The following is a 181,714-nucleotide window of genomic DNA, read 5'->3' on the forward strand; positions in this document are numbered from 1 at the left end:
CTTCGATTCGAGAAGGCTCTTATGACAAACTTGGAAGAATCACTTTCGAGAGAGTTGTTGCGTACCAACCGCTCAGGTGCCTATTCCTGTTCCACTATTGTTGATTGTAACACCCGCAAGTATCATGGACTGTTTGTCGTTCCTGTTCCGGAACTGGACGACGAGAACTATGTGTTGCTTTCATCAATGGATGTCACGGTGATACAGCACGGTGCGGAATTTAACCTTGGACTACACAAGTACCAAGGGAACAACTACAGTCCTAAGGGCCACAAGTACATTCGTGAGTTTGATTGTGATAAAGTTCCCACAACACTATATCGTGTGGGAGGAGTGTTGCTGAAGAAAGAGGTTGTGTTCCAGCATCATGAGGACCGCCTCCTTATACGCTATACACTTGTCGATGCGCATAGTGCCACGACGGTACGCTTCAAACCTTTCCTCGCTTTCCGCAGCGTTCGGCAGTTTACGCATGAGAACGGTACCGCAAGCCGTGAATACCATTTGGTAGACAATGGCATAAAGACGCGCATGTATGCCGGATATCCCGAACTTTATATGCAGTTCAGCAAGAAGAACGAGTTCGTGTTCAGTCCCGACTGGTATCGTGGCGTTGAGTATCCCAAAGAGCAGGAGCGCGGGTATGCTTCAAACGAGGACCTTTATGTTCCCGGATATTTTGAGATGAACATAAAGAAAGGCGAGAGCATTGTCTTTGCGGCGTCGACATCTGAAATAAAGTCTTCGGGACTGAAGAAACTGTTCGACAAGGAAGTGGACACACGTTCTCCGCGTGACAACTTCTTCCATTGTCTTGTAAATGCCGCTCATCAGTTCCATAACAGCAAGGGGGACGGAGAGGATTATCTGCTTGCCGGATATCCATGGTTCAAGTGCCGTGCCCGCGACACGTTCATCTCATTGCCCGGACTGACTCTGTCCATAGGCGAGCAGGACTACTTTGAAGAGGTGATGAAGACAGCAGAGAAAGGACTTCGCGAGTTTATGGAAGGCAAGCCGTTGTCTGTCAAGATATACGAAATGGAACATCCCGATGTGCCTCTGTGGGCGATATGGGCTGTGCAGCAATATGCAAAGACCGCGGGCGAAGCCGCATGTATGGAGAAATACGGCAGACTTGTTGCCGATATCGTGAATTTTGTCATAGAGGGAGGACATCCCAATATGCGTCTCGATGAAAACGGACTTGTTTATTCGGACGGACGCCACAAGGCTGTTACATGGATGAACTCGTCGGTAAACGGCAATCCCGTCGTTCCACGCACCGGATATATCGTTGAGTTCAATGCTCTTTGGTTCAATGCACTTAAATTTGCAGCAAAACTTGCGGCAATAGCAGGCAACGAAGAGACCGCAACCGCACTGGAGACACGTGCCGAACTGTGCAAGTCTTCGTTTGTGTCAACGTTCCTCAATGATTACGGTTATCTGTTTGACTATGTCGACGGCAATATGATGGATTGGAGTGTTCGCCCCAATATGATATTTGCCGTGGCTCTCGACTACTCGCCCCTGTCGCAGGATCAGAAGAAAGGCGTGCTCGATGTATGTACGCGCGAGCTGCTCACACCCAAGGGCTTGCGCTCGCTTTCTCCTAAGAGCGGAGGCTACAATCCTATGTATGTAGGTTCGCAGATACAGCGCGACTATGCTTATCATCAAGGTACGGCGTGGCCATGGCTGGGCGGTTTCTACATGGAGGCTTGCCTGAAGTTGTATAAGCGTACAAGACTTAGCTTTATAGAGAGACAGATGGTAGGATATGAAGACGAGATGACGCTGAACTGTATCGGTACCATACCGGAACTGTCTGACGGCAATCCGCCGTTCAGGGCACGCGGTGCAATGTCGTTTGCAATGAACGTTGCCGAAATATTGCGAACTCTCGATTTACTTGAAAAATACACATATATTAAATAAAGGAGGAGCGATATGAAAGTATTAATGTTTGGATGGGAGTATCCTCCTCACGTATTCGGTGGACTCGCCACAGCCAATTTTGGTATAACTGAAGGACTGCACGCGCAGGGCGACATGGAGATTACGCTTTGTCTGCCCAAGCCATGGGGAGACGAAGACAGGTCGGCGGCAAACATAATAGCCATGAATGCGGTTCCTGTTGCATGGCGCGATGTAGACTATGAATATGTAAAGAACCGTGTGGGCAATGTTATGGATCCCGAACTTTATTACAAGTTGCGCGACCATATATATGCCGACTTCAACTATATGCACCTTAACGACCTTGGCGGAATAGACTTTGCAGGAGGATATCCTTCCAACCTACATGAGGAGATAAACAACTATTCCATCATTACCGGAGTGGTTGCCCGCCAGCAGGAATTCGACATCATTCATGCACACGACTGGCTTACTTATCCGGCTGGTATACATGCAAAGCGTGTCAGCGGCAAGCCATTGTGCATACATGTGCATGCAACCGACTTCGACCGCAGCCGCGGAAAGGTTAATCCTACCGTTTATTCAATCGAGAAAGACGGTATGGACAATGCCGACTGCATAATGTGTGTGAGCGAACTTACACGCCAGACGGTCATCAACCAGTATCATCAGGATCCGCGCAAGTGTTTTACGGTACATAATGCAGTTTATCCTTTGCGTCAGGAACTTCAGGATATACCGCGTCCCGACCATACGGACAAGGAAAAGGTGGTGACTTTCCTCGGGCGTCTCACCATGCAGAAAGGACCGGAATATTTTGTCGAGGCTGCCAACATGGTGCTTCACCGCACACGTAACGTGCGCTTCTGCATGGCAGGAAGCGGCGACATGATGGATGCCATGATTTATCTTGCTGCTGAGAGAGGTATTGCAGACCGTTTCCATTTCCCCGGATTTATGCGCGGTAAACAGGTTTATGAGTGCCTGAAGGACTCCGATGTGTATGTTATGCCTTCAGTAAGCGAGCCGTTCGGTATATCACCTCTTGAGGCAATGCAGTGCGGTACTCCGACAATCATATCGAAACAGAGCGGATGTGCCGAGATTCTGGACAACTGTATTAAGGTGGACTATTGGGATATACATGCCCTTGCAGATGCCATATATTCCATTTGTCACAACGAAAGTCTGTTCCGTTATTTGCAGGAAGAGGGTAAACGTGAGGTGGATCAGATTACATGGGAGAAGGTAGGACTGTGGATACGCGAACTTTATGAGCGTACACTCGGCATGAGATAAGACGCCAAATAAGATGAGTCTGATAGTCCCATAATTCTAATAAAACAAAAAATAAAACAACAATGAAAACAATATGCTTATACTTTGAGATACACCAGATAATACATCTCAAGAGATACCGTTTCTTCGATATAGGTACGGACCACTATTATTATGACGATTTTGAAAATGAGCGCAGCATAAGCGACATCGCAGAGCGCTCGTATATGCCGGCGCTCAATGCCTTTCAGGAAATGATAAAGGAGCACGGCAAGTATTTCAAGCTTGCGTTCTCGCTCTCGGGTGTGGGAATAGAACAGCTTGAGATGCATGCACCGCAAGTATTGGCAAAGTTGCAGGAACTTAATGAGACAGGTTGTGTGGAGTTTCTTGCAGAGCCTTACTCTCACGGATTATCGGCACTTGCCAATGAAGAGACATTTGCCGCCGATGTAAAGAAGCAGGCAAAGAAGATGAAGGAGTACTTCGGCAAACAGCCCACAGTGCTGCGCAACTCTTCGCTCATATATAGTGACGACATTGGTGCGCAGGCTGCAGCAATGGGCTTCAAGGGAATGCTGACTGAAGGTGCAAAGCATGCTCTTGGTTGGAAGTCGCCGCACTATGTATACAACTGTGCAATGGCTCCGAACCTCAAGCTGTTGTTGCGCGATGTAGACCTCAGTGATGACATAAGCTTGCGCTTTAACAATAGTGATTGGGACGGTTATCCGCTTTTTGCAGATACATATATCAACCGCATTGCGTCGATGCCTGCTGACGAACAGGTAATAAACATCTTCATGGAGCTTTCTGCTCTTGGCATTGCCCAACCGTTGTCGTCCAATATTCTTGAGTTTATCAAGGCTCTTCCTGCATGTGCCAAGGAACGTGGCATGACATTCTCTACTCCTACTGAGATTTGTATGAAGATGAACAGTGTCGGCAGTCTGGATGTTCCCGACACACTGTCGTGGGTCGATGAGGAGCGTGACGTAAGCTGCTGGCTTGGAAACCCGATGCAGCGCGAGGCATTCAATAAGCTGTACAGCGTTGCCGACCGTCTGCGCATTGCCAATGACCCACGCATAAATCAGGACTGGGATTATCTGCAGGCAAGCAACAACTTCCGCTTCATGACGACAAAGCCGTCGAACGTAGGTCTCGATCGTGGCATATATACATCTCCGTTTGATGCTTTCACCAACTATATGAACATCCTCGGCGATTTCATAAACCGTGTGAACAGTCTCTATCCTGAAGAGATTGACAACGAGGAACTCAACTCGTTGCTTACTACAATCAAGAATCAGGGTGATGAAATAGAGATGAAAGACAAGGAGATAGACCGTCTTAAAGCCAAGGTGGCAAAGATGCAGGCTGAAGAGAAGCCTGCGGAAGAGGCTCCAAAGGCAAAGAAGACAACCAGAAAGCCTGCCGCTAAGAAGGCAACGGCAGCAAAGACAAAAAAGAAGACAGAGGCAGAAAAGAAGGATTGATGTCATGTCGATATATAAAAACGGGCGGTTCAAATAATAACGAACCGCCCGTTTTTATGTATATGACTTATATTTAACGTGAGTTTGGAATAAGTAAATCCTAACACGTATGGTGTTAAAATATATTTCGCTTTGTTAATTCTGTCACTGGACTTTGTAAGAGAAAAACCTTGAAATAGAAATATTATTGCACAAAATGTGCTGTTTTGTGCGTTGTTTTTATAGTTCTTGTGCATTGAAACGGGTAAATTTATGCACAAAACAGAGGTTTCTGTGCAACAGATATGTATCAGAACACTGTTTTTAACATTTAGTTTGCCTGTTTCTACCGTTTTTTACACTCCGAAAAGCACGGATGAAGTGGTGAAAATGCGGTAATAGATGCTGTTTTACTTGGTAAAACAGCATTCTTTAGGGTGTAATATACGCTTCGTTATGTCGTAAAACGGCGTGCTTTACCTTGTAATATAGCCCTCTTTACCTTGCAATATAGCCTTCTTTACAAAGTGATGAAGCCTTAATTACAAGGTAAAGAGGGCTATATTACAAGGTAAGGAAAGTCTTATTTGTGAAAATTCGAGCGGTAATCCTTTGATAATCATTGGTTTATAATGAAATAGAGCCGTCTTTAATATCTTTTATGTGAGAGAATGCTGTGATTGAACACATGCTTGCTGAGATTTGATTATACGGGAGAAAGACGTGAGTTGTGCGCGTTGTCGTGTTAAATGAAATACGAGAATTGTTAATTAATGTGTAATAAGTGAGGCAAAATGGGTAGGGAGAAATCTGGTAAAGACATCCGGTTGTTATCCCGAAACTTATATTTATATAAAGCAGTGTTTTAGTAATTAAATATGTTTTCTTTTTCAGAAAGAGATAAAAATATCTCTTAATTATATAATAAGTGCCTTATTCTTAAAAGGTGTCTCTGCTTTATATTAGTATGTTTTTCAGTGTATATTGTTTGAATGTTTCGTGAAACACAATATTTTCCTTTTAAAGTGAAATATGATGCTCCGGAGCTTCATGTTGTTATGTGTAAATAAATATGATCTTAGACAGTTCTGTAATAATAATTTAATGTCAATATGATTGTTTTTATCGGATTAATTATATAAATTTGCAACATAATTATTTCAATTAGTTAATTTAAAACTTTATTATTATGAACAAAATTTTACGCATTTCATTACTTAGTTTATTGATGGTGTTCTGCGGAACGACGTTTGCACAGACAGTTATTGATTTTGATAATAACTATGCTACATTGTTTCCTACACTTAAAGGAACATCTACTAATACAGACAAATCTGGAGATTTCACAGAAGCTACAACTTCAACTCCTGTAAGTGGAATAACAGTTACGGTATCGGCTAAGACAAGCGGAAGCAGTGAGAACCGTATTTGGAGCGGTTCACCCCGTTTGCGTATGTACAGTGGAACTCTGACTGTTAAGGCAGATAAGACAATAAAGGCTATTGAATTTACATGCGCAAGTACTCCGAAATTTAATCTTAGTACTACAACAGGGACTCTTACAGGACTTAAATGGGAAGGAAGTGCTAATGAAATAGTCTTTAATTGTGGTGGCAATACTCAGATAAAGTCGATAACGGTTTTTGTAGAAGGTGAAGAGATACCCGATCTTTCAAACACTCCGGAAACAGCTTATACTGTAGCTAAGGCAAATGAACTTATAGCAGCAGGTGTTGGTTTGGATGCAGAGGTTTATGTAAAGGGTATTATTTCAGAAATAAAGAATGTTGATACAGGGCAATACGGCAATGCAGAATATGCTATTTCTGATGATGGAACAGCAACAGGACAGCTTGTAGTATATCGTGGATATTATCTTAACAAAGAGAAGTTTACTTCTGCAGATCAGATAAAGGTTGGTGATGCAGTTATTGTTTGCGGTAAGCTTGTAAACTTTAATGGAACTTATGAGTTCACTTCTGGAAATTATATCCATTCTTTGAATGGAACAACTGGCATCAACAATCCTACTGTAAATGTTCTTGACAAGAACGCTCCGGTTTACAACCTCGCAGGTCAGCGCGTAAGCATGGACGCTAAGGGTATCCTTATACAGAACGGCAGGAAGTTCATCAACAAGTAAAGAACAGTTTTGACGATATAAATTAAGGAGAATGCTTGACGGCATTCTCCTTTTTATTTAGTACATATATTGTTGTGTCTTGTATATTATGGATTTTATTATTAAATTTGCAAATGACTATAAATCAGATGATATGAACGAATACAACAAATATATACGCTTTGACTGGGCTGCCAAGCGCATGTTGCGCGACAAGGCTAACTTCGGTGTGCTCGAAGGTCTTATAACCGTACTCCTTAACGAAGAGGTGAAGATTGTAGAGATACTTGAGAGTGAGGGCAATCAGGATTATGAGTACGACAAGTTCAACCGTGTAGATATAAAAGCAAAGAACAGCAAGGGAGAGATAATAATAGTGGAGATACAGCTTACGCGTGAGTTGTACTATCTGGAACGTATATTGTACGGTGTGGCAAAGGCTATAACCGAGCATATAAATCTTGGTGATAAATATGACAAGGTAAAGAAGATATACTCCATAAGCATTCTTTACTTTGACCTCGGTCAGGGTTCGGACTTCCTTTATCACGGGCAGGTAGTGTTTACCGGTGTGCATACCAAGGACACACTGCGCATAAGCAGCAAGGACAACGACATAATACAGATGAAAGCTCCCGAGGGTATCTTCCCCGAATATTTCATCATACGCGTAAACGAGTTCAACAAGGTTGCCACCACGCCTTTGGAGGAGTGGGTGGATTACCTAAAATCCGGTAATATAAACGATAACACCAAGGCACCGGGACTTGGAGAAGCCCGTAAAAAACTTCAATATCTTGCGATGAACAAGAGCGAGCGCGTGGCATACGACAAACATATAGATGCCATAATGGTGCAAAATGACGTGTTGGATACTGCTAAAATGGAAGGTCGTGCGGAAGGACGTGCAGAAGGTCGTGCGGAAGGTCGTGCAGAAGGAATAGCCGAGGGTCGCGCCGAAGGGCGTGCCGAAGGTATACTGGAAGAGAAGAAGGCTACAGCTCTTAAGATGAAAGAAATGGGAATTCCTGTCGGAACGATATGCCAGATAACAGGGCTGCCGGAAAATGAGGTTAATAAATTGTGACAATAAACGTCAATGCCTTTGCAGCGTTTCATATTCAATTTAATAAAGGGTGTGTTCAGGTGCATCCTTTATTTTTTGTCATTATGCAAACAGATGAATATTTATATCATATATAAAGGCTGGGCTTATACATGATTTTTTGTTAAAACTAATAGGACAAATAGCCATATATCTGTTATACAGATAGTTTAAAACTATTTTTATGTATTGTAAAATGTAAATGTTTTGTATATTTGCCGATAGTAAAATCAGGTGTGATATATAGCCGGATAATTTAAATTTCTAATAAACATAAATCTTTTATGACAAAACAAACTTTATTAAAAACACTGCTCTTCCTCTTTGCAGGATTAATTCCACTTGGGGGGGCGGCGCAGCAGACAAAACTTGTTGCGTGGGAATTTGATACAAGTAACAATCAAGTTCCGGACAATCAGATTATCAATGCCACTACCGGTAGCGGTACGGTCAGTTTCTTTTCAACAGGAAATTACACTGTTGTTCCTGAAGACCGTGCTTACGGATGTGTAAAGTTCACGGCAGGCTCAAACAGCGGTCTTACCGATGCAGACTGGACAAATCCTGAAAAACATAACAACTATATTCAGGCTGAGTTCTCCACGACAGGCTATCAGAAACCTGTTGTATCGTTTGCCATGGCTGCCGATACAGGAACAAAATGGCGTCTTGTATACTCTGCAAACGGTGGTGAGTCGTGGGTGGATGCCGGTGAGTATGAAACCGATCAGCACTGGGGTACGGCAAAGACGTTTGATAACATCGCAGTGAATGCCACAAACAAAGAAAAAGTAATATTCCGCATCCTTAATGTTACAAACGGCAACCGTGGCTCATATGACAGCCGTTTCAAGTCGTTTGTTGTGATGGCAGAGGAATATAGCCTTCCTTCTTATAATAATGAGCAGGGAACCATAACATGGCCGTTCGACCTCGGTACAGAAGGACAGACCGGAACATATTCGCCTGCAAATATAGCAGATGCTTTCAAGAACAACTTCATAGAACTGGGCGGTAATCTATCATATAGCGGAACCGGAAAACCCAATGACAGTGATATTATCCAGACAAAGATAAAGTCTGCGTCAAAAGAAAGCGGTCCGTCAGATAATAATAAGTTGAATTTCCTTTTCACTACAAAGACTGGCATTAAGTTTACACCTACAAAAGTTTCGTTTACAGGCACGCGCTATGGTACCGGAAGCGGAAACATGGACATAAACTGGCTGAACTCGGATGGGACAACTATCAGCCTTGCCACAGGTCAGAAGCCTGAGCGTAACAATCAGGGTACAGCGAACCATACTGATTACAGCTACAGCATTAGTTCCGCACCGCAGTCTGAGGGTATATGTGGCTTGAATATAAATATTTACAATCTTGATCCAAATAAGGAGCTTGGTTTTGCCAATATCGTAATAGAGGGTATCCTTGACGGTCAGCTTGCAGATGTACGTCAGTGCAAGGTAACAGTTACGGTGTCTCCCGAAGGAGCCGGTACGGCAAAGGTAAGTCCCGTAGGCAACGAATTTGACGAAGGGACAGAGATTACATTGTCGCAGACAAAGAACTTCGGATATAAGTTCAAGAATTGGACCGATGCAACAGGCAAGGAGCTTTCTACAGAAGAAAGTTTCAAATATATACTGAACGATGATGCTGTGATAACGGCAAACTACGAGAAGTTGAACACATACGCCCTTTCTTATAATGTGGCAGGCGGTGCCAACGATTATATGGTGACACTCTCGCCGGAACCAAACGTTATAGACGGAAAGAACATGTATGAGGACGGAACAAAGGTTACACTGACGGCAGCGAGCAATCCTATCCTGACATTCACAAACTGGAGCACGGGAGAGACAAGCTCTGAGATTGCAGTTACGATGACTGAAGATACAGAGGTAACGGCAAACTATGACGCTGTGGACTTCGTTGCCGCATGGGACTTTGAGAAGAGCGGTGGAGACGGTCGTAAAGCCGACTTTTACAGTGCAGACAATGATGTTGCGCAGCTTGTTCTGCGTACAGCCGACGGTGCAACATCTGGCTGGCTCGACAAGAGCAATCAGGCAGCCGGAGGATATGAGGGACGTCCTGGCGCGGTGAACTGGCGCACGACAGGTCTTGGCGAATACTACTGGCAGACACAGCTCAACTGTGCTGCGTTTACCGATATAAATGTAAAGACTGCCATGACATTTAATTATAATGCTTATTCTACATATAATGTTGAGTATTCTCTTGACGGACAAGAGTGGAAACAAGCTGCAGCAATCACTATTCCCGGTGCAAAGACATGGGTGGATGCAGAATTCACTCTGCCGGCAGAGTGCAACAACCAGACAGCTGTATATCTTCGCTGGATAGCAGACAAGACATCCAAGGTGAAGGGAACACAGTCTAATAATGACGGTATCTGTCTTGGAGCAACATGGATATTGGGTAAGGCACAAATTGTTGATGACGGTACGGCACCGAAACTCGTCTCTACTGTTCCTGCCGAGGGTAACACCACTGCATCTGCAAACGGAAAGATCGTACTTACGTTTGATGAGAAGGTGAAGGTGGCAGACGGTGCTGTTGCAACTCTCGGAACACAGACACTTACACCGTCTGTTTCAGGCAAGACTGTTATCTTCGAGTATAAGGGTCTTGACTACTCTACAGCCTATACATTCACATTGCCTGCAAACAAGGTTGCCGACCTTACGGACAACTATCTCGCAGACGAGATTGTGATTAATTTCACAACAAAGACACGTCCTGCCGTAGAAAAGGCGATGTACGACTTTATCGTGCCTGATGACGGAACGTTCAACGAGGCTATAACGGCAGCCAACAGCCGTGCATCGAAAGACAAGCGTTTCTACATTTTCGTGAAAGACGGTAGCTATGAGGCTAAGAACACTAATGGCGGAACTGTTATAGGTTCTGACAATAAGACATATCCTTCTGTTACAACCGACCTGACGGCATCTAATGTCTCTATCATCGGTGAGAGCATGAACGGAACGGTTGTCTTTAACAAACCTACAAATCTAATAGAGGGTCTTGGCAAGGCAACAAACCTCTGCATACAGAACAATGTTGCAAATACCTATATACAGGATCTTACGCTTACGAATACGCTTGGCGACAATGGTCGTGCGGCAGTGCTTCAGGACCGTGGTAACAAGACAATATGCAAGACTGTTAACCTTGACGGTTTCCAAGATACTTATTACAGCAATCAGAACGGTTCACGTTTCTATTTTGAGACATCCACCCTTGGCGGTCGTGTAGATTTCCTCTGTGGTGGCGGTGACGTTGTGTATAATCAGTGTGACCTTGTTATAAAAGGCGACGGTACAAAGATTACCGCAGCCGCAGCTCCTGCAAAGTATGGATATGTGTTCCTCGATTGTACTATAAAGGGTGACAAAAAGTTTGACGGTCAGTTCACGCTCGGTCGTCCATGGAGCTCAGGTGCATGTAAGGTGTATTACGTAAACACAACAATGGAGATTCTTCCGACAGCTGCCGGCTGGGAAGAGATGAACGGAGGATGGCCTGCTGTTTTCAAGGAATATAACAGCCATACAGCAAGCGGAACTCCGGTAAGTCTTGCAAACCGTAAGATAGAGTTTGGAGAAACAAGAGAAGACGGACAGATTGTAACAGAGGCAAAGCCTGTTCCCGGCACGCGCATTCCTCTTACAGAAGAGGAGGTGGCAGAACTTACCATCGCAAATGTAATGGGTGGCGCAGACAACTGGGATCCGACAGCAGCAACAGAGCAGGCTTCAGCTCCTGTTAATGTCAAGATAAAAGGTACGGAGCTTACATGGGACAACAGCAACTATGTTCTCTGCTGGGCTGTATGCAAGGACGGTAAGGTTGTTGCGTTCACAACAGAGCCTGCCTATACGGCAGACGACGCAACGGCAACATGGTCTGTACGTGCGGCAAACGAGATGGGCGGTCTTGGCGAGGCAACAGTGGCAACCGTTGCAACAGGCATCGATGAGATAAACGGTGCGGGCAATGAAAATGTTGCGGGCACGGCATATTACAACCTTCAGGGCATACGCGTAAGCAAGGACTATAAGGGAGTTGTGATAAAGGTCGACACAATGCTCGACGGCAAGCAGGTTTCTACGAAAATCATGAAATAATTTGTAAATATAGATTAGATTAGTAAGAGGGGTTAGCCCGACGTGATGTCGGGCTAACCTTTTTTGTTGGGGCGATAGGGCAAATTGGTCTAATCGCCCTATTAGGCTAATTAGTCTTATTTGTCCTATTAGCCCTATTAGTCTTATTAGCCCAATTAGTTTGATTAACATCTCATCCAGCTCTCAAAAAAGGTTAATTAAAAGCTGTTGGCTGTCAGCCTGTAAGAAAAAAGTAATATCTTTGCCGTTATGGTAAAGGAAAGAGAAATGAGATGGGAGACGCTGGATAGCGAGTATGTCATCAGGCGCCCGTGGCTCACGGCGCGCCGCGATAAGGTGCGGCTGCCAACAGGAGCCGTTAATGATGAATATTATGTGCTTGAATATCCCGACTGGGTAAATGTCATAGCAATAACCGCTGACGGCATGTTTGTTTTCGTGAGACAATATCGTCACGGCATAGCCGAGACTTCTTTTGAGATATGCGCCGGCGTGATGGAAGACGGCGAGCAGCCTGTCGATGCCATAAAGCGTGAACTTGAGGAGGAGACGGGATATGCAGGAGGCAGGTGGACGGAACTGATGACATTGTCGCAGAACTCGAGCACATGCAACAACATTACCCATTGTTTCGTTGCGGAAGGTGTGGAGAAAAAGCACATGCAGCATCTTGACGACACTGAGGACATCGACGTGTTCTTGTTTACGAAGGACGAGGTGCGCGGCATGCTTGAGCGCAATGAAATAAAGCAGGCTCTTATGGCTGCGCCGTTGTGGAGATATATCTGCAACGGTGTGTAGTGAACGTTAATAATATCGATGTATATGAAAGACGAGTTTGTTTCGCTTTTGCGTTCAACCGGACGTACAGGTGTGGATGCAGTGATTGGATATCTTGAAAAGTCGGGCTTCTTTGATGCTCCTGCGTCCGTGCAGAGACATCTCAGCCGCAACGGAGGGCTGCTCGAACATTCGCTCAACGTGTGCCGCGTGGCACTGAAGCTGCGCGAGGCAATGACAGTCCTGAAGCCCGGTGTTGAGGGCAGGCTGCCGGAAGACAGCGTGATAATAGCTTCGCTGTTGCACGATGTATGTAAAAGCAATATATACCACAAGACGACCAAGTATCGTAAGAACGTGCAGGGACGGTGGGAGCCTTATGAAGGCTACGAAGTGGACTACTCCCGTTTTCCCGTAGGGCATGGCGAGAAGTCGGTCATAATGCTTCTTCGTCTCGGACTGGAGCTTACCAATGACGAGATAGTGGCGATACGCTGGCACATGTCTGCGTGGAACCTTGCCTTTCAGAGCTATGAGGATAAGTGCAATATCAGTGCCGCAGCAGAGGGATATCCTCTTCTTGCCCTGATACAGGCTGCCGACGGGCTGGCGGCGAACATGTTGGAAAGCGGAATTAATAATTAATTAAGAATTAAGGATTAAGAATTAAGAATTGGGCGGGTGCAGGGTTAGGCTATTGGGCTAATCTGCCTTATGGGGCTTATTGGTCTTATTAGTCTTATATGTCTTATAGGTCTCATTAGCCTTATAAGTCTTATTTGCCCTATTTGTCCTATTAAACAATAAAGCGATGAACAACAGGATTACACAATTATTCGGAATAAAATATCCCATAATACAGGGCGGCATGGTATGGTGCAGCGGCTGGCGTCTCGCCTCTGCCGTGAGCAATGCCGGAGGGTTGGGGCTGCTTGGTGCAGGCTCCATGCACCCGGAGATGCTGGTTGAGCATATACGTAAGATGAAGGGGGCAACGGACAAGCCGTGGGGTGTCAATGTGCCCCTGATGTATCCGGAGATAGACCGCCTTATGCAGATTATCACCGGTGAGGGCGTAAAGATTGTCTTTACATCCGCGGGTAGTCCCAAGAAATACACACCCGTGCTTCACGATGCCGGCATAAAGGTTGCACATGTTGTGTCGGGCAGCCGCTTTGCCTTGAAATGCCTTGAGGCTGGCGTGGATGCTGTCGTTGCCGAAGGATTTGAGGCGGGCGGGCATAACGGCCGTGAAGAGACCACCACGTTTACGCTCATACCCCAGGTGCGTCGCAGCGTGTCCATACCCCTGATAGCAGCCGGCGGCATAGTGTCGGGCAGTGGCATTCTTGCCGCTGAGGCTCTTGGTGCGGACGGTGTGCAGATAGGCACGTTGTTTGCACTGAGCCGTGAAAGCTCGGCAAGCAGTGAGTTTAAGCAGAGATGTGTGGCAATGGACGAGGGCGGCACAATGCTGTGCCTTAAAAAGCTGTCGCCGACACGTCTTGTCAAAAACAGTCTTTACGAACGTATTGCCGAAGCTGAGGCGCGCGGGGCATCGGCGGATGAGCTGCGTGACATCCTCGGGCGTGCGGCTTCCAAACGCGGTATCTTCGAGGGTGATATTGTCAACGGAGAACTGGAGATAGGGCAGGCGGCATCGTATATAAAAGATGTGCTGCCTGTTAGTGAAATAATGGATACACTTGTTGCCGAGTATGAGGAGTGCAAGGCACGGATTGGTTGAATATCAGGAATTTGACGTTTTATGCAAATCCCTTAACATCGTAGGGACATTTTCTTGTAAATGTCCGTCCGTCTTACAGCCTTGAAATCAGTGGCTGTCCACCGGACATTTACAAGAAAATGTCCCTACAATTATGTTCCTCCGGCTATATATAAATGCCGGTAGGAGATATTTCAATGCTATTATTTGATTACCTTTCTTCCGTTCTGGATAAGGATACCCTTAGCTTCCTTGTTTACACGCTGACCTGCGAGGTTGTAAACGGGAGCGTTCTCGTTTGCTGTGGGAGCCACGTTGATATTGTTGATGCCGTTTGTACCACCTGTTGGAGTGAATGCGATGTCATAGAAGTTGATACCACCGCTTGCGCTTGACAAATAGAGTGTTGTTGCAGGACCTTCATAGCTTACGCTTGTTTTAACCGGAGCACCGGCAGGAGCGATAGATGTGGTGAATACAGCATCAAAAGTACCTGCTGCATAGTTCAAAGTTCTGTCGCTGCTACTGTTTGAAGAACATGCGATGACTGTTATTGTACAATTGCCAGGAACGTCAAAAGACAGTGTGCGTGCATCAGCAGAACCAGTTCCTCCTGTTTTCAATCGCTGTGTGTATTTTACGTCATCAACAGTTTTATTGTTTCCATCAATTACTACACTTGCCTCTGCACTTGCAGATACAGTGAGGCCTTCAATTGTTTCAGTTGCCGTAAATGTTTTTTTTGTTCCCAATTAGAGAAGTTCCATTCTTTTTGCGCGTTAGCACCTGCAACCATCATGGCTGCTGCAATAAGAGTAAAAAATTTTTTCATACTTTTTGATTTTGATTTAATAAATGATTAATAGTCTTTAAATAAATTATCGCAAAGGTAACAAATTATGCAAATTAGGGATATTGCGTGACACATGTAATTAATTGATAATCAAATAAATACCTTTTACGCTCTAAACGGCGGCATTTAATGTTCCAAAAGATGGCATATTGCAGTGTAAAAGACGGTTTATTACATGCTAATAGATCTGTTCTATGCTTCTGACAGGCAAAATTATGTCGAGAGAACTGTATCTGACAGGCTACATGTACAACCTCAAGCTCACATCATTTTTTATCTTTTTATGGTTTATCCGAATTTTGGAGTAATACGCCGTCATTATTGCCTGCGGGCTGAAAGCCCAATGATCGCATAGCCCATGGCAACGCCATGGGAATGGAAGCATAAGTGAAGCTGCGCCCTAAAGGGGCAAAAGCGTTAAAAACAGGCATTGTGTGCTTTGGCTGACAAATACACGGCATGCTATCAAAACTTACAGAAAAGACGCTTTTGCCCCTTCGAGGCGCAACCGTGATATAACAATTGTTCCCGAGGCGTTGCCTCGGGCTATGCGCTCATTGGGATTTCAGCCCGTAAAATAACACGCAAAATACCAATTAGTTTTATATCACTCCGAATTTCGGATAGACCTTTTTTATTTGATAAACACAATATAAATCACAGCATGTAATGATTTGCTGTTGCGCGTAAAATACATGCAGCATTATTCATTACATGTTTTATATTTTTTAACACAGCAAAAATGTAATTAATTTGCATAATTTGTTACCTTTGCGATACTTTATTTAAAGACTATTAATCATTTATTAAATCAAAATCAAAAAGTATGAAAAAATTTTTTACTCTTATTGCAGCAGCCATGATGGTTGCAGGTGCTAACGCGCAAGGGACATACGCAGTCCAAGAAGGAGATTCCATTTCTGCGGGTTTAAAAATTGAGAGTGTGCCAGGTGTGACTATGACATTTAGTGAAACTGGAGGTACTTTTATTGCAGGGAAAAAAGTAGCCAATTGGGTAGATGCTGATTTTGTTGCATATTCAAATGGAAGCGCTAACGGAAAATTTTCAGCAGGAACAGCACCTACTGGATGCTATTATAAGTTTGAAACTTCTAAAGATGGTGTTCTCACCGTTGGTATACAATTATCTCCAAACAAAGGATTCTTTGTTGCTGATAAAGATTTTGCCAGCGTAGAGTTAAGTTCATATAATCTCCCAGATAGTAAAGACGCTACAGAGTCTCAGACCCTTACAACAAACGAAAAAGGAGAACCCATAATTCCTGCAAGTGGCATAAAATCAAATGGTACTGTCACATTTAATGTCGCTGCGAATGGTACATATTATGTTCTTGCAACAGGTACTAAATTAGGATTTTTCGGTTTCAAGTTCACTACTACCAGTACCGGCATCAACGATATCAACGTGGCTCCCGTAGCAAACGAGAACGCTCCTGTTTACAACCTTGCAGGTCAGCGTGTAAGCAAGGAAGCTAAGGGTATCCTTATCCAGAACGGCAAGAAGTTCATCAACAACAACAAGTAATTAAAAAAACTTATAATAACAAAACCGGGGGCGGCAAAACATGCCGTCCCCGGTTTATTTTGTACAGATATATCCCAATGCCGTCTGTTCTGATTTTATTTTTCCAACAACCTCGGTTCGGGTGGATTTGCAATCCGCCCGCATCTATACATCATTAATAACACATAAGAATTGGCTCCATTGCGTGCGCGAGGGTGTTGCAGAACCTGAAGTTGTTCCACTGAAAGGAATAGCTGAATTTTGATACACCTTCACGAAAAATCCGCACGAACGGGGCTGTTTGCGGACAGTATGGCTTCTGAAACCTGCTTAATACATTTTAATTTTCCATATTAAATGTTGCGGCATTATGTTGTTTGCCTGTCAAATACTTATTTTTGCATCGGTCATACATATTTATATACAGATGAGCGAGATATTTATTATTGCAGGACTGATATTGCTGAACGGTGTCTTTGCCATGGCAGAGATAGCACTGATATCAGCGCGCAAGTCCAGTCTTTCGTGTGATGCAAAAAAAGGCAACAGGATGTCGGCACTTGCACTGAAACTTACGAAAGATCCCGACCGCTTTCTTTCCACCATACAGATTGGTATAACACTCATAGGAATACTTACGGGTATTTATTCGGGCAATAAGATTGCCGCCGATTTCTCCGGTTTCCTTGCCGGTGCCGGCTTTCCCGTGCGCTATGCTCCGGTTGTGGCACAGGCGGTGATTGTTGTCATCGTCACTTATCTAACCATTATCTTCGGCGAGCTTCTGCCGAAGCGCATCGGCATGGCAAAGTCAGAACAGGCGGCAAGGGCGCTGTCTCTTCCCATGTATGTGCTCTCGCGTGTGGGTGCGCCTTTCGTGTGGCTGCTGTCAAGGAGCACGTCGCTTGTCTTCGGCCTTCTCGGTCTGCGCGACAGAGGTTCAAAGGTTACGGAAGACGAGATAAAGTCTATTGTTAAAGAAGGTGCCGAGGTGGGGGAGGTGGCTCCCGTGGAGCAGGATATCGTGCAGCGCGTGTTTCAGGTGGGCGACCTCAAGATAGATTCAATAATGACCCACCGCAGTGACATTACGTGGCTTGCAATGACGATGAATGCCGGGGAGGTGCGCAGTGCCGTCAGTCGTGACATGCACTCCGTCTATCCCGTTGCAGGCAGTGATTTGGACGATGTAAAGGGTGTGGTGCTGATGAGCGACCTGTTTGTATCGTTGCACAAGGATGACTTCAAATTGTCTGACATACTGCGCAAGCCGCAGTTCTTTTATGAGAACATGGAGGTGTACGATGTTCTTGAGATAATGAAGAAGGAGCAATGCTGTTACGGTCTTGTGTGCGATGAATTCGGGGCATGCAGGGGCATGGTGACGCTGAAGGACATTCTTGAGTGCCTTGTAGGAAGCATCATAGAGGCTTCGGACGACGAGCCTTCCATTATTCCGCGTGTGGAAGGGAAGGAATGGTTTGTCGACGGGCAGTGCTCCATGTATGATTTTCTCGACTATTTCGGAAAAATGGACTTGTTGGAGAACACCGACTATAACACTGTGGCTGGTCTGTGCTTCCACGTGCTGGAGCATATCCCCGTGTGCGGGGAGAGCTTTACGTGGCAGATGTTCCGCTTCGAGGTTGTCGATATGGACGGTGCACGTATCGACAAGCTGTTTGTTACGAATGTGGAGCAGCCATAATCCTATGCTTTGCGCACTGTAACCCACAGCTTTACGGATCACAACCCATAGGGTTATGTACTGTTGTTGTCATTGTGCCGATATGCTTGTCGCGGTCATGCCTTGCGGTGTGCCATTGCCTTTGCAGCTACATATCCCGTTGTCCATGCAGCCTGCAGGTTAAATCCTCCTGTTATGGCATCGATGTCAAGAGCCTCGCCTGCGAAAAACAGTCCGGGTAAGGTGCGGCTTTCCATTGTCCGTGGGTTTATTTCTCCCAGTGCAACTCCGCCGCATGTTACAAATTCGTCCTTGAAGCGGTTTTTCCCGTCTACCGTGTATGTGTCGTTCGTCAGTGTGTTTGTAAGCCGGTTCAGGGTCTTGCGTCCCATTTCGGTCCATCGCTGTTCTGCATTAATCCCGCTTTTCTCCAGCAGCAGGAGCCACAGGCGGGAGTTGAGGGCATCGGGATAGACGCTTGCCAACTGTTTCTTCGGGTTCTTTATGGCGATGGATGTAAGCATGTCTGTCACTTCCGCCTCGTTCATCCAGCCGAGCCAGTTTATGTGCAGATGCGCCTTGTATCCGTTTTCATGCAGTGTGCGTGCTGCATACGATGACAGTTTGAGTATTGCCGGTCCGCTCATGCCCCAGTGGGTTATGAGCAGTGCCCCTTCTGCCTTGTGTCTTGTGCCTGCTATCCATGCCGTGGCATGCTCGACCACAGTGCCCGTCAGCCCTGTTATTCTGTTCTCGGGTATACATAGGCTGAAGAGGGACGGTACCGGTGATACCGTGTTGCCGGATGTTATCTCATGCAGCATGTTGAAGTCGCTTGCTTTGGCACATCCCCCTGTTGCCACCAGTACGGTGTCTGCATAGAATGGAGCGATGCTGCCGTCTGAGAATGAAATGCGGAACAGGTTCCCTGCACTGTTGTCTTCCGTTTTCTTTATTCCGCTTACTCTGTGCCCGGTCCGTAGCTTTATGCCTGTTTGGCGCATCAGCCGTGTCAGTGTGTTTACAATTTCCATTGCATCCTGTGACGCGGGGAACACGCATTCGTCTTCCTGCGTGACGAGTCTTATGCCCTCTGCCTCAAACCATTTGCAGGCATCTTCGTGGCTGAACTCCCTCAGGAGTCGCTTCATCAGCCGTTCGCCGCGCGGGTATGCCTCGGCGATGCTCTTTATGCCGCGGAAAGAGTTTGTTATGTTGCAGCGTCCTCCTCCGGTTATGGCAACCTTGGCAAGCGGTTTCCTGCCACCCTCGAACACCGTTATGTCGGCATCGGGCGACATGCGCTTTATGTTTATTGCCGCAAAACAACCGGCGGCTCCGGCTCCTATTATGGCAATTTTCATTGTCTTATCTTTATGTTTATGGCATGTTCAGCATTTCTCCTGTTATGTTTCATGACAAGAACGGTGCAAATATACTCAATTATTGTCAATAACGCCATTAAGCATCATCATGAAGTAAAGTCATATTTGTAATATTCATCGAACTTACGCTATTTATATTCCGAAGTGTCATTCTCTTGTGAGGGAGTGCCAAAATTCAACTCTTTCAACCTGTAGGGACTTTTTCTTGTAAATGTCCGTAAAAACAACACATAAAAATTGCTTTAAATAGGATAAAGCACGGACATTTACAAGAAAAAGTCCCTACACACAGGATGACACTTCGGATTGTATTATGTCGAACTAACGTTAAAGCCACTGGTGCGGTAAGCGACATTTCGCTTACCGCACCAGTGGCTTTAATGTTGTATGTTTATTCCGGTTACTGCACCCCGAAGTCCATCTGCTGCTTGTTCACCTCCTCAAGCGTGCGCCTTATCTCCTCGGCTGATGCTGCCGGCTGACTGTTGTCGTGCCGTTGCTGTGCAGCAACATGTGTGTTTGCTGTGGGCTTGTCCGTATAGCATGCCGGCATAGCGGCAGGTATGCTTTCGAACGTTATGGTGTCCGTGGCAGGAGCGTGGACACCTCCGAATGCCGCGCGAGCCGTAACCGTTATCTTGCCCGGCTTGCCGGTCGACTGTATCAGCACAGGTGCGCTTCCCCATTCAACCTGTCGCGGGTTGGCAAAGATTGATGCGTCGCCTATGATGCGTCCTTCTCCCTCTACTGTGAACAGGATGTTTTCCTTTGCAAGACGCTTCACGTTGCCGTTGTCGTCGGTTATCTCGGCTACAACAACTATGAAGTCGCTGCCGTCGGCAACAAGTTCCTTGCCCATTTTGTCGGCATAAAGGCGTATCTTCGTTGAGCGGCGCGACGGCATCTTCTTCTCTGTAACCACCACCTTGCCGTCCTTTATACCCTCGGCAACGAGCGACACGCGCTGCCAGTTGCGCTGCTTGTAGCTGTATTCGCGTGCCTTCCAGAAGTTCCAGAAGTCCTTAAACACAACCGGGGCACATGGTTTGTCGTTATCGTCGTGGACAACGGGCAGGGTAAGCACCTTGTCACCTTCGAACATTGTAAGGCGCACGCTGTCGCAGTTGCTGAACACCGTAACGTCATCGGACGACCACTGTGTCATCTCATTGGCAATGAACACCATCGGCTCTATATCGCGCTGCTGCGAGCGGAACATCTCGAAGGCATACTTCTTTTGGCGGAAGGCATCGTATATGCCGCCCCAGTACGGATCGGGATGATATCCGCGCTGGTGGTCGAACGGGTGCCACTGGCAGCCGCCGATGAACTGGCGCTGTGCATGGTGCATCTCGCCGTAAGTGTCGCAAAGGCTAAGTGCCTGCATGAGCTGCGGGCGCTCGCCCCATGAGCGTGAGGCACGGTTTATGTTGTTGTGCGCATACCAGTCGTCAACCATCTCGCCGAACTCGCGTGTGAATATGCACTTGTCATCTGGCGTCCCCTCCTTGCCTATGTCGTCCACCCAGCCATACAGCACGTCGTAGTTGTCCTTCACACCTTCGGAGTGCATGTCGGCGGCAGCACCCGGGCGACCGGGATAAGGAAACTCTTCGCGTGTAATCTGCAGTGCCTTCAGGGCGAAGTCTTTCGGATAGCGTGTCTCGTTGAGTATCGGTTCCCAAAGGAGCACGCTCGGATGGTTGCGGTCGCGGCGTATAATCTCACGCGTGTTCTTGTGTACAAGCTCTCCGAACTTAGGGTCTTTGTTCCAGTATTGCCACCCCGGAGTGGGCACGATTACAAACAGTCCCAGCTCATCGCAGGCATCCATGAACGACGGGTCCTGCGGATAGTGTGCCGCACGGATTATTATCATGCCGGCATCGCGCAGGCGCTTGGCGTCGCGCCACTGCTGTGAGTTGGGCAGTGCGTTGCCCACGTATGCGAAGTCCTGATGGCGGTTGCCGCCGATGAGCTGGTGGTAGGGTTTGCCGTTAAGCCAGAAGCCGTCCTTGCCGCGGAACTCCGCCTTGCGTATGCCCATGCGCACCATGCCTCCGTCGGTGTTTTTTCCGTTGTTGACAACGCTTATCTCCACATTATACAGATAAGGGCTTTCGGGCGACCACAGGTGCGGACGCTTTATAGTGGTGCCGAGCATTGCCGTGGCGTCTTTCCCGGCAGCTATGCTCAGGCTTTTCTTCATGGTTCCGACTGTTTTTCCGTCTTTGTCCTTTATCGTTGCGATGACGGTGGGACGGGCTGTCTTAGCCGATGTGTTGCCCACTTCGACGTTTACAAACACCTGTGCGCTCTTGTCGGTGATGTTGTCGTAGTGGAGGAATACGCCGCCGCCGGCAACCTTGTTCGCCTCTATGGCGTCGGTTATGGCAACGGGCGACTTGCCTATAAGCCACACATCGCGGTATATTCCGCCGTGATAGCAGAAGTCGAGCGCCGACTGTTTCTTTCCTGGAGGGAACGTCTTGTCATCGCTGTTGTCTGTCTTCACCGCTATGACACACTTGTCGCCGGGCTTTATGCCTTCTTTTGACAGATCGACGGTTATCGGCTGATAGCCGCCGAGATGGCTGCATGCCAATTTGCCGTTGACATATATCTCCTGCTTGCCCATTATCGCCTCGAAATGCAGTGTGATGTTCTTGCCTTTCATGTCTGCCGGCACGGTGAAGTGCTTGCGGTACCATGCGATGCCCTGATAGTTGCGACCTCCGCTTGCTTCTGCCGGCTCAAGCCGCAGTGTGTGCGGAACGGACACTACGTTCCAGTTCTTGTCGTCAAAATCGAGGGTCTCGGCTCCGGTCTTGTCACCGAGCATGAAACGCCAGCCTTGGTTGAAGTTGTAGATAATGCGACCGCTGTTGGCAACAGGATAGAGTCCTGCAACAGAAGTGTCTGCTGCTATGGCAGAGACGGTAGTGAAGAGAAGGGTTATTATTGTTGATAGTATCTTTCTCATTGTTGCTTGGTATTATGGTTTGCTGTAGGTTCTATAGGTACTATAGGCTTTATTGCAACTATAGAATCTATAGAGTCTATAGTTATATTCAAGGCACCAGCTCGACATGCTTTATTCTCTGTCTGCGCCATGTATATATACAATGTATATGCCCGTCGGATGTCTGTATTATAGACGGATATGAATACTGGCTTATCGGACAGTCCTCAAGCGTTATCCAGTGTTTCCAGTTCTTGCCGTCATCCGATTTCATTACCGATACGGGCGTGCGCAGTCCCTTGCCGTTCTTTATTCCTTTCGGTATCGGGCGGTCGTTGCATATAAGCACATGTGTGCCGTCTTTCAGTGTTACGGCATCAAGACCGCTATTGTTGTTGGGCGTGTCTATGAGCTGCAACTTGGACCATGTTTCGCTGTTGTCCGAACTGTATGTTATGCCGATGTGCTCGCTACGTGTGCGTGCCACGGCCGCCAAACGACCGTCCTTAAGTGTCATTATTGCAGGTTGTATGGCAAGCACGCCTTTGTCTGCCTCCACATAATCGGTGCGTTTCCATGTTTTGCCCATATCGTCAGAATATTCAAAGTACAGTCGCCAGCCGCCTTTCTCGATGCTTGTCGGTGCAATGAGGCGTCCGTTGCTCATTATAGGCTTGTTCTTGACCGGTCCGAGATAGTCTTCTTTCAACGGTTCGCGCCTGCTCCACGTTTTTCCGCCGTCCTTTGAACGTATCATCCATCCGGTCCAGTCCGCCACGTTCGAGCCTATCTTGAAGTAAATATGCAGTTCGCCGTCCGGCATCTGATACACTACTGGGTTCCAACATGCCTTGCGCTGATAGCCTGTAGGGTTCTTGCGTATTTTCGGGTCGAGTATCGGACCTTTGTCTGCGGCTGTTGTCGTACTGTCTATTCCGGACAACCCGGCAAGACGTGCCTCTTCGCTGCCCGTTTTGAACACGCCGTCGGCAACCAGTTGCGGTGCGAGCCACTTGTCGCTGCCCTTGGGCTTGCGGCTTATCCATATACACACGTCGGGGTTGCGTTCCTTTGTGCCGCCGAAGTATGTGGCAACGAGGTCGCCTTTTGTCGTCTCGGCTATGGTGGCGGAGTGACATTCGGGGAATGATGTCTTTGTGTAAAGGAACTCATCTGCCACGACAGCCTTGTCCTTTACAGGCATCTTCATGTTGAAATCATATACTCCCGAGCTAATATTCTTGGTCGAGCCGTCGGGCATGTAGAGTGTTGCCGTTGTATTGGCAGGTATTTCCACGTGCCAGTCGAGCATGCCGTTGATCTTTTTCCACTTGCTTACTATCTTTCCGTATAAAGACTTGTATGAGGCATCGATGTCGTCCATTTCGTCTACCGAGAAGTCCGGGCGCATTATGATATGCTTGAAACCGGGCTGTGCCTCATCGCTCTGTATGCCTGCCACGTCTTCGTAAAGCCATGATATTAGGTCACCGAGCAGCATCACGTGATTGCCGCTGTTCATCCATGGATTAGCTTTGTCGCCGTTCCACAGTTCCCATATAGTGGTGGCTCCATTCTCTGCCATGTAGCCCCACGACGGATACGACTTGTTGGTTGCCAGCAGCCATGCCACATCCGTGCGTCCCATGTCGGTGAGTGTGTGCATGAGCCACTGCACGCCGATAACGCCGCACGATATGTGTCCCTTGTAGTCGGTGATGATGTTTTTGATTATGTTCTTCTGCACTTCGCCGCGTACATAGTCGTCGTCTATTATGCCGAAAGCCACGGGCAGCATGTTTGCCGTAATGGCGTTGTTGCCGTAGAAGGTACTGTCGGGATAGAGCATGTGCCCGGGAACGGCACTTGTGTTGCGGTTCACGGTAAGGAACTTCTTGTTGAAAGCGTCTTTTGTGATGCCCGCCTCCTTGCCGAAAGCCTCCGCGTCGTCGTTCTTTGAGAGTATGCGTGCGAAGCCTTCCATAAGTTTGTTTATCTTATAATAGTAGGCTGTTCCCAACAGTGTGCCGTCGGTTACGCGGTTGGGGTCCTTGCTGTGTATGAGCGTAAGTTCCTCGGGAGGCATGCACCAATCGCCGTATTTGTCGCGTGGCATAAGTCCGTCTTTGCCATACTGATATTTCATATGCTCCAGCCACCGCTTCACGTTTGCGTAATACTTGCGTATCGGGGCTGCGTCTCTATACTGCTTGTACATCATTTCCATAAGGAAAGGAAGTGCGGCGGGCCATGTCATGTTGTCCGAATAGTAGTTCCAATATGCCGGAGCCACGTCCGGGATACATCCGTCCTCGCGCTGTGCCTCTGTTATGTCGCGCGCCCATTTGTCGTAGAAGGCGTTGTTGTTGAAGATATACGCCTCGCCGAAGCAGCCGCGGGCGTGGTCGCCGAGCCACGGCTGGCGTTCGTCGCGCTGCGGACAGTCAACAGCCATACCCTTGTAGTTGCTCAATATTCCCCATACGGCATTGCGGTATACCTTGTTCAGTATAGTGTCGGAAGAGGCAAATGTGCCGGTCTCTTCCATTTCGTCGCTTATTACCTCGCCAATGAAATCGTCTTTGAGGGCGTTGTTCATGCCTGTAACCTCTACAAAGCGGAAACCGTGATACACGAATGTCGGCGACCACCAGCGTCCTTGTTCCTTGCCGTTCGTCACATAATAGTCCGTGCAGAGGGCATTGCGCAGGTTTACTGTGTACAGTCCGCCGGCGCTGTCGAGCTTCTCCGCGAACTTAAGGCGTATTGAGTCTCCGGCTTTTGTGCTGTTTATGCGCACCTTAAGCCATCCAGCCATGTTCTGTCCCATGTCAAGTATCATGGAATTGCCGCGCTTTTTCAGACTTACGGGTTTGACGGTTTTCACCACTTTCATGTTGGGGCTCATCGCTCCGCGCAGTGTTCCGTAAGGAATGGCGACGCGTTCGGCGTTCATCCACTGCTTGTCGTCATATCCTGCGGCGCTCCAGCCCGTCAGTTCTTTGCGCGCGTCGTATATCTCTCCGTCATATTCGTTGTTGGAACGAATGGCTCCGTCGGCATTCAGTTTCCATTTTACGTTGGTCGATATGGTCTTCTTCTTGCCGTCCTTGAACTCTATAATAAGATTTGCCCGCAGTTTCGGATAACCGAAGTTGGCTATCTTATACGGCTTTTTCTTTTGCTGCATGGTATAATAACGCCCGTTGCCGACAGCCACGGCAATGGCGTTCTTGCTTTCAAGCATGTTCGTTACGTCGAAGGCATTGTAAAGCACTGTCTTGCGATAGTCCGTCGGTGCAGGTGCCAATACGTCGTCGCCTATTTTCTTTCCGTTGATGAAAGCCTCGTACATCCCGAGTCCGCTGATGTACAATGTCGCGCATTTGACTTCCTTGTCAAGTTCAAATTCCGAGCGCATGTAACGTGCACCAAGCTGACTATGTATTTCTTCTTTTTCCCACGGCATGGCATGGTCCAAACCAATCCACACTCCGCTCCAGTCGGATTCGTTCAGCAGTCCGATGTTCCACATCGCCGTCTCGCTCCAGTCGGATGAGCCTTTTGTGGTGTTTACCCTCACTCTCCAGTAGCATCTTGTATTGCTTCGCAATTCCTTGCCGGCGTATACGATCCACTGTGAACGGTCGGTGTCGACCTGTGTGTCCCACAAGTCGCCCTCCAGATTTTGTGCCTTTTCGGGTGTCGAGGCAACGATGATGTGATATGACGTCTGCATCACATCGTTCTTGTCCGATATTATGCGCCACCCCAAGCGTGGGGTGGGGGTGTCTACACTCATCGGGTTTTCCATGCGCTCCGTGCGTAGGTCTGTTACGGTCACTGCCGCGACATTCTTCTTTGCTGTCTTTTTCTTTGCAGCTCCGGCAGTGGAACTGCAAAGAAAAGCACATATAATCAATAAAATATTTCTTATCATTCTGCTTCAGGAATAACGGTTGCACCTTTTTCTATATAGTTCTTGGCTGCATCTACGGCTATGAGCACGCGGTCGCTGCCTCTAAGATATGCCGCGTCGTATGTGAACTCGGTAACCTTGCTATCGTATTCTCCGAGATAAGTCAGCTTGCCGTCTGTGGGGTTCATCCACCATACGTTCTTTTTCGCACCGCTTATTTTCGCAAGGTCAATCTTCATCGGCTTGCCGCTGTAGTTGTATACCAGCATATAGTCGTTGCCGCGTGTGGCGATTACGCGGTCATAGCGTTCGCCGTTTTGTCCGGCAATGATGCTCTGGTCGCCGATTCTTTCTGTGAACGGGAATGCCAGCATAAGCCATTTCAGGTATTTCATCTGGTTGTATCCCGGGTCGTTCATCGCTTCCCACCATGGTTTCTCCGCACCGAACGATGCTCCTACGCCCGGACGGATGAACTGCATCACGGAGTTGTGACCGTATGTATGTCCGAAAGCTCCGGCAAATACGGCCCAGTAGGCATAGCGGCGCACGTCGTAGTCCATCCAGCGCGGAGCGGAAAAGTCGTGCAGTCCCTGCGGTATGTCCTCGTATGAAGGCTCGCCGTCGATGACCGGACGTAGCGGTTTCTTCTCGAAACTCATGTCCACGTATGTCCAGTTGTCCTCCTCGGTGTTGTCCTTTATGGTGTAGTCGCCGTCTCCGTTGCGTTGTCCGTAGCGGCGGTGTCCGCTTTGGAACATGTTGAAGTCCATCCATTCGCGGTCGTTGTACCACCATGCCGATGTGGTTCTTCCGCGAGGATGAAATGTCATGATGTGATTGTTGTCAACCTTGCGTATGGCGCGTGCCAGTGCGTCCCACACCTCGGGCTTCTTGTCACCCATGATGTCGCCGCCGATCATCCATATTATATTGGGCTTGTCCTTGTAGCGTTCGCCGAGGAACTTGCCGTATGCGGCGGCTTTCTTCACGTCCATGTTGTTTATCTGAGAGCCCCATATACAGTCCATTGCGATATATATGCCGTTGGCGGCAGCCACGTCCACGATGAAGTCGAGGTGCTCCCAGTATCCGTATACACCCGGTTTCGTGAATTTGGAAAAGTCGAAGCTGGCATCGTTTGCCTGATGTCCGTATACGTTGAATGTCGGTATGGCGTTAAGCACCTGTATCTGTTCCACGTTGTATCCGGCAAGTCTTTCCTTGTTCAAGAAGAATCCCGCTTCATCGCGGTTTAGTCTTTCAGGCAGAAGCCATGCAGTGTTGCCGAGCCAGAAAAACGGCTTTCCGTTCTCGTGTACTATATAGCGTTGGTTTTCCGATACTACCAGACGTCCGTTTTCCCACGGCTTGTAGATTTTCTTTGCCGCATTGGCTGTCACTACGGTCAGCAGTGTTACTGCCGCCATTAACAATGTTCTTTTTTTCATATCAGTAGTTTTTTATTTTGCAGTCAGTATGTATGTGCCGCCCTTCTTGGTGTCGATATCATATAGATATGTATGTGTCAGTTCGGGCAGTTTCTCTATGGCGTCCGGATTGTTTATGCGCTGTGCAGGTGCAGGGTCTAGCCTGTAAAGAGGGTTCCTGTTTGTTCCTTTTGCTGTTTTCACGCCTTTTCCTTTCAACGGAACAGCCGAGCGTATGCGGAGGTTGCCGCCGTTCGCAGATTTTATCACAGCCTTAGTAAGACCGTTATCTTTCCATTCCATCGATACCTCGAAGCCACCCCGGGCTTTAAGACCGTTCACCGAACCCTCTTTTACTGCATCGGGCAGGGCAGGGAGCAGATATACAAATCCGTCATGGCTCTGCATCAGCATTTCGGCGATGCCGGCGGCACATCCGAAGTTTCCGTCTATCTGGAATGGCGGATGTGCATCGAACAGGTTGGCATACGTGCCTCCCTTCTTCTTCTCGTTGCGCACAAGTGTCAGCTGGTCGCCGATGAGCTTCCACGCATGGTTGCCGTCGAGCAACCGCGCCCACAGACAAACCTTCCATCCCATGCTCCATCCCGTCGACGGGTCGCCGCGGTGAATGAGCGATTTGCGTCCTGCAGCCATCAGTTCGGGTGTGCGGAACGGTGAAATCTGGTTGCTCGGATACATTGCGTAGAGATGCGACACATGGCGGTGGATGTCTTTCGGATTGTCCCAGTCGTCCATCCACTCCTGCAACTGTCCCCATTTACCTGCCTGCATAGGCGGCAGTCCGGCAATCTTGTCTTTCAGACTGTCTGTCAGTGTGGAATTCTTTTTCAGTATTTCCGTGGCAGATATGAAGTGGCTGAACAGGTCGCGAACCAGTTCGTTGTCCATTGTCACTCCGGCTGCCGTCGTTGATTTGTAAGGATGTTGGTTCTCAGGCGACAGGCTCGGACATATAACCCACCAATTGTTCTTTGGCTCGCGCACCATAATCTGGTTGAGGAAGCGTGCCGCACCTTCCATTATCGGATAAACCTTTCTTAGGAAATCGACATCCCCCGTGTACAGATAATGCTCCCAAAGGTGCTGGCACATCCATGCGCCGCCCGTAGGCCACAGTCCCGACGGCGCCTTGTCTATGGCTCCGGTCACGCGCCAGATGTCGGTGTTGTGGTGCAACACCCAACCGTCGGCGCCGTACATGATGCGTGCCGTCTCCCTTCCCGTCTGACTTACGTCCTCGATGAGGTCGAAGAGAGGGCCGTTCAGCTCCGTCAGGTTTGCCACTTCCGCGGGCCAATAGTTCATCTCAAGGTTTATGTTGCATGTGTATTTGCTGTCCCACGAGGGCTGCATCTTGTCGTTCCATATACCCTGCAGCGTCGGCGGCTGTGTGCCCGGCTGCGACGAGCAAATGAGCAGATAGCGTCCGAACTGGAAGTATGTCTCCACCAGATGCAGGTCATTGGTTTCCTTGAAACGTGCCACGCGTTCGTCCGTAGGCACTTCCGGATAAGCGTCTTTGCCGAAGTCCAGTCTCACGCGGTCGTAATATTTCCTGTAGTTGGCAAGATGCGCGCTCTTTATCTTGCCGAAGTCGCTCTTCAGAGCGTCGTTCAACATCTGTTCCGAGCGCAGCGTGTCGTTGCCGCTTATGTCGTCGTAGTGCTTGAAGTTTGTGGCTATCGTTATGAATATCGTTGCCTCGTCGGCGCCCTTTATCTGCAGTATGCCGTCGCGGCTTGTCATGCTTCCGCCGTTTACCTTGGCAGTGGCACGTCCGGTGAAGGTTATCTTTCCTTTCAGTCCTTCATGCCATCCGCCTATGCCGCTCAGTTTTATCTCGTTGCCTTCCGACTCTATTGTCACGTCCTGCTGCGGCGAACTCATCTGTGCGTTGCATGTTATCATCCCTTTCTTGCTTGCCGTGAGGTGGACCATTATCACGTTGTCGGCGAGCGACGATATGTATTCGCGCTGATAAGTGACGCCGTCCACGGTGTAGCGTGTTATGGCGCGTGCCGAGTCAAGGCTCAGTTCGCGATAATAGTTTGTGTAGTCGCCATGACCGTTGAAGTCTATAGTCAGGTCTCCGAATACCTGGAAAGGCATTCCGCTGTTTGTCTTTGCCATGACATGCGCCGTCGCCATGTCCTGTGCCTCCTTATATCTGCCCTCCCATACAAGCTGTCTTACCTTGGGCAGATATTCCTTTGCCTCGGGGTTGGCGTTGTTGTTGGGACGTCCTGCCCATATCGTCTCCTCGTTCAGCTGCAACCGTTCTGCCGAAGGCTTACCGAAGACCATTGCGCCGAGCCTGCCGTTTCCAATGGGCAGAGCTTCCGTCCACATCGCTGCGGGGCGGTTGTAACGTAGCACGTGATTGTCCGTTGCTTTGTTTCCCGGTGCGGCATGCACCGTTATTGCCGATGCTATGAGTGCCGCGCATATCATAAGTTTCTTCATAGTCCTTTAGGTTTAAATCTAAGGTTGTCTTCCTTTTCTATTGTCACTTTTTCTTCATCCCACTTCGAGCGGTCGAGTCCGAATACGTCAATGAAAAATTCATACACGGCATTGCGCTTGTTCGGACCGAAGTCGTGCCGCTCTTTCGGCAGGTGTATGTTACGCACTTTGTCCTTTGCTCCATACATATTATATATATATTGCAGGTACGGATATTCCGTCTCGGGTGTCGTAGACGTCCAATCTCCGCCGTCACTGACAATCATCATTGGTTTCGGGGCGAACATTGCGGCAAGCTCGGCGTTGCATGTTCCGCCACCGGCCAGCTGTATGGGCAGTCCGCTTTCGCACGGACATCCGCCGTCGAACCACGACGACATGCTCACAACGGGGCATGCTGCGGTGTATCTGTCGTCGAGTACCGACAGCAGCACCGTCTGCGTTCCTCCGCCCGAACCTCCGTTAACGCCCACTTTCGTCTTGTCTACGTCCTTGCGCCGTATCATGAAGTCGAGCACCTTTATGCCGTTAAGCGCCTGCATGACATGAGCCTCTGCCGTGTGGTGTGCCTTTGTACCGACCTCATCCTCCGACTCGCCCCAGCCCCACAGGTCGTAGTCCACGCATATTGCTCCCATGCGTGCCAGTGTCGCCAGCCTTTGCTGTTGCACTTTGCCGTAGCGTCCCTGATAGAAATGTCCGTTGGGACAGATTATCAGCGGATGCATGCCTTTTGACGACGGTGCATATACAGAGCCTTTCACCGTATGACCGTTGACTGTCTTTATGCAGAAGTTCTGCACGGTATATCCGTCGAACTTTCTTTTCTTTGTATACACGGGCGGCTCGTCAGCACATGCCGCCAGCAACGGGTCTATGCCCAGACGTGCGCGCACCTCACGGCTTACGCTGTCCTTGCGCGCTTCCCACTGCGCCTTGTCGGCATACAGAGACGTGAGCCATGCAATCATCTTTTTTCCGTCTTCCGGTGTGCGACGTGCATACTCGTAAGGCTTCACCTTATATAACTTGTCGTTCTGTTTCACCGGTTTGAAGTTGAACGGTGTCAGAATGTTTGTCAGTGTCTCGTCTATCGAGTACGGACGGATGCGGAAGTCGGCGTATGCAAGTTTCAGTCCGGTTGTGTCCACATCATATTTAAGTCTTACGCCAAACCGCCTTGACACGTCGTTAAGGACATCGCCCAGCGGACGGGTAAACTTGTTTTCAAACGTCTGTCCGTATGCCGTTCCGCACAGGGCAACGAATGCAGGTATTATTAATCTTTTCATGTGTATTTTTTAAAAGGTCTTTAAGGTCTTTAGGGTCTTTAAGGACTTTAAAGACCTTAAAGACTTTATTTCCTTAAGGATTTGACTTCCAGTTTTCCGATATCATCCCTTTGTGCAACCTTCTTGCCGTCTACGAGCAGCATCAGTCCCTTACCCTGGTGATAACGCTGACCGTCCTTGTCGTAGATAATGGTGATAACATGCCCGTGATAGTTCACGTTGTCAAGACAGAAGTAGTTCCACTTGTCTTTGGGCACGAGCGGGTTTACCACGATGTTGCCGTCCGCTTGCGGACGCAGACCGGCAATGCCCGTAATCATAAGATCGTTGAAAGTAGAGTGGTTGTAATAGCGGCTGCGCTCGCGGTCGCCCATGAGCCATGCCCCGTTCGTCTCGTCAAGATATTCACCTATGTACGGACGCCCGCGGTGGTGCTGACTCTCGACATACAGTTCCATCTGGCGGAAGAACACGCTGTCGTTGACAACAGGCGCAGGGTAGTTGTTGATGTAGTTCGCCATGGCGGTCAGTGTCTGGCTGGTGGCGAACGGCCATATTGCGCCGTCCCACTCGCATGTACCCACGCCGTGGCTCCGGAACAGTGGGTGCCTTCTCTCTGCCGTTGTCAGTCCGTATGGTGCGGAGAAGCCTTTTTCGTCCGTAACCTGCTTCCATGCTTCGTCGTATTTTCCTGCATCGGGCATGTTGAAGTACCATGGAATGTATCCTATTGCCTCGCGTGCGTTTGCCAATGTGTCGCCTTTCAATGTCTCAAAGAACTTGCGGTCGTTGCTCCACAGTTTTTCCTCTATCAGTTTTTTCAGGCTTTCAGCCTCTTTTTCGTATTCTCCGGCTTTCGTACTGTTGCCGGCAAGACTGTTTATTGCAGCCAGTGCCCGTGCATTGCCCCACATATAGCTGTTTATCGTAGGTCGCGCATATTTCTTTTTGCGTCCTCCGCTCACACTTTCCTCCATGCCGTCGCGTACATCCTCCTGCCAGTAAAGTCCGTTTGGCAGTGAGTGGGTGTCTTTCCAGCGTGCATATTCGTTTTCCAAGTCGGTGCGCAGGTTCAGCAGGAAAGCCTTGTCGCCTATTACCTTATAAGCTTCGAATACCGCAGCTGGGTTCCATGAGCTGAATTTCTCCATCTTCTGCATGGGTTTGCCGTCGTTTCCGCGATACCATGTGTTCAGTATCTGGCTTACGTATGTGGTGTCTCTCAGCCAGCGGCTTTCCATTACGTGGTGCCCTATTGCACACGCAATGAGATTGTATCTGTCGGCGTATGAACGCTGTACGAGAAATTCCGTCATGCCGTAACCTACGGGTGTGCGCTTGATGTGCTTGCGCAGTGTCCACCAGCGGTAGTAGTACATCTCCTCGATGTTTTTCTGAGGACAGTCGAACAGCGGTATGTTGCGGCTCATCCATTCAGATGATGCGCTGTTGGGTATGTCCGTCACGATGTTCTCGTCTTCCATTGTGTTGAAATAGTCCGCATAATGCGCATAGTCGTCATATTTCAGTACGGCTGCCGCAGCGTCGTTATCGGAAGACGATGTCTTCACGTTGGCAATCATGAACGATGCCATCGGGTCCTGCTCATCGGCACGCGGCATGTCCTCTGTCTGGTCTGCCGGAGTCTCGATGTTCGGATAGTCAAACAGGTCACCTGTGCGGAATACTATGCGCGTGATGGCTTCGACGGGAGTGTCGAACATGCGTGACGCCGCCTTTTTCCCATTTACGTAGTATGTTCCGGTGTGTCCCTTTACCGACAGATGAGCCTTTACGTGATATGTCTCGCCCGCCTTGTAGTTCTTCACCATGCCGCCGTAGCGTGCTCCGCCTTTTACTTTCATCATGGCATCCTTGTCCATCACTATGCGTGAGCACACATTGCCCTTGTCGTCGAGGAACTCGATGTTCATCTGTCCGTGGTCGTTTTGTCCAGCCTTTATGTCGAACTCCACGTCCAGCTCTTTTGTTGCCGGTATCAGTTTTTCAACCTTTGCGTAGTCATACGGATCCTTGTCGCTCAGTCTGAGCCACTCGCCGTCAAGCTCTACCGGTGCCCACAGCGGAGAATATATGTTCCAATCGGTCATGTCCGACAGTTTCCTGTACATGCCGAAACCGCCTTGTGCGTGCTCTGTTGCCGCCAGTTGTACGGGTACCGGTATGCGCGACACCCACATGTCCTCCTTGTTGTTGCTGTATGTCACCCACAGGTCGCCGTCGGGAGGCGTGCCGTTGCCTTCGAGTATGCCGCGTGTGTATTGCGGACCGAAGCTCTTGTACAGTCCGTAATGGCGCTCGGGTGTTACCTCACCGTTTACAAGGTTCAGCGTGGTGTATTCCAGTCCGTCGCTGCTGAGCGATATTGCCAGGGGCCAGCGATATTCCGCCGGGTTGTACACCGTGGCGTATGTGCCGTCGCTGAGACGCTGTCCCCATATTTTTGCATTCGAGTTTACAAATCCCGGAGCACGGAATACAGGTGTGCGCCATGTGTTGCCGCCGTCGGCACTGATGCTTGTCAAGGCGTGTTTCCACATGCCCACCTTGCGTCCGTCGGGCAGCGTGTAGCCGCAGAACGCCTTGTAGGGTGTCTTCAGCGGCAGTATCTTGTCGTCGCGGTCTGCCTCTTCTGCCCACTGCATGCGGTACATCGGGTCTGCCAGTATCTCGTCGCATGCCTTTACGAAAGCCTTGTCCTTGGCACGTTTATAGTAAGGATAGTCGGTGTTCTTCTCGTTGAAACCGTGGTTGTAGTATATGAAATATATCGGTCCGAATGTTCCGTCGGCTTTTATCTCGCGTACCACGCGTCCTATACCGTTACCGTCGTTGGGGTCGTCTTTTGCCGTCACGGCAACACCATAGTTGCCCATTGCAATCAGCTTTCCGCTCTTAGACACGTGGAAGCCCACACGCTGGTGCATTATCGCCTTAAGGTTCTTTGCCACCACGCCGGGCCATGCCGGTTTGGTAAAGCCGTCGGGCACGTTGTAGGGAGGGAACAGTTCCACGGGCTTGCTCCATGTATATCCGTCGGCAGATGTCTGCAACATTGTCTTTCCCGGCGGTTCGTGCTCGCTGCGCGGGTCGGTGAGGTAGTGCATCCAGAACTTGCCCTGCCAGTATGCCATCATGGGCTGGTGGTTGTAGAGCCATCCCTGCTCGCCGCGCATAGTCTGTATGCTGTGCACACCCACCACGGGCGACAGTCCGCCGTCGTGGCGTGCCGGTGTGGCGACGGTCTTGCCTGTATAGTGCATGGACTCGCTGTTGTACTTTTTCAGTGCATCGACAAGCTTTTCGTCTGCCATGAACACGGTGCCGTGCTTGTGACCTACGGGGAACTTCACCGCTCCAGTCTGATCCTGGAAGTGTATGAAGTCCTTTGTGCGGTGCGCGCCGTATATCTTGTGGCGGTATGAGTCGTAATAGATATAATACCATCCGTTGACGTATGCCGTGCTGGGTCCCTCGGTGAAGCTCTCGGTGAAAGGCTCCGATGCCTTGCTCCACGGACCGTAGGGTGTCTTGGCGAATGCTACCTTTATGTTGCGCTGCTTGCGGCTGTTGTCTTTAAGCACCATCACATAGTCGTCCTTGCCGCGCTTCACCATTGTGGCATCGATGCAGCTGAAGTCGGGGTCTATGAGCAGCTTTGCCTCGCTGAACTTCTTGAAGTCCTTTGTTGTTACGTAGTACAGGCGGTGGTTGTTGCGGTGATCCTCGATATAGTCGGGGAATTTGCCCGGCACGCACGACGCCCATATTATCATGTACTGCTTCCTGACGTCATCGTAGAAAAGTTCAGGTGCCCATACGTTAACGGTCGAAGTGTCTTTCATCACTTCGATAAAACGTTGCGGCGTCCAGTGGATAAGATCTTTCGACGAAGCATATCCGAAGCCTCTGTCCTTGCGCCAGCTCGATGTCCACACGAGATGGAACGTGCCGTCGGGACCTTTTACTATCGACGGGTCGCGCATGACCTTTTGGTTGCCCACTTCCGGTTTGAGGAATGTGCCCTGAATGCTGTCCCAATGTATTCCGTCATGGCTGTAGATAAAGCGTAGACCCTCATTGGCAGGTTCGTGAAAAGATGTAGAAACGTAGATGTCCTTCGCAGATGAAGTCATCACCGTCATCGCAAAGGTAACGATGAGTGACAAAGCATGTTTTTTCATTATGTATTATAATAATATTTATTAACTGACTACAAAGATAGCGTTTTGTCATCATATTTTATAATTAAAAGCGCATCTATTTTAGTGATTAGACGTTCTTTAGAGGTGAAAGTCAAAAAACAAAGACGATTTTATTTGTCGTATCGTTTTTCGGGAGCAGTGCTTTCGGATGGCAAAAGGTGCCCTTTAGCGTTACGAAAAGCCACCTTTTGCAGTCTGAAAGGGCACCTTTTAGAAGGTAAAAGGTATCATTCTGGTTTTCAATACTTTACAAACGTGGTTTTAAACGGCTGTTTTTAATATACGTTTGTATGACGTATTGTAATGATAAAGGCGTGTTTGATATGTGTAATGGAAGTTGTATTTTGCTTTATTGTGTCGTTATGCTATAATAATTAAGATGTTTCTTGTCAATGTGATAATAAAAGTATACCTTTGCATAAGATAAGTTTCGCCTCAGCAATTCCAAGCAAGCTTGATTGCGTTCGGCTTGTATTATCTTTGCAGAAGAAAATATAAAAGGTATTGGTTCGTTGGTTATTGGCATCGCTTTCATAAGCATGCCGGATCCGATACGGTTTCATTTAGAATATAAAGAATAATAAGGTATGAGTAAACTGATTGTTCCGGAGGATTACGTCTCACTGCTCGGAATGAGACAGACAGAGCAGGGTATAAAGCTGATAAAGGAGTTTTTTCAGCAGAATCTTTCCACTGAGTTGCGCTTGCGGAGAGTAACGGCACCGCTGTTCGTTTTGAAAGGGCTTGGTATAAACGACGATTTGAACGGGGTGGAACGTCCCGTGACATTCCCTATAAAAGACCTTGGTGAGGCAGAGGCTGAAGTGGTGCACTCTCTTGCTAAGTGGAAAAGGCTTACGCTGGCTGAGTATGAGGTAGAGCCGGGGTACGGAATATATACCGACATGAATGCCATACGTGCCGATGAGGAACTTGACAACCTGCACTCGCTTTATGTGGACCAGTGGGACTGGGAGGCGGTGATCACTGCCGAACAGCGCAACATAGACTTTCTTAAGAGTACGGTGCGGCGCATATATGCTGCCATATTGCGCACAGAATTTCTTGTCTGTGAGCGCTATCCGCAGATCAAACCGTTCTTGCCCGAAGACATTCGCTTTATATATAGTGAGGATTTGCTCGCCATGTATCCCGACAAGGATGCAAAAGAACGTGAGAACCTGATATGCAAGAAGTATGGTGCGGTGTTTGTCATAGGCATAGGCGGTTCGATAGGTGGCGGTGAGCCTCATGACGGGCGTGCGCCAGACTACGACGATTGGACAACGGAGAGTACTCCCGGACATCACGGTCTTAACGGCGACATACTTATATGGTATCCCGTTTTGGGCAAGGCGGTGGAGCTTTCTTCCATGGGTATACGTGTGGACGGTGAGGCGTTGATGTGTCAGCTTGAGTTGAAGGGACAGACCGAACGTGCATCTCTTTATTTCCACAAGAAACTTCTTGACGGCGAGCTTCCTTTGAGCATAGGCGGCGGAATAGGGCAGAGCCGTCTTTGCATGGTGCTTCTTCATAAAGCGCACCTTGGAGAGATACAGGCAAGTATATGGCCCGACGAGATGAAAAAGGAATGTGAAGAGGCGGGGATGATGATTATATGAGTTACAAATTACGAATGTGGAGTTAGGATTTACGAATTATTCTCACTGCGTTGCGATGAAGAGTTGTGAATTTACGAATGTGGAGTTATAACAGGTATAACGATGCCCGATATAGGAATAATTCTTAATTTATAATTCCACATCGCAGCGCAGTGAGAATAATTCGTAAATCCTAACTCCACATTCGTAATTTTAAACGATTTCTAACTCCAGTTCCTTCCTCAGCCTTTCGATAGCCTTATTGCCGGCAGACATCTCCTCCAACAACTCGCGCGGAGACAATATCTTCTTTATCTCTTCCGGTTTCGCCTGTCTTATATTAAGGGTTATACCGGTGTTGTGCAGTGCTATGGCAAGCGTGTTGCGTATCCTTCCCTTTATCCTTAATATTTCCTCAAGCAGTATTTTGTTGTCTACCACTATATCGATGTCGGGAAGTGAAGATATTGCCGGTTGTATGTTTTTCATTCTTGCGGCAAGTCCTGCCATTTGCTGGGGCATGCGCTTGCACATGGCATACCATTGCATCTGCAACATGTCGTTGTCAAACTCCTGGCGTTCGCCCGTGTCGGCTATTTCCGTTTCTGTAGTGTCGCTTTGCCTTTCGGGCTTTTTCTTTAAGTTCGAGAATGTCTTTCCTATGCTTCCAAGTTTTATGGCAGGAGCCTTGGGCGAGGAACCGGTGCCTGCGGACGATGTCGCTGCCGTGGTTTCCGCATGGGTGTCATGTCTTTTCGTGCCTGAAGACGCAGATACCGCCTCGGGCTTTTTGGTCGTTGCAGTCTGTTCCGTCGCCGCCACCTGTATAGCTGCTGTCTGACGGGCATCCGCAATGAGTTTTCTGAACAGGGATTTTATTCTTCTCTTGGGGCTGCGCCCCGCACTGTCACCCTCGTCGTCGGGCTGCGTTATCTGTGCCACCTGTATCAGGGTAAGTTCCACTAACAGACGCTTGTTGCTGCTCTGGCGGTAGTTGATGTCACACTCGTTCATCACCTTTAATGCACGATACAAGAACTTTGCCGGACAAGTCGTCGCCTGTTCTTTGTACCTGTCGCGCTGACGGTCGCTCACTTCAAGCAGGTGCAGGGTACTTTCGTCTTTTGCCATGAGCACGTTGCGTAGATGTGCCGCAAGTCCGCTGATGAAGTGTCCCCCGTCGAAGCCCTTTGCTATGACGCTGTTCAGCAAAATCATGACTCCGCTCACGTCGTTTTTAAGACAGAGGTCGGTAACCTTGAAGTAGTTTTCGGCATCGAGCACGTTGAGGTCTTCTATGACCTTGTCGTATGTTATGTTTCCCCGGCAGAAACTTGCCGCCTGGTCGAATATCGAAAGTGCGTCGCGCATGCCTCCGTCTGCCTTTTCGGCAATCACGCCGAGAGCTTCTTCCTCGCAGGATATGCCCTCTTTCTCTGCCACCATTTTAAGGTGCGACACGATGCTTGCCGCTGACATGCGTTCGAAGTCGTATATCTGGCAACGCGATATGATGGTAGGCAGTATCTTGTGTTTTTCCGTTGTGGCGAGTATGAATATCACGTGTGCGGGCGGTTCCTCAAGTGTTTTGAGAAAAGCGTTGAATGCTGCAGTGGACAACATGTGCACCTCGTCGATGATGAACACCTTGTATTTGCCCACCTGCGGCGGTATGCGCGTCTGCTCCATCAGTGCCTTTATGTTCTCTACGGAATTGTTGCTGGCGGCGTCAAGCTCGAATATGTTGTACGAGCGTTGCTCGTTGAATGCCATGCAGCTTTCGCACGTGTTGCATGCCTCGCCTTCGCCGGTGGGAGAAAGGCAGTTTATTGCCTTTGCAAAGATGCGTGCGCATGTAGTCTTTCCCACTCCACGCGGACCGCAGAAGAGATAGGCGTGTGCCAGCTTGCCGCTCTTCACCGCGTTCCTGAGTGTGGTGGTCAGTGCCGCCTGTCCCACAACCGAGTCGAAAGACATAGGGCGGTACTTACGTGCCGATACGATATATTCTTTCATAATAAATTAAAAGTTTTTCGCAAAGATAATACTTTTACCGGAATTTTATTACCTTTGCAATTAAAATACTTGACTTTCTGAAGTTAAGGAGTTAAGGGCGTTTAAGAGGTTTACGAGGTTTGATGCAAGTCTTGAACCGGGTTCGGTGCAGTGTTGCCACGACTTCTAAACAATCGAAAGATCTATGCCTTCTTTCACTCCGTTAACTGCAAGGCAGTCGGACAAATGCGAACTTCTGTAAAATAAAGGCAAATGAGCAACCTGAATCCGATAGGCAGATTTCTTATACACAACCGCTACTGGATAGTGGTGATTGTCGGTGTGCTTATAGTTGGCGTGCTTGACGAGAACAGCTTTATGAAGCGTGTTGAGCTGGAGATGCAGATAAACAGTCTGAATGCACAGATTGATGACTTCAACTCGCAGTATGAATATGCGGAAACGCGACTAAGGCAGTTGCGCATGAACCCCAAGGCTATTACGAAGATTGCGCGTGAGAACTATTTTATGAAAGCCGATGACGAGGACATTTTCGTTCTGAGCGATGATAAAAGACCAATTTCCGGAAATAATGAAAAAACTGAATAAATGGCAGAATGTCCTGTTTGTGATCGGGGCATGCCTTATGGTGGCAGGTGTCGGCATGTATGTGTTCGGTACGTCGGATGCAGCCTGCTGGGTGTTTGCTGCAGGAGTGGCGGCGTTTTGCAGCATGCAGTCGTTGCAGACATACGACGGTGGCAATCTTACGATACGCCGTCTGCGCCGCATAATGCTTGTGGGTGAAGTGTTTTTCGTGCTTTCGGCACTGCTGATTATAGAAAACACCTACCACTGGCTTTATCCATACTTCGTCAGAAACGGCATAGAATGGGCAAATGCCTATATACAATATATATACAACAACTGGGTGGTGACGCTGCTTGTGGCGTCGATAATAGAGCTGTATACCACGCACAGGATATCCCGTGAATTGGGGAAAGTGTAAAAACCAGTTAAAAACCATGCGTTTTATTTTAAATTGAATGAACTTTTTTCGTAGTATCGATAATACATAGTACATTTGTATCGTTATTTTGTACGTTTATATCGATATTACGAAAACAGTTATGATTAAGATAATTTATGCTTTCATTGTGTTGATGTCGTTGACATCGTGCGTCAGTTCTTATGATATAGAGGGAACTTCCAACATAACCATACTCGATGGACGCATGCTGTATCTGAAAGTTTACGACAACAACGAATTGAAGACTCTCGACTCGTGCGATGTGGTTCACGGGCAGTTCAAGTTTACCGGAACGGTAGACTCCGTGAGATATGCCATGCTTTTTATGGATGACGAGGGGCTTATGCCAGTGGTGCTTGAGGATGGAAAGATAAACATAAACATAGACAAGACGCGTCAGAATGTAAGCGGAACACCGCTTAATGACAAACTTACGGGCTTTATGGAGAAGTATGTGCAGCTTACGAACAGGATAAACGAGTTGGGACGTGAGCAGAGCCGTGCCATAATGGACGGTCGCAACATGGACACCGTGAACATGCGTCTGGCAAAAGAAGCGGACAAGATTGCCGAGAAAGAAGACAAGTTGGTGACTTCGTTCATTGTCGAGAATTTTGACAATGTGCTTGGTCCCGGTATATTCTTCATGATGACGGCAGACAACACATATCCTGAACTGTCGCCGTGGGTAGAGGATATAATGAGCAAGGCCACGGACAAGTTCAAGAGCGATCCGTATGTGAAAGATTATTATGAGAAGGCATGTCACAATCAGAATATAATGAACGGTATGTCTTCACCTAATGCCGGTATCACTCAACCGATATCAGGTGCGCCTACGCCTAACGAACTTGCGCGTCCCCGTTGATGAGGCATTGAAGAACAGACCGGAAGAAGAGGGCGATGATAAAGCCGATGCCGCATCTATGGATTGATATATACGTCTAATTTCTTAATATCTGCTTATATATAATATGTTAACACTTATCTCGGGTGCGACGATTGTAAATGAAGACAGAAAACTATGCGGCTCATTGCTTATTGAAGACGACCGCATAGCGGAAATATACGAGGGAGATATGACACCCCGCGGACATTACGACCGTAAGGTTGATGCCGCGGGGTGTTTTGTGCTTCCCGGAGTTATAGACGACCATGTGCATTTCCGTGAGCCGGGACTTACATCAAAGGCGGATATAGAGAGTGAAAGCCGCGCCGCGGCTTTTGGAGGTGTGACGTCATACTTTGACATGCCCAACACGGTGCCGCAGACAACAACGCTTGCGGCTCTCGAAGAGAAGTTCCGTATTGCGGCGTCACATAGTCATGTGAACTATTCATTCTTCTTCGGTGCGACAAACGACAACATGCGCCTTGCAGACAGACTTGACAAAAGCCGCATTCCCGGTATAAAGTTGTTTATGGGTTCGTCTACCGGAAACATGCTTGTAGACAGGGAAGAGGCGCTTGAAGACATATTCCGCCGTGCCGACATGCCCGTAATGGTGCATTGTGAAGATACGGATGTGATAAATGCCAACATGGCTGCAGCCAAGGCAAAATATGGAGATGACCCTGCCGTGTGTCATCATCCGATGATAAGGAGCAGGGAGGCTTGTATCAAGTCCACGTCGCTTGCCGTTCGCCTTGCGAGGAAATACGGGACACGTCTGCACGTGGCACATGTCACCACGACTGAGGAACTGGAACTGTTCGAAGCTGTCGAAGACACTCTTCCGCAGATAACGGCAGAGGCTGTTTTGGCACATCTGCTGTTCTCCGATTGCGACTATGAACGGCTGGGGGCGCTGATAAAGTGTAATCCTGCCGTAAAGTCAACGGCAGACAGGGATGCTTTGAGGGCCGCCATTTCCGACGGACGTATAGCCGTGGTGGGTACAGACCATGCGCCGCACAGGCTTGACGAAAAGCAGGGCGGATGTTGCCGTGCCATGTCGGGCATGCCTATGGTGCAGTTCTCGTTGGTGTCTATGTTGGGACTTGTGGACGAGGGCGTGCTGACGATAGAGAGACTTGTGCGACTTATGTGTCATAACCCTGCATTGTTGTTCGGTGTGCGTGACCGCGGATTTCTCCGTAAGGGATATAAGGCGGATGTCGTGATAGTACGTCCGGATGCTCCGTGGACGGTGACGGCAGACGATATCCGGAGCAAGTGCGGGTGGAGTCCCTTGCTGGGCAATACTTTCAACTGGCGTGTGGAGCATACGTTCTGCAACGGTTCGCATATATTGAATGCCGGAATATTCGACGAAAACAGCCGTGGAGAGGCTATTGAGTTTTTAAGACGGTGAGTACAGTTTTGTTTTGTAATACCGATAAAATAAATAATACCGATATATCTATTGTCTTTCATTCTGCAATAAAATAAATACAGATGATTTCAAGAATATTAATACCCGTACTGCTTCTTATACTGCTGCCCGATTTATATATATACATGCACTATCTGCGTCGCGGTCTTGCACTTTTTCGCCGCGTGCTGTGGTGGGTGCCGTCGGTTGCAATGGTAGTATATACGGTGGCGATGACTCTTCCGGACAGTTTTGCTCCTGCCGATATCTCGGTTCTTAACCGGTATCTTTTCTTTCTTGGCATAATAGTGGTGCCCAAGGCTTTGTTCGCCCTGTTCTCGTGTATAGGGCTTGTCGGCTGTCGCCTATTCCATACGCGTCTTAACTGGGGAAATCTCGCAGGGCTGTTTCTTGCCGCCGCCGCTATCTCTATAACGGTTTACGGCAGTACGATAGGATTCATGAAGCTTGAGGTGCGTAATGTTGAATATCGTTCTAAGGACGTGCCGCCTGCTTTCGACGGTTATCGCATATTGCACTTCAGCGATGCTCATGTCGGCTCGTATACGGGCGAGTATATGAAGATACTTGAGAAGGCGGTGCAGCGTATGAACGGGCTTGACGTCGATGCTATAGTCTTTACGGGCGACTTGCAGAACATGCACCCACGGGAGATATACCCTGTGGCAGAGATACTGGGACGTCTCAAGGCAAAGGACGGTGTTTTCTCCGTGCTTGGCAATCACGACTATGCCGACTATGTAGATTGCAGTGCCGAGGAGAAGCGTGCCAACGAGCATGCCACCATGGCATGTGAGCGGCGGATGGGCTGGCAGTTGCTGATAAACGAGAACCGTGTGATACGCCGTGGCAACGACTCTATTGTCATTGCCGGAATGGAAAACGACGGCAGACCGCCTTTCCCTCAGAGAGGAGATATACGAAAGACGCTTGCCGGTGTGGGCGACAGTGCCTTTGTGGTGATGCTCCAACACGATCCCACGTCATGGCGTCGCACGATACTTCCCAAGTCGGGTGCTCAGCTCACACTCAGCGGGCACACCCATGCCATGCAGTTCTCCGTCTTCGGCTGGTCTCCTGCATCGCTTGTTTATAACGAGTGGGGCGGAATGTACAGCGAAGGAGACCGGGCACTGAACGTATCCGTTGGTCTTGGGGGCTTCATACCTTTCCGCTTCGGGGCAACGGGCGAGGTGGTTGTTGTGACGTTGAAACATGGTAATTGATAATCAACGCTTTCTATGTAAGTAACGGAGATTGTCCGGTGTGACAATCTTTTATTTACGTTTTGTCACTTATATTCTGTTTTACATGGCATTTAGTCATTTCAAAACTGTCGTCCGAAAGTCTTGTTCTACGTGTTAAAAGATGTTAGGAACGGTCGCGGCAGGCGAAAAGATGTGCTTTAGGAATCAAAAGAACGTGCGTTTTGAAATTTTGGATCGATCGAAAAAAATGAAACGCACGTGTCTTGGCATGCTAAAGGGCATCTTTAGCAGGGTAAAAGGGCGTCTTTAGGGGATGTAACGAGGCTCTTTAGCATGATAATAAGGCAACTTTGCATACCAAACGATGCACATTTTCTTGCTTTCAGACGTAACCTGTTGATATAAAGCGTGTTATGTCTGCATGCAAATTTTGGCGTTATTTTACGCCCCATAGCTTCTTTTTTATGAATATCGCAGTATTTCGGGGTTTTGAAAAGTCAAAAAGAAAGGAAAAAGAGGGCTTTTGGTTGACAATTGATAATTGACGATTGATAATGGGGCTGAAAAGAAAGGAAGATAAAAGACGTATGTTTTGTCGCTTCATATGCGACTATCGTCTTTTATCTTCCCCGGCTTTAGCAATGTATATTTATATTGCTTTTTGGGGCGTCAACTTATGACGCGCCCCCGTGATTTAATACTTGAATGTATGCGTTCCGCTGCCGACATCGTGCTTGTCGCCGTTTGGCAGAACCACCGTCGCGTCGCATCCTACCGGGATTTCAACGGTTGTCGCCGTGCGGTTGCAGTCAACGGATATGCGACCGTAGAGCGATGCGGTGCTTGCCTTGACGTATTGCAGGTCGCCGACGAGGGTGGGGGATATGAGCAGGTGGCGCATGCCGTGCGTGCTCGGTTTGTTGTCTATGCCGCCGAGTGTCTTGAACAGCCATTCGTCTATCTGTCCCATCATGAAATGGTTCCACGACGAGCCTTGTCTCGGATCCCATTGCTCCGTCAGTGTCGTTGCGCCGTGTTTCAACTGGAAACCGTATCCCGGTGTTTCATAATGGTTGAGCATGGTGTATAACAGTTCGTTGTATCCGTTCTCCGCAAGTGTACGGAACAGGTATCTGTTGCCCACGTCGCCGGTTGTGAGGCGGTTGCCGTGTGCCTTGATATCTTCGATGAGGCTGTTCAGAACGGTCTTCTTGTTACTACCCGTAAGGTTAAGATACAACGGCAGGGCATTTGATGTCTGGCTTCCTGTGCCGTATTTGCAGGAGTCGGCTTTATAGAAGTGCTTGTTGAACTTTTCTATTACTTCGTCTGTCAAGGCTCCGTATTTCCTTGCGTCGTCGTCTTTGCCTGTCATTCTTGCTGCTTCGGTCAGAAGTTTCAGGTCGAAGATGTAATGGGCGGTAGCAACAAGAGGTATGGGAGTGTTCTTTGAAAATCCTGCGCGCCACGGACCGTAGTCATACCAATCGCCGAGACCGTGGCTCACAATGCCGTCTTCGGCTCTCGATGTGAGATAGTCCACATATCCGCGCATTGCCTGATAGTTTTCTTTTATCAGCGTGTTGTCGCCATACATGTCATAATACATGAACGGCAGGATGACAAGTGTGCTTCCCCATTCGGGCGAGTCGTCGAACAGGTTGCCGAACGATATATATTGCGGAGCTGTCGTCGGCACCATTCCGTCTGCCTTCTGCGTGTCGGTGATGTCTTTTATTATCTTCGGCACGTATGTCGTCATGTCGTAGTTGTAAAGCAGACTGGGACCGCAAAGATGGTCTTGCTCCAGCCAACCCAGCTTCTCGCGGTGCGGACAGTCGGTCAGCACGCTTTGCATGTTGCTTCTTTCAGCCCTTTCTATAAGACGGTGTGTCTGTGTGAACAACGGATTGGAACACTCGAATGATGATACTTCCTCGGCAGAGTTGTATATGAAACAGCTCTTAAGATCTTCTATTACAGGCAGCCCTTCGGGATTTGGCTCGCCTTCGCCTTTAAGAACGGCACCTTCTACCTGTATGTAACGGAAACCGTAATAAGAGAAACGTGGATGCCATGTCTCCGTGCCGTTTCCTTTCAGCGTATATTCATAATAGTGCTGGCGCCCTGTCTGCCGTTGGTCGCATACACCCTGCTTTGTAAGTTTCTCGGCAACGAGGAGTGTCACTTTCTGACCGCGTTTTCCCGTAACCGTTATTTGCGGAAAGCCTGCAAGGTTCTGCCCCATGTCGGCTACGAACACCGACGGGTCGACAGTGCGCTTGGTCTGTTTCGACGCCGCATCGAGCGAGTCTGCGTTTATCTTGTTCCATTCTTTTATGCCGTAATATTCCATAATCTTTACGGGCGGTGCCGTCTGCGGGCATAATGTCCCTTTCGGACCTTCCACCTGTACTGCGCTTTTCCAGTTCCGGTCGTTAAATCCCGGCATGTCGCATCCTGCCTGTTCCAGCGTTGCGTCGTATGACTCGCCCCCGTACATGCTGTTGAATGTTATCGGACTCAGACTGTATTTCCAGTCCGTGTCGCTTGTTATCGTCTGCCTGCTGCCGTCGCTGTAGTTTATTTCCATCTGCATTATCAGCTGCGGCGCACCGAAACTTGTCTGCAACTTACTGTAGCGGTTCATGCGCTGGACATTGAAGAAACCGTTGCCGAGCAGTACGTTTATGGCATTTCCGCCTTTATTCAGATAATCTGTTACGTCGTATACATTATAATATACAGTTTTGTCATATTCGCTCCATAGCGGTGCAAACTCGCTGTCGCCCACCTTCTTGCCATTAATGGTCATTTCGTAGTGTCCCAGTCCGCTTATGTATACAACAGCATCGGCAATGCTTTTCTTTCCTGTCGAGAACTCCTTACGCATTATGATGCTTTTCGTGGACAATGTATCCACGTCCGCCCATTTCTTCTTGAAGTCTTCTTTCTTGAATACTGTGTTTGAATATCTTCCTTCAGGAATATTTGCATCCTTTTTTGTTATGGCTCCAATCCATTTCGCATCAATCTTCTCAGGTACGACACGTATGTATTGCACCGTGCTCCATTCCGATGCTTTCCCGTCAGCATCCCATACACGCACCTGCCACTTGTATCCATGTTTATTATAGTGCAAATCTGGGATATCAACCAGCTGGCTGTTGTCCGACTTTGTCCGTCCGCTGTCAAATACCTTTTTGTTTGTAACATTCTCTTTGACAAGTATCTGATACGCCGTCTGCCGGTCATTGTTCCTGTCCGATGTCATTTGCCAGCCGAGCCTTGCGCCGCCTTTTGTGACAGCCATACCTGCCTGATAGTTGCATGTCAGCTTGGTGACTGTAAGTTTTGCACATATCGGTATTGCAATAAATGATAATGCAGCAATGCACCATGTACGGTGCATGTGCCGGTTCTTGTTAATCTTTTTCATTATGACGAATTATTGTTTTCTCGTTATTTTCCCGTTTTTTATTTCAGCCTCGACGGTTCTTCCTCCCGTTGCATGCAGGCGGAAACTTGCATTCCACTCCTTGGGCCATGCCGGAAAGAGCATTATGTTTCCGTCCTCTGTTTCCTGTAACAGCATTTCCTGCAAGCCTATCATTGACGCACCGCCCTTATTGCAGTCGGGCGCCCAGTCATAGCCCGGATCCCAGAATGCAGGGAAACGGTACGGACCGTCTGCCAACTTCTCTTCGATAAGGTGTTTCGCCTCGTCCGTCAGTCCGAGACATGCCGCCCATATATTATCCTGTTTCCACCCGGTTGCAGAGCGCATCTTTATTACGTGCGGGTCTTTTAAATAAGTGTTCCTTGCTGTTTCCAACCCCGGACGTCCCATTCCATATATGCGCCATGGGAAAACCGGGTACAGCTGCGGTGACTCCACGTTCTGAATTCTTGCCCATACAACGGCAGGAGCAATGCACGTGTCGTTGCCGATTGTTCTCAGGGGAATATCGGGAAGGGAGGTTTTTAATGAAGAATGAAGAATGAAGAATGAAGAATTATGGTTTGCCGATGAAGGATTAGGGGTTGTGGATGAAGTATTTGGTGCAGAAACAGATGACGAGTCAGTGGGGGATACCGTTGCATATTTCTTGCTAAAGTATTCACCTGCCTGACGGTTTACCGTCTGTAAGGCGGCAATAACACTCGAGGGATTATATGCCTGCTTGTATGTCTCGCATCCGGACGACGGGAATAATATCAGTTTTCCGTCTCCGTCCACTTCTTTCACTCCGCGTTTCTTTGCAAGATAACGGTAGTGTTCGTCAAAGAATTTAAGGCATTGTTCTATCAGCGGTTCATATCTGCATATATCCATGCCCGTATAAGAATGTGCCTGTAGTATCATTGAGCAGAATTCCAGTGCCGTATCCCATTGATATTCCAACCATGCGTTGCGCTCCATGCCGTAGTCGTCACCGTCCTTATGCTTTCCGTATTCGGCAGGATTGGGCAGCCCGAAGTTCTCGAGCTGTTCGCAGAATGAAGCACCGTCATGTCCCCAATAGTATTTCGTGCGCTCCACGGCTGTAGGCAGCAGGCGCAGATATGTGTCGAACTGTGCCTTCATCATGTCCGTGTCGCCGCTTTTCAACATGGGCCAGTACACAAGGCGCTGGTTCTGGGCGGTCATCGTGCCGCCTCCCCATTTGCGGTAGTCGGGTGTGAACGGGCATTTGCTGTCAACATATACCGGATCGAAAGTGAAAAGTCCCCCGTTGAATTTGGACGGCCATTCTCCGTATGCATTGCATCCGAGCATGTATCTGAACAGTTCGTAGTTTCTTACGATGTTCTTTGCCTCGCCTTCAGCCTTTATATAACTGCGTTGCCAGTATTCATGCCACCATTTCCCGCTGCGCCGGCGCGACTCCTTTGCCGTGGGTATTTTGTCTTTTCTGTCGATATCGAGGTCTATCGTCACAGTGCTTTTCTTTATTCCCGTTGCCCTGTAGTTCCATGCACGATAGTCTGTCGAGGCATATATGCCGTCGCTGGTATCGGTATATTGAAATCCCGGGGCATACATTATGCCTCCGAATTTCAGTCCTCCTATCGGATTATACAGTCTGTCTTTTATGCTGTCGAGCCTTTCACGGCTTACCGTGAAGTCGAAAACCGTTTCCTCCTTGTTCTTGTGGAAGAATGTCAGCATGTTCTTTTGCGGCTCTATGGTATCCTTGTATGTCTTGCAGTCTTTCGGCAATACCCATTTGTATGAGCATTGCTGGCATTCTGCCTTTGTCACCGGGCGGTCTTTGTATCTCCAGCTTTCATAGCTCAGCGTTGCATCGGTCTTTTGCGAAGAGTTTATTTCCATGAATATCACGGGTGAGAAAACATCCGCCCAAAGCCGTATCTCCGTGTCCGATGATTTTATGTATACAGCCCCGTCGTCAAGCTTCAGTATCTGTCTGAAGTCTTTTCTTCCGTCTGCAAACGGATTTGTTGAAAGATGAAGACGGAACCGTCCTGCTTTTAGCAGTGTGTTGTTTTCATCAAACATGCCACTGCGCGATGTGTAGAACATCACATCTCCGTTTTCCACCCATACGTTCATACCTATGCTGTTGCCGCCGCACGGCATGGACTCCGACGAGTTCTTGCTTGGTGATGTCCATATATAGTCTTCCGTAATATAGTTTCCGGCAAAAGAATATGCCGATATGCACAGTAGGATAAGCAGTATTCTGTTCTTCATGGTTTGTTTTTTATTGTTAGTTTAATAGAGCCTATAGCCTCTATAGTATCTATAGGTTCTATAACCTCTATCGCCCCTATTATTCCTCCCAGTCATCCGAGCGGAATGAACTTACAGGCAGCCCGTCGCAGAACAGGTCTCCGTCAGCCCAGTTCTTGAAAGCATATCTCACGGCTACAGGCTTACTCACCTTTTCACTCTTCAAATATACGCGGTTTCTTTCAGTCCATGCCTTTGCAGGGTGGAACACCTTGTTTTCACCTGCAATCTCAAACAGATTGCTTGTAGTTCCGTTGTTGAAGTAAACCCACTCTTTGCTCTTGTCGAAACTTATCACGGCAGTATCGCCCTTGAATTCAACATCTTTATAGCGTGCAAATTCCGGCAGTCCGGCAATGTTGTAAGTATTCCGCAGTGCAAGCAGTGCAAGACGCTCGCCTGCCTGACGTTTCTTGCGCGGATGTATACCGTATTCCAGTCCGGCATCCATCAGTACCGCCATGCCGGTGTTGGGCACAATTGTCTCCACACGTGCCTGCTGTTCGCGCAACAATGCACTGTTATAGTCCCAATTTATAAGACTGTAGTCGTATGGCGCTATCTGACAGTAGTAGAACGGGAAGTCTCCGATGTTCCATTCTCCGCGCCATCCACGTATCATTGTTGCCAGCATGTCGCCGTATGTTTTGTAGCGGTTTACGTTGTCCTCGCCCTGATACCATATAACACCGCGCATCGCCATACCTACGAGTGGGTGCATCATTCCGTTGTACAATACGGTCGGAGTACGGTTCTTCGATTTGATGTCTTGTGGAGACTTTGGTATCCGGGCATCAGGAAATGCTTTCAGCCAGTCGGCTGTCATCCATGCCTCGCATGCCGAACCACCCCATGCCACTGTTATCAGTCCCACCGGAACGTCAAGCACTTTTCTAAGCATCCGCCCGAAATAATATGCCGTTGCGCTGAACTCGCGTACACTGCCGGTGTTTGCTTCGTACCACTGTCCGCTCACCGTGTCCACCGGTTCAAACTTGCTGTTGCGCTTCACGGTGAACAGTCTCAGTTGAGGGTCACGGCTGTTAAGTCCGTCCGTTATAGCACCTTCAACAGGTTGTGCCTTGAAACCTTTCATCTGCATTTCCATGTTGCTTTGTCCCGAACAAACCCATAGTTCTCCTATCAATATATTGTTCAGCACGGTCTTCTCGCCGTCATTGAATGTGATGGAGTAGGGACCTCCTGCTTCAGGAGTCTCTATCGCAACTTTCCATTTGCCGTTGCTGTCGGCTTTTGCCGTATATGTTTTCTTTGTCCACGACGGCGAAACCTTTACCGTTGCCGACCTCTCGGCGTTGCCCCATACGTTGGCTGTTGTCTCACGTTGCATCACCATTCCGTCCGAAAACATCTTCGGAAGAGTCACTTTTGCATTGACGTTTGCAGCAACAAACAGTGACGCCATAATTAATTTATAATTCATGATAGGTAATTTATAATTCATAATTTATAATTCGTAATCGCAGCAAAGCGAGAATAACTCGTAATTCCAAATTCGTAATTAGTAATTCTCATTCTTCATTCTTTATTCTTCATTCTTCATTATTTTTATCGGACCCAACAGACCAGCCGGCAGCGTTGTCTTTTCAGCCCTGCGGTATTTGCCGTTTGTCCATATTCCTTCGAACGGAGCAGTTCCGTTGTCGTTGCCGAGCAATGCGTTTGCCCATGTATTTACAACTTCTATTCTCAGTGTGTTCTTGCCTTTTTTTACAGCATCCGTTATGTCCACGGTGTAAGGTGCGAGCCATGCCGTACCGCATTTCTTCCCGTTTACATAAACGGTGGCAATGTTTTCCACCTTGCCGAGGTCGAGCATTACCCTTCCTTTATTCTTTCCATTATGTTTAAATGTCGTTTCATACGTGGCGTGACCTGAATAATATTTTATGCTGTTGTCCGTCGAGCTGCTCCAGTCGAACAGTTCTTTCGCTGTCACGTTCTTTCCCGTCTCATCAAAAGTAATCGTCCATTCCTTTGTCTTCAAGGGGATTGTCTGCCGGATATTCACTTTTTCTTCGGCATCCAATGTCATGTTTGTCAAGATGACGAATGCAGATGCCCCCGGATTAAGTGTCATGTTGTCTGTGCCGTTGTATATCTTACCGTCCATCGGGTCGGCTATATATTTGTTCTTTCCTGTCGCACGGAACTTCGGTGCAAATGTCATTTCCTTTTCTGTAGGGTTGCAGATGAAGTAGATGTCTGCATCCTTGCCGTGGCGGTGTGTATATCCTATGCCTTCGGGCACCGTGATGTCCGGTTGTATGTTCAGTGCCGTCAGGTCTTTTTCCGTCCATGGCTTTCTTATTACTGTCAGTCCGAGTGCTTCCAACGAGTCTATGCGTGCATTGCACGTGACAATGTTGTCAGGATTCATCGGTCGTGCCTGTGGCATGACGAGAGCCTTGTATCTCATGCCGTATGCCGTTACCAGCTCACCATTCTCAACCTTTGCGCTGTTCAACACATCCTCGTTGAAAGAATCGTATTGATAACCGTTCAAAGGATTAAGCCATGTGTCGGCTTTTGTCATGTTCAACGTGTGTGTTACGCCTACCGGACTTACCTCCAAAGGCTGTCCCGCGTTTTCCATGCGTGCCTTCTCGCGTTTTACAGCTTCCGTGCCGAACAGTCCCGGAAGAGTGTTTACAAGACGTTCCGGAAGTATAGACCTTCTTGGCACCTCGTTGCCTGTATATACGGCAAGGTCTATGACCGGTTCGCCGTATTGCAGCAGGGACTGACAACGTGCGATGTAGTCGGTGAATGCAGGCATTTCGCGCCACCATGTGTTGTCGCGCTGGAAGAACGTGCCTATACCGTCGAGTGTCATGCCGGGTTTGCGGTCCGTAAACGGATTATGTGTATATACATGGAACACAATGCTGTTAATGCCCATGCAATAGTTACGGTCAAGCAACGGCTTGAGCATTCCGGGATGTTCGTCCCATGTGCCGCGCACTTCGGTAAATCCTTCTGCCTGTATCACCTTTTTATTATATATGTGTGCACCGCTTACAGCGTCGAGCATGTCGTTGGGCTTGTCGTGTGTCGGACTGTTCAGCCAGAACTCTCCCATGGGATAGTCGGCATGGCGGTAGTGCAACAACCCGTCGCTCACCATTGTCGGTGCCACGCATTCTGTTGAAAGTTCGCAGTTGTATTCCCTTGCCAGTCTTTCCACTTCGGTAAAGAAAATCTCGTCTATCATTTCGGCTATTGTGAGGCGTATGTCTCTCAACACCTTATCTGTTTCAGCCGATGTTCCTACCGGAACCCCCGCATATACGGGCAGCCATTCCATGATGTCATATCCGCGGCGTCGCATGAACTCGTCGGCAAAATTGCTGCTCCAGTTCTGGCTTCCGCATTCCCAACTGTCCACATGCAGCCTTGTAAGTACATTTTTCACCTTGTCCTTCGGTGCGTGACGGTATATGTTGGCAAACCAGTTGTCAAACTGTTTGTTTATAGCTGCCTTGGAAAACTTGTCGCATTCCAGTCCGCGTCCGCCTCCTCCTGTGGCATTGGTATGTCCTGTCGAGGTGTGTCCCATGCGCAGTATGTGCCATTTACCTTTCGGCAGGAATGTCTCTATAGTCCCGTCTTTCATCGCTTTGGTGATGTTCAGCACCATTTTGCGGCTCACGCAGTCGTCATCTGCAATGTTGAAAGCCTTTGACACGCGCCACACGGCGCCCGACTTACCCTCATATCCGTCGGTAACGGCTTCAGATCCGAGTATTATATTGCCCACTTTCAGGTTTGGCTTCCATTTTGCTGCGTCCATGTCTTCAGCTCCCGGGTCGCTTCCCTCCGGTGTCCAGTGGAATTTGAAATATCTTGCCGTGGTGGCAGGTATGGCGTATGTGGCGTATGCGTCGGTGTTCTGCCAGCCCTGACGCGCCGGATAAATCTCGCGTACAAAGCGATAGTCCGTGCCGTTGTCCGATGCGTACAGCTTGTATCTGTGTGCCTGATAGTTGTTGCCGCCTGTTATAATCTTCACGTTGCGCAGCGTGTAAGGCTCGTCGTATGACATTATGATGTCGCACGGCGTTGAAGAGCGAAACGGAAACTCTACCGAAGCCTTGGGTGTCCTGTCATCGGCGTTTGTCGCCGGATAGGCAAATACGGCGATATCTTCGTAATACCCGTTGTATGATGACGGCACGGCAAGTCGTGTCTTTACTTTTCCTCCGGACACAATGGTGTCGTTCCATACCACTTTCTGCATCGATTCCTCGGGCTTTATCCACGGTCCGCCACCAAGGGCAAAGCCGTCGGAAAAGTGTATTCCCATCTTTAGGTTCAGGCTGTCCGCCACGTTGAATACCGTATCCAGTCGTTTCCACCACTCCGGCGACAGCTGGCGTGCCGTACCGTTGTATTGTTTTCCGTCGCTGACATCCTTTATCGGCATCAGGTAGAAACCGGCTATGCCCGCATCGTGCATGGCATTGAGGTCAAGGCGTATGCCCTCGTCGCTCACGCATCCGTACATCCAGTACCAGAAAGTCCACGGTTGTGCCGTCTGTGACGGGTTGCAGAAATTTTTATACCAGTCGCCCGTGGCTTTTGCGGCGACCATACACATAAACATTAAAAATGATATACCAATTCTTTTCATGGTTGTTTTTCTTTATTTTACAAAACCTGTTGTCTTCATTCCTTTCTTATGGAAGACGTGTTTTTCCTTTTGTTGTAGATAAAAAATGTGATTTATCTACATTAATATTTGCCAGAGATAATGCAAACCGCGTGCAATGAAACCTGTTTCAAATTGCTGAGGTGCCGCTTATCTTATGCAAAGATAATGCAAACCGCGTGCAATGAAGCTTGTTTCAAATTGCTGAGGTGCAGCTTATCTTATGCAAAGATAATGTTTTATCATTTAAAAGCCAAATAAATAAGGTGTGTTCAAGATAAGAACATCTGAATATATATTCCGCATTGTATGGACAAATATCGAATTTTGACACATCTTCCCGATTTCAATTTGTCGGCGAAACGATGCTTTTATGTAACAAATTGTCAATCGAAAAATGCCACTCTGAAGTATCGTTCTACGTGGATTGAACGGGCGAAAACCACCTTTAAACAGCCCGAATGTTACCTTTTTGTTATGAAAAGGTATGCTTTAAGGTGCAAAACACATACCTTTAGGCTCCATAAATGCCACCTTTAGGCATCAAAAGTGCCACCTTTAGGACCGTAATATGCCTACTTTCGTATATAAATCAGGCAACTTTCTCTTTCCATTCTGTGCACACTTTTGTGCTTTTACGCGTAACGATCTGAAACAAAGCATATTATCTCTGCACGCGAATTTTGGCGATATTCAGCTCCGTCAGTGCTTTTGTTTCAGAAAATCGCCGTATTTCGGGGTTTGAAGAAATCAAATAGTAAGCTGAAATGCTGTTTTGCTTTAAAAGTGTAAGACCTGCTTTGTATGGACAGGGAATTGTCATGGCACGTGATAACAGAGGTAGAGCAGGGGTGATTTGTCTAATTCATCGAACTCATGTTAAATAATTACCCGACGTTCCCGCTTGCGCAGAATTATAAATTATAAATTCTTAATTATAAATTAAAAAAGCCCTGTTGTCTGCGCAGCGCAGAACCAACGGGGCTTTTTTATTATTTACATATCGTTATGTTCCTATTCTTCCTCCTCTTCCCATAAGTCTATTGTCGGGGGTGTGTAAGGCTTTGAAAGAATTTCTTCCTCGTCTATGATGATGTCTTTTTCTTCATCTCCTTTAGGCAGTGAACCTGCAAGTATTTCCCCTTCGGATATTGTTTCGTATACCGTTGTTTCCGGTGTTATATATATGTTCTTTTTCATTGTTTCGGATATAAATATTGTTTAGAAAATTACTTTTTTGCCGTTCACTATGTATATGCCCTTCTGCGGTTTGTCTATGCGCATTCCGTTTAGGTTGTAGTAAACTTTTTTGGCGTTGCCGTTTTCACCGGAGATGTTGGTTATGCCTGTTGTCTCTCCTCCCATGGGGATGAATTCCTTTGCATTGCCTGCCGGTGCCTCTTCCCATACAAGATATGCCTTGCCAGCAGGAATGGTCACATTTTCCGAAACCTTGTAGAAACCTACTCCCAGGGTCTTTACTGCCATTGCGTATATATTGTTCCCGCCTTTTATTGTTCCGTCGGATGCAAGCAGCTTGTTGGATGTAACGTCGTCTGTTGCTTCGTCTATTTCTGTAAGGGTATATGTACCGGCATTCTCGGCGTAAACAATTACCGGAGTGCCTTTAGGTGCATTGTTTATCTGTATTGTCTTAACCTTGTCAGCAGTAACGTCGTTTACAATATATGCCTTGACTTCGCTTCCGAAGTCTACAGCACGTGGAGTAACGTATGTTGTGTATTTCTTGTCAGTTACGGTTACAGTTGGCAACTTTTTATATGTTATTGTGGCGGTCTTTATTCTTGCTGTTGCATTCGCTGTGAATACAACAGAATTTTTGTTGCCTGTCCATAATGTTTTATCGCTAGAGAAATTGCCACCTGTTGTTATTCCTTTATCACTACTACTATATGTAAACTTTATTTGAGTTATGACATAGCTATTTGGCACGGTATATGTTATACTACCACCGCCTTTATATACTCGAAGATCACATTCGCCTTTTGCGTTCCAAATTCGCGTATTTGTACCTCCATTTGTAGAGGACATTGTTACAATATCTTTGCTGATATCTTGGGTAATATCTGTACTTGCACTATTTGCAGGCTTTGTAAGTCCCAAACTTGCAGGGTCTGTATAGTCAAATGTTACTGTTTGATTGTTAGGATCAATAACAGTCAATGTATAGCTTGTTGTTGCTTCTGTCCACGCGTTTGTTTCCTCTGCTGTTGCAGTTATTGTTACAGTTCCGGCACTTTTGATTTCCACTTCCCCTGTTGTTGCGTTTATGTTTGCGATGTTTGTGTCGCTGCTGCTGTATGTTATTGTTCCGTCATAGTCTTTTCCGTTCTTGAGCGCAGCTGTTGCCTTTGGCGAGATGAATGCTTCGCCAAGATTTACATTGTATATGGTCTCTGCACCGAATGAAAGTTCAGTGATGTGTTTCTTTATATTAAGTATGTATGATGCAGTGCTTTCCTGCCAGTTGTCATTACCTGCAAAACTTGCAGTTATTGTTGTCTCACCTGCGGAGAGTATATTTATTTCACCATTGTTGTTTATGGTTGCGACAGCTTCATTATTTGAAGAATAAGTTATGATTTCGTTAAAACCTTCAGCATAGTTGAGTTTGGGGAATGTTTTATTTTCTGTGTCAAAATACGGTTCATAGCTTGACAAACTCCAGTTGAATGTCGGGTCTTTCCTTAAGTCGGGTTTTACAACTGTTATTGCAAATGTTTCTGATTGTTCGGTGAAACTTCCGTCTGCACTTGCTGTTATAGTTATATTAGCTGTACCTTCTCCTATACCGGTGATAATTCCGTTAGCATCTACAGTTGCTATACTTTCACTGTCAGAACTATAAGTAATTGTTCCGTTATATCCTTCTGTCTTTGTTATCTTTGTACTGAGATCGCATGTTTCTCCGGCGTTTATGGTAGCGGATGTTTCGGTGATATTGAAAGCAGATGCTTGCTTTGTATAAGTTATCGTATATTGATCAATGTAAAGAGAATTTATTGTAGCTTTTATCTCAATTACGATGTTTTCATTTTCACCTATTTTATAAGTTTTATAATCATCTAATATATTGACATTTATGTCTTTGTAATTAGTGCTATAGCTTGTATTGTCATACCATTGGTTGAAAGTGGTAGCGTTTGGTATGGATGCAATGGTGTTGGTACCTATCTTAGTTGTAAAAGTTCCTGCGCCGTCACTTTTATTAGATTTCATTGATAGTTTAATGCCTGTAACCGTGCATCCTGTAAAACCGGTTAAAGTTAATGTCGCAGAATTGTTTTTTGTTATTTGACCTTTGGTAGTGTAAGTTTGTTTGAATGTAGCATTGCTATTTTCTGGTGCGTTTCCAGTCGTTGTTACGGATGATGTAGAAGCAACTTTATATATAGCATCTTCAGCACTAACCGTACCACTAACCAACAAAAGAAGAAGTGTACAAATTACCCCCCCCGAAAAACGGGATTTAATTAAATCCCGAAAGTGTAAAAAAAGATTCATAATACTTATGTTTTAGATAATTGTTGTTAAATTATTAGATTGCAAAGGTATATATTATGTAGTTAAAAGAGTTGTTTTTGTAGATAAAACTTAATATTCGGTAAAATGTTTAACGTTTGTTTAACAATGCGCGAAAAGATATAAGACAAATGAACAAGGAAGATTTCCGTGTTCTGTCAGGACAAACATTACAGCTACTGTAAGGATTTCAATACTTCTGCATTTCTTAAATGCTCATGTTTCATTTTTCCGTTATTGCTTATGTACAGCTTTGTCATCGTTATTTCAGGTGGCTTATTGTTACTAATCTAGAGTTTGATATGGCTCTTTTTTGTTGAAAAGAGATGTATAGTTTACTTTTTAATGGCTCATTTTTTTTATCTGGCGGACAGTTGTGATGCCCTATTTAAATGTTCTTTAAGCAATATTTGTTGTAAAGAAACATTCTGTCAATCTTTTTAATTATCTTTGCAGATATGAAATTTATAAAGAATTGAGCAGTTTTAAAGCAAGTGTAACGTAGAAAAGGAGGTGAAACAACAGACATAAGAAAGAAACGCAAAAGGTGTGAGAGCCTATATAACGAGTTTTAATAATATGAAGCAACAGCGTATTGTTGCAGTTTACCAAACCGGAATAAAGCGTTTCCACTCTGATTTGAAATGAACAAATAAAATGATATTGAGCTTTTAAGCTCTTGTTCTCTAACGTCGAATACCGCCAATATTCATTCCCGAGGACAAGCAGTCTGAAAGTTCGCGCTGATAGGGCGTGAACTATTCTGTGCTTGTTGGGAATAAGGTCACTTGGCGGTAACCGGATGTTAGACAAGTCACAAAATGGTTTTCGCCTTTTTTCCTTAATCAAATAATCAATGAAAAAGTTATTATCAATAGCGGCAATGTGCCTGCTTTCTATTGCGTTATATGCGCAAGATGTCACAGTTACAAGATTTCTCGGTATTCCCGTAGACGGGACAAAGGCTGCGATGATAAGTAAGCTGAAAGCCAAAGGGTTTAAAAGTATTGCTTATGATTCGGACATGTTGAAGGGGGAGTTTAATGGAAGAGATGTATATATAAACGTTGTAACAAATAATAATAAAGTCTGGCGTATAATGGTATCTGATGTCAATGAATTAGGCGAGGCTGATATAAAAATAAGATTTAATGATTTGTGTAGTCAGTTTGAACGTAATAGGAAGTATAGGACGTTATCTCCTAATCAATCATTGTCAGACGATGAAGAAATAGGTTATGGAATACGTCTTCATAATAAAAGATATGAAGCTGGCTTTCTACAGAAAGAGAGTGCAGATGCAGAAAGCTCATTGAGTGATTGGAGGCGTTCAGTCTGGTTTATGATTAGTGAAGGACGACAATATGGTAAATTCCAAATTTTGATGTATTACGATAATGAATACAACAAAGCTAACGGTGAAGACCTGTAGTAGAAATTATCAATGAAAAAGATATAGCCTTGTTTCAGACGTCCCGGTCGGCGCACATCATTGCCATGGTTGTTGGCTGTGCGCCGATCCGAGAGATTGTCTTTCGTTGTTTTGTGTGACGGCGTGCTTCCTTCACATTGAGTGTCGAGAAGATATCCGCTTTATATCACACGCCGTTCCCGTTCTTTTATTCTCCGTTTTTTACTTACTTTTTATCACGGCTTTTCGGTGATGTCCTTGCAGAAGAATGTTTCGAGGCGCTTGCCGCGACTTTGCCGTATCGACACGTTCTTGAGCGTGATGTCCTCGCTGTATACCAGCCGTGCGCCCTGTTCCGCCGTGATGCCGACGTTCTCCAGCGTAATGTTCCTTACGGGCATCTCGGGTATTCCGTTGAAGAACAGCGCGCGTTTCGCACCCGTACATGTCGTGTTGCTTATGTGTATGTCCCTGAACGCCGGTGTTGTCTCGTCTACGGGCGCGGGGGCTACGGGTGCCGGCACTGTCTCGCCACGGCTGTTCACCGTTGTGCGCGCCTTGTTGCCGTAGTAAAGGTCGAACACCACGGCGTCTCCTTTTATTCCGGTCATCGCTATGCCGTCTATGAATATCCGTTCCACAGTGCCGCCGCGCCCCCTGGTGCTCTTGAAGCGCAGTCCGGTGTCTGTGCCCATGAACGTGCAGTTTCTTGCAAGTATGTTTCTCACGCCACCGCTCATCTCGCTTCCTATCACAAATCCGCCGTGCCCCTTGAATACGGTGCAGCCTTCGATGACGACGTTCTCGCACGGGCGTCCGCGCCTCCTGCCGTCGGCGTCCTTGCCGCTCTTTATGCAGATGCCGTCGTCGCCCACGTCGAACGTGGAGTTTCTCACCACCGCGTTGCGGCACGACTCAAGGTCAAGCCCGTCGCCGTTCTGCGCATATTCCGGGTTCTGCACCGTGATGTTGTCTATGAGCACGTTCTCGCACATCAGCGGATGGATGTTCCACGACGGCGAGTTGCGGAACGTCACGCCCTGCAGCCATACGTTGCGGCACGACACGAGGCTCACCATCACGGGGCGCATGTGGTGGCGTATGTTCCTCCACTCGTCGTCGGTTGATATGCCGAATGCCTCTTTCAGGCGTGCCGCCTCGTCGGCGTCCGTCACTCCCGCGTCTGGAAACCAGTAGTTGCCGCCGTCGACCGTCACCCCGCTCACCGCCGTCAGTTCCTGCCACTGTCCCGCGGTTGTCTTCATTCGCTTCAGCGGTCGCCAGCGCTGTCCGTTGCCGTCGATTACGCCCTCGCCGGTTATGGCGACGTTCTTAAGGTTCATTCCGGACACGGGCGACTGGCAGCGCCTTGCATTCAGTCCCTCGAACACCGTGCCCACGGGCGGATAGAGACTGATGTCGGGTGAGAAAAGTATTACGGCGCCGCGTTCGAGATGAAGGTCTGTGTTGCTTCTCATCACTATCGGCCCCGTCAGCCATATTCCTCGTGGCACTATGAGGTGCCCGCCGCCCTCTGCGGCAAGCCTTTCCATTGCCCGGGCGAATGCCTGCGTGCATAATGTCGTGCCGTTGCCAACGGCTCCGAAGTCTGTTACCGACACCGACCTTTCGGGGAATGCCGGGGCGCTGATTTCCGGCATGTCGAACGGCATGTTGCCGCTCCCGTTGCCGTCATTATTTCCCTGTGCCTGTGCGCCGGCTGCCGTCAGTGTGAGCAGGAGCGCGATGATACTGATGATTTTTTTCATTTCCATTCGTATTAAATAAGTCCGACAATGCGGTTCCTGTCCGCAGATATGTCGCAATTACGTGCAAATATAGTGATTATTTAGCCGTTGACAGAGGACTATTTATTATTTTATATATGAAATATGTTCAAACGACGCTTGCCCTCTGCGAGGGAAGCTCTTAAAAGGAGATAAGGGGAGATAGGAGGAGATATGTGGCTTATGCCACAGGAGATAAAGGACGATAGCCTAAGAAGTAAAGCGATGATTTGAGGAGATAAAGGAAGATAAGAGACGTATGTTTCGTTGCATGCCACAAGACATTTGTCCTTTATCTCCCGTGGCATAAGCCACATATCTCCTCCTATCTCCCCTTATCTCCTTAGAGTATCTTCCCTTATCTCCTTAGACTATCTTCACATATCTTCGTTTTACACATTGTCCGCTTTCACTCCCAATCGGCGACACTTTGCTTTTTGAAAACATACGGGATTTTTCTTAAACCAGCGTCGTGGTGCAGCCACGGACGTGCCATTTCCTATTTTGGATCGATCCAAAATATAATTTGGACGTTCCAAAATTTCGTGAAGCACGTTCCAAATTTTCGTAAAGTACATTCCAAAATTCAGAAAAGCATGCTTTTACAACCCCGAAAGGCACGTTTTACATCCCGAAAAGCCGTGTTTTGGGGCTGAAAAGCCCATTTTTGCCCCCCCCTCCGCTGCTTTTCGCTGCACAGATATGCGCTGTATGTCGTAACGTACTGTCTTTGTGTGCGTTACGCCTGCACACGTTTCTTTGCGATATTTGCGCCCTCCTTGCTTTTATTTTACAAGGACGGCAAAAATAAAGGGTATGCAAAAAAGCAAAGTGTAAGGTAAAAGATAAAATATGCGACATTGTGATATTATGAAATATGAATAATACGTAGATCCTGAATATTTCGTCACCGGGTTATTGTTTGGAATAATATCTATATGAAGCTGCTTTTTTTTAAAAAGAACATTTTCTCTGCAAAAGCATAATTAAAAAAACATCAAAGTCTTGTATAAAAAATGTAACTTTGCAGAAAACTTTAAAATACAGTGAATACCGCTATGACAGAAGAACAAAAAAGAGTAATCATTGAAAGTGGGAAAAATTATTTTCGTACTTCAATAATCCCCAATCATATAAAAAATCTCCAGAAACTGAGATTGAAAGATTTTGATGTAAATCCCTTCCTTATCAACTATCTTGCAGCTTTCCTTTGCGGTGACACCGCACCGCAATCTATGGCAAAAGCTCTTGTCTATCCACGTATTCTCGGAACAAGCGTAAATACCAGTTTTGGGCAGAACATCCAAATATTCATATCCCAGCTTGCACAGGTTGCAGGATGCGCTTCCGGGATAGATGGGATTGACATAGAATTTATTGATGCACTTGATGGCAGAAAGAAATATTGCCAGTGTAAAGCCGGATCACAGACAATCAACAAAGATGATGTTGATACTATATTAGGACACTTTAAACGCCTTATTGGCAAAGCACGTTTGGATAGAATACCATTGCAAATGGATGATATGATTGTCGGAGTGCTGTATGGCGAGAGAATATCGGCAAATTACAAGACAATAGCAACTACCTATCCTGTTTATTGCGGTGCTGAGTTTTGGGAACATATCACCGGTGACAAAACTTTCTACTATCAACTTGCCAAGGCATTCGGTGAAGTGGTTGAAGAAGATGGAATAAACGGAAGTTCTCTAATACTACAGAAAGTGGAGGATATTGCAATGGAAATTACAGAAAAAGGCGGTTTATAAATATGCAGTTCATATCAGAAAACAATCTGGCGGCTTTGATAGGAACATCCAATGCAACTGTCCGGAAATGGACGGAAAATGGCGTTTATCCTTCGCGTGTGGAAAACGGAATGAAAGGTTTTTATCTTGAAGAAATCGCAAAAATTCCCGAGGTTAAAGAAATGTTGGGTAGCCATTGGGATGAAGAAAAGAATGTGTATCCGTTTCGTGAGTACACATCCGTAGAGCTTTTTGCCGGCGGTGGCGGGCTTGCTCTTGGCTTGTCTTTAGCCGGTTTCAGTCATGTACTGCTTAACGAATTTGATAACTCTGCCTGTAACACTCTTCGTATAAACAGACCTGATTGGAATGTGATAGAAGCGGATGTACGTAATATTGATTTTACTCCACTTTGTAATAAGGTTGATTTTCTGTCCGGAGGTTTCCCTTGTCAGGCATTCTCTTATGCAGGAAAACAAGGAGGATTTAATGATACGCGTGGCACACTGTTTTTTGAATTGGCAAGAGCGGTAAAAGAAATTCGCCCGAAAGTATTTATGGGTGAAAATGTCAAGGGATTGATATCTCATGACAACGGACGAACATTCAATACCATAAAGAATGCTATTGCAGAATTGGGATATACCCTTATAGAACCGCGTGTATTGAAAGCCGTCATGTATCAGGTTCCGCAAAAGCGCGAACGACTTATCATGATTGCGATTCGAAATGATTTAGCAGAAAAAGTATATTTCCATTGGCCCTCACCATATACACAGGTGCTTACATTGAAAGACGCGCTTTATAAAAGTGTAATATACGATACGGATGTACCTGAATCAGAAGGTGTAAGATATCCGTCAAAAAAACAGAAAATATTTGATATGGTGCCGCAAGGTGGTGATTGGCGTAATCTCCCAGAAGATATTGCCAAAGAATATATGGGAGGAAGTTGGCTCTTGGGTGGAGGTAAGACTGGAATGGCGCGTCGGCTGTCCCTTGACGAACCTTCATTAACACTGACGTGTTCTCCTTGTCAGAAACAAACCGAACGTTGTCACCCTGTTGAAACACGCCCGTTGACAGTAAGGGAATATGCTAGAGTTCAGACTTTTCCGGATAATTGGCTATTTGCAGGAACGATAAGCAATAAATACAAACAGATAGGTAACGCCGTACCTGTAAATCTTGCATGGGCAATAGGACGTTCGTTGATCAGACTATTCAACGACATACAGATCCTAGAATCGACAGAAACACCTGATACCTCAGAGGCTGTTGAAAAGATTCTTGAACAACTAAAAGAACGTGATGCAGAGAATGTATCTGATGTAAAAAACGACAGATTGAAAAAGAAAACTACGGTAAGGCAGTTAAACTTCTTTGACATGTTTGCTGATTATCCGGATGGCATTGTTTCAAATATGGTAAAGGAAACACTGCCAAAAGAATACGGAATATCATCTAAGATAGACATGGACAAGAATGTATTGATTTGCTATGTCAAGAAGGATAATATCGGTGAATATATTGAAAAGAAAGCAACTGTTTATTATACTGGTAAGAGATTTCCGTCTACTGTTGCATTGGACAAATTGTGTTACTTCGTTCCTTATATAAGCGGTCAAGGTATACGTGACATTTACAAGATTAAAGTTGTTCGTGTCGGTACAAGGAAAGAAGGGCAGATAGATAACAATCCTGCTGATTACAGACTGGTATTTGAAATAGAATACATCAAATCATTGTTTTCGGAATACAAACAACCGGTACTTGAAATTTGGCACACTTATACAGATATGACATTGGCAGAGTTAACTTCATCCGTTTAATGTGATTCATTAAAGATTGCAGTAAGGAATACTTTGTAAATATTGCTCATTATTATCATTGGGGGGGGTGATTGGGACAATAAAAAAGAAACGTTCGTGAGGATTGACTGTCCGTTAGAACGTTTCTTTTTTGCGGCGCACCGTCACCGCCCGGTACCGCTTACGCCATGATATTCCGAAGGCGTCACGCCGTATTTCTGTCTGAAGCAGCGCGAGAAATACCGTGGGTCTGAGTATCCGCAGGCATACGCAATCTCCGCTATGCGAGGCTTCCCGTCCTCCGCCGCGGCTGCTCCCAGCATCTGCGCCGCCCTCTGCATCCTTGCGTCTATGAGCAGTTGCGCGGCGGTGATGCCCACAAGCGAGCGCAGCTTGCGGTTGAGGTTGCTGCGGCTCGTGGCGGCAAAGGCAGCCATGTCGTCTATGTTCGCGTCGCTGTTGCCGATGTTCTCCTCGATGTATCTCATCACCAGCCCGAGAAACCTGCGGTCGCTTTCAGGCAGTTCCGCCGGCAGTGCCGGTGCCTCTGCCTTTTCCGCCGGGCTCTGTCCGCCGTCCGCGCGGTCGAGCAGCGCCATGTATTTGACGAGCAGTTCGCGCCGCTGACGGTTCATGTTGCGGATGTAGAACACCGTGTATACGACGCCCGTTATCATCCCGGCGAACAGCAGCCATTCTGCCATGCGCGCCCACAGCGTCTCGTGCCAGTGCGGCGTCACGATGATTGTCAGCCGGCGCGCGTTGTCCACCCAGCGCCCGTAGCGGTCGGTCGACTGCACCGTCAGCGTGTGCGTCCCGGGCGCCATGTCGTAGAACGTCAGCGTGCGGTCGTTGCCCGCGCGGCTCCACGGCGAGCCGTCCAACCGGCTTCTGTAGCAGATGTCCGTGTTGTCGGTATAGTCAAGCGCGGCGAACGATATGGAGAAGTTCCTCTCGTCCGTGCCCAGCACCACGGTGTCCGTCGTACAGATGCCCGTCACGGGCTGTTTGCCGCTTACCATAAGTTCTGTGAACAGCAGCGGCGGCTTGTATCCGCGCGTGTCCATGTTGTGCGGCGTGGCGATATAGGCGCCCTGCTCCTGTCCGAAGAGCCACGAGCCGTCGGGCAGCCGCAGCGGGCGCTCTTCCGAGAAGTGGCACGCCGCGCTCCAGAAGCGCCTCGAGTAGGTGACGGTGCTGTCGCCGTAGGGCATGAAGTCCATTACCCTGTCCGTGCACACCACCAGTATGTGCCCGCCGCCTTTCACCGTCATGGCAAGGCAGGCGTCGGACGTGAGCGACGAGTTGGCGGTGTTGAAGTGCGCGAATGACGGTTCGTCGCCGAACAGCTCTTCCTCGTCTGTCATGTCTATTCCGCTGTTCTCCGTGGCGATGAATATGCGCCCTCGACCGTCCTGCACCACGTCCATTGTGGCGTTGTTGCACAGGCTTCCGCTGCGTTTGCCGTCGCGCCCCAGCCGGCGGAACACGCTCTTGCGCACGTCGCTGCGGTTTATTCGACCCGTGACAATCCCGTTTGTCGTGGCGCACACGATGTTGCCACGCCGGGTGAGCAGCAGGCGCCTAACCTTGCACCCCTTGCTCTCTGCGCCGTTTATTTTGAAACTTATGAACATGGGGTTGTCGGCTTCGGGATTGGGAATGCACACCACGCCGCCCCCGAAGGTGGCAAGCCACAGCCGTCCCGCGCCGTCCTCTATGATGTGGTAGATGATGTCGCACGCCAATTCCGCGCCCCTTATCCTCCTTATCTCGAAAGTGCCGTCCGCCCTCTCCCTCATGCGTATCAGCGCCCCGGGCTTGCATCCCGCCCAGATGTCGCCGCCGCGCGTCTGCACAATAGTGTAGGCGCGGTGTCCGAACGGCGTCTTCTCCCCGTGCAGCCGCCCGTCGCTACCCAAAAAGCCCGCGAGCACGTTCCTGCCGTCGTATATCCGTATGCACTCGTCCTCCTTCGTCGCCAGCCACCAGCGGTTCTTCCTGTCGCGCATGAACGCCCTTGCCTGCACGTTCTCCGTGCCTGTTACGATTTTCGCCGGATGATGCGCCGTGCAGGTCTTCGTCACGCCGTATCGCTCCACCGTCCACACGTTGCCCTCGCTGTCGCGGAAGGGCGCGGGCTTGCCTATCGGCGGCATGTCGTACATTGTGGTGTCCGCCACGTCTTCTAACCGGTAGTTGTGGGTGTCGAACCTGAAGAAACCGCTCTCGGTGCGGCACACTATGTTGCCCTTGCCGTCTTGCATGATTCTGCGTATCACCTCTGACTTGATGTCCGTTCCGTCGCCGGGGCGTGTCTTTATCTGCCGGAACTCGTAGCCGTCGAACCGGTTCAGCCCGTTCCACGTGGACAGCCAGATGAAGCCCTGTCTGTCCTGTAGCACGTCTGAAACTATCCAGTGCGACAGACCCGAGCGGTTGTCGTATGTCACGGACCGCTGTGCCGTTGCGGCAAGCGTGAAGATGTATGCAAGAAATAACGATTTAAGGATATGGCGCGGCATGGCGGTATGTGTTTAATATAATAATGTGTATCAGACAGATGTGTATCAGATGCGGCAAAGGTAGTAAAAAAATACAATCCGACAGACTTTTGCGCCGTTTTTTGCCTTCTGCCGCCTTTTTCGCCATATCTGCGCCTATTTTCCACACACGTCAGCGCGCATTGTGATAGCTTTGCGGACAATTATCTACAAACTATTATTAAAAAAACAACGACAATGAACAAGACAAAGAAAATCATGCTGTATGCGGCAACGCTCGTCGTGGCGCTTGCGTGTACGCTGAAGACCGCCGCCGCGCAGACGACGGTGGCAAGGTGGGTGTTCTCTACGGGCTACGATGTGGAGAAGACCGGCAACACGGCGGTCTACACGCCGAACACGCTCGGCTGGTCGGCTATTGCCAACACCTCATGGGCGACGACGCGACCCGCCTTCCTGCCCAACGAGTGCGCCCTCGTGCCCGAAGACTGCCGCGTGACGGTGCACACCACCGACGGCAAGTGGCAGGTGACGACGAGCGGCTCGAACCCCAGCTATCTGCTGCGTCTCAACACCGCGTCCACAAACAAATTCACGGCAAAGGCAGACTATGCCGACGGCTCCAAGCACGACCAGTTCTTCGAGATTTCAATGCCGACGACGTCGCTCACCAACGTAAGGCTGAACTTCGCCATAGGCGACGGCTCCAGTTCTGCCACGAAGTTTGGTGTGGTGTACTCGGTGGACGGCGGAAACACATGGAACGTGCTCGACGACTATACCTCGGGCGCCCACTGGAACACATACGTTGACGCCAACTACGCCCTGAACGCCGATAACAAAGAGCGCCTTATTATACGCATGCTCATACAGTCGGCGACGAAAACGAGCAACTACAACCTGAAGTACGTGAATATCCTTGCCGACGACACGCAGGCCCCCAAACTTGCAAGCATCGTGCCTGCCGATGGCTCGACCGACGTTGTGCCCACCGGCAAGGTGATAATGCTTTTCAACGAGGGTGTGAAAGTTAAGGACGGGACTGTCGCCACGCTCACCAACAACGCCACGCGCGAGACAACGGACATCGCTCCCGTTGTAAATATAAATAAGGTGTCGTTTACATACGCCGACCTCGACCTTACGACGTCGTACACGCTCACGCTGCCTGCCGGTTCGGTTTCAGATCTTGCCGGCAATGTGCTTGCATCTGCCGTAAGCATAACGTTCACCACGTCGGACACACGCCCCGTGCCTCCGCCCGTGCTCGAAAGCAAGAACCGTCTGTGGTATAACCGCCCGGCATCATACTGGGAAGAGGCGCTGCCGCTCGGCAACGGTCGCCTCGGCGCCATGGTCAGCGGAAGCGTGGCTATGGATACGCTGCAACTTAACGAGGATACCTTCTGGGGACAGTCGCCCAACAGGAGTCATAACGCGAAGGCTAAGTCCGTGCTTTCTCAAGTGCAGCAGTATATCTTCAACAAGGACTATGTGTCCGCACAGAAGCTCGCCATACCCAACTGGATGTCCGAAGGCTCGCACGGAGCGCAGTATCAGGCGGCAGGATGCGTACTCGTAGGCTTCCCGGGACAGCGTTATGACGACGAGGACGCGGCGCAGACGCAGGGAGCGCGCGACGTGCAGGGCTATGTGCGCTCGCTCGACCTCTCTACGGCTACCGCCACGACTACATACGTTCACGACGGTGTTACATACACGCGCACCGTGTTCACGTCGCTCGAAGACAACGTCACGGTGATGCGCCTCGAGGCTTCGGAGGCAGGCAAACTGAACTTCAACGTATGCTATGCCGCTCCGGTAAAGACGAATATGGAGAAACTCGGCATCAACAGGATAACAGCCGACGGAATGATAGAGGCTTCGCTCGTGCCGGCAAAGACACAGACGGAGAACGTGGACAACAAACTTAACTGCTACACGTTCATAAAGGTGCTTAACGAAGGCGGCACGCAGACATCCGCAGCAACGCAGAACGTCATGCAGGGCGGACTCGTGGCGGGCAATCCCGTCGCACCGTCTATAGAGGTCAGTGGTGCCACGGCGGCGACAATCATAATATCGTCTGCCACAAACTTCGTGAACTATGACGACATCAGCGGCGATGCCGAGGCGAAGGCTTTGGCGTACATCACCGATTATATGGGCAAGAACAAGAGCTACGAAGCTACTCTCGCTTCTCACGTGGAGAAGTACGGGGAGCAGTTCAACCGCGTAAGCCTCGACCTCGGTGCAAATCAGGCACAGGAAGTGAAGGACACTGAGACGCGAATTAAGGAGTTCCGCTCTACAAGTTCGGACCCGGGACTTGTGTCGAACTACTTCCAGTTCGGTCGTTATTTGCTCATCTCCTCATCGCAACCCGGCACGCAGCCGGCGAACCTGCAGGGCATCTGGAACCCCAATGCACGTCAGTATCCGGCATGGGACTCCAAGTACACGTCTAACATCAACGTGGAGATGAACTACTGGCCCGCCGAGGTGACAAACCTTTCGGAGTGTCACAATCCGTTCATCGATATGGTGAAGGACGTTTCCGTGACAGGTGCCGAGACGGCGGAGAAGATGTACGGCGCACGCGGTTGGGCGCTGCATCACAACACGGACATCTGGCGCACCACGGGAGCTGTGGACAACGGTTCGGTGGGAGTGTGGCCCACTTGCAACGCCTGGTTCTGCTCTCATCTTTGGGAGAAGTACCTGTTCACGGGCGACAAGACTTATCTTGCCGAAGTGTATCCCGTGCTTAAGGGTTGTGCGCAGTTCTTCCAGGACTTCCTTGTCAAGGACCCGAATACGGGTTACATGGTTGTCTGTCCGTCAAACTCTCCCGAGAATCATCCCGGAAAGGACTCGTATACTACTGCAGAGGGAAAGAAAATGAACTGTGCTCTCTTCGGCGGAGTGGCAATGGACAATCAAATGGTGTACGACGTGCTGAAAAACACCGCCGAGGCGGCACGCACCTTGGGGGTTGACGGAGATTTTGCCGGTCAGCTCGATGAACTCAAGGCAAAGCTCACACCTTACAAGATAGGAAAGTACGGTCAGATACAGGAGTGGCAGGAAGACTGGGACAAGGAGAACAACTCTCACCGTCACTTGTCTCATCTCTGGGGAGCATATCCCGGCAATCAGGTTTCTCCCTATACCAATCCCACGGTATTTCAGGGCGTGCACAAGTCGCTCGTAGGTCGTGGCGATGCTGCACGCGGATGGTCCATGGGTTGGAAAGTATGCGAGTGGGCGCGTATGCTCGACGGCGACCATGCCCTTGCGATAATCAAGAACCAGCTGCGCCTGATGGATCCGAACGCCACGATGAACGATGCCGACGGAGGTACATACGCCAACATGTTCGATGCTCATGCACCGTTCCAGATAGACGGAAACTTCGGTTGCTGTGCCGGAATTGCCGAGATGCTGTTGCAGTCGCATGCAGGTTTCATGCACCTTCTTCCAGCCCTGCCTGCCGCATGGTCTGAGGGTGAGGTTAAAGGACTGTGCTCGCGTGGCGGTTTTGTAGTGACTGAACTAAAGTGGAAAATGGGAAAGGTCGTTTCGTTGAAGGTAAAGTCGACCGTTGGCGGCAACCTGCGACTGCGCAGCAACACGCAGCTGAAGATGTCGGACGGCACAGCCCTCACCGTTGCTTCCGGCAACAACACCAACCCACTCATGCAGCCCTACACCATGCCCGATCCTATAGTTGTGAACAGCTCGAAGATACCCGATACGCATCTTCCCACAACATATCTCTACGACATCCCCACCGTGGCAGGTCAGGAAATAGAACTTATCGACCAGAGCGCCGCCACAGCTATCGACCGCATCCACGCCAACGTTGGCGACACATCCGCCAACGCCGTTGCCTATGCCATTGACGGCACCCGGGTAAACGATTCGCACAGAGGTGTCATCGTTGTTAAGGGACATAAGCATATTCGTAAGTAATATATTGCTATTGAATATAAAAAATCGGCATGCTTTGGATACACAAACCAAAGCATGCCGATTTATATATTATCATGTATAACTCTATTTGATAGGAGTGAACCTTAGTTTTAGTGTATGCGGTTTTACCGGTATTGTGTATTTTTTCAATACACCCGGTCCGCAACTGCTGTTGCCGAGACCGAGCACGGCGGCATCTATGCTAAGGTATATATGGTTCTCTTCTTTCAAGTCGCAGTCGTGTGAAGTGTTGCACAGTTGTTGTGTGGAGTAGGGCAGGGCGGTGAATGAGAATGGTGTGCCCTCTGTTGTTATAACCCAGCCTTTTCCTTTGTTGTCGGTAAGACTTACGTATGCCACATCTTCGTGATTGCCGTTGTATTGCGGACGCGGATAATGCACATATTGGTTGTCTATTGTACTGTTCCACAAAGCTATTGACGATGCTTCCTTGCGGTCGGGGTATGTATCGAGCGGTCCACGTCCGTACCATGATATGTTGCGCAATTCCTTTGACATGGTGAAGGTGTTGCCAAGGCATGGCAGTGTGGGCAGTGTCCCTTCGGGAGTATATGTCACGCTTAGGTCTACGGCGCCATCGGCATCCATGGTGTAATCATAGGCAACTGTAATGCTTCCCTCCGTGTATCCGTATCGTTCGGTCTTTGTCACCGTTACGGTACCGTCGTTGTTTTTCTTTGTCTCCAAAGGCTTCAATACGGTAACAGACGGTGAGTCGAGCCTGTTTGTCGTCCATTCCTTTGCGAGCCAGTTGCCGAAACCTTTGTCGTTGTCTGTCGGAGCACGGAAGAAGTGCGGAGAAACAATGTCTAACCACTGTTTGGCCTTTTCCATATCCGCATTCTTACCGTGTTTAAGAGTCTTTGCCTTGAAAGCTGTTATCATGGCATCGTTTATGGCAAACTGTGCCGATGCCACCTCGTGACCTGCTTTTGCCCATGGAGTCTCGTTCTTTAACACGGCTTTGATGTCAAGACGCACATCGGCATCTTTGGGATAGCTGAATGCAGGGAGTGTGAAGTCCTTTACCTCTCCTCTTTTCTTTATCTTGCCGTTTACGGCGAGCGACCACATAAAGCTGTAGTTGTCTATCGAAGCATGTTCGTCAAGCATTGTGATCTTAAGACTCTTGCCGTCTATGTTCATTCGCAGCGGAGCATATACCGCCTTTACCTCATAATACTTAGGTGTTAGGTTACGGTCGGACATAATTACCCCATTGAGGCAGAATGCTTTCAGGTTGGGCTTGTCTCCGAAATCTCCTCCGTATGCAATCATTGTCTTACCGTCCTTGCGGTGTACGGCAATACCCTCGTCAGCCCATGTCCATATAAAGCCGCCGAGCATGCGCGGGTTGCTGTATATCTCATCCCAGTATTCGCGGAAGTTTCCCATGGCGTTTCCCATGGCGTGGGCATATTCGCTCGTAAGTACGGGGCGTGTGCCGGGGGCATTGTTGGCAATGGCAAGCAGACGTTCCCAGCGTGCATTCTCCGGACGTTCCATATTGTCATCCTTCACTCCCGGATTGTGATAATCCTCCATTGTGCGAGGATAGAAACGGCTGATTACATCTACTACAGCCGGGTCATCTGCTCCTGCTCCTTGTGCGCCCTCATAGTGTATGAAGCGTGTGGGGTCGTACTCTTTAGCCCATGTGGCGGCTGCGGCAAAGTTTATTCCGTAGCCCGACTCGTTGCCGAGCGACCAGAACATTACGCACGGATGATTGCGGTCGCGTATCACCACACGCTGCACGCGGTCCATGAATGCTGCAGTCCACGACGGGTCACTTGCAAGTGTTCCGCGCAGTCCGTGCTCTTCCAGGTTTGCCTCGTCCATTATGTATAGACCGTATTGGTCGCAAAGTTCGTACCATCGTGGGTCGTTGGGGTAGTGACCGGTGCGCACGGCATTGACATTGCACTGTTTCAGCAGTTTGATGTCCTTTATCATCTGCTCGGTTGTGATTACACGTCCGGTGTTCTCGTCCATCTCCTGACGGTTCGTTCCGCGGAAGCGTACCTGTTTTCCGTTGACAAGAAAACGTCCGTCTTTCATTTCCAACTTACGGAAACCAATCTTTGTCTCGATGTTCTCTATCGTCTTTCCGTTGTTGTCGACAAGTGACAGACGAAGAGTGTACAGGTTGGGTGTCTCGGCTGTCCACTTCTTGGGATTCTTGACTGTTGTTTTGAGCCATCCCCACATTGCATATCCTCTTTGCGGATTGCGAGCGTTCATTATTTTACCCTTGTGGTCAAGGTTCAGAATTTCGGAGGCGTCATGTCTCATGACGCTGTCACATACAGAATTGCCGTTTTCATCAAAGAGCCGTGCCTCGACAAAATAGCCCTCACCACGTTGCCCGTATATGACAGAAAGTTGCGGGTCTATGATTAATGTTGCGTCACGATAGTCGTCATCGAGGATTGTGCGTACTCCGAAATCACGTATTCTTATTTTCGGTGTGGCATAAATACTTATGCTGCGGTGTATGCCGGCAATGCGCCACGTGTCCTGATCTTCAAGATAACTGCCATCGGAATATTTGAAGACTTGAAGGGCTATATGGTTTATTCCGGATTTGAGGTATGGAGTTATTCGGAACTCGGCAGGTGACATACTGTCTTGAGAGTAGCCCACGCGTACGCCGTTTATCCAGATATAGAATGCACTTGACACTGAACCGAGGTGGATGTACACCTCTTTCCCGTTCCATTTGTCTGGAACGGTGAAAGTCCTTCGGTAGCATCCCGTAGGGTTGCGCTCGATGTATGTCGTGTAAGTCTTCTTCGGCTCTTTCATGACATACGGAGGGTCTATCTTGAACGTGTAACCGGAGCTGCAATATATGGGAGTTCCGTAACCGTTCACTTCCCAGTCTCCCGGAACTGGGAACGATGTCCATTTGCTGTCGTTGAAATCTGTGAGATAAAAGTCGGATGGCTGTTCTTCGGGTGTTTTTGTCCAGTTGAATTTCCACATCCCGTCGAGTGACATAGACATGTCGCCGGGTGTGAGGAAATAGGGTGTGAACGATGCTCTTGCCGGTTCGCGGTTTATCTGCAATACATGCTGGTTCTCCCAATCATGAGTATTCTCTGCCTTTGTTCCAAGGCAGAGAATACTTATTGACAGTAATAAATAAATTCTTTTCATTATTTATGTGTGTTTATACAGTGCAATAATAAATATAATTATTGTACATCGAGACTCTTGAATTCAAGTTTCTGTCCCTCTATTACGGTAATGATGACTTTGTAATGTCCTGCATTTATCTGTGTACCTGTAGAGGTGTTGAGTATTTTGAACTTCTTGGGCGTTGGTGGGAATGTAATCTCGCGCTGGACAAGTATGATACCCTTGTTGTCTATTATTTTCATTTCGGCAGTTATAGGCTCCTGTGTTTCGTTCTTGTAACTGAACCGAAGGGCATATTCTTGTCCTAATCCCGGAGTTATATCCCATTGTGTCTCGCATTTGTCTTCCTTTGAAGGACTGTATGATGTTGCCTCGCGCTGTTTTTGGTCTTTAGGAAGCATGTCTTTGGGTAATTTCTCAATAACATCTGCATCCAAGGCTTTCCATGAGAAAGATGAAAGGCTGCATTTATCAATGGCGTCTTCTTTCTGCTGTTCTCCCTTGCATGCAATGGCAATGGCACTGATAACAGCTTGACCGGCTTTAACTTCGGGGAACGATATTGATATCTTTCCGTTCTCGGCTTTGGCATATACAACTTTGCGCAGTGCCCCTTGCTTGCCGCTTTCCGCCCAGATGTCAATGTCGTCAATAACGGTATTTCCATTAATGTCTACGTCGAAGATCCTAAGTCCTTCACAGTCGGTTTTAAGACCTCCTCCCATTCCATGCCATGGCTCGGTGAAATATAGTTCTATTCTGTATTCACCGTCACTTACAGGAATTTCATATTTCAGGTTGTGACGACCGAAGCGGAATGACCGGAACAGTTCCCAGTCTTTTGTTCCGTATACAGGTGTCGATATGGTGCCTTGACTTGTCTGATAGGGATTCAGTCCGAAACGTTCGCCCCACGAGTGACTGATGTTTGCATTGTCGGCATGCCATTTCTGTCCGTATTGATCGGTATAGCAGTCACCGCCGCAGTTTATACGGTATACATAGTTATAACCTTCTGCGCCTTTTAGAATGTCTTTGTTATGCTGTGCGGCAGTTGGTACAATCTCTGAGCCTTTGTATAACATTTCGAAATGCGGGGCTTTTTCAAGACCGTTGAGGATGATAACATCTTCTGTCACCGGATTTCCCTTGTAATATCCTACGGCACGCAGAACATTATATTTAATTAGGCGCTTCTCCCATACAAAATGAGGACCTGCTTTCTTCCTGCCTAACGACAGACTGTCGGTTGCGTCATTGTAAAGCAATATGCTGTCACAATTGCTGTATACATTTATGTCTGCACGTCTGGGACCGTCATTAAATCTGTTTTCCCATGTATGCGATACAATGTAGACCATAGGGTCTTTTTCCGGTGATACGTTATATGCGCGGTACATGTAGTACCCGTCGACAGGCTGTTCCCATGGAGTTACTATTCCTTTGTAATTGAAAGGACCAGACTTGTCTATTGCTCTAAGGGCTTCATCGGGTTGTATACGTCCGGGATTGTCATGGCTGGAAAATATCCACTGGAAGTGTCCGCATACATTGTCTTTCGCTTTCTCTGCCAGGAGCATTTTCGTTTCAAGTAGTTCCGTGAACTTATCTTCGCTGTATGATTTCTCTTTTGAAAGATTTTTTGATTCCGAATGCAGTCCTACCGTTCTCCATGCCCCATACTCTCCGTTTAGAAGCTGGTTGGGAAGACTTAATTCCTTGTCATAGTTCTTGGCGGTTCCACCGTATGTTCCGCTCCAGTTCTGGATGACATTCCAGTCAGTTCCTCCACCTCCGTTGCAGGTAGTGATTACGCGCATGTTCTTTGCAGTGGGGTCCATGTTGCGTATAATGGCGCAACATTCGCTTGCAAATTCTGCCGGTATGGTACTTTCGTTCTGTAATCCCCACATTATTACGCTTGGCGAATTGCGGCGTTCTTTAATCCAGCGTCGCAGCATCTGTTTGAAGTTATCCTTAAATTCAGGTGTATCGTACCAGATGTGAGCGGAGAACTGGCTCCAGAACATGATGCCTTCTTTGTCAAGCAATGTCTGATATTTGAGATTGTGGGGCTGATGAGCTTCACGGAATGCGTTGAAACCGGCATTGCGTATTTGCTTGATGCGTGAGTGTATCTGCTCTTTGCTGAAAGCGTGGCTCTGTCCGAACTGATGCTCATATTCGCATACGCCGTTGATAAACTCCGGCTTTCCGTTTATGAAGAAACGGTTGTCTCCGTCATTACGCTTTACGGGCCATGATATTGTACGTATTCCGAATGTGTTTGTTATTTCATCCGTAGTCTTGCCGTTGCGCTTTATCATGCTTGCAAGATTATATAAATATGGATTTTCCGGGCTCCATAATATCGGGTCGCTGACAGGCGATGACTGACGAATGACTTTTGTTTCCTTGGGTTGCAACGTCACTTTCTCATTTAGCCTGAATACCTGTTTACCGTTTGCAAATGTAAACTTGTTAACAAGTTCCACTTCCGCAACCGATGTTGAATAGTTTCTTATTTCCGTATCGATGAAAACGCTGTCGGCTTTATCATTATTCCAGATATGTACGCCAAAAGGCTCTATGCGTACTTCGTCTGTTTCTATAATAGATACAGGACGATATATTCCAAACGGTTGCGAACCTTCGCTGAAGCCCCATTCGGATGAACATCCACCACATACCCATGGAGCGGATGTTATCATTGACGGATGATCTGCCTTTATTTGTAATACATTTGTTCCGTTTATGAGGTCGTCGGTAATATCTTCCGTATAAACAGTTCTGCCGACAAGTTCACGTTTATATTCTTTCCCGTTGAGTGTTATTGTCGCAAATGTACCAACACCCTCCAGTTGAAGAAAATATCTTTTGGAAGATAGCTTCTTCTTTATAAAAGTCTTTGTATATAGTGCCGAACCATGCAGGTTGCCGTGGAGCATCTGCCGATATCCGTAATAGTCATCCCAATTATGAGGAATGTTTACTATCGTATCCTTGTTTATGACCGCCGATGAATCGGATGCAGACAAAAGGCGTGTGGTCCATCCTTCATTTAGATTTATGATAGCTCTCCGTCCTTTAATTTCCGGAGCGGGGAAGTTTACATCCGAACGTCCCAAAGGAGTGCTTGTCGCTACGGCAATGCCTCGTTGTCCTTCGTTGTTTACGGCACAATAGAAATGGTATACAATTCCGTTGTGTTTTACGACATAGCTTTTATGGGCGAACATTTCATCATATTTCTTTGTAGGATATATGAGGTCGGGTCCGTTCCACCTTTGCCAGTTTATCAAGTCGCGGCTTACGGCAAAAGTGTTGAATGCATTGTATTTGCGGCTTGGGTCGAATGCAGAGAAATAGAACATTACAAAGAGATCGTCCATCTTCACGATTTGGGCATCTCCCGTGATGATGCCTTTCACCTCATTGTAAAATACGGGATTGCCTTTATAACGCTTCCATGTCTTCATGTTGTCGGAAAGTGCAATTCCGATACGTTCGGCTTTCATGTCGTTTTTAGGATTAATGCCTCCTGCGTTGTAGAACATAACGAAACGTTTGCCGAGAGTCCTGTTGTTATCCTCGTATATAGTACTTTTATATTGGGTCAGTTTTTCCCACCATTGTACGCCTTTATCCTTTATTCCGAGAATAGGTTTTCTTGCCGAACGCCACTCATGTGCTTTTGTAATATCGTTTTTTGTCCATGCCAGACCGATATTAAGCGGTGCACGTACAGCCTCGTATCCTGTGCCGTTGCCGCCAATATATGTCATCCAATGAAGACCTTTATATTTCTTCATTTCATACGAGCCGCCCCATGTCCAGTCTATGAGTGACGGAAAACCGCCACGTTGGTTGCAGTCCCAGGTTTTGTCGCGGTAAGACAATATGCGTCCCAACGTTTTCCAGTTGAGCAAATCATCGCTTTCTGCCAGCCATGTTTCATATCCGCGACCGTCAAGACCGTCCTTGCCGTTGTAGACAACGTATGTCATGTACCATTTGCCGTTTTCCCTGTATACAGTGGGGCAGTCTATCTTGTGATAGTTGTCCTCCGGTGCTATTGCCATGCCATATTTGTATGGAGTCTTCACCGCATCGTATATTTTCTGCATTTGTTCATCGCTCACGGTTTGTGCTTGTGCGCCGTAACACACAATGAGCATGAACAGTGTTAGAATGTTTCTTGTCATATCCGTTTGTTTGTTATTTCATGAAAAGCCAGTCAACCTCGTTGCCGCCACCATTAAGTCCGGCATCACGTATCTTTAAGTCGGTATCTGTAAATCCGGCAACCATGATAATGCCTTTAGGCAGATTTATAACATGGTGTCCTGCTTTGAAATGATATGAATGTATGTTTACCATTGGCATGTCGTTCATGCTTATGGCATTGCTTATAACGGCTTCTGCCTGTCCGTATTCGTTACCGGTGGCATCGGTCTCGAGTTTCGGAGGTGAAGCAAACTTGTTTTGGTCATCTATAAAGAAACCTACAAGCATCTGTACCGGTTTGTCACATGAAAATTCAACGGTAGCACCTTTGATGCGCGTTGTGTCGCGGTTCAGTACAAGTGCATTCATCTCTGTAAGTTCCGCTGCTACAGAATCAATCAGTTCCGGGCGGTTCTCGAATAATTGTGCGCCTTTTTCAATCCTTACAGTCTTATATGGACTTATCAGTTTTACAGAGGCATTTCTTGCAACCGGATTTTTTGTGCCATTGCTTCCTGACTGAGGATTTTCCAAAGCTGCAATGTTGCTTTTCAGGTTTGCAAGTTCCTCGTCATATACTGCCTTCATTTCTTCCCATGTCTTGAAGTTGCCGTTATCTCCGCCAACCGGAATACGACGTTGTGATGTCTGCATACTGTTGGCATAGTAGTAAGTGTCTTTTGTAAGGTTTACCAGCTCGTCCCAATATGAGTTGCTTTTTTCGAGCAGCGGTACAGCCTTATGCAGATAGTTGATGTCCTTGCTCCATTTATAGTTCAGAACCTGTTGTGCCGCAAGAACTTTATATTTGAAAGCATCTGCAAATGCCTTGTAACAGCGCATGTCGTTGGCAAGGCGCAAGTATTCGTCACGGTTCTTCGTTACTTTAGAAGCACTTCTTTCTATCGCTTTAACGGCTTTATCACCATGTATCTCACATTCGTTTACGATATCGAGAGGCATTTCTCCGATATGAGCCTCTTTGTTCCATTCTTTCTCTACATATTCGATGAGTTTTTCTCCCTGTGGACCACAACTTTCGTAGAACCCGGGGTAGATAGTATACTTGTATGGGTTTACCAGTTCGCTCATCTTCATGCCGAGCAGCAATGTCTGCCTGTTACCCTCTGTAATACCGAAACGTCGTATGAGTTTGGGTGCAATCTCACCGCTCTCATCGTATGCTTCGAGTATATCGAGTGCAGACGCTTCATCTGTTCCGTAAAAGTCGGCAAGTTTCTTTGCCCAGAACGTTTTGTCTTCGCCACGTTTTGCTTTCCACGCATAGCGTCCCCATACTTCGTACCACATGCGGTCACGGTCAATCTGCAGTTGTCTTCCGTTATCACCGATTTTGTCGGCAGTGTAGGGCCAGTCCCAGTAGTTTGCCTGAGGATACAGGTGCAGACCGTTGGCGCCGTGTATTTTGTGCATAGCCTGAACAACTTTGCTTGTAAATGCAGGCGAGCTCCAACGCCATGGCTCCAGATTCGCCAGAATGTGTACGTTGCTTATATGTATTGGGGCAGCACTGCTTAGTTGTCTGTGTGTCTCTGCCCACGGACCGCCCGGTTCGTATGTGGTAAGGCTTTCTCCCGTATATTTTGACATTGTGTATATATTGGGATATAGCGGCAGTGACGCTTCAAGCACTTTTGGTCCGTCTGTGTCGTGCGAGCGCAGGATGATTGGCGGTATGTCTGTACGTCCGGATGCTGCCAGACCGTCCTTTATTCCCGGGATGATGGTCTTTGTCATCCATTCAATATCATTGTCTATGCCGGACATTGCTTCTCCGAGACATACAAGAAATCCTACGTTGGGATATTTCTGTATGAAGGCGGCGATGCTCTTGCGTGTATAGTCGCTTATCAGCGGAGTTATTGGACGATTACGGTCTTGTGTCTTCAGACCATAATGGTCGGCAAACGGCTTTGACAATATGATGTTGTAGAACATCTGTATCACCTGTATGCCACGGCGTGATGCTTCTTGAGTGAGAAATGTGAACATCTCTTGGTTCTTCTCCATTGTAGCATCGTCCACTTCTGTTGCAAACGGATAGTCCTTAAGCTTTACAAGTGAGGCGAATGGATGACCGTTCCACAGATATACTGTGTTCATGTTGCTTGCCGCGAGCATGTCAAGATATTTTATCCACAGTTGTTTGTCATAGAACCATGGAAAATTTTCCGGGGTATATGGATATTCGTAAACCCTGTGTCCCGGCAGGTACACGGTCTTTTGAAGTCCTACACATGCTCCGCGCAGTTTCATTTCCGGAACTTCCGTTATATTTGCAATGCCTTCAAGATTTCCTTCTGTACGGTATATCTCCAACAGCTTGTTTACTCCGTATATTGCGCCAGGCGCATCGTTACCGATTATTGTCACGTTCTTTCCCTTGCGCGTTATTGTGAAGCCTTCTGCTGCAAGTCCTTTGGCGTCTTGGGCTATACATATTTTTACGTTGTATTTCCAATCGATGTCTTTAAGCATAGATGCTGCATACTCGGTTTGTGGTGTCACCGTTTTTATTTCTATTTTAGCCTTGGCGTATGAAAAAGATGATACACCTATGCAGGCTGCAAGTATAAAACTTTTGATAATGTTCATTGCTATAATTTTATGTAATGAATATTTATGAATTCTGTTAAGATCCCGGATTTATTTAGTGTGTTAAAACTCTATGATTACTTCTTTCCTGCAAGGAATTTCATATCGATGCCCTCCTATTATGAGTGTACCTTTACCACCGTCGCTGTTTATACTTATTCTGTTCTTGTCCATTTTTACATGGATTTTTCCGTATGGTGTGGGCACGTCTCCTTCCATCCATTCCAAGTCACCAAGCACAGGTCTTATTTCAAACTCTTCATATCCGGCTTTTGTCGGTTGTACTCCAAGATAGTATTTTCCCAACAGATATATGGGACTTGCTCCCCACGCATGGCACAGGCTTTTGCCATATGGACGTCCGTACATGGCAAGATGTTGTGTGCCTGTTTCTTCGGGATTATATTTTTCCCAGAAACTTGTTGCACCTTCCTTGATCATGCCTCCCCAATAGTTGCGTATTTCTTTTAGAACCTGCTGTTGCATGCCCATAAGGCAAAGTGCTTCCAGTTCGTAGAAGCGCATGTATGGTGTAGTTATCGATTCTATGTCGGGGTTAAGCATGACGGATTTCATCACTGTCTGCTTTTCTTCTTCGGTGAGATATCCGTATATTATGGCAAACATGTTCGGGAATTTTGTTATTTGGGTGTTCATCTCCCCGTCTTCTATTGCGTGCATGAACGCCTTGTGCTTGTCGTCCCAGAATGTAGTTTTCAGCTTTTTCTGTAAAGAAACTTCCAATGCCGTGTATTTCTCAACGTCTGCAGTATATTCTTCTACTGTAATGCTTCCTTGCGGAGGTGTCTGTAGCGGATTGTCTTTCAGGATTGTAGCACATAGCTTCATTGTCTCAAGCGACTTGCATAACAGTATTTGCTCAAAGCAGAGTGTGCCGCGTTTGTGCATGGGAAAGTTTACCCAGTCTACGAAAATCCAGTCATCAGACTGCCCTTCCGCCATTCCCTCGCTGTTGGTACGGCAGAGTACGTATTGCATCATTGTCTGCATACGGGGATAAATCTCACGTACAAAGTCAATATCTGCGGTATATGTGTAATAATCGTGCACGGACTTAAACCAATAGAATGTATAATCCATAATGGTATTGATATGTGCCGTTACGGGGTCCTTTCCTCTTAACTGGCGTATTGTGCGCCGTACGCAATCTGTGTCAAATCTCAGATAATAGTTCATGAGATAAGATTGTATCGCATCTCCCGACCATGTCCAGCGGTCGCGCTTTATTCCGTCTACAAAAAACTCGCGTGTCGTCAGGTCCATTGTATATGCGCCGATGTCCCATATCTTGTTGATAAGTTCGTCGTTGCATCTGAAACTTCCGCTTTTATTCTCTTTGTATGGAGAATATTCAAAGTCTGCAGCTACTTCTTTAAAGCTGATGCCGTCTTCGGTTTCGATATATACAAAGCGGAACGCTTTTGAGTTTTTGATGATAATGGTCTCTTTGTCGCAGTCTGCATCTATACGGTCGAGTGTCTCACAGTATTCCTTGTCTTGTGCTTCTTCGCGACTTTCACCGTAATATATATATAAGGTGCCTTTGCCCTGTACATCTTTCAGTTTGATGTATCCGAAAGTCTCGCGTCCGAAATCATAGAGCATGCCACCTGCCGCAGACTTCTCTACGGCAACCGGCATTATTTCCTTTCGTTCCAGACTATAGCCTGACGGCGGTGTGTCGGGACAGTCAAACTTCCATTTTGCGGCGGGTACGTATATACCCGAACCATGAGCCACACCGTTTTCGTCAATCCATATTTTGTCTTCGTATGTGGCAAGCCATGTGCTGTCTGTGTTTATCGTTTCACCTGCGACATATAGTGCCGGCGGTGTAGACTGATTGTGCACTTTGAAGTTCAGTTTATGCTCACCCTTTGGTATGACAAAGCTTGAAGGCATGCCGAATTGCAGCTTGCCGTCAAGCATGAAGTTAAAGTCTCCCTCTGCCTTTATATTTATTGTCTCAGGTTTTTCGGCTGTTACGGTTTTTGAGAACTCAACCGTAACCCAGTGGCTGTCCTGTTTCCAAAACGGTGGAAACATTGCCCCTCGTTCCGTACGCCTGTTGTTGAAACGGTTTCCGAGCCATATCTCGAAATCGCCCGGAAACCATATCCAAGTCGCTTTAGATGTTTTCGCCATATCTCTCGCGTGTTATTTCTTCCAACGTCTTGCCCTGTGTCTTGGGTGCCCATATCGTACCGATAATCAAGGAAATGATGAAGAATGCCATCATTATGTAACCTGCAAGTGTAAATCCTTCGCCGTTCTCTCCGTAGATATGTACAAAATAGAGTCCCCATACGGCAGACACGCCTCTTACGACAAAGAACATTATGCCTTGTGCTGCTGCCCTGTATTTTGCGGGGAACAGTTCTGATGCCCAGAGTGCGTAGAATGTCTGTACCGATATACCGGCTTGAATAGCCCAGAGAAGTGTAAACACTACAAGACCCGTCATGCTTGTTATTCCTATTGTCACGATGATGAGCCATGCAATCACGCCCATGCTTACACCAAAGGCAAACAGCATGCGTTGGTTTACGCGGTCTACTATAAGAGAGCATATAAATGTTATTGCGATAATTATTACCCACTGACCTGCAGCGAACATGTTTGCCATCTCGTTAGACAGTCCGCCGGCTGTTTCATAGATGTGCGGCTGGAAGAAACCCATTACCGAGCAGACAAGGTTCCATGTAAGATACATGCCGGCAAGGAATATCATAGAGCGTACACATACTTTGTTTGAGAAAAGCTCTCCAAATGATGCGAATACGCTTTTGTTCTTTATTCCGCTATTTTTCTCCGCTTCTTTTGCCGCCTTCCATTCAGCACTTTCGTCAAGCCGACGCTGCAACTGCCATGCTATGAATGCCACAACGAACAATGATGCGAATACTATACGCGAACTGAACACGCGTAGTGCCGCTCCCTGTGCCTCTCCGCCGGTAATGAAATTGGCGATGGCTTCAACAACAGGAAACAACAGACCGCCGTTGTTGCCGTTAAGTCCGGTGCCCGGTGCAAGCAACGTTCCTATAATAAGAATAATCAGCGGACCTATGCCCCATGCCATTTGTGATATGCAGATATTACGTCCGCGGTTGTTGGTCTCCGAACTTTCCGATATGTATGTCCATGAAGCAGGAACTCCCACGCCTACGGATATGCCTGTTATGAGAAATCCCAATAACAGGGTGGGGAAGTTCGTAGACAGCATGATGACAAGAACACCAAGCATATATACCAGCATGTTGTATGTATATATTGCCTTACGACCGTATTTGTCTGCCATAAAGCCGCCTATTATCGCTCCTATTGCCGCACCGAGACAGTTGGCGCTTATGGCGTTCAACCAGCCGAGATGCCCCTCGGTCAGTCCAAGATAATCCTTCCATAGAGTAAGCCCGCTGGCTCCTGCCACAATTGCTCCTGCGTCAAGATAGTTTGTCAGCGATACAGCCAGTGTGCTTTTCAGACTTCCTTTGTTATTTTTCATATTATTAATATTATATGTTTTTTATGAGGGGTATCAAAAAGCAACAAATATTTAATTTTGATACACCATACTTGATTATTTTATACCTGCATTGTTCTTTATGCTGTCGGCAACAGCCGGACCGTTGTTTTCCCAAGTGTTGCCCGGACCGTTTGCGTTCTTCAGGTATTTTTCCGCAGGTGTCCAGTTGTTTCTTACCGTTATGTAAGAAGAACCCTCGTCCGTATAGAGATAGAACCAATGGTTCGGGTCGTGGGCATATCCGGGAGAGTAAATGTCGCGTACTACATTCTCCTCGATGAATGAGTGAGGTTGCGAACCGAGAGTGTAGATACCTGCCGTGTCGTACATGTGCTTTGCATAATGATGTATAAGGTTGTGGCACACACGGTTGTTTGCCATCGAGCATACCTGTCTGTTCCAGCCCCAGCCCATGCTGACGCCTGTGTACGATATTTCGCTTATCTCGTTGTGACAGATATTGATGTTCCTTACAAAACCGGCTCCTATACCCACACATCCCCAGTCTTCGTTTGTAACGTTTGTAATGAGGTTGTTGGTAATGCTAAGCCCGTTGCAGATTATTCTTCTGTCGGTCGGGTCATAAGGCAGATGTGCCTCGTGTGCCTCCGGACCGAAACTTCCTGCCAGTATGCCGTTGCCTCCAACGTCTTTCAATGTGCATCTGTCCACACTTCCACCTTTTATATAAGTATGGTAGTCAACGGCAGTAGAAGCGATGTGCTCGAAAGTACATTTGCTGAAGTTGACGTTCTCGGCTCCGTTGATACTCACCGCAGCCGAAGGTCTGCCCACCCAACCCTGATTGTCAAGTTTGTGGTCGCCGTTGGGGCGTATCATTTTCGGGCGCAGCTTGTATGCTTCTATCATATACATGCCTGCTTGTAACGGGGCGTGTCCGCTTATCGACGGATGCAACCATGTGGAATGGCTGAATCTTACTCCCTCGAATGTAACGTCTTTTACCGGATTGTCCGGTGTACCCTCTACCTTGACCAGTGTTTCTATTGCCGGCACTTCCACGTCGGCGGTCTTCATGTTCTCGCCTTTGCGCGGCATGTAGTAAACCTTGCCTGCCCTTGTGTCGAGATACCATTCGCCCGGAGTGTCAAGCAGTTCCTTGGCGTTTGTCAGATAAAACGCCGAGTTGCGTCCGTTCGATGTTACCATTGGCGAGGGCCACGGGTGCATGAAGTGTATGTGACTTTCAGGATTATGGAAAGTTACGGCTGCGCTGTCTCCCATTATCTTTATGTTCTTTATACGAAGGTTCGCCACGCACCACATTTCGTGCAGCACCATTTCCGCATTCCTTGCATTGACGATTTTCCTTACGGCTGCTGCCGGAACATATATCACTTCCTTTTGCTTGTCAAGACTGCGTATGCGGAACATATTTTCGAAGTCGTCGACATCTCTTGCCCTTACTGCTTTCTTGCCGTTTATCCACATTTGTCTGAACTCCAACGGGCGTCCGTTGAACTCCGGTACATCGGCAACATACATCTTGCCCTCCTTACGCCAGCCTTCTATTTTTATTCCGCCGCTTATCGTGACGTTGCCTTCAGCCACAATGCGTGTGCCGTTGTCTTCCGGTCTGATTATTACAGGCTGGTTGAGGCGGTATGTGCCTTCGGTCAGTTTGATGCAGATGTCTTTGGCATTGTTGAGCCTCCGTTCCTCGCGAGCCTGTTGCAATGCTTTTTCTATTGCATATTCGCCCGGCTTTACCATAAGGTCGGTGGCATTGATTACTGTGCCTGCAAAAGCGGCAAAAAGAACGGTTGTTAAAGTCCTGCGGGTATCCATACTGTCATTTCGCTTTTGCCTCTGTTTCCCCATGCGTAGTAAGGAATAAGGCGTATTTTTACTTTTTCTTTATCTGTCTTCACTTCCCTGTACAGTGTTCCGGTCCATGGCTTTTCTGCACGGTTTATTGCTTCCGTTTCAAGTGCCATAATACGACTTCCGTCTATTTTTGTTTCAACCGGAGTGAACTTGGCGTCGAGCGGAATGGCAATGTTGTCTATGTCCGTACCGTTGAGGTCGTTGCTTTCGATGCAATATACAATAGGACCACGTTGTACGGCTATCTGTCCGCGGCTTTCTTCAACAAGAGGATTTGCCTCGATGAGCCGTGTCTCCATAGGTATGTCTATATTTATCACATCTCCTTTCTTCCATTCGCCGGTCAGTTCCATGTAAGACGACTTGCTGTCTGTCTCTACTTTCATCCTTCCGTCGGCTGTTGTGGCAACGGCTTTCTTTGCCCAGTCCGGTACCCTCATCTTGAAACTGAAGTTCTTCTTGCCTTTAAGTTTCGTAATGGTGAGCTTTATCTTTCCGTCCCACGGATAGTCAGTCTCCTGCTTTATTTCGATGTCTCCCACATTATCAATCTTTGTGCTGAGCGTGTTTGCACCATACATATTTATATATAGCTCCCTGTTGCCTACGGAGTATGCGTAGTCCTGTGCCTGACATAGCGTGCGCAGTGTGTTCGGCGGGCAGCAGAAGCAGCTGATATATTCGGTACGTTCCTTGGGCCAGCGCAGTTTGTATGGCAGCTCGTCCGACATGCGCATGGGGTTGGTATAGAAGTATTTCTTACCGTCAAGGCTTATTCCGGGCAGAATGCTGTTGTAGAAACAGTTCTCTACGATGTCTACATATTTTGCATCGCCTGTGGCAGAGAACATTCTCCAGTTGAAAAGCATGTTGCCAATGTTTGCACACGTCTCGTTGTGTGCGGTGGAGTGGGGCAGCTGATAGGGGCGTCCGTAGCTCTGGTGTACTTTCTGCACGTTGTCCGGCTTGTAATCCGTTCCGTCGGGCGATGTGCCGTCGTACAGCGCGCCGCATGCTCCCGTTATGTACATCTTGCGCGTAACAATGTCGTTCCATATCGATGTGAGGTTCTTCATCAACTGTTCCTCACCGCTTTCCAGGTAAAGGTCTGCCACGCCTGCATACAGATAGTTTGCCCTTACGGAGTGTCCCATGGCGTTGTATTGTTCGCGGAACGGAACACGGTCCTGATTGTCGTCCGTGCCGTTTTCCACCATGCCGCGTATGTCTATCATTCCCTTTGCGGTCTTCAGATAGCGTGGATTGCCCGTTTCGCGGTACATCTCGGCTATTGCCATGTAGTGCGACGGGCACACGGCGTTGCGTGCCAGTGCCTCGGCGTTGTTCTCATAGAAAGAGCATAGGAAGTCGGCGGCCTTTACGGCACAGTTGTATAATGTAGTCTGTCCTGTTGCACGCTTGTGTACCAGTCCGGCGGTTATAAGATGTCCCAGGTTGTATGTCTCGAAGTTGAGACTGTTGCCGAATGCTCCGTCTTTGGCGGTACCGACTTTCGTTCCTACCACCGTGTTGTCTATTTCTTCCTGTGTGGCTTCCTTGCCTGTGTTCTTTTCCAGTTCGGCAAGACGCTTGTTCAGTTCTGCCACAATCACCGGTGTATGGATATACCCGTCTTCACGCTGTGACTTGACTATGCAGCCGATGAAACGGTTCATTATCTTTTCCAGCTCAGGGTCTTTGTTTATCGCATATACCGAAGCTACCGCCTCGAGCCATTTGTACATGTCGCCGTCGTGGAAAGGAGGACCGTGGCGGCGCCCGCGCTTTTCTCCTGCTGCTACGAGGAAGTTATGGAAACCATGTGACTTGTCCGACTGCCATGTTTCCCACATGCTCTGTACGGATGTGCCGCTGAACACATTAAAACGCTCACCCCAGAAGCCGTCTGTCCATTTTACGGCGTTTATGGGCGTTGATGTCAATACGGCAAAACGGCTCTTACCCGTGTCGGTTATTCCGTTCTGCTGTGCCATTGAAGGTACGGCGGACAAAATGGCAAGAACCATGCCGAGGGTTGTTCTTTTCATGCTATATTATTTATTGTTGTTTTTCCTATATATGATAGACGGACAAAGATTTGTAATGTACGCTACCGGCGGCACATGTTTTATGCCCGATTTCGATTCAGGCAATATTTTTTATGCCTTTATGACCAAACGTGTAATGTCTGTTTGTATAGTCTTAGATTCTTTAAGTTGTGTACAAATATAGCGATTTTTTTATGAAAAACGCTTTGGAGGACAAAATTAAAGTATAAAAGAGCATAAAATACGGTTCTTAGGTAGCGGGACAGAAGTCTTCGTTATAATATATTTCCTCTGCATATTATGACATCCTGTGTGCGATTTTTGTAATAAATCATCCGCGTTGTAGGGAATATTGAATTTTGACACACTCCCGGTAAAAAGGATATAGATGAGGGGAGATAAAGGAAGGGATACGGCAGTTATACAAACCTCACGTCAAAACACGGACATGCTTTGGCGGCGTTAAGGTCATGATGTCCCACTACGAGAGCTCGCGGATACCGTTCTTTCAAGCGTTCCACAAGCATGTGCAGTGCAAGGAGCTGAGCCGGGGTGCGTGTGTCCTTAGGCTTTCCCGATGCATCCAGACCTCCCTCGTAACACACGCCGATGCTATGCCTGTTGTGGTTGCGGCAGTGCGCTCCCACACTCTCTTCCGGACGTCCGCGGTGCACTATGCCGTCACGTGTCACGTAGTAGTGATAGCCGATGTCTTTGAAACCACGGTGACGGATATGATCCGCGCGGCACGATTCAAAACTGAAGCTCTTGCCATCCGGTGTGGCAGAGCAGTGGATTATTATAAGTGTTATTGTTCTCATTTTGAATTAAGAATTAAGAATTAAGAATTAAGAGTTAAGAGTTAAGAATTACGAGTTACGAATTTGGAATTACGAGTTCTCTGCCTGCGGCAGATGTAGAATTATTAAATGACGAAACAACGTTCGGCGACCGAAGGGAAAGCCAATTACCTCTTGGGAAATTGATAATTTATAATTGATAATCGCAGCGAAGCGAGAACAATTTGTAATTCTTAATTCTTAACTCTTAATTAATCACATGCAGCTTTGCATTCCCAACGCCGTGGCAACGGCGGTAAGCAATCCTATCAGACCCTGTATGACAAGGCGGAAAAAGTCTTTCTTTGATTCTTTCATGATTACATTTTTTTTAATTGTAAATAAATCGGTTGTTGCCGGTTATTATCCTGTAATCCTTTGACAGTCAGCAGAATATTTAGTATATTTGTATGTGCGCAGGCGAGGTTGCGACACCTCGCCGCGACTATTGTCAAACATCTAAAAAACTACAGCATCATGGAATTCAGAATAAGATCTTACGGACGTACTGAACTCGCCCAGCTTTACTGTCCCACTGTTACCCCCGACTCTGCATACCGCAAACTGCGTGCATGGATAAAACTCTATCCCCACCTCAGCGAACGACTCGAAGAATTAGGACAGAACCCCCGCTGCCGCTCATACACCCCGGCACAGGTAAGGGCGATAGTGGAGGCGCTGGGAGAACCATGAGGAAATGAAGAATGAAGAATAAAGAATGAAGAATGAAAATTTGCATTTTATCTGTGCTATTGACATTTATATATTTGGGGGTATTGTTTATTGTTGCAATCACAGCGGTAGAATACTTACAAATCATTTCTTTAGATATGTTCTATTGCACTTGATATGTATTGTTTTTCTATCGTCATGACTACAACGGTATAATACCTGCAAATCATTCTTTAATTCTTCATTCTTTATTCTTCATTCTTCATTTTCTTAAGGTTTTTCCGTTTCCGCCCCGTACTCTGAATACTCCTTGAGCACTATCTCCTTTCTGATCTTGTTCACCGAAAGTCTGCCGGTGGCACGGGCACGCAGTTTCACTCCCCTGACGTTTGAACTTACGGCAAAGTCCTTCAGCGTTGCGGAGCCTCTCGACTGTATGCCGACGGAGAATATGGCAAGGTCGTTCAGTTTCACGTTCTTGCCGTCGAGCATCAGTTCCTTGATGCAGCTTATCATGTCCGTAAGCACACCCTTGATGACGCCTGCCGAATAAGGCGTGTTGTGCTCGGCCATGTGCCGCGCCAGCTTTTCCGTGTCGTAGGTCTCCTCGTTCACGGCACGTGCATACCAGTAACCTTTCTTGGAAGAGTTTGTACGGTTGTCCTGATAAAGTTTGTAACGAATCATAATTGTAATGGTTTTAATGGTTAATAATAAAAATGATTGTTGTTCTCTTACAATGCAAAGATACTACACCGGCATCACCCAAAAACGGTTGCCGCCGGTTGTGGGGGCTTGGTGCGGGAAGTTGCGAGTTAAGAATTACGAATTACGAATTTGGAATTACGAGTTGTCTGCCTGCGGCAGATGTCGAATTATTAAATGACGAAACAACGTTCGGCGACCGAAGGGAAAGCCAATTGCTCCCTCTTGTGGAATTGATAATTAATAATTGATAATTGCAGCGTAGCGAGAACAATTTGTAATTCAAAATTCGTAACTCGTAACTCGTAATTGATATTGATTTAAATCAATCAGACATAAGATTTTTTACATAAAAGCAATGAATATGTATGTAGTAAATATAAAATTTAGTAACTTAGCAATGTAAAAGGAAACACACGGCATGAGACACCACGGAAATAACATAACAGGACTTGCAATGACCCTGAAGGTCACTGCCACGGGCGGCATGCCCGCAGGTGGAAACGGCAACTCCAACATGTTATTGTCCTTTATTTTTGTCAGATGTGTAACGGTCTTGTAATACACAACGATTATAATTTATAATTCATAATTCATAATCGCAGCGAAGCGCGACAACTCGTAATTGGCTTTCCCTCCGGTCGCCGAACTTTGTTTCGTAACTCAAAACTCGTAATTAATAATTGACAATCGCAGCGAAGCGCGACAATTCGTCATCCGTCATTCGTAACTCGTCATTTATAATTGATAATCGCAGCGAAGCGCGAACAACTCGTAATTCGTAACTCAAAATTCTTAATTCTTAATTCTTAAATCTTAATTCTTAATTAACATGAAACAGCCCTCTACTCTAAAGACATCCTTCTTCAACGGAACCTTCGACAAAAGTCCGCGCGACATCACCCTCGCGCAAGTGTTTGACACCATCACCGGCACCATGCTCAAGAACGACACCGAGAAATACCGCGCCCTCAAAGCCATCGGACAGACCGATGCCGGCATAAAGCAGCGCATGGCGGCGATAACGCCTGCCGTGACGTGCGCCGGCGGGCACGGAGCCAAAAAGATTACAGGATATACGGGCATCGGCATGTGCGACTTCGACCATGTCGCCTCCCCCGCAGCCTGCATGGAACTGCTCCGTGCCGACAAGCACACGCTGCTCGCCTATACCACGCTCTCGGGCAACGGCATCCGCGTGCTCTTCCGTTACGCCGTGGACGGCACGCCACTTCCGGACATCACCCCGAAGACATACGAACGTGCCTTCCACACCGGCAACGAGTACTTTGCCGCCCTCCTCGGTACCGACTACGACGACAAGTGCAAGAACCCCAACCGCCTCTCCGTGATATGCCACGACCCCGGCGCATGGTTTAACCCCGATGCTGAGCCCGTGGCATGCATGTCACGGGTAGAGCCTCCCACCGATGCCGTAGCACACCGTGGCTCCGTCGCGCCCGCACATCCGCTTTCCATAGACGACGCTGCCGCCCGTGCCGAGAAGATCCTCGCCTCGGAAGGCGTGATATACGCCGAGGGCAACCGCAACTGCTACATCATGCGCACCGGATACATGCTCAACAAGATGGGCATACACGCCGACGAGGCACGCCGGTGGGCGACGGCACGCTTTGCCGACTACGGCACGAAAGACGTGGAGAACATCATGCGCTCGTGCTACACCCACACCTCCGAGCACGGCACGTGGCGCCAACGCCCCTCGCCGTCGCACCGCGAACCAAGGACACTGCGCGACGTGCGTTCACAGCACGGCGAAAAGACATGCCGCCGCAAAACGAGCGCCAAGGAGAAAGAAGACTTCATCAGAAAGCAGGCCCTCATACGCTACAACACCGTGACACGCCGTATAGAGATAAAATGGCACGGTGAAAACAACTTCCGCAACATAACCGACCGCGACGAGAACACACTGTGGCTGATGATGGACGACAACGGCTTCGCAACATCGCCAAAGGAGATACACAATATCATAGCGAGCAACCACACAACGAGCGTCAACCCCTTCGCGCTTTACTTCGACGCGCTCGAGCCGTGGGACGGAAAGACAGACCATATAGCACGGCTGGCGGAACACGTACACGTGACAGACGGCACCGCCGGCGGCAACAAGAAAGAGGTGCAACAACGTTTCACGCAGATGTTCCGCATGTGGATTACGGGCATGGTGGCATCGCTGCTGTCGGACAAGGTGATAAACCACGAGATACTGGCGCTCATCGGAGAGCAGGGCATATACAAGTCAACATTCTTCGAGATGCTCCTGCCGCCCGAACTGCGCATATACTTCAACGAGAGAGGCAACAGCAACATGACCGACAAGGACTCCATACTCGCCATATCGCAGTATGCCATGATATGCTTCAGCGAGATCGACTGCATGAGCCGCAAGGAGCTGAGCGTGCTGAAAGCCCTCACAACCATGCAAAGCACCAACGAGCGCGCACCCTACGACCGCTATCCCGAGGAACGCAAGCACATAGCCTCGTTCTGTGCCACGGGAAACAACCGCGAGTTTCTCAACGACGACACCGGCAACAGACGCTGGATGGTGTTCGAGGTGAAGGCCATCGACAATCCCAGAGACATGGACTACAACCACAAGGGTATATACGCCCAGGCGCTGCACCTGTGGAAAACAGGCTTCAGATACTGGCTGACGGACGAGGACAACCGCGAGCTGGAAAAGCAGAACAGCAACTTCGTGACCCCCGACATAGCATGCGATCTAATAACGAAGTACTACCGCCTGCCACAGCCCGGCGAGACGGCAGAGCTGGTGAGCACGGGCGAAGTGCTGGAACGCATCACATGCAACTACCGCGGAAAGATAAGCAGCACCCGGATAGGCATGGCGATGAAACGGCTCGGCGTGGAAAGAATCAAACGGCGCAACGGCAATGTCTACAAGCTGATAAGCCGCACACCGGAAGAATATAACCGCAAGAGATATGCCGACATCCCGGAACCCGTATCAGACGACATGCCCTTCTGAAAATCGTCCCCTCCGTAACCTCGTGTGGAACCTTGCACAGCACCGCAAGGTTCCACACGAGGTTTCACAGCACTGTAATATACATATAATCAGCGACTTGCATCCTTAAAGAATGGAATTTGTGGAGGGTGGAACCTTTTTTTTGAAACTTTATATGATAAACATACAAAAATCAGCAGCGGTAGCCCACCATGATAAATATGCAATTTTTCTCGCGTAAGTTTTAGAAAAAAAGGTTCCACACCCTCCACAAATGCTTTTTTTGTCACTCTTACGTGTTGTGCAAATGTTTGAGACACAATGTGTTGTAATGTCGCTTTACTTTTGTGGAGCCTTTGTGGAGGGTTGCAAGGTTCCACAACCCTCCACAGCCCCCTGTCATACTCCCGGATTACATGCTTGTCATCCTAAAATCCTGATTATCAATTATAAATTATCAATTATCAATTCCCATAACCCATAGCTTTACGCCCCGTAACCCATAGGTTTACGTGTCATAAACCTATGGGTTATGCAATAAAAGGCATATGTTAAGCGTTGTTATATGAGACGAATGAGAAAAGTGACATTGAAAGATACTATATCCTGCATCTCCGGCAGAGACGCCAATGTAAGAACGGCCTTGATAAGAAAGAATATAATATTCTCTTTTCTTATAAAGGGTTGGTCGGGACTGGTGTTGCTTTTGCTCGTGCCTGTCACCTTGAACTGTCTCGGAGAATATCAGAATGGTGTGTGGCTCACTCTGTCATCTTTGCTTGTATGGATTGATCATCTGGATATCGGGTTAGGTAATGGTTTGAGAAATAAGTTGGCAGCGACCATGGCTCACGGTGATATGCGTGAAGCACGAGAGTTGGTATCGTCCACGTTTTTCATGCTGATATTCATCATCCTGCCCATGATGCTTGTGTTGTGTGCCATTGCATGGCATATTGACGTGTATTCACTGCTTAATGTGGTTCATGGCGAAATACATGGTATGCATAAGATAGTGGTATTGTGTATAATACTGGTGTGCAGTACATTCATCTTCAAGTTTATCGGAAACTTCTATATGGGTTTGCAGCTGCCTGCGGTCAACAATCTGATCGTAACGTGTGGGCAAACACTGACCCTTGTGTTAACGTATGCCGTCTGGTTGACAGGACACGGATCATTCCTTGTAATAGCAGTTGTCAACACCGCATCACCGTTGATAGTGTACATTATGGCATACCCTTACACTTTCTTTGTAAGATATAAGGCGTTACGTCCGTCTTTTTCCTTTTTCCGCATCGAGACGGCGAAAGGTCTTTTCACCATAGGAATAAAGTTCTTCATATTACAGATGTCCGGAATAATACTTTTTTTCACTTCAAACATAATAATATCCCACCTGCTTTCACCCGCGTCAGTAACTCCATATCAAATTGTCTACCGATATTTCACTATTGTCATACTTGCATTCACAATACTAAGTACGCCGTATTGGAGCGCAACAACCGATGCATACGAGAAGGGAGACATGGGCTGGATAATACAGTCGCATAGGAGAATGATGAAAATGACGCGAGGTCTTCAGCTCCTTATAATACTGATGGCTGTCGTGTCGCCATGGTTTTTCAATATATGGATAGGGGAGGAAACTTATATTCCGGTAGCGCTCACGGCTGTGACAGCTTTGTATGTGGGCGTACTGATAGAGAGTCTTAGTTTCTCGTATTTCCTTAATGGTGTCGGTGCACTGTTTCTTCAGGTGATTTTTACAGCCGGTGCTGCGCTTGCTTTTATTCCCGTCACATATCTTGCTTTCTCACTTGTACCCGATTCGTGTAGCATAGTATTGGCAATGACTGTGGTAAATCTGCCAAGTATGATATGCAACCGCATGCAATTCAAGAAAATAACCACATATAAAGCAAACGGAATATGGACAAGATAAACAACAATATACCTGTAATCTCTGTTATCACCGTGTGTTTCAACAATAAAGACGGACTGGAAAAGACCCTGAAAAGTTTTGCAGCACAAAACTTTTCGCAGAAAGAGATTATAGTCGTGGACGGAGGCAGTCATGACGGAACAGAAAAAACTATACAACGGTATAAAAACATAATAGATCACTTTATCTGCGAGTCGGACAACGGAATATACGATGCCATAAACAAAGGCATACGCCGGGCTTCGGGCAAATGGGTAGTGTGTATGAATGCCGGAGACATCTTTGCGTCAGACACAGTGCTGAGTGAGATTTTAGATCGTGATATTCCGGGCGACAAGCAGTTCCTGTATTCAGATTATGCAGAGATTGACGGACATGGGAAAATCACAATAAAGCCAAGCGACAGAAAAAAAGGACTCGTTTTCCACCAATCGGCTATATACCGTCGCTCGCTTCATGATGAATACGGATATTATACCGTCACACGTCCCTATACCGTGTCAGATCTCATGTTTTTTCTTGCCGTACCGGAGAGGTTGTACATGAAAGTGGATACGGTGATATCGTTAAGTGATACATCGGGAATATCAAGACAGGGACTGTGGTGTGCCAGAAATGCTTTATGTATGCGTGTTGTTTATGGAATAGAGAACATGCATATAGCATATGTTAAATATTGGAAATACATACTGACGGTAATTCTGAGAAAGATAACAAGAATAAAATAAGTAAACAAGCATATAGAAATAATATGACAAGCGATAAAAAAAACATTGATCTGTACCGTCTGATGAAACTGATATTGTCAGACAGAAAAAAAATAATTGTTTACTGTCTTACAGGTGCAATAGTTGGAACTGTAATAGCGTTCAGCATTCCGAAGATATACAAGACCGGGGTTATGCTGGCCCCTGAATCATCGGGAGCCGGACTTGGTTCGGGACTGTCGTCAATGGCAAGTCTTGTAGGGCTTAACAAGAATATACTGAGCGGTGACGACGCCATATTTCCGGAGATATACCCTGACCTCATGCAATCTACCGATTTTGTCGTGAGTCTGTTCCCGGTCAAGGTAAAGTCAGCCGATGGGAACATAAACACTACATACTATGACTATATGGAGAAAAAGCAAAAGATATCCTGGTGGAACTATCCGAAGGTATGGGTGATAGAGTTGGTGAAGAAGATAAAAGGCGAGAGCGGAGGGGGAAAGAAAAAGATAGACCCGTTCAGGCTGACGAAGGATCAGGCAGATATTGCGTCAAATATATCCGGTAATATTGAATGTAACGTAGACAAGAAAACTTCAGTGATATCGATTGTCGTAACAGATCAGGATCCGTTAATATCGGCAACCATGGCAGACTCTGTGAAGGCAAGACTGCAGGTGTTTATCACCAGATACCGTACCAACAAGGCAAGAAACGACCTTGTATATATGGAGCGTCTTTTCGATGAGACAAAAAACGACTATATAAAGGCGCGGAGAAAATATGCCGAGTTTTCGGACTCCAATCAAGACGTAATATTGCAAACAGTCAAGGCAAAGGAGGAGGAACTGGAGAATGAAATGCAATTGAGATACAACATCTACACACAGGTGGCCGAGCAGCTGCAGCTGGCAAAGGCAAAGGTGCAGGAGAGAACACCGGCATTCACCGTAGTGCAGTCGGCAACTGTGCCCGTGAAGCACAGTAACAGACCAAAGATATTCACACTTGCCATCTACACCATGCTTGCCTTTCTCATACGCGTGTCCATGCTTGTCTACAGAAACAGGGAGACGATATTCTGAACGTCATATATGGAAAGGACGGGAGATAATGACAAGGGAAAAATATATGCATGACAAAATACAGCCGGAATGTGACAAGGAGCCGGAACGCGATATATTTAAAGAATGTCTGGCGCGCAGAAAACTGTATGCCGTAAACGGACTCTTGTCTGTTGTGCTTGCATTTATAATATGTCTGTCCGTGCCCAAGGAATATGCGGCTCGTATGGAAGTGACGGACGAGCATAAAATCAGTATGGAACTGTCGGTGGGGCTTGATCCGGTAGAGGCAATGGTAAAGAAAATGCAACTGGTGCAAGAAGGCATGCAAAATCCGGAGACATATGCCATGGTAATAGAGTCGGAGAGTTTCCTTAATCGTATGTTAAGGACAAATGTTGATAAATACGGAATGACATACGCCGAGTATCTAAGGACAATGAACAAGGAACCTTGGTGGGCTGAGCCGTTCATAACACGTGACAGCATCTATTCCCGCAGGTTGCTGGATGAAAAAATAAGATACAAGCTGTCCGGAAAATATTTTACTATAAAACTGCAGGTCAAAGACAATGATCCGGAAGTGGCCGCCGTCATGACAGACTCGTTGTGCGGCCTGTTGGCGGAATTCCTCGAGGAACACCGTGCTACCGTGAACAATGCCAAGATGAATGATGCGCTCATACAGCGCAGGGAGGCAAGAAAGAAATATCATGAGGCACAAAAAGAGTACATTGCATACGTGCAGTCACACACTGAGAGCGAACTTACCTCCGAGAATGCCGTCATCGGTGAGCTGACCTCGGAAAGAGACAACGCTTTCAATAGGTACAACCAAGCCTGCATGAAATATGAGCATTACAGACTTGCCATAAACAGAAGCCTGCCATACTTTACAGTACTTTACAATCCTACGGTGCCGACAGGTCCGTGCAGCCCGTCATGGGGAGGATATATCATGGCTTTGCTGTTAATAACATGGACATGCACCACGTGGTGGATATTATACAAGAACTCAATTCTAAAAGACAAGGAGGAGTAGGTATATGGAAATTTTCTTGCTGGTAGCATTGGGGATAATGATGCTTGCGTTCAGGAAAACAGGCTTGGGAGACTATTTCTCACCATGGATGATCACATGTGAGATATGGTTTGTCATGATGTTCATGACACAGTTTCAGGGAGACTTGTTGTATCCTATGAACAATCAGTTCTTTTACAGTCTGATGCTGTGGGTTCCCATATTTTGCATATCCTCGATAATCACATATAGTGTATTGCCGGCAAGGAAAGGGACAGACCGTAATGGACATCTGAGAGCAATGTCGGTAAACAAAACCCTGTTTGACATTTTTTTTGTTATAGCGGTTTTCATAACGCCTATGCAACTATATATGGTGATGAAACTTGTATCGATGTTCGACTCGCAGAATATGCTTGAGAACATACGCTTGTTGGCTGTATATGGTGACAATGACTTCGGGTTTCTTAATTATGCACACGTCATAAATCAGGTGCTTTTCGTCATAGCGCTGTGGAATTATCCCAAGACTAAAGGCTGGAAAGTGGCGGTGCTGGTTGTCACCAACCTGTTGTCTTGCTTTTCTATGATGGAGAAAAGCGGTATATTTTTCATGATACTTAGCTCCATGTTTGTGTTGTTTAAGAAGAAAATCATCCGTGTAAGGACTATTGTCACTGTTATATTTTGCATTGTCATTTTTTTCTTTCTTTTCAACAATGTAATGGCGGGGGCATACGACGATACGGGCAATGGAGAAAAGGGGATGGAGTTTCTCGACTTCTTCGCATGTTACGTGTTGTCACCGCCGGTGGCATTCGGAATGATACAGCCGGAGCTTGAAGGACAATTCGGATCTCATACGTTTCAGTACATATATTTTTTTCTCGACAGATGGGGCTGGGGGAATTATGCCGTGTACGAACGTATACAAGATTATGTGCTTGTGCCGATTCCCACCAATGTGTACACCATATTCCAACCGTTTTTTGAAGACTTCGAATACAGAGGCATAGCCTTCTTCGCGTTTGTATACGGAACGCTTTCCGGACTGGTCTACAGGTATTTCATCAACGGAAGTTCGGTTGGAAGGTGTATATACGCTCTTGTCGTGGAGATACTTGTATTGCAGTTCTATAGTGAGAGCTTTATACAGAACATCGTTCTGTCGTTGCAGTTCGTATTCTTTGTAATACTGATTACCCAGGAAAAATACAGTCTTGACTTTTCCGAATTCTTTAAAAAGAGTCGCATAGACGTACGTAGTATAAATAAAACCTCATAGGACAAGATATACATACTTGTCACGTTAATGATAAAAAGAATACTTATGAAAAAGAACATATTGCATATTTGCAAATACTATTATCCCGAAGAGGGAGGAATAGAGACCGTGTCAAAATATCTTGTCGAGGGCTTGTCTGAATTTTGCAATACGGTTGTGTGCTTCAGCACGGACGGGAAAACACATACGGAGACCATAAACGGTACAAAAGTGTACCGTATCGCCGTCATGTTCAGACTGTCAAGTCAGGACGTGGCTCCGGCATATTATGTCAGTATACGAAACATCATCAAAGAATGCAAACCGGATATAATAAACATACATTGTCCAAATCCATTTGTCTATCCTTTGGCTGCATTCGCTCCACATGGATGTAAAATATCGTTACTTTGGCATTCGGACATACTTGCGAAAGGAGTGATGTACAAAATTATAAAACCGGTGGAGAACTATATACTGAAGAAAGCGGACTGCATAATAGCAACAAGCCCTAATTATATACATCCCACCAGTCCCATATACAGATATAGTGATAAAACCGAGGTGTTGCAGAATGGCGTGATAGTAAGTGAACTGGAGATAAGGGACGGAGATGAAAAGCGCATAAGGGAAATACATGAGAGATTCGGTGGCAGAAAACTTATACTGTTTGTTGGAAGGCATATACCATATAAGGGAATAGACTATTTGATAGAGTCTGAGAAATATATTAAGTCCGACTGCCGGATACTTATTGCCGGACGTGGACCACAGACGGAATATCTGAAATCTTTGGTAAGTTCGGACAGAATTGTATTTCTCGGGAAAGTCTCACAGGACGATCTGCGGTGCTATTATCATGCGGCAACCGTATTCGGATTTTCATCGATAACCAAGCAGGAAGCATTCGGTGTGGCACTGGCTGAGGCAATGTACTGCGGTTGCGTGCCCGTAACATTCCATATAGAAGGCTCAGGAGTGGGATGGGTTTCGTTGAAGGGACAGACAGGAGAAGAGGTCACGCTGAAGAATACGGAGGAATATGCCATGGCAATAGATAAGATACTCTCTGATGAAAAATTGAGAGACAGATATAGGGAAGAAAGTATGAAAAGGGTAAGGGAGAATTTTACGGACAAGATTTCCGTAAAAAAGGCAGACTTTATATTCAAAAAACTATTGGAAAAATGACAGTAAATGTTCTGATGTCCACATATAACGGAGAGCGTTTTCTTAAGGAACAGATAGACTCCATACTGGCACAGCAGAAAGTAGATGTCAGACTCACAGTGAGAGACGACGGCTCTTCTGACGGGACAAAACGTATATTGGGAGAATATGGGAAAGCGCTTGATTGGCATGTTGGAAAAAACTTAGGACCGGCACGCAGCTTTATGGAGTTGTTGGAAAATGCGGGGGCAGCCGATTTCTATGCTTTTGCGGACCAGGATGACTACTGGATGCCGGAGAAGCTGAAGGTTGCGACAGACATGATGCATTCTGCCGAAAACGTTCCTGCATTATATTTCAGTAGGACACAGCTGACCGATGCTTTTCTGCGTCCTACAACTATCGTGCAGACAGCCCCGCTGCTCACTTTCGGAGAATCGCTTGTATATGAGTTTATACCGGGATGTACAATGGTGATGAACAGTCGGATGCGTGATATGGTTGCACGATACAAACCAAACTATATACCCATGCACGATGTATGGATATATAGTGTGGCACAGGCGGTGGGAGCGAAAATATATTTTGACAAGACACCGCATATATTATACAGACAGCATGACAACAACACAATAGGACAAGGTTACAGCAAATGGCACGAGTGGAGCCGCAGACTGAAGAGATTTAGGAACAGTGAACACTCACGTTACCGGAGGGCCTGTGAGATAAGAAACGGGTATGCAGCAATGATGAGTCAGGAAAATGTTGAAATGCTGGACACGTTCATCGGGGCAAAAACATCATTTGTGAATCGGCTGTCATTATGCGCGGACAAAAGATTTGCATGCGCCGACAGACATACATGGAAACTTTTCAGGTTGGCAGTGCTTCTAAACTCATATTGATTTATGGAAAAAAATCCCAGAATAACCGTAGTCACCGTATCGTACAACAGTGAAAAGACCATAGAAGATACCATTAAAAGTGTATTGGACCAGAAATATGATAATCTGGACTATGTTATAGTAGATGGCTGTTCGACAGACTCTACCATGGACATTGTGTACAAATACAGACAATATCTTAATACGGTGATATCCGAAAAGGATAAAGGCATAAGCGATGCTTTCAATAAAGGCATAGCAAATGCCGATGGGGATATCATCGTAATGATAAACTCGGACGACGTGATGATACCGGAGGCTTTGCGGCACGTGGCCGAGGCATATGACGGCAAGCATGACATATATTGCGGCAACGTGCTGCTCGAAAATCCGGAAACAGGATACAAATGCAGGGAGATACCGTCGACAAAATTTCCCGTGACCCCTTTCTTCTGTCACGTGGCACATCAGGGAATGTTTGTCAGCCGTGACGCATACCGCCGTTTCGGAGGCTATAATGTGGATATACGCTACCCCATGGATCTTGACTTTCTGATGCGGGCATACCGAATGGGGGCGACGTTCAAGCACGTGGATTATGACATTGCGTGCTTTAGGGCAGGAGGGGCAACAAGCAACAGCATTATAAAGAAAAGAAAAGACTATATACGCATCGTCATTGCCAATGGTGGAAATATATTCCAGGCATATTTGTTTTATGTATATTTGTGTCTCACTCAGATTGTAAAGCATTTCATAAATATGTTCGGTTCTGACATAAGTCAGAAAATACGATATAGAAAAACTCTTAAAAAACGAAAGACTGGCTGCTCATAACCCGCGAGGATGTGAAGGCATGCCGCAGGAACGGGCTTTACACGAACATCGTCTTCATATCCATGAAATATCTCTACAAGATTTTTGAATTCAGGATATAGCTTCTGTTTCCGTTACGATACAACTCAAAATACGAAGTTAAAAGAAGTTATGGGGTAGTTGTGTGGCTGAAGCCACGGAAGATAAAGGACAATAGTCGTATATGAAGTGACACAACCATACGTCTTTTATCCTCCCCCCTCCCTCTTATCTTGACATACCATCATATATATAAAAAAGTGTCTGTGACCGGGATAATGTGAAAATAAGGAGCGAAAAAATGCCGGAAAATGTGAAATTATGACCGGTGCATGGCACGGAAAATGTGAAAATACTACCTGAATTCTGTCTGGATAATGTGAAAATGATTATCTTTGCAAATATTATTAATTTATTTGTGATATGGAAAAACTGCTTAAGAGAAAGGTGGATGCTTATCTGAAAGCATGGAAAGACAACCCGGACAGAAAACCTCTTATAGTCAAAGGTGCCCGCCAGATTGGAAAGACACGCTCGATCGAATGGTTTGCAGGTCGTAACTACAAGAACGTCATACAGATAAACTTTGTAGAACAAAAGAAGTATCGTGATATATTCAATGACGGTTTCGAGGTTGACGCCATCATAAAAAATATTTCCTTGCTCAGTCCGGAGTTGAAGTTCATACCCGGTGAGACTATATTCTTTTTTGATGAGCTGCAGGCATGTCCCGACTGTGCCACTTCCTTGAAATTCTTCAAACTGGACGGCAGGTTTGATGTCATCTGTTCCGGTTCACTGATGGGGATAAACTATAAGGAGATAGAGTCAAACAGTGTAGGGTATAAAGAAGATTACGAGATGCATTCGATGGATTTCGAAGAATTTCTCTGGGCTAAAGGATATACGGATGATTTTATTGAAGACCTTTATCGGCACATGTTGGAAGTCAGACCTCTTACAACCTTGCAGACTGACGTCCTTTTTGATCTGTTCCGCGACTATGTCACCATAGGAGGCATGCCCGAAGTGGTGAGTACATATATAAGAAACAGAAATTTCAGCGGCACGTTGGGCATACAGAGGCAACTGCTGAAAGATTATGAAGAGGATATCACCAAATATGTGGAAGGACTGGACAAGGCAAAGGTCAAGGCGGTGTACAGTCATATTTCCACTTTTCTGGCAAAAGAGAACAAGCGTTTTCAGGTTACTAAGATTGCCAGGAATGCAAGAAACAGAGATTATATAGGCTGTGTGGAATGGCTTGCAGATGCCGGCGTTGTCAATATATGCTATTGTATGAATCAGCCGGAACTTCCGCTTAAAGGAAACTATGACCCTAAGCTGTATAAGATATATTTTAAGGATACAGGGCTACTGATAGCATCTCTTGACGAAGAAGCTCAGGAGGACTTGAGGGCAAACAAGAATTTAGGTACATATAAAGGAGCCATATATGAGAACATCGTGGGTGACATGCTTGTAAAGCAGGGATACCGGCTTGTATATTACAAGAGTGACAAGCCGGCAATGGAGATGGATTTCTTTATCAGAGACTCTGGCTCTCTTGTTCCCGTTGAGGTGAAGGCCGGTGATGGCGCAACGGTCTCACTGAATAACCTACTGAAAGAAGATAAGTTTCCTGATATAAAATACGGTATCAAGTTGGGATATAAAAACATCGGCTTTAATGGTAAATTCTATACATTTCCATATTTTCTGACGTTCCTGTTGAAGAGATTTCTTTATGAAAGAGGACGGTTTAAGTAAAAAAACAACCGTGCCGATGCAATATTCCGCATATTTGTCTGTTAAAGATAATAAACAGTTTTGACACGTACATGGCATCATATATATTATTTGTAGCGGGCGCACTGTTGTTGGGCTGCATAATAGGATTCATATCAATACCCTACATACTCGACTTTTGCAGGCAGAAGGCACTGTACGACATACCCAACTCGCGGAAAGTACATAAGAACGCTATTCCCAGATTAGGAGGAATAGTGTTCCTGCCGGGCATGTTGCTGTCGTTCGTGATAGCTGTGATGACTATGAGCGAGGTCGACGGCGAACAGAAGATATCGATAAGTCTGTGGTCGGTGTCGTTTCTCGTAAGTCTGATGCTGATATACATAACGGGAATAACGGACGACATCCTCGGACTTTCGGCAAGGACAAAATTCATTATACAGACTGTTGCCGCATGTCTGCTGCCGATGTCGGGACTATATATAAACAACATGTACGGACTGTTCGGCATATATGAGATTCCGTTTGCCGTAGGATTTCCGCTCACGGTGCTCACCATAGTGTTCATAGACAATGCCATGAACCTTATCGACGGAATAGACGGACTGTCGGCGGGACTGAGCATAATAGCCCTGACGGGATTTCTTTTTGCATTCGCCAATATAGGGCTGTGGACGTATGCCGTATTGATTGCAGGACTTATCGGAATAATCATCCCGTTTCTATATTACAATATATTCGGTGATGCGGAAAAGAACAAGAAGATCTTCATGGGCGACTCTGGAAGCCTTACTCTGGGTTTTATATTAAGTTTTCTGCTCGTGAAATACTCTATGGACAATCCGGCTGTTCTGCCCTATAGGGATAACAGTCTGATATTTGCCCCGTCGCTGCTGATCGTACCAACGTTCGACGTGTTCAGGGTGATGTTGCACCGGGTTCGCAACCACAAGTCGATATTCGCCGCCGACAAGAAGCATATACACCACAAACTGATGCGCGCCGGAATGTCGCAGCACAAGGCACTTTGCGTTATACTTGCGTTGGCGGTGATGTTTATCGTTGTAAACAACATTCTGGCGTTTGCCGGATTTACCACTGTTATCATCATCGACATATTATCATATACAGCTTTTCATCTTGTGCTGAACCGCATGATTTTCAAACATATAAAGAAGGGGCATGCCGGATGAAACGTATCTTTGACATCATACTGTCCGCCCTGTGCATCATTGTGTTCTCGCCGCTGATGCTGGCATGTGCCATAGCCATAGCGTGTGTGGACGGACTGCCGGTGATATACAGGCAGGAACGCATAGGGCGGGGCGGCAGACCGTTCTGCATATACAAGTTCAGGAGCATGTGCGAGGACGCGGAAAAAGACGAGCCGGCACTGCTTGAGACGGACAGCGACCCGCGCATAACACGCACGGGGCGTTTCCTTCGCAGTCATCATCTTGACGAGCTTCCGCAGTTGTGGAATGTGTTCACGGGCGACATGTCGTTCGTCGGTCCGCGTCCCGAGCGCAGGTATTTCATTGAGAAGATAATGGAGCATGACCCGCGCTATGAGCGGCTTTACGTCATACGTCCGGGAGTGACGTCATACGCCACGCTGCACAACGGATATACCGACACGATGGAGAAGATGCTCAGGCGGCTTGAAATGGATCTGTATTATCTTGAGCACCGGTCGATGTGTATGGACATGAAGATACTTGCGGGCACGTTTATAAGCATTGTCGGGGGGAAGAAGTTTTGAATTACGAATTTTGAATTACGAGTTACGAGTTGTCTGCCTTTGGCAGATGTTGATTTATTAAATGACGAATTGTCTCATTTGAATTTTATAATTCGTAATTCATAATTGATAATCGCAGCACGGCGAGAATAACTCGTAATTCGTAACTCATAATTCAAAATTAAAAAATCGTAACTCCAAAATTCTTCATTCTTCATTTTTTTAACTACTTTTGTCACCAAATATCTAATTAAAAACACTAATTATGCAAAAAAAACTGAAGTTAGCAGTGATAGCCCTCTGCTATAGTCCTCTTGTCTTTGCACAGACGGACAACAGCCAGGGGCAAAAAGCCAGCGCCATGACGGAGCAGGCCTTCACGTTTACCGAGGCGCAGTTGGGCGAGGACGACGACATGTCGCAGAACGTGTCGATCATCAACTCGAACAACAATGTCTACGCAAGCGAGGTGGGATACCTGTTCTCACCGGTACGTTTCCGTTACCGCGCATTCAACCAGAAGTACAACGACGTGTTCATCAACGGCGTGCCGATGAACGACATGGAGTCCGGACAGTTCCGCTACTCGCTCGTGGGCGGTCTCAACCAGCAGACAAGAAACGTTGAATACGCACTGCCGTTCGAGAGCAACGGCTTCTCTATGTCCGGCATGGGCGGCTCCAACAACTACAACTTTCGCCCCGGAAGCTTTGCCACAGGTCACCGCGTGACGCTGAGCGGCGCAAACCGCAACTACCAGTTGCGTGCGATGTACACCTATAACTCCGGCTTCAACAACGACGGATGGGCGTTCTCTGCCAACCTTACATACCGCGGAGCCAAAGAAGGATACGTGGAGGGAACGTTCTACAACGCCCTGTCATACTTCCTCGGCGTACAGAAGATGTTCGACGGGGGCAAGCACTCCCTGTCGTTCTCTACATGGGGCAACCCCACGGAGCGTTCCACACAGGGACCCGCCACGGACGAGGCGCTGTGGCTTGCCAACGACAAGTATTACAACCCGTACTGGGGATATCAGAACGGCAAGAAGCGCAACTCGCGCATCGTGAACGACTTTGCGCCGTCGGCACTCCTCACATGGGACTGGAACATCGATGACAACACCAAGCTCACGACATCGCTCTTCGGCAAGTACGGCATGTACAAGAGCACGAAGCTTAACTACAACAACAGCGACAACCCGCACCCGACATACTGGAAGAACATGCCGAGCAGCAGGTTCAACGTGTGGGATGAGGATGACGTTACCAACCGCACGGATCAGAACCTTGCCGACTGGAACGAGCAGTACAATTATTGGACATCGAGCAAGGGCAACCGTCAGATAAACTGGGATCGCCTTTACTTCTCCAATCAGGGAGTGAACGCACAGGGTGCCGATGCAATGTACTTCATCCAGGCAAAGCACAACGACGCCCTGACGCTGACACTGGCATCAGCACTGAACAAGCAGATAGACGCCAACAAGAAATGGAGCGCAGGACTGTCTGCCGGAACAAACCGCGGACGCCACTACCAGACAATGGAAGACCTGCTGGGCGCAAACATATATCACAACATCAACACATACGCACTGGGCACATACGCCATCGACGACCCGCGCATACAGTACGACCTGAACAACCCCAACGGCATAGTACGCGAGGGTGACAAGTTCGGCTACAACTACGACATACTCGTAAACCGCGGACAGCTGTGGACAAATTACGTAGAGAACTTCGGCGCACTGCACTACTATGTTGCCGCAAAGGCGGGCTACACAACGATGCAGCGCGACGGCAAGATGCGCAACGGTCTTGCGGCTGACAACTCTTACGGCAAGAGCGGCAAGGCAGAGTTCTTCGACGGAGGAGTGAAGTTTGGTTCAAGCCTTAATCTCGGACGCGGCAACACCGTGACATTTGGTCTTGGCTACGAGCTGCGCGCACCGCAGGCTTCGACGGCATTCGCATCTCCCGAGATAAACAACGACTTCGTGCTCGACCTCAAGAACGAGCGTGTGTTCAGTACCGAAGTGGGTTACCAGCACCGCAACTCATGGCTGCACGCAAACGTCAATGCCTACTACAGCCGTATGACGAACGTAACCGAGTGGCAGAACTTCTTCTACGACGACGCAAACTCGTTCACATACTTCTCGCTCACGGGCGGCAAGAAAGCCTACTACGGCGTTGAGGCAGGCGTGGACATAAAGGTGACAAGCGCGTTCAACGTGATGTTGCTCGGAACAATATCCGATGCAAAGAACATCAACAACTCGCACATGACATTTATGGAGTCTAAGAGTGGTGAATATCACGGATACGGATATACAGAGACACCGGGCAACGGTATCTACGACTACAATACATGTTACAACAAGGACATGCGCGAGTCGGGCACGCCGCTTACGGCAGCAAGTCTCGGACTGAGCTATCACAAAGGCGGATGGTTCATAGACCTTAACTGCAACTGGTACGACCGCATCTATCTTTCATACGCTCCCAACATGCGTGCGTTGAAGACATGGGAAGCAAGAGCTGCATCCGGATATGACGACACATGGGTGGGCGACTGTGTAAATCCGGAAATAATAGACCAGCAGAAAGGTCACGGCGGTTTCATGCTCGACGGTTCTATAGGCAAGAGCATATACCTGAAACACGGCTCACTGTCCATCAACCTCATGATAACGAACATTCTCAACAACCAGAACATCTGCACAGGCGGTTTCGAGCAGAGCCGCAGTTCATGGACTGCAAGCGAGAACAAACGTGCATATCGTTTTGACAGAAACCCCAACAAGTTCTATGCCTACGGAACAAACGGTATGCTGAACATTGCTTATAAATTCTAAAACTGCAATATTATGAAAAAGATATTATATATATTCATGGCTGCCGCCTGCATTATGTTTACAGGATGTATCGGCGGTGAGGACATTGGCTTTGATGACGATTGGAACGCTCCCGACGGAAGCAACGCACCATACGGTGACAACAGCATCAAAGAAGAGAACGTCATGAGCATAGCCGCATTTAAGGAGAAATACGAAAAGACAATAACTTCTAACGGCTATAAGTTGATAGACGAGGACATAAAGCTGAAAGGTATCGTTACCGGCAACGACATAGAGGGCAACATCTACAGTCAGATTTTCATACAGGATGCGACCGGTGCCATAACAATCTGCATCGAGCAGGGAGGTCTTTTCTCATACCTGCCCGAAGGTCAGGAAATCCTTGTATCGCTGAAAGACTTGTATATAGGAGGATACGGCACACAGCCACAAATCGGAACCCTGTACACAAACAAGAACGGTAATATATCTGTATCGCGCATGAACAGGGTTAGATGGCAGAAGCACTTCAAACTCCTTGGCATGAAGACACCGGTAGAACCGGAAGAGCTGGATATTACAAAAATCGGTACACTTGATTCGAAGAAAGAATGCGGCAAGCTGTACACCATAAAGAACATCTCGTTCAGAGATGCCAACGGTGTAAACATCTTCGCCATGGATCCGGAAACATCAAACGTGGGTGACGCAAAGACACAGAAACTTCTCGGCGGTTGCATCAACCGTAACATAAAGGAGAACAACAAGTTCGTCGTGCGCACAAGCCAGTATGCAGACTTTGCAGGCATGCCTCTTCCTCAGGGCAAGGGCAGCATAACGGGTATCATGACAATATACAACGGTACATGGCAGATGCTCATCCGCAAGTATGAGGACATAAAATTCCCTGAGAACAATTAAAACTAATAACAACAACAATAAATAAAAATAGTATATTTATGAAAAAGCATATTTATTCGATACTGATGCTTGCCATGGCAGCATTCACATTCACAGGTTGTGAGGACGTTCCTATGCCTTACGACGAGCCGAGCATACCTCCGGTAGAAGTTATTGACCCGGCAGGTAACGGAACAGAAGCAGATCCGTACAATGTTGCAGCAGCATTGAAATACATTGAGGACGGCGGAAGTGAATCAACTGAAGTTTACGTAAAGGGTACCGTTGTTTCTGTTGTCAGCGGAAGCTTCGATCCTTCATACGGAAGTTTGAAGTATTATATCTCAGATAACGGAACAACCAACAATCAATTCTATGTATTCAATGGATATGCAGGTCCCAACCGTACAAAATTCTCCGGTGAGGATGCTCTCCAGCCGGGAGATGTAGTTGTTATCTGCGGAAAACTTGTAAACTACAATGGTACAAAAGAATTTACGACCGGAAACTATGTCGTATCTATCAACGGCAACGGTGGTACGGGCGGTGAAGTAACTCCCCCTGCTGAAGGAACTTATATCAACGAGACATTCTCAAGCTCGTTCGGTTCATTTACGGTGAAGAATATCAAAGGTACACCTTGGGTTCTCGACAGCTACGGATATGCAAAAGCAACAGGTTATGACAATGCATCAAAAGCAACAACTCCTTCATCAAGCTATCTTGTTTCAAAAGCAGTCAACATGTCTGCTTCTAAAGAAGCAACAGTCTCATTCGACTATATTCTCCGTTATGTTACGACATCAGCAGGCGAGGCTATCGAAGGTATCTCAAACAAGGTGCTTGTAACTGACAACTATACCGGTGACCCCGCTACCACAACTTGGAAAGACATAACCGGAACATTGAAAGAAGTCAGAGACTGGAACTCATGGACAAAGTTCACCGCAGCAGTTCCTGCTGATATTATCGGTAAATCAAACGTAGTATTTGCCCTTTACTATGAGTGCGCTGCAAGCTCAGGCACATGGGAAGTAAAGAACTTTACAGTTAAAGAAGGCAAGGATGACAGTGGAAGCACCGGGGGGGGAGATGACAACACCGGAGATGTAACTGCCACCAACGGCGACTTCGAGACATGGGTTGACGGTATGCCCAACAAATGGAAAACGGCATCGACAGCCGGCAACGCCACACTGTCACAGAGCACAGACGCACACGGAGGCAAATATTCGGTAAAAGTAGGTGGAACCACTTCAGCAAACAAGCGTATCGGATACCAGGAAACCGAACTTAAGGCAGGTACATATACCATGACTTTCTATGCAAAGGCTGCTACTGCGACCGGCGCATCGGTACGTCCGGGCTTTGTTCCCGTTACCGACGGCAAGGTAGGCAGCTATGTATACGGTGATTATACAAACAACATCAGCAACGGTGAGTGGGTGCTCGTGACACATACTTTCGAGATAACAGCGGACGGCACTTATTGCCTCGTTATCATGAACTCGAAGAATCCGGGCGCTGACGTACTTATAGATGATTTCACACTTACAATGGGAAGCAATGTTATAATTAAGTAATATTGCAAAAGGTAAGAAAATGTAGATAATAGCGGTGGAAATCTTTTTTGATTTCCACCGCTATTTTTTTGTTCTTTAAGATAAAAGGCATATATTTGCAGGGTGGAAGCTATAGAGCCTATAGTTTCTATAGATACTGTAGAGTCTATAGTTCAATGAAGGCAAACAATCTGCTATAAATGATTATAGTTTCTATAGATGCTATAGAGTATATAGTTACTATAGTTACCATGGAGATAAAGAATAATAAAAACCATAAAGACACGACAGCCATGCAACAGCAAAAGCCACGGACGGTACTGCGCACAGGCGCTGCGTGGAGAAATCTACGGTTTTATCAGAAGTCACAGGTCTTGTATCACCTTACTTTCGCTTTCTGCAACAGGTTTCTGCCGCAATACGGCGACAGGACTAAAGACCAGATGATATAGGCGGCGCGCTCGTGCAAGCAGAACATCGTTGAAGGTTGTGAGGACGGGAAGACATCGACAGAGATGGAGCTGAAACTTCTTAATGTGGCACGCAGCAGTGTGGACGAACTGCGTGAAGACTTCAAGGACTACATAAAGGCACGCAGGATGACGCTATGGACTGACGGGCATCCGCGCTACAGACAAATGCAAGAGTTTACCCGGCGGCACAACAGCATGGACGACTACACCGCTTTCTTTGACAGATGGACCGATGAGGAGATGGCAAACGTAGGTCTGACACTGTGCTACCAGGTGGATGTAATGATGAACCGCTATCTTAAACACCTTGAAACGGAGTTCGTGACGGAAGGCGGCATAAAGGAAAGGATGCACGCTGCACGCACCGGATACAGGCATGAGCAGGACGCAAGGCTGAAATATCTGGAAAGGCGTGTCGCAGAACAGGAGCTTACAATAACGGGGCTGAGAAAAGAGAACGAACTGTGGCGGGCAAGATACAACGAGCTGAAAGAGGCGATGGGGGCTTAGGGCTATAGGTTCTATAGATGCTATAGAGCCTATAGTTGCTATAGAACCTATAGCATCTATAGATATATATTTTCATTTCTCCCTCAGCGGCAGCAAATTCTTCATTCTTCATTCTTCATTCTTCATTTTAAAATGTTATCTTTGCAAAGTTGTATATCGAATAATACAAATAAAAGATAAATATTATGAAGAAACAAAATTTGTTTTTGATTTTATTCCTGTGCATGACAGCCGTAAACGGCATGGCACAGAAGAAGTTCTCCGCATACGCCGTGGGATTTTACAATCTGGAAAATCTTTTCGACACATGTCACGACAAGGGAAAGAACGACTATCAGTTCCTGCCCAACGGCTCGTATAAGTGGACCGGACTTAAGTATACCAACAAGTTGCGCAACATGGCAAGGGTGCTGGCAGACATGGCATCGGACAAATTGCCCGGTGTGGGCTGTGCCGTGATAGGCGTGTCGGAGGTTGAGAACTCCAAGTGTCTCGACGACCTTATCGCTCAAGAACCGCTGAAGGCACGCGGGTATAAGTATGCTCATATCGAAGGTCCGGACAGGCGCGGTGTGGACTGTGCCATGCTGTACAATCCCAACCTGTTCAAGGTAAGAGACATGAAACTTGTGCCATATGTGCCCGAGCAGGCGAAAGACAGTGCATACCGCACACGCGGTTTCCTCACCGTCAGCGGAGACATGGCGGGCGAGCATGTAGTGGTGGTGGTATGCCACTGGCCCAGCCGCTTTGCCGGTTCTTACTATCGTGAGGTGGCAGGACGACAGGTAAGGGCTCTGAAAGACTCGCTGTTGCGCGACGACCCCAAGGCAAAGGTTTTTGTTATGGGTGACATGAACGATGACCCGACAAACAAAAGTATGAAAGATGAACTGCGTGCGCGTGGAAACATGAAGGACGTGAAGGACGGCGACATGTACAACCCATGGTATAACCTGCTTGTGAAAGAGGGTATAGGTACATTGACATATCAGGGCGCATGGAACCTTTTCGACCAGATAGTGATGACGCCCAATGTGGTAAATCTTGACGGGCGTAAGGACTATACGGAGCTGAAGTTGTGGCGTCACGAGATATTCAAGCGCGACTACCTTTTCCAGGAAGACGGCAAGTACAAGGGCAATCCCAAGAGAACGCATGCCGGAGGTGCCTGGCTGAACGGATATAGCGACCACCTGCCTGTCATCGTATATCTGTTGAAAGAGCAAAGATAAAGAATTACGAGTTTGGAATTACGAATTACGAGTTTGGAATTATGAATTATTCTCGCTGCGCTACGATGAAGAATTTGGAATTACGAATTTGCAAATCTTCATTAAATAATTCAACATCTGCCAAAGGCAGACAATTCGTAACTCGTAACTTGTAATTCGTAATTCAAAACTCGTAACTCCAAATTCGTAATTCGTAACTCCAAACTCCAAATTCCAAATTCAAAAATGCCAATAGAATATCATCCCCTGAAACCGTTTCTGCCCGAAGGCTCGCGGCTGCTTATGCTCGGCAGCTTTCCGCCGGCGCGCCACCGCTGGTGTATGGACTTTTTCTATCCCAACTTCATCAACGACATGTGGCGCATATTCGGCATAGTGTTCTTTGGAGACAAGGAACATTTTACGGACCGCAGTGCGGGTGCCTTCAAGAAAGATGACATTGTGGCTTTTCTTGAAGATAGGGGAGTGGCTCTATATGACACAGCCTGTGCCGTGATACGCAAAAACAATACGGCGGCAGACAAAGACTTGGAAGTGGTCGAAGCAACCGACCTTGACAAGCTGCTGCGCAGCATACCGGCATGTACGGCCGTTGTGACCACCGGCGAAAAGGCAACGGGTATACTTACATCGCATTTCGGCATAAAAGCCCCAAAAGTGGGATGTTACGAGACATTTATCTTCGACGGACGGGAAATAAGGCTGTACCGTATGCCAAGCAGTTCAAGGGCATATCCGATGAAAGTGGAAAGAAAGGCGGAAGTATACGGACGGATGTTCTTGGAATTAGGGATGAAATAGAAGATATAGGGGCTATAGAAACTATAGAGCCGATGATGCTATAGAGTCTATAGTAGCTATGGCATTTTAAAGACGGAGCACACTTACCAATAAAAAACAAGAAAAAATGACAATAATAGGAATAGCAGGCGGCACAGGTTCCGGCAAGACCACCGTAGTGAGAAAGATTGCCGAGGCACTGCCGCCACACTGTGTCACAGTGGTGCCGCTCGACTCGTACTACAATGACACGTCGCACATGACCGAAGAAGAGCGTCATGCAATAAACTTCGATCATCCTGATGCTTTCGACTGGAAACTGCTGGGCAAGCACATCAACGACCTGCGCAACGGAAAAGCTGTGGAACAGCCTACATACTCGTACATAAAATGCAACAGGTTGCCGGAAACAATTCACGTGGAACCGAAGCCGGTAATCATTGTAGAAGGTATCATGACGCTTATAAACAAAAAGCTGCGTGACCTCATGGACCTGAAAATCTTCGTAGACACCGACTCGGACGAACGCCTTATACGTAACATACAGCGCGACGTTGTGGAACGTGGACGAACCGTGAATATGGTTGTTGAGCGTTATCTTGACGTGCTCAAACCTATGCACGAACAGTTCATAGAGCCTACGAAACGATATGCCGACATTATAATACCGCAAGGAGGCGAAAACCTGAAAGGCATAGGCATACTATGCAAATATATAGAAGGCATTGCGGGAAAGGTTAAGTCGGGGACTTAATTAATTTATAATTTATAATTCATAATTTATAATGAGGAGATAAAGGGATTAAAGGAGATAAAAGAAGATATGGGGAGATAAGGGACAATAGTCTTTGAATAAACAACAAGGCATACGTCCTCTATCTCCCCATATCTTCTTTTATCTCCTCATTATAAATTATAAATTATGAATTATAAATTATTCTGCGTTTTTCTTAGCCTGTTTATCTTGAACGCGTTGATACCGTCTGTAATGCCATAGAATATAAGGCTGCATCCTATTACAAGCATGGGCAGACCGGCTGCCTCGATAGGATTAAGGATGATGAAACATCCTGCAATCAACGTTATGGAGGGGAAGAACCAGTAGACCAAAGGCACACCGAACCTTCTCTTTGCCTGGGCAAGGTTAATGAACTGGTTGAGTGCACCGAAAATGATTATCGCCCCGAAAAAATACATGAGATACTGGATAAACGTTTCGGGAATGAGTGCAAGAATTATGCCGAACAGAATGCTGCCAAGCCCCACGACCGGAAAAGCAGGTTTTATGTCCGGTATCAGCCGTCCGGAAGCATCGTATACATGTTCGTCAACATTACTTATCTTCGCACTGAAATACACGGCACACGATATTACACCCGACAGCAGAAACAAAACCCCTGTGGCAATGGTTATACCCTTGACTGTGTCATCGGGATTCTTTATCAGGAGAATGCCGACGATAATGGCGCAAATAGCGCGGAAAATAGAACTTTGTAATACTTTCATCATATATTCAAGTTTTTTGGTTGTACTGTCGCAAAAATACGAAAATACATACTGCAAGACAATTTATTTCATACATTTTAAGTTTGCGTTCTAAAGTTTGTGAGTTTTTAAGTTTAAATGGGTTTGACGGAATTATAAGTAGATGTCCAAAATTAAACGTATATATTGAAGTCATCTAAACTTTTATGACGAATAAGAATCTTAAACTTTTATATCTTCTAAATCCAATCTTTACCTTTCTTTTTGGTCTGTTTTTACCCTTTCATCGGTCGAGTAGCCCGCTACACTCCCTCTTCAAGTGCAAAAACACCCTCAAAATAAAGGCAAATATTGAATCTCATAAAAGTTTAGATGACTTCATTATAAGCCACCTTGGAATGTATGTGTCCGAATAAGTAATCATCTGCGAGTAGATATTTGTTGAATTCTGACACATCCCCCCCAGGGGTGGTTTGTATAATTTATCTAACACATTAATGATAAAAAACTTGTTCATTATCCCGAATTCGCGTATTAAAGTAATACCTTTGCAGACTATGACACGACTTTTTCTTGTACGCCACGGCGAGACCGTGGATAATGTGAACCGCATAATGCAGGGACAGACGCAGGGCGAACTTACCGACAACGGGCGCAGACAGGCGCTTGAGGTGATGAGAAGAATGGAGAGTATCAAAGTCGACGCGTTTGTGTCGAGTGACCTTAAACGCTCCGTAGACACCTGTACCATCATTGCCCGACCTCACGGCATGGAGATAAAGACCACAAAACTGCTGCGCGAACGCGACTGGGGAGGATTTACCGGACGTTTCATACCTGACCTTAAGGACGAACCGTGGCCCGACGATGTGGAGACGTTGGACGCACTGCTGTCAAGGGCGCGCACCTTTATTGCGTTTGTAAAGAGTGAGTATCCAGATCGGACGGTGGTAGCCGTGGGACACGGCATCATAAACAAGGCAATACAGGCCGTGCACTATGGCAAGGAGATGCGCGATGTGGCGCGCATGGATAATGCCGAGGTAAGATGTCTGATGTTGTAACCGTATGTCGCGGACGGTTATACATGCCGGCATGAAAAAAGGTTTATCAGTCTTAAGGCTGCTGCCCGGAAGACTGATAAACCCGTCAACTAAAAACTAACCAATTTAAAAACTATAGAACTAAAGAATTTTCCGTTAAACCGATGCTCTGCATAAGCATTCCAGCGTTCATCTTCTTCCGCCGAAGTGTCCTCCACTGCGGTTGCCGCCTGAGTTGTGGCTTGTGCCTGCCGACTTTCCTGCAGGTGAGCTGTTGCCGCGCGGTGTGAATGTGCCGGCAGGACGAGTGATGCTTCTTGTGGGTGACGAAACATTTCTTGTTGGCGCGCTTCTGTCTGCGCCGAACCTTCCGTGTGTGCTTCCGCCACGTGTCACTGTAGACCGTGTGCTGCTTTCACGTTCGGTCACACGGTTGCCGAAGCTGCGTCCGGCGTTGCTGCCCGGGTTGTGTGTGTTGCCGCTGCCGAAACGGTTATGTCCGCGGTTGTCTCCCGACGGTCTGTTGCCGTTTCCCGGTTTTTTGTCGTCGCTGTTGTTTACAGACGGTCTGCCTGTTGTTGTGCCCCTGTTGTTGCCTCCGAACCTTCCGCTGCCGTTGCCGAACCTTCCGTCACGGTTACCCGTATGTCCTCCGTTGCCTTTGTGCATGTTCCCATGGTCTTTCTTGTGATAGTCGCCGCGGTCAAAACGGTCTCTCATGCCATGTCCTCCCTCGCGGTGAGGTCTGCCGTATGTGCGTCCGTGATACCAGCTCCGTCCGCCGTTGTGCCTCCAACTGTGTCCACCCCTGTAAGAAACGTAGAAGTGCGGACGCCCGAAGTAGAAGTAGTTGCGGTGCGGATAGCGTGCATATATGCCGAAGTGCCATGCGCCGGCGTGCCAGTATAGCGGGCGGTAGAAATAGCTTGCCGCACAGAAAGCCCTGTATTGCCAGTCGAGCAGTATGTAACTAAGGTCGAGATTACGGTTGCGCCAGTATGCCCCGTAGAGGTCGTCGTATGAGTTTATGCTCATCAGATAGTCGAGGTTTACCTCGTATGCCGCCTCGTACTGGTCGTCAGACAGGTTGAGTTCGTATGCCATTTTGTCCGTAAGGAAAAGAGCCTGTTCGCGTGCCCTGTCGTAACTCATGGCACCGGCAGATACGGTAAGCGTGAATAGTGCCGTGATGACTGTCAAAAACTTTTTCATAATCCGGTATTTTTATTGATGTTTGTATTTTCTTTTTATTTCACATTGCAAAGATAATGCAAGCCGAGTGCAATGAAACTTGTTTCAAATTGCCGAGGCGAAGCTTATCTTATGCAAAGATAATGCAAGCCGATAGCAGCATCAAAGGATTTTCCCTAAAGCATGAGAGGAAATTCCCTATATGCTCAAGCTATAAGAAGATGTTCAAGAGGAGAGCTTGTGTCGTTTTCATCTTTATTCTATCTTAAGTCCATGTATAAAAATACTAATATAGGATAAAAGGCGTTTATATATAGAAGAAGTGTGATAAATATATATACAACAGCTGTAAATGAATAAAATAAAAACGGCATTGGTTGCCATGTTGCTGATGACATATAGCGCGTCTCATGCCCGGGACGAACAGGACAACCGTGCCATGACCGATGATGCGAGGTACAATATAGAGATGCAGGCAACGACGTCCGGCGGCATGACACCGCTGTGGCTTAACGCCAACAGGCACGGGCTGAGTTCGCTCGACAAGTTCAACGGATACGTAAGGGCAGGCATAATGCGTCCGTTGCGTGCCGACTCGCTGCGGCGGTGGGGTATAGGCTACGGTGTGGATGTAGCCCTGCCCGTAAACTTCACGAGCAACGTTGTCGTGCAGCAGGCATTTGCCGAGGTAAGGTGGTTGCACGGAGCACTGACGGTGGGAAGTAAGGAGTATCCCATGGAACTGAAGAACAACAGTCTGTCGAGCGGTTCTCAGACATTGGGCATCAATGCACGCCCCGTGCCGCAGGTGCGCCTTGCTTTGCCCGACTACTGGACGCTGCCTTTTGCCAACGGTTGGCTGCATCTTAAGGGGCATGTGTCATACGGCATGATGACAGATGACGGGTGGCAGCACGAGTTTACGGACCGAAAATCGAAATATGCCGACAATGTGCTCTATCACAGCAAGGCAGGATATATAAAGATAGGCAACGAGGATGTGTTCTGTCCGTTCTCTATCGAATTGGGGTTGGAAATGGCTTCCACGTTCGGAGGAACCGGATATAAGTTGGATAATGACGGGAACATGGTTGCCATAGAAGGTGAAAAAGGGTTGAAAGGATTGTGGCATGCCTTCATACCCGGAGGCTCAGACAAGACCGACGGCGATATATATGCCAACGCCTCCGGTAACCAGTTGGGCAGTTGGTTGCTGCGCATGAACTGGGATGCCGAGACATGGCGCCTCAGCGTGTATGCCGACAAGTATTTTGAAGATCATTCGGCTATGTTCCAGCTTGACTACGACGGCTACGGAAGCGGTGAAGAATGGAATGAGAAGAAAAAAAACCGCTATCTTCTGTATGATTTCAAGGACATAATGCTTGGTGCCGAACTTGACTTCAAGTACGATAACTGGATAAACGGTGTTGTTTTTGAATATATTTACTCGAAATATCAGAGCGGTCCGGTATATCATGACCGTACACCTTCGATATCCGACCACATCGGCGGAAACGACAATTTCTACAACCATGGCGTGTATACCGGATGGCAGCACTGGGGACAGGTGATTGGAAACCCGCTCTACCGTTCGCCGATATACAACGACGACGGCACGATAAGAGTGGCAGACAGCCGTTTCATGGCGTTTCATCTCGGTGTGGACGGACGTCCTTTTGAAGGCTTCTCCTACCGCGTGCTGGCATCGTGGCAGGAAGGGCTCGGTACGTATGACGAGCCGTACGACGACGTACACCACAACGTGAGTTTCCTTGTGGAAGGGCGCTACAGTTTCAGAAACCGTGTGCTCGACGGCTGGAGCATAAAAGGCGGCTATGCCATGGACTTCGGAAAGATATTGGGACACAACCACGGCTTTCAGCTTACGGTGGCAAAGACAGGACTGTTGAACCTTAAAAAGAAGAAAAAATGAAAAAGTACATATTATTCCCCCTTATATTGTTTGCCGGTATATTGCCGTTCGTGTCGTGCGAGCTGGAGACGTCAGACAACGGAGACCTTGACGGTTTCTGGCATCTTGTACGCATAGACACCCTCGACACACAAGGGACATGTGACATGAAGCAGGAACGTATATTCTGGTCGTTTCAAAAGAACCTGCTTCATGTGGACGACAAGACGGGCATGAACAGCAGCATATTGCTCCGTTTCAACCATTCGAGCGGAAGTCTGACTCTGTCCGATCCGTATATATATGACCGCGGCGCAGGTGACATAAAACTCGAAGATGTCTCCCTGTTGTATCCGTTCGGCATAAACTCTCTTACAGAGACGTTCGATGTCGAAAGTCTCAGCAGCAGCCGCATGACGATAGCATCGCCCGTATTGCGGCTCAGTTTCAAGAAGATGTAGGGACCGTAACGTTTGGGCATTGTTCCAATTCTCCGTGTATGTGTGACGGCTTACAATCCGTAAAAAACAGACAGTATTTATTTACGGTTTGTAACCGATATCTTTTGCACCTCAAAAGTTAACCTTTTATCCCCTTAAAGCTATGCCTTTGCATGTCTAAAGCTATGCTTTTGCAGTGCAAAAGATGGTGGTTACGGATTGTAAGATTATGAGGTTTTGAGGTTTAGGATAAGTGAAATTGGAATACCTCTCCGGCAGTCCGCACGCCTCATAGAGGCGTTCTTTATAAGGAGGCGTGCCAAAATGAAGGAGATAAATGAAGATAAAGGACGATAGTCGTATTTGAAGCGACAAAACACGCGTCTTTTATTTTCCTCTTTTCATTCTGTTGATTCTGAAATATAATTCATTTTTAACTTAACCTGATGTACGAGCAATACTTTTCAAGCATGTTTTCCAAAGGCAAGTCACCTTTCTTAAAGCGTTCTGCATCCAACGGCAATATGCGCTCGCGCACCGAAGTCTTGCATTTATATGTTGCCGTAAGATATCGGATACCTTTGTCGTCTTCTTCAATATGGATATCGGAAAAGAACTCGGTGATGTCCTCCGGGGTATAGATAATGGAATAACTCGGACGCTTGGCTCCCGGGATGTCTTCACGCAGTATGTCTTTTGCCACAAGATATTGAATGTCGCGAATGGCTGTATCCTTTGAACACTTGGCAAGCGACGCCCATGTCTTGGAAGTTATCTTTGCTTCGTAACCATCCAAAAACATATTGAGCATGTCGGTCTGCCGTTGGCTTAATGCCACAGATGAGGCTTTCTGCCAAAAAAGACTCTTGTTCAGAATGGTGCTGACAGTTGTTTCCGCCTCGTCGAGTGCTATTGACAACGTATTGGCATACCATAAAATCCACTCTGTAACGTCTCCGTCACCATGCTGCGTCTTCTCCAGGATGTCATAATAATGCTTCTTGTCCCTGTTTATCTGCGATGAAATGTTGTAAAAGCGGAACTCGCTCTTGTCGGCACGTGCAAGCAACATGTCTGAAAGGATGCGGGCAAGTCGTCCGTTGCCGTCCTCGAACGGGTGGATGCTGACAAACCAGAGGTGAGCAATGGCTGAACGGATGACAGAACTCGTATTCTCTTCTTTGTTGAACCAGCAAAGAAACTTCTCCATTTCCTCTTCTACACGCTCCGGTGCAGGAGCTATGTAGTGGACTTTTTCCCTGCCAAACATTCCCGAAACTATATGTTCCTCGTTGGTGCGATATCTGCCGACCTCTATCTGTGCACCCTCACTGAAACCTGTCGGGAAGAAAGCTGTCTGCCATGCACACAGTTTCTCTTTTGTCAACGACCGGTCGTAATAACTTACGGCGTCAAGCATGACAGCCACAACAGAGTCTATATAGTGAGACGGTGCCGTCTGTTTGACATTCTCAATACCCAGTTTACGGGCGATTGACGAGCGCACCTCGTCAACATTCAGTCGTATGCCCTCAATTTCTGACGAATATACCACGTCATAAGTAAGGTTTTCAGTCATTGCCCTCAGTTTGCTGTCGAAACCGAGTGATGCAAGTCTGCCGTATAACAAGCCCTGCTTACGGCTAACCTTCTCAAGAATAGCTGTAAGCACCCTTGCATCCCATCTGAATGTTGTCCAATTATCTCTTTCGTGTATATACATATAGTGCTCTTGTTATTGAGGGCATGCGACGTTATATGTACGATAACGTCGCATATTTTGCGACAAATATAATGTGTTTTTGTCGCATAACCAAATAAAATGAATTGTTCTTGTATAAAATTACAAACAGGCTCTGCCTGAAGAGTCCAATGTAAATTCAACTGGCAAGTGCAAATTTACGGAAAGTTCTTTGAAAAGCATTCAATCGGTGTTGAATTCGCGTTTAGTTTTTTTCAATAGTGGTCTCTACGATTTGTATTGCTTCTTGCAACAAGCTTTTAGTTTCTTTTCGTAAGGAAAAACTTTGCTGAAGCATTTTAGATATAGTTACCTGTTCTGATGTTGGCAATATTGGAATTATCACATCTTCTATTTCTGATGGCTTCCAATGTTGAATGATAGAACCACCTGCATCTCTTTCTGCTTGCAATTTCACAACAAATGAATTGAGGATCAATGTCAGATAATCAGGAAGCACCTCTTTGTCTGTAATATTCAGATGAATAATTGCGCCCGAAGTAATAACATCAATAGGTTCCTCCACCTTGTATGCTATACCAACACTACCGTCCTTAGACAGGAGAATCGTATCTTTTTTAGGTCTAATCGTGTCCTTAAATTCTAACTTGTCCAAATAAACAGCAGGTTCAGACAATCCAAACTTAGAAAGGTCTGCCACTCTGATAAACGGAATTCCTTTTTCACAGTAAGCATCACTACCGGGTTCTATTGATTTGGATAATGTTGCTATTTGTCTTATTGTTTTTGTTTTGAACCGCTTTAACTCACTGAACAAATGGTCATATTTCGGTTGATAATATTCGGCATCCAATCTGCCACTTTTCAAGAAACTGTTTGATAACTTCTTATATGTACTAACTATCGATGTTTTTACATCAATGTCGGAGGTTATACCTATTTCTGTAAATAGCAGCCAAACTGCATGATTCCACTCCTCAAATGCGTTGGCTTGTAATCTATTGTAAATCAGTAAATTACCCCCCCCATTTTCTATAATAGTTTCTACCGTAAGTTTTGCATTTTCAAGTAATTGCACAGCCTCCATACGTAGTTCAATACTCTTTTGAACGTGTTTGGCTATCTCTTCTTGAACTTCCTTACGGATAAGTGGAACTGGGATTTTTTCAAACTCTGATTTACCAATGGCTGTCAATATCGTGCCCGAGCAACCTTTCTTCATCAGGTTTTGAATAGGCAATGATTTAAATAGCGTAAGTAATGTTTCGGGATTATGTTGGTGCGATTTCAGAACATAAAATCCTGTTGAACATAACGCTCCGTCATATTCATCCGTTACTAAAGCACAGCTATCAAGAGAACCTTCTATCGAGGATACTATCACATCTCCTTTGTGTACTATTCTACGAGCTCGTGTCGGTAGTTGTTCTCCTGTTAGTTCGTTACAGTCTGTTATCTCGCCCGATTTACCAATATTTGCGAGCTCAATGTACTTGTATTGTATGCCATTAGCTGGAGTATAGTTATTATCCTTAATGTCGCATACATTGCCAATAAGGTCGTAACCATTCGGATACGAGTGTACAAGTTCTATATAATCCTCATATTTGGGTAAATAGTATTCGGAATCGAAACGTCCTGTTTCGAGGAATGATTCTTTTAGTGTTTTAATGTTATATGCGTCAGGATTTGCAGCAAAATCTGTCATGCCTAAACATTCAAGAAGATAGGATTCTGCTTCGGAATAAGCCGATTTAGCTGATTGAAAGACTTTTTCTGACTGCCAAACAAGATTTCCAATAACATTTTCATTCTCTATACGTGGAATATCCAATGATTTAAGATATGAACAAGTTAATGTAGATTGTCCAGTTCCTCCTGTCTCCCCACGTAATACCATATTTTGTCCAAATTTAGATAAAATATACGCATTCAAATATGCTGCATTTATCTCCTTATTTGGGCGTACGATACCAATATTTCGACTAAATATGGCATTCTTTTTTTCTGTGACAAAACCAATCTTCCCGATTGAGCCTTTCCCTTTTAATGTTATTAAAGTATCTCCTTGCTCTAATTGAAAGCGAGATAGATTATTGTATTCTTGTTCTGATATAAAATCTGCATTTTCATAGATAACCCGACCTTGATTGATGTTACGCCCTGTTAAACAAGGAATTGTTCCCTCTTCGGTAAAAAATGGATTAGGTCCTTGCGTTATCCATGTTGTTACATCCTCTAATTTTTCTGTTGCAAGTCCATTCAACATACGCAAGATTTCCAAATATTGAATGCTAAAGAACTCGCTATCAAATCGAAATGTTTGATTGTCTATTTTTACTTCAGATAGTTTCTTTTCGCAGATTTCCAGCCCCTCTAACAAAGTCTTATACTTTACCTCGTCAAAGGGGCATCCACGAAAAAAGAGAGACGTTCTTTTTTGGCGAACTCGGCAAACGCCTCTGCAATTCCATTTGGAGTCTTGCCATCATGATTGAAAAGGTCGTGCTTCACAATCAAATGACCGTGACTGTCAAGCAAAGGAACATTATTACCATCTTCGTCAATCGTGTTACGATAGATTTTATCTCCACTGTTATCCTTGCTCGGTTCTTGCATGGTAGCGAAGAAAATATTGTAATCATCAACTTTAGGGCACAGTTCTTCATCCCATTTCTGCACAAAAAGGACACTTGTCTTTGTTCCTGTATGTGGTTTGAACACATTGCCATGCAAGCCTACCACAGCCAAAATGCGGCAACGGTCAGCAATATATTCACGCAATGATTTGTCGCTACTGTTATTGAAGCGTCCTTGTGGCAACACAATAGCCATACGTCCTCCCGGCTTTAAGAAGTCGAGATTTCGTTCCACAAACAAAATGTCACGGTTCATATTAGAAGCCTGTTTCAACTTGGTTTTGCGGAATGTACCATCGCTCATCTGATAGACTGTTTCGCCATTATTATTTAGTGCTTCAGGAAAAGTTGGTTCTCCTGCTACCACATTAGCACCTTGCGGTGCATTTTTCAATTTTTCCAATGAAACACTGCGACTTAAATCGTATTTGGCAAGAATACGACTTTCCTTTATATCCCCTGCAAACGGAGGGTTTGCCATAATGATGTCAAAGTTGAAATCTCGATTACTATTTTTGTCTGTGCGCAATTTCTTTAACTTCTTCCATCCTTCAGAATAAGTATCAGACCAAATTTCATCTTTTACAGTCTCATCCCAACGTTCATAGTCAAGCGTATTTAGGTGCATGACATTGGTTTGTCCGTCTCCTGCGATAAGGTTTAGGGTACGAGCCACACGTACAGCCTTTTCATCAAAGTCGATGGCAAAAACATTGTCTTGAACATAGTCTGTACATTCGGCAGGCTTTTCTTCCAAAGTAAATAAATGACTACGGTTCAGGTCTTTGGACTTGAGTATGTTTTCCCAAACATGGAATATCGTATGAACAGGGAAACCACAACTACCCGCAGCGGTGTCTATCATCTTTTCATCCACTTTCGGATTGAGCATTTTTACGCACATATCAATCACATAACGAGGGGTAAAGTATTGCCCTTTTTCGCCTTTACTGCTTTTATTGATAAGATACTCAAAAGCTTCATCTACCACATCCAGGTTGGAATTGAACAATTTCACATCCTGTAAAGATGCGACACAAACAGACAAGTGTGAGGGTGTGAGTAAAAGTTTGGCATCATCGGTAAAAACACCTTGCCATTTCTCTTTTGCTTTGTCAAATAACGCCTGTAATTTGTCTTTTAATTCCGTTTCAGTATCACCATAGTTGCGGAATTCTAAATTTCTGTCAGGCTTACGCCCGCTTTCCATTTCATCGAACAATTTGGTAAAGATGAGTTTGAAGACTTCTTCAAATACATCTACACCTGCATTTGCCAATACCTCATCTTCCATTTCAAGTATAAGGTCTTTAAGAGACTTTCGCTCATTTACCAACTTGTCTTTTTTGATAAGGTCAGCAATTTTCCAACGCTCGGAGAGTATGTGAGATAGTTTCTGGTCTGCACGAGGTATGCCACTTAAATCCTCAAAATAATTGGGGTCTTTACGGTGGTAGTAGGAAATCTGATGCCCATTACTCCATACACCGATTGGAGCACCTGTTGCATTGCAATAACTTTTCAGTTGTTCTTTTCCATCTTTCAACTTTGGTTTCTTGACCTCTACAATAATGTATGGACTTGTTGTTTGCTGTTTGTCAAAAATGACAATATCGGCACGTTTCTTTTCCCTACCGAATGTTACTTCATACTCCAGTTCCATTCGAGAAACAGGATACCCCAAATCATTAGTAAGAACCAATAGGTATAATTGGTGTACCACTTCTTCAGGAGTAGCCTTAATATCCTTTTTACGTACGACACACGTAATGTAATATTCCACTCCTTTCTTTGTTTGTCGTTCGACAATACGACTTTCCAACTCTGAAATTTGGGCTTCGGTAAATAAGCTGAGGTCATATTCCGAACCTTTAATTATATCTGTTAGTTTCATAATTATCCGCTGTTAAATTTTATTTGAAACAAGAAGTTCCCGAACATCAATATCCAAAATTTCGGCTATTTGATATAGGACATGGATGGGTGGTTGGACTCTATTTGTTGTATACAGATTAATCATATTAAAGGTCTTTCCAAGCCTGTTCGCCAACTCTGTTTGGCTAATACCCTTTGCATCCAATACTTCCTTTATTCGGTTCATACATGCACTATCTTGTTTAACGAGTGCAAAAATACAAAATTTTATTTGGTAAACGAGCGTTTAGCTGGAAATAATTCACTACCTTTGCACCGTATAACGAATTATGTAGGAATGGTTATTGAATATGACAACTCTAAAGAGGTTAAGTGTTATCGGGATTTCGTATTAAATCCCGATAATCGTAGCGCATCCAGAGCCTTTTCAAAAGTTTTTGGCGTTAATCTTATGGAACCTGCCAAAAAGTTACATGACAGATTAAAAAGATATGTGTCAGCTGGCGCATACAATATAGTATTTGGACAAACAGATAATCGAATAGAGCTTAAACAGGGGTGTGGAAAAAATGAGCCTTTGATTTTAAAAGTTCGAGTAGGACGGGGCCGAGAAAATTCTTTAACCACTTAATTGATGGACAAAATTTATTGTTAACACAAGACTGGCAAGGTGATTTTAACTCCATAACTACAATATACGTTATAGCAATAAATAATCACGATTATAATAAACTATAGATATGGCTGCACTTGAAAAAAATCCTGTATTAAATCCTCTGACATTACGTAATACTGTTGGAGGAGAACTTGCTGATATATTCGAGGCTCGCGGCATTGAGAAATTCGAAGAACTTGTTGGCGTTAAGAAATTAAGAAGTAAAGAGCGTTTATCTAATAAAGTCATTTTAAAAGCGGCTAAATTATTAGATACTCCTGACATTGTTGAATGCTTAACCAACCTTCAGAAAGAATATTTGGAAGAAAAGCCAAGATATATGGCTAATTACACTCAAGCCAAAAAGACATATTCTAAACTAAAAAAAGTATTGCCGTTACTGAGGGGTGAGTTTACTGAGGGATATGACATCCTTGATGATATTTTTGATTTCTTTGGTGTAGATTCAGAAAATGAAATTTTTGAAACATCAGAGAAACAAGCTACATTATTTCGTACCCAAAATAAAATGGAAGTTGACCCTATCAATCTTCATGCTTGGTTACATCGTGGTGAGCTTGATTTTTATGCACTAAATCTTCTTGATTATGATGAAGCCAAACTAATCCGATGGATTGAGGGTAGAGAATGGATGGCTCATATTGAAGATGTGGATTATTTTAAATCCTTGCCTGTAATTCTATCCCATTTTGGTGTCGGTTTGGTTTTTGTACCGTCATTACCCAAAACTGTTTATGGAGCAATACGTTGGATAAATAATAAACCGCTTATTCAAATTTCAGATAGGGGGCATGACTTAATATCTTGTTGGTTTACTTTATTTCATGAATTTGGTCATGCCATAAAGCATAAGAATGTTGAAATTTATGAAGGTGGCATAAACGAATCAAAGGTAAATCAAAATAAGAGGGAAAAAGAAGCGAATAAATTCGCTAATGAATATCTTTTTAATGGTGATAGTTTGCGGAAAGCTGTATTTGACCGCAAGCGTATAGGGCAATTTATGTCTGCTAATTCATTAGCAGAAGAGTTTAGCGTAAAACCCATATTTGCATCATATTGGTTATTAAAAGCTCAATATGCACCCGCTTTTCAACGTAGAATTCAAATTGATTTCACTTCACAATATCAATAATACTTATGGAATCACAATTAGAAAATAACTTAAGATTATTGTTGAATTCCAAACTGGAAACATTGGAAAAATATCTTGATGCTGATGTCTTGGTATATTATGGTCCAATTGGTAATTTGAATGAAAATGTATTTTTGAAATTGGTGGAAGAACTTGCTCAAGATGCCAACCGACATAAATCACTCTATATATTGCTAACTACAACAGGAGGTAGCGCCATAACTGTTGAACGTTATGTTAATATAATTAGACATCACTATTCAGAAGTAAATTTTATAATCCCTGATTATGCGTATAGCGCAGGTACTATTTTCTGTATGAGTGGAGATAATATTTATATGGATTATTTTTCTGTATTGGGTCCGATAGACCCACAAGTTCAAAATAAAGAAGGTAAATGGGTCGCTGCATTGGGATATTTGGATAAAATCAATGACTATATCGAAAAGGCTAAGCTTGGAACTCTAACAAATGTAGAATTTGCAATATTAAAAGACTTTGATTTGGCTGAACTTCGCAGTTTTGAGCAAGCGCGAGACTTGACCATTGACTTATTAAAGAAGTGGTTAGTTAAATACAAATTTAAAAATTGGACAAAGCATAGTGATGGAACGGATGTAACAGATGAAGAGAAAAAAGAACGTGCTGCAAAAATTGCCGAGCATTTAAGTGATAATAATGATTGGAAGTCTCATGGCAGACCAATTAACATTGAAGCTCTTAAAGTGTTGAAATTAAAAATAGAAGATTATAGTGATAATGTTGAGTTGCGAACAAAAATTCGCGATTACTATGAAACTATGTCAGACTATGTTCGACTTAAGGGTTTCCCTATCTTCATTCATGATAGAATTTTTTTGTAGTTCTTATGGATATAGAATTAGAACATTTGATAAACGAATATTCCGAACTTGAAGATCAATTTATCATTGACGCCAAACTTCGGATTGATTCTTATGAAGAATCAATCCGAAAACTATACATAAATGAGAACTCCCCAAAAAGAATAACGGTGTACCCTGAAGATATACCATTATACAAAGTATCCGCGAATACTAAATATTAATTTAACAGACGAGTGACCATGAAAGCAACTTACAGTAAAACGCAGCAATAGGTACGGTTGGCAATTCGTTACCTCAAAATCGGGTAATCTTCCCAAAGTCCTTATTATAAAGGGATAAGGATTATATTCCAAAATTACGACAAATAATTAAAAAACGCCTCCATCGGAGTTGAAAAATTGAGTTTCTTTCTTGGTCTTGTATTGATTTTTGCAGCAATTTCATCAATGTCTCTGTCCTTTAGATGTTTTGTAGGTGATGATTGGGGCATGTATATGGATTTGTTGCGTGTGGGGGTCCCACCGGATGAGAACACGACTTATTGTCAATTATCATAACCCTATGCTTTAGACACCGTAAAGTTATGTTTTATGATGCGTAACCCATAGGACATACTTCCCCGACATCCAAAGTCCGGCAAATGTTATCATGCCGTTTAAAAGAAGCAGTTCGTATCCGAACTTATATCCGGTGAGGTGTGATGTCATGGTGTCTATTACAAAACTTATTACAGGCGATGCCGTTGCGATGTATGGCACAAGACGGTCGGTGACGTTACGGTGCGTGAGCAGACCGAAGGCGAAGAGTCCCAACAGAGGTCCGTAGGTGTATGAGCAGAGAATGTACACGGCATCGATGACGCTCGTGGAGTTTACGGCGCGGAAAGTCATGATGAAGACAATGAATGCTGCGGCAAGTGCAAGGTGTACCCTGTGCCGCAACCGTTCGTCGTGCTGCCGACCCATGATGTCTACGCAACAGCTTGTGGTAAGGGCGGTAAGGGCGGAGTCGGCGCTGGAGAACGATGCTGCTACGACACCCAGCGTAAAGAGTACTTGCACCGCCGTGCCCAAAGTGCCTGTGGCGGCAAATGCGGGAAGCAGTTCGTCGCCTGCCGACGGTATTGCCGTGCCGGTGTGTGCGGCGAGATGCAGCAGCAATATGCCGAGACTGAGGAACAGCAGGTTTACGGGCACGAATGCCATGCCGCCGAAACAAAGGTCTTTCTGCGCCTCGCGCAACGTTTTGCATGTAAGGTTCTTCTGCATCATGTTCTGGTCCAGTCCGGTCATAACGATGACAATGAATATGCCGCTTATAAACTGCTTGAAGAAATTTTGTGTAGACACCCAGTCGTCGAAGACAAATATGCGGCTGTGGGCATCGGATGCCACTGTCGCCACCGCCTCCGTCAGGGTCATGTCCATAGCCTCCGCCACCTTTACGATGATGAGAACCACGGCGGCGAGCATGCACAGTGTCTGCAGAGTGTCTGTCCAAACAAGTGTCCTTACTCCGCCGCGCCGTGTGTATGCCCATATACATGCAACCATGATACATACGGTTGCGGCGAAAGGCATGCCCGTGTCTGCCAATACAAAACGGTGGAGCAGCATGCACGCAACATAGAAGCGGACTGCTGCTCCGGTGATGCCGGACAGCACGAAGAAACCGGCTCCCGTCTTGTAAGAACGGTTGCCAAGCCTGTGTTGCAGATATGTGTATATGGTGGTGAGGTTCATCTTGTAATATACGGGCACCAGGATGAACGCCACGGCTATGTATCCGAAGATAAATCCTATACATGTCTGCATGTACGTCATGTCGGTACGCATCACCATGCCCGGAACCGACACGAATGTCACGCCGGATATCGACGCGCCTATCATGCCGAAGGCGACGACATACCACGGCGAGCGCCTGTTTGCCATGTAGAATGTGTCGTTGTCGGCATGTCTGCCGGTGATGCGGCTTAATACCAGAAGGACGGCAAAATAAAGGGAGAATGTAAGGATGTATATCATAGATAAAGGGGAGATAGGGGAAGGTAAAGGGAAGATAAAAGGAGATAGGGGGGAGATAAAGGGAAGATAAAAGACGTATGCTTTATAATTTCGTATACAACTGTCGTCCTTTATCTTCCGTGGCTTTAGCCACATAGCTACCTCTTACTTCCTTTAACTCCTTGTCTTGATTAAAGACCGGTATCTTATGTCTTATTGCAGCACATTGGCAATCGTTGCGATCATTGTGGCGATGGATGCCACCGACGTGCCTATTGTCATTGTCTCGGCAATGCTCATCTTGTTTATTGCCTTTGCCGGTACTACTATTTCGCATCCCGGCGTGGGCTTGGCGTTACGACCTACCTTTGCCACCGTTCCGTTCATGTGTATGATGTAGGTCTGGCTTTTCTTTGCCTTGTTGGTGAAGCCGCCTGCCTGGTCTATATAGTAGCTCACCTTCTTGTTCTTTATGAAGCCCACGGTGTTGGGATACATCACCTCGCCGTTTATCTTTACCGTTCCGTTATACTGCGGCACTATAATCTTGTCGCCCTCGCGCAGCACGATATCCTCGTTGCCTCCCGGGTTTTTCATAGCCTTGTCCAGTTCTATTCCCACGTAGTATGTCTCGCCTATCTGGAACTTCTTTATCTTCTCGCTGTTCTCGAAGTCGCTCTTTATGTTGGCGTTCTTCATTGCCTCTTCCTTTTCGAGATCCTCATACTGTTCGCGTGCAATCTTCATTACCGATTCCATTCGTATACGTTCCTCGGGAGTGATGCGTCGCTCAAGGTGTGCTCCCTTTATGTATGCACGGTCGTTTACACCGCCTGCCGACTTTATGATGTCGCTGAGTCGTTCGGCTTTTTTAGACAATGTATATGTTCCGCTGAACATCACCTCGCCGGTGACTTCCACGTTCTGCTGTCTGTTGTATCCCGGACTGCGGCGCACGTAAACCTCATCAAACGGCATGAGCTTGAAGCCCTGCTCACCGTCTATCACAAATCCGTCTTTCAGGGCGAAGCTGTATGTGCGGGCTATCAGCGAGTCGGTGGTCAGCGCTTTGGGATTGATGATGCGTCTTGCCACGTCCACTTTTACGGTGGATGCAGTCTGTTTCAGTCCACCCGCCTGCAATACAAAGTCTTCGAGCGTCTCGTTGTCGGCATATTTGTATATACCCGGATAGTTTACCTCGCCGTGTATCGTTATCGTCTGTTCCTCCATCATCTCCTGTTTTGTTGGGATGAAAAGCACGTCGTTGTTCTGTATGGGCATGTCTGCCACCGTGCCGTTCATTATGCCTTCGATGTCTACCGGTATGACTTCGAGTGTGCGGTCTTTCTTCATTCTGTGCATCACGGCACGTGCAGTGAACGCCTCCTCGCGCAGTCCCTCTGCATTCTCGATGAGTGTGCGCACGCTGTTTATGTCGTCGCCCACCTGGTACATGCCGGGACGGAACACGGCACCTTTTATCTCCACCATGTTAGAGAAGCGCGGCAGCACAGAGTCTACACTCAGCGAGTCTTCATCGGCAAGGTGGAACGAACTCATGTCAAACTCGTTGATGTTGTATACCGAATATTCCTTGCCCGTCTTGCGTACAAGGCGCACCGACTTGCTGTAGGCGTCGCCCGTAAATCCTCCTGCATATTTAAGTATTGTCGCCACGCTCTCGTTCTTGCGCATCTCGTAGAACATGGGGCGCTTCACCTTGCCCGTGATGTTTACAAGGCAGTCGTACGGACCGACAACTATCACGTCGTTGTCGGCAAGGCGCACGTTGCCGGTCAGTTTCCCGTTAAGGATGTAGTCGTATATGTCGACCACCGTCACGAGGCGGTTGTTTCTGTATACCTTTATGTTACGCAGCGTACCCAGCTCGTTTGTGCCTCCAGCCATGTAAAGTGCATGGAAAACGGTGGCGAATGCCGACAGCGTGTATGTGCCCGGCGTCTTTACCTCGCCCATTACGTTCACCATTATGGTGCGTGTCTGCCCTACGGACAGCTTTATCTTCGAACTGCTGTACCGTGCACCCAGCTGCGAGCGCAGCTGTGCGTTTGCCTGTGCCACGGTCATGCCGCTGACATATACCGGTCCGAAGCCCTCTATGGTTACCGTTCCCTCGGGCGATACCGTCCCTTCCACGGTCTTCTGCGATGCGCCGTATATGTCGATAAACACCGCATCGCCCGGTCCGAGACGGTAGCTCTGCGGTGTTGCGATGTTCATTGCCGGTTCGAATGTAAGGCTTTTGTTGTTGAAGATGTCACGTCCGAAAACTTTTTTCTTGTTCTTCTCTTCCATCAGCTGCTTGAGCAGGGTGGCTGTGTCGGCGGGCAATATGTCCGTCATTTCCTCCTGCATCATCATGAACTCCTCGTCGTCCTTGTCGTATGTACGTGTCGCGCTGTTCATAGAACCGTCTTTTATACGGTATTGCGGCTTTTCAGCCTTGTCGCCTCCGTTGTTGCTGCGCAATCTTTTTGCGTCGCCGTTGTCGGCTCCTTTGCCTGCGGTGCCGAGCCCGGTGCCTTTTGTCATCCTCTCGTACTTGTTTCTTACACGCCGTATCTGACTGATGTCCACGCCGCGTTGCATCAGCTTTGTCACTATCTGAGCCTGTGAAGTGCCTGCCTCATGTTCTTTCATTACAAACTGTATGACTTGCTCGTCTGTCATAGACGACTGTGCCATGGCGTCGATACAGAAGAATGTGAGCAGTAATACCGTCAATAAGGTAAATCTTTTCATGTCTTATATAGCTGTTTTATTTATTCGGTTTTTTGCATTATGCGATATGCATGCCGCTATAATATAATAACACATAATATGTTATTTTGTTGCAAAAGTAATACATTTTTTAATAAATGAAGAATGGCTGTGCGAAGAATGGTGGTGCATGCCCCGCTGCTTGTTATATTTTACTTCAAAGTATTAATATTTGTTATCGTCAAGGGCGTGTCTTTGCCGTTTCATATAAAAACATCTATCTTTGCAAAGATATGTACGGGTGTATCTGCGTTTTGCAGCAGATTATCTGCATTATGATGCACCACGTCCTGCTCGATGAAATGGGGTTGACCGGATTTGACAGCAGGTCGGAATGGTACGTAAGCATGCGGAGCCTTGTCTGCCGGCTCCTTAATATCAGCAGTCAAAAATTTATCTGGCGAAAACAAGTACGCTCTCGCTGCCTGATCGAAGTACAGTAGATTGCTGGCTTTATCCGGACACCAGGTGACCGGACGAGACATCGCTCAAAAGCTGTTGTTCCGAAGCTCTTTGGTAAAGCGGTGCGGTAAAATCGGAAATAGTCTGTCTGTGCCCTGCCGGGCAGATGAAGTTTAAGGGGATAAGGTTGCGGTTGGTGGTTCGGGTCTTGCCGCAACTCGAAAAACGAAGTCCGGAATAAGCATGTAGAAAGCGTATGGTTTCCCTGTTTGGACGAGGGTTCGACTCCCTCCAGCTCCACAAATGTATTTAGAACAAGTCGGAAAGACTGTTGCAAGAAAGTGTGTCAGAATGAACAAGTGTTGATTTTGACACACTTTCTTTTTGTATATGTTTGAGATTGAGGGCGAATCTTAAGAATATGTCCCTACCGAGGATGATTGTTCATTTTGATATAGCACTATAATTATATTTAGACACACCCTTCTGGGTGATTTGTATAATTCGTCGAACTCATATTAATTTAAATCCATTCTGTGAATGTCCGCCTATTACGATTGAGGGATTGAATAAAAAAGCAGGTGTCCTTCGGTAGGGGACACCTGCTTTTAATGTTTTATGTTTCAGTCATTTTTATCTTATGACTTTCTTTCCGTTGTGGATATAGATACCCTTTTGTGTAGGCTTCTCTATGCGTACACCATTGAGGTTGTACCATGTACCATTGTCTGTATCGGCATCTGTTGTTATACCGTCGATACCCAGAGCTGTGCGGTATGCCTCTTCGGCAGCTTTCAGTGCTGCAAGTGCTGCGTCTATCTCCTCCTGGAACTCAGCTTCGGCAAGTGCCTTCTTTGCTGCGTTGATCGCGTCGAGCAGTGTTGCGCCCGGTGTTCCTTCTGAAGTGTCTGCGTTGCCGAGCAGTTCTGTTGCTGTTGTTATTTCCGCTTCAAGAGCCGTCTTGTCAAGAACAGGAGCTACGTATTCTGTGAGCCAGCGCGGGTCACCAGTCTGATATTTAGCCTGTTGTGTTGAGGTACCGATGTGGAAGTCACCGTTAGCGGCGTCTGCGAATGTCGGATCTGTAAAGAGTATCGTTCCGCTATTGTCATAGCTTGCCTCGCTTGCTGACATGTCTGCACCGTCCATGAAATAGGTGTTGTGTGCGAATGTCTTCTGTGCGTTGCTTCCGAAGCGACCTCCTGCAAGGCGGCGTATGATGTCCTTGCTGCTGTCAACCCAGATGTTGTTCTGTATGTCGAACTTCACGAAGTTCTGTCCCTGTATACCGCTGTAGTTACCCCACTGTCCTCCAGCACTGATAACCTTGTTGAATGTATTTGCGGTGTATGTCATGACATGGAATTCGGTGTTCTTGTCAAATCCGTAACGGTCAAGGCGTGCGCTGTTGTTGTAGCGTATGAAGTATTTAGCGAAAGCGTTGCCGTAGATTGTAGAGTTCTTGATTGTGACGTCTTTAGCACCTCCGCCCTGGAATGCTATGAGTGCCTCGTTCTTTACCGCCTCTGTTGCAAGGTTGAGCACGGCATTTTCAATTGTGAAGTCAACGACACAGTATTTCGTGTTGTTGTCGTAGAAGATGCTGTTCTTGATGCCGTTCACTTTCACGTTTGCAATCTTCACGGCACCTACACGGTAGTATTCGTTGATAAGTTCAACGCTCGGGGTCTTGCTCATTGTGATGAAAGCATCTGCAAGTGCCGATGCATCTACAGTAGCACCGTTACCGTTGATTGCAAGTGCTGCCGGAGCCTCGATAGTTCCGCTTACGGTGTATGCACCGTCTGCTGCAAGGTTTATTGTGATGTCGCCAACTTTGTCAACTTTTGCTTTAGCTTCGTTCAGGGCTGTCGTTATGTCTGCACCTGTTGCCGGTGAGATTGTTACAGGAAGTGCAAATGCCTGTGCAGCATCGTATTCTACCAACCAGCGTGGGTCACCTGTCTGATATTTTGCCTGTTGCGAACCTGCATGTATTGTGAAGTTACCGTTGGCAGCATCTGCGAATGTCGGGTCTGTAACGAGTATCGTTCCGCTATTGTCATAGCTTGCCTCGCTTGCCGACATGTCTGCACCGTCCATGAAATAGGTGTTGTGTGCGAATGTCTTCTGTGCGTTGCTTCCGAAGCGACCTCCTGCCAGACGGCGTATGATGTCCTTGCTGCTGTCAACCCAGATGTTGTTCTGTATGTCGAACTTCACGAAGTTCTGTCCCTGTATACCGCTGTAGTTACCCCACTGTCCTCCAGCACTGATAACCTTGTTAAATGTATTTGCGGTGTATGTCATTACCTGGAATTCGGTGTTCTTGTCAAATCCGTAACGGTCAAGACGTGCACTGTTGTTGTATCGTATGAAGTATTTAGCGAAAGCGTTGCCGTAGATTGTCGAGTTCTTGATTGTGACGTCTTTAGCACCTCCGCCCTGGAATGCTATGAGCGCCTCGTTCTTTACAGCCTCTGTTGCAAGGTTGAGCACGGCATTTTCAATTGTGAAGTCAACGACACAATATTTCGTGTTGTTGTCGTAGAATATGCTGTTTTTGATACCGTTCACTTTCACGTTTGCAATTTTCACTGCACCTACACGGTAGTATTCGTTGATAAGCTCAACGCTCGGGGTCTTGCTCATTGTGATGAAAGCGTCTGTAAGTGCCGATGCGTCTACAGTAGCACCGTTACCGTTGATTGCAAGTGCTGCCGGAGCCTCGATAGTTCCGCTTACGGTGTATGCACCGTCTGCTGCAAGGTTTATTGTGATGTCGCCAACCTTGTCGCCACCATTTACGATAGTCTCTTTTTCAGCGTTTACAAGAGCAGTGAGGTCTGCGCCTGTAGCTGCATCTATTGTGATTGCTTTAACCTCGGGAACTCTTGTTATTGTGATTGGCTGGAACTGGATGTTGTCGTTGTATCTGCCTATTGCACCTACCATGTCATAGGTCTTTCCTTCCACGGGTGTCTCCATTTCCAGGTAGAACTGGTTGTATCCGGCAACTGTAGCCTCACCTTTTGCGATAGTGAAGTTTCTTTTTGCATCGGGGGTTGTATATGTAACACCTTTTAGGGTGACAACCTTGTTGATGTTCTCTTCCGTTACGTCTGCAAGTTCGGCAACATCGTATGTAATGTTTTCCGATACACCTTCTACTGCAGTGATTTCTGTTTCTGCAACAACTTCGAACAGTTTGTTGTATATAGACACAGATCCTTTCCAGTTCGGAGTGATGTGCTTTCCTGCCTCTATTGTTGTTGTTCCGTTAGCGTCAAAGATAAGGCTGTGACCTGTTGCGTCTTTGATGAATATGTAGTTTCTTGTCTTTTCGCTTACGGTTACAGTCTGGTTGTTCACAACAACGGCTTCTCCCGTAAATACGAATGGTGCTTTGTCTGTAAGTGCGTTAAGTTCTGCTATTGTTGCGACTGTCGGTATTGCCTCGAACGTTTTCTTTGCAATACTGCTCTTGTCTTCTCCCTTAATGGCAATTGCCTGTATGGTTGTTGTTGCCTCGATGTTGAAAGCCCCGGTGTATGGTGTGCTTTCAGCAGTAGGGGGGGTAACACCGTCTGTTGTGTAGTAGATTGTTGCATCGGCTGTCTCGCATGACATTGTTATTTCCGTTGAGCCGATGAAAGGAGTGGTACCGGTGATGATTGGAGCAGCAACAGTTGCGACTTCACTTTCATAATATATGGTAACATCCTTTATGTAAGCACGCTTGGCAGGTGTTGATATTGCAATCTCGTTAATTTCCGTATTTCCGTCATAGTTTACGGTATATTCCGTAATGTCGGCAGTCAGTTCAGTAAAGTCAGTTTGATTAACGGTGATACTTTGTTCGCCTGATTTATACCACATAGCGTTAAATGTAACCTTTGTTGGTTTTACAGGTGTGGCAAGAGTCAAGGTTAGAGTTGCCGCGCTTTTGCTGGAACCAAGTTTAAGACCTCTTCCTGTCCGTCCGTTATAGACATTCGTTGCTTCTTTAATGGCAGAAACATATTCAGCACCATTTTCGATAATTGCATCGATTGTTGTAACTTTTGCACTGTTGTCACTGGCAGTGCCGCTTTCTTTGAACGTAATGACTTGCGTCACTTCCGCCGCCGATATTCCCATTGCAAAGAGCAAAAGGAATGTCCAAAGCGTAAATAGCTTCTTTTTCATAATGGTTAGTTTTAGATTAATAATATATATTGAATGTAATTTTAAATGGTATTTCCGGTTATTGTTTGATGTTGTTGACAATTTTATAGGTGAAGACGCATAGTGTTTCCAAATGTAATCATTTTAGCGGTAAAAGCCACGCGTTTAATTCTTTTTAACCAAAACGAGGCATAATGAAGTTACTTATTGTCATTATATGTTTATAGTAATGAGGGTGTGTGTCAGAATAAATAATCATCCACTTTGCAACAAATATTGAATTCTGGCATACCCTCACTCGATATTCTCCTTTTTGCCGAAGTTCGGATCAATCTTTATGAATGCCGATACGGCAAACGTGACGATGCAGAACAACATCACGATGATGAAGAATGCGCGGTAGCCTACGGCTTCCTGCAGATAGCCCGAGAGCAGTCCTGGTATCATCATGCTCAGCGCCATCAGTGCCGTGCACAGTGCGTAGTGCGATGTCTTGTGCTCACCCTGACTATAATATATAAGGTATAGCATGTATGCCGTGAAGCCGAAGCCGTAGCCGAACTGCTCTATGAACACACATACGTTTATGACGAGCAGGCTTGAGGGCAGGGTGTAGCTCATGTACACGTATACGATGTCGGGCAGTGTTATGGCGCACACCATGGGCCACAGCCACCGTTTCAGACCGTCGCGTCCGGCAGCCATTCCGCCAAGTATTCCGCCCAGCGTAAGTCCGATGATGCCCACCGTGCCCTGCACGAAACCGTATTCCTGCGGCGTAAGTCCCAGTCCGCCGCTGTTGGGACTGCCGACGAGAAACAGTGACGACACCTTGACAAGCAGTCCTTCGGGCATGCGATATAGCAGCATGAAGAGAAAAGCCACAGTAACCTCCTTAACCGGCATCTTTGTGAAGAATGTTTTTATGCTGTTGCCCAGTCCGGCGAAAAGACTCCTTATGCGTATCTTCTCCATGCCGCGGTCTTCGTCGGGTTTGGGCAGAACCATGCCGTGCCATATCCACAAGGCGATGAACAGTCCGGCGACGCCGTAGAACACAAGGCTCCACGAATATTTTATGCTGCCGCGGAACAACACCTGTATGTTGCCGGCAATCATCACTAATATTCCTTGTCCGAAGATTGTCGCAATGCGGTAGAACGTGCTGCGTATGCCTACGAACCATGCCTGGTGGTGCCTGTCAAGCCCGAGCATGTAGAAGCCGTCGGCGGCTATGTCGTGTGTGGCGCTGCTGAATGCCATTATCCAGAAGAAGAACAGCGTGCCCTGCAGCCAGAAACCGGTGGGAATGGTGAATGCCACGCCACCGAAGGCGGCACCGATGAGCAGTTGCATCGTCACTATCCACCAGCGTTTTGTCTTTACGACGTCTACCAGCGGGCTCCACAGCGGCTTTATCACCCATGGTAGGTACAGCCACGAGGTGTAGAAGGTTATTTCCGCGTTTGACAGTCCGAGCTGTTTGTAGAGTATCAGCGATACGGTCATCACGGCAACGTAGGGCAGTCCTTCGGCGAAGTATAGCGAGGGGATCCATGCCCAGGGGGAGGTTGTTTTCATTGTTCTATTGTTTTTTTAGGGTCTTTAGGGTTCTTAGGGTTTTTAGGGTCCTTAAGGTCCTTAAGGACTTTAGGGTCTTTAAGGACTTTGGAGACTTTAGTCATAAATCTTTTTTATTTCGGCTCCACGGTAGTAGTGCAGGAGGATGTTGTCGTACATGTAGCCCTGCGCACCCATCACCGCCGCACCTATCTGGCACAGTCCTACGCCGTGCCCCCAGCCGGCACCTTTGAGGACGAAGCGTTGCGGTATGCCGGCGCGTATGTCGTGCTTCTCTACCACGAAGGCACTGCTGTACAGATGGGATGTGCTCAGCGTGCGGCGTATCTCCAGCTCCTTGCCGATGGTGAATGTGCGCTTTGTGCCTGCAATCTCCAACCTGCTGATGCGTCCGCTGCGTCCACGCTCCACGGGGACGAGGTCTACGATGTCGCCCAGGTCGGTTTTCAGCTTTTCGTTTATCAGCGCTGCAATCTCCTCTTGCGTATATTCCACCTGCCAGCGGTAGAAGTCAGCCGTCTCACGGTCGTAGTCGTTGAGCACCTGCGACAGTATCTTCTCGTCTTTGGTGTTGCAGAACGCATCCGGACTGCCGCAAATCCATTCCCTGCATTCCTCCTCGCTCATGCCTTTGACGGCAGGTGCGCCCGTTCCCGGCAGCGATGCCGCGTTGTCGTGCACGGAGACAAGATACGGCTTGTCCTTGTCTTCCCAGCAATAACGATATTCCTCCGTTATGCCGCCGCAGCACTTGCTGAACCGGGCGTCGCATATCTCGTCGCCCGTCATCAGTATCATTCCGCGCGTTGCCCTCACTGCCTCTTCCACATGCCTGTTCGTCGCTTTCGTTATGCCCTGGTAGCGCTGGCAGTGGTCGTCGGCGCATACGTCGAATATGGTGTGGTCGTCGCGGTCGTACCAGCGTATCAGCTCGTCGTCCTTCTTTATGAACGAGAAGAAGCCGTTGCCTCCCGCCTGCTGCTGCCGCCGTTTCTCCATCTGTGCCAGCAGCCAACTGCGCGATATCACGGCGTGCGCCTTGAGGAACTCGAGCGACGACGTGGCTTTCATCTCGCTCGATATCACGCTGACGAGATAGTCTTCCACCGGCAGTTTGTTTATGGCGCATATCCTGTCCGCCTCCACCACCAGTGCCAGCTCGCCTCTGAATGTCTGCTTCTCCTTTCTTTCCCAGTGGAAGTTCACGCCTATGGTGACGTCGCATAGTGAGAACGACGAGCCGGCGGCGCCCGGCACGAAGTGCAGCTCGCGATAACGGTTGCCGCGCCACAGTATGCCGCCCTCGGAGAACTCAACCGTCTGCTCGCCCGTCACTGTCTCGTCCTTTGCCGTGTACGCCCCGTTGAGCGAGAAGTGTATGCTTTCGGCACTCACGATGCCCACGCTTACATGCGGCTCCTTTATTTCCTTTGTCGCGATGCGCGTTGCCGCGGTGTCGGGCATGCTCTTTTTTATGCGCCTTATTACCGCGTCCATTTCATCCTTTCCGAGACTCACCTCGCGCAGTATGCCCACGGCGTCGTCTGCCGTCATTCTGTCGAAGTCGGCGCGGCGCGGTGTTATTATCAGTCCCGCCATGTCGAGCGCCCCCGGACTTACGAGCATCTGCGCGTCGCCTGTCGCCGAGTAGCACGCCGGGCGGTGCCTGCGCCGTGGAAACACTACTGTCAGCACCTCGCCGTCGTTGCGCCATGCCACGATGTTCATCATCGGTTCGGGATGTCCCACGCCGTCGGGCAGCGCGTTGTATATTGTCTGGAACATGCGTTCGCCGGCATCAGCCGTCGTGCTGCGTATGAGCAGCGCCGGGCAGTGCCAGTCGGTTATCAGTGATATGCTGTCGCCCTCGCCGGCTGTCGCCACCGTCGTCAGGTTGCGTGCCAGCCGTTGCCAGCCCGTCTGCAGGGGCAACACGCCGCTTGTTCCTGCCTGGAAGTGCATGTGGTCGGGTGCGGAAGCGCCGCATTCGGGACCGTTGTAGAACACTGTCAGTTCGGGATACAGGTCGAGTATGCGCCTCATCTCGCCGTAGCTGCCGTCTATCCGTTGCGGACGGTGCGTGCGTGAGGGTATGGTGAAGTGCACGGGAAGTATGGGGAAGGGGTTTACAAGCAGGTCGAAGCCGTTGTCGATGTGCCTCACTATCTGCTCCGCGGGGCGGTTAGCCCTGCAGAGAAAACACGGTCGGCTTTCTATCGCCGCTTTGTCCGTGCGTGCGCCTGTGGATACCATGCGCGAGGGGTTGAACTGCAACTTGAGATCCATGCTGCTGTCGCTGCACGGCACCGGCTCGCGTGTCAGTACGCCGCCGAGCTGTCGGAAACGCTCCCTTGCCTCCCGCCATGTGTCCATCTGTCGGGCGAAGAACCTGTTCAGCGGATTGTCCTCCTGCACGTCGGCGCCGCCTTTCCTCATCCTTTGCCGCGCCTTTATCTCCATTGTGCGCAGGCGGTCTTTGTACAGGTTGTTGGCGTTCACCTTCCCGATGCTCAGGGCCGCGTCGCTGTTTCCCGTCCAACGGCGGCACAGATACAGTTCGTCGTATATTCTTCCTATCCGGTATTTGCGGCAGAAGGCGAGTCCCATGGCGTAGTCTTCGCCGTAACTTGTATTAGGGAACTGTATCTGTCGCAGCAGCGGTGTGAAGAAAGCCCGCGGCGCGCCCAGTCCGTTTATGCGCAGGGCGTTGTTGCATCCGTTGTCGTCGGTCCATTCGCGGTGAGCGATGAGTCCCGGCGGCAGCGTGTTGAGGTCGAAGTCGCACATCCTGTAGCTTCCCACTATCATCGCCGCGCGCTGTTTGTAGAAGGCGTCAACGATGCTTTGCAGCGTTGCGGGCGACGAGTAGAGGTCGTCGCTGTCCAACTGTACGGCAAAGCGCCCGCAACGGCTGTCGTTCACCGCCACGTTCCAGCATCCGCCTATGCCCAGGTCGGTGCGTTGCGGCACGATATGTATCAGTTGCGGTGCGTCTTTCATGCCTGCCGCCATGCGATGTGTATCGTCGACGAGACTGTGAAGCAGCTCCGTCGTGCCGTCGGTGGAGTGGTTGTCCACGACGATGACGTTGAATGCGAACGACGTTTCCTGCGACACGGCGCTCCGCACGGCGTCGGCTATTGTCCTTTCGCGGTTGCGCACGGGGATAATCACCGATGCCTCGCATGCGAATTCCTGCTCGCCGAAGTCGGGCGTATGATACGACGACGTGTCAACCAGCGCTCCTATGGCGGCGAGATGCCCCGTTGCGGCGCGCTCCATTTCTATCTGCACCTCGCGGTTTGCCGGGTTTACGTAGTCAAACTGCTTCACTCCGCTTGCACGGAGATCTTTCTCCTCCTCGGTGTACAGGTGTTCGTCGATGTGGAACAGGCTGCCGCGGCGGCTCAGTGCCAGTCGCATGTCGTACCAGCCCGCGTATCTGTATGCGGCGTCGTGCGTTTCGGCATACTCGCGCATGAGACGTGCGTTTATTAGAACGAGGCTTCCGAAGTCGAAGTCGTCGCGGATGCTTCCCTCCTGATAGTCTGTCACGGGGTGGCTCACGGTAGCTCCGTTTTCCACCGAGTGCCTGTCGCTGTAGACCATCGCCGCGTCTGTCTCGGCGGCTGCGCGCATCATGCGCTCCACGGCGTACATCCCGAATGTCAGCGCCGTGTCCTTGAGCAACAGCAGGGCGTAGTCTTCGCCGGCGTGTGCGGCAATGGCGCGCATCGTCGCCGACGAGTATATGCCGTCGGATATGATATATTTACAGTCGCCGGGCGCAGGATTGCTCTGGGCAAATTCGGCAGAAACCAGCAGATATATGTTGTGTACGAGCCTGCATTTGCGCAGCTGTACGGTCATTGTCTCGGCAGCCCGCAGGTCTGTGCACGGCATGAAACAATCTGTCTTTATTTTCATCTGAGTTTTTAAGATAAGAGTGTGTTAATGGTTACAAAGATAACGCTTTTTAATTAAGAATTAAGAATTAAGAATTAAGAATTTGCTGTCGCGGTGTGGGGATTGGGGCGTTTTGAGTTAAGAATTAAGGATTAAGAGTTGAGAATTGGGCGGTTCTGTGTGTGGATTATGGTGTTTTGGGGTATAATACGGGTGTGCGAAAAGTGACAGAATGACGCTTTTACGGCGATATCGGCGTCACTTTGATTTTGAAAAAGTGTCGCGTTTTTTTCTCAAACTACATCGCTGGGGATGCAACGCACGTGCCGCGCGAACGAAACGCACGTGCGAAAAATATTTTTGGATCGATCGAAAATTTTGTATCGACGCTCGAAAAAAGTCTATAGAGCGTGTTTAGGGATGCTAAATGGCGTCTTTACGGTCTGAAAACAGCATCTTTAGCACCCGAAAAGCGCCTATTTGGCTCTTTAAACGATATTTTCGCTGCACACTTTCGACGCTCTTTGCGTAACTGTCTGTATGATAATGATTTGCGATTGCACGCGAATTTTGGCGAAATTTGTGCCCGCCGGCATTATTTTCGCAAACATCGCGAAAATAAGCGGTCGTGATTTTGCAAAGTGTAAGCATGACATGGCGTTTCGCTTAAATAGTGTCAGCGCGGCGCCATGCGTGCGGAACCGTGCGCATATCGTTCGCACAGTCAAGGCATTGAGTGTCATTTATGCCGTTTTATTCGTCATTCCCGAAGATTTTCAGTAACTTTGCCGCATCTATAACGATAAGACGGAAAATGGCGGATAGAAAGAAAGCACTTCTCGGCATGTCGCCCGGCGAACTGAAAGTACTTGCCACACGGCTCGGCATGCCCGCGTTCACTGGCGGACAGATAGCACTATGGCTCTACAAGGGGCATGTGACGTCGATAGACGACATGTCGAACATCTCCAAGGCAAACCGCGAACGGCTGGCAGAGGAGTATGAAGTGGGATGCATGCCTCCGGCGGATAGCATGCGGTCGGCGGACGGTACGGTGAAATACCTCTTCCCCACCTGCGGCGACAAGTATGTCGAGACCGTCTATATCCCCGACAACGACCGCGCCACGCTGTGCGTGTCGTCGCAAGTGGGATGCAAGATGAACTGCCTTTTCTGCCAGACCGGAAAGCAGGGCTTCGAGGGAAACCTGTCCGCAGCCGACATACTGAACCAGATATACTCGCTGCCCGAGCGCGACAAGCTCACAAACATAGTGTTCATGGGGCAGGGCGAGCCGATGGACAACATAGACAACGTGATGAAAGCCACCGAGGTGCTCACGGCAGACTACGGATATGCCTGGAGTCCCAAGCGCATAACCGTGAGCAGCGTGGGCGTGAAGAACAAGCTGAAACGCTTTCTCGACGAGAGCGACTGCCACGTGGCGATAAGCATGCACTCGCCGCTGCACGAGCAGAGGGCGATGCTCATGCCTGCCGAACGCGGCATGCCGCTGGCGGACATCATCGCGCTGATGCACAACTACGACTTCAGTCACCAGCGTCGGCTGTCGTTCGAATACATCGTCTTCGACGGCGTCAACGACTCGCCGGTGCATGCCCGGGAAATCGTAAAGTTGCTCGGCGGACTGGAATGCCGTGTCAATCTGATACGCTTTCACAAGATACCCGGCGTGGATCTGCACGGGGCGGACGATAAGAAGATGACCGCCCTGCGCGACTATCTCACCCGCCACGGCGTCTTCACCACGATAAGGGCAAGCCGCGGACAGGACATATATGCCGCCTGCGGGCTGCTAAGCACGGCAAAGAAAGAACAGGAACTTAGATAAACAATATATGGGAAACAAGAAAATACGCATAGCCATAACACATGGCGACACGAACGGTATAGGATATGAGGTGATATTCAAGGCTTTCTCCGAGCCGGCAATGCTCGAACTGTGCACACCTATTATATATGGTTCGCCGAAGGTTGCCGCTTATCACCGCAACGCGCTCGGCACGGACGCCAGCTTCACGATAATAAGCAAGGCGGAGGATGCCGTGGACGACAGGATAAACCTGCTGACGGTATTCGACGAAGAGATAAAGGTGGAGCTGGGACATCCGTCGAAAGACGCGGGCGCGGCGGCTCTGAAAGCGCTCGACTGCGCCATGCGCGACTATAAGGCGGGGCTTTTCGACGTGCTTGTGACGGCGCCGATAAACAAGAACAACATACAGGGCGAGGGCTTCGACTTCTGCGGACACACCGAATATATAGAGGAACGCGCGGGCGAGGGCAGCAAGTCGCTCATGATATTGTTCGAGAACTCTCTGCGCGTGGCGCTCCTCACGACGCATCTGCCGGTGAAGGACATAGCCGCCGCCGTGACGAAGGAACGCATAAAGGAGAAGGCGACGATATTATTCGACTCGCTGAAACGCGACTTCCGCGTGGCAAATCCGCGCATGGCGATACTCGGACTGAACCCCCACGCGGGCGACGACGGGCTGCTGGGCAGCGAGGAAAAGGACATCATAGCGCCGGCTGTCGAAGAACTGACTGCCGAGGGCGTGAATGTCTTCGGTCCGTATCCTGCCGACGGCTTCTTCGGCAACGGCAGCTATCGTGCCTTCGACGGCATACTGGCGATGTATCACGACCAGGGACTGGCTCCCTTCAAGGCGCTTTCGTCGGGCAACAGCGTCAACTACACCGCCGGACTGCCCATCGTGCGCACATCGCCGGGACACGGAACCGCATACGACATTGCTGGCAAAGGCGTGGCAGACGAATCGTCGTTCCGCAACGCGATATATGCCGCAATAGACATCTTCCGCAACCGCGCGGATTATGACGAGCCGCTGCAGAATCCGCTTAAGAAGCTTTATCATGAGCGGAAGGACGACAGCGACAAGGTGAGGTTCGCGGTAAAGAGTTAGGAATTAGGAATGTGGAATTACGAATTAGGAGTTACGAGTTTGGAATTACGAATGACGAGTTGTCGCGCTGTGTGCGATTATCAGTTTAAAATTGTCAATGATGAATTCCAAATTCGTAATTTTTCATCGTGCGCAGCGCGACAACTCGTCATTCGTAATTCCAAACTCGTAACTACACATTCCTAACTCGTAACTCCACATTCCAAATTCGTCATTCAAAATGAAGCATCAGAACATATTCTTCATTCTCGGCATCGTGCTGCTGGCGGTAATGGTGTCGCAACTCGACTTTGCCGAAGTGTATGACGGTGTCAGTCGTGCAGGCTTCTGGTTCTTTGCCGTGATAGCTCTGTGGGCGGCGCTGTATGTCATAAACACGGCATCGTGGTACCTTATTATAAGAAGCGGCGGCGACGGGAAAGACAAGATAGGCTTCTGGTGGCTTTACAAGATAACGGTGTCCGGCTTCGCCCTTAATTATGCCACGCCCGGCGGACTTATGGGCGGCGAACCGTACCGTATAATGGAGCTGGCACCGAAGATAGGAACGGAGCGTGCATCGTCGTCGGTGATACTGTATGTCATGACTCACATCTTCAGTCACTTCTGGTTCTGGCTCCTGTCTATAGTCCTTTACGTCGTCACTCAGCCACTCGATGCGGCAATGGCGACGATGCTTTCCGTTATCGGCGTGTTCTGTCTGTTGGGACTGTGGTTCTTCGTCTCCGGATACAAGAAAGGCATGGCGGTAAGGATAATGGGCATCATAAGACATGTGCCGGGGATAAAGAAGCGCGTGGGGAGGTTTGTCGACAAGAACCGCGGACGCCTCGACGTGATAGACAGCCAGATAGCCGCCCTGCACCGGCAGAACCGCAGGACGTTTGTGACGGCGGTGGTGCTTGAACTGGTGTGCCGCTTCCTTTCGGCTTTCGAGGTGATGTTCATATTTATGGTCCTCATGCCCCACGTGGGATATGTGCAGTGCGTCCTTATAATAGCATTTACCACCCTTATCGCGAACATCTTCTTTTTCATGCCGCTGCAGCTCGGCGGGCGCGAGGGCGGTTTCCTTATGTCTGTCACCGGACTGTCGATGACAGTAGGTGCCGGTATATTCCTTGCGCTGATAGTAAGACTGCGCGAACTTGTATGGACAGCCCTCGGACTGCTGCTCATAAAGGTCGGAATACGTCGTGAAGGGTAATCAAAAACTGCACAAATAATTTGGGAATGTGCATATAAAGACGTATCTTTGCACAATATTTTGAACTTTGTGCAATGAAAACTATACCAAGTTTTAATTCTTTTTTAGAACAGAGCGTTATAAACAACTGGGATCTCGATGCCCTTACAGACTATAAAGGAGCCACTTTGCAGTACAAGGACGTGGCGCGTAAGATAGAGAAACTGCATATCATGTTTGAAAACAGCGGTGTGCAGAAAGGCGACAAGATAGCCATTTGCGGGCGTAACAGCTCGAACTGGGCAGTGGCATTCATCGCCACGCTGACATACGGTGCCGTGGCAGTGCCGGTGCTCCATGAGTTCACCCCCGATCAGGTTTACAATATCGTCAATCACAGCGAGGCAAAGCTGTTGTTTGTAGGCGATGTCGTAGCCACGACGATAGACGCCACGAAGATGCCTGCGCTCGAAGGCATCATATATATACCCGACTACTCGCTCGTGTTGTCGCGCACGGACAAGCTGACGTTTGCGCGCGAACATCTCAACGAACTCTTCGGCAAGAAATATCCAAAGGCTTTCCGCAAGGAACATGTACATTATTATATAGATGAAGATCCCGACGAACTTGCCCTTATAAACTATACGAGCGGCACTACCGGCTTCTCGAAGGGCGTAATGTTGCCTTATCGTGCCATGTGGGGAAACCTTGACTTTGCGTTCGACGCAATAGGCAAGAACATACAGCGTGGTTCAAAGACGATAAGCATACTCCCGATGGCGCACATGTACGGAATGGCGTTTGAATTCCTGTTCGAATTCTGTCACGGATGCCACATATACTTCCTTACGCGTGTGCCGAGTCCTGCCATCATTGCACAAGCCTTTCAGGATGTCCGTCCTTCCATTATCATTGCGGTTCCGCTCATCATAGAGAAGATTATTCGTAAGCGCGTGTTCCCCAAGATACAGAACCACCGCATGCGTCTGCTTCTCAACATGCCGGTGATAAGCAAGAAGGTGAAACAGAAGATATGCGAGGAGGTAAGCAAGGCGTTCGGAGGCAACTTCTATGAGATGATTGTGGGCGGAGCGGCTTTCAGTCAGGAGATAGAGGCGTTCCTTTACAGCATCAATTTCCCGGTGACCGTGGGTTATGGTGCCACGGAGTGTGCACCGATAATAACATACAGCGACTGGCACAGTTTCGTTCCCACGTCATGCGGTAAGGCGGTCGTGCACATGGAAGTGAAGATAGACAGTCCCGATCCGCAGAACATACCCGGCGAGATACTTGCACGGGGTACCAATGTGATGCTCGGATATTATAAGAACGAAGAGGCCACGCGGCAGGCACTCGATAGCGAGGGCTGGTATCACACCGGAGACCTGGCGCTGATGGATGCCGAAGGAAACGTATTCATAAAGGGAAGAAGCAAGAACATGCTTCTCGGGTCGAGCGGACAGAACATATATCCGGAGGAAATAGAAGACAAGCTCAACAGCATGGCGATGGTTGTGGAAAGCCTTGTAGTGCAGGACGGTGACAAACTTGTGGGACTTGTCTTCCCCGACTATGAAGAGGCAAAGGAGATGGGGCTGTCAAACGACGATATCATCAATGTCATGGAGCAGAACCGTCAGGAGCTTAACGCTGCCCTTCCGGCATACAGCAAGCTGTCTTCGATAGTGTTGCAGGAAGAAGAATTCGAGAAGACTCCGAAGAAGAGCATAAAGAGATATTTGTATAAACGGAGCTGATAAGAAAAGCATAGCTTTAGCCCCCGTAACCCATAGCTTTACGCATCGTAAACCTATGGGTTACGGGGGCTAAAGCTATGGGTTATTTCATTGTTCCCGGCTTCTTAACTTCTTGACTCTGTCAATCTGAAACTTATACACGGCGCATGTCATTATGAAGAACACGACAGTCTGTATCCACAGGCAGATGTATTGCAGACTGATGTCGCCGAGGCGTGCGCCCGCAGTGTTCATACTCACAAAACCCTGTATGCCGAATGTAGACGGGAACAGCCATGACACCGCTTTCCATGTTCCCGGAATGTTGCTCGACGGCCATGACATGCCCGAAAGGAACAGAAACAGTATGGAACTGAAGACGACGAGCAGTATGACGTTCTCGCGATATCTTACCAGGCACGACAGCATCATGCCGAAGAATATGCACGACAACAGATAGGGAAGCATGAATGTTACAAGGTCAGGGGCGTGCACAAGGCTTACGAAACCGAACATGCGCGGAATGACAAGAGTGACGTAAGCCGCTATTACAGAATAGATCATGAAATAGCATATCGACTTTCCGAGGACAATGCGGAAGATGCCGTTGTAATGGCGGCTTACGGGTATAAGCTCCTTGTACTTGTTCTTTTCGCGTGCCGTTCCGGCAGACAGTCCTATTCCCAACAACAGTGTCTGCTGTATTATGAGCATCAGGACTCCCGGCAGTATGAAGTTGCCGTATCCGCCGGTGGTGTTGAACATCGGTATTTCGTCAAAGTCGAGCGGCTTTATCGTTATCTCGTCTTCTCGTCCAGTCGTGTTTCCCGAAAGACTTGTCTGTATCTTGGAGTTTATGTTTGCCGCCACCGAGCTTGCTGTCTGGAATATCGCCTTGTAGGTAAGCATGAGACTCATGTCGCAGTATACACTGACATGGCTTTGTTCCATACGGTTTATTCTTGTTTGGAAGTCTTGCGGAAAGTATATTACGCCATGCACCGCCTGCCTGCCGACAAGGTCTTTTGCCTCATCAAGACTGTTGCAATGGTATGCCACCCTCGTGTCTGGCGAAGCGTCGAACTCGCGTATGAACATGCGGCTCATGCTGCTGTGCGAGTTGTCCACCACGGCAACAGGCACTTCACGTACCACCTCGTTGTTGTATATCCATGAATAGAGTATGGGGTAGAGCAGGGGGACGAGGACGAAGAATATCAGAACGCCCTCGTCGCGGACAACGTTTTTCATCTCTTCCGCCCATATATGGCACATGTCGTGCAGTCCCTCGTTGATTCTTTGCAGCATCTTCATACTCATGTTTCTTTGTTACGGAATATAGACAAACTTCAGCATAGCCCGTTTAAGGTTCCTCATTATGAATACCGGAAGACATGCAAAACCAACCATTGCCGCAATGTTGAACCATGCGTAGGGCAGCGGGAAACCGTTGAACACACATATCTGATACACCATGTAATAGTGGCGCAGGGGGAACAACTGTGCCAACGCCTCTATTGCCGGAGACATGGAAAATACGGGATATGCCGCACCGGACAATGAGAAACTTATCACCGCCCAAAGCGAGCAGGTGCTCATCGACATGCGCAGCGACGGCATCAGTCCGAACATGAATATGCCGAAGCCCTGTGCCGACACCACTGCCAGCAGTCCGAGCAGCATCATTGTCCATGTTCCGCCCGGATGCGGAAAGTCAAGTATGCCGAAAACATACCATATATAAGCAAGCATTATGGTGATGAATACTATAAACTGCGGTAGCATCTTCCCTGCCACAGCCACGTATATGTTGTCGCCTGCCGCGGCAAGCCATTCCTTCGAACGTCCGAATTTCAGTTCTGTACCGATAGAGTATACGGTTATCAGAAATATGAACAGCATTATGCAGCCCGGTATGAGCATGGTGCTGAGATATATGTTATAGCTTATCCATGGATTTTGTATCGTGTGCAGATCTATTGCTATAGGCTGCAAGAACGCCGTTATCTGTTTCTCCGTATATCCCTTTGCCGACATCTGTGCCGACCCTACACCTGCCGACCCGAGCGTGGCAATTATTTTAAGGTCCTTGCCGAGCAGTGCGCCTGCCGTAAGCGATGTGTTGCTGTAGTATATGGATATCTTGGGCTGCCTCATGGACAGCAGTTTGTCTGTTGTTCCTGCCGGAAAATACAGGAAAGCATATATTTCGTTGCGCTGCATGGCTGCACGCGCTTCGGCTATATCGTTGAAATGCCTTGTTATACGGGTGTTCTGAAAAGCATCGAGCTTTCTTGTCATGCTGCGGGTTGTGGCAGTGTTGTCCATGTCTACCACACCCACCGGCATGTCTTCCGGCTGTCCCTCGTTCATCAGTGATGTGAAGAAGAAAATGATGACGACAGGAAATACCACCATGCAGAACAGATATATCATGTTGGAACGCAGTATGCCGCACTCGCGTGCCGCGACATTCATGGTTCGTTTTATATATTCCGCTGCATTCATAGTCTGTATATCTCTCTTGCTGGGTAACCGGTATCCCTTTATTGACGCTGTCTCATGATGAGCGACATGCCCGGACGCAGTCCGTCAAATCCCGTTACAGGGCGTGCCTTGACCTCAAAAGTCTTGAGGTCATACTGTCCGTTTGACTTGGTTGCTTTCCATACGGCATAGCTTCCCTGGTCCTTGATGTAGTAGACTTTCATCTTTATCTCTTTGTTGAACGCCGGTGAATATGCCGTTATTACATCGCCTGTCTTCAGTCCTTTCAGCAAGTCCTCGCGCACGTTGAACGTGCCCCAGCAGTCGTTCATTATGGCGACGCTCATTATCGGAGCGCCTGTGCCCACGAGTTCGCCAACCTTAGGATATATACTGCTGACCTCACCGTCGAACTGTGCCGTCTGTACCGTTTCGTTTATGTATGAGTTTACTTCCTGAACGGCACCCTTGGCACGGTTTACCTGAGCCGCTGCCGCCGCCTTTTCCTCCTTGCGTGCGCCTTCAACAGCCATGTCATACTGTGTCTTTGCCGCCTTTTCCTGCGCCTCCATTGCACGGTAGTTGGCGTATGCCTCGTCGCGTTTCTGGGCCGTCATCACTCCCTCGTTGAACAGCCGTTGCACACGTTCGTATGACTTTCTTGCAATCTCGGCACCTGCCTGTGCCTGCCGCCATACCTGATATGCGCCCTGTATCTGCTGTCTGCGTGCGCCGTTTGCCGCCATGTCACTCATTGCCTGTGCCGCCGACTCGGCGCTTACCGCCTGTTCCTTCTTTGCCCTGATGTCCGGAGCATCGAGAATGGCGAGCGTGTCGCCTGCATGTACGTAGTCGCCCTCCTTGACACGTATCTCAAGAATGCGTCCCGGTACCTTGCTCGACACCCTGTATTCGCTCACTTCTATTTCTCCCTGTATTATCTCCTCGGTGCGTCCTATGGTGAAATATCCTATGAGTGCTACCGTTACGACCACGGCGGTAAAGCCCGCTACGGCAAGAAGTATGTTGTTGTGTTGCTTCTGTTCTGACATAATCCTGATAATTTTTATTTCAATTCGCCAATTGCTTTTTTCAAATCGGTTTGTGAAAGTTTTACATCTATCTCCGCGTCAATCTTCTGCGACTGTGCCTGTAGCCATGCCGTCTGTGCTTCCATCACATCCGTTGTCTGCATCACTCCCTCCCTGAAACCCAGTTCGGCACATCGCAGGTTTTCGTCCGCACGCTCGATATTCTTCTTTGCCATGGCAAGTTTCCTTGCAGCTTCTTTCACTCTGAACCTGCTTTGGTTTATCTGCAGTTCTATCTTCTCTTCCGCCTCGTCAAGTTCCATTGCGGCAATGCTTGTGGCTGTCTTGCTCGCACGTACCCTGTAAGCGCTTTCAAACCAGTTCCACACCGGCACCCTTACAAGCACCCCGATGTTCCACATGCCCGAAAACTTTCTTTCAAAGCCGTTGTACAGGTTGGGATTGGTTACGATATATCCTCCCGTAAGCGCAATCTGCGGCAGGTTGGCAGCCCTCATGAGCTTTGTTGTCTGCCTGCTTATGTCTATGGCGTTCTGTAGCATTTTCACTTCGGAGCGGTTCCGTGCAGCTTCCTTTATGTCGGTGACGCTTTCTGTTATTTCCGTTCCAAGCTCGTCCTTGCCTTCGTCTTCAAGCGTTATGTCGCTGTCTGCCGGCATTCCGCACAGCTGGCACAGTAGCATGCGCGACAGGGCAAGTCCGTCTTCGACCTGTGTAAGCTGCATTTCCGCCTCGTTGACCTTTACGCTCACTTTAAGTCCGTCTGCCCTTGTGGCAACTCCCGCCTTTATCATCTTCGCCACATCGTCATCGAGTTTCCTGACAAGTTTAAGAAAACTTTCGGCAAGTTTTTCCTTCTGTCTCAGCGATACGACGGTCCAGTATGCCTTGTCTATATTGTATATTGTCGACTGCGTGCTGATTTCAGTCTGGTTTGCCGCCATTTCCTCCGCGATGTCGGCAATCCTGTTAGCAGCCGTAATGCTTCCGCCCATGTATATGGGCTGGCTTACCATTACCGACGCCGTGTATATGTTTCGTGTGTCCGTGCGGAAAGCATCGCTCACCTTTTGACCTATCCTGTTGATTATAGCCGTGGTCTGTTCGTCAAGTATGCCGATGATGCTTCCGATATTTCCCAAAGTGTATTTCTGTGTTCCGTTCAGTATCGACAGTTCCCTGCTTGTATGCATGTATCCCCCGGCGGCATCCACGTGCGGCAGGTATTTTGTGCGTGCCGCCTTGCGTATGTTCTTGGTTACATCCTGTTTCAACCGTGAGATGTTCAGCTGCTTGTTGTTGCGCAGCGCCATGGCACGGCAACTGTCAAGGCTGAGCATCTGTTGTGCATCGACCCCTGTTGCGCACATCAATGTTATTAATGACAGAAACCATTTCATAGGCTGTTGTTATTTGAAAGAGAAACTCCTTGAACCTATCATGCTACCGTCTGCAAATATGCTCACCTTATACGTGCCTCCGGTCAGTGTCTCGTTTACGTTCCAGAACATGCTCACCGGTGTCTCCTCGCCTGTATATTCTACGGCTTTCTTCATTGAGAATTGCAGGCTGCGGTTCTCATAGCGGAATGTGCCTCCGTTGCCGAGCACCGTTCCGTTGGGCTTGGTTATTATTACGTAAAGCGTGCGCACGCCGTTGGTGGCGGTAACGTTTCTTGCTATGTTGAAGTTCACCTGTATTGTGCGGCATTTCTTCAGTTTGTCAAGGTTCTTTCCGTTCTTGTTCTTGGCAAGCATAGCTATGCCCGTGGCGTTGAGTTGTGCAGCAATAGCCACCTTCTCGGATAGGTTTTGTTTGTCTGCATTAAGTCCTTCGATCTGTCTTGTCGCCTCTTCATACTGTCCCTTCACCCTTGTGTTCTCTTCCGTCAGGTTCTTGTTAAGGCGGTTGAGCGAGTCTATTTCGAGTATGTAGCTGCGTATCACGGCACGGCATGTGGCGAGTTCTTTTTTCAGACGCGTTATTTCCCTCGCGTCAGTAGCCTTGAGACTTCTCAGCTCTTCAAGCAGTTTCTGTGTCTTAAGCTGTTCCTGTGTGAGCTGTTCCACCAGCGAGTCGTTGTTGATGGCAGTCTTCATCTCGCTGTACTGTTCGGCAAAGCGTTGATACTCGTTCTCCATTTCTTTCTTGTCGAGTTCTGCCAGTTCCTGCATATCCTTGTTTGCCTGTTTCTGTTCGTTGAGGCTGTAGCCCAGATATACTATGCCTGAGATAAGTGCCAGTACAAAAATGATTACGGGGATAAAAACTTTCTTGTTCATAACCGATAGCCGTTAGTTCTTTATTACCTTATTAATATTATAGTGAAACACGGTCTGTATGTAGACCGATGCAAATTTATAGTTTTAAAATTAAACGGCAAATTATTTGTCATACGCCAATGCTTAAATATTGTAAAGATTATGATTTTTATGGAAAAATAGAGCAATATTAATGATATTTGATTATATTGTGACTCACAAAATCGGCTTCGCCACCGCGAACCGGACTAAAGTCCGACTTTCACTATTTTGTTTTGTCGAATATTCTTCGTATATTTGCTGTCGGTTTATATGGCATGAAAAGACTTTTATCATGAAAAAGACGGAACTGTTTCATCGTGTCAGCGACTTTTATTACAGAAGACTCGGGAACATGGGTCTTGGTAGGACGCTGTGTGTTGTCGTCGTGCTGAAGCTTTTTATCATATTTGCCGTACTCAAACTGTTTTTCTTCCCCGACTTTATACGCAGCAAGGTGCCCCGCGGCAACAAGGCGGACTATGTGTCATCGCAGGTAATAGGACGTGCGGTAGACGGAAAACAGACAGGTGACAGTTAACTCTTAATTTTTTAAATTATGACAGACATATTACTAAACATCGATGCTTCGTCAGTAGACTGGTCAAGGGCGCAGTTTGCCCTTACCGCCATTTATCATTGGCTGTTTGTGCCTCTAACACTGGGACTTGCCGTCATCATGGGCATAATGGAAACCTGTTATTATCGCACCCGCAAGCGCTTTTGGAAAGATACGGCACGTTTCTGGCAGAAACTGTTCGGCATAAACTTTGCCATGGGCGTTGCCACCGGTATCATACTTGAGTTCGAATTCGGCACCAACTGGAGCAACTACTCGTGGTTTGTTGGCGATATCTTCGGTGCACCTCTTGCCATTGAGGGCATCGTTGCTTTCTTTATGGAGGCTACGTTTGTCTCTGTGATGTTCTTCGGGTGGCGCAAGGTGTCGCCCGGATTTCACCTTGCATCCACATGGCTCACCGGTCTTGGTGCCACCATATCGGCTTGGTGGATACTTGTCGCCAACGCATGGATGCAGTATCCGGTGGGTTGCGAGTTCAATCCGGACACCATGCGCAACGAGATGTTGTCGTTCGCAGATGTCGCCCTGTCGCCTTTTGCCATAGACAAGTTCTGTCACACGGTGACATCGGCATGGATAATAGGTGCCGTTTTCACGGTAGCCGTAGGCTGTTACTATCTTTTGAAGAAACGCGAAGAGAAACTTGCCGTCGAGAGTATCAAGATTGGTGCGGCTTTCGGACTGTTTGCCTCTCTGCTTGCAGCGGGCACCGGCGACGGTTCGGCATATCGTGTCGCATCGGTACAACCTATGAAACTTGCTGCTATGGAGGCTCTTTACAATGGCGGTACCGATGTAGGCCTTACCGCAGTGGCATGGGTAAATCCGTTCTCGCAGCCTGATTACAGTAACGAAGGCGAACCTCCTTTGCGCATAGGCATACCCAATGGTCTCTCGTTCCTTGCCACACGCGATGCACACGGTTATGTGCCGGGTATAAACGATATTATAAAGGGCGGATATAGAAAGCCGGACGGCACGATGGCATTGTCCCTTGACGAGAAGATAAGCCGCGGCAGCCGGGCTGTAAACGACCTTGCCACATACCGTTCGATGAAGAGCCGTGACAGGAAAGACGTATCGGAAGACTCTGTTGCCGTGGTTCTTAACAGACTGAAAGCCAACATGCCTTACTTCGGATACGGATATGTCAGTGATGCCGAGCAGACCGTGCCCTACATTCCCGTATGCTTCTGGGCGTTCAGAGCCATGGTTGGTCTTGGCGTATTGTTTATCCTTTTCTTCGCGGTGGTGCTTTTTATGGTCTACAGAAAGGACATATCAAATGCAAAATGGCTGCATGTTGCCGCCCTCGTGATGCTGCCGTTGGGATACATCGCGAGCGAGTCGGGTTGGATAGTGGCGGAGTTCGGGCGACAGCCGTGGACCATACAGGACATGCTGCCCACGTGGGTTGCCGTGTCGGACATCGGTTCCGGCAGCGTAATGCTGACGTTCTTCATCTTCCTTGTGCTCTTCACCATGCTTCTTGCAGCCGAGATAACAATATTGTGTAAGGCGATAAAGAAAGGACCAAAGGCATGACAAGGGCATGAGGATCTCGGTATTAACACCTTAAAACCTCAGATCTCAAAACCTGAAACCTTAGTATTAACACCTCATAACCCCACACATTATAACCTCAAAACCTTAACCCCTCAAAACCTCAAACAATATGACATATATATTTTTGCAACATTACTGGTGGTTCATCGTCTCGCTTTTAGGCGCGTTGCTGGTGTTCCTCATGTTCGTACAGGGAGCCAACTCACTTCTGTTCAGCCTCGGAGCCACCGAAGAAGAACGCCGTATGATAGTAAATTCGACCGGTCGTAAGTGGGAACTCACGTTTACTACGCTCGTAACGTTCGGCGGTGCGTTCTTCGCCTCGTTCCCCCTGTTCTACAGTACAAGCTTCGGCGGCGCCTATTGGCTGTGGATGATCATCCTTTTCTCTTTTGTTCTACAGGCGGTGAGCTACGAGTTTCAGAATAAGCACGGAAACATTCTCGGAACCTCGGCATACCGTTGGTTCCTCATCATAAACGGTATCGCCGGTCCGTTCCTGCTCGGATGCGCGGTGGCGACGTTCTTCAACGGTTCCAACTTTGTTGTTTCGAAGATGAATCTCACCGATGGCATGCAGCCCGTAATAAGTTCCTGGGCTAATGCCTCGCACGGTCTCGATGCGCTTCTCGACCCATGGAACCTTGTGTTGGGACTTGCCGTGTTCTTCCTCGCCCGTGTTCTTGGCATATTGTATGTGATGAACAATGTGAACGACGAGAACATACGGTGCCGAGGCAGCGTGCGCCTTATAGGATGTACCGTGCCGTTCCTGCTCCTTTTCGTGGCGTTTCTCGTGCGCACTCTCCTCAAAGACGGCTATGCCGTCAATGCTTCCACCGGCGAAGTGTACATGCAGCCGATGAAATATCTTGCTAATCTTGCCGACATGTGGTATGTGGCGGCGATGCTTGTTGCAGGCGTTGTCATGGTGCTTTATGCCATTGTGCGCACCGTTGTCAGCAAGACTTTCGTGCGCGGTATATGGGCAGGCGGTGCCGGAACCGTTCTTGTGGTTCTTAGTCTTCTCCTTTGCGCCGGGTGGAACGATACCGCCTACTATCCGTCGAATGCCGACCTGCAGAGCAGCCTTACCATCGCGAACAGTTGCAGCAGCGAGTTCACGCTCCGCACCATGACATACGTGTCGTTCCTTGTTCCGTTTGTACTTGCATATATTGTAGTTGTTTGGCGTAAAATGGACAGGAAAGGCATAGACAGGGACGAGATGAAGAGTGACGACCTGTATTGAAAATCGTAACAGAAACCTCTCTTTTGCCTTATAAATTACAAGCATGGTAATGTTTATAATATAATGTGTTAATTATATAAAGCATTATTGTTATAATATGAAAGGTGGCATTTAGTGTTCCTAAATGCCACCTTTAGCATTGCTAAACATGACCTTTTAGAACCTCAAATGCCACCTTTTTATAATATATATTGCATGATTGTTTTTGTTTTCAGTATATGTCATTTGTTGAAATCAGGCTGTGATTATCAGGATAAATGTGTATATTTGTGTTCTTAATGGATTAAGGACAATAAATGACGAACAAACTGCTACCGCATACAGGGAATTATAAGGAGCTTCTGACATATCAGAAAACGGATGTGATATACCAGATTACATACTTTTTCTGTAAAAGTTTTTTAGTCCGCGGAGACCGCACCATAGACCAAATGGTTCAGGCTGCAAGAAGCGGAAAGCAAAATATCATAGAGGGATGTGCCGCATCTGCCACATCCTCAAAGACGGAAATTAAACTTGTAAATGTTGCAAAGGCAAGCCTTAAAGAATTGCTCGAAGATTACGAAGACTATCTCAAGACACGCTGTCACAGGCAATGGGAAAAGGGAAGCAGGGAATATGAAGCGATGCGCAGGCTCGGCAGGGATCACAACGACGCTGCCTTCTTCATGGACATAGTGCGCACCCGCTCGCCGGAAACTATTGCCAACATGGCTATAATCTTGATTAATCAGGCAGACTATCTTCTTTTCAGACAGCTTGAACGCCTGTCCGAAGATTTCCTGAAGAACGGCGGCTTCTCTGAAAGGATGTCCGCCATGCGGAGAAAGGAACGGGAGAAAGGGCGTTGAGGGTTTCTTCTTTTAAGGTCTTTAAGGTCCTTAAAGTATTTAAAGACCTTAAGGTCAAGTGAGAATTCTGTCTCTGACAAAGTTCTTTAAAGACCTTAAGGACCTTAAAGTCCTTACCCCTTATCCTTAACCCAAAGGCAAATGTTTCAACAAAACAGTAAAAAAACACCTTTTGTTTTTGTTGTTTTGCAATAAAACATGTATATTTGCATTCGGATTAAAACTTTATGGTGAAAATGAACAGTATATCATTCAATGCATGGTGGTGGCGTTACTCAAGATTTAAAAAGTCGTGAGTCGGTAGCCGTGTATATACTTGATAAGAATATAATGAGGCCTGTCGTTCTTGCGACAGGTCTTTTTTATTAATACAATAACAGGAGGGAATATTATGGAGATGAAGGATATCTTATACAGAATGCTGAACCATGAGGAACTTACACGAAAGGAGACGCATGACATACTTATAGGCATTACACGCAGCGAGTTTCCTGCAGAGCAGATAACGGCGCTGCTCACCGGGTTGCAGATGCGCGGCATAACGGTGGATGAACTGTTGGGGCTTCGTGACGGCATACTGGAAACGGGTGTACCTGCTGTTCTTGATTGCGACCGATATACCGATATTGTCGGTACGGGCGGCGACGGCAAGAATACGTTTAATATTTCCACTTGTGCATGTTTTGTCATGGCAGGTGCGGGATATAAGGTTGCAAAGCATGGCAACTATGCCGCAACATCGGCAAGCGGAGCGTCAAATGTGATAGAGGCACATGGTGTGGAGTTTACGGCAGACACCGACAAACTGAACCGCTCGATGGACGGTTGCGGTGTGGTTTATCTCCATGCACCACTCTTTGCACGTGCCATGAAGTTTGTGGCTCCGGTGCGTCGCATGTTGTGTTTTCCCACATGCTTCAACCTGCTTGGTCCGCTTGTAAACCCTTCGCGTCCCGCATGTCAGTTCTTGGGAGTGGCAAATCTTGCCCAGATGCGTCTTTATGCCAGTGTTTATGCCAGACTTGGCATGGACTACGGTATTGTGAACAGCACCGATGGGTATGACGAAGTCTCGCTTACCGGCAGTTTTAAGATAGTGTCCAACAGTGGAGAGCACATTTACAAGCCTTCGGACTTGGGAATGCCGGTGGCAGATCCGGAGAGCCTTAGAGGTGGAAATACCGTTGAAGAGGCAAAGGAGATATTCGACAGTGTGCTTGAAAACCGTGCTCAACCGGAACAGCGGAATGTGGTTATAGCCAATGCCGCATTTGCCATACATGTGACGGAAAAAGGCAGAAAGAGCATTGACGAGTGTGTGGATATTGCGCGTGAGTCGCTCGACAGCGGTCGTGCCCTTGCCACGTTACGCAAGTTTGTGGAACTTAACAAGTCGTAAAAGGAGGTTACGGGCTTTACAGTCTTTGGATGTTTCCGGACCGTCAGAGCCTTTAATATCATTAAATCAATTAAGATCAGGCAGATATGGATATACTTGAAGAGATAGTGGCATGGAAGCGGCTTGAGGTTGAAAGGTTCAAGGAAACCGTCCCCGCAACCGTACTATATAATAAGGTGGAAAGTTTGCAGGATGTTGCCGTGCCGTCTATGTGCCGTGCGTTGATGACATCGGACAGCGGGATAATAGCCGAGTTTAAACGTCGTTCGCCTTCAAAGGGGTGGATACGTGAGGATGGTGATGCCGCGGTGATACCATTGGACTATCAGAAGAACGGTGCATCGGCTGTGAGCATCCTTACTGATGCGAAGTATTTCGGCGGCAACGACGGGTTTGTGCAGATTGCAAGGCAGTCGGGTGTGACGCTTCCCGTGCTGTACAAGAACTTTGTCGTAGACGAATATCAGTTGTTTCAGGCGCGTGTCTGCGGTGCGTCGGCTGTGCTGCTTATCGCCGCCGCACTATCGAGGTACGACTGTGCCATGCTTATGCGTACGGCGCATGAGATAGGTCTGGAAGTGCTTCTTGAGATACACGGAGCGGAAGAGTTGGAATATCTGGACGCAGAACCGGATATGTGCGGTGTTAACAACCGCAATCTCGGCACGTTTATCACGGATGTGCAAAACTCGTTTGTACTCTCGGAGAAACTGCCGCGCGATATATGCCGTGTCAGCGAGAGCGGAATTGGCGATGCCGCCACGGTATGCCGGTTGCGTAAGGTGGGCTTCAACGGTTTCCTCATAGGTGAGAGTTTCATGAAAGAGCCTTTGCCCGGAGAAGCTTTGCACCGGTTTATAACGACAATGACATAGACCGCTGAGGTGGCAGACATGCGGAAAAGGCGATAGTGAACAAGGAAATATGGTAATGAAACAAAATAAGACGAGATGATGACGATGAAGAATATCATGATAAAGGTTTGCGGTATGCGCGACGTGGAGAACATTCGGTCGGTGGCGGAACTTGGCGTGGACATGATAGGATTTGTGTTCTGGAAAGACAGTCCGAGATATGTCAGTATGATGTCATCGGGAGCAGGCATCATGCCGGACTATGCCGGAGACAACGGGCGCTGTGTGAACGGCGGTGTAAAGAAAGTCGGTGTTTTTGTTGACGGTATGCCGCAGGACATCGTTACCCGGGTATATAACTACGGACTGGACTACGTGCAGCTGCACGGCAGTGAAAGTGCGGTGATGATAGACAACCTTCGCCGCACACTCGAACCGGACATCCGTCAAGGTGTAAAGATAATAAAGGCGATAAGCGTGGAGACGGCAGAAGATGTAGACAAGTGGCGCGAATATGACGGTGTGGCGGACATGCTGCTTTTCGACACCAAGTGCACTTGTGCAGGCGGTAGCGGAAGGATGTTCGATTGGAATGTGCTGCAAAACTACGACGGCAGTTTGCCTTTCATTCTCAGCGGCGGCATAGGACCGGACGATGTGCAGCGTGTGAAAGACTTCGACCATCCCATGCTGGCGGGAATAGACCTCAACAGCAGGTTTGAGACGGCTCCGGCAGTGAAGGACGTGGAGGCTCTGAAGGCGTTTGTCCGTGCGCTGAGGGGATAGATCTGCGGCGCATACCTGTAGGTTGCGCCGGTGATGTATAAATAAAAATACTGCATCTGCAGATTAATATATATACGTTTGATTTTTAATATCTACTTAATACAATGAATAAGATAAACGAACTGTTTGCAGGGCGCGGCGATCGCAAACTGCTCTCGATATATTTCTGTGCAGGATGTCCGTCTGCCGAGAGCACGGCAGACGTGATTAGAACTCTCGAACGCCGAGGGATAGACATGATAGAGGTTGGCATACCGTTCAGCGACCCGCTTGCCGACGGACCGGTGATACAGGCTGCCGGGACGGTGGCACTGCGCAACGGCATGACATTGGAACGGCTGTTCGGTCAGCTGGAGGAGATAAAGGACGAGGTGTCGGTGCCGCTCGTGATGATGGGCTATCTCAATGTGATAATGCACCACGGCATAGAGCGTTTTTTCAGGAGATGTTCCGAGACGGGTGTGTCGGGAGCGATAATCCCCGACCTGCCTTTTGCCGACTATCTTGCCGATGTGAAGCCGACAGCCGACCGATACGGCATACGCGTTATAATGATGATTACGCCGGAGACGTCGGAAGAACGCGTGCGCTTTATCGACAGTAATACGGACGGGTTTATATACATGGTGTCATCGGCTGGTATAACCGGTGCACAAAGCAGTTTCGATGATGCCAAGCAACGGTACTTCCGCCGTATAGACGCAATGAACCTGCGCAATCCCCGCATGATAGGGTTCGGCATATCCAACCGTCAGACGCTGGAGAGTGCACAGGCTAATGCTGCCGGAGCGATAATAGGGAGCAAGTTTGTCACGTTGCTCAATGAGACGGGAAATGCGGATGATGCCATGGACAGGCTTTATGAGGATTTAAGAAGGTAGAAACTCCTTAAAAACAAATGATAAAACGATGAAAGATTCTTTTTTTGCAGATGAGAACGGCTTCTACGGAGATTTCGGCGGAGCATATATACCGGAGATATTATATAAATGTGTGGAGGATCTGCGCCGTGCATATCTTCCGATAATGGAGAGCGATGAGTTCAAGGCGGAATATCGTGCGCTGCTGCGCGACTATGTGGGCAGACCCTCGCCGCTGTATCATGCGCGGAGAATGAGCGATAAGTATGGTATAAAGCTATATCTGAAGCGTGAGGACCTTAACCATACCGGTGCGCACAAGATAAACAATACCGTAGGGCAGATACTGCTGGCGCGCAAGATGGGCAAGAGTCGTATAATAGCGGAGACGGGTGCCGGACAACACGGGGTGGCAACAGCCACGGTGTGTGCGCTGATGGGTATGGAGTGCGAGGTGTTTATGGGCAAGACCGATGTGGAGCGGCAGCACACCAATGTGGAACGCATGCGCATGCTCGGTGCGAAGGTGCATCCTGTGACGACAGGAAACATGACGCTTAGCGATGCCTGTTCGGAGGCTATACGCGACTGGTGCTGTCATCCGTCGGACACGTTTTATATCGTCGGCTCGACAATGGGACCGCATCCTTATCCCGACATAGTGGCACGCATGCAGAGCATAATATCGGAAGAAATAAAGTGGCAGCTGCAGGAGAAGGAGGGACGTGACTATCCCGACTGTCTCGTGGCGTGCATTGGCGGAGGCTCCAACGCTGCCGGTACGGTGTATCACTATGTCGACGACAGCCGCGTGCGCATAGTGCTTGCCGAAGCGGGCGGCAGCGGCATCGACTCCGGACGCACGGCGGCGACGATACACCGCGGCGAGCCGGGCATACTGCACGGCAGCAAGATGCTCGTCATGCAGACATCCGACGGACAGATAGAAGAGGCTTTCACCATATCGGCGGGTCTTGATTATCCCGGTGTGGGACCCATGCACTGCAACATGGCGGCAAAGGGGCGCAGCGAGGTATATGCCGTGAATGACGATGAGGCGGTGCTTGCCGGTTACGAGCTTACGCGAATGGAGGGAATAATACCTGCCATAGAGAGCGCGCATGCCGTGGCGGCACTTGGCAAGGTGACATTCGGTCCGGGCGATGTGGTGGTGCTCACGGTGAGCGGACGTGGTGACAAGGATGTGGAGACGTATTTGGCAAACAAAGATATGGCAGGAGAGTATGGAAAGTTCTAAGTTCGGATATACGGCGGAGAGCAGGACGGTGCTTGCCGACCTGTATACGCCGGTGGGAGTGTATATGAGTATGAGAGATGTGTGTCCTCAGAGTGTTTTGATGGAGTGTTCTGACTATCACGGTGCCGACAACAGCCGTTCGTTTATAGGCATAAATCCTGTTGCAAGCATTGCCGTGGGGCACGGTGAGGCGGTGTTGTCGTTTCCTGACGGTACGTCGGTGCGGCGTGTCGTCGGCGATTACAGGTGTGAAGACGCCATGCGCGAGTTTCTCGACAGCTTCGAGGTCAGGGGAGAGCATGCCCGATATTGCGGACTGTACGGGTATACGTCGTTCAACGCCGTGAGATACTTTGAGAATATAGCGGTGAAGGACGAGACGGCTGAGCATGACGACGCGCCCGACTTGTATTACATAATGTTTCGTGACGTGATAGTCTTTGACCACTTCAACAACACGATGACGATAGTGACGCTTGTTGCAGACGGCGCAACGTCCGGCAGCGGCGATGCCGCTATCGACGGTATGTTGAAAAAGATGAACGGCGGCAGCGGTCGCGACTATGGCTTTCGTGCCGTGGGAGAGACCGTGTCTACGCTTACCGACGAAGAGCATAAGGCGAACATACGCCGTGGAATAAACCATTGTCTGCGCGGCGACGTGTTCCAGATAGTGCTGTCGCGCCGCTTTGTACAGAGATATGAGGGCGATGATTTCAGGCTCTACCGCGTGTTGCGCAGTGTCAACCCGTCGCCATATCTGTTCTACTTCGACTTCGGAGGCTTCCGTATATTCGGCAGCAGTCCCGAGACCCATTGCCGCATAGAGGGCGGCAGGGCATACATAGACCCCATTGCCGGTACGACGAGGCGCACGGGCGATGCCGCGCGTGACAGGGCAGGCGCCGAGTTTCTGCGCAACGACCCTAAGGAGAATACCGAGCATGTGATGCTGGTAGACCTTGCACGCAACGACCTTAGCCGTAACTGTCATGATGTGAAGGTCGATTTTTATAAGGATCTTCAGTATTACAGTCACGTAATACACCTTGTGAGCCGTGTAAGCGGAGAGCTTGATGATGGCGCCGATCCGGTGAAGGCATTCATAGACACTTTCCCGGCGGGTACGCTTAGCGGTGCGCCCAAGGTGCGTGCCATGCAGCTTATCAGCGAATACGAGCCTCATAACCGCGGTGCCTACGGCGGTTGTATAGGTTGTATAGGCTTTGACGGCAGTCTTAATCAGGCGATAACGATACGTACATTTGTGAGCCGCGGAGGCGAACTGTGGTTCCAGGCAGGCGGAGGAATAGTGGCAAAGAGCGATGAGGAGTATGAGTTGCAGGAGGTTAACAACAAGCTCGGGGCGTTGCGCCGTGCCATAGAACTGGCGGAAAAGCTGTGACGCACGGCTGCAGGTGCGGCATATGGCATGAAAGAACATGCCGAACTCACAATTATTAATTATAAATTATTAATTATCAATTATAAATTGCAATGAGTGTTGTCATAATAGATAATTACGATAGCTTTACATACAACCTGCGTCATCTTCTTCGTGAGGCGGGTGCCGATGTAACGGTTGTGCGCAACGACTGTTTTGCGCTTGAAGAGCTTGAAAGCTTCGACAAGATAGTGCTTAGTCCGGGACCGGGCGTCCCCTCGGAGGCAGGTCTGCTTACTGATGTGATACGTCGTTATGCCGGGGTGAAGCCCATCTTGGGCGTATGTCTCGGTCATCAGGCGATAGGCGAGGTGTTTGGAGGACGGTTGGTGAACGTCAGCGAGGTGTGCCACGGCGTTGCAACGCCGTGTGACAACTTTGGCAACGAGCCGATGTTCCGCGGATGCGGCGCGAGGTTCGAGGTGGGGAGATATCACAGTTGGGTGGTTGACAGGGACAGTCTTCCGGCGTGTCTTGAGGCGACAGCCTTGAGCGACGACGGTTTTATAATGGCTATGAAGCATCGCGAATACGATGTCCGCGGCATACAGTTTCATCCCGAAAGCGTGATGACACCATGCGGAAGGCAAATGCTTGAGAACTGGCTTGCAATGTGATAAGTAGATGTCCGACATCAATTATAAAGTAAATACAGCATCTTTAGGTTCTAATATATGCGTTTTGGACATCTACTTAAATGCCGCAACGCTCTTGTTTATCGGAAAAAATAAGTATTTTTGCAGCCGGTATAATAAGTTTTTCATGGAAAAGGCAGGCAACGACAACAATTGTTTTAGCGATGATAACGCCGGAAAGGAGCGTTATGATGCGGGGAATGCAGTGTCGTGGCATGCCGTAAAGTTGTTTGCCGTGCGGCAGAAGGATGTGGCTGACTATTTTGCCGACTGCGGTCTGGAGTCGTTTATTCCCATGTGCCGCCGCGATTACGTCGATGCGGATGGAAAGCGCCGCCACGACATACGTCCCGTTGTCACCAATCTGATATTTGTAAAGGCTGTCTTCGGCGTCCGTCGCATGCTGTCGATATATGCCGGATACCCAAAGCGGCTGTTTGTGATGCGAAAGAGCAAGGACAATCCCGAACTTTACAACATTCCGGACAAGCAGATGCGCGAGTTCATTCTGATGTGCAATCCGGAGATTGAGATGAAGAAGTTTCTGTCGGAAAGTGAGGCTAAGCTGAAGAAAGGGCAGCGTGTGGTGGTTGACTTCGGACCGCTGAAGGGGCTTTCCGGACGCCTTGTGCGACAGAGCCACAAGTATTTTCTGCTTAAAGACGTGCCCGGCATGGCGGTGATGATAAAGGTTTCGCGGTGGTGTTGCCGTCCTGTAGAGGAGTAGGGAATGCTGAATGATAAATAATGTTCGCCTGATTTATTTCCCTTGTTTATATTAAAACCACTCTCGGAAGGTGTATGAGAACTTAAAACATGCTGTACGTGTTTTTCCGGCATATAGTAGAGAAATCTGTAGCATATAGTAGAGAAATCTGTAGCATATAGTAGAGAAATCTGTACTATATAGTAGAGAAATCTGTAGCATATAGTAGAGAAAACTGTACTATATAGTAGAGAAAACTGTACTATATAGTAGAGAAATCTGTACTATATAGTAGAGAAATCTGTACTATATAGTAGAGAAATCTGTAGCATATAGTAGAGAAACGTAACGCATATGAGATATAAATGTAACGCATATGAGATAGAAATGTAACGCATATGAGATAGAAACGTAACGCATATGAGATAGAAACGTAACGCATATGAGATAGAAATGTATCGCATATGAGATGGAAACGTAACGCATATGAGATAGAAACGTATCGCATATGAGATACAAATCTATCGCATATTTTTAAGGATGCAATGCCATGTCCTTACATATCGGATACAGGTCCGGCGGTAGTAAAAAATGCCTGAATCACGCTGGATATTTGTTGCCGTTTAAGGATATTTCATGGCAAATGCCCGTTGCCTCAGCCTTAAAATCAGTGCTGTGGCAACGGGCATTTATAAGAAAGTCACGACAATGCCGGTTGTTTCCAGTTTTAATATGGTCCTTTTGTATGGAAAACGGTGTCAGAACTCGCTTGTAAAGTGGAAACGAATGTTCTCGAAGTCCTGCTGTGCCATTTGCAGTACATATCCGGAGTCGGCGAGGAACACGTCGCGCCCGTCCTTGTCCTTTGCCATATACTGATATTTGCGCTTCTTGAATGCCTCAAGCTCCGCCGCATCGTCCGCCTCCACCCAGCATGCCTTGTAAAGATGGACCGGTTCCCAGCGGCATTTGGCGTTGTATTCGTTCTCAAGACGATACTGTATGACCTCGAACTGCAACTGTCCTACGGTGCCTATGATTTTCCTTCCGTTGAACTGGTTGACAAACATCTGTGCCACACCTTCGTCCATAAGCTGGTCTATGCCCTTGTTGAGCTGCTTGCTCTTCATCGGGTCGTCGTTCTCGATGTACTTGAACATCTCCGGAGAGAATGACGGCAGTCCGCGGAAATGCAGTTTCTCGCCTTCGGTAAGCGTGTCACCTATCTTGAAGATGCCGTTGTCCGGCAGTCCGACAATATCGCCGGGATATGCCTCGTCGATGGTGCTCTTGCGCTGTGCCATGAACTGTGTGGGCGATGAGAAGCGCATTGTCTTGCCCTGGCGGACAAGGTAGTAGGGCTGGTTGCGCACGAACTTGCCGCTGCAAATCTTGCAGAAAGCGATGCACGAACGGTGGTTGGGGTCGATGTTTGCCGTTATCTTGAATATAAATCCGGTGAATTTTGACTCTTCCGGACTTACCATGCGCTCTTCCGCCTTGGTGGGTTTGGGCGACGGAGCTATCTCGACGAAACAGTTAAGAAGCTCTTGTACACCGAAATTGTTCAGTGCGCTGCCGAAGAAAACGGGTGCTACTTCCGCTTTTCTATATGCTTCGACGTCGAATTCGGGGTACACTCCGTCCACCAACTCGAGGTCGTCGCGCAGCTTTGCGGCATCCGTGTCTCCCACACATGCGTCCAGTTCGGCAGAGTTAACGTCCACTTCCACCTTTTCCGTGACGCGCTGCTTGTCGGGAGTGAACAGGTCGAGCTTGTTTTCATAGATGTTGTAGACGCCCTTGAACTTTGCCCCCTGATTAATGGGCCACGACAGCGGGCGTACCTTTATCTCCAGTTCCTGCTCCAGCTCGTCGAGGATGTCGAACGGGTCGCGTCCCTCGCGGTCCATCTTGTTTATGAATATTATAACCGGTGTGTTTCGCATTCGGCACACGTTCATCAGCTTGCGTGTCTGCGCCTCCACGCCTTTAGCGCTGTCCACCACGATTATCGCCGAGTCTACCGCTGTCAGCGTGCGGTATGTATCTTCGGCAAAGTCCTGGTGTCCGGGCGTGTCAAGGATGTTTACCTTGTAGCCCTCGTAGTCGAACTCCATTACCGACGTGGATACGGATATACCGCGTTGCTTCTCTATGTCCATCCAGTCGGACGTTGCCGTCTTGCGTATCTTGTTGCTCTTTACGGCTCCCGCCACCTGTATCTGTCCTCCGAAGAGCAGGAACTTCTCTGTAAGCGTGGTCTTTCCTGCGTCAGGGTGTGATATGATGGCAAACGTGCGTCTTCTTTCTATCTCGTTGTTCATGATGATTTTCTTTTATCCCTGTTTGTTCCCTTCGCGCTCTTGTCCGTTTAATATATCAACACATTCCTGCAGCGACTCTTCCCAATGCGGTATTTCCATGCCGTATGTTGTCTTTATCTTCGTCTTGTCGAGGACACTGTATGCAGGCCGGCATGCCGGTGTGGGATACTCGCTTGTATGCAGGGGACGGACGTGGCATGTTGTTATACCCGCCATGCGGTGTATCGCTTTGGTGAAGTCGTACCAGCTGCAGACACCCTCGTTGGAGAAGTGGTATATGCCCGGCACGATGCCATGGTTTATCGCTGCCATTATGGCAACGGCGAGGTCGCGTGCGTAAGTGGGCGTCCCTATCTGGTCGAAGATTACTCCTATACTGTCTTTTTCCTTTCCGAGGCGTATCATCGTCTTTACGAAGTTGTTTCCGAAAGTGGAATACAGCCATGCCGTGCGTATTATCATTGTCTTGCCGCATGCAGCCGTGGCGCCCTGTTCGCCCGCCAGCTTCGTTTCGCCGTATGTGCTGTCGGGACATGTCGGCTCGTCCTCGGTGTACGGGGTGTGGTTGGTACCGTTGAAGACATAGTCTGTGGATACTTGTATCAGCCATCCGTTGCGCTTTTCAATGGCTTCGGCAAGCAGTCCGGGGGCATCGGCGTTGATTTTACGGCAAAGTTCCTTGTCGCTTTCCGCCTTGTCCACCGCCGTATATGCGGCACAGTTTACGATACCGTCTATGTTGTTATTGAAGATAAACTCGTTTACGGCAGTCTTGTCCGTTATGTCGAGCGACGATACGTCCGTGTTGAAATAATTGTGCTGCGGGTTCTCTTTCTCGAGCAGCTGTATCTCGTTCCCCAACTGCCCGTTGCATCCGGTGATAAGTATGTTCATGTCTTCGGTGTTTTAAAATTCCAGTGGTTCTTCCTTGTCTTTCAGGAAATAGTCGGACAGCATGCCGATGAATGTCGTTATTTCCTTTACTGCGTGCATGGTGTCGGGGCTTATCTCTTTCTTCCGGAGCCTGAGCATCATTACGCCGTATAGGGCGTTGAAGCATGTCTCCACCTCGTCTTCGTCTTTCTTTCCGCTGCGGTTCCGCAGTTCCACTATGAACGGAAGGACTTTGTAGTACTCGCTTGTATAGAACGGATATTTTGTGCTCTGCAGCAGTTGCGCATTAAGCTCTGCCAGCTGTTGCATCACGATACGGTTTATCTGTAGATGCCCATGTTCCCTGCATCCCTCGCCGTTCATCATCCTTATGAGGTTGCCGTACCAGTCGGTCATGTCCTCTTTCCTGTCCTCGTCATAGTCAAACTTGTCTATGTATTCCTTTCTTATACGTGGCAACGAGCATCCGTATGCACGTATGATGTCCTCTACCTGCCACATGTACAGCAGGTATTCGGCAATGTTTGTCTTTCTTAGTTCCTGAGATATAAACATCCTTTAGATATTGATAATGTTATAGAGAGAAAGTGTAAAGGTTGAAAACGGTACCGATAAGCACGATGAATGAGATTATGATGACAATGCTTCCTATAACCCTGTTGATGATTATTATGCCGCTGTTATCAAATATACCGCGTATCTTGTCTACAAGCCATGTCAGTCCGAACCACCAGAGCATGGCTCCGAAGATGATGCTCATGTATCCCGCGCACATCTCCAACGGATGATTTGGCACGACAAATGCCAGCTGCGCATAGCATGCCATGAAGAGGAATATGATGAGCGGATTGGAGAATGTGACAAGAAAAGCCGTAATGCCGTTCTGCACCAGCGTGCCCCGTCCGTTGTTGCTTATGTGTATCTTCTTTGTAGGATTGCTGCGGTAGCAGTATATTCCGAATGCCATCAGCATTATGCTGCCGCTGATCTGCAGTATGAACTTGTTGTCCCCCTTGTTTATAATGTCCATTACGAAAGACATGCCGAGACCTGTTATCAGGGCGTAGAAGATATCGCTGACACATGCCCCGATACCGGTGACAAACCCGTACCAGCGTCCCTTGTTCAGCGTTCTTTGTATGCAGAGAACGCCGACAGGTCCCATCGGGGCAGAGGCAATGATGCCTATAAGTATGCCCTTGAATATCAGGTCAAGAATATCTATATGGATAGGAAATGCCATAGTGGCTGCAAAGTTCCTGTTTTTTTGCCGAATATACAAATTTTGACAGCAAAACTTTGCCTGCTGCAATTAAATTGATACCTTTGTTTTCACATTATTATATATGAAATATAAATTTATCAGGATGAGCACATTATCAACTGTTAAGCCGTATGTCATCGGCTTGGATTTGGGCGGCACGAACTCAGTGTTCGGCATCGTGGACAGCCGCGGGGAAATTAAGGCAACAACGACAATCAAGACACAGGGTTATGCCACTGCGGAAGATTATGTCGATGCGGCGTGCGATGCGTTGCAGATCATAATAGATCAGGTAGGCGGAATAGACACCATAAAGGCGATGGGCATAGGTGCGCCTAATGCAAACTATTATAAAGGGACTGTTGAGCATACTCCCAATATATCATGGGCACACGACAGTGTGGTGCCTCTTGCCGGCATGTTCGGCGAGAGGATAGGGCTGCCTGTAGCCATTACCAATGATGCCAATGCCGCTGCTATAGGCGAGATGACGTATGGTGTGGCACGCGGCATGAAGAATTTTATCATGCTCACGCTTGGTACCGGCGTAGGTTCCGGTATTGTGGTTAACGGTCAGCTGGTTTACGGAAGCGACGGCTTTGCCGGTGAATTGGGACACATGATTGTGCGTCGTGAGAACGGTCGTCCATGCGGATGTGGTCGTTGCGGATGTTTGGAGACGTATTGTTCTGCAACGGGAGTGGCACGTACGGCACGTGAATTCCTGATGACAAGCAATGACAGTTCGCTTCTCAGAGACTTGGATATAGATGATATAACATCTCTCGATGTGTCTTTGGCTGCGGCTAAGGGCGACAGACTTGCGCTGAGCGTTTATGAGTTTACGGGCGAAGTGCTTGGCGAGGCATGTGCGGACATGGCTGTCTTCTCCTCACCCGAGGCGTTTGTTTTCTTCGGCGGACTGACAAAAGCGGGCGATTTGCTTATGGAACCGATAAAGCGCAGCTATGAGAAGAACGTCATGCCGCTCTTCCTGAAGAAGCCGGCACAGTTCCTTGTGAGCAGCCTCGGCGGTTCTTCGGCAGCCGTTCTCGGTGCAAGTGCGATAGGGTGGGACTTGCAGACGCAGGGCAACAATGAATAATACGCATAAAAAGACGGCTTTGATGCGATGTCGCGTCAAAGCCGTCTTTTGTTGAATAGGGCTGTGTCAAAACAAGCAAGTTTGTTTCGGCACAGCCCTAACTGTATAAATCAAATGATGAGATACGGGCGATAAAGGGTTTATCAGATTACGAAGGAACAAGACATACGTCCTTTATCTCCCCATATCTCCCTCTATCTTCCCTTATCTCCTTCTGTCTTTCCACTCCTTATTTAGCAGGTATCTCTTCCAGCGTCTTTGTCAGCAGCGTCCAGAACTTCGGCACCGACGGGTGGAACGCGCGCTCGTTGGGGGTGTGCGGTGACAGCATCGTGGGACCGAAAGAGCATATGTCAAGACCCGGATACTTGGAGAGTATAATGCTGCACTCCAGTCCGGCATGTACCACCTGCACCGTAGGCTTTTCGTTGAACAGGTCTGTGTACAACTTGCGCATCACCTTTATCAGTTCGCTGTCGGTGTTGGGATCCCAACCTCCGTACTCGCCGCTGCGCTTCACTTCCATTCCTGCCATGCCGAAGCAGCTTTCGAGCGATGTGGCAATCTCGTCTTTCACCGTCTCGCTTGCACTGCGTGCCAGTATCTTTATTGCTGCCTTTCCGCCGGCGATGTCTATTATGGCGAGGTTTGACGATGTCTCCACGATGTTCGGTATAGACGGTATGTAGCGCCATACGCCGTTGTGTGCGGCACATATTGCGTTGACGAGATTGTCTTGTATTTCCAAAGGCACTTCGTTTTCGGGCAGTTCCGTTTCTTCCACGGTTACGTATATCTCGTTCTCTATGCCTTTGTATTCGTTGTTGAACGCCTCGCAATAGTCGGCCGCCAGTTCCGCGATGTCTTCCATGTTCTCTTTCGGAAGAGTAAGTACGGCTTCCGCCTCAAACGGAATGGCGTTGCGCATGTTTCCGCCGTGCCATGATGCCAGGCGCGCCTCGTCCTCGGATATCGCTTCGCGCACGATGCGTGCCAGCAGTTTGTTGGCATTAGCCCTGCCTTCGCCAATCTCCAGACCGGAGTGTCCGCCCTTAAGACCTTTCACCGTTATCTTTACGGCAACGTCGTTCTTGTCCGTTTCAACCTCCTTATAGTCCAACACGGCTGTTATGTCCACGCCTCCGGCGCTTCCTATTATCATTTCTCCCTCCTGCTCCGTATCGAGGTTCAGAAGTATCTCGCCCGTAAGCTCGCCCGCGGGCAGCCCGTTGGCACCGTACATTCCTGTCTCCTCGTCGGCTGTGATGAGAGCCTCTATCGGTCCGTGTTTAAGGTCTGTCGCTTCCATCACAGCCATTATCGCAGCCACACCCAGTCCGTTGTCGGCGCCGAGAGTAGTACCCTTTGCCCTTACCCAGTCGCCGTCGATGTATGTCTGTATCGGGTCGGTCTCGAAGTTGTGTGCACTTTCCTTTTCCTTTTGCGGCACCATGTCCATGTGTGCCTGCAGTATGACGGTCTTGCGGTTTTCCATTCCCGGTGTCGCAGGCTTGCGCATAACGATGTTTTCAGCCTCATCCTTGAATGCTTCCACGCCGGCGCGCTTTGCAAAGTCTAACAGGAACTGCTGCACTTTCTCCAAATGTCCCGACGGACGCGGCACCTGTGTCAGTCCGTAAAAGTTTCTCCAGATACACTCCGGTTTAAGATTCATGATTTCGCTCATAGTATATTTATTTTAGATTGATGAATATATCACGTTTATTACTGTACTTCCGAAGACGTCTGCCGCCGTTCCGCCATGCGCCTTGTAAAACCTAATGCCACCCAACTGTACATGCCGAGCAGTATGACAAGCATTGTCTGTATGGTGTGAACGATAAGTACGAAGAACAGAGCGCTGTCCGAAGCCACTCCGTATAGTATCAGCATCGTCTTCACGGCGAAGTGCCACGGACCGGCACCGTTGGGTGTGGGTACAATTACGGCTATGCTGCCGACGATGAAAGTCGTAAGGGCGCATCCCGCTCCCAATCCCTCTGTAAACCCGAAGCAGAAGAACGTAAGATAATAATGAATGAAATAGCTTCCCCATATGGCAAGGGTGAAGAACACAAACAGCGGCACGTTGCGCACGTTGCGCAGCGATGTCACTCCCTGCCATATACCACCGAGTGTGGCTTTCACCTTATTATATATGGCGAGCCTTTTCATTACAAAATGCAGAAGTATCACCGCCGCAGCTCCACAGATAACCGTCACGACATAGCCCGTGCCGGAAAACCTGCCTGTAATAGTGTCCATGCTCGTCCCCGTTTGCTTGAAGAAAGTGGAAAACACGCCCATCTGCATCAGCAGTGTCAGCACTGTTATGCCCAGCATCAGCAGAGTGTCTATCGCCCTTTCGGTCACCACGGTGCCGAGAGCTTTCGGAAACGACACTCCGTCATATCTTTTCAGCACTCCGCAACGTGCAAACTCGCCCACGCGCGGTATCACCAGACTTGCCGCGTATGACAGCATCACGGCATGTACGCATGTGGATGTGCGTGCCCTTTCGCCCATAGGCTCGAGCGTCTGCCGCCACCGCAGTCCGCGAAACAGCTGTGCCAGAATGCCGAACGGAAACGACAGCAGCATCCATGTCCAGTCCATGTCGTGTGTAACAACGTTCCAGATACGTCTGAAGTCGAAGTCGCGGTACATCCAATACAATATCATGCCGCCCAAAACGAGCGGCAACGCTATCTTCAGCGAACTGTTCAGAAGTTTCGTTATATTCACTTTATATTGCAGATACTAAGTGTATTCCAACCGTAAGGTTTTGCCTTGGCAATATCAAACAAGCTTGATTGCGTCCGGTTGGCGTTATCTTTAAATAAGATAAACTTATATAATGCAAAGATAATGTAAAAAGGTGGAAAAGCAAAGAAAAGACTTCTTTTATATTGCAGGACAGCCGTCTTTATCTTCAAATAATGTTCCTGTTTTCCAAGAGGCGACCTGGCGGCTTCTAAAAGGTGGCGTTTTGGAGCGCGAAAGGCGGCATATTAGCGTGCAATATGCCACCTTTTAGAAACTAAAAGGTATTATTCTGATTTACAAGAGGTTAGACAATGCGTTTTTATGGCATGTCTTTTATGTTGGAGTGATGATGTTTTTGCCTTGAAAAACGTTTGTTCTACTGATTGTACAAACCGCCTCTGTCCCTCTTTTTCCAAAGGAAGGTCAGGTGTTGTTTGTAATATAACAGGAAATATAAATTTGTCGTATTCACGTTAAATAAATGTTTCGCATCCTTATTAATAGCTAAAATAAGAATGCTTTGTTGCCGGTTCCGGGCTTTTTTCAATAACTTTGTCTATCGTATTAACATTAAAAGTATTTTATGATAGGCATTATTTGTGTTGTAATAGGAGTGGCTCTTGTATTGTGGGGAGCCGACCGACTGACAGACGGTGCTACGGCATTGGCGCAGCGTATGAATATTCCTCAGATGGTAATAGGGCTTACTGTTGTGGCAATGGGCACGTCGATGCCTGAGTTCTTTGTCAGTCTGGTGTCTGCGATAAAGGGTACCCCGGACCTTGCGGTGGGCAATGTCGTGGGCAGCAACATTTTCAATACGATGCTTATTGTCGGTGTCTCTGCGGCTTTAGCACCCATGGCTATAAGTCGTTCTGCGGTGAAGAAGGACATGCCGTTTGCCATGGCGGCAACTCTCATGCTTGTGCTAATGAGTCTTGACGGTGATATATCGCGCATGGATGCGGCTTTATTGTTTGCCGCATTTATATTTTTCATGGTTTATACGCTGCGTCTTGCAAAGAAAGGAAAGGTTTCTGTCGTTGAGGGAAAGAAGGAAAATCTTTCTATTTGTATGTCGGTTGTATTTATTGTTATCGGTCTTGCTTGTCTCATCGGCGGCAGTCACCTGTTTGTCAACGGGGCTTCCGACATAGCAAGTGCCCTTGGTGTCAGCGAGGCGGTTATCGGTCTTACCGTCGTGGCGTGCGGCACTTCGCTGCCCGAGCTTGCAACGAGTGTTGTCGCGGCTCGCAAGGGGCAGAGTGGAATGGCTATAGGAAATGTGATAGGCAGTAATGTATTCAACATACTTATGATACTCGGTGTAACGGGACTCGTCGCCCCGATGCAGATAGAAGGTATTACGACCGTAGACATGTTGGTTATGCTTATCGGCGTGGTGTTGCTTTGGATGTTCTCGTATACCAAGTATATGATAGCCCGTTGGGAAGGTGTTGTGCTTGCTTTGCTCTTCTGCGGATATATCACATGGCTTGTCGTGAATGTGTGACGGGGGATAAATAAAGAGGAGACAGAGTTTTTTAGGAGATAAAGGGAAGATAAAGAGGAGATAAGGGGAAGATAAAAGACGTATGCTTTATTGTTTGGTACAAGGCTATTGTCCTTAATCTTCCCCTTATCTCCTTTGAAATCTTCCTCTATCTCCTTTTAAAACCCATACAGCTCTTTCAGCTTTTCGCCCAGCTTTTCGCCACGCAAATCCACGGCGATAATCTTTCCTTCTTTGTCGAGCAGTATGCTTGCAGGTATCGAGTTGATACCGTAGATGTCCTTTCCTATGGACTTCCAGCCCTTAAGGTCGCTCAGTTGCGGCCATTTCATGCCGAGGCTTTTTATCGCAGCCTTCCATGCCTCGGCTTTAGTGTCGAACGATATGCCGATTATTTCAAAACCTTTTGAGTGATATTTCTCGTAGTTTGCTACTACGTTCGGCATCTCTCCACGGCACGGACCACACCAGCTTGCCCAGAAATCAATCATCACATAGTTGCCTTTTCCGCACCATTCGCTCAGCTTGCGTTCCTTGCCGTTGTCGTCATTCATCGTAATATCCTTGAACATTGTACCCGGTTGGCGCAATTCGTATGATGCCAGCAGGGCTTTCGGCTGTCTCATCTGTGCGTGGCTGTAATACGGTGCCGTCTCCGGAAGCAGTGCCTTAAGCTCGTCGTAAGACAACTCATACATTATATTATTTATAAATGCGGCAGGGATGATGTTGTCCTTGTTATCGTTCACAATACTCTTTGCATATATCGTAAACTCATTGCTCAGTTTGTCATATTCATCCTCTATTGCTTTCATCTTTGCTGCCTTGTCCTGGTCAGTGCTACCCTTTATTTCAGAATATTGCTTGCCGAGATCGCTCATCCTTGACATGTACGAGTTGTATTTCCCCATATATCCACCCAGTTTGGTGTTCAGTGCCGAGCCTTTGGATGTGCATCCGGTCAGGTCTACTTCTACCGGTGTGCCGTCACAGAAGAACATTGTGCCGTTGTTTTGTGCCATAACGATAAACAAGGTGTTTGCCGCTTTTGTTCCGGAAAAGCCGAATTTGCCGTCCTTCACCTCTACGCTGTCCACATCGTTTCTTGCATCTTTGTTTATCAGGTATACCGTTTTTACGTCAGCCGGAGCTGTTCCTGTGATTTTAAACTCTACGTCTTGCGCGCTTATTGTTGCGGCGCATAAAGCCATTAGGGCTATTGATAAATGTCTTTTCATTTGTATGTTTCTTTATAATTGTTTGTTGAGCAAAGATAAATATTAAATGTTTATTTAAGAATTAATAAGTACTAAAAACCTTGTCCGTTGAGTTTTTTTATTAATTTTGCCGCGATATTAACAACAGAGTGCTTGGTAAACCTCTTAAAAAACAAGAATAATGAGAAAAAGACAGAACAATGTGAGTGTGCTGTTCATGCTTTTCAGCATACTCTTCTGTGTTTGCCTTATAACGGCAAACGTGCTTGAGACAAAGCAGATTTCCTTTGGTTTGGTGAACATAACGGGCGGACTGCTGGTCTTTCCTGTTTCTTACATCATCAACGACTGTGTGTGCGAGGTGTGGGGATACCGCAAGGCGCGGTTGCTGATATGGACGGGCTTCGCCATGAACTTCATATTCGTGATGTTCGGTGCTCTTGCCGATTTCATCCCTGGCGCGCCATATTGGGACAACGAAGACGGTTTCCATGCTGTTTTCGGTCTTGCTCCTCGTATTGCCGCTGCCTCGTTTGTAGCCTTTCTTGCAGGTTCGTTCATCAACGCATACGTGATGAGCCGCATGAAATTGTCGTCGGGAGGAAGGCATTTCTCTGTCCGTGCCGTTGTCAGTACTATATTCGGAGAGACAGCCGACTCGCTGATATTCTTTCCTTTAGCTTTGTGGGGCGTAATTCCGGTGTCGGAGATGCCGTCGCTTATAGTGTCACAGGTCGTGCTCAAGACATTGTATGAAATAATGGTACTCCCTGTCACCATACGTGTTGTACGTAAGACAAAGGAGTTTGAAGATACCGATGTATATGACGAAGGTATAAGTTATAATATATGGAAAATATTCAATTTATGAAAGAGAACAATGAAAACAGATGCGGTGAGGGATTGAAGGCTCTCGGCACCGCTACGAGATATGCCGACGACTATGCACCGGAGGTGCTCGAGACATTCACCAACAAACATCCCGGCAACGACTATTGGGTGCAATTCAACTGCCCTGAGTTTACGTCGCTGTGCCCCATAACGGGTCAGCCCGACTTTGCCGAAATACGCATACAGTATGTTCCGGCAGAGAAAATGGTGGAGAGCAAGAGTCTGAAACTCTATCTGTTCAGCTTCCGTAATCACGGTGATTTTCATGAAGACTGTGTGAACATTATAATGAAGGACCTTGTACGCCTGATGGAACCTAAATATATTGAGGTGACGGGCATATTCACTCCGCGCGGCGGGATAAGCATATACCCGTTTGCCAACTACGGACAGCCGGGCACAAAATATGAGAAACTGGCTGAGCACAGGTTCATGAACCATAACATGTAATTAAGACATATAGGTATGAAAGTACGTGTTTTTGTCATAATGTTGGCAGCACTGATGCTTTCCGCGTTTGCCGGTGCGGCGGAAGAGCAGCATGATGTGCCGCGCAAAAAGGTGGCGGTGGTGCTGAGTGGCGGCGGTGCCAAGGGCATGGCACATATCGGTGCGCTGCGTGTGATAGAGCGTGCAGGCATACCGATTGACTATATTGCCGGAACATCAATGGGTGCCATTGTAGGCGGGTTGTACTCCATAGGGTATGATACAAAGATGCTCGACTCATTGATAAGGGCACAGGATTGGAAGTTCCTGTTGTCCGACAAGGCGGATATACATGACAGAAGCCTTGCCAACAGGCAGAAACAACATACTTATACCCGTTGGCGGAATTAATTTAAGTTGATAAATATGAGTAAAAAGTTGTACATGTCGCTGATTTTTAGTAACTTAGTGGTGATTAAAACATTAAGTTCAAACCATCGTATGTACAACCTTTATGCAA

119 protein-coding genes, 1 other RNA gene and 2 pseudogenes (1 of these 122 running past the window's edge) are annotated in these 181,714 nt (G+C 47.7%); 70 read left to right on the forward strand and 52 right to left on the reverse strand.

Translation table 11 applies throughout. The features are described 5' to 3' along the window. The 9 genes from HPS54_RS02195 to HPS54_RS02235 form a co-directional block, all read left to right on the forward strand. On the forward strand, positions 1-1,941 hold the 3' portion of the coding sequence (locus tag HPS54_RS02195) for a glycogen debranching enzyme N-terminal domain-containing protein (RefSeq protein ID WP_172343841.1). Its footprint begins 9 nt before the window's first position; 1,941 of the gene's 1,950 nt are visible here — the last part of the coding sequence; its start codon lies beyond the left edge, outside the window; its stop codon occupies positions 1,939-1,941. 12 nt (positions 1,942-1,953) lie between these two features. Continuing rightward, positions 1,954-3,222 carry a glycosyltransferase family 4 protein gene (locus tag HPS54_RS02200; RefSeq protein WP_172343842.1) on the forward strand — a complete coding sequence of 423 codons (1,269 nt, stop codon included), beginning with the start codon at positions 1,954-1,956 and terminating at the stop codon, positions 3,220-3,222. A gap of 62 nt (positions 3,223-3,284) precedes the next feature. Beyond that, positions 3,285-4,700, forward strand: a complete 1,416-nt coding sequence (locus tag HPS54_RS02205) for a glycoside hydrolase family 57 protein (RefSeq protein ID WP_172343843.1) — start codon at positions 3,285-3,287, stop codon at positions 4,698-4,700. 1,168 nt (positions 4,701-5,868) lie between these two features. After that, the gene (locus tag HPS54_RS02210; RefSeq protein WP_172343844.1) at positions 5,869-6,822 is read left to right on the forward strand and encodes a hypothetical protein; all 954 of its coding nucleotides are present in this window, start codon (positions 5,869-5,871) and stop codon (positions 6,820-6,822) included. Between the two features lie 133 nt (positions 6,823-6,955). Further along, on the forward strand, positions 6,956-7,888 hold the full coding sequence (locus tag HPS54_RS02215; protein WP_172343845.1) for a PD-(D/E)XK nuclease family transposase: 933 nt from the start codon (positions 6,956-6,958) through the stop codon (positions 7,886-7,888). Positions 7,889-8,190: 302 nt separating this feature from the next. Then, positions 8,191-12,063, forward strand: a complete 3,873-nt coding sequence (locus tag HPS54_RS02220; RefSeq protein ID WP_172343846.1) for a pectinesterase family protein — start codon at positions 8,191-8,193, stop codon at positions 12,061-12,063. 249 nt (positions 12,064-12,312) lie between these two features. Beyond that, positions 12,313-12,864: an NUDIX hydrolase gene (locus HPS54_RS02225; RefSeq protein WP_172343847.1), complete on the forward strand. Its 552-nt coding sequence runs from the start codon at positions 12,313-12,315 to the stop codon at positions 12,862-12,864. 24 nt (positions 12,865-12,888) lie between these two features. Then, a complete protein-coding gene (locus HPS54_RS02230; protein ID WP_253951907.1) occupies positions 12,889-13,488 on the forward strand; it encodes an HD domain-containing protein in 600 nt (199 codons plus the stop codon). Between the two features lie 166 nt (positions 13,489-13,654). Then, positions 13,655-14,590 (forward strand): NAD(P)H-dependent flavin oxidoreductase, encoded by a 936-nt coding sequence (locus HPS54_RS02235; protein WP_172343848.1) that lies wholly within the window; start codon positions 13,655-13,657, stop codon positions 14,588-14,590. A 182-nt stretch (positions 14,591-14,772) separates the two neighbouring features. Here HPS54_RS02235 and HPS54_RS02240 read toward each other — a convergent pair whose 3' ends face one another. Beyond that, a complete protein-coding gene (locus HPS54_RS02240) occupies positions 14,773-15,192 on the reverse strand; it encodes a hypothetical protein (protein ID WP_172343749.1) in 420 nt (139 codons plus the stop codon). 50 nt (positions 15,193-15,242) lie between these two features. Next, positions 15,243-15,401: a hypothetical protein gene (locus HPS54_RS02245; protein WP_172343849.1), complete on the reverse strand. Its 159-nt coding sequence runs from the start codon at positions 15,399-15,401 to the stop codon at positions 15,243-15,245. 847 nt (positions 15,402-16,248) lie between these two features. Here HPS54_RS02245 and HPS54_RS02250 point away from each other — a divergent pair. After that, entirely contained in the window at positions 16,249-16,968 is a 720-nt protein-coding gene (locus tag HPS54_RS02250; RefSeq protein ID WP_172343750.1) for a hypothetical protein, read from the forward strand. A 406-nt stretch (positions 16,969-17,374) separates the two neighbouring features. Beyond that, entirely contained in the window at positions 17,375-18,655 is a 1,281-nt protein-coding gene (locus HPS54_RS02255) for a hemolysin family protein (RefSeq protein WP_172343850.1), read from the forward strand. 95 nt (positions 18,656-18,750) lie between these two features. Here HPS54_RS02255 and HPS54_RS02260 read toward each other — a convergent pair whose 3' ends face one another. The 8 genes and pseudogenes from HPS54_RS02260 to HPS54_RS13010 form a co-directional block, all read right to left on the reverse strand. Further along, positions 18,751-19,998: an aminoacetone oxidase family FAD-binding enzyme gene (locus tag HPS54_RS02260; RefSeq protein WP_172343851.1), complete on the reverse strand. Its 1,248-nt coding sequence runs from the start codon at positions 19,996-19,998 to the stop codon at positions 18,751-18,753. A gap of 421 nt (positions 19,999-20,419) precedes the next feature. After that, on the reverse strand, positions 20,420-23,002 hold the full coding sequence (locus tag HPS54_RS02265; protein ID WP_172343852.1) for a glycoside hydrolase family 2 protein: 2,583 nt from the start codon (positions 23,000-23,002) through the stop codon (positions 20,420-20,422). Positions 23,003-23,090: 88 nt separating this feature from the next. Next, a complete protein-coding gene (locus HPS54_RS02270) occupies positions 23,091-26,921 on the reverse strand; it encodes a family 78 glycoside hydrolase catalytic domain (protein ID WP_172343853.1) in 3,831 nt (1,276 codons plus the stop codon). Continuing rightward, positions 26,918-28,351: a glycoside hydrolase family 140 protein gene (locus HPS54_RS02275; RefSeq protein WP_172343854.1), complete on the reverse strand. Its 1,434-nt coding sequence runs from the start codon at positions 28,349-28,351 to the stop codon at positions 26,918-26,920. Before HPS54_RS02275 ends, HPS54_RS02270 begins: the two co-directional genes overlap by 4 nt. A gap of 12 nt (positions 28,352-28,363) precedes the next feature. Beyond that, positions 28,364-30,805, reverse strand: coding sequence for a glycoside hydrolase family 95 protein (locus tag HPS54_RS02280; RefSeq protein WP_420907308.1), 2,442 nt, complete (start codon positions 30,803-30,805; stop codon positions 28,364-28,366). A gap of 8 nt (positions 30,806-30,813) precedes the next feature. Beyond that, positions 30,814-32,109, reverse strand: coding sequence for an alpha/beta hydrolase family protein (locus HPS54_RS02285; RefSeq protein WP_172343856.1), 1,296 nt, complete (start codon positions 32,107-32,109; stop codon positions 30,814-30,816). Between the two features lie 65 nt (positions 32,110-32,174). Next, positions 32,175-35,393 (reverse strand): MGH1-like glycoside hydrolase domain-containing protein, encoded by a 3,219-nt coding sequence (locus tag HPS54_RS02290; protein WP_338142807.1) that lies wholly within the window; start codon positions 35,391-35,393, stop codon positions 32,175-32,177. 21 nt (positions 35,394-35,414) lie between these two features. Continuing rightward, positions 35,415-36,275 (reverse strand): annotated as a pseudogene (locus tag HPS54_RS13010) (glycoside hydrolase family 43 protein); the annotation flags it as partial. A gap of 647 nt (positions 36,276-36,922) precedes the next feature. Here HPS54_RS13010 and asnA point away from each other — a divergent pair. Next, the gene (gene asnA / locus HPS54_RS02295) at positions 36,923-37,960 is read left to right on the forward strand and encodes an aspartate--ammonia ligase (protein WP_172343857.1); all 1,038 of its coding nucleotides are present in this window, start codon (positions 36,923-36,925) and stop codon (positions 37,958-37,960) included. A 192-nt stretch (positions 37,961-38,152) separates the two neighbouring features. On the opposite strand, the gene HPS54_RS02300 is transcribed toward asnA, so the two are convergent. Further along, positions 38,153-39,955, reverse strand: coding sequence for a DNA polymerase III subunit gamma/tau (locus HPS54_RS02300; RefSeq protein WP_172343858.1), 1,803 nt, complete (start codon positions 39,953-39,955; stop codon positions 38,153-38,155). A gap of 252 nt (positions 39,956-40,207) precedes the next feature. Here HPS54_RS02300 and HPS54_RS02305 point away from each other — a divergent pair, with 252 nt between their 5' ends. The 5 genes from HPS54_RS02305 to HPS54_RS02325 all read left to right on the forward strand — a co-directional run bounded on the left by HPS54_RS02305 (position 40,208) and on the right by HPS54_RS02325 (position 44,526). Next, positions 40,208-40,543 (forward strand): FtsB family cell division protein, encoded by a 336-nt coding sequence (locus tag HPS54_RS02305; protein ID WP_172343859.1) that lies wholly within the window; start codon positions 40,208-40,210, stop codon positions 40,541-40,543. Next, on the forward strand, positions 40,527-40,943 hold the full coding sequence (locus HPS54_RS02310) for a hypothetical protein (protein ID WP_172343860.1): 417 nt from the start codon (positions 40,527-40,529) through the stop codon (positions 40,941-40,943). Before HPS54_RS02305 ends, HPS54_RS02310 begins: the two co-directional genes overlap by 17 nt. Before the next feature lie 121 nt (positions 40,944-41,064). Beyond that, complete coding sequence (locus HPS54_RS02315) at positions 41,065-41,832, forward strand: DUF4369 domain-containing protein (RefSeq protein ID WP_172343861.1); 768 nt, start codon at positions 41,065-41,067, stop codon at positions 41,830-41,832. A gap of 106 nt (positions 41,833-41,938) precedes the next feature. Next, positions 41,939-43,279, forward strand: coding sequence for a dihydroorotase (locus HPS54_RS02320; protein ID WP_172343862.1), 1,341 nt, complete (start codon positions 41,939-41,941; stop codon positions 43,277-43,279). 83 nt (positions 43,280-43,362) lie between these two features. Next, positions 43,363-44,526, forward strand: a complete 1,164-nt coding sequence (locus HPS54_RS02325) for a metallophosphoesterase (protein ID WP_172343863.1) — start codon at positions 43,363-43,365, stop codon at positions 44,524-44,526. Positions 44,527-45,202: 676 nt separating this feature from the next. On the opposite strand, the gene HPS54_RS02330 is transcribed toward HPS54_RS02325, so the two are convergent. The 6 genes from HPS54_RS02330 to HPS54_RS02355 all read right to left on the reverse strand — a co-directional run bounded on the left by HPS54_RS02330 (position 45,203) and on the right by HPS54_RS02355 (position 58,463). Next, positions 45,203-47,947 carry an alpha-L-rhamnosidase gene (locus HPS54_RS02330; protein WP_420907305.1) on the reverse strand — a complete coding sequence of 915 codons (2,745 nt, stop codon included), beginning with the start codon at positions 47,945-47,947 and terminating at the stop codon, positions 45,203-45,205. Between the two features lie 9 nt (positions 47,948-47,956). Beyond that, on the reverse strand, positions 47,957-50,227 hold the full coding sequence (locus tag HPS54_RS02335; protein WP_172343864.1) for a DUF5703 domain-containing protein: 2,271 nt from the start codon (positions 50,225-50,227) through the stop codon (positions 47,957-47,959). Between the two features lie 79 nt (positions 50,228-50,306). Next, positions 50,307-51,710 carry a sialate O-acetylesterase gene (locus HPS54_RS02340; protein WP_172343865.1) on the reverse strand — a complete coding sequence of 468 codons (1,404 nt, stop codon included), beginning with the start codon at positions 51,708-51,710 and terminating at the stop codon, positions 50,307-50,309. Positions 51,711-51,812: 102 nt separating this feature from the next. Then, positions 51,813-54,887: a glycosyl hydrolase gene (locus HPS54_RS02345; protein WP_420907309.1), complete on the reverse strand. Its 3,075-nt coding sequence runs from the start codon at positions 54,885-54,887 to the stop codon at positions 51,813-51,815. Between the two features lie 1,065 nt (positions 54,888-55,952). Next, positions 55,953-56,138 carry a hypothetical protein gene (locus HPS54_RS02350; RefSeq protein WP_172343867.1) on the reverse strand — a complete coding sequence of 62 codons (186 nt, stop codon included), beginning with the start codon at positions 56,136-56,138 and terminating at the stop codon, positions 55,953-55,955. Between the two features lie 21 nt (positions 56,139-56,159). Further along, positions 56,160-58,463, reverse strand: coding sequence for an Ig-like domain-containing protein (locus HPS54_RS02355; RefSeq protein WP_172343868.1), 2,304 nt, complete (start codon positions 58,461-58,463; stop codon positions 56,160-56,162). Between the two features lie 874 nt (positions 58,464-59,337). On the opposite strand from HPS54_RS02355, the gene HPS54_RS02360 reads away from it, so the two are divergent. After that, positions 59,338-59,913 (forward strand): hypothetical protein, encoded by a 576-nt coding sequence (locus tag HPS54_RS02360; protein WP_172343869.1) that lies wholly within the window; start codon positions 59,338-59,340, stop codon positions 59,911-59,913. A gap of 215 nt (positions 59,914-60,128) precedes the next feature. Here HPS54_RS02360 and HPS54_RS02365 read toward each other — a convergent pair whose 3' ends face one another. Beyond that, positions 60,129-61,661 carry a glycoside hydrolase family 28 protein gene (locus tag HPS54_RS02365; RefSeq protein WP_172343870.1) on the reverse strand — a complete coding sequence of 511 codons (1,533 nt, stop codon included), beginning with the start codon at positions 61,659-61,661 and terminating at the stop codon, positions 60,129-60,131. Between the two features lie 1,076 nt (positions 61,662-62,737). Here HPS54_RS02365 and HPS54_RS02370 point away from each other — a divergent pair. Continuing rightward, a complete protein-coding gene (locus HPS54_RS02370) occupies positions 62,738-63,448 on the forward strand; it encodes a PmeII family type II restriction endonuclease (protein WP_172343871.1) in 711 nt (236 codons plus the stop codon). Between the two features lie 2 nt (positions 63,449-63,450). Further along, positions 63,451-65,259: a DNA cytosine methyltransferase gene (locus HPS54_RS02375; protein ID WP_172343872.1), complete on the forward strand. Its 1,809-nt coding sequence runs from the start codon at positions 63,451-63,453 to the stop codon at positions 65,257-65,259. A 143-nt stretch (positions 65,260-65,402) separates the two neighbouring features. Here HPS54_RS02375 and HPS54_RS02380 read toward each other — a convergent pair whose 3' ends face one another. Then, positions 65,403-67,763, reverse strand: coding sequence for a helix-turn-helix domain-containing protein (locus HPS54_RS02380; protein WP_172343873.1), 2,361 nt, complete (start codon positions 67,761-67,763; stop codon positions 65,403-65,405). 216 nt (positions 67,764-67,979) lie between these two features. Here HPS54_RS02380 and HPS54_RS02385 point away from each other — a divergent pair, with 216 nt between their 5' ends. Further along, a complete protein-coding gene (locus HPS54_RS02385; RefSeq protein WP_172343874.1) occupies positions 67,980-71,717 on the forward strand; it encodes a glycosyl hydrolase family 95 catalytic domain-containing protein in 3,738 nt (1,245 codons plus the stop codon). Between the two features lie 84 nt (positions 71,718-71,801). Here HPS54_RS02385 and HPS54_RS02390 read toward each other — a convergent pair whose 3' ends face one another. The 9 genes from HPS54_RS02390 to HPS54_RS02430 all read right to left on the reverse strand — a co-directional run bounded on the left by HPS54_RS02390 (position 71,802) and on the right by HPS54_RS02430 (position 90,325). Then, positions 71,802-74,900 (reverse strand): glycoside hydrolase family 2 TIM barrel-domain containing protein, encoded by a 3,099-nt coding sequence (locus HPS54_RS02390; protein ID WP_172343875.1) that lies wholly within the window; start codon positions 74,898-74,900, stop codon positions 71,802-71,804. A gap of 38 nt (positions 74,901-74,938) precedes the next feature. After that, on the reverse strand, positions 74,939-79,087 hold the full coding sequence (locus HPS54_RS02395) for a beta-d-glucuronidase/beta-L-arabinofuranosidase (protein WP_172343876.1): 4,149 nt from the start codon (positions 79,085-79,087) through the stop codon (positions 74,939-74,941). A 13-nt stretch (positions 79,088-79,100) separates the two neighbouring features. Continuing rightward, the gene (locus tag HPS54_RS02400) at positions 79,101-81,725 is read right to left on the reverse strand and encodes an alpha-d-galacturonidase (protein WP_172343877.1); all 2,625 of its coding nucleotides are present in this window, start codon (positions 81,723-81,725) and stop codon (positions 79,101-79,103) included. Between the two features lie 63 nt (positions 81,726-81,788). Beyond that, positions 81,789-83,891: an alpha-L-rhamnosidase-related protein gene (locus tag HPS54_RS02405; RefSeq protein ID WP_172343878.1), complete on the reverse strand. Its 2,103-nt coding sequence runs from the start codon at positions 83,889-83,891 to the stop codon at positions 81,789-81,791. After that, a complete protein-coding gene (locus HPS54_RS02410) occupies positions 83,875-85,251 on the reverse strand; it encodes an MFS transporter (protein WP_172343879.1) in 1,377 nt (458 codons plus the stop codon). The genes HPS54_RS02405 and HPS54_RS02410 overlap by 17 nt, the downstream gene beginning before the upstream one ends. Before the next feature lie 75 nt (positions 85,252-85,326). Continuing rightward, positions 85,327-87,006: a right-handed parallel beta-helix repeat-containing protein gene (locus tag HPS54_RS02415; protein WP_253951915.1), complete on the reverse strand. Its 1,680-nt coding sequence runs from the start codon at positions 87,004-87,006 to the stop codon at positions 85,327-85,329. 53 nt (positions 87,007-87,059) lie between these two features. Beyond that, entirely contained in the window at positions 87,060-89,168 is a 2,109-nt protein-coding gene (locus tag HPS54_RS02420) for an aceric acid hydrolase (protein WP_172343881.1), read from the reverse strand. A gap of 419 nt (positions 89,169-89,587) precedes the next feature. Next, the gene (locus HPS54_RS02425; protein WP_172343882.1) at positions 89,588-89,989 is read right to left on the reverse strand and encodes an N-acetylmuramoyl-L-alanine amidase; all 402 of its coding nucleotides are present in this window, start codon (positions 89,987-89,989) and stop codon (positions 89,588-89,590) included. A gap of 234 nt (positions 89,990-90,223) precedes the next feature. After that, positions 90,224-90,325: a smalltalk protein gene (locus tag HPS54_RS02430; RefSeq protein ID WP_172343883.1), complete on the reverse strand. Its 102-nt coding sequence runs from the start codon at positions 90,323-90,325 to the stop codon at positions 90,224-90,226. Between the two features lie 159 nt (positions 90,326-90,484). Here HPS54_RS02430 and HPS54_RS02435 point away from each other — a divergent pair, with 159 nt between their 5' ends. Further along, entirely contained in the window at positions 90,485-90,700 is a 216-nt protein-coding gene (locus HPS54_RS02435; protein ID WP_172343884.1) for a DUF4248 domain-containing protein, read from the forward strand. Between the two features lie 249 nt (positions 90,701-90,949). Here the strand turns inward: HPS54_RS02435 and HPS54_RS02440 are convergent, their stop codons facing one another. After that, complete coding sequence (locus HPS54_RS02440; RefSeq protein ID WP_172343885.1) at positions 90,950-91,366, reverse strand: HU family DNA-binding protein; 417 nt, start codon at positions 91,364-91,366, stop codon at positions 90,950-90,952. An 850-nt stretch (positions 91,367-92,216) separates the two neighbouring features. On the opposite strand from HPS54_RS02440, the gene HPS54_RS02445 reads away from it, so the two are divergent. The 20 genes from HPS54_RS02445 to udk all read left to right on the forward strand — a co-directional run bounded on the left by HPS54_RS02445 (position 92,217) and on the right by udk (position 115,844). After that, positions 92,217-94,400, forward strand: a complete 2,184-nt coding sequence (locus tag HPS54_RS02445) for a VapE domain-containing protein (protein WP_172343886.1) — start codon at positions 92,217-92,219, stop codon at positions 94,398-94,400. Between the two features lie 544 nt (positions 94,401-94,944). Next, positions 94,945-96,324 (forward strand): lipopolysaccharide biosynthesis protein, encoded by a 1,380-nt coding sequence (locus tag HPS54_RS02450; protein WP_253951908.1) that lies wholly within the window; start codon positions 94,945-94,947, stop codon positions 96,322-96,324. After that, entirely contained in the window at positions 96,312-97,052 is a 741-nt protein-coding gene (locus HPS54_RS02455; protein WP_172343887.1) for a glycosyltransferase, read from the forward strand. Before HPS54_RS02450 ends, HPS54_RS02455 begins: the two co-directional genes overlap by 13 nt. A 23-nt stretch (positions 97,053-97,075) precedes the next feature. Continuing rightward, positions 97,076-98,119, forward strand: a complete 1,044-nt coding sequence (locus tag HPS54_RS02460; RefSeq protein WP_172343888.1) for a GumC domain-containing protein — start codon at positions 97,076-97,078, stop codon at positions 98,117-98,119. A 46-nt stretch (positions 98,120-98,165) separates the two neighbouring features. Then, positions 98,166-99,140, forward strand: coding sequence for a GumC domain-containing protein (locus HPS54_RS02465; RefSeq protein ID WP_172343889.1), 975 nt, complete (start codon positions 98,166-98,168; stop codon positions 99,138-99,140). Between the two features lie 4 nt (positions 99,141-99,144). Beyond that, the gene (locus tag HPS54_RS02470) at positions 99,145-100,404 is read left to right on the forward strand and encodes an O-antigen polymerase (protein ID WP_172343890.1); all 1,260 of its coding nucleotides are present in this window, start codon (positions 99,145-99,147) and stop codon (positions 100,402-100,404) included. Between the two features lie 45 nt (positions 100,405-100,449). Beyond that, a complete protein-coding gene (locus HPS54_RS02475) occupies positions 100,450-101,574 on the forward strand; it encodes a glycosyltransferase (protein ID WP_172343891.1) in 1,125 nt (374 codons plus the stop codon). After that, positions 101,571-102,458, forward strand: a complete 888-nt coding sequence (locus tag HPS54_RS02480; RefSeq protein WP_172343892.1) for a glycosyltransferase family 2 protein — start codon at positions 101,571-101,573, stop codon at positions 102,456-102,458. The genes HPS54_RS02475 and HPS54_RS02480 overlap by 4 nt, the downstream gene beginning before the upstream one ends. A 3-nt stretch (positions 102,459-102,461) precedes the next feature. Beyond that, the gene (locus HPS54_RS02485) at positions 102,462-103,274 is read left to right on the forward strand and encodes a glycosyltransferase family 2 protein (RefSeq protein ID WP_172343893.1); all 813 of its coding nucleotides are present in this window, start codon (positions 102,462-102,464) and stop codon (positions 103,272-103,274) included. 441 nt (positions 103,275-103,715) lie between these two features. Beyond that, the gene (locus HPS54_RS02490) at positions 103,716-105,065 is read left to right on the forward strand and encodes an ATP-binding protein (RefSeq protein WP_172343894.1); all 1,350 of its coding nucleotides are present in this window, start codon (positions 103,716-103,718) and stop codon (positions 105,063-105,065) included. Between the two features lie 71 nt (positions 105,066-105,136). Then, positions 105,137-106,240, forward strand: coding sequence for an MraY family glycosyltransferase (locus HPS54_RS02495; RefSeq protein ID WP_172343895.1), 1,104 nt, complete (start codon positions 105,137-105,139; stop codon positions 106,238-106,240). Next, complete coding sequence (locus HPS54_RS02500; RefSeq protein WP_172343896.1) at positions 106,237-106,809, forward strand: sugar transferase; 573 nt, start codon at positions 106,237-106,239, stop codon at positions 106,807-106,809. The genes HPS54_RS02495 and HPS54_RS02500 overlap by 4 nt, the downstream gene beginning before the upstream one ends. A gap of 244 nt (positions 106,810-107,053) precedes the next feature. After that, positions 107,054-109,648 carry a TonB-dependent receptor gene (locus HPS54_RS02505; protein ID WP_172343897.1) on the forward strand — a complete coding sequence of 865 codons (2,595 nt, stop codon included), beginning with the start codon at positions 107,054-107,056 and terminating at the stop codon, positions 109,646-109,648. Positions 109,649-109,660: 12 nt separating this feature from the next. Further along, positions 109,661-110,551, forward strand: coding sequence for a DUF5689 domain-containing protein (locus tag HPS54_RS02510; RefSeq protein WP_172343898.1), 891 nt, complete (start codon positions 109,661-109,663; stop codon positions 110,549-110,551). Between the two features lie 38 nt (positions 110,552-110,589). After that, positions 110,590-112,113, forward strand: a complete 1,524-nt coding sequence (locus HPS54_RS02515; protein WP_172343899.1) for a carbohydrate binding domain-containing protein — start codon at positions 110,590-110,592, stop codon at positions 112,111-112,113. 179 nt (positions 112,114-112,292) lie between these two features. After that, positions 112,293-112,544: a hypothetical protein gene (locus HPS54_RS13015; RefSeq protein ID WP_338142805.1), complete on the forward strand. Its 252-nt coding sequence runs from the start codon at positions 112,293-112,295 to the stop codon at positions 112,542-112,544. 63 nt (positions 112,545-112,607) lie between these two features. Next, the gene (locus HPS54_RS02520) at positions 112,608-113,075 is read left to right on the forward strand and encodes a four helix bundle suffix domain-containing protein (protein WP_338142806.1); all 468 of its coding nucleotides are present in this window, start codon (positions 112,608-112,610) and stop codon (positions 113,073-113,075) included. Positions 113,076-113,260: 185 nt separating this feature from the next. Beyond that, positions 113,261-114,310, forward strand: a complete 1,050-nt coding sequence (locus HPS54_RS02525) for an endonuclease/exonuclease/phosphatase family protein (protein ID WP_172343900.1) — start codon at positions 113,261-113,263, stop codon at positions 114,308-114,310. Between the two features lie 225 nt (positions 114,311-114,535). Further along, positions 114,536-115,111: a uracil-DNA glycosylase family protein gene (locus HPS54_RS02530; RefSeq protein ID WP_172343901.1), complete on the forward strand. Its 576-nt coding sequence runs from the start codon at positions 114,536-114,538 to the stop codon at positions 115,109-115,111. Between the two features lie 106 nt (positions 115,112-115,217). After that, entirely contained in the window at positions 115,218-115,844 is a 627-nt protein-coding gene (gene udk, locus HPS54_RS02535; protein ID WP_172343902.1) for a uridine kinase, read from the forward strand. A gap of 173 nt (positions 115,845-116,017) precedes the next feature. Here the strand turns inward: udk and HPS54_RS02540 are convergent, their stop codons facing one another. Then, a complete protein-coding gene (locus HPS54_RS02540; RefSeq protein ID WP_253951909.1) occupies positions 116,018-116,599 on the reverse strand; it encodes an HdeD family acid-resistance protein in 582 nt (193 codons plus the stop codon). 533 nt (positions 116,600-117,132) lie between these two features. Here HPS54_RS02540 and HPS54_RS02545 point away from each other — a divergent pair. Further along, positions 117,133-117,639, forward strand: a complete 507-nt coding sequence (locus HPS54_RS02545; RefSeq protein ID WP_172343903.1) for a histidine phosphatase family protein — start codon at positions 117,133-117,135, stop codon at positions 117,637-117,639. A 168-nt stretch (positions 117,640-117,807) separates the two neighbouring features. Here HPS54_RS02545 and HPS54_RS02550 read toward each other — a convergent pair whose 3' ends face one another. Next, on the reverse strand, positions 117,808-118,830 hold the full coding sequence (locus tag HPS54_RS02550; RefSeq protein ID WP_172343904.1) for a hypothetical protein: 1,023 nt from the start codon (positions 118,828-118,830) through the stop codon (positions 117,808-117,810). A 331-nt stretch (positions 118,831-119,161) separates the two neighbouring features. Between HPS54_RS02550 and HPS54_RS02555 the strand changes: the two genes are divergently transcribed. Beyond that, positions 119,162-120,745, forward strand: a complete 1,584-nt coding sequence (locus HPS54_RS02555) for a capsule assembly Wzi family protein (protein WP_172343905.1) — start codon at positions 119,162-119,164, stop codon at positions 120,743-120,745. Next, positions 120,742-121,185 carry a lipocalin-like domain-containing protein gene (locus HPS54_RS02560; RefSeq protein ID WP_172343906.1) on the forward strand — a complete coding sequence of 148 codons (444 nt, stop codon included), beginning with the start codon at positions 120,742-120,744 and terminating at the stop codon, positions 121,183-121,185. The genes HPS54_RS02555 and HPS54_RS02560 overlap by 4 nt, the downstream gene beginning before the upstream one ends. 412 nt (positions 121,186-121,597) lie before the next feature. On the opposite strand, the gene HPS54_RS02565 is transcribed toward HPS54_RS02560, so the two are convergent. The 4 genes from HPS54_RS02565 to HPS54_RS02580 form a co-directional block, all read right to left on the reverse strand. Further along, positions 121,598-122,887, reverse strand: a complete 1,290-nt coding sequence (locus HPS54_RS02565; RefSeq protein WP_172343907.1) for a Fic family protein — start codon at positions 122,885-122,887, stop codon at positions 121,598-121,600. Positions 122,888-123,110: 223 nt separating this feature from the next. After that, positions 123,111-125,249 (reverse strand): restriction endonuclease subunit S, encoded by a 2,139-nt coding sequence (locus tag HPS54_RS02570; RefSeq protein WP_253951910.1) that lies wholly within the window; start codon positions 125,247-125,249, stop codon positions 123,111-123,113. An 11-nt stretch (positions 125,250-125,260) separates the two neighbouring features. Beyond that, positions 125,261-127,399 carry a type I restriction-modification system subunit M gene (locus HPS54_RS02575; protein ID WP_172343908.1) on the reverse strand — a complete coding sequence of 713 codons (2,139 nt, stop codon included), beginning with the start codon at positions 127,397-127,399 and terminating at the stop codon, positions 125,261-125,263. Between the two features lie 12 nt (positions 127,400-127,411). After that, positions 127,412-127,606: a helix-turn-helix domain-containing protein gene (locus HPS54_RS02580; protein WP_032558290.1), complete on the reverse strand. Its 195-nt coding sequence runs from the start codon at positions 127,604-127,606 to the stop codon at positions 127,412-127,414. A gap of 45 nt (positions 127,607-127,651) precedes the next feature. Between HPS54_RS02580 and HPS54_RS02585 the strand changes: the two genes are divergently transcribed. The 3 genes from HPS54_RS02585 (at position 127,652) to HPS54_RS02595 (ending at position 130,054) form a co-directional block, all read left to right on the forward strand. Next, positions 127,652-128,011 (forward strand): hypothetical protein, encoded by a 360-nt coding sequence (locus HPS54_RS02585; protein ID WP_216653016.1) that lies wholly within the window; start codon positions 127,652-127,654, stop codon positions 128,009-128,011. A 109-nt stretch (positions 128,012-128,120) separates the two neighbouring features. Then, the gene (locus HPS54_RS02590; RefSeq protein WP_172343910.1) at positions 128,121-129,191 is read left to right on the forward strand and encodes an ImmA/IrrE family metallo-endopeptidase; all 1,071 of its coding nucleotides are present in this window, start codon (positions 128,121-128,123) and stop codon (positions 129,189-129,191) included. 5 nt (positions 129,192-129,196) lie between these two features. Beyond that, the gene (locus HPS54_RS02595) at positions 129,197-130,054 is read left to right on the forward strand and encodes an SDH family Clp fold serine proteinase (protein ID WP_172343911.1); all 858 of its coding nucleotides are present in this window, start codon (positions 129,197-129,199) and stop codon (positions 130,052-130,054) included. 563 nt (positions 130,055-130,617) lie between these two features. Here the strand turns inward: HPS54_RS02595 and HPS54_RS02600 are convergent. Both HPS54_RS02600 and HPS54_RS02605 read right to left on the reverse strand, forming a co-directional pair. Next, the gene (locus HPS54_RS02600) at positions 130,618-132,060 is read right to left on the reverse strand and encodes a sodium:solute symporter (protein WP_172343912.1); all 1,443 of its coding nucleotides are present in this window, start codon (positions 132,058-132,060) and stop codon (positions 130,618-130,620) included. A 192-nt stretch (positions 132,061-132,252) separates the two neighbouring features. After that, on the reverse strand, positions 132,253-134,805 hold the full coding sequence (locus tag HPS54_RS02605; protein ID WP_172343913.1) for an SLBB domain-containing protein: 2,553 nt from the start codon (positions 134,803-134,805) through the stop codon (positions 132,253-132,255). A 322-nt stretch (positions 134,806-135,127) separates the two neighbouring features. On the opposite strand from HPS54_RS02605, the gene ssrA reads away from it, so the two are divergent. Further along, positions 135,128-135,528, forward strand: a transfer-messenger RNA (tmRNA) gene (gene ssrA, locus HPS54_RS02610). Positions 135,529-135,858: 330 nt separating this feature from the next. Here ssrA and HPS54_RS02615 read toward each other — a convergent pair. From HPS54_RS02615 to HPS54_RS02625, 3 genes are all read right to left on the reverse strand, one after another. Further along, positions 135,859-139,413 carry a DUF5123 domain-containing protein gene (locus HPS54_RS02615; RefSeq protein ID WP_172343914.1) on the reverse strand — a complete coding sequence of 1,185 codons (3,555 nt, stop codon included), beginning with the start codon at positions 139,411-139,413 and terminating at the stop codon, positions 135,859-135,861. A 273-nt stretch (positions 139,414-139,686) separates the two neighbouring features. Then, the gene (locus HPS54_RS02620; protein WP_172343915.1) at positions 139,687-140,973 is read right to left on the reverse strand and encodes an MFS transporter; all 1,287 of its coding nucleotides are present in this window, start codon (positions 140,971-140,973) and stop codon (positions 139,687-139,689) included. 96 nt (positions 140,974-141,069) lie between these two features. Continuing rightward, positions 141,070-144,900, reverse strand: a complete 3,831-nt coding sequence (locus HPS54_RS02625; RefSeq protein WP_172343916.1) for a DUF4922 domain-containing protein — start codon at positions 144,898-144,900, stop codon at positions 141,070-141,072. 793 nt (positions 144,901-145,693) lie between these two features. On the opposite strand from HPS54_RS02625, the gene rlmN reads away from it, so the two are divergent. From rlmN to HPS54_RS02645, 4 genes are all read left to right on the forward strand, one after another. Then, entirely contained in the window at positions 145,694-146,731 is a 1,038-nt protein-coding gene (rlmN, locus tag HPS54_RS02630) for a dual-specificity RNA methyltransferase RlmN (protein WP_172343917.1), read from the forward strand. A gap of 7 nt (positions 146,732-146,738) precedes the next feature. Further along, positions 146,739-147,827: a 4-hydroxythreonine-4-phosphate dehydrogenase PdxA gene (gene pdxA / locus HPS54_RS02635; RefSeq protein ID WP_172343918.1), complete on the forward strand. Its 1,089-nt coding sequence runs from the start codon at positions 146,739-146,741 to the stop codon at positions 147,825-147,827. Between the two features lie 220 nt (positions 147,828-148,047). Then, positions 148,048-149,034, forward strand: a complete 987-nt coding sequence (locus HPS54_RS02640; protein WP_172343919.1) for a lysylphosphatidylglycerol synthase transmembrane domain-containing protein — start codon at positions 148,048-148,050, stop codon at positions 149,032-149,034. A gap of 74 nt (positions 149,035-149,108) precedes the next feature. Further along, a complete protein-coding gene (locus HPS54_RS02645) occupies positions 149,109-150,776 on the forward strand; it encodes an AMP-binding protein (protein ID WP_172343920.1) in 1,668 nt (555 codons plus the stop codon). A gap of 87 nt (positions 150,777-150,863) precedes the next feature. Here the strand turns inward: HPS54_RS02645 and HPS54_RS02650 are convergent, their stop codons facing one another. From HPS54_RS02650 to HPS54_RS02670, 5 genes are read right to left on the reverse strand one after another with little or no spacing between them, the layout of a single operon-like run. Further along, positions 150,864-152,075 carry an ABC transporter permease gene (locus HPS54_RS02650; protein WP_253951911.1) on the reverse strand — a complete coding sequence of 404 codons (1,212 nt, stop codon included), beginning with the start codon at positions 152,073-152,075 and terminating at the stop codon, positions 150,864-150,866. Positions 152,076-152,084: 9 nt separating this feature from the next. Further along, positions 152,085-153,263: an ABC transporter permease gene (locus tag HPS54_RS02655; RefSeq protein ID WP_172343921.1), complete on the reverse strand. Its 1,179-nt coding sequence runs from the start codon at positions 153,261-153,263 to the stop codon at positions 152,085-152,087. 38 nt (positions 153,264-153,301) lie between these two features. Beyond that, positions 153,302-154,294: an HlyD family secretion protein gene (locus HPS54_RS02660; RefSeq protein WP_172343922.1), complete on the reverse strand. Its 993-nt coding sequence runs from the start codon at positions 154,292-154,294 to the stop codon at positions 153,302-153,304. A 14-nt stretch (positions 154,295-154,308) separates the two neighbouring features. Then, a complete protein-coding gene (locus HPS54_RS02665) occupies positions 154,309-155,694 on the reverse strand; it encodes a TolC family protein (protein ID WP_172343923.1) in 1,386 nt (461 codons plus the stop codon). A gap of 9 nt (positions 155,695-155,703) precedes the next feature. Then, positions 155,704-156,576, reverse strand: a complete 873-nt coding sequence (locus HPS54_RS02670; RefSeq protein WP_172343924.1) for a hypothetical protein — start codon at positions 156,574-156,576, stop codon at positions 155,704-155,706. 313 nt (positions 156,577-156,889) lie between these two features. Between HPS54_RS02670 and HPS54_RS02675 the strand changes: the two genes are divergently transcribed. From HPS54_RS02675 to HPS54_RS02730, 12 genes are all read left to right on the forward strand, one after another. Continuing rightward, entirely contained in the window at positions 156,890-157,135 is a 246-nt protein-coding gene (locus HPS54_RS02675; protein WP_172343925.1) for a DUF4492 domain-containing protein, read from the forward strand. 18 nt (positions 157,136-157,153) lie between these two features. Beyond that, positions 157,154-158,722, forward strand: coding sequence for a cytochrome ubiquinol oxidase subunit I (locus HPS54_RS02680; RefSeq protein WP_172343926.1), 1,569 nt, complete (start codon positions 157,154-157,156; stop codon positions 158,720-158,722). Between the two features lie 130 nt (positions 158,723-158,852). Next, positions 158,853-159,995, forward strand: coding sequence for a cytochrome d ubiquinol oxidase subunit II (locus HPS54_RS02685; RefSeq protein ID WP_172343927.1), 1,143 nt, complete (start codon positions 158,853-158,855; stop codon positions 159,993-159,995). A 296-nt stretch (positions 159,996-160,291) separates the two neighbouring features. Further along, positions 160,292-160,846: a four helix bundle suffix domain-containing protein gene (locus HPS54_RS02690; RefSeq protein WP_172343928.1), complete on the forward strand. Its 555-nt coding sequence runs from the start codon at positions 160,292-160,294 to the stop codon at positions 160,844-160,846. 391 nt (positions 160,847-161,237) lie between these two features. Further along, positions 161,238-162,245: an anthranilate phosphoribosyltransferase gene (gene trpD / locus HPS54_RS02695; protein ID WP_172343929.1), complete on the forward strand. Its 1,008-nt coding sequence runs from the start codon at positions 161,238-161,240 to the stop codon at positions 162,243-162,245. An 86-nt stretch (positions 162,246-162,331) separates the two neighbouring features. Further along, a complete protein-coding gene (gene trpC / locus HPS54_RS02700; RefSeq protein ID WP_172343930.1) occupies positions 162,332-163,120 on the forward strand; it encodes an indole-3-glycerol phosphate synthase TrpC in 789 nt (262 codons plus the stop codon). Between the two features lie 93 nt (positions 163,121-163,213). Continuing rightward, positions 163,214-163,885: a phosphoribosylanthranilate isomerase gene (locus HPS54_RS02705; protein WP_172343958.1), complete on the forward strand. Its 672-nt coding sequence runs from the start codon at positions 163,214-163,216 to the stop codon at positions 163,883-163,885. A 104-nt stretch (positions 163,886-163,989) separates the two neighbouring features. Continuing rightward, complete coding sequence (trpA, locus tag HPS54_RS02710; RefSeq protein ID WP_172343931.1) at positions 163,990-164,766, forward strand: tryptophan synthase subunit alpha; 777 nt, start codon at positions 163,990-163,992, stop codon at positions 164,764-164,766. 28 nt (positions 164,767-164,794) lie between these two features. Next, complete coding sequence (gene trpB / locus HPS54_RS02715) at positions 164,795-166,003, forward strand: tryptophan synthase subunit beta (protein WP_172343932.1); 1,209 nt, start codon at positions 164,795-164,797, stop codon at positions 166,001-166,003. Further along, positions 165,990-167,408: an anthranilate synthase component I family protein gene (locus tag HPS54_RS02720; RefSeq protein ID WP_172343933.1), complete on the forward strand. Its 1,419-nt coding sequence runs from the start codon at positions 165,990-165,992 to the stop codon at positions 167,406-167,408. The genes trpB and HPS54_RS02720 overlap by 14 nt, the downstream gene beginning before the upstream one ends. Positions 167,409-167,500: 92 nt before the next feature. Then, positions 167,501-168,064, forward strand: coding sequence for an anthranilate synthase component II (locus HPS54_RS02725; RefSeq protein ID WP_172343934.1), 564 nt, complete (start codon positions 167,501-167,503; stop codon positions 168,062-168,064). A 145-nt stretch (positions 168,065-168,209) separates the two neighbouring features. Beyond that, a complete protein-coding gene (locus HPS54_RS02730) occupies positions 168,210-168,809 on the forward strand; it encodes a UpxY family transcription antiterminator (protein WP_172343935.1) in 600 nt (199 codons plus the stop codon). 737 nt (positions 168,810-169,546) lie between these two features. On the opposite strand, the gene HPS54_RS02735 is transcribed toward HPS54_RS02730, so the two are convergent. Genes HPS54_RS02735 through HPS54_RS02750 form a run of 4 tightly spaced genes read right to left on the reverse strand, consistent with a single transcriptional unit; the run spans position 169,547 to position 173,252 of the window. Next, positions 169,547-171,115: a peptide chain release factor 3 gene (locus HPS54_RS02735; protein WP_172343936.1), complete on the reverse strand. Its 1,569-nt coding sequence runs from the start codon at positions 171,113-171,115 to the stop codon at positions 169,547-169,549. Positions 171,116-171,127: 12 nt separating this feature from the next. After that, entirely contained in the window at positions 171,128-172,009 is an 882-nt protein-coding gene (gene rfbD, locus HPS54_RS02740) for a dTDP-4-dehydrorhamnose reductase (protein ID WP_172343937.1), read from the reverse strand. Between the two features lie 12 nt (positions 172,010-172,021). Next, on the reverse strand, positions 172,022-172,564 hold the full coding sequence (locus HPS54_RS02745) for a DUF4924 family protein (protein WP_172343938.1): 543 nt from the start codon (positions 172,562-172,564) through the stop codon (positions 172,022-172,024). A gap of 19 nt (positions 172,565-172,583) precedes the next feature. After that, positions 172,584-173,252 carry a LysE family translocator gene (locus HPS54_RS02750; protein ID WP_172343939.1) on the reverse strand — a complete coding sequence of 223 codons (669 nt, stop codon included), beginning with the start codon at positions 173,250-173,252 and terminating at the stop codon, positions 172,584-172,586. A 124-nt stretch (positions 173,253-173,376) separates the two neighbouring features. Here HPS54_RS02750 and HPS54_RS02755 point away from each other — a divergent pair, with 124 nt between their 5' ends. Continuing rightward, complete coding sequence (locus tag HPS54_RS02755) at positions 173,377-174,378, forward strand: ROK family protein (protein ID WP_172343940.1); 1,002 nt, start codon at positions 173,377-173,379, stop codon at positions 174,376-174,378. 229 nt (positions 174,379-174,607) lie between these two features. Here HPS54_RS02755 and HPS54_RS02760 read toward each other — a convergent pair whose 3' ends face one another. Further along, a complete protein-coding gene (locus tag HPS54_RS02760) occupies positions 174,608-176,065 on the reverse strand; it encodes an aminoacyl-histidine dipeptidase (protein WP_172343941.1) in 1,458 nt (485 codons plus the stop codon). Positions 176,066-176,103: 38 nt separating this feature from the next. Further along, positions 176,104-177,123, reverse strand: a complete 1,020-nt coding sequence (locus HPS54_RS02765) for a lysylphosphatidylglycerol synthase transmembrane domain-containing protein (RefSeq protein ID WP_172343942.1) — start codon at positions 177,121-177,123, stop codon at positions 176,104-176,106. A gap of 604 nt (positions 177,124-177,727) precedes the next feature. Here HPS54_RS02765 and HPS54_RS02770 point away from each other — a divergent pair. Beyond that, complete coding sequence (locus HPS54_RS02770) at positions 177,728-178,657, forward strand: calcium/sodium antiporter (protein WP_172343943.1); 930 nt, start codon at positions 177,728-177,730, stop codon at positions 178,655-178,657. A gap of 158 nt (positions 178,658-178,815) precedes the next feature. Here the strand turns inward: HPS54_RS02770 and HPS54_RS02775 are convergent, their stop codons facing one another. Further along, complete coding sequence (locus tag HPS54_RS02775) at positions 178,816-179,895, reverse strand: TlpA disulfide reductase family protein (protein WP_253951913.1); 1,080 nt, start codon at positions 179,893-179,895, stop codon at positions 178,816-178,818. A gap of 160 nt (positions 179,896-180,055) precedes the next feature. Between HPS54_RS02775 and HPS54_RS02780 the strand changes: the two genes are divergently transcribed. The 3 genes and pseudogenes from HPS54_RS02780 to HPS54_RS02790 all read left to right on the forward strand — a co-directional run. Then, a complete protein-coding gene (locus HPS54_RS02780) occupies positions 180,056-180,745 on the forward strand; it encodes a queuosine precursor transporter (RefSeq protein WP_172343944.1) in 690 nt (229 codons plus the stop codon). Then, positions 180,742-181,215 carry a preQ(1) synthase gene (gene queF / locus HPS54_RS02785; protein WP_172343945.1) on the forward strand — a complete coding sequence of 158 codons (474 nt, stop codon included), beginning with the start codon at positions 180,742-180,744 and terminating at the stop codon, positions 181,213-181,215. The genes HPS54_RS02780 and queF overlap by 4 nt, the downstream gene beginning before the upstream one ends. A 15-nt stretch (positions 181,216-181,230) precedes the next feature. Continuing rightward, positions 181,231-181,590, forward strand: a pseudogene (locus HPS54_RS02790) (patatin-like phospholipase family protein); the annotation flags it as partial. Positions 181,591-181,714: the final 124 nt, after the last annotated feature.

Origin of the sequence: Xylanibacter caecicola, from assembly GCF_013166515.1 — a bacterium.
Taxonomy (GTDB): domain Bacteria; phylum Bacteroidota; class Bacteroidia; order Bacteroidales; family Bacteroidaceae; genus Prevotella; species Prevotella caecicola.

What these genes read in the sequence shown, in the direction of transcription:
- HPS54_RS02725 (WP_172343934.1), top strand. Translation starts at nt 167,501, where the DNA reads ATGAGTGTTGTCATAATAGATAATTACGATAGCTTTACATACAACCTG.
- HPS54_RS02345 (WP_420907309.1), bottom strand. Translation starts at nt 54,887, where the DNA reads ATGTGTATGGTCGCCGCAAAAGCCACGGGCGACTGGTATAAAAATTTC.
- HPS54_RS02525 (WP_172343900.1), top strand. Translation starts at nt 113,261, where the DNA reads ATGAAGAAACAAAATTTGTTTTTGATTTTATTCCTGTGCATGACAGCC.
- HPS54_RS02235 (WP_172343848.1), top strand. Translation starts at nt 13,655, where the DNA reads ATGAACAACAGGATTACACAATTATTCGGAATAAAATATCCCATAATA.
- HPS54_RS02770 (WP_172343943.1), top strand. Translation starts at nt 177,728, where the DNA reads ATGATAGGCATTATTTGTGTTGTAATAGGAGTGGCTCTTGTATTGTGG.
- HPS54_RS02280 (WP_420907308.1), bottom strand. Translation starts at nt 30,805, where the DNA reads ATGATATGCGCGGCACTCATAGCATCGGCAATAACGGTGCATGCCGCA.
- HPS54_RS02430 (WP_172343883.1), bottom strand. Translation starts at nt 90,325, where the DNA reads ATGAAAGAATCAAAGAAAGACTTTTTCCGCCTTGTCATACAGGGTCTG.
- HPS54_RS02375 (WP_172343872.1), top strand. Translation starts at nt 63,451, where the DNA reads ATGCAGTTCATATCAGAAAACAATCTGGCGGCTTTGATAGGAACATCC.
- HPS54_RS02675 (WP_172343925.1), top strand. Translation starts at nt 156,890, where the DNA reads ATGAAAAAGACGGAACTGTTTCATCGTGTCAGCGACTTTTATTACAGA.
- HPS54_RS02200 (WP_172343842.1), top strand. Translation starts at nt 1,954, where the DNA reads ATGAAAGTATTAATGTTTGGATGGGAGTATCCTCCTCACGTATTCGGT.
- HPS54_RS02350 (WP_172343867.1), bottom strand. Translation starts at nt 56,138, where the DNA reads ATGAAAAAGAACATATATATAACACCGGAAACAACGGTATACGAAACA.
- HPS54_RS02670 (WP_172343924.1), bottom strand. Translation starts at nt 156,576, where the DNA reads ATGAACAAGAAAGTTTTTATCCCCGTAATCATTTTTGTACTGGCACTT.
- HPS54_RS02285 (WP_172343856.1), bottom strand. Translation starts at nt 32,109, where the DNA reads ATGAAAAGATTAATAATACCTGCATTCGTTGCCCTGTGCGGAACGGCA.
- HPS54_RS02595 (WP_172343911.1), top strand. Translation starts at nt 129,197, where the DNA reads ATGGAATCACAATTAGAAAATAACTTAAGATTATTGTTGAATTCCAAA.
- HPS54_RS02420 (WP_172343881.1), bottom strand. Translation starts at nt 89,168, where the DNA reads ATGAAAAGAACAACCCTCGGCATGGTTCTTGCCATTTTGTCCGCCGTA.
- queF (WP_172343945.1), top strand. Translation starts at nt 180,742, where the DNA reads ATGAAAGAGAACAATGAAAACAGATGCGGTGAGGGATTGAAGGCTCTC.
- HPS54_RS02410 (WP_172343879.1), bottom strand. Translation starts at nt 85,251, where the DNA reads ATGAAAAATAACAAAGGAAGTCTGAAAAGCACACTGGCTGTATCGCTG.
- HPS54_RS02590 (WP_172343910.1), top strand. Translation starts at nt 128,121, where the DNA reads ATGGCTGCACTTGAAAAAAATCCTGTATTAAATCCTCTGACATTACGT.
- rlmN (WP_172343917.1), top strand. Translation starts at nt 145,694, where the DNA reads ATGGCGGATAGAAAGAAAGCACTTCTCGGCATGTCGCCCGGCGAACTG.
- HPS54_RS02620 (WP_172343915.1), bottom strand. Translation starts at nt 140,973, where the DNA reads ATGAAAACAACCTCCCCCTGGGCATGGATCCCCTCGCTATACTTCGCC.
- HPS54_RS02720 (WP_172343933.1), top strand. Translation starts at nt 165,990, where the DNA reads ATGGAAAGTTCTAAGTTCGGATATACGGCGGAGAGCAGGACGGTGCTT.
- HPS54_RS02780 (WP_172343944.1), top strand. Translation starts at nt 180,056, where the DNA reads ATGAGAAAAAGACAGAACAATGTGAGTGTGCTGTTCATGCTTTTCAGC.
- HPS54_RS02320 (WP_172343862.1), top strand. Translation starts at nt 41,939, where the DNA reads ATGTTAACACTTATCTCGGGTGCGACGATTGTAAATGAAGACAGAAAA.
- HPS54_RS02730 (WP_172343935.1), top strand. Translation starts at nt 168,210, where the DNA reads ATGGAAAAGGCAGGCAACGACAACAATTGTTTTAGCGATGATAACGCC.
- HPS54_RS02685 (WP_172343927.1), top strand. Translation starts at nt 158,853, where the DNA reads ATGACATATATATTTTTGCAACATTACTGGTGGTTCATCGTCTCGCTT.
- HPS54_RS02650 (WP_253951911.1), bottom strand. Translation starts at nt 152,075, where the DNA reads ATGAGTATGAAGATGCTGCAAAGAATCAACGAGGGACTGCACGACATG.
- HPS54_RS02485 (WP_172343893.1), top strand. Translation starts at nt 102,462, where the DNA reads ATGGAAAAAAATCCCAGAATAACCGTAGTCACCGTATCGTACAACAGT.
- HPS54_RS02760 (WP_172343941.1), bottom strand. Translation starts at nt 176,065, where the DNA reads ATGAGCGAAATCATGAATCTTAAACCGGAGTGTATCTGGAGAAACTTT.
- HPS54_RS02395 (WP_172343876.1), bottom strand. Translation starts at nt 79,087, where the DNA reads ATGACAAGAAACATTCTAACACTGTTCATGCTCATTGTGTGTTACGGC.
- trpC (WP_172343930.1), top strand. Translation starts at nt 162,332, where the DNA reads ATGGATATACTTGAAGAGATAGTGGCATGGAAGCGGCTTGAGGTTGAA.
- HPS54_RS02600 (WP_172343912.1), bottom strand. Translation starts at nt 132,060, where the DNA reads ATGATATACATCCTTACATTCTCCCTTTATTTTGCCGTCCTTCTGGTA.
- trpA (WP_172343931.1), top strand. Translation starts at nt 163,990, where the DNA reads ATGAATAAGATAAACGAACTGTTTGCAGGGCGCGGCGATCGCAAACTG.
- HPS54_RS02390 (WP_172343875.1), bottom strand. Translation starts at nt 74,900, where the DNA reads ATGAAAAGAATTTATTTATTACTGTCAATAAGTATTCTCTGCCTTGGA.
- HPS54_RS02745 (WP_172343938.1), bottom strand. Translation starts at nt 172,564, where the DNA reads ATGTTTATATCTCAGGAACTAAGAAAGACAAACATTGCCGAATACCTG.
- HPS54_RS02340 (WP_172343865.1), bottom strand. Translation starts at nt 51,710, where the DNA reads ATGAATTATAAATTAATTATGGCGTCACTGTTTGTTGCTGCAAACGTC.
- HPS54_RS02435 (WP_172343884.1), top strand. Translation starts at nt 90,485, where the DNA reads ATGGAATTCAGAATAAGATCTTACGGACGTACTGAACTCGCCCAGCTT.
- HPS54_RS13015 (WP_338142805.1), top strand. Translation starts at nt 112,293, where the DNA reads ATGATTATAGTTTCTATAGATGCTATAGAGTATATAGTTACTATAGTT.
- HPS54_RS02755 (WP_172343940.1), top strand. Translation starts at nt 173,377, where the DNA reads ATGAGCACATTATCAACTGTTAAGCCGTATGTCATCGGCTTGGATTTG.
- HPS54_RS02735 (WP_172343936.1), bottom strand. Translation starts at nt 171,115, where the DNA reads ATGAACAACGAGATAGAAAGAAGACGCACGTTTGCCATCATATCACAC.
- HPS54_RS02690 (WP_172343928.1), top strand. Translation starts at nt 160,292, where the DNA reads ATGACGAACAAACTGCTACCGCATACAGGGAATTATAAGGAGCTTCTG.
- HPS54_RS02645 (WP_172343920.1), top strand. Translation starts at nt 149,109, where the DNA reads ATGAAAACTATACCAAGTTTTAATTCTTTTTTAGAACAGAGCGTTATA.
- udk (WP_172343902.1), top strand. Translation starts at nt 115,218, where the DNA reads ATGACAATAATAGGAATAGCAGGCGGCACAGGTTCCGGCAAGACCACC.
- HPS54_RS02775 (WP_253951913.1), bottom strand. Translation starts at nt 179,895, where the DNA reads ATGAAAAGACATTTATCAATAGCCCTAATGGCTTTATGCGCCGCAACA.
- HPS54_RS02640 (WP_172343919.1), top strand. Translation starts at nt 148,048, where the DNA reads ATGAAGCATCAGAACATATTCTTCATTCTCGGCATCGTGCTGCTGGCG.
- HPS54_RS02565 (WP_172343907.1), bottom strand. Translation starts at nt 122,887, where the DNA reads ATGTATATACACGAAAGAGATAATTGGACAACATTCAGATGGGATGCA.
- HPS54_RS02250 (WP_172343750.1), top strand. Translation starts at nt 16,249, where the DNA reads ATGAAAAAATTTTTTACTCTTATTGCAGCAGCCATGATGGTTGCAGGT.
- HPS54_RS02270 (WP_172343853.1), bottom strand. Translation starts at nt 26,921, where the DNA reads ATGATAAGAAATATTTTATTGATTATATGTGCTTTTCTTTGCAGTTCC.
- HPS54_RS02465 (WP_172343889.1), top strand. Translation starts at nt 98,166, where the DNA reads ATGCATGACAAAATACAGCCGGAATGTGACAAGGAGCCGGAACGCGAT.
- HPS54_RS02655 (WP_172343921.1), bottom strand. Translation starts at nt 153,263, where the DNA reads ATGAATGCAGCGGAATATATAAAACGAACCATGAATGTCGCGGCACGC.
- HPS54_RS02310 (WP_172343860.1), top strand. Translation starts at nt 40,527, where the DNA reads ATGAAAAAACTGAATAAATGGCAGAATGTCCTGTTTGTGATCGGGGCA.
- HPS54_RS02665 (WP_172343923.1), bottom strand. Translation starts at nt 155,694, where the DNA reads ATGAAATGGTTTCTGTCATTAATAACATTGATGTGCGCAACAGGGGTC.
- HPS54_RS02680 (WP_172343926.1), top strand. Translation starts at nt 157,154, where the DNA reads ATGACAGACATATTACTAAACATCGATGCTTCGTCAGTAGACTGGTCA.
- HPS54_RS02380 (WP_172343873.1), bottom strand. Translation starts at nt 67,763, where the DNA reads ATGCCGCGCCATATCCTTAAATCGTTATTTCTTGCATACATCTTCACG.
- HPS54_RS02475 (WP_172343891.1), top strand. Translation starts at nt 100,450, where the DNA reads ATGAAAAAGAACATATTGCATATTTGCAAATACTATTATCCCGAAGAG.
- HPS54_RS02225 (WP_172343847.1), top strand. Translation starts at nt 12,313, where the DNA reads ATGGTAAAGGAAAGAGAAATGAGATGGGAGACGCTGGATAGCGAGTAT.
- HPS54_RS02260 (WP_172343851.1), bottom strand. Translation starts at nt 19,998, where the DNA reads ATGAAAATTGCCATAATAGGAGCCGGAGCCGCCGGTTGTTTTGCGGCA.
- HPS54_RS02415 (WP_253951915.1), bottom strand. Translation starts at nt 87,006, where the DNA reads ATGGTAAAGCCGGGCGAATATGCAATAGAAAAAGCATTGCAACAGGCT.
- HPS54_RS02335 (WP_172343864.1), bottom strand. Translation starts at nt 50,227, where the DNA reads ATGAAGAACAGAATACTGCTTATCCTACTGTGCATATCGGCATATTCT.
- HPS54_RS02325 (WP_172343863.1), top strand. Translation starts at nt 43,363, where the DNA reads ATGATTTCAAGAATATTAATACCCGTACTGCTTCTTATACTGCTGCCC.
- HPS54_RS02355 (WP_172343868.1), bottom strand. Translation starts at nt 58,463, where the DNA reads ATGAATCTTTTTTTACACTTTCGGGATTTAATTAAATCCCGTTTTTCG.
- HPS54_RS02210 (WP_172343844.1), top strand. Translation starts at nt 5,869, where the DNA reads ATGAACAAAATTTTACGCATTTCATTACTTAGTTTATTGATGGTGTTC.
- HPS54_RS02315 (WP_172343861.1), top strand. Translation starts at nt 41,065, where the DNA reads ATGATTAAGATAATTTATGCTTTCATTGTGTTGATGTCGTTGACATCG.
- HPS54_RS02400 (WP_172343877.1), bottom strand. Translation starts at nt 81,725, where the DNA reads ATGAACATTATCAAAAGTTTTATACTTGCAGCCTGCATAGGTGTATCA.
- asnA (WP_172343857.1), top strand. Translation starts at nt 36,923, where the DNA reads ATGAGTAAACTGATTGTTCCGGAGGATTACGTCTCACTGCTCGGAATG.
- HPS54_RS02625 (WP_172343916.1), bottom strand. Translation starts at nt 144,900, where the DNA reads ATGAAAATAAAGACAGATTGTTTCATGCCGTGCACAGACCTGCGGGCT.
- HPS54_RS02440 (WP_172343885.1), bottom strand. Translation starts at nt 91,366, where the DNA reads ATGATTCGTTACAAACTTTATCAGGACAACCGTACAAACTCTTCCAAG.
- HPS54_RS02230 (WP_253951907.1), top strand. Translation starts at nt 12,889, where the DNA reads ATGAAAGACGAGTTTGTTTCGCTTTTGCGTTCAACCGGACGTACAGGT.
- trpB (WP_172343932.1), top strand. Translation starts at nt 164,795, where the DNA reads ATGAAAGATTCTTTTTTTGCAGATGAGAACGGCTTCTACGGAGATTTC.
- trpD (WP_172343929.1), top strand. Translation starts at nt 161,238, where the DNA reads ATGGAGATGAAGGATATCTTATACAGAATGCTGAACCATGAGGAACTT.
- HPS54_RS02615 (WP_172343914.1), bottom strand. Translation starts at nt 139,413, where the DNA reads ATGAAAAAGAAGCTATTTACGCTTTGGACATTCCTTTTGCTCTTTGCA.
- HPS54_RS02445 (WP_172343886.1), top strand. Translation starts at nt 92,217, where the DNA reads ATGAAACAGCCCTCTACTCTAAAGACATCCTTCTTCAACGGAACCTTC.
- HPS54_RS02265 (WP_172343852.1), bottom strand. Translation starts at nt 23,002, where the DNA reads ATGAGAAAGATACTATCAACAATAATAACCCTTCTCTTCACTACCGTC.
- HPS54_RS02515 (WP_172343899.1), top strand. Translation starts at nt 110,590, where the DNA reads ATGAAAAAGCATATTTATTCGATACTGATGCTTGCCATGGCAGCATTC.
- pdxA (WP_172343918.1), top strand. Translation starts at nt 146,739, where the DNA reads ATGGGAAACAAGAAAATACGCATAGCCATAACACATGGCGACACGAAC.
- HPS54_RS02290 (WP_338142807.1), bottom strand. Translation starts at nt 35,393, where the DNA reads ATGCACTATACAGGCAAGACCGTCGCCACACCGGCACGCCACGACGGC.
- HPS54_RS02495 (WP_172343895.1), top strand. Translation starts at nt 105,137, where the DNA reads ATGGCATCATATATATTATTTGTAGCGGGCGCACTGTTGTTGGGCTGC.
- HPS54_RS02510 (WP_172343898.1), top strand. Translation starts at nt 109,661, where the DNA reads ATGAAAAAGATATTATATATATTCATGGCTGCCGCCTGCATTATGTTT.
- HPS54_RS02425 (WP_172343882.1), bottom strand. Translation starts at nt 89,989, where the DNA reads ATGAGAACAATAACACTTATAATAATCCACTGCTCTGCCACACCGGAT.
- HPS54_RS02605 (WP_172343913.1), bottom strand. Translation starts at nt 134,805, where the DNA reads ATGAAAAGATTTACCTTATTGACGGTATTACTGCTCACATTCTTCTGT.
- HPS54_RS02385 (WP_172343874.1), top strand. Translation starts at nt 67,980, where the DNA reads ATGAACAAGACAAAGAAAATCATGCTGTATGCGGCAACGCTCGTCGTG.
- HPS54_RS02275 (WP_172343854.1), bottom strand. Translation starts at nt 28,351, where the DNA reads ATGAAAAAAAGAACATTGTTAATGGCGGCAGTAACACTGCTGACCGTA.
- HPS54_RS02500 (WP_172343896.1), top strand. Translation starts at nt 106,237, where the DNA reads ATGAAACGTATCTTTGACATCATACTGTCCGCCCTGTGCATCATTGTG.
- HPS54_RS02505 (WP_172343897.1), top strand. Translation starts at nt 107,054, where the DNA reads ATGCAAAAAAAACTGAAGTTAGCAGTGATAGCCCTCTGCTATAGTCCT.
- HPS54_RS02555 (WP_172343905.1), top strand. Translation starts at nt 119,162, where the DNA reads ATGAATAAAATAAAAACGGCATTGGTTGCCATGTTGCTGATGACATAT.
- HPS54_RS02455 (WP_172343887.1), top strand. Translation starts at nt 96,312, where the DNA reads ATGGACAAGATAAACAACAATATACCTGTAATCTCTGTTATCACCGTG.
- rfbD (WP_172343937.1), bottom strand. Translation starts at nt 172,009, where the DNA reads ATGAACATACTTATCACCGGATGCAACGGGCAGTTGGGGAACGAGATA.
- HPS54_RS02360 (WP_172343869.1), top strand. Translation starts at nt 59,338, where the DNA reads ATGAAAAAGTTATTATCAATAGCGGCAATGTGCCTGCTTTCTATTGCG.
- HPS54_RS02300 (WP_172343858.1), bottom strand. Translation starts at nt 39,955, where the DNA reads ATGAAAGAATATATCGTATCGGCACGTAAGTACCGCCCTATGTCTTTC.
- HPS54_RS02370 (WP_172343871.1), top strand. Translation starts at nt 62,738, where the DNA reads ATGACAGAAGAACAAAAAAGAGTAATCATTGAAAGTGGGAAAAATTAT.
- HPS54_RS02330 (WP_420907305.1), bottom strand. Translation starts at nt 47,947, where the DNA reads ATGAAAAAGATTAACAAGAACCGGCACATGCACCGTACATGGTGCATT.
- HPS54_RS02245 (WP_172343849.1), bottom strand. Translation starts at nt 15,401, where the DNA reads ATGAAAAAATTTTTTACTCTTATTGCAGCAGCCATGATGGTTGCAGGT.
- HPS54_RS02305 (WP_172343859.1), top strand. Translation starts at nt 40,208, where the DNA reads ATGAGCAACCTGAATCCGATAGGCAGATTTCTTATACACAACCGCTAC.
- HPS54_RS02530 (WP_172343901.1), top strand. Translation starts at nt 114,536, where the DNA reads ATGCCAATAGAATATCATCCCCTGAAACCGTTTCTGCCCGAAGGCTCG.
- HPS54_RS02575 (WP_172343908.1), bottom strand. Translation starts at nt 127,399, where the DNA reads ATGAAACTAACAGATATAATTAAAGGTTCGGAATATGACCTCAGCTTA.
- HPS54_RS02215 (WP_172343845.1), top strand. Translation starts at nt 6,956, where the DNA reads ATGAACGAATACAACAAATATATACGCTTTGACTGGGCTGCCAAGCGC.
- HPS54_RS02365 (WP_172343870.1), bottom strand. Translation starts at nt 61,661, where the DNA reads ATGAAAAAAATCATCAGTATCATCGCGCTCCTGCTCACACTGACGGCA.
- HPS54_RS02405 (WP_172343878.1), bottom strand. Translation starts at nt 83,891, where the DNA reads ATGGCGAAAACATCTAAAGCGACTTGGATATGGTTTCCGGGCGATTTC.
- HPS54_RS02470 (WP_172343890.1), top strand. Translation starts at nt 99,145, where the DNA reads ATGGAAATTTTCTTGCTGGTAGCATTGGGGATAATGATGCTTGCGTTC.
- HPS54_RS02540 (WP_253951909.1), bottom strand. Translation starts at nt 116,599, where the DNA reads ATGATGAAAGTATTACAAAGTTCTATTTTCCGCGCTATTTGCGCCATT.
- HPS54_RS02450 (WP_253951908.1), top strand. Translation starts at nt 94,945, where the DNA reads ATGAGACGAATGAGAAAAGTGACATTGAAAGATACTATATCCTGCATC.
- HPS54_RS02490 (WP_172343894.1), top strand. Translation starts at nt 103,716, where the DNA reads ATGGAAAAACTGCTTAAGAGAAAGGTGGATGCTTATCTGAAAGCATGG.
- HPS54_RS02255 (WP_172343850.1), top strand. Translation starts at nt 17,375, where the DNA reads ATGAGCGAGATATTTATTATTGCAGGACTGATATTGCTGAACGGTGTC.
- HPS54_RS02480 (WP_172343892.1), top strand. Translation starts at nt 101,571, where the DNA reads ATGACAGTAAATGTTCTGATGTCCACATATAACGGAGAGCGTTTTCTT.
- HPS54_RS02550 (WP_172343904.1), bottom strand. Translation starts at nt 118,830, where the DNA reads ATGAAAAAGTTTTTGACAGTCATCACGGCACTATTCACGCTTACCGTA.
- HPS54_RS02560 (WP_172343906.1), top strand. Translation starts at nt 120,742, where the DNA reads ATGAAAAAGTACATATTATTCCCCCTTATATTGTTTGCCGGTATATTG.
- HPS54_RS02205 (WP_172343843.1), top strand. Translation starts at nt 3,285, where the DNA reads ATGAAAACAATATGCTTATACTTTGAGATACACCAGATAATACATCTC.
- HPS54_RS02220 (WP_172343846.1), top strand. Translation starts at nt 8,191, where the DNA reads ATGACAAAACAAACTTTATTAAAAACACTGCTCTTCCTCTTTGCAGGA.
- HPS54_RS02460 (WP_172343888.1), top strand. Translation starts at nt 97,076, where the DNA reads ATGACAAGCGATAAAAAAAACATTGATCTGTACCGTCTGATGAAACTG.
- HPS54_RS02750 (WP_172343939.1), bottom strand. Translation starts at nt 173,252, where the DNA reads ATGGCATTTCCTATCCATATAGATATTCTTGACCTGATATTCAAGGGC.
- HPS54_RS02660 (WP_172343922.1), bottom strand. Translation starts at nt 154,294, where the DNA reads ATGTCAGAACAGAAGCAACACAACAACATACTTCTTGCCGTAGCGGGC.
- HPS54_RS02545 (WP_172343903.1), top strand. Translation starts at nt 117,133, where the DNA reads ATGACACGACTTTTTCTTGTACGCCACGGCGAGACCGTGGATAATGTG.
- HPS54_RS02520 (WP_338142806.1), top strand. Translation starts at nt 112,608, where the DNA reads ATGGAGCTGAAACTTCTTAATGTGGCACGCAGCAGTGTGGACGAACTG.
- HPS54_RS02580 (WP_032558290.1), bottom strand. Translation starts at nt 127,606, where the DNA reads ATGAACCGAATAAAGGAAGTATTGGATGCAAAGGGTATTAGCCAAACA.